215 protein-coding genes, 3 tRNA genes, 1 other RNA gene and 1 other annotated feature (2 of these 220 running past the window's edge) are annotated in these 230,686 nt (G+C 56.6%); of the genes, 107 read left to right on the top strand and 112 right to left on the bottom strand.

The genetic code is table 11. From position 1 onward, the window contains the following. The 7 genes from pqqF to HFD94_RS07270 all read right to left on the bottom strand — a co-directional run. Window positions 1-1,183, bottom strand: the 5' portion of a protein-coding gene (pqqF, locus tag HFD94_RS07300) for a pyrroloquinoline quinone biosynthesis protein PqqF (RefSeq protein ID WP_167432952.1). The gene continues 1,094 nt to the left of window position 1, outside the view; only the first 1,183 of its 2,277 coding nucleotides appear in the window; it begins with the start codon at window positions 1,181-1,183; its stop codon lies beyond the left edge, outside the window. After that, window positions 1,183-2,349, bottom strand: coding sequence for a pyrroloquinoline quinone biosynthesis protein PqqE (gene pqqE, locus HFD94_RS07295; RefSeq protein ID WP_161939645.1), 1,167 nt, complete (start codon window positions 2,347-2,349; stop codon window positions 1,183-1,185). The genes pqqF and pqqE overlap by 1 nt, the downstream gene beginning before the upstream one ends. Next, window positions 2,312-2,590 (bottom strand): pyrroloquinoline quinone biosynthesis peptide chaperone PqqD, encoded by a 279-nt coding sequence (gene pqqD / locus HFD94_RS07290; RefSeq protein WP_010245072.1) that lies wholly within the window; start codon window positions 2,588-2,590, stop codon window positions 2,312-2,314. Before pqqD ends, pqqE begins: the two co-directional genes overlap by 38 nt. Before the next feature lie 3 nt (window positions 2,591-2,593). After that, window positions 2,594-3,349, bottom strand: coding sequence for a pyrroloquinoline-quinone synthase PqqC (pqqC, locus tag HFD94_RS07285; RefSeq protein ID WP_010245074.1), 756 nt, complete (start codon window positions 3,347-3,349; stop codon window positions 2,594-2,596). Window positions 3,350-3,352: 3 nt separating this feature from the next. Continuing rightward, window positions 3,353-4,270 carry a pyrroloquinoline quinone biosynthesis protein PqqB gene (pqqB, locus tag HFD94_RS07280; RefSeq protein WP_061901461.1) on the bottom strand — a complete coding sequence of 306 codons (918 nt, stop codon included), beginning with the start codon at window positions 4,268-4,270 and terminating at the stop codon, window positions 3,353-3,355. 54 nt (window positions 4,271-4,324) lie between these two features. Continuing rightward, window positions 4,325-4,396 (bottom strand): pyrroloquinoline quinone precursor peptide PqqA, encoded by a 72-nt coding sequence (pqqA, locus tag HFD94_RS07275; RefSeq protein WP_010245082.1) that lies wholly within the window; start codon window positions 4,394-4,396, stop codon window positions 4,325-4,327. A gap of 143 nt (window positions 4,397-4,539) precedes the next feature. Further along, on the bottom strand, window positions 4,540-5,556 hold the full coding sequence (locus tag HFD94_RS07270) for a dipeptidase (RefSeq protein WP_132498593.1): 1,017 nt from the start codon (window positions 5,554-5,556) through the stop codon (window positions 4,540-4,542). Window positions 5,557-5,805: 249 nt separating this feature from the next. On the opposite strand from HFD94_RS07270, the gene leuA reads away from it, so the two are divergent. After that, the gene (gene leuA, locus HFD94_RS07265) at window positions 5,806-7,521 is read left to right on the top strand and encodes a 2-isopropylmalate synthase (RefSeq protein ID WP_167432951.1); all 1,716 of its coding nucleotides are present in this window, start codon (window positions 5,806-5,808) and stop codon (window positions 7,519-7,521) included. On the opposite strand, the gene HFD94_RS07260 is transcribed toward leuA, so the two are convergent. Together HFD94_RS07260 and HFD94_RS07255 are read right to left on the bottom strand one after the other, a co-directional pair. After that, entirely contained in the window at window positions 7,442-8,221 is a 780-nt protein-coding gene (locus HFD94_RS07260) for a helix-turn-helix domain-containing protein (RefSeq protein ID WP_010245094.1), read from the bottom strand. The genes leuA and HFD94_RS07260 overlap by 80 nt on opposite strands. Further along, the gene (locus tag HFD94_RS07255) at window positions 8,218-9,108 is read right to left on the bottom strand and encodes an NAD(P)-dependent oxidoreductase (RefSeq protein ID WP_074399355.1); all 891 of its coding nucleotides are present in this window, start codon (window positions 9,106-9,108) and stop codon (window positions 8,218-8,220) included. Before HFD94_RS07255 ends, HFD94_RS07260 begins: the two co-directional genes overlap by 4 nt. 165 nt (window positions 9,109-9,273) lie before the next feature. Here HFD94_RS07255 and pqqU point away from each other — a divergent pair, with 165 nt between their 5' ends. From pqqU to HFD94_RS07240, 3 genes are all read left to right on the top strand, one after another. After that, a complete protein-coding gene (gene pqqU / locus HFD94_RS07250) occupies window positions 9,274-11,394 on the top strand; it encodes a TonB-dependent receptor PqqU (RefSeq protein WP_181955350.1) in 2,121 nt (706 codons plus the stop codon). 91 nt (window positions 11,395-11,485) lie between these two features. Further along, window positions 11,486-12,310 (top strand): RNase A-like domain-containing protein, encoded by an 825-nt coding sequence (locus HFD94_RS07245; RefSeq protein ID WP_122888902.1) that lies wholly within the window; start codon window positions 11,486-11,488, stop codon window positions 12,308-12,310. Continuing rightward, complete coding sequence (locus HFD94_RS07240; protein WP_010670106.1) at window positions 12,279-12,620, top strand: contact-dependent growth inhibition system immunity protein; 342 nt, start codon at window positions 12,279-12,281, stop codon at window positions 12,618-12,620. The genes HFD94_RS07245 and HFD94_RS07240 overlap by 32 nt, the downstream gene beginning before the upstream one ends. Window positions 12,621-12,633: 13 nt before the next feature. Here HFD94_RS07240 and HFD94_RS07235 read toward each other — a convergent pair whose 3' ends face one another. The 3 genes from HFD94_RS07235 to HFD94_RS07225 form a co-directional block, all read right to left on the bottom strand. Further along, a complete protein-coding gene (locus HFD94_RS07235) occupies window positions 12,634-13,194 on the bottom strand; it encodes an isochorismatase family protein (protein WP_010245270.1) in 561 nt (186 codons plus the stop codon). 15 nt (window positions 13,195-13,209) lie between these two features. Beyond that, window positions 13,210-13,635, bottom strand: a complete 426-nt coding sequence (locus HFD94_RS07230) for a MarR family winged helix-turn-helix transcriptional regulator (protein ID WP_010245273.1) — start codon at window positions 13,633-13,635, stop codon at window positions 13,210-13,212. A gap of 66 nt (window positions 13,636-13,701) precedes the next feature. Continuing rightward, window positions 13,702-14,259 (bottom strand): helix-turn-helix domain-containing protein, encoded by a 558-nt coding sequence (locus HFD94_RS07225; RefSeq protein WP_122888903.1) that lies wholly within the window; start codon window positions 14,257-14,259, stop codon window positions 13,702-13,704. A gap of 84 nt (window positions 14,260-14,343) precedes the next feature. Between HFD94_RS07225 and HFD94_RS07220 the strand changes: the two genes are divergently transcribed. The 4 genes from HFD94_RS07220 (at window position 14,344) to HFD94_RS07205 (ending at window position 22,418) form a co-directional block, all read left to right on the top strand. Further along, complete coding sequence (locus HFD94_RS07220; RefSeq protein ID WP_108912492.1) at window positions 14,344-15,555, top strand: benzoate/H(+) symporter BenE family transporter; 1,212 nt, start codon at window positions 14,344-14,346, stop codon at window positions 15,553-15,555. Window positions 15,556-15,727: 172 nt separating this feature from the next. Continuing rightward, window positions 15,728-17,089, top strand: coding sequence for an SrfA family protein (locus HFD94_RS07215; RefSeq protein WP_167432950.1), 1,362 nt, complete (start codon window positions 15,728-15,730; stop codon window positions 17,087-17,089). A gap of 2 nt (window positions 17,090-17,091) precedes the next feature. Next, window positions 17,092-20,055: a virulence factor SrfB gene (locus HFD94_RS07210; RefSeq protein WP_167432949.1), complete on the top strand. Its 2,964-nt coding sequence runs from the start codon at window positions 17,092-17,094 to the stop codon at window positions 20,053-20,055. Beyond that, window positions 20,052-22,418 (top strand): virulence factor SrfC family protein, encoded by a 2,367-nt coding sequence (locus tag HFD94_RS07205; protein WP_167432948.1) that lies wholly within the window; start codon window positions 20,052-20,054, stop codon window positions 22,416-22,418. Before HFD94_RS07210 ends, HFD94_RS07205 begins: the two co-directional genes overlap by 4 nt. On the opposite strand, the gene HFD94_RS07200 is transcribed toward HFD94_RS07205, so the two are convergent. From HFD94_RS07200 to HFD94_RS07190, 3 genes are all read right to left on the bottom strand, one after another. After that, window positions 22,415-22,678, bottom strand: a complete 264-nt coding sequence (locus HFD94_RS07200; RefSeq protein WP_010245304.1) for a barstar family protein — start codon at window positions 22,676-22,678, stop codon at window positions 22,415-22,417. The two genes, HFD94_RS07205 and HFD94_RS07200, sit on opposite strands and share 4 nt — an antisense overlap. A gap of 2 nt (window positions 22,679-22,680) precedes the next feature. Continuing rightward, window positions 22,681-23,115, bottom strand: a complete 435-nt coding sequence (locus tag HFD94_RS07195; RefSeq protein ID WP_010245306.1) for a ribonuclease domain-containing protein — start codon at window positions 23,113-23,115, stop codon at window positions 22,681-22,683. A gap of 86 nt (window positions 23,116-23,201) precedes the next feature. Continuing rightward, window positions 23,202-23,543 carry a helix-turn-helix domain-containing protein gene (locus tag HFD94_RS07190; protein ID WP_009090299.1) on the bottom strand — a complete coding sequence of 114 codons (342 nt, stop codon included), beginning with the start codon at window positions 23,541-23,543 and terminating at the stop codon, window positions 23,202-23,204. A 302-nt stretch (window positions 23,544-23,845) separates the two neighbouring features. Between HFD94_RS07190 and HFD94_RS07185 the strand changes: the two genes are divergently transcribed. Then, complete coding sequence (locus tag HFD94_RS07185; protein ID WP_022625698.1) at window positions 23,846-25,000, top strand: efflux RND transporter periplasmic adaptor subunit; 1,155 nt, start codon at window positions 23,846-23,848, stop codon at window positions 24,998-25,000. 12 nt (window positions 25,001-25,012) lie between these two features. Next, entirely contained in the window at window positions 25,013-28,165 is a 3,153-nt protein-coding gene (oqxB, locus tag HFD94_RS07180; RefSeq protein WP_031593601.1) for a multidrug efflux RND transporter permease subunit OqxB, read from the top strand. Window positions 28,166-28,399: 234 nt separating this feature from the next. Here the strand turns inward: oqxB and HFD94_RS07175 are convergent, their stop codons facing one another. The 4 genes from HFD94_RS07175 to HFD94_RS07160 all read right to left on the bottom strand — a co-directional run bounded on the left by HFD94_RS07175 (window position 28,400) and on the right by HFD94_RS07160 (window position 31,113). Next, on the bottom strand, window positions 28,400-28,825 hold the full coding sequence (locus HFD94_RS07175) for a type II toxin-antitoxin system HicB family antitoxin (protein ID WP_167432947.1): 426 nt from the start codon (window positions 28,823-28,825) through the stop codon (window positions 28,400-28,402). A 22-nt stretch (window positions 28,826-28,847) separates the two neighbouring features. Beyond that, entirely contained in the window at window positions 28,848-29,030 is a 183-nt protein-coding gene (locus HFD94_RS07170) for a type II toxin-antitoxin system HicA family toxin (RefSeq protein WP_122888909.1), read from the bottom strand. A 196-nt stretch (window positions 29,031-29,226) separates the two neighbouring features. Continuing rightward, on the bottom strand, window positions 29,227-29,721 hold the full coding sequence (locus HFD94_RS07165; protein WP_010245324.1) for an Rrf2 family transcriptional regulator: 495 nt from the start codon (window positions 29,719-29,721) through the stop codon (window positions 29,227-29,229). Between the two features lie 207 nt (window positions 29,722-29,928). Then, on the bottom strand, window positions 29,929-31,113 hold the full coding sequence (locus HFD94_RS07160; protein WP_167432946.1) for an MFS transporter: 1,185 nt from the start codon (window positions 31,111-31,113) through the stop codon (window positions 29,929-29,931). Between the two features lie 201 nt (window positions 31,114-31,314). On the opposite strand from HFD94_RS07160, the gene tus reads away from it, so the two are divergent. Next, a complete protein-coding gene (gene tus / locus HFD94_RS07155) occupies window positions 31,315-32,244 on the top strand; it encodes a DNA replication terminus site-binding protein (RefSeq protein ID WP_033757557.1) in 930 nt (309 codons plus the stop codon). 42 nt (window positions 32,245-32,286) lie between these two features. Here the strand turns inward: tus and fumC are convergent, their stop codons facing one another. Beyond that, complete coding sequence (gene fumC, locus HFD94_RS07150) at window positions 32,287-33,684, bottom strand: class II fumarate hydratase (protein ID WP_010670092.1); 1,398 nt, start codon at window positions 33,682-33,684, stop codon at window positions 32,287-32,289. A 199-nt stretch (window positions 33,685-33,883) separates the two neighbouring features. On the opposite strand from fumC, the gene manA reads away from it, so the two are divergent. Both manA and HFD94_RS07140 read left to right on the top strand, forming a co-directional pair. Further along, a complete protein-coding gene (gene manA / locus HFD94_RS07145) occupies window positions 33,884-35,059 on the top strand; it encodes a mannose-6-phosphate isomerase (protein ID WP_167432945.1) in 1,176 nt (391 codons plus the stop codon). Between the two features lie 132 nt (window positions 35,060-35,191). Next, window positions 35,192-36,691 (top strand): YdgA family protein, encoded by a 1,500-nt coding sequence (locus HFD94_RS07140; protein WP_167432944.1) that lies wholly within the window; start codon window positions 35,192-35,194, stop codon window positions 36,689-36,691. Window positions 36,692-36,733: 42 nt separating this feature from the next. Here HFD94_RS07140 and malI read toward each other — a convergent pair whose 3' ends face one another. Then, the gene (gene malI / locus HFD94_RS07135; RefSeq protein ID WP_033779241.1) at window positions 36,734-37,759 is read right to left on the bottom strand and encodes a Mal regulon transcriptional regulator MalI; all 1,026 of its coding nucleotides are present in this window, start codon (window positions 37,757-37,759) and stop codon (window positions 36,734-36,736) included. A gap of 174 nt (window positions 37,760-37,933) precedes the next feature. On the opposite strand from malI, the gene malX reads away from it, so the two are divergent. From malX to add, 3 genes are all read left to right on the top strand, one after another. Then, the gene (gene malX / locus HFD94_RS07130; RefSeq protein WP_167432943.1) at window positions 37,934-39,523 is read left to right on the top strand and encodes a maltose/glucose-specific PTS transporter subunit IIBC; all 1,590 of its coding nucleotides are present in this window, start codon (window positions 37,934-37,936) and stop codon (window positions 39,521-39,523) included. Window positions 39,524-39,539: 16 nt separating this feature from the next. Continuing rightward, a complete protein-coding gene (locus HFD94_RS07125) occupies window positions 39,540-40,712 on the top strand; it encodes a MalY/PatB family protein (protein ID WP_167432942.1) in 1,173 nt (390 codons plus the stop codon). A 143-nt stretch (window positions 40,713-40,855) separates the two neighbouring features. Continuing rightward, window positions 40,856-41,851 carry an adenosine deaminase gene (add, locus tag HFD94_RS07120; protein WP_010245359.1) on the top strand — a complete coding sequence of 332 codons (996 nt, stop codon included), beginning with the start codon at window positions 40,856-40,858 and terminating at the stop codon, window positions 41,849-41,851. Window positions 41,852-41,933: 82 nt separating this feature from the next. Here add and HFD94_RS07115 read toward each other — a convergent pair whose 3' ends face one another. The 5 genes from HFD94_RS07115 to HFD94_RS07095 form a co-directional block, all read right to left on the bottom strand. Next, complete coding sequence (locus tag HFD94_RS07115) at window positions 41,934-42,980, bottom strand: oxidoreductase (protein ID WP_010670085.1); 1,047 nt, start codon at window positions 42,978-42,980, stop codon at window positions 41,934-41,936. A 102-nt stretch (window positions 42,981-43,082) separates the two neighbouring features. Beyond that, a complete protein-coding gene (gene araC, locus HFD94_RS07110; protein WP_003853440.1) occupies window positions 43,083-44,000 on the bottom strand; it encodes an arabinose operon transcriptional regulator AraC in 918 nt (305 codons plus the stop codon). Between the two features lie 76 nt (window positions 44,001-44,076). Further along, window positions 44,077-45,060, bottom strand: a complete 984-nt coding sequence (araH, locus tag HFD94_RS07105; RefSeq protein ID WP_010245363.1) for an L-arabinose ABC transporter permease AraH — start codon at window positions 45,058-45,060, stop codon at window positions 44,077-44,079. 12 nt (window positions 45,061-45,072) lie between these two features. Beyond that, window positions 45,073-46,593 carry an L-arabinose ABC transporter ATP-binding protein AraG gene (gene araG / locus HFD94_RS07100; RefSeq protein ID WP_010245364.1) on the bottom strand — a complete coding sequence of 507 codons (1,521 nt, stop codon included), beginning with the start codon at window positions 46,591-46,593 and terminating at the stop codon, window positions 45,073-45,075. A gap of 99 nt (window positions 46,594-46,692) precedes the next feature. After that, a complete protein-coding gene (locus HFD94_RS07095; protein ID WP_010245365.1) occupies window positions 46,693-47,676 on the bottom strand; it encodes an arabinose ABC transporter substrate-binding protein in 984 nt (327 codons plus the stop codon). Between the two features lie 365 nt (window positions 47,677-48,041). On the opposite strand from HFD94_RS07095, the gene HFD94_RS07090 reads away from it, so the two are divergent. The 3 genes from HFD94_RS07090 to HFD94_RS07080 all read left to right on the top strand — a co-directional run bounded on the left by HFD94_RS07090 (window position 48,042) and on the right by HFD94_RS07080 (window position 52,585). Then, window positions 48,042-49,739, top strand: coding sequence for a ribulokinase (locus tag HFD94_RS07090; protein WP_022625708.1), 1,698 nt, complete (start codon window positions 48,042-48,044; stop codon window positions 49,737-49,739). 209 nt (window positions 49,740-49,948) lie between these two features. Then, a complete protein-coding gene (gene araA, locus HFD94_RS07085) occupies window positions 49,949-51,448 on the top strand; it encodes an L-arabinose isomerase (protein ID WP_010670082.1) in 1,500 nt (499 codons plus the stop codon). Window positions 51,449-52,117: 669 nt separating this feature from the next. Further along, window positions 52,118-52,585, top strand: coding sequence for a GNAT family N-acetyltransferase (locus tag HFD94_RS07080; RefSeq protein ID WP_122888913.1), 468 nt, complete (start codon window positions 52,118-52,120; stop codon window positions 52,583-52,585). A gap of 44 nt (window positions 52,586-52,629) precedes the next feature. Here the strand turns inward: HFD94_RS07080 and yjfF are convergent, their stop codons facing one another. The 4 genes from yjfF to ytfQ form a co-directional block, all read right to left on the bottom strand. Further along, window positions 52,630-53,616, bottom strand: a complete 987-nt coding sequence (yjfF, locus tag HFD94_RS07075; RefSeq protein ID WP_122888914.1) for a galactofuranose ABC transporter, permease protein YjfF — start codon at window positions 53,614-53,616, stop codon at window positions 52,630-52,632. Next, the gene (ytfT, locus tag HFD94_RS07070; protein WP_010245375.1) at window positions 53,613-54,629 is read right to left on the bottom strand and encodes a galactofuranose ABC transporter, ATP-binding protein YtfT; all 1,017 of its coding nucleotides are present in this window, start codon (window positions 54,627-54,629) and stop codon (window positions 53,613-53,615) included. The genes yjfF and ytfT overlap by 4 nt, the downstream gene beginning before the upstream one ends. Next, on the bottom strand, window positions 54,622-56,142 hold the full coding sequence (locus tag HFD94_RS07065; RefSeq protein WP_010245377.1) for a sugar ABC transporter ATP-binding protein: 1,521 nt from the start codon (window positions 56,140-56,142) through the stop codon (window positions 54,622-54,624). The genes ytfT and HFD94_RS07065 overlap by 8 nt, the downstream gene beginning before the upstream one ends. Before the next feature lie 76 nt (window positions 56,143-56,218). Further along, window positions 56,219-57,175 (bottom strand): galactofuranose ABC transporter, galactofuranose-binding protein YtfQ, encoded by a 957-nt coding sequence (gene ytfQ / locus HFD94_RS07060; RefSeq protein WP_010245380.1) that lies wholly within the window; start codon window positions 57,173-57,175, stop codon window positions 56,219-56,221. Between the two features lie 688 nt (window positions 57,176-57,863). Here ytfQ and ydgT point away from each other — a divergent pair. The 12 genes from ydgT (at window position 57,864) to HFD94_RS07000 (ending at window position 69,340) form a co-directional block, all read left to right on the top strand. Further along, entirely contained in the window at window positions 57,864-58,079 is a 216-nt protein-coding gene (ydgT, locus tag HFD94_RS07055) for a transcription modulator YdgT (protein WP_003853427.1), read from the top strand. Between the two features lie 110 nt (window positions 58,080-58,189). Further along, window positions 58,190-58,633, top strand: a complete 444-nt coding sequence (locus HFD94_RS07050) for a DUF2569 domain-containing protein (RefSeq protein WP_010245382.1) — start codon at window positions 58,190-58,192, stop codon at window positions 58,631-58,633. Window positions 58,634-58,756: 123 nt separating this feature from the next. Then, window positions 58,757-59,338: an electron transport complex subunit RsxA gene (gene rsxA / locus HFD94_RS07045; RefSeq protein ID WP_003853423.1), complete on the top strand. Its 582-nt coding sequence runs from the start codon at window positions 58,757-58,759 to the stop codon at window positions 59,336-59,338. Next, window positions 59,338-59,916 (top strand): electron transport complex subunit RsxB, encoded by a 579-nt coding sequence (gene rsxB / locus HFD94_RS07040; protein WP_010245386.1) that lies wholly within the window; start codon window positions 59,338-59,340, stop codon window positions 59,914-59,916. Before rsxA ends, rsxB begins: the two co-directional genes overlap by 1 nt. Beyond that, window positions 59,909-62,470: an electron transport complex subunit RsxC gene (gene rsxC / locus HFD94_RS07035; RefSeq protein ID WP_167432941.1), complete on the top strand. Its 2,562-nt coding sequence runs from the start codon at window positions 59,909-59,911 to the stop codon at window positions 62,468-62,470. Before rsxB ends, rsxC begins: the two co-directional genes overlap by 8 nt. Next, window positions 62,471-63,529, top strand: a complete 1,059-nt coding sequence (gene rsxD / locus HFD94_RS07030) for an electron transport complex subunit RsxD (RefSeq protein WP_010245395.1) — start codon at window positions 62,471-62,473, stop codon at window positions 63,527-63,529. It begins immediately after the preceding gene. Window positions 63,530-63,532: 3 nt separating this feature from the next. Further along, window positions 63,533-64,165, top strand: a complete 633-nt coding sequence (gene rsxG / locus HFD94_RS07025) for an electron transport complex subunit RsxG (RefSeq protein WP_122888916.1) — start codon at window positions 63,533-63,535, stop codon at window positions 64,163-64,165. Continuing rightward, the gene (locus HFD94_RS07020; protein ID WP_010245400.1) at window positions 64,158-64,862 is read left to right on the top strand and encodes an electron transport complex subunit E; all 705 of its coding nucleotides are present in this window, start codon (window positions 64,158-64,160) and stop codon (window positions 64,860-64,862) included. Before rsxG ends, HFD94_RS07020 begins: the two co-directional genes overlap by 8 nt. Next, window positions 64,859-65,491 carry an endonuclease III gene (gene nth, locus HFD94_RS07015; protein ID WP_010245402.1) on the top strand — a complete coding sequence of 211 codons (633 nt, stop codon included), beginning with the start codon at window positions 64,859-64,861 and terminating at the stop codon, window positions 65,489-65,491. Before HFD94_RS07020 ends, nth begins: the two co-directional genes overlap by 4 nt. Before the next feature lie 207 nt (window positions 65,492-65,698). Beyond that, window positions 65,699-66,418: an HPP family protein gene (locus tag HFD94_RS07010; protein WP_010670074.1), complete on the top strand. Its 720-nt coding sequence runs from the start codon at window positions 65,699-65,701 to the stop codon at window positions 66,416-66,418. 257 nt (window positions 66,419-66,675) lie between these two features. Next, entirely contained in the window at window positions 66,676-68,019 is a 1,344-nt protein-coding gene (locus HFD94_RS07005) for an MFS transporter (RefSeq protein ID WP_167432940.1), read from the top strand. Then, window positions 67,997-69,340, top strand: coding sequence for an enolase C-terminal domain-like protein (locus HFD94_RS07000; RefSeq protein ID WP_033786232.1), 1,344 nt, complete (start codon window positions 67,997-67,999; stop codon window positions 69,338-69,340). The genes HFD94_RS07005 and HFD94_RS07000 overlap by 23 nt, the downstream gene beginning before the upstream one ends. Before the next feature lie 39 nt (window positions 69,341-69,379). Here HFD94_RS07000 and HFD94_RS06995 read toward each other — a convergent pair whose 3' ends face one another. Continuing rightward, window positions 69,380-70,075, bottom strand: a complete 696-nt coding sequence (locus tag HFD94_RS06995; RefSeq protein ID WP_010670071.1) for a CTP synthase — start codon at window positions 70,073-70,075, stop codon at window positions 69,380-69,382. Window positions 70,076-70,744: 669 nt separating this feature from the next. Here HFD94_RS06995 and dtpA point away from each other — a divergent pair. Next, entirely contained in the window at window positions 70,745-72,241 is a 1,497-nt protein-coding gene (gene dtpA, locus HFD94_RS06990; protein WP_010245419.1) for a dipeptide/tripeptide permease DtpA, read from the top strand. A gap of 151 nt (window positions 72,242-72,392) precedes the next feature. Continuing rightward, a complete protein-coding gene (gene gstA / locus HFD94_RS06985; protein ID WP_062757567.1) occupies window positions 72,393-72,998 on the top strand; it encodes a glutathione transferase GstA in 606 nt (201 codons plus the stop codon). A gap of 32 nt (window positions 72,999-73,030) precedes the next feature. Here gstA and pdxY read toward each other — a convergent pair whose 3' ends face one another. From pdxY to HFD94_RS06965, 4 genes are all read right to left on the bottom strand, one after another. Then, complete coding sequence (gene pdxY, locus HFD94_RS06980; protein WP_010245428.1) at window positions 73,031-73,891, bottom strand: pyridoxal kinase PdxY; 861 nt, start codon at window positions 73,889-73,891, stop codon at window positions 73,031-73,033. Between the two features lie 56 nt (window positions 73,892-73,947). Next, window positions 73,948-75,222: a tyrosine--tRNA ligase gene (gene tyrS, locus HFD94_RS06975; protein ID WP_122888918.1), complete on the bottom strand. Its 1,275-nt coding sequence runs from the start codon at window positions 75,220-75,222 to the stop codon at window positions 73,948-73,950. A gap of 140 nt (window positions 75,223-75,362) precedes the next feature. Then, window positions 75,363-76,019, bottom strand: coding sequence for a pyridoxamine 5'-phosphate oxidase (pdxH, locus tag HFD94_RS06970; protein ID WP_122888919.1), 657 nt, complete (start codon window positions 76,017-76,019; stop codon window positions 75,363-75,365). Between the two features lie 25 nt (window positions 76,020-76,044). After that, window positions 76,045-76,359, bottom strand: a complete 315-nt coding sequence (locus tag HFD94_RS06965; RefSeq protein ID WP_010245432.1) for an MliC family protein — start codon at window positions 76,357-76,359, stop codon at window positions 76,045-76,047. Window positions 76,360-76,548: 189 nt separating this feature from the next. On the opposite strand from HFD94_RS06965, the gene HFD94_RS06960 reads away from it, so the two are divergent. The 4 genes from HFD94_RS06960 (at window position 76,549) to HFD94_RS06945 (ending at window position 78,315) form a co-directional block, all read left to right on the top strand. Further along, window positions 76,549-76,752, top strand: coding sequence for a hypothetical protein (locus tag HFD94_RS06960; RefSeq protein WP_003848989.1), 204 nt, complete (start codon window positions 76,549-76,551; stop codon window positions 76,750-76,752). Between the two features lie 367 nt (window positions 76,753-77,119). Continuing rightward, on the top strand, window positions 77,120-77,353 hold the full coding sequence (locus HFD94_RS06955; protein WP_010245442.1) for a YgdI/YgdR family lipoprotein: 234 nt from the start codon (window positions 77,120-77,122) through the stop codon (window positions 77,351-77,353). Between the two features lie 15 nt (window positions 77,354-77,368). Continuing rightward, window positions 77,369-77,599 (top strand): YgdI/YgdR family lipoprotein, encoded by a 231-nt coding sequence (locus HFD94_RS06950; RefSeq protein WP_010245445.1) that lies wholly within the window; start codon window positions 77,369-77,371, stop codon window positions 77,597-77,599. A gap of 443 nt (window positions 77,600-78,042) precedes the next feature. Then, window positions 78,043-78,315, top strand: a complete 273-nt coding sequence (locus tag HFD94_RS06945; protein WP_022625718.1) for a hypothetical protein — start codon at window positions 78,043-78,045, stop codon at window positions 78,313-78,315. Between the two features lie 551 nt (window positions 78,316-78,866). Here the strand turns inward: HFD94_RS06945 and HFD94_RS06940 are convergent. The 4 genes from HFD94_RS06940 to umuD form a co-directional block, all read right to left on the bottom strand. Beyond that, the gene (locus tag HFD94_RS06940; RefSeq protein WP_022625720.1) at window positions 78,867-79,481 is read right to left on the bottom strand and encodes a TetR/AcrR family transcriptional regulator; all 615 of its coding nucleotides are present in this window, start codon (window positions 79,479-79,481) and stop codon (window positions 78,867-78,869) included. A 186-nt stretch (window positions 79,482-79,667) separates the two neighbouring features. Next, a complete protein-coding gene (locus HFD94_RS06935; RefSeq protein ID WP_122888921.1) occupies window positions 79,668-79,943 on the bottom strand; it encodes a hypothetical protein in 276 nt (91 codons plus the stop codon). 151 nt (window positions 79,944-80,094) lie between these two features. Further along, a complete protein-coding gene (umuC, locus tag HFD94_RS06930) occupies window positions 80,095-81,363 on the bottom strand; it encodes a translesion error-prone DNA polymerase V subunit UmuC (protein ID WP_010245457.1) in 1,269 nt (422 codons plus the stop codon). Between the two features lie 2 nt (window positions 81,364-81,365). After that, window positions 81,366-81,785 (bottom strand): translesion error-prone DNA polymerase V autoproteolytic subunit, encoded by a 420-nt coding sequence (gene umuD / locus HFD94_RS06925; RefSeq protein ID WP_010245460.1) that lies wholly within the window; start codon window positions 81,783-81,785, stop codon window positions 81,366-81,368. A gap of 335 nt (window positions 81,786-82,120) precedes the next feature. Here umuD and HFD94_RS06920 point away from each other — a divergent pair, with 335 nt between their 5' ends. Beyond that, complete coding sequence (locus tag HFD94_RS06920; RefSeq protein ID WP_033779254.1) at window positions 82,121-82,372, top strand: hypothetical protein; 252 nt, start codon at window positions 82,121-82,123, stop codon at window positions 82,370-82,372. Between the two features lie 111 nt (window positions 82,373-82,483). Here the strand turns inward: HFD94_RS06920 and HFD94_RS06915 are convergent, their stop codons facing one another. Further along, window positions 82,484-82,708, bottom strand: a complete 225-nt coding sequence (locus HFD94_RS06915; protein WP_010245468.1) for a hypothetical protein — start codon at window positions 82,706-82,708, stop codon at window positions 82,484-82,486. 540 nt (window positions 82,709-83,248) lie between these two features. Here HFD94_RS06915 and HFD94_RS06910 point away from each other — a divergent pair. The 3 genes from HFD94_RS06910 to HFD94_RS06900 all read left to right on the top strand — a co-directional run bounded on the left by HFD94_RS06910 (window position 83,249) and on the right by HFD94_RS06900 (window position 85,572). Beyond that, window positions 83,249-83,506, top strand: a complete 258-nt coding sequence (locus HFD94_RS06910; RefSeq protein ID WP_022625723.1) for a biofilm development regulator YmgB/AriR family protein — start codon at window positions 83,249-83,251, stop codon at window positions 83,504-83,506. A 289-nt stretch (window positions 83,507-83,795) separates the two neighbouring features. Beyond that, entirely contained in the window at window positions 83,796-84,644 is an 849-nt protein-coding gene (locus tag HFD94_RS06905; protein WP_033757528.1) for a manganese catalase family protein, read from the top strand. A gap of 64 nt (window positions 84,645-84,708) precedes the next feature. Beyond that, on the top strand, window positions 84,709-85,572 hold the full coding sequence (locus HFD94_RS06900) for an SDR family oxidoreductase (RefSeq protein WP_167432939.1): 864 nt from the start codon (window positions 84,709-84,711) through the stop codon (window positions 85,570-85,572). On the opposite strand, the gene HFD94_RS06895 is transcribed toward HFD94_RS06900, so the two are convergent. Then, window positions 85,565-86,575, bottom strand: coding sequence for a UV damage endonuclease UvsE (locus tag HFD94_RS06895; RefSeq protein WP_154210609.1), 1,011 nt, complete (start codon window positions 86,573-86,575; stop codon window positions 85,565-85,567). The two genes, HFD94_RS06900 and HFD94_RS06895, sit on opposite strands and share 8 nt — an antisense overlap. A gap of 101 nt (window positions 86,576-86,676) precedes the next feature. Here HFD94_RS06895 and HFD94_RS06890 point away from each other — a divergent pair, with 101 nt between their 5' ends. Beyond that, window positions 86,677-87,042, top strand: a complete 366-nt coding sequence (locus HFD94_RS06890; protein ID WP_010245482.1) for an MmcQ/YjbR family DNA-binding protein — start codon at window positions 86,677-86,679, stop codon at window positions 87,040-87,042. Between the two features lie 105 nt (window positions 87,043-87,147). Here the strand turns inward: HFD94_RS06890 and HFD94_RS06885 are convergent, their stop codons facing one another. Then, window positions 87,148-87,432, bottom strand: a complete 285-nt coding sequence (locus HFD94_RS06885; protein ID WP_010245485.1) for a helix-turn-helix transcriptional regulator — start codon at window positions 87,430-87,432, stop codon at window positions 87,148-87,150. A gap of 104 nt (window positions 87,433-87,536) precedes the next feature. Further along, the gene (gene zinT / locus HFD94_RS06880; RefSeq protein ID WP_039391860.1) at window positions 87,537-88,184 is read right to left on the bottom strand and encodes a metal-binding protein ZinT; all 648 of its coding nucleotides are present in this window, start codon (window positions 88,182-88,184) and stop codon (window positions 87,537-87,539) included. A 389-nt stretch (window positions 88,185-88,573) separates the two neighbouring features. On the opposite strand from zinT, the gene katE reads away from it, so the two are divergent. Further along, window positions 88,574-90,838 carry a catalase HPII gene (katE, locus tag HFD94_RS06875; protein WP_167432938.1) on the top strand — a complete coding sequence of 755 codons (2,265 nt, stop codon included), beginning with the start codon at window positions 88,574-88,576 and terminating at the stop codon, window positions 90,836-90,838. Between the two features lie 67 nt (window positions 90,839-90,905). On the opposite strand, the gene HFD94_RS06870 is transcribed toward katE, so the two are convergent. After that, entirely contained in the window at window positions 90,906-92,564 is a 1,659-nt protein-coding gene (locus HFD94_RS06870; protein WP_167432937.1) for a methyl-accepting chemotaxis protein, read from the bottom strand. 222 nt (window positions 92,565-92,786) lie between these two features. Here HFD94_RS06870 and HFD94_RS06865 point away from each other — a divergent pair, with 222 nt between their 5' ends. Further along, window positions 92,787-94,043, top strand: a complete 1,257-nt coding sequence (locus tag HFD94_RS06865; protein ID WP_010670055.1) for a mechanosensitive ion channel family protein — start codon at window positions 92,787-92,789, stop codon at window positions 94,041-94,043. A gap of 54 nt (window positions 94,044-94,097) precedes the next feature. Here HFD94_RS06865 and HFD94_RS06860 read toward each other — a convergent pair whose 3' ends face one another. Further along, window positions 94,098-94,394: a hypothetical protein gene (locus HFD94_RS06860; RefSeq protein ID WP_029519032.1), complete on the bottom strand. Its 297-nt coding sequence runs from the start codon at window positions 94,392-94,394 to the stop codon at window positions 94,098-94,100. 426 nt (window positions 94,395-94,820) lie between these two features. Here HFD94_RS06860 and treZ point away from each other — a divergent pair, with 426 nt between their 5' ends. From treZ to HFD94_RS06840, 4 genes are all read left to right on the top strand, one after another. Further along, entirely contained in the window at window positions 94,821-96,605 is a 1,785-nt protein-coding gene (gene treZ, locus HFD94_RS06855) for a malto-oligosyltrehalose trehalohydrolase (protein WP_167432936.1), read from the top strand. After that, the gene (gene treY, locus HFD94_RS06850) at window positions 96,602-99,130 is read left to right on the top strand and encodes a malto-oligosyltrehalose synthase (protein WP_167432935.1); all 2,529 of its coding nucleotides are present in this window, start codon (window positions 96,602-96,604) and stop codon (window positions 99,128-99,130) included. The genes treZ and treY overlap by 4 nt, the downstream gene beginning before the upstream one ends. 59 nt (window positions 99,131-99,189) lie before the next feature. Beyond that, window positions 99,190-101,265, top strand: a complete 2,076-nt coding sequence (gene glgX / locus HFD94_RS06845) for a glycogen debranching protein GlgX (RefSeq protein ID WP_010245519.1) — start codon at window positions 99,190-99,192, stop codon at window positions 101,263-101,265. A 126-nt stretch (window positions 101,266-101,391) separates the two neighbouring features. Then, entirely contained in the window at window positions 101,392-102,156 is a 765-nt protein-coding gene (locus tag HFD94_RS06840) for an SDR family NAD(P)-dependent oxidoreductase (protein ID WP_010245522.1), read from the top strand. 114 nt (window positions 102,157-102,270) lie between these two features. Here HFD94_RS06840 and HFD94_RS06835 read toward each other — a convergent pair whose 3' ends face one another. Next, entirely contained in the window at window positions 102,271-102,546 is a 276-nt protein-coding gene (locus HFD94_RS06835) for a hypothetical protein (RefSeq protein ID WP_010670051.1), read from the bottom strand. A 542-nt stretch (window positions 102,547-103,088) separates the two neighbouring features. Between HFD94_RS06835 and HFD94_RS06830 the strand changes: the two genes are divergently transcribed. Beyond that, window positions 103,089-103,628, top strand: a complete 540-nt coding sequence (locus HFD94_RS06830; RefSeq protein WP_159226383.1) for a TetR/AcrR family transcriptional regulator — start codon at window positions 103,089-103,091, stop codon at window positions 103,626-103,628. Then, window positions 103,625-104,773, top strand: coding sequence for a sugar MFS transporter (locus HFD94_RS06825; protein ID WP_167432934.1), 1,149 nt, complete (start codon window positions 103,625-103,627; stop codon window positions 104,771-104,773). Before HFD94_RS06830 ends, HFD94_RS06825 begins: the two co-directional genes overlap by 4 nt. 151 nt (window positions 104,774-104,924) lie before the next feature. Here HFD94_RS06825 and HFD94_RS06820 read toward each other — a convergent pair whose 3' ends face one another. Then, complete coding sequence (locus HFD94_RS06820; RefSeq protein ID WP_010670048.1) at window positions 104,925-105,158, bottom strand: hypothetical protein; 234 nt, start codon at window positions 105,156-105,158, stop codon at window positions 104,925-104,927. Window positions 105,159-105,446: 288 nt separating this feature from the next. On the opposite strand from HFD94_RS06820, the gene HFD94_RS06815 reads away from it, so the two are divergent. The 3 genes from HFD94_RS06815 (at window position 105,447) to HFD94_RS06805 (ending at window position 107,743) form a co-directional block, all read left to right on the top strand. Further along, window positions 105,447-105,968 carry a GNAT family N-acetyltransferase gene (locus tag HFD94_RS06815; RefSeq protein WP_010670047.1) on the top strand — a complete coding sequence of 174 codons (522 nt, stop codon included), beginning with the start codon at window positions 105,447-105,449 and terminating at the stop codon, window positions 105,966-105,968. A gap of 100 nt (window positions 105,969-106,068) precedes the next feature. Beyond that, window positions 106,069-107,280 (top strand): diguanylate phosphodiesterase, encoded by a 1,212-nt coding sequence (locus HFD94_RS06810; RefSeq protein ID WP_062757546.1) that lies wholly within the window; start codon window positions 106,069-106,071, stop codon window positions 107,278-107,280. A 229-nt stretch (window positions 107,281-107,509) separates the two neighbouring features. Continuing rightward, on the top strand, window positions 107,510-107,743 hold the full coding sequence (locus tag HFD94_RS06805; RefSeq protein ID WP_010245542.1) for a DUF4060 family protein: 234 nt from the start codon (window positions 107,510-107,512) through the stop codon (window positions 107,741-107,743). Between the two features lie 46 nt (window positions 107,744-107,789). Here HFD94_RS06805 and anmK read toward each other — a convergent pair whose 3' ends face one another. Beyond that, on the bottom strand, window positions 107,790-108,911 hold the full coding sequence (gene anmK, locus HFD94_RS06800) for an anhydro-N-acetylmuramic acid kinase (RefSeq protein ID WP_167423094.1): 1,122 nt from the start codon (window positions 108,909-108,911) through the stop codon (window positions 107,790-107,792). Window positions 108,912-109,193: 282 nt separating this feature from the next. Here anmK and slyB point away from each other — a divergent pair, with 282 nt between their 5' ends. After that, a complete protein-coding gene (gene slyB, locus HFD94_RS06795) occupies window positions 109,194-109,661 on the top strand; it encodes an outer membrane lipoprotein SlyB (RefSeq protein WP_010245548.1) in 468 nt (155 codons plus the stop codon). Window positions 109,662-109,701: 40 nt separating this feature from the next. Here slyB and slyA read toward each other — a convergent pair whose 3' ends face one another. Then, a complete protein-coding gene (gene slyA, locus HFD94_RS06790; protein ID WP_010245551.1) occupies window positions 109,702-110,139 on the bottom strand; it encodes a transcriptional regulator SlyA in 438 nt (145 codons plus the stop codon). A 150-nt stretch (window positions 110,140-110,289) separates the two neighbouring features. Between slyA and HFD94_RS06785 the strand changes: the two genes are divergently transcribed. From HFD94_RS06785 to HFD94_RS06775, 3 genes are read left to right on the top strand one after another with little or no spacing between them, the layout of a single operon-like run. After that, window positions 110,290-110,526, top strand: a complete 237-nt coding sequence (locus HFD94_RS06785) for a DUF1656 domain-containing protein (RefSeq protein WP_010245554.1) — start codon at window positions 110,290-110,292, stop codon at window positions 110,524-110,526. A 5-nt stretch (window positions 110,527-110,531) separates the two neighbouring features. Next, window positions 110,532-111,389, top strand: coding sequence for an HlyD family secretion protein (locus HFD94_RS06780; protein WP_122888929.1), 858 nt, complete (start codon window positions 110,532-110,534; stop codon window positions 111,387-111,389). After that, window positions 111,386-113,386: an FUSC family protein gene (locus tag HFD94_RS06775; RefSeq protein ID WP_122888930.1), complete on the top strand. Its 2,001-nt coding sequence runs from the start codon at window positions 111,386-111,388 to the stop codon at window positions 113,384-113,386. Before HFD94_RS06780 ends, HFD94_RS06775 begins: the two co-directional genes overlap by 4 nt. On the opposite strand, the gene HFD94_RS06770 is transcribed toward HFD94_RS06775, so the two are convergent. The 4 genes from HFD94_RS06770 to HFD94_RS06755 all read right to left on the bottom strand — a co-directional run bounded on the left by HFD94_RS06770 (window position 113,387) and on the right by HFD94_RS06755 (window position 115,792). Further along, the gene (locus HFD94_RS06770) at window positions 113,387-113,854 is read right to left on the bottom strand and encodes a hypothetical protein (RefSeq protein WP_031590459.1); all 468 of its coding nucleotides are present in this window, start codon (window positions 113,852-113,854) and stop codon (window positions 113,387-113,389) included. It lies immediately after the preceding gene. A gap of 130 nt (window positions 113,855-113,984) precedes the next feature. Beyond that, complete coding sequence (gene sodC / locus HFD94_RS06765) at window positions 113,985-114,503, bottom strand: superoxide dismutase family protein (RefSeq protein WP_033767102.1); 519 nt, start codon at window positions 114,501-114,503, stop codon at window positions 113,985-113,987. Window positions 114,504-114,587: 84 nt separating this feature from the next. Then, entirely contained in the window at window positions 114,588-115,484 is an 897-nt protein-coding gene (locus tag HFD94_RS06760; protein WP_033757493.1) for an aldo/keto reductase family oxidoreductase, read from the bottom strand. Between the two features lie 68 nt (window positions 115,485-115,552). Then, the gene (locus HFD94_RS06755; protein ID WP_010245573.1) at window positions 115,553-115,792 is read right to left on the bottom strand and encodes a DUF1289 domain-containing protein; all 240 of its coding nucleotides are present in this window, start codon (window positions 115,790-115,792) and stop codon (window positions 115,553-115,555) included. A 174-nt stretch (window positions 115,793-115,966) separates the two neighbouring features. Between HFD94_RS06755 and HFD94_RS06750 the strand changes: the two genes are divergently transcribed. The 4 genes from HFD94_RS06750 to rnt all read left to right on the top strand — a co-directional run bounded on the left by HFD94_RS06750 (window position 115,967) and on the right by rnt (window position 119,024). Next, window positions 115,967-116,563, top strand: a complete 597-nt coding sequence (locus HFD94_RS06750) for a TetR/AcrR family transcriptional regulator (protein WP_122888931.1) — start codon at window positions 115,967-115,969, stop codon at window positions 116,561-116,563. 50 nt (window positions 116,564-116,613) lie between these two features. Then, window positions 116,614-117,711 carry an alkene reductase gene (locus HFD94_RS06745; RefSeq protein WP_010245578.1) on the top strand — a complete coding sequence of 366 codons (1,098 nt, stop codon included), beginning with the start codon at window positions 116,614-116,616 and terminating at the stop codon, window positions 117,709-117,711. Window positions 117,712-117,827: 116 nt separating this feature from the next. Next, window positions 117,828-118,235, top strand: coding sequence for a lactoylglutathione lyase (gene gloA, locus HFD94_RS06740; protein WP_010245580.1), 408 nt, complete (start codon window positions 117,828-117,830; stop codon window positions 118,233-118,235). A gap of 120 nt (window positions 118,236-118,355) precedes the next feature. Continuing rightward, window positions 118,356-119,024, top strand: coding sequence for a ribonuclease T (rnt, locus tag HFD94_RS06735; RefSeq protein WP_010245582.1), 669 nt, complete (start codon window positions 118,356-118,358; stop codon window positions 119,022-119,024). 43 nt (window positions 119,025-119,067) lie between these two features. On the opposite strand, the gene HFD94_RS06730 is transcribed toward rnt, so the two are convergent. Continuing rightward, window positions 119,068-119,403: a Grx4 family monothiol glutaredoxin gene (locus HFD94_RS06730; protein WP_181955354.1), complete on the bottom strand. Its 336-nt coding sequence runs from the start codon at window positions 119,401-119,403 to the stop codon at window positions 119,068-119,070. Window positions 119,404-119,768: 365 nt separating this feature from the next. On the opposite strand from HFD94_RS06730, the gene HFD94_RS06725 reads away from it, so the two are divergent. Then, the gene (locus tag HFD94_RS06725; RefSeq protein ID WP_010245589.1) at window positions 119,769-120,566 is read left to right on the top strand and encodes a C40 family peptidase; all 798 of its coding nucleotides are present in this window, start codon (window positions 119,769-119,771) and stop codon (window positions 120,564-120,566) included. Window positions 120,567-120,612: 46 nt separating this feature from the next. Here HFD94_RS06725 and HFD94_RS06720 read toward each other — a convergent pair whose 3' ends face one another. Beyond that, window positions 120,613-120,702, bottom strand: a complete 90-nt coding sequence (locus tag HFD94_RS06720) for a YnhF family membrane protein (protein ID WP_010245592.1) — start codon at window positions 120,700-120,702, stop codon at window positions 120,613-120,615. A gap of 281 nt (window positions 120,703-120,983) precedes the next feature. On the opposite strand from HFD94_RS06720, the gene purR reads away from it, so the two are divergent. Next, window positions 120,984-122,009, top strand: coding sequence for an HTH-type transcriptional repressor PurR (gene purR, locus HFD94_RS06715; protein ID WP_010245595.1), 1,026 nt, complete (start codon window positions 120,984-120,986; stop codon window positions 122,007-122,009). Here the strand turns inward: purR and punR are convergent. Further along, entirely contained in the window at window positions 122,006-122,911 is a 906-nt protein-coding gene (gene punR, locus HFD94_RS06710) for a DNA-binding transcriptional activator PunR (RefSeq protein WP_010245598.1), read from the bottom strand. The two genes, purR and punR, sit on opposite strands and share 4 nt — an antisense overlap. Before the next feature lie 107 nt (window positions 122,912-123,018). On the opposite strand from punR, the gene punC reads away from it, so the two are divergent. Both punC and cfa read left to right on the top strand, forming a co-directional pair. After that, a complete protein-coding gene (punC, locus tag HFD94_RS06705) occupies window positions 123,019-124,221 on the top strand; it encodes a purine nucleoside transporter PunC (RefSeq protein ID WP_122888932.1) in 1,203 nt (400 codons plus the stop codon). 310 nt (window positions 124,222-124,531) lie between these two features. Then, window positions 124,532-125,680 (top strand): cyclopropane fatty acyl phospholipid synthase, encoded by a 1,149-nt coding sequence (cfa, locus tag HFD94_RS06700; RefSeq protein WP_122888933.1) that lies wholly within the window; start codon window positions 124,532-124,534, stop codon window positions 125,678-125,680. Between the two features lie 336 nt (window positions 125,681-126,016). On the opposite strand, the gene HFD94_RS06695 is transcribed toward cfa, so the two are convergent. Next, window positions 126,017-126,676 (bottom strand): riboflavin synthase, encoded by a 660-nt coding sequence (locus HFD94_RS06695; RefSeq protein ID WP_010670039.1) that lies wholly within the window; start codon window positions 126,674-126,676, stop codon window positions 126,017-126,019. A 202-nt stretch (window positions 126,677-126,878) separates the two neighbouring features. Between HFD94_RS06695 and HFD94_RS06690 the strand changes: the two genes are divergently transcribed. The 6 genes from HFD94_RS06690 to HFD94_RS06665 all read left to right on the top strand — a co-directional run bounded on the left by HFD94_RS06690 (window position 126,879) and on the right by HFD94_RS06665 (window position 130,947). Next, window positions 126,879-128,252, top strand: a complete 1,374-nt coding sequence (locus HFD94_RS06690; protein ID WP_022625743.1) for an MATE family efflux transporter — start codon at window positions 126,879-126,881, stop codon at window positions 128,250-128,252. A gap of 152 nt (window positions 128,253-128,404) precedes the next feature. Beyond that, window positions 128,405-128,481: transfer RNA gene (locus tag HFD94_RS06685), tRNA-Val, on the top strand. 3 nt (window positions 128,482-128,484) lie between these two features. Beyond that, window positions 128,485-128,561, top strand: a tRNA-Val gene (locus HFD94_RS06680). An 11-nt stretch (window positions 128,562-128,572) separates the two neighbouring features. Then, window positions 128,573-128,649, top strand: a tRNA-Val gene (locus HFD94_RS06675). A gap of 344 nt (window positions 128,650-128,993) precedes the next feature. Continuing rightward, a complete protein-coding gene (pykF, locus tag HFD94_RS06670; protein WP_010245613.1) occupies window positions 128,994-130,406 on the top strand; it encodes a pyruvate kinase PykF in 1,413 nt (470 codons plus the stop codon). Window positions 130,407-130,710: 304 nt separating this feature from the next. Beyond that, window positions 130,711-130,947 (top strand): major outer membrane lipoprotein, encoded by a 237-nt coding sequence (locus HFD94_RS06665; protein ID WP_003853216.1) that lies wholly within the window; start codon window positions 130,711-130,713, stop codon window positions 130,945-130,947. Between the two features lie 81 nt (window positions 130,948-131,028). Here the strand turns inward: HFD94_RS06665 and HFD94_RS06660 are convergent, their stop codons facing one another. From HFD94_RS06660 to sufA, 7 genes are read right to left on the bottom strand one after another with little or no spacing between them, the layout of a single operon-like run. After that, window positions 131,029-132,054 (bottom strand): L,D-transpeptidase family protein, encoded by a 1,026-nt coding sequence (locus HFD94_RS06660; RefSeq protein WP_022625744.1) that lies wholly within the window; start codon window positions 132,052-132,054, stop codon window positions 131,029-131,031. A 56-nt stretch (window positions 132,055-132,110) separates the two neighbouring features. Continuing rightward, window positions 132,111-132,527 (bottom strand): cysteine desulfuration protein SufE, encoded by a 417-nt coding sequence (gene sufE / locus HFD94_RS06655; RefSeq protein WP_010245623.1) that lies wholly within the window; start codon window positions 132,525-132,527, stop codon window positions 132,111-132,113. A 21-nt stretch (window positions 132,528-132,548) separates the two neighbouring features. Continuing rightward, entirely contained in the window at window positions 132,549-133,772 is a 1,224-nt protein-coding gene (sufS, locus tag HFD94_RS06650) for a cysteine desulfurase SufS (protein WP_052271722.1), read from the bottom strand. Further along, complete coding sequence (sufD, locus tag HFD94_RS06645; RefSeq protein WP_052271702.1) at window positions 133,772-135,052, bottom strand: Fe-S cluster assembly protein SufD; 1,281 nt, start codon at window positions 135,050-135,052, stop codon at window positions 133,772-133,774. Before sufD ends, sufS begins: the two co-directional genes overlap by 1 nt. Beyond that, on the bottom strand, window positions 135,027-135,773 hold the full coding sequence (gene sufC, locus HFD94_RS06640) for a Fe-S cluster assembly ATPase SufC (RefSeq protein ID WP_010245631.1): 747 nt from the start codon (window positions 135,771-135,773) through the stop codon (window positions 135,027-135,029). Before sufC ends, sufD begins: the two co-directional genes overlap by 26 nt. A gap of 42 nt (window positions 135,774-135,815) precedes the next feature. After that, window positions 135,816-137,309 (bottom strand): Fe-S cluster assembly protein SufB, encoded by a 1,494-nt coding sequence (gene sufB / locus HFD94_RS06635; RefSeq protein ID WP_010245634.1) that lies wholly within the window; start codon window positions 137,307-137,309, stop codon window positions 135,816-135,818. Window positions 137,310-137,316: 7 nt separating this feature from the next. After that, window positions 137,317-137,691 (bottom strand): Fe-S cluster assembly scaffold SufA, encoded by a 375-nt coding sequence (sufA, locus tag HFD94_RS06630; protein WP_010245637.1) that lies wholly within the window; start codon window positions 137,689-137,691, stop codon window positions 137,317-137,319. 388 nt (window positions 137,692-138,079) lie between these two features. Between sufA and HFD94_RS06625 the strand changes: the two genes are divergently transcribed. Beyond that, window positions 138,080-138,484, top strand: a complete 405-nt coding sequence (locus HFD94_RS06625; protein ID WP_010670035.1) for a hypothetical protein — start codon at window positions 138,080-138,082, stop codon at window positions 138,482-138,484. A gap of 33 nt (window positions 138,485-138,517) precedes the next feature. Here the strand turns inward: HFD94_RS06625 and HFD94_RS06620 are convergent, their stop codons facing one another. Continuing rightward, entirely contained in the window at window positions 138,518-141,571 is a 3,054-nt protein-coding gene (locus HFD94_RS06620; protein WP_122888934.1) for an FAD-binding and (Fe-S)-binding domain-containing protein, read from the bottom strand. 205 nt (window positions 141,572-141,776) lie between these two features. Between HFD94_RS06620 and ydiK the strand changes: the two genes are divergently transcribed. Beyond that, complete coding sequence (ydiK, locus tag HFD94_RS06615) at window positions 141,777-142,895, top strand: AI-2E family transporter YdiK (RefSeq protein WP_371742527.1); 1,119 nt, start codon at window positions 141,777-141,779, stop codon at window positions 142,893-142,895. Between the two features lie 292 nt (window positions 142,896-143,187). Further along, window positions 143,188-143,295: antisense sRNA RprA (rprA, locus tag HFD94_RS06610), an RNA gene on the top strand. Window positions 143,296-143,364: 69 nt separating this feature from the next. Here rprA and ppsA read toward each other — a convergent pair. Beyond that, window positions 143,365-145,749, bottom strand: a complete 2,385-nt coding sequence (ppsA, locus tag HFD94_RS06605) for a phosphoenolpyruvate synthase (protein WP_010245649.1) — start codon at window positions 145,747-145,749, stop codon at window positions 143,365-143,367. Window positions 145,750-146,186: 437 nt separating this feature from the next. Between ppsA and HFD94_RS06600 the strand changes: the two genes are divergently transcribed. Both HFD94_RS06600 and HFD94_RS06595 read left to right on the top strand, forming a co-directional pair. Then, complete coding sequence (locus HFD94_RS06600) at window positions 146,187-147,014, top strand: pyruvate, water dikinase regulatory protein (RefSeq protein ID WP_010245652.1); 828 nt, start codon at window positions 146,187-146,189, stop codon at window positions 147,012-147,014. 151 nt (window positions 147,015-147,165) lie between these two features. After that, window positions 147,166-148,212, top strand: coding sequence for a 3-deoxy-7-phosphoheptulonate synthase (locus tag HFD94_RS06595; protein ID WP_167432932.1), 1,047 nt, complete (start codon window positions 147,166-147,168; stop codon window positions 148,210-148,212). A gap of 7 nt (window positions 148,213-148,219) precedes the next feature. Here the strand turns inward: HFD94_RS06595 and HFD94_RS06590 are convergent, their stop codons facing one another. The 15 genes from HFD94_RS06590 to HFD94_RS06520 all read right to left on the bottom strand — a co-directional run bounded on the left by HFD94_RS06590 (window position 148,220) and on the right by HFD94_RS06520 (window position 162,024). Then, window positions 148,220-149,671, bottom strand: coding sequence for a YdiU family protein (locus HFD94_RS06590; protein WP_167432931.1), 1,452 nt, complete (start codon window positions 149,669-149,671; stop codon window positions 148,220-148,222). 80 nt (window positions 149,672-149,751) lie between these two features. Then, a complete protein-coding gene (locus tag HFD94_RS06585; RefSeq protein ID WP_033757480.1) occupies window positions 149,752-150,498 on the bottom strand; it encodes an EAL domain-containing protein in 747 nt (248 codons plus the stop codon). A gap of 295 nt (window positions 150,499-150,793) precedes the next feature. After that, window positions 150,794-151,252, bottom strand: a complete 459-nt coding sequence (locus HFD94_RS06580) for a C40 family peptidase (protein WP_010245666.1) — start codon at window positions 151,250-151,252, stop codon at window positions 150,794-150,796. Between the two features lie 68 nt (window positions 151,253-151,320). Beyond that, a complete protein-coding gene (gene btuD, locus HFD94_RS06575) occupies window positions 151,321-152,070 on the bottom strand; it encodes a vitamin B12 ABC transporter ATP-binding protein BtuD (protein ID WP_045140417.1) in 750 nt (249 codons plus the stop codon). Then, a complete protein-coding gene (locus tag HFD94_RS06570) occupies window positions 152,071-152,616 on the bottom strand; it encodes a glutathione peroxidase (RefSeq protein WP_010670029.1) in 546 nt (181 codons plus the stop codon). It abuts the gene before it with no gap. Window positions 152,617-152,666: 50 nt separating this feature from the next. After that, window positions 152,667-153,650, bottom strand: a complete 984-nt coding sequence (gene btuC, locus HFD94_RS06565) for a vitamin B12 ABC transporter permease BtuC (protein WP_033771623.1) — start codon at window positions 153,648-153,650, stop codon at window positions 152,667-152,669. Between the two features lie 179 nt (window positions 153,651-153,829). Beyond that, window positions 153,830-154,132 carry an integration host factor subunit alpha gene (gene ihfA, locus HFD94_RS06560; protein WP_003853259.1) on the bottom strand — a complete coding sequence of 101 codons (303 nt, stop codon included), beginning with the start codon at window positions 154,130-154,132 and terminating at the stop codon, window positions 153,830-153,832. 4 nt (window positions 154,133-154,136) lie between these two features. After that, on the bottom strand, window positions 154,137-156,524 hold the full coding sequence (gene pheT / locus HFD94_RS06555; protein WP_159226375.1) for a phenylalanine--tRNA ligase subunit beta: 2,388 nt from the start codon (window positions 156,522-156,524) through the stop codon (window positions 154,137-154,139). A 14-nt stretch (window positions 156,525-156,538) separates the two neighbouring features. Beyond that, complete coding sequence (pheS, locus tag HFD94_RS06550) at window positions 156,539-157,522, bottom strand: phenylalanine--tRNA ligase subunit alpha (RefSeq protein ID WP_010245680.1); 984 nt, start codon at window positions 157,520-157,522, stop codon at window positions 156,539-156,541. A gap of 71 nt (window positions 157,523-157,593) precedes the next feature. Then, window positions 157,594-157,719: a sequence feature (Phe leader region), on the bottom strand. Then, window positions 157,670-157,714: a pheST operon leader peptide PheM gene (pheM, locus tag HFD94_RS06545; RefSeq protein ID WP_106120997.1), complete on the bottom strand. Its 45-nt coding sequence runs from the start codon at window positions 157,712-157,714 to the stop codon at window positions 157,670-157,672. Its footprint overlaps the feature before it by 45 nt. Before the next feature lie 117 nt (window positions 157,720-157,836). Then, window positions 157,837-158,193, bottom strand: a complete 357-nt coding sequence (rplT, locus tag HFD94_RS06540; protein ID WP_003853267.1) for a 50S ribosomal protein L20 — start codon at window positions 158,191-158,193, stop codon at window positions 157,837-157,839. A 42-nt stretch (window positions 158,194-158,235) separates the two neighbouring features. Next, complete coding sequence (gene rpmI, locus HFD94_RS06535; protein ID WP_010245683.1) at window positions 158,236-158,433, bottom strand: 50S ribosomal protein L35; 198 nt, start codon at window positions 158,431-158,433, stop codon at window positions 158,236-158,238. Between the two features lie 99 nt (window positions 158,434-158,532). Further along, a complete protein-coding gene (infC, locus tag HFD94_RS06530) occupies window positions 158,533-159,084 on the bottom strand; it encodes a translation initiation factor IF-3 (RefSeq protein WP_029519030.1) in 552 nt (183 codons plus the stop codon). A gap of 3 nt (window positions 159,085-159,087) precedes the next feature. Beyond that, window positions 159,088-161,016, bottom strand: coding sequence for a threonine--tRNA ligase (thrS, locus tag HFD94_RS06525; RefSeq protein ID WP_010245687.1), 1,929 nt, complete (start codon window positions 161,014-161,016; stop codon window positions 159,088-159,090). Window positions 161,017-161,262: 246 nt separating this feature from the next. Further along, complete coding sequence (locus HFD94_RS06520; RefSeq protein WP_010245689.1) at window positions 161,263-162,024, bottom strand: YdiY family protein; 762 nt, start codon at window positions 162,022-162,024, stop codon at window positions 161,263-161,265. Window positions 162,025-162,374: 350 nt separating this feature from the next. On the opposite strand from HFD94_RS06520, the gene ghoS reads away from it, so the two are divergent. Together ghoS and HFD94_RS06510 are read left to right on the top strand one after the other, a co-directional pair. Beyond that, entirely contained in the window at window positions 162,375-162,692 is a 318-nt protein-coding gene (gene ghoS, locus HFD94_RS06515) for a type V toxin-antitoxin system endoribonuclease antitoxin GhoS (RefSeq protein WP_010670025.1), read from the top strand. A 78-nt stretch (window positions 162,693-162,770) separates the two neighbouring features. Beyond that, the gene (locus tag HFD94_RS06510) at window positions 162,771-163,664 is read left to right on the top strand and encodes a fructosamine kinase family protein (RefSeq protein ID WP_050679949.1); all 894 of its coding nucleotides are present in this window, start codon (window positions 162,771-162,773) and stop codon (window positions 163,662-163,664) included. 12 nt (window positions 163,665-163,676) lie between these two features. On the opposite strand, the gene HFD94_RS06505 is transcribed toward HFD94_RS06510, so the two are convergent. After that, window positions 163,677-164,213 carry a YniB family protein gene (locus tag HFD94_RS06505; RefSeq protein WP_010245694.1) on the bottom strand — a complete coding sequence of 179 codons (537 nt, stop codon included), beginning with the start codon at window positions 164,211-164,213 and terminating at the stop codon, window positions 163,677-163,679. A gap of 146 nt (window positions 164,214-164,359) precedes the next feature. Here HFD94_RS06505 and hxpB point away from each other — a divergent pair, with 146 nt between their 5' ends. From hxpB to HFD94_RS06475, 6 genes are all read left to right on the top strand, one after another. After that, entirely contained in the window at window positions 164,360-165,028 is a 669-nt protein-coding gene (gene hxpB / locus HFD94_RS06500; protein WP_039391791.1) for a hexitol phosphatase HxpB, read from the top strand. Between the two features lie 173 nt (window positions 165,029-165,201). Then, complete coding sequence (kduI, locus tag HFD94_RS06495; protein ID WP_010670022.1) at window positions 165,202-166,038, top strand: 5-dehydro-4-deoxy-D-glucuronate isomerase; 837 nt, start codon at window positions 165,202-165,204, stop codon at window positions 166,036-166,038. Window positions 166,039-166,054: 16 nt separating this feature from the next. Next, a complete protein-coding gene (gene kduD / locus HFD94_RS06490) occupies window positions 166,055-166,816 on the top strand; it encodes a 2-dehydro-3-deoxy-D-gluconate 5-dehydrogenase KduD (protein WP_010245706.1) in 762 nt (253 codons plus the stop codon). Between the two features lie 140 nt (window positions 166,817-166,956). Then, complete coding sequence (locus HFD94_RS06485; RefSeq protein ID WP_010245708.1) at window positions 166,957-167,547, top strand: metal-dependent hydrolase; 591 nt, start codon at window positions 166,957-166,959, stop codon at window positions 167,545-167,547. 151 nt (window positions 167,548-167,698) lie between these two features. Beyond that, window positions 167,699-169,090 carry an L-cystine transporter gene (locus HFD94_RS06480; protein WP_010670021.1) on the top strand — a complete coding sequence of 464 codons (1,392 nt, stop codon included), beginning with the start codon at window positions 167,699-167,701 and terminating at the stop codon, window positions 169,088-169,090. A gap of 188 nt (window positions 169,091-169,278) precedes the next feature. Continuing rightward, entirely contained in the window at window positions 169,279-169,671 is a 393-nt protein-coding gene (locus HFD94_RS06475) for a DUF6515 family protein (RefSeq protein ID WP_010245714.1), read from the top strand. Window positions 169,672-169,737: 66 nt separating this feature from the next. Here the strand turns inward: HFD94_RS06475 and osmE are convergent, their stop codons facing one another. Further along, the gene (osmE, locus tag HFD94_RS06470; protein ID WP_010245718.1) at window positions 169,738-170,073 is read right to left on the bottom strand and encodes an osmotically-inducible lipoprotein OsmE; all 336 of its coding nucleotides are present in this window, start codon (window positions 170,071-170,073) and stop codon (window positions 169,738-169,740) included. Between the two features lie 49 nt (window positions 170,074-170,122). On the opposite strand from osmE, the gene HFD94_RS06465 reads away from it, so the two are divergent. The 5 genes from HFD94_RS06465 to cho all read left to right on the top strand — a co-directional run bounded on the left by HFD94_RS06465 (window position 170,123) and on the right by cho (window position 174,399). Further along, window positions 170,123-170,359 (top strand): hypothetical protein, encoded by a 237-nt coding sequence (locus HFD94_RS06465; RefSeq protein WP_089414235.1) that lies wholly within the window; start codon window positions 170,123-170,125, stop codon window positions 170,357-170,359. Window positions 170,360-170,374: 15 nt separating this feature from the next. Next, window positions 170,375-171,577 (top strand): multidrug effflux MFS transporter, encoded by a 1,203-nt coding sequence (locus HFD94_RS06460; protein WP_022625759.1) that lies wholly within the window; start codon window positions 170,375-170,377, stop codon window positions 171,575-171,577. A gap of 118 nt (window positions 171,578-171,695) precedes the next feature. Beyond that, window positions 171,696-172,520 (top strand): ammonia-dependent NAD(+) synthetase, encoded by an 825-nt coding sequence (nadE, locus tag HFD94_RS06455; RefSeq protein WP_010670018.1) that lies wholly within the window; start codon window positions 171,696-171,698, stop codon window positions 172,518-172,520. Between the two features lie 60 nt (window positions 172,521-172,580). After that, window positions 172,581-173,471: an aromatic amino acid DMT transporter YddG gene (gene yddG, locus HFD94_RS06450; protein WP_158131748.1), complete on the top strand. Its 891-nt coding sequence runs from the start codon at window positions 172,581-172,583 to the stop codon at window positions 173,469-173,471. A gap of 67 nt (window positions 173,472-173,538) precedes the next feature. Further along, window positions 173,539-174,399: an excinuclease Cho gene (gene cho / locus HFD94_RS06445; protein WP_010245728.1), complete on the top strand. Its 861-nt coding sequence runs from the start codon at window positions 173,539-173,541 to the stop codon at window positions 174,397-174,399. A 73-nt stretch (window positions 174,400-174,472) separates the two neighbouring features. Here the strand turns inward: cho and spy are convergent, their stop codons facing one another. From spy to HFD94_RS06415, 6 genes are all read right to left on the bottom strand, one after another. Then, the gene (spy, locus tag HFD94_RS06440; protein ID WP_010245731.1) at window positions 174,473-174,967 is read right to left on the bottom strand and encodes an ATP-independent periplasmic protein-refolding chaperone Spy; all 495 of its coding nucleotides are present in this window, start codon (window positions 174,965-174,967) and stop codon (window positions 174,473-174,475) included. A gap of 317 nt (window positions 174,968-175,284) precedes the next feature. Beyond that, window positions 175,285-176,280, bottom strand: a complete 996-nt coding sequence (gene astE, locus HFD94_RS06435; protein WP_010670016.1) for a succinylglutamate desuccinylase — start codon at window positions 176,278-176,280, stop codon at window positions 175,285-175,287. A 50-nt stretch (window positions 176,281-176,330) separates the two neighbouring features. After that, on the bottom strand, window positions 176,331-177,659 hold the full coding sequence (gene astB, locus HFD94_RS06430) for an N-succinylarginine dihydrolase (RefSeq protein ID WP_167432930.1): 1,329 nt from the start codon (window positions 177,657-177,659) through the stop codon (window positions 176,331-176,333). Further along, a complete protein-coding gene (astD, locus tag HFD94_RS06425) occupies window positions 177,656-179,125 on the bottom strand; it encodes a succinylglutamate-semialdehyde dehydrogenase (protein ID WP_167432929.1) in 1,470 nt (489 codons plus the stop codon). The genes astB and astD overlap by 4 nt, the downstream gene beginning before the upstream one ends. Beyond that, entirely contained in the window at window positions 179,122-180,153 is a 1,032-nt protein-coding gene (astA, locus tag HFD94_RS06420) for an arginine N-succinyltransferase (protein ID WP_010245743.1), read from the bottom strand. Before astA ends, astD begins: the two co-directional genes overlap by 4 nt. After that, complete coding sequence (locus HFD94_RS06415; protein ID WP_010245746.1) at window positions 180,150-181,370, bottom strand: aspartate aminotransferase family protein; 1,221 nt, start codon at window positions 181,368-181,370, stop codon at window positions 180,150-180,152. The genes astA and HFD94_RS06415 overlap by 4 nt, the downstream gene beginning before the upstream one ends. 929 nt (window positions 181,371-182,299) lie before the next feature. Here HFD94_RS06415 and HFD94_RS06410 point away from each other — a divergent pair. After that, complete coding sequence (locus tag HFD94_RS06410) at window positions 182,300-183,373, top strand: porin (protein ID WP_305848816.1); 1,074 nt, start codon at window positions 182,300-182,302, stop codon at window positions 183,371-183,373. Window positions 183,374-183,449: 76 nt separating this feature from the next. On the opposite strand, the gene HFD94_RS06405 is transcribed toward HFD94_RS06410, so the two are convergent. Next, the gene (locus HFD94_RS06405; protein WP_060680065.1) at window positions 183,450-185,006 is read right to left on the bottom strand and encodes a bifunctional diguanylate cyclase/phosphodiesterase; all 1,557 of its coding nucleotides are present in this window, start codon (window positions 185,004-185,006) and stop codon (window positions 183,450-183,452) included. Window positions 185,007-185,558: 552 nt separating this feature from the next. Between HFD94_RS06405 and HFD94_RS06400 the strand changes: the two genes are divergently transcribed. The 3 genes from HFD94_RS06400 to HFD94_RS06390 all read left to right on the top strand — a co-directional run bounded on the left by HFD94_RS06400 (window position 185,559) and on the right by HFD94_RS06390 (window position 188,222). Next, window positions 185,559-187,103, top strand: coding sequence for a methyl-accepting chemotaxis protein (locus HFD94_RS06400; protein WP_033771601.1), 1,545 nt, complete (start codon window positions 185,559-185,561; stop codon window positions 187,101-187,103). A 321-nt stretch (window positions 187,104-187,424) separates the two neighbouring features. Then, window positions 187,425-187,919 (top strand): MarR family winged helix-turn-helix transcriptional regulator, encoded by a 495-nt coding sequence (locus HFD94_RS06395; RefSeq protein ID WP_181955349.1) that lies wholly within the window; start codon window positions 187,425-187,427, stop codon window positions 187,917-187,919. A gap of 102 nt (window positions 187,920-188,021) precedes the next feature. Continuing rightward, window positions 188,022-188,222 (top strand): hypothetical protein, encoded by a 201-nt coding sequence (locus HFD94_RS06390; RefSeq protein ID WP_194709459.1) that lies wholly within the window; start codon window positions 188,022-188,024, stop codon window positions 188,220-188,222. Between the two features lie 276 nt (window positions 188,223-188,498). Here the strand turns inward: HFD94_RS06390 and HFD94_RS06385 are convergent, their stop codons facing one another. The 7 genes from HFD94_RS06385 to HFD94_RS06355 all read right to left on the bottom strand — a co-directional run bounded on the left by HFD94_RS06385 (window position 188,499) and on the right by HFD94_RS06355 (window position 196,198). Next, window positions 188,499-189,932 carry a YchO/YchP family invasin gene (locus HFD94_RS06385; protein WP_181955348.1) on the bottom strand — a complete coding sequence of 478 codons (1,434 nt, stop codon included), beginning with the start codon at window positions 189,930-189,932 and terminating at the stop codon, window positions 188,499-188,501. Between the two features lie 173 nt (window positions 189,933-190,105). Further along, the gene (locus tag HFD94_RS06380) at window positions 190,106-190,903 is read right to left on the bottom strand and encodes an SDR family oxidoreductase (protein ID WP_010245769.1); all 798 of its coding nucleotides are present in this window, start codon (window positions 190,901-190,903) and stop codon (window positions 190,106-190,108) included. Between the two features lie 11 nt (window positions 190,904-190,914). Further along, entirely contained in the window at window positions 190,915-191,982 is a 1,068-nt protein-coding gene (locus HFD94_RS06375; RefSeq protein WP_167432927.1) for an ABC transporter permease, read from the bottom strand. Between the two features lie 227 nt (window positions 191,983-192,209). Further along, window positions 192,210-193,742 carry a sugar ABC transporter ATP-binding protein gene (locus HFD94_RS06370; protein WP_033757441.1) on the bottom strand — a complete coding sequence of 511 codons (1,533 nt, stop codon included), beginning with the start codon at window positions 193,740-193,742 and terminating at the stop codon, window positions 192,210-192,212. A 10-nt stretch (window positions 193,743-193,752) separates the two neighbouring features. After that, window positions 193,753-194,364 (bottom strand): DUF2291 family protein, encoded by a 612-nt coding sequence (locus HFD94_RS06365; RefSeq protein WP_167432999.1) that lies wholly within the window; start codon window positions 194,362-194,364, stop codon window positions 193,753-193,755. A gap of 45 nt (window positions 194,365-194,409) precedes the next feature. Then, window positions 194,410-195,345 carry a D-ribose ABC transporter substrate-binding protein gene (locus tag HFD94_RS06360; protein WP_010670004.1) on the bottom strand — a complete coding sequence of 312 codons (936 nt, stop codon included), beginning with the start codon at window positions 195,343-195,345 and terminating at the stop codon, window positions 194,410-194,412. A gap of 55 nt (window positions 195,346-195,400) precedes the next feature. Continuing rightward, window positions 195,401-196,198, bottom strand: a complete 798-nt coding sequence (locus tag HFD94_RS06355) for a GolD/DthD family dehydrogenase (protein WP_167432926.1) — start codon at window positions 196,196-196,198, stop codon at window positions 195,401-195,403. 352 nt (window positions 196,199-196,550) lie between these two features. Here HFD94_RS06355 and HFD94_RS06350 point away from each other — a divergent pair, with 352 nt between their 5' ends. After that, window positions 196,551-197,363 (top strand): DeoR/GlpR family DNA-binding transcription regulator, encoded by an 813-nt coding sequence (locus tag HFD94_RS06350; protein WP_010245789.1) that lies wholly within the window; start codon window positions 196,551-196,553, stop codon window positions 197,361-197,363. A gap of 109 nt (window positions 197,364-197,472) precedes the next feature. Continuing rightward, window positions 197,473-197,826, top strand: a complete 354-nt coding sequence (locus HFD94_RS06345) for a DUF6404 family protein (RefSeq protein WP_031292988.1) — start codon at window positions 197,473-197,475, stop codon at window positions 197,824-197,826. 690 nt (window positions 197,827-198,516) lie between these two features. Here the strand turns inward: HFD94_RS06345 and cobA are convergent. The 7 genes from cobA to HFD94_RS06310 form a co-directional block, all read right to left on the bottom strand. Next, window positions 198,517-199,332, bottom strand: a complete 816-nt coding sequence (gene cobA / locus HFD94_RS06340; protein WP_167432998.1) for a uroporphyrinogen-III C-methyltransferase — start codon at window positions 199,330-199,332, stop codon at window positions 198,517-198,519. Then, a complete protein-coding gene (locus tag HFD94_RS06335) occupies window positions 199,332-201,950 on the bottom strand; it encodes a nitrate reductase (protein WP_167432925.1) in 2,619 nt (872 codons plus the stop codon). The genes cobA and HFD94_RS06335 overlap by 1 nt, the downstream gene beginning before the upstream one ends. Beyond that, window positions 201,947-206,011 carry a nitrite reductase large subunit NirB gene (gene nirB / locus HFD94_RS06330; protein WP_167432924.1) on the bottom strand — a complete coding sequence of 1,355 codons (4,065 nt, stop codon included), beginning with the start codon at window positions 206,009-206,011 and terminating at the stop codon, window positions 201,947-201,949. Before nirB ends, HFD94_RS06335 begins: the two co-directional genes overlap by 4 nt. A 10-nt stretch (window positions 206,012-206,021) precedes the next feature. Continuing rightward, the gene (locus HFD94_RS06325) at window positions 206,022-206,810 is read right to left on the bottom strand and encodes an ABC transporter ATP-binding protein (protein WP_010245808.1); all 789 of its coding nucleotides are present in this window, start codon (window positions 206,808-206,810) and stop codon (window positions 206,022-206,024) included. A gap of 10 nt (window positions 206,811-206,820) precedes the next feature. After that, window positions 206,821-207,693: a nitrate ABC transporter permease gene (ntrB, locus tag HFD94_RS06320; protein WP_010245811.1), complete on the bottom strand. Its 873-nt coding sequence runs from the start codon at window positions 207,691-207,693 to the stop codon at window positions 206,821-206,823. A gap of 11 nt (window positions 207,694-207,704) precedes the next feature. Further along, window positions 207,705-208,955, bottom strand: a complete 1,251-nt coding sequence (locus HFD94_RS06315; protein ID WP_010245814.1) for a CmpA/NrtA family ABC transporter substrate-binding protein — start codon at window positions 208,953-208,955, stop codon at window positions 207,705-207,707. 262 nt (window positions 208,956-209,217) lie between these two features. After that, complete coding sequence (locus tag HFD94_RS06310) at window positions 209,218-210,432, bottom strand: nitrate regulatory protein (RefSeq protein ID WP_010245817.1); 1,215 nt, start codon at window positions 210,430-210,432, stop codon at window positions 209,218-209,220. A 488-nt stretch (window positions 210,433-210,920) separates the two neighbouring features. Between HFD94_RS06310 and HFD94_RS06305 the strand changes: the two genes are divergently transcribed. The 8 genes from HFD94_RS06305 to HFD94_RS06270 all read left to right on the top strand — a co-directional run bounded on the left by HFD94_RS06305 (window position 210,921) and on the right by HFD94_RS06270 (window position 219,927). Then, window positions 210,921-211,412: a hypothetical protein gene (locus tag HFD94_RS06305; protein WP_010245819.1), complete on the top strand. Its 492-nt coding sequence runs from the start codon at window positions 210,921-210,923 to the stop codon at window positions 211,410-211,412. Window positions 211,413-211,497: 85 nt separating this feature from the next. Beyond that, the gene (gene icmH, locus HFD94_RS06300; RefSeq protein WP_010669997.1) at window positions 211,498-212,715 is read left to right on the top strand and encodes a type IVB secretion system protein IcmH/DotU; all 1,218 of its coding nucleotides are present in this window, start codon (window positions 211,498-211,500) and stop codon (window positions 212,713-212,715) included. Continuing rightward, window positions 212,715-214,829, top strand: a complete 2,115-nt coding sequence (tssM, locus tag HFD94_RS06295; protein ID WP_033771588.1) for a type VI secretion system membrane subunit TssM — start codon at window positions 212,715-212,717, stop codon at window positions 214,827-214,829. The genes icmH and tssM overlap by 1 nt, the downstream gene beginning before the upstream one ends. A gap of 13 nt (window positions 214,830-214,842) precedes the next feature. Continuing rightward, window positions 214,843-215,541 carry a type VI secretion system-associated protein TagF gene (gene tagF / locus HFD94_RS06290; RefSeq protein ID WP_010245828.1) on the top strand — a complete coding sequence of 233 codons (699 nt, stop codon included), beginning with the start codon at window positions 214,843-214,845 and terminating at the stop codon, window positions 215,539-215,541. Between the two features lie 36 nt (window positions 215,542-215,577). Then, window positions 215,578-216,714 carry a type VI secretion system-associated FHA domain protein TagH gene (tagH, locus tag HFD94_RS06285; protein WP_010669995.1) on the top strand — a complete coding sequence of 379 codons (1,137 nt, stop codon included), beginning with the start codon at window positions 215,578-215,580 and terminating at the stop codon, window positions 216,712-216,714. Then, window positions 216,711-217,487: a PP2C family serine/threonine-protein phosphatase gene (locus tag HFD94_RS06280; protein ID WP_122888948.1), complete on the top strand. Its 777-nt coding sequence runs from the start codon at window positions 216,711-216,713 to the stop codon at window positions 217,485-217,487. The genes tagH and HFD94_RS06280 overlap by 4 nt, the downstream gene beginning before the upstream one ends. 14 nt (window positions 217,488-217,501) lie before the next feature. Further along, window positions 217,502-218,455: a hypothetical protein gene (locus HFD94_RS06275; protein ID WP_010245838.1), complete on the top strand. Its 954-nt coding sequence runs from the start codon at window positions 217,502-217,504 to the stop codon at window positions 218,453-218,455. A gap of 44 nt (window positions 218,456-218,499) precedes the next feature. Continuing rightward, the gene (locus tag HFD94_RS06270; RefSeq protein WP_033786150.1) at window positions 218,500-219,927 is read left to right on the top strand and encodes a serine/threonine-protein kinase; all 1,428 of its coding nucleotides are present in this window, start codon (window positions 218,500-218,502) and stop codon (window positions 219,925-219,927) included. Window positions 219,928-220,000: 73 nt separating this feature from the next. Here the strand turns inward: HFD94_RS06270 and HFD94_RS06265 are convergent, their stop codons facing one another. Together HFD94_RS06265 and chaB are read right to left on the bottom strand one after the other, a co-directional pair. Further along, entirely contained in the window at window positions 220,001-220,675 is a 675-nt protein-coding gene (locus HFD94_RS06265) for a gamma-glutamylcyclotransferase (protein ID WP_164480396.1), read from the bottom strand. A 226-nt stretch (window positions 220,676-220,901) separates the two neighbouring features. Continuing rightward, window positions 220,902-221,132: a putative cation transport regulator ChaB gene (gene chaB, locus HFD94_RS06260; RefSeq protein ID WP_010245846.1), complete on the bottom strand. Its 231-nt coding sequence runs from the start codon at window positions 221,130-221,132 to the stop codon at window positions 220,902-220,904. 373 nt (window positions 221,133-221,505) lie between these two features. On the opposite strand from chaB, the gene chaA reads away from it, so the two are divergent. After that, on the top strand, window positions 221,506-222,597 hold the full coding sequence (chaA, locus tag HFD94_RS06255) for a sodium-potassium/proton antiporter ChaA (RefSeq protein WP_010669990.1): 1,092 nt from the start codon (window positions 221,506-221,508) through the stop codon (window positions 222,595-222,597). Window positions 222,598-222,887: 290 nt separating this feature from the next. On the opposite strand, the gene kdsA is transcribed toward chaA, so the two are convergent. Genes kdsA through hemA form a run of 6 tightly spaced genes read right to left on the bottom strand, consistent with a single transcriptional unit; the run spans window position 222,888 to window position 228,209 of the window. Further along, on the bottom strand, window positions 222,888-223,742 hold the full coding sequence (kdsA, locus tag HFD94_RS06250) for a 3-deoxy-8-phosphooctulonate synthase (RefSeq protein ID WP_010669989.1): 855 nt from the start codon (window positions 223,740-223,742) through the stop codon (window positions 222,888-222,890). Between the two features lie 25 nt (window positions 223,743-223,767). Next, window positions 223,768-224,577, bottom strand: coding sequence for an invasion regulator SirB1 (gene sirB1 / locus HFD94_RS06245; RefSeq protein WP_010669988.1), 810 nt, complete (start codon window positions 224,575-224,577; stop codon window positions 223,768-223,770). Window position 224,578: 1 nt separating this feature from the next. Then, window positions 224,579-224,971, bottom strand: coding sequence for a SirB2 family protein (locus HFD94_RS06240; RefSeq protein WP_045140430.1), 393 nt, complete (start codon window positions 224,969-224,971; stop codon window positions 224,579-224,581). 23 nt (window positions 224,972-224,994) lie between these two features. Beyond that, window positions 224,995-225,828, bottom strand: a complete 834-nt coding sequence (gene prmC, locus HFD94_RS06235; RefSeq protein ID WP_167432923.1) for a peptide chain release factor N(5)-glutamine methyltransferase — start codon at window positions 225,826-225,828, stop codon at window positions 224,995-224,997. Further along, window positions 225,828-226,910, bottom strand: a complete 1,083-nt coding sequence (prfA, locus tag HFD94_RS06230) for a peptide chain release factor 1 (RefSeq protein ID WP_010245863.1) — start codon at window positions 226,908-226,910, stop codon at window positions 225,828-225,830. The genes prmC and prfA overlap by 1 nt, the downstream gene beginning before the upstream one ends. A gap of 42 nt (window positions 226,911-226,952) precedes the next feature. Further along, a complete protein-coding gene (gene hemA / locus HFD94_RS06225) occupies window positions 226,953-228,209 on the bottom strand; it encodes a glutamyl-tRNA reductase (RefSeq protein ID WP_010669985.1) in 1,257 nt (418 codons plus the stop codon). 216 nt (window positions 228,210-228,425) lie between these two features. On the opposite strand from hemA, the gene lolB reads away from it, so the two are divergent. From lolB to prs, 3 genes are all read left to right on the top strand, one after another. Further along, window positions 228,426-229,049: a lipoprotein insertase outer membrane protein LolB gene (gene lolB, locus HFD94_RS06220; RefSeq protein ID WP_010669984.1), complete on the top strand. Its 624-nt coding sequence runs from the start codon at window positions 228,426-228,428 to the stop codon at window positions 229,047-229,049. Beyond that, window positions 229,046-229,903, top strand: a complete 858-nt coding sequence (ispE, locus tag HFD94_RS06215) for a 4-(cytidine 5'-diphospho)-2-C-methyl-D-erythritol kinase (protein ID WP_010669983.1) — start codon at window positions 229,046-229,048, stop codon at window positions 229,901-229,903. The genes lolB and ispE overlap by 4 nt, the downstream gene beginning before the upstream one ends. 136 nt (window positions 229,904-230,039) lie before the next feature. Continuing rightward, a protein-coding gene (gene prs / locus HFD94_RS06210; RefSeq protein ID WP_010245874.1) for a ribose-phosphate diphosphokinase crosses the window boundary here: on the top strand, window positions 230,040-230,686 show its 5' portion. Its footprint extends 301 nt past the window's final position; 647 of the gene's 948 nt are visible here — the first part of the coding sequence; its start codon is at window positions 230,040-230,042; the stop codon falls past the right edge of the window.

The raw sequence follows: 230,686 nt of genomic DNA, 5'->3' as shown, positions 1-230,686 counted from the left end.
TGAATCCCTGCGTCTGAAGGGTTTCCTCAGCCGGGTGCGACGTGCAGAACAGCAGCGTGCCCGGCGCGTCGGTGAGACGCGCCAGCAGCGGCTGTAACGCAGGCACGGCTTCATCTGGCGCAAAGCCGATTGCGCGCTGGCGTAACTGCTCCATCGGTGACAGTGTCACAAATCGCTGCTGCGCCAGCTGGTGATAGTGTTGATGTTGTGGCTTATTCGTCTGGCGCAGTGCCTCCAGATAACGGTCGATCAAGACATTAACGGTTTCGGGTTGATGCGTTTCAACGCCCAGCGCCAGCCAGAGCGCGCCTCCCGCCTGATAGATCCACTTCAGCTCCAGCGACTCTGCCAGCCCCTGCTCACGAAGGGTAGCCAGCAGCGATCCGGGTGCTTCATCCAGCAGAAATTCACGCCATAACGTGACACCGTCACTGTTATCCAGTATCCAGCTGCGCCATAGCGCCCCAGGTGCGGTCTCTGCCAGCTGCCAGCAGGTATCGCTGGTCAGCTGCGGCGGTGGCAGATCCTGTCGCCACTGACCGGAGGGCAGCGCGGCAGCAACGTTACGCGCCAGCTGTTCCAGCTCATCCAGTGAGTGCGGCCCCTGCAGCCAGAGCCGCATATTGCTGGCGAAGTAGTAGCGCTGGTGGAACTGGCGCAGGGCCCGCTGTAGTGCAGAGAGCTCATCGCCAAAACTCGCCCGGCTGCCAATATGGAACCGGTGGAATTCCGCAGGTGACGCGGCGGCGTGCAGCAGTGCCGCTTCAATGCGTGACGGCTGATGACGCTGCAATAGCTGATATTCCGCATCAATCACCGCCACTTCCTGACCGATCGCCTGATTATCAAGCAGCGGATGGCAGACCATATCCTGCAGCCGCGCCAGCCCGTCAGCCAGCAGCGACGGCGTGACCTCAAAAAAGAACGCGCTGCGCCGGGCCAGCGTGGTGGCGTTAACCCTGCCACCCTGCGTCTGAATCCAGCTCATCAACCGGCCCTCATCAGGCCAGCCGGTGCTGCCGGTGAACAGCAGATGTTCCAGCAGATGCGCCAGTCCGGGCCAGCGATCGGGTTCGTCGTGACTCCCCGCGCCCACCTGAATCAGGGCGGCGGCCTGGCTGGCATCGGGCTGATGCACCAGTTCAACCGTCAGACCGTTTATCTCCAGGCAACGCGTTTTCATCAGAGGTTCCGTGTTTTATAGATCAGTTGTGAGTTGCTGCGGTTACGGAACTGCAGCTGACCAATTTTAATGTCGCTGCAATCCGCCTCACGCCGGGCGTCAAGGATTTTGCCGTGATGCGGTGATTTGCTGCAGACCGGATCGGTGTTGTCGGCATTGCCGGTCAGCATGTAAGCCTGACAGCGACAGCCGCCAAAATCTTTCTCTTTCTCATCACAGGAGCGGCATGGCTCTGGCATCCAGTCAAAACCGCGATAACGGTTGAAGCCGAATGAGTTATACCAGATATCGTCCAGACTTTGCGTCAGCACTGAGGGAAATTCTATCGGGAGCTGACGCGCACTGTGACACGGCAGCGCGGTGCCCTCTGGCGTAACGCTGAGGAAGATGGCGCCCCAGCCACCCATGCAGGGCTTAGGGCGCTCTTCGTAGTAGTCTGGCGTCACAAACAGCAGGTTGGTCAGATTGCCGGTGGTGCTCATCCGCTCGCGGTAGGTTTTCACCACCGCCTCTGCGCGGGCGATCTGCTCGCGGGTGGGCAGCAGGCCTTCGCGGTTGAGCTGCGCCCAGCCGTAGAACTGACAGGTCGCCAGTTCTACGTCATCCGCTTCCAGCTCAATGCAGAGGTCGATAATCCTGTCGATCTGGTCGATGTTATGGCGATGCAGTACAAAGTTCAGCACCATCGGATAGCCGTGGGCTTTAACCGCTTTCGCCATCTCCAGCTTCTGCTGAAACGCTTTTTTCGAACCGGCCAGCGCCGCATTCAGGGTTTCGTCACTCGCCTGGAAGCTGATCTGGATATGATCCAGACCCGCCTCGCTGAACGCATCCAGCTTCTTCTCCGTCAGGCCGATGCCCGAGGTGATCAGGTTGGTGTAGAAGCCGAGATCGCGCGCCGCCTTGATCAGCTCCGGCAGATCTTTACGGACCAGCGGCTCGCCGCCCGAGAATCCGAGCTGCACGCTGCCCATCGCCCGCGCCTGACGAAACACCTCAATCCACTGCTCGGTGGTCAGCTCCTTCTCCTGCTGGGCGAAATCCAGCGGGTTGGAGCAGTAGGGACACTGCAGCGGACAGCGATAGGTCAGCTCGGCCAGCAGCCAGAGCGGCGGATTCACGTCAGGTTTATGCGGGGTCACGGAACTGTATCCACTTCTGTTCATAGGCTGATTGCAGGAACTCTAAAACGTCTGCACCCACGCCGCCCGCTTCCGGAAAACGGCTATCCAGCGTTGCGATAATCGCGGCGATATCCTGCTTGCCATCCACCAGCTCAAGGATGGCGGCGGCGGTTTCGTTCAGCTTCGCCATGCCTTCGGGATAGAGCACCACATGGGTATCCTGGGCGGCTTCCCACTGCATGCGGTAGCCGCGACGAAACGCGGCAATCGAGTTTTCATTCATCTGTTATACCAGTCGGGTGGTGTGCCACGCCGCTTTATCAGTCACGGTGTGATAAGGCGGACGTTTCAGCTCGTATGCCATGGTCATGGCGTCCAGCATGCTCCATAAAATATCGAGCTTAAACTGCAAAATTTCCAGCATGCGGTTTTGCGTCTCAGCGGTGGTGAAATATTCCAGCGCCAGCGCCAGGCCATGTTCCACATCGCGGTTCGCCTGACCCAGGCGACTGCGGAAGTAGAAATAGCCCTCTTCTTTGATCCACGGATAGTGCTGCGGCCAGCTGTCGAGCCGTGACTGGTGGATCTGCGGTGCGAATAGCTCGGTGAGTGAGCTGCAGGCCGCCTCCTGCCAGTTGGCGCGGCGGGCAAAGTTAATATATGCATCCACCGCGAAGCGCACGCCCGGCAGCACATGCTGCTCTGAAAGTAGTTCTTCGCGCGTCAGCCCGACCGCCTCGCCCAGCCGCAGCCAGGCCTCAATGCCGCCCTCTTCGCCGTTGCTGCCGTCGTGGTCGAGGATGCGCTGCACCCACTTACGGCGGGTAGCCGGATCGGGGCAGTTGGCCATGATCGCCGCATCTTTCAGCGGAATGGTGGTCTGGTAATAGAAGCGATTCGCCACCCAGCCCTGAATCTGCTCGCGCGTTGCCTGACCGTTATGCATCGCGATGTGATACGGGTGATGGATATGGTAGTAAGCGCCTTTGTCGCGCAGGGCCTGTTCAAAAGCCTGCGGCGACAGCGTGTCAGTGATCTGCATGTTTTAGCCCTGAAGGTGGATCGCCATTCCGTCCCAGCTCACCTCTATTCCCTGCTCCGTCAGAAACTGACGCTGCGGTGACTGCTCGTTAAGGATCGGATTGGTGTTGTTAATGTGGATCAGAATTTTGCGTTTTGCCGGCAGCGACGCCAGCAGTGCCATCAGCCCCTGCTCTTCCGCCAGCGCCAGATGGCCCATCGCCTTGCCGGTGTTATGACCCACGCCAGTAGTCAGCAGCTCATCATCCTGCCAGACGGTACCATCAATCAGCAGGCAATCCGCTTTTTGCAGCCACGGCAGGATCACCGCATCCGGCTCGCCCAGGCCTGGCGCGTAGAGCAGCGTCTGGCCATTCGCGCGGTTTTCAATAAACAGCGCCACGTTATGGCCCGGCAGCGGCCGGTCGCGATACGGCGAGTAAGGCGGTGCATTACTGATAATCGGAATTGCGGTGAACTGAAGATCATCACAGACATCGACGCTGAACGGCGTCAGTGGCGCAATGGGACGGTGCTGTAAGCCGCCATTCCAGTGGGTGAGCATAGGAAAGATCGGGAAGCCGGTGCTGAGGTCACCATGCACTTCCGGCGTGCACCACACCTGATGCGGACAGCCCTCACGCAGGCTCAGCAGCCCGGTGGTGTGATCGATCTGGCTGTCGGTAAGGATAATCGCGCCGATCGCCGTGCCGCGTAACACCCCTTTGCGGGTCAGTTCTGGTGTATGCAGGATCTGCTGGCTGATGTCGGGTGAAGCGTTGCATAACACCCAATCTTCGCCGTTATCGCTGAGGATAATCGACGATTGCGTGCGTGCCTGGGCCTGAATCGTGCCGTTACGCACGCCGTGGCAGTTGGCGCAGTTACAGTTCCACTGCGGAAACCCGCCGCCCGCGGCTGAACCGAGGATTTTGATAAACATAGAGGAAAACCAGAAGTTGAAAAAAAATGCCCGCTCAGAGGGCGGGCAGAACGATTAACGGTTGGAGATGTAGAGAGTCACTTCCAGACCGAGACGCATATCAACGAAAGTTGGTTTTTTCCACATGAGTTACTTCCTCTTGGTTAACAGTAAATGAGCTGCCTGAAATCAGTGTGACCGGCATTGAATGAGACCGCCGTCACAATTTCCAGGCAGATGTTGCGCCAATGGCGCGTCGGGATCAAGCCCGGAACATCAGGAAATTGTTATCACAGCCCGGTCAGATGTAAAACCCGCTGCCAGTTTCCCCATGCCAGTTTCTCTGTCAGTGTCTGATCATAGCCCGCTTCCTGAAAAGCGGCGAGCAATCGCGGCAATCCGCTGACATCGCCCAGCGCAGCAGGTGGGGTAATCCCGTCGAAATCAGAGCCAAAGGCTACATGGTCGCTGCCCATTATCTTCAACAAGTGATCACAATGCTTAACAATTTCTGTTAATGGCGTGTCAGCGTCGCGTTTACCGTCGGCGCGCAGAAAAGCGTTGCCGAAATTAATGCCGACCAGACCGCCGCTGTCGCGGATTGCCACCAGCTGGTCATCCGTCAGATTACGCGGCTGCGGACAGAGAGCATGCGCGTTGGAGTGGCTGGCGACCAGCGGCGCGCTGGAGAGCCGGGCGGTGTCCCAAAAGGCTTTTGCATTCATATGCGACACGTCAATCATCATCTTCAGGTCACTCGCCTGCTGAATCAGCCTCTCTCCGGCGCGGGTCAGGCCTGGCCCGGTGTCGGGCGAGCCAGGAAAGGTGCCGCTAACGCCTTCACCAAAGCGGCTGGCCAGATTCCAGAATGGCCCGATGCTGCGCACCCCCGCCTGCCAGAAGGCGTGCAGTTGCTCACCCTCCTCATCCAGCGCATCAGCACCTTCGATGTGTGCCACCATCGCCAGTACGCCTGCGGCGCGGCAGGCGGCGATCTCGTCATGGCTGCGGCAGAGTCGCGCCTGCCCGCCTGACGCATCAGCCAGCTGCTGCAGGATCTCAAGCTGTTGCCACATGATCTGAAGCGGTTGAAACGGCTCGTCGGCACGTGCCGGAACGGTGCGGGCAATGTACTCCTGCGGAGGCACAAAGATTGCAAAAAGCCCGCCGCCGAGCCCGCCCTGCTGAATGCGCGGAAAATCGAGGTGGCCCCGTTCAATCCCCTGATAAAACGCCTGCGCGGGCGCATCACGATGATGCAGCCAGAGATTAAGCAACAGATCGTTGTGACCGTCAAAAATCAGCATAAGAGTCCACCCAAATAAACAGGCGACCATGCTAACCCTGCCCGGCGGATTCACCAAACCAGAGCGCACGCAGGGTCATGCAGGTCATGCAGGTCATGCAGGTCATGCAGGTCATGCAGGTCATGCAGGTCATGCAGGTCATGCAGGTCATGCAGGGTATTGTCACTTTTGCGCGTCAGGTTGTCAGCCCTGCGCGCGCGGACCCGGAGGCGTGTCGGCAGACTGATAAAAAAACCACAGGAGACTCTTATGCTGACCCGACCCGCTGATAAATATCGTCCCTCCCCGCTGATCACCCTGCCCGATCGCCAGTGGCCCTCACGCCAGCTGACCCAGGCGCCGCGCTGGCTCTCCACCGATTTGCGTGACGGCAATCAGGCGCTGGCAGAACCGATGGATCGGGAACGCAAAATGGCCTTCTGGGATCTGCTGCTGCGCTGCGGGTTCCGGGAGATCGAGGTCGCCTTTCCCTCTGCGTCGCAGACGGATTTCGATTTCGTCCGCGACCTGATTGAGCAGCAGCGTATCCCGGAGGATGTGACGTTACAGGTGCTGACTCAGGCGCGTGAGGACCTGATTGCCCGCACGTTTGTGGCGCTGCAGGGTGTGCCGCGCGCCATCGTACATCTCTATAACGCCACCGCGCCGCTGTTTCGCGAGCGGGTATTTAAACAGAGCAAAGCGGAAATCGTGGCGCTGGCCACCGCTGGTGCACGGCAGATCCGCGCCGAATGCGAGGCGCAGCCGGAAACCCACTGGACCTTTGAATATTCGCCAGAGACCTTCTGCTTTACCGAGCCGGAGTTTGTGCTGGAGATCTGCGAGGCGGTAGCCGATGTCTGGCAACCGGACGCCCAGCGCCCGATGATCATTAACCTTCCTGCCACGGTAGAGGTGAATACCCCCAACGTTTATGCCGATCAGATTGAGTTTTTCTGCCGTCACTTCAGCCGCCGTGATGCCGTCTGCATCAGCGTGCATCCGCACAACGATCGCGGCACCGGCGTTGCCTGCGCAGAACTGGCGCTGCTGGCGGGCGCTGACCGGGTCGAGGGCTGTCTGTTTGGTAACGGTGAACGCACCGGCAATGTGGATCTGGTGACGCTGGCGCTGAATCTCTATACCCAGGGCGTTTCGCCCCAGCTCGATTTCAGCCAGATGCATGAGGTGATTGAAGTGGTAACCCGCTGCAACCAGCTGCCGGTTCATCCGCGCCATCCCTATGCGGGCGAGCTGGTCTTCACCGCCTTCTCTGGTTCTCATCAGGATGCAATTAAAAAAGGGTTTGCCATCCGCGCTCAGCAGCAGGAGACAGAGTGGCAGATGCCTTACCTGCCGCTGGACCCGGCCGACATTGGCTGTAGCTATGAGGCGGTGATCCGCGTTAACAGCCAGTCGGGAAAAAGCGGGGCCGCCTGGCTGCTGGAGCAGAATCACGGGTTACAAATGCCGCGAGCGCTGCAGCAGGATTTCAGCCGCTGTGTTCAGCAGGAGACTGACCGGCACGGCGGAGAGATGACGCACTACGCGCTGTGGCAGCTCTTCTGCCGCCAGTATGGCGTCACGCAGCCCGCGGTGGCCTTACAGCGGGCTGACAGCCAGAGTGACAGCGGCGGGCAGACGCAGATTAGCGCCAGCGTGGTGTATCAGACGCAATCGCTGATGCTGACCGGCAGCGGCAACGGCTGGCTGTCGGCGGCGGTCAATGCCCTGCGCAGCGCGTTTGATCTGCATCTGACCATTGAGGACTATCACGAGCATACGCTGGGACGACGCAGTGACAGCCGCTCGGTGGCCTATATCAGTTGCGTGGATGCCCGTGGCGCGCGAGCCTGGGGAGTAAGTATCGACAATGACACCGCGCGCGCAGCCCTGCAGGCGCTGCTCAGCGCGGCAGGCCAGTTTCTGCAGGCGGAAAGTAGTCAGTCGGAGAGACGCCCAGCAGACGACGAAACATCGCACTAAACGCGCTGGGGCTTTCATAGCCCAGTTCCAGCGCCACCCGCAGCACGGAGTCGCCCTGAGCCAGTCGCGTCAGGGCGATAGCCAGTCGGGCGCGCCGCACCCAGTCGCTGAACTGCAGGCCGGTTTCGCGCATAAAATGGCGGGCAAGAGTGCGGCCCGAGACATTCAGGTGGGCACTGGCCCGCAGCAGCGTCCAGCTCTCACCGGGCGTCTGCTGAATCAGCTCGCACAACGCCTGTAAACGGGGACTGTCGGGCGTTGGCAGCGCAAAGGGCAGCACATCCATGCCCCGAATCTCATCCAGAATTAACTCCATCACCCGCTCGGCCCGACTGCCTGCGGCGTAACGCTCTGGCAGGCTCAGCGCCGTGACAATCAGCTCGCGCAGCAGCGGTGAGATTTGCACCACCTGACAACTGGCGGGCAGATCGGCGCGCGCCAGCGGATCGATAAACAGCGTGCGCGCCGCCACACTGCCGGTAATCTGCAGCGCATGACGGGTAAATGCGGGCAGCCAGACGCCGCGACTCGGCGGCACAATCCAGCTGCCATACTCCGTCTCTACCCGTACCACGCCGCTAAGGGTGTGGATCAGCTGGGCACAGGCGTGCTGGTGCCAGGGTTCGCTGGCACCGTGCAGGTAATCGTGCGCCAGCGGCACCAGCGGACGCGTGCTGAAGTCAAAATGCTGCTGACTCATTGCGCTTTCAGGTAGCGGTAGATCACCGCCAGATCCTCTTCACCGTGTCCGGCCTCCACCGCCTGCTGCCAGAGTTGTGCGATATTCTCCAGCGCCGGCAGCGGCGTCTCTGCGGCATCCAGCGCCAGGCGGGCATCTTTCAGCGCCCAGACCAGATGCATCTGCGGCGTGAAGTCTTCGCTGGCGATCATCCCGAGCTTCATTTTCGCATACGGTGCGGCCAGCGGACCGCCCTCCAGCACCTGCCAGAGATCGTCGGTGGAAAAGCCGAACTGCTCTGCCAGCCGGGTACTCTCCGCCAGGCTTTGCATCATGCCAATCAGCCAGCTGTTGATCACCAGCTTCATCCGGGTGCTTTTTCCCGCCTCGCCCAGCCACTGAGTGCCTTTACTGATGGCAGCAAATACCGCTTCTGCGGCCTGCGCCCGGCTCTGATCGCCGCTGGCCAGCACCAGAATCTGCGCATTCTCTGCTGGTGCTTTGGTGCCGGAGACTGGCGCATCGATCAGTAACAAATCGGGGCGTTTTTCTGCGAAAAAGGCGATCAGCGCGTCGGTTTTTTCTACGCCGATGGTGCCCATCTGGCAGAGCGTCGCGCCCTGCTTAAACGCCTCTTTGACCTGATGCAGCACCTGCTCAGTGGTGTCGCCATCAGACAGCATGGCGATCACGACATCTGCTTCACGCACCGCCTCAGCTGGCGAGTCAGCCAGCTGCAAACCCGCATCCAGCAGATCTTCGCCGCGCGCGCGGGTGCGGTTCCAGCCATGAACGTGAAAGCCTTTTTTCAGCAGGTTTGCGGCAAATGCGTGCCCCATTGCGCCTAATCCCAGAACCGCCACTTCAGGTTGTTTCATGCTGACTCCCGTGAGTTTTTTTGTCTGCATCCGGGTGAATCGGACGCCATATCACTGCAAAAGATGGATTCCAGCCTGGCGGTAAACAGAGAAAAAATCCAGCCCGAAACGATGTACCCCAGCGCATCAAACCCTTACCATATGCGGAAATTGTTCCACCTGGTTCATATCCTCTCTTTTTTCAGGCCACATATAATGAAAATAATCTCTCTGCGCCAGGCGACGCTGTTGATGTTGCCTGCCATTTTGCCACTGCCGCTGCTGGCGGCGGATAATGACAATACCCTGGTCGTCACGGCTGCACCGCCGGAAACGGGCCTTAACGAACTTGATACGCCTGCGGCCCTGAGCGTGGTCAGTGGTGACGATATGCGCCAGGCAGCGCCGCGCGTTAACCTGTCGGAAAACCTCAGCAGCGTGCCGGGTCTGCAGATCCAGAACCGCCAGAATTACGCACAGGACCTGCAGCTGTCGATGCGTGGCTTTGGCTCCCGCTCAACCTACGGCGTACGCGGTCTGCGCATCTATGTGGATGGCATCCCGGCCACCATGCCGGATGGTCAGGCGCAGACCTCCAATATCGATATCGGCTCGATTGATCATGTTGAGGTACTGCGCGGCCCGTTTTCTGCGCTGTATGGCAACGCTTCGGGTGGCGTAATCAATGTCACTACCCAGCAAGGACAACAGCCGACCACGCTTGAAGCCAGCAGCTGGTATGGCAGTTACGGCAGCTGGCGCAACAGCGTGAAAGCCAGCGGTGCGACCGGTGACGGCAGCCATGCCGGGGATGTTAACTACACCGTCTCCGCCTCAAGCTTCACCACTCACGGCTATCGTGATCACAGCGCTGCGCAGAAGAACCTCGGCAACGCCCGACTGGGCGTGCGTATTGATGATGTCAGCACCCTGACGCTGCTGTTTAACAGCGTTCACATTGACGCGCAGGATCCCGGCGGCTTAACCGAGACGCAGTGGCGTGAGAATCCACGTCAGGTGGTCAGCAACGTCCCGCTTTATAACACCCGTAAGACTGTCGATCAGACTCAGGGCGGCCTGCGTTATCAGCGCCAGATGAGTGAAAATGACGACCTCAGCGTGATGCTCTATGCGGGCATGCGCGAAACTACCCAGTTCCAGTCGATCCCCGCAGCCGTGCAGCGCAACCCGTCTCATCCCGGTGGCGTGATCGCCCTGACCCGCCACTATCAGGGCGTCGATACCCGCTGGACCCATCGCGACACGCTGCTGTCTATTCCGGTGGCGCTGACCGGCGGACTCGACTACGAAACCATGACCGAGCGCCGCAAGGGCTATGAAAACTTCACGGTCAGCAACGGGGTGACGCAACTGGGCGAACAGGGCAATCTTCGCCGCAACGAGCGCAACCTGATGTGGACGCTCGATCCCTATCTGCAGACCGCCTGGCAACTGACCGATAAGCTGTCGCTGGATGCGGGTGTGCGGTTCAGCACCGTTAACTTTGACTCTAATGACTTCTATATTCAGCCTGGTAACGGCGACGACAGCGGTGATGCGCGCTATCACAAATGGCTGCCCGCTGCGGCACTGAAGTATGCCTTTGACCCAGGCTGGAACGCGTGGATCTCCGCCGGTCGCGGCTTTGAAACCCCGACCATTAATGAGCTCTCTTACCGTTCAGACGGCGCGACCGGTCTGAATCTGGGGCTGAAACCGGCCACCAGCGATACGCTGGAGATTGGTAGTAAGAAACGCATCGGCAATGGCTTGATCAGCGCGGCGTTGTTCCAGACCGATACCCAGGATGAGATTGTGGCGGATGCCAGCAGTGGCGGACGCACTACCTATAAAAATGCCGGTCAGACCCGCCGTCGCGGTCTGGAGTTAAGCCTGGATCAGCAGTTTGCCTGGGACTGGCGGCTGAAGATGGCCTACACCCTGCTGGATGCGCGCTATCGCACTAACGCCTGCGGCAGCGACAGCTGTGACGGCAACCGCATTCCTGGTATTGCCCGTAACATGGCTTACGCCGGACTCGGTTATCTGCCGGAACAGGGCTTTTATGCAGGCAGTGAGGTGCGTTATCTGAGCCAGATCGCCGCTGAAGATCAGAATAGCGTGAACACCCCGTCCTACACAGTGGCAGCAGTAAACAGTGGCTATAAGTGGCTGGTTGAGAACTGGACGCTGGATCTGTTTGGCCGGGTCGATAACCTGTTTGATCGGCACTATGTGGGTTCAGTGATTGTGAATGAGAGTAATGGTCGCTATTTCGAATCCGCGCCGGGCCGCAATTACAGCGTCGGTTTAACGCTGGGTTACGCCTTCCGCTAAAACAATTCGGGCCACCGTCGCGGTGGCCCGGATCTTCCCTTCACACGCGAATCAGGCGCGCGAATTGAATTTCTTTTAAGGATTGATTGTTATGGACAACGAGCTACAAATTGCAATGTCTCCGGTACATCTTGCTGCGGTGCTTTCCGATAAGTCAGTTACTGAATCCGAGGGAATGAGCAACCGTCTTATGGGTGGTCTTGACCTGCTCATGGGTAGTCTGGAGTTGGCTGGTGCAACCGCATTGTGTATGGCTCCCGAACCCACCGGGATAACCAAGGCAGCATGTATTGTCGTTGGTGCTCACAGTATGGATAGCATTAATGCTGCAGCTAACCGGGTGCTGACCGGCCAGAATACCCGAACTGCCACCTACCAGACGGCTGTTGCTCTCGCAAAGAAATTTGGCGCTGACGACACAGCAGCATGGAATATCGGTCTGGCCATAGATGTGGGTGTTCCAGCTGCCTTTGGACTTACTGTTAGTGCAGCCCGTGTTGTATACGTCCGGGCGGGTACGTTTAAAATTGCTGAGCATGAGGCTGTCAGCTCAGTAAGGGCTGGCGGCCACACCATTGCTAAGCACGTCGTAATTTCTGATAATGATTTACTCGCCAGGCTGGCCCTCAGCCCAAATATGCACTCAGTATCATCATATTATTCAGTTCAGATTGCAGAAAAAGCGATCAGCTCAGCCCTGAAAGCTAACCGACTACGGATCATTCATTGGGCGAACTGGGGGAATAACGCCAGTCCTCTGGAACTGGTATATCGTAGCAGGGCTGCTGTAGGTTATGGATTAAGGCAGGGTAAAGCGGCAAAAGAAACCTGTTACGCTGTGCGAGTGGTGCTGCTTAAGCAAACTTATAACGGGAAACCTTACTATGTTCTCACGTCTTATCCGTGGATGGGGTGATAAACCCGAGAAACAATACCCGGCGCTAACCGGCATGTTAAGAGTGTTTTTAAGCTGCCACCATGACGACTTTGGCAATACCCTCGAAGAAATGCTTCAGAGCTATATTGATCATGACATGCCTGTTATCGAAGCGCGGAATGAAATAAACATCCTGCTTCAGAATGAGGATGATGATTTGAATGTCATTATGTCAGCGATTGCTGGTGAAGAGTTTCGTCCGGCCCCCTGGGGAGAAACATGGCGCAGTTTTTTGATAAGAGCTGTGGCTGCCCTCAACGGGCCACCGTCGCGGTGGCCCGACGCTTAACGTCACACGCCAATCATGCGCGCGAATTCAGCTGCGCCTTAATATCCTCACAGCTGCCGGTTTCACCCAGGCGCGGGAAGATCAGGTTCACGCTATTGTTGTGCGTATCCAGGTTGAGATCGGTCATCGCATCGGTCGCCAGCGTGACGTTGTAACCCAGCTCATACGCCTGTCGTGCGGTGGATTCCACGCCGATACTGGTCGCGATACCACAAATCACTACCTGAGTAATGCCGCGCTTTTGCAGCTCATCGTGCAACGCCGTGGCGTGAAACGCACCCCAGGTTTTCTTGGTGACCGTAAGGTCATTTTGCTGTGGGGTCATCGCCGGAACCAGCGTGGCCCAGTCGGCGGGCAATTCGCCGCTGTGACGTGCCTGCTCATTGCGGCCCGGCGCCCCACCAGCCACGTTAACCAGCACAACCGGCAGATCGTGCGCGCGAAACGCCTCAGCCAGTCCGGCACAGCGTTCGATCACCGGCTGCGGTTCATGAACCAGCGGCAGCGCCACAATGCCATGTTGCAGGTCGATAACAATCAGCGCAGTTTTTGCATCAAGTGTGGTTACAGCCATGTCGAATCCTCAGATTTAATAGTCAGTGAGTCGTTGCAGCAGAGGGAGAACGTCGGTCAGTTGCTGCTGTTCTGCCGGACTCAGTCGCGCTTCCAGCGTCCGGACCAGCCAGTCATCGCGCATCGCGCGACTCGACGTAATCACCGCCAGGCTGGACGTCGTGGGAAGATAGCGGGTTTTACGGCCATCATGGGGATCCGGCTCGCCCGTCACCAGTTCCGCCGCCAGTAACCCGGCGACGGTCGCGCCCATTGACTGGGTGCGTACGCCCTCGGCCGCCGCCAGTTGCGTTACCGTCATCGCCCCATCGCGAACCAGATGACCCAGCACCGCGACCTGCGACCAGGTTAATTCGCCAGGCGGTGCTGACTCGCGCAACCGGCGGCCCAGCTTGCCCACCAGCATGCGCAGCATTGCAGCGGATTCAGTCAGATCGCTCATTACCCGTCTCCATCGATAAGCGAAAGTATAAAGATACGAAGGTAACCTGTGTAGTTTGCTCAGGTATCAATTTGTAACGTCCGGGCGCTGCAGATAGTGGATCAGACTGTGGAAGCGCAGGGGCGTGCTGAGCGGGTTACGGTAGCTGTGCAGCACATCGGCCCTGAACTGGAACGCCTCCCCGGCGAGCAGACGTCGCCAGAGATCCCCGACGCCCAGCAATAGTTCGCCCTCGATGATCACCACCTGCTCCACACAGCCCGCTTCATGGGGCGAAGAATGACTCTGCGCGCCCGCTGCCAGCTCCACCGCCAGCAGATCAAAACGCAGTTGCGGATCGTAAGGCAGCAGCGACCGTACCGACATGTCGGCATTGGGCTGACTGAATGCAGGCGCGGCGCCTGAAGGCAACACGCTGCCGTCGATAAAAAAGGAAAAGGGAACGTTGAAACCGGTGGCAATCTTCCACAGCGTCGCCACGGTGGGACTCGATTCACCGCGCTCAATCTGGCCCAGCATCGCTTTACTGACGCCGGTTCGCTCCGCCGTCAGCGTCAGGCTCCAGCCATTGGCCTGCCGCAACTGTCTGAGCGCGCTGCTCAGGTGTTGCTGAAAATCCGCCATTTTTTCTCCTGCTTTCTCGTCATCCTGGTGAGTGACGTTATGGCAATAGTGTAACACTTGTGCGTTATAGCGCATCATGCGACCATGTGCGCTATAACGCACAACCTCATAAAGAGTCTGACCATGACGAGAGCGGAACCTCCCCGTTTTACCCTGCCGATGCTGGTTTCCGGCTTTGTGGCTGTGCTGGTGGGCTACAGCAGCAGTGGCGCGATTATCTATCAGATGTTTCAGGCGGCGGGCGCCACGCCCGCGCAGATTGGCGGCTGGCTGTCGGTGCTGGGCATTGCGCAGGGGATCGCTTCGCTGAGCCTGTCACTGCGCTACCGCATGCCGGTGCTGGCTGCCTGGTCAACGCCCGGCGCCGCGCTGCTGGCGACCAGTTTTCACGGCATTTCGCTGAATGAGGCGGTAGGCGTCTTTGTTTTCGCCAACCTGCTGATCGTATTGTGCGGCGTCACCGGCCTGTTTGCCCGGCTGATGAACTACATTCCTGCCTCGCTGGCAGCGGCGATGCTGGCAGGTATTCTGCTGCGCTTCGGGCTGCAGACCTTTGCCGATTTGCAAAGTAACTTTGTACTGTGCGGCAGCATGTGCCTGGCCTGGCTGCTGGCCCGCCGCTGGCTGGCCCGCTATGCAATTCTGGTCACGCTGCTGGTGGGTGTTGCCGTCGCGCTGGCACAGCACGCCATCCACTTTCCGCCTCAGCCGATTAGGCTGGCAATGCCGGAAGTCGTGATGCCGCACTTTACGCTCACCACGCTGCTGGGGATCGGCGTGCCCTATTTCCTGGTGACGATGGCGTCGCAGAACGCACCCGGCATCGCCACGCTACAGGCGCACGGCTACCGTCCACCCGTCTCTTCACTGATGAGCTGGACCGGATTAATTGCGCTGCTGCTGTCGCCATTAGGAGGTTTTTCGGTCTGCGTGGCGGCGATTACGGCGGCCATCTGCATGAGCAATGAGGTCGACCCAAATCCTCAGCAACGCTGGCGCGCGGCGGCGCTGGCGGGGATCTTCTATCTGCTGGCGGGCGCGTCCGGTGCGCTGATCGCCGTGCTGTTCAGTGCCCTGCCTGCGGTGCTGATTGAGGCGCTGGCAGGTCTGGCACTCCTTGCCACGCTGGGTGGCAGCCTCCACCGCGCACTGGATCTGCCTGCCGAACGCGACAGCGCGCTGATCACCTTTCTGATCACCGCTTCCGGCGTTTCGCTGCTGGGCATTGGTCCGGCCTTCTGGGGACTGGCGGGCGGCATCATCGCCCACCTGTTGCTGGTGCGCAAATCCGGCTGATTGCGTCATACTCTCTGAAATAGCGGTGGTTTTTCCGTCAGCCGGTGAAAAAAACAGTGGATTTACCCCCTTTTTCTGCCGTTTGATTTGTCATTGCCCCGCGTAAAATCAACCCAATCGTCGATAACACGCGATTTTCTGCCTCAGACAACGACCGATAAGGGCCCAACAGGTGGCAAAAACTTTTCTGCGCAGCGGTAATTTAGATGCAGTTCTGGCGTTAGGTGAAAATGGCCAGCCGGTCTACGCCTCAGCATTGCAAATTCGTGAAACCCTGCGCCTGCGCCGTCAGAGCGCACTGGCAGATTGCCTGGCCATTCCTCAGGCCAATGAACGGGGCGATCGCCTCGACTGGTATGCCCCTTTTAGCGGCCGGGTAAAATCCTGGCTGGGTGCCAGCGATCATGAACGTCGCGCGGCGCTGCAACAGCTCACCGCCTGTCAGCAGGATATGCAGGATCTCAGTACGCGCGCGCGCGCGGCAGAGAATCCATCAATGCGGCTGTTTGGTGCGCTGCTGAGCAAAACCCTGCAATTCCCCGACCAGCAGTATGTCTATCTGGTTGATGGCAAACCGGTCATCACCTTCTGGGGCTTTGTCGATGCCCAGGCGCGCAGTCGCGATGACGCGCTGGCCTGCCTGCGTGACACGCTGGAAGAGAACCTGCCGGTGGCGCTGGTTGAACCGCTGCCTGAGCTGCCTGCCGCGCCGGTCATCGCTGAACCAGTGATGATCGCTGAGCCTGAACCTGAACCTGTGGCTGAACCGCTGCCGGTTGCAGCACCCGTTGAAGCTCAGCCGGCGACGCCTGTAGCGGCTCGCCGCCGTTTCCGCGTCTGGTATGTGTTACCGCCGGTGGCGATTGCTGCCGCCGTGACGGTGGCCGTGTTGCTGCATCGTTCAGAACCCGTAAAAACACCGGTTGCCACTGCGAAGCCAGCGTCAGCTCCGGCGACGGTATCCACTCCGGCCCCTGCTGCGACTCCGTCACCGGTTGCGGCGACACCGTCCGTCACCCCACCTGCCGAGCAGGCAGCACCGGAAAAACTCCCTGAATCGCAGCCGCAGAAACCGGCCAACACCACCACCGATACCGCACCGGCAGACGCATCTGCTACCCTTGCCACAACGGTGACGGCGCCGGTTCCGGCCAAACCCGATGACCTGATCGTGACGCCGGATGCGGTGCGCGATGGCCAGGTTAGGGTGATTGATGGCCGCTGGCGTGTCACTATCGACCAGATGCCGACGCCAACCGGTAAGCCTCCGGTAATGCGCTTCCAGTTTAAAAACGGCAGAGGCAGCGTGCAGATCGCCCAGGGCAATACTACCTGTAAAGCGGATGTCAGCGCGGCCATGACCAGCGCCGGTAACCTGGTGATTGAGAGCCGCTACACGGCGAAGTGCCAGAACAATTCGCGCTACCGTATGCCACTGCTGGTCTGCCATGCGAGTATCGGCGCCGCAGTATGTGAAGCGCAGTATGCTGATGACCGGGTCTTCCCGATGACGATTAAGCGTGAGAGTAAATAACGATGCTGGCTCCCCTGATCGATGACAAACAAAAAATTTCGCTGATTGAAAACAGCGGCGTGCAGTTTCTGGATTTCGGCCTGCAACTCTCAGATACCCCGGCGCGCCGCCAGTTTGTGCGCCAGACCGCCAACGGCCCGCTGCTGCGCCTGAACGTCGATGGCAACAGCGGTAAGTTCCTGCTCTATCCGGAAGATGGCGGCGCTGCGGAAGTGGTGCGCCCGGAGTCTGATATCGCGCTGGCGGACTCGCTCTCTCTGCTGTCAGCCTGCTGGCTGCCGCTGCCGATGCTGCGCTGTGCCAGCGGACGTCGTTTTATCGGCGGTCCTGAAAACTGGGCGCGGATGCGTCTGGTTGCGCTGCCCGCGCCCGATGCAGCGGGCAATACCCATCGCGTCAGCCTGGCCTTTGATACCCGCTGCGTGGCGGAACAGGATGGCGGTGAACAGATCGGCCTCAGCCCAGCTGATGCTCAGAACGGTGTGACTTTTGCGCTCGCCTGGCACAACTACGAGCTGGGTGATTTTCTTGACCTGACCTGGGTTGACGGCTGGCTGCGCGAATCCTTTACCGACCGCGTCTCCGATCGCCGCGAACAGGCGATTAATCAGGCGCTGCGCGAGTTTGAGTATCAGGCGCACTACCTCAATCTGCTGGAACTGCTGGGCGAACAGCTCGACCTCAGCGAGATCCATATTCAGGCCGCCACGCTGCAGACCCCGGCGGTCAACGTCGATATCATTCTGGATGTCGGTAACTCCCATACCTGCGGCATTCTGGTGGAAGATCACCCGGAAGAGAGCAACGGCCTGAAGCAGACCTATGAGCTGCAGCTGCGCGATCTGTCGCAGCCGCATCAGGTTTACAACGAGCTGTTTGACAGCCGTCTGGAGTTTGCCGAGACCCGTTTTGGCAAAGCGAACTTCTCGCTGGAGAGCGGTCGTGAGCAGGCCTTTATGTGGCCTTCTCTGACCCGCGTCGGCCGTGAAGCGAGCCGTCTGGCCCTGCAGCGTGTGGGACTGGAAGGCAGCACCGGCCTCTCCAGCCCGCGCCGTTATCTGTGGGATGAGGCGCGCTATCAGCCAGGCTGGCGTTTTAACACGCCCGGCGAACAGGCTGAACCGCTGGCCTATGCCGCGCCCTTTACCACCCTGCTTAACGACGAAGGCCAGCCGCTTTCGACGCTGGCACCCGACGATCGACTGCCGGTCTTTTCTCCGCACTACAGCCGCAGTTCGCTGATGACCTTTATGCTGTGTGAGCTGCTGGCTCAGGCGCTGATGCAGATGAACAGCGCGGCACAGCGTCAGCGGATGCCGCAGAGCCACGCGCCGCGTCAGCTGCGCCATGTGATCCTGACGCTGCCGTCAGCGATGCCGAAGCCGGAGCGTGAAATTTTCCGCCGCCGGATGCAGGAAGCGCTGGCGCTGGTCTGGAAAGCGGAAGGTTGGCTGGCTGACGAAGATGACCTTTCACCATCACTGCCTCGTCAGAATCCGAAACCGCTGCCGGATGTGCAGATGGAGTGGGATGAAGCGACCTGTGGTCAGATGGTCTGGCTGTTTAATGAAACCCAGGTCAACTTTGCCGGTCGCGCCGAAGACTTTTTCAGCAGCATGGCCCGTCCGGATCGCCCGCGCGATGCTGACGAACTGCCAGGCAAGAGCCTGCGCATCGCCTCGATTGATATCGGCGGCGGCACTACTGACCTCGCCATCACCCAGTATCGTCTGGATGATGGTCAGGGCAACAACGTCAAAATCACGCCGCGACTGCTGTTCCGCGAAGGCTTTAAAGTCGCGGGCGACGATATCCTGCTGGACGTGATTCAGCTGTGGATTTTACCGGCGCTGCAGCAGCATCTGCAGAAAGCGGGCCTGACGCTGGCGGAACCGCTGATGAACAAGCTGTTTGGTCACGACAGCCGCATGGACGGTCAGGCCACGCTGCGTCAGCAGATCACCTTACAACTGTTTATTCCGCTGGCGCAGGCGGTACTGGAACGCTACGAAAACTGGGATCCGCTGGAGAGCCACGCGGAGATCAACGCACTGTTTGGCGAGCTGGTCGATCAGCCGCCGGGCGAAGCGGTACTGGCCTTCGTCAACGGCGAGATTCAGCGCGAGCTGGGCGGTAACAGCCGCTTTGACCTGCTGCAGGTACCGCTGGTGGTGAGCCTGTCACAGCTGCACGGTGAATTTATGCAGCACCGGATGGCGATTATCCCGGCGCTGCGTTCAATGTGTGAAGTGGTGTCGCTCTATCAGTGTGACGTGCTGCTGCTGACCGGTCGCCCGTCGCGCTTCCCGGGCATTCAGGCGCTGGTGCGTCATCTGCAACCGCTGCCGGGCAGCCGTATACTGTCGCTGGAAGGCTATCACACCAGCGACTGGTATCCGTTTAACAAACATGGCCGCATCGACAACCCGAAATCGACCGCGGCGGTCGGCGCGATGCTCTGCCTGCTGGCGCTGGATCTGCGCCTCAGCAGCTTCTGGTTCCGCGCAGGCGATTTTGAACCCTACTCGACGATTCGCTATCTTGGCATGCTCGACGAAAACCAGGCGCTGACGGACGAGAACCTCTGCTACAGCGAAATTGACCTCGACGATCCCGGCTATGTGCTGGATAAAAAGCGCAGTTTCCGTATTCGCGGCAACGTCTGTCTCGGCTTCCGCCAGCTTGATAACGATCGCTGGCCCGCCTCACCACTCTATAGCCTGACGCTGAACGACGCCACCCTGGCGCGTAAAGTGGCCGGTGAGAGCGTGCTGCGCATCCGGCTGGCGGTAAAAGCCGGACCCGACGCGTCCGGCCCGGAAAGTCTGGTGCTGAGCGATGCCCGTCTGGATGATGGCACCCGCGTGCCGCTGGAGCAGTTGAGTCTTAAGCTGAATACCCTGTCGGCGACCGGCAATGCCAATGCGCAATACTGGATTGACAGCGGGAGCGTGTGTAAACGATGAAAGCCCTGAAACCCCGTCAGCCGCAAACGCTGGCAAAACGTCTTGGCCTGTTGCAGGACGCCCTGAATAACAGTCTGGCCTGGATTGAGAGCAGCCGTGAGCAGTCGCCGCGTCTGGCGCTGGAAGCAGAAACCCTGACGCTGCAACTGCGCCAGGCGCGCGTGCAGACTCAGGCGCTGGCGCAACAGGTGGCGCGTCCGGTGACGCTGGCGCTGTTTGGCCAGTCGCAGGCGGGTAAGGCCTGGCTGCTGAACGAAATGGTGGCCGATGCACAGGGCCAGTTAGTGACCCGCATGGGTGATAAACTGCTGAACTGGTTTCAGCATATCAATCCCGGCAACCTCGATTTTGCTACCGCCACCCGTTTCAGCCATCAGCGCGAGCCACTTTCAAACGAGTGGCCGGTTGAACTGACGCTGCTGAGTGAAGCGGAGATCGTACGGCTGATGGTCGCCTGTGCCGGCGCGACAACGCCCGACACCGCACAGATCGACAGCGCACTGCAGCGCCTGCAGCGTCATCGCCTCGCCACGCCGCTGGCGGGTCTGGAAGGCGATGCGCTGGTGACACTCTGGTCCTGGTGCCGTCGCCGTGCGCACCACGATGCGCGGCTTGATCGTCATTTCTGGCCGCAGGCGGTTGAGCTGGCGCCCTGGCTCAGCGTTGACGACCGGGTACAGCTTTTTTCACTGCTGTGGCCTGGTCAGCCTGAACTGAATGAGATGCTGCGCACCCTGCTGCATCTGCGTCACCAGCTGCGTAACAGCAGCCGGGTGCTTGCTCCACTGAGCCTGCTGACCGACACATCACTGCTGCCGGCCGAGCAGCTGATTGTGCCGGCCAGTGAGCAGGATCAGCAGCAGCTGGTGGAAGTCTGCCCGCTGAATGGTAACCGCATCGGTAAGGCGCAGAACGTGCCGCTGGGATTACTGGCGCTGCTGACGCTGGAAGTGCTGGTCCCGCTGAGTTCCACACCGCGAACCGCGCTCTATGATGATGCCGATATGCTGGAACTGCCCGCGCCAGGCCAGTCCGGTGACGCGGCAACCCAGGAAGATCGTCAGCGCCTGCAGCAGCAGGATCCGCTGCGTGCCCAACTGCTGGAACAGAAACGTGCCCTGCTGCCCGGTTTTTACGCCGCGCGTCAGGCAATTGATCTGCTGCTGGTCTGTACCGCAGCCAGCCAGCGTCAGGATGCCGACCTCGCCAGCGAAACGCTGCGCGAATGGCAGCGTCAGCAGCCCGCACAGGAATCCGCAGAGAAACCGCGTCTGATCTGGGCGATTACCCCTTTCGATGCCCGCCATCAGCAGGTCAATGTGGATGAAGCGGTGCAGCGTCAGATGGGACAGCCCGGTCAGCACTGGGGATCGATGCTGGCACTGGATCGCGCAGGCGTCGACCGCATGGCGAGCTGGTTGCAGGATGAGATGCAGCCGGAAGCGCGCCGCGACATGCTGCTGGCTCAGTTGGCGCAGATTCAGCATACCGTGGTGGAGCGGCGTTTATTGCCCTGGACCGAAGCGGGTGCCAGCCCGGAACAGGCGGCACGCAAACAGAATATCGCCGATACGCTACTGAAGTGTTTACAGCATCGGACCGGCCTGCATGGCGAGCTGCTGGAACGCCTGCAGCCGCCGCGTGAGGCGCTGCGTCAGCTGTGGCTTAATCAGTCCGCTTTACAAGGCAGCAAACCGGCCAGTATTCAGGCCCCGGAAAATCAGTTTGGCATCGGGTTTGAATTTGACCTGTTCAGTGAGAGCCCGGCTGAAGCGCCGGTTCAGCCGCGTCAGAGTCTGCATAGCGCTCAGCAGTATCCGCGTCAGGTACTGCTGCTGTGGCTGGATCATCTGCGTCAGCTGCCGGAAAACCGCAGCCTGCTGGCGTTGCTGAACGTGGATAAGCCAACGATGGAGTGGCTGGTTGAGGAGCTGATCACGGCCGGATTCCGCACCGATATCGCGCAAAAGCTGCAGCAGGCGCTGCATGAGCCCGATACGCAGAGCGTCAGCCATGAATCTCGCGCCGATCGTCAGGTGACGCGGGCAATGACGGTGCTGGGGGATTTTGTGGCCTGGCTCGGCTTTTTACAGCGTCCTGAATCGGAACGCCCTGCCAGCCGCGTTAATCGGGGTCAGGTGATTTTCTCGCGTCCTCCGGCTCCCAGCGTCAGCTTCAGTGCCGGTCAGCGTCTGACCAAACTTTCTGCCGCCCCGGCCAATCACACGGCCTACTATATCTACGACTGGCTGGTGGGGCTGAACCAGGTCATCATTGAGAACAATGGTTACACCGGCGGCGGCGATCTGCCGCTGGCAGCCCGCGAAGCGCTGGTTGCGCTGCTCAAGCCGCTACGCGCTTAATCAATGATCAGGCGCAGTTCGCCCTCCAGCGACTGCGCCGCCTCTCCCAGCAGCGCCAGCACCGGCGCTAAATCGGCCTGATGCGCGGCATAGTGCTGCAACCACATTGTCGCAGGCAGCGCCATCCCGCCCGTCAGCCAGTCCCATAACGCATCCAGATTATGTCCGAAGGTCTGCGGACAGCCGCTCTGCTCAGCAAACTGCTGATAAAACGCCGCGCGCGTGGTGAGCTGACGCAGGTCAAAGGTCAGATTAAGCATGATCAGGGCACCTGCCTGAAACTGCGGTAGTGATCGGTGGAGAGAAACACCAGCCCGTCAGAGGAGTAAACCAGGCGATCGGCGTCGCGATGCCCGCAGCGATAATTCACATCCGCTTCATACCACTGACGGCCCGCACGCGCGGGCAGACGCTTTTCACGGTTCGTAAAGCGATCGCCGCCAATGGCTTTGCCTGGCAACACGTCACACAGGTTGCCTTTGGCCGGATTCCAGCCACGCTTGCGCGCGTCGTTTTTGGTGAGGTAGTAGTCCGGCAGTTGCTGATGCTGCAGCACCCAGCGCGCCACGGTATGGGCGTCAGTCAGGGTGGCGATATCCGCCTGGGCAGGGGCTGAAACGGAATTCAGATAGGGTTTAAGGCCGTAGAAACAGGCCGCGAGGACGAGAAAAAGTCCAATCCAGAGTTTTTTTGACATGATGGCATCCGTGACGACAGGACGCAGATGATACCAGTTTTGCGCGCAGAGAAAAGCGCGGGCCAGACAAGCTGGCCCTGGCGAGGTTATGCTGCGTGCGAATCCCCGCTGTGCCGACGCCATGCACCCGGCGCGACGCCATACTGGCGTTTGAAGCTGCGGTTAAAGGATTGCTGGGAGTCGAAACCTAACGATATCGCCACATTGAGAATCGGTTCATCTGTGCTGGTCAGGCGGTCGGCTGATTTCTTCAGCTTCTTAACCCGGATGTATTCACCCAGTGGATAACCGGTGTGCTCTTTAAACATGCGCTGCAGGTGCCATTTGGAGTAGCCCGCGCGCTCTGAAACGGTATCCAGATCCAGACGTGCTTCGATGTTGTTATCAATCCAGTCGATTAAATCGTGAATAAAAGCATCACTCATCATTCCAGTCTCTCCTGTCGCCGTGGCGAAAAGTATTAGTATCAGTTGCAGTTACACTTAAGGGTGGCTGACTATGCCATTTAATGCAAGTTTTATTAGTACATTAAATGCCGCACTATTTGTGTGGTTTTAGCTAAGTTGTTCAGGCTTTCATCGCCCTGCCCTAAACCGCACATAAAGTGTATCTGTTATTCTTGCAGTTGCCAGCCACGCAAGCCTACACTCACCGCGATTAATTGCAATCTTAAAAGTTGCAAATATTGGCCTGCAGGCCGCCTGTTTATATCTATCGCGGAATAACAACAATGATTACGAACCGGGTTCGTCAGGGTTTAACCCTCTTAGGGATGGTACTGCTCATCACGCAACTGAGCGGCTGCGATAAAGGTGTGGCGCAAAACGCCGCTCCCCCGCCGCCTGAAGTGAGTGCCGCACCCGTGCTGATCAAACCGGTCAGTCAGTGGGACAATTTCAATGGCCGGGTTGAAGCGGTGCAGAGCGTGCAGTTGCGTCCGCGCGTCTCTGGCTACATTGATGCCGTTAACTATCGTGAAGGCGATGAGGTCAGAAAAGGTCAGGTACTGTTTACCATTGATGACCGGAGTTACCGCGCGGCGCTGGAGCAGGCCAAAGCGGAACTGGCCCGGGCGCGCAGTCAGGCGAGTCTGGCCCGCAGCGAATCGGGCCGCAGCGAGAAGCTGATCGGCACGCAGGCGATTTCCCGCGAAGCGTGGGAGCAGCGTCGTTCTGCCGCCAGTCAGGCGCAGGCGGATGTGCTGGCCGCAGAGGCCGCGGTCGATATGGCGCAGCTGAACCTCGACTTCACCCGCGTCACCGCGCCGATTGATGGCCGCGCCAGCCGGGCGATGATCACCGCCGGTAACCTGGTGACCGCCGGCGACAGCGCCAGTGTGTTAACCACGCTGGTGTCGCAGCAGCAGATGTATGTCTATTTCGATGTCGATGAGAACACCTTCCTGAACTATCAGGCGATGGCGCGTCAGGGCCAGCAGCGCCATGCGCTGCCGGTTGAGATTGCGCTGGTCGGCGAACAGGGTTTCCCGCACCAGGGCAAAATTGACTTCCTGGATAACCAGCTGACCGCCAGCACCGGCACCATTCGTATGCGCGCCCTGCTCGACAATCAACAGCGGCAGTTTACGCCTGGCCTGTTTGCCCGCGTGCGTCTGCCCGGCAGCGCACAGTTCGAGGCGGTGCTGATCGATGATAAGGCGGTATTGACCGACCAGGATCGCAAATATGTCTACGTGGTGGATGGCGAAGGTAAAGCGCAGCGGCGCGATATCCAGCCTGGCGCGATGGTGGATGGTTTGCGCATCGTTAAATCGGGTCTGCAATCTGGCGACAAGGTCATCATCGCCGGTCTGCAAAAAGTATTTATGCCCGGCATGCCGGTCACTGCTCAGCCGGTCGCCATGCGTGCGGCAGTCGCTCAATAACCCGAGGCCGCTATGGATTTTTCCCGCTTTTTTATCGACCGGCCTATTTTTGCTGCGGTGCTGTCGATCCTGATTTTTGTGACCGGGGTGATTGCCATCCCGCTGCTGCCAGTCAGTGAATATCCCGACGTGGTGCCACCCAGCGTACAGGTGCGCGCCGAGTATCCAGGCGCTAACCCGAAAGTGATTGCGGATTCCGTGGCGACGCCGCTGGAAGAGGCAATCAACGGCGTCGAAAACATGATGTACATGAAGTCAGTAGCCGGTTCTGACGGCGTGCTGGTGACCACCGTCACCTTCCGTCCAGGCACCGATCCTGATCAGGCGCAGGTGCAAGTGCAGAACCGCGTAGCGCAGGCGGAAGCCCGACTGCCGGAAGATGTGCGTCGGCTGGGGATCACCACCCAGAAGATGTCGCCGACCCTGACGCTGGTCGTCCACATGTTCTCACCGAACAATACCTACGATTCGCTCTACCTGCGTAACTACGCCACCCTCAAGGTGAAAGATGAGCTGGCCCGGCTGCCGGGTGTCGGTCAGATCCAGATTTTCGGCGCAGGCGAGTATGCGATGCGCGTCTGGCTTGATCCCAATAAAGTGGCGGCGCGTGGTCTGACCGCCTCTGACGTGGTAACGGCGATGCAGGAGCAGAACGTGCAGGTCTCTGCCGGTCAGCTGGGTGCCGAGCCGCTGAAAAAACAGAGCGATTTTCTGCTGTCAATCAACACCCAGGGACGACTGGAGAGCGAGCAGCAGTTTGGCGATATCATTCTGAAAACCTCGGAAGATGGTTCGCTGGTGCGGCTGCGTGACGTGGCGCGGATTGAGATGGGCTCGGGCAGCTATGCCCTTCGCTCGCAGCTGAATAACAAAGATGCGGTCGGTATCGGCATCTTCCAGGCGCCTGGCGCCAACGCCATCGACCTCTCCAATGCGGTTCGCGCCAAAATGGATGAGCTGGCGACCCGCTTTCCCAACGACGTGAAATGGGCCGCGCCTTACGATCCGACGGTGTTTGTCCGCGACTCGATTAAAGCCGTGGTGCAGACCCTGCTGGAAGCGGTCATTCTGGTCGTGCTGGTGGTGATTCTGTTCCTGCAGACCTGGCGCGCCTCGATCATTCCCCTGCTGGCGGTGCCGGTTTCGATAGTCGGTACCTTTAGCGTGCTCTATCTGCTTGGCTTCTCGCTGAATACGCTGAGCCTGTTCGGGCTGGTGCTGGCGATTGGTATCGTGGTGGATGACGCCATTGTGGTGGTGGAGAACGTCGAACGTAACATTGAGATGGGGCTGTCGCCGCGCGCCGCTGCGCATCAGGCGATGCGTGAGGTCTCCGGGCCGATCATCGCCATTGCGCTGGTGCTGTGCGCGGTGTTTGTGCCGATGGCGTTTCTCTCTGGCGTCACCGGGCAGTTCTACAAGCAGTTCGCCACTACCATCGCCATCTCTACAGTGATCTCTGCTATTAACTCGCTGACGCTCTCGCCTGCGCTGGCGGCGATGCTGCTGAAAGATCATCACGCGCCGAAAGACCGGCTAACGCGGATCATTGATGCGCTGTTTGGCTGGCTATTCCGGCCGTTTAACCGCTTCTTCCAGCGCAGTGCCCATGGTTATGAATCGCTGGTGGGCCGTACGCTGCGTCGCCGTGGCGCCGTGTTTGGCGTCTATATTCTGCTGCTGGCAGGTGCCGGATTTATGTTCCACACCGTGCCGGGTGGATTTATTCCGACGCAGGATAAGCTCTACCTGATTGGTGGCGTGAAGATGCCGGAAGGTTCCTCTCTGGCGCGTACGGATGAAGTGATTCGTAAGATGAGCGAAATCGGTATGCAGACCGAAGGCGTCGCCTATGCGGTCGCGTTCCCTGGCCTGAATGCATTGCAGTTCACCAATACCCCGAACAGCGGCACGGTGTTCTTCGGTCTGAAGCCGTTTAATGAGCGCAAACATACGGCGGCGGAGATCAACGCTGAGATCAATGCGAAGATTGCTCAAATCCAGCAGGGCTTTGGCTTCTCGATTATGCCACCGCCGATTCTGGGGCTGGGCCAGGGCTCGGGCTATTCGCTCTATGTGCAGGACCGGGCGGGTCTGGGTTATGGCGCACTGCAGACGGCGATTAATACGCTGTCAGGCAGCATCATGCAGACACCAGGGATGCACTTCCCCATCTCCTCTTATCAGGCCAACGTTCCGCAGCTTGATGTGAAGGTAGACCGGGATAAAGCCAAAGCGCAGGGAGTATCGCTGACCGCGCTGTTCAGCACGCTCCAGACCTATCTCGGCTCGTCGTATGTGAATGACTTTAACCGCTTTGGCCGCACCTGGCGGGTGATGGCGCAGGCTGACGGGGATTTCCGCGACAGCATCGAAGATATCGCTAACCTGCGTACCCGAAACGATCGCGGTGAGATGGTGCCGATTGGCAGCATGGTCAACATTACCACCACCTACGGTCCCGACCCGGTGATCCGCTATAACGGCTATCCGGCGGCGGATTTGATTGGTGATGCCGACCCACGCGTGCTCTCCTCGGCGCAGGCGATGAGTCAGCTCGAAGCGATGTCCGGTCAGCTATTGCCAAACGGCATGAACATCGAGTGGACCGATCTGAGTTATCAGCAGTCAACGCAGGGCAATACCGCGCTGATTGTCTTCCCGATGGCCGTGTTGCTGGCGTTCCTGGTGCTGGCCGCGCTGTATGAGAGCTGGACGCTGCCGCTGGCGGTGATCCTGATTGTGCCGATGACCATGCTCTCTGCGCTGTTTGGCGTCTGGCTGACTGGCGGTGACAACAACGTCTTCGTGCAGGTCGGACTGGTGGTGCTGATGGGGCTGGCCTGTAAGAACGCGATTCTGATCGTCGAGTTTGCGCGGGAGCTGGAGATTCAGGGCAAAGGGATTGTGGAAGCGGCGCTGGAAGCGTGTCGCCTGCGTCTGCGTCCGATTGTGATGACCTCCATCGCCTTTATCGCCGGTACAATACCGTTGATTCTGGGTGAGGGCGCGGGTGCAGAGGTCCGTGGCGTTACCGGTATTACGGTCTTCTCCGGCATGCTCGGCGTGACGCTGTTCGGCCTGTTCCTGACGCCGGTGTTCTACGTCGCCCTGCGCAAGCTGGTGACGCGCCGGTCAGGTAGTGCATCGTCCGTGACGGCGTAAACCGTAAAAGTTAAAAGGGGCGATCATATGATCGCCCCTTTTTTTGCCTGTGATTCACTGATTCCAGCAGACCCCACCTTGTAGGCTAACGCCGCTTCAATCTTTCATTCAGCGTTTCAATGATAAACGCATTCAGCGAGGTTTCATTGATCATGGCGGGTTGCCCGGCGACATTAGCCAGATCAGAATTATTATTCATCTTTGACCTCTAGCGTTCTGCTTGCGGACAGATGATCAGGTACGAATTTCAATCCGGGCTTTGCGTCCCAGCTGAGCCAGCGCCAGCTCCACATTTTCGACTTTCGATGAGTGCTCTACATCCAGTAGTCGATCAACCTGTGGGCCATTCACGCCCAGCTGACGTGCCAGATCGACTTTACGGGTGCCGGTTTCAATCATTGCGTTGTAAAGTGCCGCTTTCATTGCCACCAGTACAGGCACAGAGACGATGTACTCTCCTTCCAGCGGTTTACTGGCAACCGGAATCGGACGACGCGTATCCATCTCGAGAGAGATTGCCGTCACCAGTCCATCTTCGGCTTCTGCAAGTGCTTCCTCAACGGTGTCACCGACGGAATGCAGTAACTGCAAATCACGACACGAGACCTCATAGGTATCGGTTTTGGCGTCATGAGTTAATCTGACGGCATAATTAAACATAGAGTTACCTCTCTGATCGGGCTCACAGGCCCAGATCTTTTAAAATTTTTCTGCGCGTAGCTTCAGGCATTTCTTTTGCTCCGTGATCCGGAAAAATGGATTGCCTGTCGCCCAGGAAGACCTTGAAATGGCTGCTTCCACTGCGGTGCTTAGTCAAAATAGCGCCCTGCTGAATGAGCCAGCGTCTGAATTCACTGTACTTCATCGCGTTCCCTCGCTGTGTATAACAGCAAGAATAACATTGGTGATAATCAATACAACATTAATGTTGTGATGGATGCTGAATTTTCAAATGTTTATCAGGTTCAGCGTGATAACCGACCCCAGGAAAGTGAGTTATTGGCTTATGGCAGATTTGAGGCAGGAAGTTACTGACCAGCAGGCATAAAAAAAGCCGCTAATCAGCGGCTCTTTTTGCAGAGATCATCAATCTCTTCGGGTTCAGGTTCCGGCACGGCGGTGCAGTTGCTGGTGTCGCGTTTCTTCAGTTCGTTCAGTGCGTCTGCCACGGTGCGTTTTGCCAGCACATCCAGCGACGCCTGCTCGGCTTCATCGGCTATCGACTTGAAGTACCAGCAGAGGTTGGCACTGACCAGACAGCGTGGCGCGACGTCGGGACGCGCGGCCCAGATTTTTTTGTCTTCGATCACGGAGACATAGATATCCCGCAGGGTAATTTCCGCAGCAGGACGGCCCAGATGAATCGAACCGGTACGGCCCAGCGTGGAGACGATAATGCCGTCACGGGTCAGCGGGACCATTAATTTTCGTATGAAACTGGGATTCGCTTCCAGCCCGTAGGCCAGAATCGCGCTGGTAGAGCGTTTTCCCATTTGCTCCGCCATCGCTACGCTCAGAACCATTTGCAAAGCTGTCGGGAAGCGGTAATCAAGCATTTCTTTATCCTGAGTTGCGGTGCATCTTATTGTTTTATTGCCGCATAAGTGAACAATCAATGAGCAATAAATATAACAAACACTGTTGCTTTTTTGAAGCAAACCGGCGGTGACAAGGCACGTATTCACCAAAGGCTGAGGCCCGATAGCACAAGGTGCTTAGCCTGCTAACGGCCCTCTTCCTGCGGAGCAAGGAGAACCGTTCCGTTATGCCGTGTTGGCCGCTGTCGCCGGTAATCGCTGCTTCAGCGCAATAACCAGTACCACGTTAAAGATTGCCAGGGCGCAAAGCAACCACAGCGTCGCCGATGCTCCCATCTTTTCAAACACATATCCACCTATCAGCGGCGTCAGTGCCTGCCCCATCAACGCCGGGCGGGCCATTTTACCCACCACAATCGCATAGGACTCTGGTTTGACCATCGCCAGCGGTAAAGTTCCCCGCACGATGGCACGTAAGCCATTTCCTGCGCCATACAACACCATGCTCAGCAACGCCATCTGCGGAAACAGTGCCAGCAACAGCAAGCCCAGTGCCACCAGCCCGACGGAAAAAAAGGTGGTACGGATGGGATGACTGCGTTTAAAGGCGATATCGACGAGTCGGGATCCCACCTGACACGGGCCAAGTACGGCGCTGATCGCCAGCGCCGAGGTCAGCGTATGACCACTCGCCTGCAGCAAGGCGATAAGCTGCACGGAAATAGCCGTCATGATCACGGACGCCAGGGTAAAGATGGCACACAGTAGCCAGAACAGCGCAGGCGCAATCTCCGCCGAGCCAGGCTGCGGACTCAGTCGTTTCTCCGGCCGCTTAGCGTGACTGTCGGGTAAGGCAAACAGATAGGCAGGCAGCACGCAGACGACCATCAGTGCCGCAATTATCAGCGACGCGTTTCGCCAGCCGAATCCGTGGATTAACAACGCCGTTCCCGGCCAGACCAGCGTGGTGCAGAAGCCAGATATCAGGGTGATACCGGTGATCGCTGCACGCGCCTGACCGCCATAGCAGGTGCCGAGTGTGGCAAACAGTGCGTCATAAAGGCCCATCGCCATGCCGATGCCAATAATTACCCAGGCAAACAGAAACAGCGTCAGAGAGTGGCTATAAGCCATGATCACCAGCCCCACCGCCATCACCATGCCACTTAGTGCCAGCAACAGGCGGCCACCGGTGCGGGCGATAATCCTGCCTGCCAGCGGTGACAGCAGGCCCGATACCAGAATCCCGGTCGAGAGTGCGCCATAAATCCACTGCTGTGACCAGCCTGTCTCAGCCGCAATCGGATTCGCCATCACCGCCATCAGGTAGAACGACCCGCCCCATGACAGGATCTGCACCCAGCCCAGGGTAATAATGGCGGCGATGCCGGGTTTGTTGTTCTGATTCACAGGCAATCTCCTGGTTAGCAGGCGAACCGTTTTTATAACATGTTCTGCGATAAGCCAAAATGCGTGATGCCTTTTGACTGGATAGCCATGCAGGCCGCACGGTTTTGAGTAAACCACCTATAGTATGTTGTAACTATATAACGCTTGCATCCGCGCCAGGCTTCTGCCACATTGTGGACGTTGTAACTATGGAGGCACAACATGACGCGCTACGACTTAGTGGCTGATATGCATCAATGTGTAAATGACCTGGAACTGGCGCTGGGTGAATTGCGTCAGCAGATTGAAGCGCAGCCTCTGCTGATCGCCCGCGTCTTCAGCCTGCCGCCGGTGGTTAAAGGTCGCGAACATGAAGCGATCACCCGGATTGCCGTCGAGCAGCATCTCGGGGAGAGCGCGTTAAAAATGGCGCTTGACCACTACTGCCGCCTGTTTATGCAGCATCAGTCAGAACAGCTGAGCACCAAGGCTGCCGTGCGCTTACCTGGCGCGCTCTGTATCGAATGCGACGCGCAGCAGGAAGCGGAGATCGGCGCACTGGTCGACGTCATCAATCAGCTGAAAGCACGGCTTGAGCAGCTGATTACGGTGGACTCTGGCCTGCCGAGTGAGGCGCGTTTTGAGTTCGTCCACCAGCATTTGCGCGGGCTGATTACCCTGAATGCCTATCGCACTATCACCCTGCTGAGCGCACCGGACAGCCTGCGTTTCGGCTGGGCCAACAAGCACATTATCAAGAATCTCAAGCGCGAAGAGGTGATCGCCCAGCTGGAAAAAAGCCTGAAGTCGGGACGTGCAAAAGCGCCGTGGTCACGTGAACAGTGGGCGGAAAAAGTGCAGGAGGAGCTGGCAAGCGTGCGCGCCCTGCCCGCCTCGGCACGGCTGAAAATCAAGCGCCCGGTGAAAGTCCAGCCGGTTGCACGCGTCTGGCGCGCGGATGAACAAAAACAGACTCAGCTGGCCTGTCCTTCTCCGATTCTGGTTATCTGTCGCGATCGCAGCCAGGTTCCGGTTCTGGGTGAATTGCTTAATTACGATGCCGATAATATTAACCATCGTTATAAACCTGCTGCAGAACCGCTGAATCTTTTGATCCCCAGACTGCATCTGTGGGTCGATTGTCCGATATAAATAAAAAGGCCAGCTTTCGCTGGCCTCTGACTCACTCAAACCTTACGACTTCATGCTGCCGACCATCTCTTCCGGACGAACCCAGGCATCAAACTCCTCTTCGGTAAGATAACCCAGCTTCAGCGCCGAGCCTTTCAGCGTCAGCCCCTCTTTGTGCGCCTTCTTGGCAATTTCTGCCGCTTTGTCATAGCCAATATGGGTATTCAGCGCCGTCACCAGCATCAGCGATTCGTTAAGCAGTTGATCGATGCGCTCACGCACCGGCTCAATGCCGACCGCGCAGTGATGATTAAAGCTGTCCATGCCATCCGCCAGCAGACGAATTGATTGCAGGAAGTTATGGATTACCATCGGACGGAACACGTTAAGCTCAAAGTTACCGGATGCGCCGCCCATGTTGATCGCCACATCGTTACCCATCACCTGACAGCAGAGCATGGTCATCGCTTCGCACTGGGTCGGGTTAACTTTACCCGGCATGATGGAACTGCCTGGCTCATTTTCCGGGATGGCGATTTCGCCGATGCCGCAACGCGGGCCGGAAGAGAGCCAGCGCACGTCGTTCGCGATTTTCATCAGCGAGGCGGCCAGCCCTTTCAGCGCGCCATGCGCATGCACCAGCGCATCACAGGTTGCCAGCGCCTCAAACTTGTTTGGCGCAGTGACAAATGGCTGCTGCGTGAGATCGGCCAGCGCCTTCGCCACGCGCACCGCATATTCCGGATGGGTGTTCAGGCCCGTACCTACTGCCGTGCCGCCCAGCGCCAGTTCCGCCACGTGCGGAATGCTCAGCTCAATATGCTTCAGGTTATGCTCCAGCATCGCCACCCAGCCGGAAATCTCCTGGCCCAGAGTCAGCGGCGTGGCATCCTGCAGGTGAGTACGGCCAATCTTGACGATATCTTTGAAGGCGTCGGACTTCTGGCTTAAGGTCTTCTTCAGTACCTGAATCTGAGGGATCAGCTGTTCGCGCAAGGCGATAACGGCGGCAACGTGCATCGCCGTCGGGAAGACATCGTTGGAACTCTGGCTCTTGTTCACATCGTCGTTGGGATGAACCAGCCGCGCCATTCCGCGCTCGCCGCCAAGGATTTCACTGGCGCGGTTCGCCAGCACTTCATTCATGTTCATATTGGTCTGGGTGCCGGAACCGGTCTGCCAGATCGCCAGCGGGAATTCATCCGCATGCTTGTCAGCCAGCACCTCATCGGCCGCGCTGACAATCGCCTCGGCGCGGTCAGCGGGCAGCAGTCCCAGATCGCGGTTGACGCTGGCCGCGGCGCGCTTGGTCAATGCCAGTGCATGCACCAGCGCGGTCGGCATTTTTTCGGTTGAGATGCGGAAGTGTTCCAGTGAGCGCTGTGTCTGCGCGCCCCACAGTTTGTCTGCCGGTACGTCGATGGGGCCCATTGAATCTTTCTCAATGCGATTGGCTGCCATGAATACGTCTCCTTCATCTGGTTTTTAAAAGAATGACCGCCCGGTACGTCATTACGATCGACTGCCGGGCGGTCAGGATAGTAATACACAATAATTTAACATTATCAGAGCTTAGCGTCCTTTTGCGCTGGAGATGTATTTTTACCGGCAGTTTCTGCTTTAATACTGGCAATAATTTCCCGTGATAAAGGGTTATACAATGCAAAAAATGAACAATACGCTGCAAAACTACGCATGGGGCAGCAAAACTGCGTTGACTGAGCTTTACGGAATCGCTAATCCACAGGGGCTGCCGATGGCGGAACTCTGGATGGGCGCACATCCGAAAAGCCCCTCCACCGTGATTGACCAGGGCAGCGAGCGTTCGCTGCGTGACGTGATTGATGCCGCGCCTGCCGCCATGCTGGGCGAAGCGGTGGCACAGCGTTTTGGTGAACTGCCCTTCCTGTTCAAAGTGTTGTCTGCCGATCAGCCGCTGTCGATTCAGGTCCATCCCAGCAAACGCGCGGCCGAAGTGGGCTTTGCCCGTGAGAATGCGGCGGGTATTCCGCTGACAGCTGCTGAGCGTAATTATAAAGATGCCAACCACAAGCCGGAGCTGGTCTACGCGCTGACGCCCTTCCAGGCGATGAATGGCTTTCGCACCCTGACGGAGATGGTCTCACTGCTGGAGCCGGTTGCGGGCGCACATCCACAGATAGCCCATTTTCTGCAGCATCCCGATCAGGATACGCTGGCCGCGCTCTTCTCTACCCTGCTGTCACTGGAGGGTGAGGCGAAATCGCTGGCGCTGGGCATCCTGAAATCCGCGGTTGATGCACAACAGGGTGAGCCGTGGCAGACCATTCGCATGATTGCGGCAGAGTATCCTGACGACAGCGGCCTGTTTTCGCCGCTACTGCTGAACGTAATCACGCTGCAACCGGGCGAGGCGATGTTCCTCTATGCGGAGACCCCGCACGCTTATCTGAAAGGCGTGGCGCTGGAGGTGATGGCAAACTCCGATAACGTGTTGCGGGCCGGGTTAACCCCGAAATATATCGATATTGCCGAGCTGATGGCGAACCTGAAGTTTGAAGAGAAGCCAGCCAGCACCCTGCTGACTGAGCCAGAGCAACAGGGCAACGCGCTGCGCTTCCCGATTCCGGTGGAGGATTTTGCCTTTGCCATTCATACCCTGAACGCAGAGCCACAGCCGCTGACGCAGCAGAGCGCCGCAGTGCTGTTCTGCATTGAAGGCCAGACGGTGATCGCCAAAGGCGAGCAGCAGATAACGCTGAAACCAGGTGAATCCTGCTTCATTGCCGCCAGCGAATCCCCCGTAACGGTCGCAGGCACGGGCCGACTGGCGCGGGTATTTAACGACTTAGGGTGAAGCGGCTGACGGAGTGCCTGTTAACTGCTATTATTTCAACCTATTAGCTTTTAAACGCCTGCGGGCGTTTTTCTTCAGTCGCTGGGGTAAACCTGCGGCATAAGCGGACTCAAGGATAAGGACGAATCAGCAATGAAAAAGACCAATGTTGCCGTAGGTGTCATCATCGCACTGGGCGTAGTCTGGACTGGCGCGGCATGGTTCACCGGCAAGCAGATTGAAAGCCACAGGGATGAGCTGGTGCAGAACGCCAATGCCCAGCTGAATGCTTATGCCCCTAACAGCCGACTGAAGATCAGCTATCAGGACTATCAGCGCGGCGTGTTCAGCAGCAAAGTGAATCTGGTGATTCAGGCCAACTCGCAGACGGAAGATAATCCCCTGCTTAAACCAGGCCAGAGCATCATCCTGAACGAAACCATCGATCATGGCCCTTTCCCGTTTGCTCAGCTGAAGCATTTTAATCTGATCCCGAGCATGGCGTCGGTTCATACCGAACTGGCTAACACCGATGCGGTGAAAAAGCTGTTTGAGCTGACCGGCAACAAGTCGCTGATTAACGCCGATACCCGTATCGGCTACAGCGGTGCCACCGATACGGCGCTGCGCGTTCTGCCGGTTGATTATCAGAATGCGCAAAGCGGCGAGCGTCTTGCCACCAATGGGGGCACCTTCAACGTCAGCGCGGATAACAAAGGCGACAAAGTGTCGCTGGACATTGATGTTGATAGCCTCGCGCTGACCAGTAAAAATGAGATGGGCCAGCCGGTGCTGTTCACCATTAATGGTCTGAAGCTGAGCGGTAACACCCATCTCAGCCCGGAAGGCGTTCGTATTGGCGACCAGTCAGTGGATATTGAGAAGGTCAATGCCAGCATCAATGGTCAGGACGCCCTGACGCTGCACAAAATGAAAGGCACCTCCTCTTTCGATAACAGCGCCGGTAAGATTGGCGGCAATATCGACTACAAGGTTGAAGGCATTCAGCTGCAGAAGCAGGATTTTGGTCAGGCAGCGCTGAAGATGAAACTGTCACAGTTTGATGCGCAGGCGGTAAAAGCCTTCTCCGATCGTTACAACGCGCAGATGCAGGAACTGCTGAGCCAGCCTGGCGTCGCGGAAGATCCTATCCGCTACCAGGCGGGTGTGCATCAGATTCTGATGAGCAACCTGCCGATGCTGCTGAAGGGCTCACCTGCGATCAGTATCGCCCCGCTGAGCTGGAAAAATGATAAAGGTGAAAGCACCTTTAACCTGAACGCAAATTTCAACGATCCCTCTGCGGTGACCGGCGAAGCCCAGACACTCAGCGCCATGGTTGATCGGGTACTCAAGAGCCTGGACAGCAAGCTGGTCATCAATATGCCAATGGCGACCGAAACCATGCATAAAGTGGGACTGGCTGAAGGATATCAGGCCGATGACGCACAGAAGCTGGCAGATCAGCAGGTGAAAGGACTGGCGGCGATGGGTCAGATGTTCCGCCTGACCCAGCAGCAGGATAACAATATCGTCACCAGCCTGCAGTATACCAACGGTCAGGTGAACATGAACGGCGACAAAATGACGCTGGAGCAGTTCCTCTCCCGCTATATGCTGGGTATGCCGACCAGCGAAGGGATGCCGCAGTAATTCTCTACTTTTCTTTTAAAGGCGACCTCCGGGTCGCCTTTTTTATGCCGAGCCGCGAATAACCAGCTGCGGCGGCATAATCACGTTCTGCCGGGCGGCATCGGGTTGCGCTATCCGTTGCAGGATACGCTCAGCTGCCACACGGCCAATCTCCCGGGCTGAACTGGTGACAAACGTCAGCGGCGGATCGGTCAGTTCCGCCTGCGGTTCATCGCCAAAACCCATCAGAGCCAGCTGCTGATCGTAATAGCTGTCGACTGCACCCCGGGCGAATGTTCGCCCGGTGCGCAACAGCCCAAAATAGCATCCCAGCGCGGTAGTGGCGTTATAGGCCAGCACGGCAGTCAGCCGCGGATGGTGCTGAAACAGCTGTACCGCCGCGTCAGCCGCCTCTTTTTGCGTGTTACCGCATTCAATAATCCACTCAGGCCGGAACGGCAGCCCATATTGCAGCAGGGTGGCGCAGTAGCCGCCAAGACGCTCTGCCCGGGTCAGTGATGCGCTATGGCCGCCCAGCCAGGCAATGCGCTGATGCCCCTGACGAATCAGGTATTCGGTGGCCAGACGCGCAGCCTGAGCATTATCGGGGCGAATAGCGTCCACCTCCTCCAGGCTACTGGCGCGCGCGGCACAGACTAAGGCCATATTTACCTCTCTGGCCCGTGTCACAATCTGGCTGGCCTTATCGGCACCGCCTCCCAGCACCACGCCATCCACTCCCTGAGCGACCAGTGACTCAAAGCAGCGATGCAGATGCTGTCCCTGGGCGCCGCTCTGCGTCAGGAACAGCAATTTGCCCTGCTTCTCCAGCGCTTCACTCAGACCTGCCGTCATTTCGGCATAAAATGGCTGGCTGAGATCGCGGACGATCAAGCCAATCACGCCACTCTCACCCCCGCGCAGCATGGTTGCCGAACGGTTACGCACGAAACCGAGTTGCTCAATGGCCTCGTTCACGCGCGCCATGGTGGCCGCAGAGATCCGTCCTTTGCCGGATAACACCAGCGATACCGTGGTCACCGACACGCCCGCCGCCGCCGCAACATCATTGATGGTGATTTTACTCATCAGATTACTCAACTGAATTACAGCATTAGAAAACAAGGTAAAACGTTACACCTTATGACGTCAGAATTATATCGTCCATGACCTGAAGAGTGTGATTCAGCGCGCATAAGATCCAGGTAAAACGTTTTATCATCCCGCCACTTCACTCAGTGGTCCGTTTATCCAGGAGCGTTCATGTCACCCTCTCACCAAAAAATGTCCGTCTGGGAATTTTTCCAGAGTCTGGGTAAAACCTTTATGCTGCCGGTTGCCCTGCTTTCCTTCTGCGGCATCATGCTCGGGATTGGCAGTTCGCTGAGCAGTCGTGATGTCCTGACCCTGTTACCTGTGCTGGATCACCCCTGGCTGCAATATCTGTTTCTCTGGATGGCCAAACTGGGATCGTTCGCCTTTAGCTATCTGCCGGTGATGTTCGCCATTGCGATTCCGCTGGGTATGGCGCGCGAGAACAAGGGCGTGGCAGCGTTTGCCGGCTTTGTGGGGTATGCCGTGCTAAACCTCAGCATCAACTTCTGGCTCAATTTCCACGGCATTCTGCCAACCACCGATGCCGCCGTGCTGAAAGCTAACAACGTTCAGCCGATCCTGGGGATCCCGTCGATCGATACCGGCATTCTGGGCGCAGTCATTGTGGGTATTGTGGTGTTCTGGCTGCATGAGCGCTTCCATAACATCCGACTGCCCGATGCGCTGGCCTTCTTTGGCGGCACCCGGTTTGTGCCGATTATCACCACGCTGGTGATTGGTTTACTGGGACTGGTCGTCCCGCTAATCTGGCCTTTTTTCGCACGGGGCATCACCGGATTAGGCTGGATGATTAACAGCGCGGGTGATTTTGGCCCGATGATCTTTGGAACCGGCGAACGTCTGCTGCTGCCGTTTGGCCTGCAGCATATTCTGGTCGCCATCATGCGCTTTACCGATGCAGGCGGCACACTGGATGTGTGTGGCAAGAGCGTGAGCGGTGCCTTAACCATTTTCCAGGCGCAGCTCGCCTGCCCGGAAACCCACGGTTTTGCTGAAAGCGCGACCCGCTTCCTGTCACAGGGTAAAATGCCTGCGTTCCTGGGTGGCCTGCCAGGTGCTGCCCTGGCCATCTATCACTGCGCCCGCCCGGAGAATCGCCATAAGATCAAAGGCCTGTTGATCTCCGGCGTGGTGGCCTGCGTGGTTGGCGGCACCACCGAACCTATCGAATTCCTGTTTCTGTTTGTCGCCCCGTTCCTCTATCTGATCCACGCCCTGCTGACCGGCGTTGGCTTCAGCATCATGGCGATACTGGGCGTCACTATCGGCAATACAGACGGCAATATCATCGACTTTGTAGTGTTTGGTGTGCTGCACGGGCTGTCGACCAAATGGTACTGGGTGCCCGTTGTTGCAGCGATATGGTTTGTTGGTTACTACCTGATTTTCCGTTTCGCCATTCTGCACTTCAATATCAAAACACCGGGCCGCGAAGTGGAAAGTGCCAGTGCGGTTGCGCAGCAGGTCAGCAATGCCGGTAAAGGCAAATCTGGCTATAACTCACCAGCTATTCTGGCGGCACTTGGCGGCGTGGAGAATATTACCTCGCTGGATAATTGTCTGACGCGTCTGCGTCTGACCCTGGCGGATATGAGTAAAGTGGATGATGCGGCGCTGAAAGCCAACGGCGCGATAGGTGTGGTCCATCTTAATCAGACCAGCCTGCAGGTGGTTATTGGTCCACAGGTGCAGTCGGTGAAAGATGAACTGTCACACCTGATGAATGTCCCTGCCTGATGTGCCGGAGCCGATAATGTTTAACTTTGACGAAGTCATCGATCGCCGCGGCAGCTGGTCGACCCAGTGGGATTTCGTGGCTGACCGCTTTGGCGTCCCCGATCTGCTGCCGTTTACCATTTCGGATATGGACTTCAGAACTGCGCCAGCGGTTCAGCAGGCGCTGGCACAGCGCGTAGCACACGGCGTGTTGGGTTACAGTCGCTGGCAGCATGATGATTTTCTTTCCGCCTGCTGCCACTGGATGTCCAGCCGTTTCGGCTACCAGCCCGATGCTGACACGCTGGTTTATGGACCCTCGGTGATCTATATGGTGGCGCAGATGCTGCGCCGCTGGAGCAACCCGGATGATGAAGTGGTGCTCCACACCCCCGCCTACGATGCTTTTTATAAAACGGTACGCGGCAATCAGCGACAGGTGCTGGAGATGCCGCTGCAGCGGGATAACGGTAGCTGGCGATGTGATATGGCCGCGCTGGAGACGCGGCTGGCGCGCCCGCGCTGCAAAATCCTGTTGCTCTGCAGCCCGCACAATCCCACCGGTAAAGTGTGGACAGCAGCTGAGCTGCAACAGATGGCGGCGCTCTGCGATCGTCACGGCGTGCGGGTGATCAGCGATGAAATTCATATGGATATGATAGTGGGTAATCAGCCCCATACTCCGTGGGCCAGCGTGGCGCGCAGTGACTGGGCGCTGTTTACCTCGGCGTCGAAAAGCTTCAACGTGCCGGGCCTGACCGGTGCGTGGGGAATCATCCCGGATGCGGCGGACAGAGCCGCCTGGTTTCAGGCGCTGAAAAATGCTGACGGCCTTTCTTCTCCGGCCGTGCTGGCCGTCACGGCACACGTTGCGGCTTACCGTCAGGGCGCATCCTGGCTGGATGCCCTGCGCAGCTATCTTTATAATAATTTCATACTGGTTGCCAATCGGCTTAACGCTGAGTTTCCCGCACTGAACTGGCACATTCCCGAGGCGACCTATCTCGCCTGGCTCGATATCAATCCGCTGGGCATTCCTGAAGAGGCCCTGCAACAGGCGCTGATCCAGCAACGGGTCGCAATTATGCCCGGATCGACCTACGGTGATGCAGGCAAAGGGTTTTTGCGTCTTAACGTCGGCTGTCCGCGCAGCAAAGTTGATGAGGGCGTTTCACGCCTGATTGCGGCGATCCATCAGTTGCAGAAGTGATATTAACCGGCGAGGCAACCATTGCTCGCCGGTTATGCGTAATTAAGCAGCATCCAGCGCGGCTGTTGCGCAAATAGCTGGCGCTGTTGCGCAAGATATTTTTATAATGCTCTGCACTTCACCGACAACTGAGCGAGTGCGCCATGATCGATTCTAAAATTCCTCTGACTGATATTCACCGCCACCTTGATGGCAACATCCGTGCACAAACCATTCTCGATTTAGGTCGCCAGTTTAACCTCGCCCTGCCTGCTTCCACGCTGGAAACGCTGCGTCCGCATGTGCAGGTCGGCCAGAATGAGCCTGACCTGGTGAGCTTCCTGCAGAAGCTCGACTGGGGTGTGAAAGTGCTGGGTGATCTGGATGCCTGCCGCCGGATCGCGCAGGAGAATGTCGAAGATGCCGCCCGCGCGGGCATTCACTATGCTGAACTGCGTTTTTCCCCTGGTTATATGGCGATGACCCACAACCTGCCGATTGCCGGTGTGGTTGAAGCGGTAATTGAGGGCGTGCGCGCAGGCCGTCAGCAGCACGATATCGACGTGCGTCTGATCGGTATTATGAGCCGTACCTTTGGCGAAGATGCCTGCCTCAGCGAACTGGAAGGTTTGCTTGCCCATCGCGATCACATCACCGCGGTCGATCTGGCGGGTGATGAGCTGGGCTTCCCGGGCAGCGAGTTCCTGAGCCACTTTACCCAGGCGCGCGATGCCGGTTTCCGCGTGACCGTCCATGCGGGCGAGGCGGCCGGACCCGAGAGCATCTGGCAGGCGATTCGGGAGCTGGGTGCAGAACGTATCGGTCACGGCGTGAAAGCGATTGAAGATCGCGCGCTGATGGATTTCCTGGCGGAGCACCGTATTGGTATTGAATCCTGCCTGACCTCCAATATCCAGACCAGCACCGTGCCATCACTGGCGCAGCATCCGCTGAAGACCTTCCTGGAGCATGGCATTCTGGCGACGATTAACACGGATGATCCGGCGGTTCAGGGCATTGAACTGGCGCATGAGTATCATCACGCCGCTCCGGCTGCCGGTCTGAGCGCGGCGCAGATCCGTCAGGCGCAGGAAAATGGTCTGACGATTGCGTTCCTGAGCGAAGCAGAGAAAGCGGCTCTTCGCGCACGGGTGCAGTAATCCTGAAGCGTAGCGACAAAAAACGGGCCGGATATCCGGCCCGTTTCGCTTTTTTACTTATTGCGTTTTAAGCACCGACCGATTAAACGCGCTTCAGCGACATCGTCTGGCGTTTCTCGGCAGATTGCAGACCTAACTCGATCAGCTCCATCACATGAATCGCCTCTTCCGCTGTCACCGGATTGTTACCACGTCCGGCAATCGCATCGCGGATGCCCGCATAGTAAGCGGGATAGTTGCCTGGCTGGGTCAGTTGGGTCGTTTCGGTCAGGGAATCTCCGTCAACCAGCGTCAGAGTGCCATCACGCATGTCATAGCCCCAGTCTTCCTGCGGCGGGAAATCACCTGACTTCAGGCGATCTTCCTGCGGATCAAGACCATATTTGACGTAACTGCCGCGCGTGCCGTGGACGGTATAACGGGCAGATTCTGCCGCGACCAGCATGCTGGCGTGCAGCACGACACGGCGCTGCGGATAAGTCAGCGTCGCGTGGAAGTAGTCGGTAGTCTGCGCGCCCGGACGCATCTCGGCCAGATCAACCGTGATAGCGACCGGCGGGCCAAACAGCTGCAGCGCCTGGTCCAGCAGATGCGGCCCCAGGTCATACCAGATTCCGCTGCCTGCGCCTTTCATTTCACGCCAGCGATTACGCACTTCCAGACGGAAGCGGTCAAAGTGCGATTCGAAGTAGCGCACTTCACCCAGCGTACCGGCCTCAATCAGCGATTTCAGCGTCAGGAAGTCACTGTCCCAGCGGCGGTTGTGGAACACCGACAGCAGCAGCCCTTTGGCTTTCGCCAGCGCATCCAGTTCACGTGCCTGTGACAACGTCACGGTGAACGGCTTATCGACTACCACATGTTTACCGGCGTTCAGCGCTGCTTTTGCCAGCGGGAAGTGCGTGTCGTTGGGGGTAGGAATAACGATCAGTTGCAGCGTCGGGTCGTCCAGCAGCGCCTGAGGGTCGGCCACTACCTTAACGGCGGGCCAGTCGGCGTGGACTTTGCTGGCGTCGCTACTGGAAATGGCTGCCAGCTCGACGTCCGGCGTCCCCGCAATCAGCGGGGCGTGAAACGTTTTACTGGCAAAACCGTAGCCGATCAGACCAACACGTAATTTATCGCTCATTTGGATTCCTCTCAGAGCCTGATTGACCAGACTCTTAGTTGATAACCTGATTGATTTAAGACTATTAACCAAATGACGACAAGCCGGAATTCCCCGAAAAAACTAAGAGATAGCACTTCGCGCCAGCGGCCAGGCGGTCTGAGCGGCCAGGCTGTCGTGCGCATCCTGATTACGGCGGCGGAAGTCGCTGGGACTGACGCCGACCCGCTTGCGGAACACCCGCGAGAAGTAGAGCTGATCGTCATAGCCCACTTCACGTCCTACCGAGGCGATCGGCTCCTGGGTGGTCTGCAGCAGCAGTTTCGCGCGGATTACACGCTGATCTTCACGCCAGCGCAACAGGTTCACGCCCATCTGCTCGCGGAACAGGTGCGCCAGCCGCGACGGTGACAGACAGACGTGGCGCGCCACCTCTTCAATCTTAACCTCACTGGCGAGATGGTTGGTGACGTACTGGCAGGCTTCAATCACGCGTGGATCGCGAATTAACTGATGGCTACGAGGATCTTCTTCAACGGCGCGCAGCAGCAGCCGTTCCAGCAGGTTCATCGCCAGCTCTTCCGCAAAGCGACGGCCCGAATTGTGGGTCTGTTCGATACTGGCAAACAGGCGATCAAATTCGCCGCGCAGCGATTCAGGCAGCAGCAGTCGTCCCACGCCCTCCTGCTCATCCTGCCAGCGTAGCCAGTCGTGCCAGTAGGCGCGCGGACGGAAATAGACCCAGCGGTGAAACCACTGCGGGCTGTCCGGCGCGCGACCATAATAGTGAGCCGTTTTCGGCTGAAACAGCAGCATTTCGCCAGGTTCGCAGTCAAATGCCCGCTCGCCGTCAAATACCCGCCCTTTACCTTTGATAGTGAGATTCAGAATGTAACCTTTCATGCCGTGCGGGCGATCGATAAAGAAATCGAGCGGACCATCGGCGGTGATCGGCGTCAGCCCCGCCACCAGCCAGGCATTGAATGAATAGCCCGGCAACAAGGGGTTTTGCTGCTCGGCCGGTAATTCGCGGTGATACATAGCGTCCTCACTCAGTCTGTTATTGTTCGGATAGCCCGCAGAGGCTTCTGCCTCTGCGGACCAACGGCTCGCTCAATCAGGCTTTTTTCTGTTTGTAACGGTCAAAAATCACCGCAGCTAACAGTATCAGACCGCGTACCACATACTGTGAGAATGGCGAGATATTCAATAAATTCATCGCATTCTCTACCGTGCCGAGGATCAGCACCCCTGCCACCACATAGGAGATTTTACCGATGCCGCCCTTCAGCGAAACGCCACCCAGCACGCAGGCAGAAATCACCACCAGCTCATAGCCGATGGAGGTCATTGGCTGGCCGCTGGTCATACGTGACGCCAGAATGATGCCCGCCGCCGCTGAAACCAGACCGGAGAGGATAAAGATGATGATGCGGGTGCGCACCACCGGCACACCGGCCAGACGTGCGGCTTCTTCATTGCCGCCAATTGCCAGGGTGTTACGGCCAAAGGTGGTTTTGTTGAGCAGGAAGCCGAAGATCAGCATGGTGGCCAGAGTCAGCCAGATGGGAGCGGGCACGCCAAGCCAGTTGGCAAAGCCCAGTTCGAAGAAACGCTCATCTTCGATACCGACCGCTTTACCGTCAGAGAAGATATAGGCCAGGCCGCGGACAATCTGCATGGTCGCCAGCGTGGTGATCAGCGCATTGATCTTGAGGCGGGCAATCACAAAGCCGTTGATAAAGCCGGTGATCATACCGAGTACCAGACCGGCACCCACGCCAATCCACAGGCTTTCGGTCATGTTAATCACCACGGCGGTAACCACACCCGCACAGGCGATGACGGAAGCGACCGACAGGTCAAAATCACCGGAGGCCAGACAGAACAGCATGCCGCAGGCGACCATGCCGGACATCGACATTGCCAGCCCTAAGCCTTTCATATTGATAAACGAGCCGAAGTTCGGCACAAAGATCGCACAGACAATAAACAGCAGTGCAAATACCACCAGCATGCCGAAGTTGTCCCAGATGCGACCTAACTGCAGGCCGCCGCGTGAAGCGGGCTGCGGCGTATTTGAGGTCGTGGATGAAGCCATGATGATCTCCTGTCAGGCCACGGCGGCCGCTTGAGTGGTTTTGGGCATCGCCAGGCTCAGCGTCTGCTGCTCCGTGGCGTCGTCGTGTAGCAGTTCACCGGCAATGGCACCTTCGCGCATCACCACGATGCGATCGGCCAGGCCCATCACTTCCGGTAAATCGCTGGAGGCGAACAGCACCGCAATGCCCCGGTTCGCCAGCTGATAAATCAGGTTATAGATTTCATGTTTGGCACCGACATCGATACCGCGCGTTGGCTCATCCAGCAGGATCACCTTCATATCCTCTGACAGCCAGCGTCCCAGAATCGCCTTCTGCTGGTTGCCGCCGGAAAGGTTCATGATCAGCTGATCGGCGCTGGGCGTTTTGATGTTTAGCGAGCGGATATGGCTGTCGGCATTTTTATTTTCCCAGCCGTTTTTAATCAGGCAGCCCGCAGTAAGGTTATGACGACGGGCGCTGATGTTGATGTTGTCGCGCACCGAATGCACCGGAATAATGCCCTCGGCTTTGCGATCTTCCGGGCAGAGCATGATGCCCGCACGGATGGCATCGATCGGCTCCCGCAGCGGCAGCGGTTTGCCGTCCAGAATCACCTGACCGCCGCGCAGACGCGTGCCGCCAAACAGCCCTTTCAGCAGTTCACTGCGACCGGCACCGACCAGGCCAAACAGGCCGACGATTTCACCGGCATGGACTTTCAGCGAAATCGGCGTCCGCACGCCCTTCGCTTCGACCTTGTCCAGCTCCAGCCGCACCGCGCCTTTGGCACGCGGTGAATAGCCATAGATATCACCAAGGTTTCGTCCCACCATCGCCTGCACCAGATCGTCGTGATGGGTGTTAGCCATATCGGTAAACGTCCGCACGTAGCGGCCATCTTTAAAGACGGTGATGGCATCGCTGAGGGCGAAGATCTCCTCCATGCGGTGTGAAACGTAGAGCACCACCCGGCCCTCCTCACGGAGCTGACGGATGACGCGGAACAGGTTGTCGATTTCACGCGCCGACAGGGAGCTGGTTGGCTCATCAAAGGCGATAATACGCGCGTTACGCGCCAGCGCTTTGGCAATCTCCACCATCTGCCACTGCCCCAGCGACAGATATTTCAGCGGCATATCGGGATCGATATCCATGCCGAGATTTTTCAGTTGCAGGCCCGCCTCAAAACGCATCAGCTTACGGTTGACCAGCCCATGTTTGTGCGGGATCTGACCGAGATAGATGTTCTCTGCCACGCTCATTTCCGGCACCAGATGCAGTTCCTGGTAAATAATGGCGACGCCCGCGTCCAGCGCATCGGTGGTGCGCTGAAAGCTCATCGGCTGGCCTTTAATACGAATCTCACCGCCGCTCGGCTGATAACTGCCGCTGAGTATTTTTAACAGCGTCGATTTGCCTGCGCCGTTCTCGCCCATCAGAGCATGGACTTCACCGCCACGGCAGTCGAAGGAGATATCCTGCAACGCTTTGACGCCAGGGAAGGTTTTACTGATGCCATGAAACGACAGAAATGCTGAATCAGTGTTCATGTTTTTCCTCACTCTTTCGCGCCACCGGCCGGTTATGGCGGGCGGCGCGAAATTGGCTATTAAGGATGCCAGGCGACAAACTGCCTGGCAGGCTCAGGGTTACATCAGTCCTTTTTTCGCCAGTTCAGTTTTGAAGTTGTCACGGGTGATCAGCACCACATCGGTAACTTCGGTGAATTTCGGTGGCTCTTCACCTTTGCTGACCCAGTTGTAGAGCATCTGGCTGCTTTTGTAGCCGTGGATATCCGGGCTTGGCAGCAGAGATCCGTAGAAGCCGGTCGCCTTCTCTTTCGACAGTTCACTGATGGCATCCACGCCGTTGATGCCGATACCGATGACGTCAGCCGCTTTAAAGCCCTGACCTTCGGTCGCGCGCACGCCGCCCAGCACAGTGTTGTCGTTCATGCCGACAATCAGCCAGTGTTTGACTTCAGGATGCTGAACCAGCAGAGAGTTACCGGCGTCGAACGCGCCAGGGATGTCGTTAGATTTGGTCGGGACCTGGTAGATCTGCGCTGCCGGGAAGCCAGCGGCTTTGATGGCGTCCATGGAGCCGCCGGTACGACGACGAGCGGTGTCGAGTTCGTTGGCGGTAATCGCCATCACGCCGGTGGTTTTCACATCCCAGCCGCGTTTCTGCATCTCTTTATAGAGTTCCTGACCCTGACGCTCACCAATTTTGGTCGCGGCCATCATCACCAGCGGCACGGTATCCATTGGTTTGCCTTTGGCGGTGACGAACTGGTCATCGACCGCGATGACTTTCAGACCGTAGCCACGCGCTTTTGCCATGATGGCAGAGCCGAGTTTCGGATCGGGCGTACAGATAACAAAACCTTTCGCGCCGTTAGCCGCCAGGCTGTCGATGGCATTCAGGGTTTTTTCACCATCCGGCACGGCAATTTTAATGACATCAAAGCCAAGATCTTTGCCCGCTTTGTCGGCGAATTTCCATTCAGTCTGGAACCAGGGTTCCTCTGGTTGCTTGACTAAGAATCCCAGCTTCATGGTCTCGGCGATAGCGGATTGTGACATAACCGCTGCCAGGCCGATGGCCGCGAACGCTTTAGTGAATTTATGCATGATGCTCTCCGGTACCAGGTTATTTTTCGCTGCTAATAACGAATCGGTGTAAACGCTACCAGTTTGTTTTGTTTTGTGGGTACAGCCATAAATCAGTGCGTTAGGCTGGCATATGCTGACAGACTGTCCAGACGCTGGGTTAGTTTTAGCGGTATTAGCGAAGAAAAATGTAGAGCGGTATCACATCTTAAAATCACGACAAAATGATCCATATATTCAGCAAATTTAACCGGACCTTAACTTTTGCAATGGATCACAAAATCACTGCCGATGACAGAAAAGTGCATATTGTCAGCCAGCGATGACTAACTGATTTCGCGCGCCGAACCCAGGATACAGGAGTTAACTAACTACAGGAGATTCCGATGCGTGCTGGAGCCATCACCCTTGGGCTGGACTTTGGTAGTGATTCGGTGCGTGCGCTGGCCGTGGATTGTCATAGCGGCAAAGAGCTGCAGAGTGCGGTGTTCAGCTATCCGCGCTGGCAACAGGGCTTATACAGCGATCCGCACACTAACCGTTTTCGTCACCATCCACAGGATTACATCGACGCCATGGAGCAGGCACTGCTCGGCGTACTGAATGCACTGAGTGAAGATCAGCGCAACGCCGTGGTCGGCATTGGTGTTGACAGCACCGGTTCGACCCCTGCACCTATTGACCGCGACGGCAACGTGCTGGCGCTGCGTCCGGAGTTCGCCGACAACCCCAACGCGATGTTTGTGTTGTGGAAAGATCACACCGCTATAGAAGAAGCAGAAGAGATTAATCAGCTGTGCCACAGCGGCCGCTTCCAGGATTACAGCCGCTATATTGGCGGGATTTACTCCTCTGAGTGGTTCTGGGCGAAGATTCTGCACGTGTCGCGTGAAGATGCGGCCGTGCGTGACGCCGCTGTCTCCTGGGTCGAACTGTGCGACTGGGTGCCAGCCTTGTTAAGCGGCACCACTGCACCTGACAAATTGCGTCGGGGGCGCTGTGCGGCCGGGCACAAGGCGCTGTGGCACGGCGACTGGAACGGCCTGCCCGATGTCGATTTTCTCAATGCGCTGGACCCGCTGTTAACGCAACAGCTCGACTCTCCCCTGTTTACTGATACCTGGACCGCTGATCTGCCTGTCGGCACGCTTAGCCCTGAATGGGCGCAGCGTCTTGGTCTGACGCAAACCGTGACGCTTTCGGGTGGCGCATTTGACTGCCATATGGGCGCGGTCGGTGGCGGTGCCAAACCCTATACGCTGGTGAAAGTGATCGGCACCTCAACCTGCGACATCCTGATTGCGGATACCGAAAAGGTCGGCGATCGCGACATCAAAGGCATCTGTGGTCAGGTCGATGGCAGCGTAATGCCAGGCGCTATCGGGCTGGAGGCGGGTCAGTCTGCCTTTGGTGATATCTATGCCTGGTTCAGCCGTTTACTGGGCTGGCCGCTGCAGCTGGCGGCGCAGCAGCATCCGGAGCTGAAGCCTCAGCTGGCTGAGATGCAAAAGAGTCTGATTAAAGATCTGACCGAGGCCTGGGCCGCAAACCCGCAGCTCGACCATCTGCCGGTGGTGCTGGACTGGTTTAACGGTCGCCGCACGCCAAATGCCAATCAGCGGCTGAAAGGGGTGATTACCGACCTCAATCTGGGCACCGATGCCCCCGCCCTGTTTGGTGGTCTGGTCGCCGCCACCGCATTTGGCGCACGCGCAATTATGGAGTGCTTCGAACAGCAGCAGATCCCGGTCGAGAGCATTCTGACCCTGGGCGGCATCGCGCGGAAATCCCCGGCAATTATGCAGGCCTGCTGCGATGTGATGAACCGCCCACTGGATATCGTCGCCTCTGACGAGTGCTGTGCGCTGGGTGCGGCCATTTTCGCCGCCGTCGCCGCCGGTGTGCACGCCAGCGTTCCCGACGCCCAGCAGGTGATGGCCAGCCCGATTGCCGTGACGCTGCAGCCCGATCCGGCGCGCGTCGCCCGCTATCAACAACTTTATCAACGCTATCAACAATGGTGCGTGGCGGCTGAACCGCAATACGCCGCACGCCCCGCTTCCGCTAAGAGCCTATCCCAGTAGGCGTAATTGTTGCAGGCAGTCTGGACACGGACAGCGCGGAACAATCCGTAGTACACGGAGTACGTGAGGATGACTCGCTACGCTCGCCCTTTCAGGGCCGCCCTGACGGGCGTTCAGGTTGCTAAAGCAGCCTGTGTGAGCACTGCCCAGGTTCAGACTGACAAATAAAATAGCCTATTGAGGTAGGCTCAAAGTAAAGGAGTGGTTTTATGGAACAGTCAAACAGCTACAGCGTGTGGTTTGTCATCGGCACGCAGCACCTCTACGGGGCGGAGACGTTACGCCAGGTTGAACAGAATGCACGTCAGGTGGTCGAGGGTTTAAATCAGGCCGGTTTACCGCTGCGTCTGGAGCTGAAACCGCTGGTTAAGTCACCGGATGAAGCGCTGGCTCTGTGTCGCGATGCCAATTATGACAAGGAGTGCGTCGGTATCATTACCTGGCTGCACACCTTCTCCCCGGCCAAAATGTGGATCGGTGGCCTGAGCGTGCTGAATAAGCCGTTGCTGCAATTCCATACCCAGTTCAATGCGGAGATTCCGTGGGACAGCATGGACATGGACTTTATGAACCTGAACCAGACCGCACACGGCGGCCGCGAGTTCGGTTTCATCGGCGCACGTATGGGCCTGCAGCACAGCGTGGTGACCGGTCACTGGCAGGATAGCGCCAGCCAGCAGCGCCTCGGCAACTGGATGCGTGCAGCACTGACCAAACAGGCCAGTCAGCAGCTGAAAGTCGCGCGTTTCGGCGACAACATGCGTGAAGTGGCCGTGACCGAAGGCGATAAAGTCGCCGCGCAGATTCAGTTCGGTTATTCGGTGAATGGCTGGGGCGTCGGCGATCTGGTTGAGGTGATCAATGGCGTCAGCGATGGCGACGTGAATGCGCTGGTCGACGAATATGAAAGCCTGTATCGCTTTACCGATGTTGCCGCTTCCGGCGGCGAAAAGCGTCAGAACGTGCTGGATGCCGCACGCATTGAGCTGGGTCTGAAACGTTTCCTGGAAGCAGAAGGCTGCCACGCTTTCACCACCAACTTCCAGACGCTGCACGGCATGACGCAATTGCCAGGCCTGGCGGTTCAGCGTCTGATGGGTCAGGGTTATGGCTTCGCAGGTGAAGGTGACTGGAAGACCGCTGCGCTGCTGCGCATTTTCAAAGTGCTGGCAGGCGATCGCAAAGGTGGCACCTCCTTTATGGAGGATTACACCTATCACTTCTCACCCGGTAACGATCTGGTTCTCGGCTCGCATATGCTGGAGGTCTGCCCGTCAATTGCCATTGAAGAGAAGCCATTGATCGATGTGCAGTTCCTGGGCATTGGTGATAAAGCCGACCCGGCGCGCATGATTTTCTCAACGCCAGCGGGTCGCGCGATTAACGCCAGCGTAATTGATATGGGTGATCGTTTCCGTCTGCTGGTTAACGTGGTGGATGCTATCGAACAGCCGAAACCGCTGCCGAAGTTGCCGGTTGCGCGCGCACTGTGGAAAGCCCAGCCGTCACTGGCAACGGCCTCCGAAGCGTGGATTCTGGGCGGCGGCGCGCACCATACGGTGTTCAGCCAGGCGCTGACGCTGGATGATATGTATCTGTACGGTGAGATGAACGACATTGAAGTGCTGGTGATTGATGAGCACACGCGTTTACCTGCGTTTAAAGACGCACTGCGCTGGAACGAAGCGTATTACCGTTTGAAACGTTAATAACTAAAGGGCGCTGTTCGATTTTTTAATTAACAGCGCTCTTAAGTAAGTTAATGAAACGGCCGACGCAGGATTATGCGGCATCGGTTTTTGATAAATACTATGCTATTCAGTGGGGAATTGAAAATCCCATGCGGCGAACACCTTAATTCAATGCTCGTTATCTACCCCTTATTAATACTTTCTCGCATGTTTTTAAAAGCAATGATCAAGCCCAACCGGGAAGGAATGGTATGACTGAAAAGCAAAGCGTCCGCACCAGGGAGGGCGCGGCCGATCCGCATGGATGCGGGAATCCTTTGCGATCAGGCATACCTTTCCTGACCTTTCTCATCAGCCAAAAGCAATTTCTATTAATCCACCATCAATAGAAATATCCACTGTCCTGCTTCTTAAAGCGATGCATCAGCCCAACCGGGAAAGAAAGGTATGCCTGAAAAGCAAAGCGTCCGCGCCAGGGATGGCGCGGCCGATCCGCATGGATGCGGGAATCCTTTGCGATCAGGCATACCTTTCCTGACCCTGCTCCTTAATCTAAAGCGATTGTTTTTCCTGTCATACAAAAGAGAACCAAAGTCTTTGCTATAACTTAACCCTTTCATGAACTTGTACTTTCCCCCACCAGCCTGTATTGCTTGTAGCCTGACAAAAACAAAGGTCGCCAGCGCCATGCACATTGCCGAGCTAAACCAACATCCCGGCTTCGCCGGACAAACCGCACAACTGTTGCACACTGAATGGTCACACCTTCCTGCATGGTCTCACCCGCCTGCCATCCTTGAGCGTTTAAAACAGCGCAATCAGAAACCTTCGGCAGAATTTACTCTTATTGCCACACCGGATGGCGAAACGGTGGTCGCGACCTGCAGCGTCATTCGCTATGAACTGGATGACATTCCGGCACGAGAATTCTGGATTGGTGAGGTGGTGACGGACAAGACATTCCGGGGTCAGGGCGTGGCAAAAGCGTTAATACAGCAGGCGATTGCGCGAGCCAGACAACAGCAGATGGGTGAACTGTGGCTCTATACACCCGATCAACAGGCGTACTATCAGCGTTCAGGATGGCAGGCGGTGGAACAGCGGCAAATCGCGGGTGAAGAAGTCACGGTCATGGTGCTGCGCCTTGCGCAGTAAAAGGCGGCTCCTGCGAGCCGCCATTGACCGGAGTACTGAAGAACTCAGGAAGGTAATCGCTTAACGGGCGCGTTCTGCTGACGATCCCAGATGACCGTCAGTAACCGCTGCAGGGTGATAAACGCAAACAGCAGAATTCCGATGGCGATCTTGGTCCACCAGGAACTCAGCGTACCGTCGAAGTTAATCCAGGTCTGAATCAGCCCCTGAATCAACACACCGAACAGCGTGCCCAAAACTGTACCGACACCACCCGACAGCAGCGTGCCGCCAATCACCACTGACGCGATCGCATCCAGCTCCACACCCAGCCCTGCCAGCGCATAACCTGCCGAGGTATAAATCGAGAACACGATCCCGGCCAGCGTCGCCAGCGTGGTGGAAAGCATATAAATCTTAATGGTGGTCGCGCGGGTCGAAACACCCATCAGCTGGGCTGATGTCATATTGCCACCGATGGCGTAAACCCGGTTACCAAAGCGCGTGCGGTGCGCCAGAATAATCCCGCCAAACACCACTACCAGCATAATCACCGCCAGCAGGCTGAGACGCCCACCGCCCGGCACTTTCCACGCCAGACTGGAAAGCATGCTGTAGAACGGATGATCGATAGGAATTGAGTTCTCCGACACCAGATAACTGCATCCGCGCAGGAAAAACATCCCCGCCAGCGTAATGATAAATGCCGGAATCTTCAGTGCATCGATCAGCCAGCCCATCATGGCGCCGAACAGCGCGCCCAGCGACAGAATCAGCGCAAAGGCCAGCAAGGGATCGATATGAAAATCACCGATCGCCCGGGCAAGAAACACGCCGGTAAAGGCGATCACTGCACCCACAGACAGATCGATACCGCCCGATAAAATCACGAAGGTCATGCCGACGGCGATAATCCCAAGGAAAGCATTATCGGTCAGAATATTGCAGATTACCCGGGTGGAGGCAAAGCCCGGAAACTGACTCAGACAAAACAGGTAACCCGCCACAAACACCAGCAAGGTGATCATCAGCGGAAGATGACGTTTAATCATGTCGGGCGTCTCCGTTTCAACATCGCAATAAACCGTGGTGACTGCAGCAACAGCACGCACATCACCACCACCGCTTTCACCACCTGATTCAGCTCAGGCGGGAAGCCGGAGAGCAAAATCCCGGTATTCATCGACTGAATAATCAGCGCACCGATCAGCGACAACACCAGATTAAAGCGGCCACCCATCAGCGACGCACCGCCAATCACCACGGCGAGAATCGCATCCAGCTCCAGCCATAATCCGGCGTTATTGGCATCCGCACCGCGTATATCCGCCGCGACGATCAGCCCCGCAACAGCGGCACAAACGCCACTTATGGCGTAGGTTGACATCACCACCAGCCAGCCTGTCACACCCGCGTTACGGGCCGCGCGCAGATTAATCCCCACAGCTTCGATAAACAGACCCAGCGCGGTTTTGCGCGTCAGCAACCAGACCGCCAGCGCTACCACCAGTGTGATCCAGACCGGGACCGGCAACATCCACAGCGAGCCGTTACCAAACCAGCCAAGACTGTCACTGTCGAACGTCACAATCTGCCCCTGCGTAATCAGCTGAGCGATTCCGCGCCCGGCGACCATCAGAATCAGCGTGGCAACAAATGGCTGAATACGCAGCAGCGCCACCAGCACGCCATTCCATACGCCACAGGCTAAACCGGTTCCCAGCGTGCAGAGAATAATAAACGGCACACCGTGTCCGGCTACGGTCAATGTCGCAGCCGTCGCGCCTGCTATCGCCATCACCGCACCCACGGAAAGATCGATGCCGCCGGTGGCGATCACCAGCGTCATCCCGATCGCCAGCAGGGCAACCGGTGCCGCACGGTTAAGAATATCGATCGGACTGCCGAACAGACGCCCATCCTGCAGATGCACGGCAAAAAAGTTATTGGCCACCAGACTGTCAATCAACAGCACCAACAGCAGCGCGGCGATTTGCGGCATCCCTGGCGGGAGTTTCAGCTTACGACGTGGCGTTTTTTCAGATGTCATAGGGGACTCAAGCATGTTTTACCCCTCCGTCCGCGATAGCATTGACGATCGACGCTACCGAAAGCTGCTCCAGCGGAATTTCTGCCACCTGCTTCAGATCGCGCATAATCAACACCCGATCGGCATAACCGACCAGCTCTTCGAGTTCAGAGGAGATCACCAGCAGCGCCAGACCGTCGGCGCACAGGGATTCAATTAAACGGATAATCTCGGCGTGCGCGCCCACATCAATGCCGCGCGTCGGTTCGTCGAGGATTAAAAACTGCGGTTTGGTCACCAGCCAGCGCGACAGCAGCACCTTCTGCTGGTTGCCGCCCGATAACAGCTCCACAGGCTGCTCTGCATGCGGCGTACGAATACCCAGACTCTTGATAAAACGATCGGCAATCGCCTGCTGCTCACGCTTCTTAATTGGCCGTAACCAGCCGCGCTGCGCCTGCAACGCCAGAATAATATTTTCACGAACCGAGGCCGCGCCGATAATCCCGTCAGTCTTACGATCTTCCGGGCAAAAACCCATGCCCAGCTGTGAGGCTTTCGCCGGATTAGTAATGCGCTGCACCTTGCCTTTGATCTTCGCTGTCCCTCGGTCGGCACGACGAATACCAAACAACACCTCGGCGGTTTCGGTGCGGCCCGAACCCAGCAGCCCCGCCAGTCCTACGACTTCGCCTGGACGAACTTCCAGGTTAAAGGGCTCGATAGTGCCTTTCCTGCCGTAATCTTCAAACGACACCACCGGCTGATTGCTGCGCAGCGTGCTGCCCTGCCGCTGCAGTGCGGTCTCCAGCAGTTCGCGACCCAGCATCAGCTTAATCAGCTCAATCTGCGGCAGCGTGGCGGTATCGCGGGTGGCGATAAACTGCCCGTTACGCAGCACGGTAATCCGGTCAGTAATGCGGTACACCTGGTCGAGAAAGTGCGTCACAAAAATCAGGCTCATCCCTTTGGCTTTTAACTGCGCCATCAGGGTAAACAGCATCTCAACTTCGCTGGCATCCAGACTGGCTGTCGGCTCATCCAGGATCAAAACCTGGGCGGAAAGATCGACCGCGCGGCAGATGGCGATAATCTGCTGCATCGCCACCGAGTAGTGGCCCAGCGGACGTGTCACATCAAGGGAAAAACCATAGTTCCGCATCAGCGCATCGGCCTCCCGCACCATCCGGCGACGGTCAATCATGCCAAAGCGGCGTGGTTCGCGGCCAATATAGAGGTTATCTGCCACCGACATGTTCGGCAGCATATTCACTTCCTGATAAACGGTGCCGATGCCCATCTCCTGCGCCTGCGCCGTATTATGCGGCGTAATCGGCTCACCATTCAGGGTGATGGTCCCTGCATCACGGCTGTAAACACCGGTCAGCACTTTAATCAGGGTGGATTTGCCGGCACCGTTCTCCCCCAGCAGCGCCATGATCTCCCCTTTACGGATATCAAAGGAAACATTATTCAGCGCTTTGACGCCGGGAAAACCTTTGCTGACGCCGCTGATGGATAACAGCGGTGTTTCATTTTGCGTGGTCATTCTGCTCACTCCGCCTCACGTCATGAAAAACCGCCCCGTAGGGCGGTCTGCGGCTGGTCTGCGGCTGATCGGTGAATCAGTAACCCATGCCTTTTTTGGTATCCAGCTCCTTCTGCGCGTCGGCAGGCAGGAACAGCTTAGATTCGGTCTTGATCACTTTTGGCGGCAGCGTGCCATCTTTCTTGAATTTTTCCAGCGCATCAAACGCCGGGCCAGCCATGTTTGGCGTCAGCTCCACGTTGGCGTTAGCCTCACCCGCCAGCATCGCTTTATAGATATCCGGTACACCATCAATCGAGCCGGTCAGAATATCTTTGCCCGGTTTCAGGCCAGCTTCTTTAATCGCCTGAATGGCACCGATCGCCATATCATCGTTATGCGCGTAAACCATGCAGATGTTTTTGCCGTTGTTCTCCGCCTTGATAAAGCTCTCCATCACCTCTTTACCCTTACTGCGGGTAAAGTCACCCGACTGCGAGCGGATCACTTTAATGTTTGGATGGTTGCTGATCGCTTCAGCAAAGCCTTTCTTACGATCGATTGCCACGCTGGCACCCACCGTGCCCTGCAGTTCCACCACGTTACACTGCTTGTCACCCACGGTTTTCACCAGCCAGTCGCCAATCAGCTTGCCTTCCAGCACGTTGTCAGCCGTCACCACCGCCTGATAGAGCGATTTGTCTTTTACCACAATGGCGCGGTCCAGCAGGTAAACCGGGATTTTGGCATCTTTGGCTTCTTCCAGTACCGGCTCCCAGCCGGTCTGCACCACCGGTGCGATGAAGATGGCATCAACGCCCTGAGCAATGAACGAACGTACCGCCTTGATCTGATTCTCTTGTTTCTGCTGTCCGTCGGCGATTTTCAGGGTGATTCCGCGTTTTTTGGCTTCGCTTTTCGCTACGTTGGTTTCCGCCGAACGCCAGCCAGATTCCGAACCTACCTGCGAGAAGCCGACCGTCATATCTGCAGCGAGTACCGGGCCGGTTAACGCGGCGCTGACCAGCGTGGTCAGAAGTAAACGTTTCCACATAGTTTTTAATCCTCTGAAAGGCGTTTGCTGTTTAGGGTAGAGAGCCTGCTTAGACTGGACTAAAAAAGCGTGCATAATGGCGACACACTTCACAAAACAGAGCAATTTAAAGGGGTTACGTGTAGTCACACGGTTTGGCTGACGAGGGAGTTATGGATAAAACGGCTGAGTAGAAAAAATCTGCTCGTTAAATAATTGTAATAAACAGAATCGCTTATGCTTACTGCCACTGGAAACGATTACAGCCAGGCGTACAAAACGGGTTATCCGGCCTGCGATGAACAAAAAATGGGATTTGTGATAGTCCGCACAGTAGATCGCTGGCCTGAGTCAGGGGCGAAACGTTTCTCTGGCACTAAGTGCAGAATGGTTAATTTTTTTTGGGCTAAAAGGGTGAGAAAGAAGCCACTAATGCATTGTCAGCGCTGAATAAGAAAAAAAATAATAGTTAACCTCTGCTTTTAAACGCTTTAAGCCGGCTCTGTCCGTAATAAGTTAGTGAGGTGTTTAAGATAGAGACGCTGAGTTGCTGGCTCAGACAATAGTAAAAAAGCCAGATATGGAGTTTTAGTGACTAATAAGGTGCTTTTATCTGATTTTCGCCTTTTTTAAGCCGCATGATCTGGACAGCATAAGCGTGCCCCCTATACTGAGCACTCCTTTGTTACTTCTATCTGTTATGGCAATGATGACTGCGCACGATTACCTGCTTAAATTCCGCAAAGTAAATAATTCAGACAGTCTGGAAAAGCTTTTCGATCATCTTAATTACTCCCTGACGAATGATCTGGAAATCATCAATATGTACCGGGCTGCCGATCACCGACGTGCTGAACTGGTCTCTGGCGGACGGTTATATGATCTCGGCTGTGTCCCTAAAACGGTGTGGCGCTACGTGGTCTGATTTTCGGCTGATTTATCGCTGTTTATCCCGCTGATCTTGTCCGGATGGGCGTGCCCCTCTGGACATGTTATTCTGCTGCGCTTCGACTCCCCGAGACAGGAATAACCACGATGAATGAACAGGTTGCTGCGCCGCGTATTGGTGGCTGGCTTTTGCTGCCGCTGGCCTGGCTGATAATGACCCTGTTAACCACCGTTCTGGTGCTGGCGATGTATCTGACACCACTGTTTAATCCGGAATGGCGTGTGGCGCTGTTTTCTCACGGCAGCACACTCTTCTCTTACTGGGCTATTTCCCTGCTCACCGCCGTGGCGGTCTGGGCTTATAGTCTCTGGATCAGCTGGCTGTTCTTTAAGCGCTCCCGCCGCCTGCCGCGTCACTACCTGCTCTGGCTGCTGATTACCGTGCTGCTGGCGCTGAAAACCTTTGCCTTTACGCCGGTTACCGATAGCCGTGCCCTCCAGACATTACTGCTGTCGCTGCTGGCCGCTGCGGTGTTTGCGCCCTACTTCAAACGCTCAAAACGGGTAAAAACGACCTTTATCGCGCCATAACGCTGTGAGTTATGTCAGGAATTTAATTCTGAGTGCGGTCTGCCGCTCAGCAGATGGCGCAGGTGTTGAGATACGCCGCGCTATCAATGATAATAAGCCGCTTTCTGGCTCCCAGGCGAAAAAATGACCGATTATCTGCTTCTCTTTGTTGGCACCGTGCTGGTGAATAACTTCGTATTAGTGAAGTTTCTCGGCCTGTGTCCTTTTATGGGCGTTTCCAAAAAACTGGAAACGGCGATTGGCATGGGCCTCGCCACGACATTCGTCATTACCCTGGCCTCGATCTGCGCATGGCTGGTCAACCATCTGATCCTGCTGCCGCTGGATCTGGTCTATCTGCGTACCATGGCCTATATCCTGGTGATCGCCGTCGTGGTGCAGTTCACCGAAATGGTGGTGCGTAAAACCAGCCCGTCGCTCTATCGTCTGCTGGGTATCTTTCTGCCGCTGATCACCACCAACTGTGCGGTGCTGGGCGTACCTCTGCTGAGCGTCAACCTTAACCACACCTTTATGCAGGCCGCGCTGTATGGTTTCAGTGCCTCTATCGGCTTCTCGCTGGTGATGGTGCTGTTCGCCGGTATGCGCGAGCGGCTGGTGCTGGCCAATGTTCCTGCCCCGTTTAAAGGCAACTCCATCGCCCTGATTACCGCGGGCCTGATGGCGCTGGCGTTTATGGGCTTCAGCGGTCTGGTGAAATTCTGATGACCGCGATCTGGATTGCTGTTGCCGTATTAAGTGCGCTGAGCCTGGTGTTCGGCGCGCTGCTGGGTTACGCCTCGCGCCGCTTTGAAGTCGAAGAAGATCCTATCGTTGAGCAGATTGATGCCATTCTGCCGCAGAGCCAGTGCGGTCAGTGTGGCTATCCGGGCTGTCGCCCCTATGCGGATGCGGTCGGTAACAATGGTGAAGCGATCAATAAATGCGCGCCAGGTGGTGAGCAGACCATGCTCAAGCTGGCAGCCCTGCTTAACGTTGAACCGCAGCCGATTGATGGCGATGAAACGGCGAAAGAGCCGGTGCGCACCGTGGCGTTTATTGATGAAGCCAACTGCATTGGCTGCACCAAATGTATTCAGGCTTGTCCGGTAGATGCGATTGTCGGGGCAACCCGCGCCATGCACACCGTGCTGAGCGATGTCTGCACCGGCTGCGATCTCTGTGTCGCGCCCTGCCCGACTGACTGTATTGAAATGCGTCCGGTTGCCACCACGCCAGCTAACTGGAAGTGGGATTTAAATACCATTCCTGTACGGGTGATCCCGGTAGAAACTCATGCTTAATCTGTTTAACTTCCTGAAAAAAGAGAAGGTCTGGGATTTTCAGGGTGGTATTCATCCGCCGGAAATGAAAACCCAGTCCAACGGCACGCCGCTCTCCGAACTGCCGTTGCCGCACCGTTTTATTATCCCGCTGAAACAGCATATCGGACATGAAGGTGAGATCTGCGTTGCGCCTGGCGACAAAGTGCTGCGCGGTCAGCCTCTGACATTTGGCACTGGCCGCATGCTGCCAGTCCACGCGCCCACCTCCGGCGTGATTGAAGATATCGGTCAGCATATGACCGCGCACCCTTCAGGTCTCTCTGAGCTTTGCATTTTCCTGACGCCAGATGGCGACGACCGCTGGATGCCGCTGGATCCGCTGCCTGACTACCGGCAGCATCCGCGCGCCGACATTGTGCAGCGTATTCACGACGCCGGCATTGCCGGTCTCGGCGGCGCGGGTTTCCCCACCGCCACCAAACTGAAGGGCGGCCTGCGCGGGGTTAAAACCCTGATTATTAACGCGGCGGAGTGTGAACCTTATATCACCGCTGACGATCGTCTGATGCAGGACTACGCTGCCGAAGTCCTGGAAGGCAGCCGTATTCTCGCCTGGGTGTTACAGGCTGAACAGGTGCTGATTGGCATTGAAGATAACAAGCCTGAAGCCATTGCCGCACTGAAGCAGGCGCTGGGTAGCGAGCGCGATCTGCACATCCGGGTCATCCCGACCAAATATCCCTCCGGCGGTGCCAAGCAGTTGACCCGCATCCTGACCGGGAAGGAAGTGCCGCACGGCGGGCGTTCCTCCGATATCGGCGTGCTGATGCAGAACGTCGGCACCGCCTGGGCGGTTAAGCGGGCCATTATCAATGGTGAACCGATCACCGAACGCGTTGTAACGCTGACCGGCGAGGCGATTGCCCAGCCGCGTAACGTCTGGAGTCGTCTCGGCACCCCGATCAGCCATCTGTTACACCAGGTCGGGTTCACGCCTGCGCCGCGTCAGATGGTGATCATGGGCGGTCCGCTGATGGGCTTTACTCTGCCATCGCTGGATGTGCCAGTGGTGAAGATCACCAACTGTATTCTGGCTCCATCTGCCAGTGAAATGGGCAACAACGACGAAGAGCAGTCCTGCATTCGCTGTTCAGCCTGTGCCGATGCCTGTCCGGCCAAACTGCTGCCGCAGCAGCTTTACTGGTACAGCCAGGGCGGCGATCACGATAAAGCGCGCGCTCACCATATTGATGACTGCATCGAATGTGGTGCCTGCGCCTATGTCTGCCCGAGCAATATTCCGCTGGTGCAATATTACCGTCAGGAAAAAGCGGAACTGCGCGCCATTGATCTGGAAGCGAAACGCACGCTGGAAGCCAAAGCACGCTTCGAAGCACGCCAGGCGCGACTGGAGCGTGAAAAGCAGGCTCGTGAAGCGCGTCATGAAGAGGCGAAGCAACGCGTTGCCCGCACCGATACCAGCGAACTGGCTGCGGCCAAAGCGCGGGTGAAAGCCCGCCAGACGGCCGAACCGGATGAGGCAACGCTTGAAGCCCAGCGTGAAGCCCGCCATGCGCAGGCGCGTCTGCGTCAGGCCGAGGCGCAGGCTGAAACCCAGCCGGTGACGCGTCAGACCGTCGATCCGCGTAAAGCGGCAGTTGAAGCGGCTATTGCCCGGGCGAAAGCGAAGAAAACAGTGCCGGTTGATGCGGCGGATAACCAGGCTGAGGCCAGTGTCGATCCGCGTAAATCGGCAGTAGAAGCCGCCATCGCCCGCGCCAAAGCGAAGAAAGCCGCTCAGGCGGAAAACGCCGAGGCTCCGCAGGCCGCAACCGACAGCGCTGCAGACGCCGCGCCGGACGCCGCCGCTGAAAGCGATCCGCGTAAAGCCGCGGTTCAGGCTGCCATCGCCCGTGCCAAAGCGAAGAAAGCCGCACAGGCTGAAGGCGCCGAGGCACCGCAGGCCGCAACCGACAGCGCTGCAGACGCCGCCGCTGAAAGCGATCCGCGTAAAGCCGCGGTTCAGGCCGCTATCGCCCGCGCCAAAGCGAAGAAAGCCGCACAGGCTGAAAACGCCGAGGCACAGGCCGCAGGCGACAGCGCTGCAGAGGCTGCGCCAGATGCCGCCGCTGAGACCGATCCGCGTAAAGCCGCGGTTCAGGCCGCCATCGCCCGCGCCAAAGCGAAGAAAGCCGCACAGGCTGAAGGCGCCGAGGCACCGCAGGCCGCAACCGACAAAACTGCAGAAGCCGCGACAGACGCCGCCGCTGAGACCGATCCGCGTAAAGCCGCGATTCAGGCCGCCATCGCCCGCGCCAAAGCGAAGAAAGCCGCTCAGGCGGAAAGTGAGGCGGATGCCGCTTCACGTGATGCCGCAGCACTGGCTACCGCCGCGCATTTTGCGGTGGATAAAGCGGAGCAGGCCCAGGAGCAGGCAAACAACGCCAATGCAGAACCTGAACAGGCACCTGAACTGAATCAACCCGATGATGCGCGCAAGGCCGCTATTGCTGCCGCCATCGCCCGTGCCAAAGCGCGTAAAGCGCAGTCGTCTACGACGCTTGAGGATTAAATGGCTTTTCGTATCGCAAGTTCTCCTTACACCCATAATCGCCGCAGCACCGGCAATATCATGCTGCTGGTGGTGCTGGCCGCGGTGCCAGGTTTTGCTGCACAGTGTTATTTCTTTGGCTACGGCACCTTTTTACAGGTCTTACTGGCGACGCTGACCGCCTGGCTGACAGAGGCAGCGATTCTGCGACTGCGCAAAGCGCCCGTTGCCAGCACGCTGGCAGATAACTCGGCGCTGCTGACCGCCGTCCTGATCGGTATCAGCCTGCCGCCGCTGGCGCCGTGGTGGCTGGTGGTGATCGGTACCCTGTTTGCTGTCGTCATTGCGAAGCAGCTCTATGGCGGACTGGGCCAGAATCCGTTTAACCCGGCGATGGTCGGCTATGTGGTCCTGCTCATCTCCTTCCCGGTGCAGATGACCAGCTGGTTGCCGCCCGATACGCTTCAGGCGATCAAACCCGGGCTGATGGACAGCCTGAGCATGGTGTTCCGGGGCCACACGCTGGCGGGTGAAACCATGCAGCAGTTACAGATGGGTGTTGATGGCATCAGCCAGGCGACGCCGCTTGATACGTTTAAAACTGGTTTACGCGCGGGGCACAGTGCTGAACATCTGCTGGCGCAGCCGATTTACAGCGGCGTGCTGGCGGGCCTCGGCTGGCAGTGGGTTAACGTGGGTTATCTGGCCGGCGGCCTGTTCCTGCTTTGGAAAAATGCTATCCGCTGGCATGTCCCTGCCGCCATGCTGCTGTCACTGGCCTTCTGCGCGACGCTGGGCTGGTTCTTCTCACCAGAATCGCTGAACAGCCCGCTGATTCATCTTTTCTCCGGTGCCACCATGCTGGGTGCGTTCTTCATTGCCACCGATCCGGTGACCGCTTCAACCACCAACCGTGGCCGCCTGGTGTATGGCGCGCTGATTGGACTGCTGGTCTGGCTGATCCGCAGTTTTGGCGGTTATCCCGATGGCGTAGCGTTTGCTGTGCTGCTGGCGAACATCTGCGTGCCGCTCATCGATTACTACACCCAGCCGCGCGTTTACGGCCATCAGAAGGATTAAGCGATGCTGGAGACGATTCGCAAAAACGGGGTTACGCTGGCGATTTTTGCTGCGATCACTACCGCCGCCACGGCAGTGGTAAATACGGTAACCAAGCCGACGGTGGAACATCAGACCCTGTTGCAGCAGAAAAACCTGCTGGACCAGGTGGTGCCTGTTGAGCTTTATGACAACAACATCCAGCAGGACTGTTACGTTGTCACGGATGCAGCGCTGGGCAACAGTGCGCCGCACCATCTCTTCCTGGCGCGTAAAGGCGGCCAGCCGGTCGCGGCTGCACTGGAGACGACTGCACCTGACGGCTATTCTGGTGCGATACAGATGCTGGTCGGTGCCGATTTCCAGGGTAAAGTATTGGGCGTGCGGGTGATTGAACACCACGAAACGCCCGGTCTGGGGGATAAGATCGAACTGCGTATCTCTGACTGGATCAACAGCTTTAATGGCAAAGTGGTTCATGGTCCGGCGGATAAAGCTTTTGCGGTTAAAAAAGATGGCGGTGAATTCGATCAGTTCACCGGTGCCACCATTACCCCACGCGCGGTGGTCAATGCGACCAAACGCACCGCGCTGTTAATGAAAACGCTTCCGGCGAGACTCTCTTCGTTACCGGTATGTGGAGACGCAAATGAGTGAAGCTAAAAGCCTGCTGGTCGGTGGATTATGGAAGAACAACTCAGCGCTGGTGCAGCTGCTGGGCCTCTGTCCGCTGCTGGCGGTTACGGCAACCGCCACCAACGCGCTGGGTTTAGGTCTGGCGACCACGCTGGTGCTGACCCTGACTAACAGTTTTATTTCCGCCTCGCGCCGCTGGGTGCCATCGGAAATTCGTATCCCGATATATGTGATGATCATCGCCTCGGTGGTGAGCTGCGTACAGATGCTGATCAACGCCTATGCCTATGGTCTTTATCAGTCGCTTGGGATTTTTATCCCGCTGATCGTGACCAACTGCATCGTGGTTGGCCGTGCTGAAGCCGTCGCCTCTAAAAGCAGCATCCCGCTTGCCGCGCTGGATGGCTTCGCCATCGGCATGGGCGCGACCTGCGCCATGGTGGTGCTGGGATCGCTGCGCGAAATTATCGGCAGTGGCACGCTGTTTAACGGTGCCGACCAGCTGCTCGGTCCCTGGGCGAAGTCGCTGCGTATCGAAGTGGTCCATTTCGACTCGCCAATGCTGCTGGCGATGCTGCCGCCAGGCGCCTTTATCGGCCTGGGCATGATGCTGGCCGGAAAATATCTGATCGATCAGAAGATGAAACAGCGGGCAGCACTGCGTGCTCAGGCGGCCGAAACCGCGCCGCCTCAGGACGCTGTCGGGAAACCGGTGTGAATCAGACCAAACGCACCGAAATTCTCCGTCGGCTGCAGCAGAATAATCCGCATCCGACCACCGAACTCAACTTCAGCACGCCGTTTGAGTTGCTGATCGCGGTGCTGCTCTCGGCGCAGGCGACCGATGTCAGCGTGAACAAAGCCACCGCAAAGCTCTATCCGGTGGCCAATACGCCTGCCGCGATGCTGGCGCTGGGTGTGGATGGCGTGAAGGAGTACATTAAAACCATCGGCCTGTTTAACAGCAAAGCGGAAAATGTGATTAAAACCTGCCGCATTCTGCTTGAGCAGCACAACGGCGAAGTGCCGGAAGATCGTGCGGCACTGGAAGCCCTGCCCGGTGTCGGCCGTAAAACCGCCAATGTGGTGCTCAACACCGCCTTTGGCTGGCCGACGATTGCCGTCGATACTCATATCTTTCGCGTCAGCAACCGGACGAAATTTGCGCCGGGTAAGAATGTGGAAGAGGTGGAGCAGAAGCTGCTGAAGGTGGTTCCGGCGGCGTATAAGGTTGATTGCCATCACTGGCTGATTCTGCACGGTCGCTACACCTGCGTAGCGCGTAAACCCCGCTGTGGCTCCTGCCTGATTGAAGATCTCTGCGAGTATCCCGACAAAGTCGAGTGATTGCACTGATGAAAGACCCGCTGCGGCGGGTTTTTTATTATCCGGCGATCACTTCTGCTAACGCGTCTCCTGCCCGATCCCCCTTTTCGCTGCTCTCCCTGTTCGTACGAATAACAGTACAGTTTGTCGGGTTGTTACATTGATGTTGATGATGGAAAATCGCCGCCCCTGACGATAAGAAAATGTTATGACACAGTGAGTAAAGTAATGAACAAAAGCGCTTCTGCCGGAAGCCATCCTCTGCGCCTGTTTCTGGCGCGCCTCTGGCCACATCCGCTGGCAGTGAGTAAAAAGCATGTGGTGATCGCCGGACTGGGTGCCGGTATCGGCTTGATCCTGACCAGCCTGCTGAGCCACTGGGTGCTGGGCGAACTGAACCTGTGGTTTGTCGCGCCGGTCGGTGCCTCGGCGGTTTTACTCTTTGGTTTGCCCGCCAGTCCGCTGGCTCAGCCGTGGGCAATCGTCGGCGGCAACAGCCTGTCAGCGCTGGCGGGCGTTACCGTCAGCCAGCTGATCCCGGATCCTGCCCTTGCCTGCGGCGTCGCAGCCTGTGTGGCGATCCTGTTAATGTTCCAGCTGCGCTGTCTGCATCCGCCCGGCGGTGCCGTTGCGCTGACCGCTATTCTGGGCGGCCCTTCGGTGCAGCAGCTTGGATATCACTTTGTCCTGACGCCGATCCTGCTCAACTCACTGACCCTGGCCCTGCTGGCTCTGCTGTTTAATAATCTGGCCGGTCGTCGCTATCCGCATCCGCTGGCCCCGGAAGAAGTTAAACCCGATCCGGTAGCCATGCCGGTCCCGCTGACGCGTGCGGATCTGCATCAGGCTTTACAGGACGGTGAACTGCTGGATATTGACGAGGATGATTTGCAGGCGCTGCTGCTGCGTGCTGAAGAGATTGCCCAGCGCCGTCAGTTCAGTGGCTGAAACCTGTCTGCCCGCACTGTTACATCTTTCACTGTCGGCGCGACTTCTGGCATTCAGGTCTCCCCTCAACCCTGGTCCTGAGAAGTTGATCGCTGCCACAGTTTTACTCTGCCGCTTCGCCCACGCCACTCCGTAACATACTGATAACACAACCGTCCAGGCCGTACGCCCATCGGCTCCTGGGCGGATGCCCATAGAGCTGGCCTTTTCAGCGCCCTACACTTTGCTCTTCTTTACGTTTCTCACGAGGAAGACCGATGGATAGCGCCTTGTCCCCGCAGCACGATGAGCTGATCGCCTCCGCCATCAAAAAGTTCTTCACCCATATCATCCCGATGCTGGTGGTGATGCTGATTATTAACCAGATCGACCGCGCCAATATTGGCTTTATCAAAGCGGAGTTGCGCACCGATGCCGGGATCAGCGCGGCGGCCTTTGGGCTGGGCGCGGGCCTCTTTTTTATCGGCTATGCGCTGTTTGAGGTGCCGAGCAACCTGATGATGAAGCGCTTCGGCGCCCGCGTCTGGCTGACGCGCATTATGATTACCTGGGGACTGGTGGTGGTCCTGACCGGTTTCGTCACCTCACCGATCCAGTTTTACCTGCTGCGTTTTTTACTTGGCGTAGCGGAAGCAGGCTTCTTTCCTGGCGTGCTGTTCTATTTTCGTCAGTGGGTGCCCAATGCCTGGCGCGGCCGCGCCACCGCGATGGTGCTGAGTGCCACCGCTGGCGCCTTTCTCTTCTCCGGCCCCATCACCGGCGCGATCCTGATGATGCACAATTTCATGGGGATTGCAGGCTGGAAGTGGGTGATGTTTCTCGAAGGCGGTGCGTCGGTGCTGGTCGGCATTCTCGCCGCCTGGGTGCTGGTGTCACGACCTGGCGAGGCGCGCTGGCTGAGTGCTGCGGAGAAACAGGCGCTGGTGCAGCAGCTGCAGAATGAAGAGACGCAGCGTGACGAGCTTAACCGCGAGCCAGGCAAAATGTCGCTGCTACGTAATCGCAGCCTGCTGTTCTTCTGCGCGATCTTTTTCACTATGACCATGACCGGCTATACGCTGGTGTTCTGGCTGCCGCAGATTATTCAGCGCATTCAGGGCTTCAGCAGTTTTGGCATCGGCATTCTCACCGCCGTGCCCTGGCTGTGCGCCATTATTGCTATTAATCTGCTGAGCCGCTTTTCAGACCGCCACCGCGACAAGCTCGATAAAGCGCTGGGTTTCGCCATGCTGGTCGCGGCCTGCGGCACCTTTATGGCCACGCTGGGTTCCCCGTGGTTTGGCTTCCTGGCGATGATCGTGGCCTGTATCGGCTCGAAAGTCAGTGCGACCTTTTTCTGGCCGATGCCACAGGGAGAGCTGCCCGCCTCGATTGTCGCGCCGGGCATTGCGCTGGTGAATTCCGTTGGCAACCTTGGCGGCTTCTTCGCGCCGACGGTGTTTGGCTATCTGGAGATGAAGACCGGCTCCACTACCGGCGGTCTCTATGCCCTGACCAGCGTCTCGTTGCTGACCGGGCTGTGGCTGCTGCTGCGCCGCAAGCCATCCCCGCCTTCCCTTGATCCTATGGAGAATCAACATGTCAGACAGTCCAGTCATTAAAACAATGCGGGTAGTGCCGGTCGCCGGATATGACAGCATGCTGCTGAACATTGGCGGCGCACACAACTGCTACTTTACCCGTATCCTGGTGATCCTGACTGACTCGGCTGGCCGTACCGGCGTCGGCGAAAGTCCCTGTCACGCTTCAACGCTGGCGCTGCTTGAGCGCTTTCGTCCGCAGATTGAGGGCAGCGAACTCCTGCGGCTGAATGCCACCATCGCCACGCTGTTTGCCAGCGACGCACGACACCAGCAGACCGCGCATACCGACGATATTCATATTCCGCAGATGAACCCGGAGAAGTTTTACAACGCCACCGCGGCGATTGAAGCGGCGCTGCTTGATCTGCTGGGTCAGCACCTGAATCTGCCGGTGGCCGAGTTACTTGCCAGCGGCAAGCAGCGCGATCGGGTGCCGGTCCTTGGCTATCTGTTCTATATCGCCGACCGTAATCTGACCAACATGAACTATCAGGCGGGCCACGCGGGTGGTGATGCCTGGCTGCAACTGCGTCATGAGAAAGCGATGGACGCGGAAGGCGTGGTGCGGCTGGCGGAGGCGGCAGCGGATCGCTATGGCTTCCGCGATTTCAAACTCAAGGGCGGTGTGCATCACGGCGAAGTGGAAGTGGAGACGGTCAACGCCCTGCTGGCGCGCTTCCCGCAGGCCCGGGTAACGGTTGATCCCAACGCCAGCTGGTCGCTGGATGAGGCCATTTATTATGGCAAACAGCTGGCGGGCCGCATCCCCTATCTGGAAGATCCCTGCGGCGCGGAGCATGGCTATTCCGGTCGGGAAACGCTGGCAGAATTCAGGCGGGCCACCGGCATTCCGGTTGCCACGAATATGATCGCCAATGACTGGCGACAGTTGCAGCATGCGCTGCAGCTGAATGCCATCGACATTCCTCTGGCCGACCCACACTTCTGGACGATGCGTAACGCACACACCGTGGCGCAGCTCTGCCATGAGTGGGGCCTGACCACCGGCTGCCACTCAAACAACCACTTTGACGTGTCGCTGGCGATGGTGGCGCATCTGGGGGCCGCCGCACCCGGTGATCGCCTGACCGCCTTTGATACCCACTGGATCTGGCAGGATGGGCAGCAGCTGACGCAGCATGCGCCGCAGATTCGGGATGGCTATCTGGAATTGCCAGAGGGGCCAGGGCTGGGGATTACCCTGAATATGGAACGGGTTGAAGCGGCACATGCACTCTACAACTCGCTACCGGATAAAAACCGAAACGATGCGCTGGGCATGCAGTTTCTGATCGATAACTGGTCCTTTAACGCAAAACGCCCGGCCATGCTGCGCTGACGAGCATCGCCCTGTGACAGTGTCACAGGGTGATCGCGTTTAGCGTTGCGCCAGCGCCGCCTGCATCCAGGCAATCACCAGCGGAGAATCTTTGTCCTGCAGTGCGGCGCGTTCCGACTGAAACAGCGTGGCGACATAGAATGGGTGATCCGGTAGCTCGACGCCACGCACATCGCCCGCGTTGTCCCAGGCAGTAATGCGCAGCGTATTATCGCCCAGCGCTGCACTGAATTCCGGGTTAACACCAAAGTTACAGTGATAACCTTCATCACTCTCCAGCGCGCCATAGGCTCTGGCAATGCGTGACCCGGGTCCGAACCTCACCGCGCCGCGCTGTTCCACCAGCGAGCAGCTCAGCGGGGCAATCACCATCCTTCCCTCGGTGTCTGTCTCGGCATGACTGGCATCCTGCCAGCCCAGTACGTTGCGCGCATATTCGATCAGCGCATACTGGAATCCACCGCAGGAGCCAAGAAAAGGCTTTCCGGTTTCACGCACCCAGCGGAGTGTGTCAAACACGCCGGCATCATTTCGATAGGGGCTACCGGGCACCACCCAGACGGCGTCGCTGAGTTGCAGTTCTGACTCATCCAGTCGGTCAGTGGCGATCCACTCCGCTTCAGCGGTGATATTCAGCCAGCGGGCAGCACGTTCAATAGCAAGGGGGATAGCCTGATGGGCAACCGCATCGGCGCGGTAGTCACCAACCAGAGATAAACGCAGGGGGGACGACATAAACAGATCCTTCTCGGGGAAATGGAGAGGTTACAGTAATGTTAATTTTCTGTCGAGGGCGAGCTGAAAGCGGATTATCGCGATACGTTTTTTAACACGCACGGGCGGCTTTTCACCGGCAGGCTGAGCTGATTTTTATCTTGCCTGCGCCTGCGAGCACCCTCAGCTCCCGCGTCAGACGAGACGACGCAACCGGTTTCTTTTTTTCCTTTCTGAAATAAATCATCTGTTTGTGCACAGGATCATCATTTGACGTTTTTTGCGGCAATGCCAGGCGTGTAATGTCCGATAATTCGGCAGATTGACTGTGAATTAACCAGCAACCTGCCATTAGTGCTGCCTGATTATCATTCAGCAAACTATTTATCTGGTTAACCGCGCATTAGCAGTTAATGTTAATACTCTCCAGTGCGAGGCGCTTATCCAGCGTTTATGCGCTGCTATTTTCCCTACACTCAAAATTAAAAACCAATTAACAGTTTGCTATAAGTTTTTTAACCCAACATTCCAGGGTCGGGCGGGTTGTCAGAAAATTCTTGCCCTGCCGCCCGTAATCAGCCAAATTAGTCGCCGCTTTTCCCTTCTAATAACAATCTTGCGCATGGAAAACTCACATGACGCGGACTTAATTCCTGTCCCGAAACAGGGTATGAAAAAACTGAGGTACATGTGTCAACTGCAAACAAACACACTGATGAGGCTGTCAGTCTCAATGCGTTTAAACAGCCGAAGGCGTTCTACTTAATCTTCTCGATTGAGTTATGGGAACGTTTTGGCTTCTATGGCCTGCAGGCCATTATGGCGGTTTACCTGGTGAAGCAACTGGGGTTGTCTGAATCAGACTCCATTACCCTGTTCTCTTCATTCAGTGCGCTGGTGTATGGCCTGGTCGCGATTGGCGGCTGGCTCGGTGATAAGGTGCTGGGTACCAAACGCGTCATCGTGCTGGGTGTCCTGGTGCTGGCGCTGGGCTATGCGCTGGTGGCGTTCTCCGGTCATAACGTCAGCATTGTCTACATCGGTATGGCGACCATCGCGGTGGGTAGCGGCCTGTTTAAGGCAAACCCCTCTTCGCTGCTCTCTACCTGCTATGACAAAGATGATCCGCGTCTCGACGGTGCTTTCACCATGTTCTATATGTCGATCAACATCGGTTCACTCTTCTCAATGATGCTGACACCGTGGTTAGCGGCGAAATATGGTTATAGCGTAGCCTTCTCACTGTGCGTTATCGGTCTGATCATCACCCTGTTTAACTTCCTGTTCTGCAAACGCATGGTTAAGGATTACGGTTCTAAACCCGATTTCGCTCCGTTGCAGATCGGAAAACTGCTGATGACGCTGGTCGGCATCGTCGTACTGATCGCACTGGCCAACTGGATGCTGCATCACCAGTCTATCGCACGACTGGTGCTGGCGGTGATTGCCCTGGGTATTGTGCTGGTGTTTGCCAAAGAGGCCTTTGCACTGCAGGGTGCGGCACGTCGTAAGATGATTGTTGCCTTCCTGCTGATGGTCGAAGCGATTCTGTTCTTCGTGCTTTATATGCAGATGCCAACGTCACTCAACTTCTTTGCTATCCGCAACGTTGAGCACACCATTCTCGGCATTACTTTTGCCCCCGAGCAGTTCCAGGCGCTGAACCCGTTCTGGATTATGCTGGCCAGTCCGCTGCTGGCGGCGCTCTATAACAAGCTGGGCGATAAACTGCCGATGCCGCACAAGTTTGCCTTTGGTATGGTGCTCTGCTCCGCTGCGTTCCTGGTGCTGCCGGTGGGTGCGAAGTTCGCCAGCGATGCCGGTATCGTTTCCGTTAACTGGCTGATCCTGAGCTATGCGCTGCAGAGTATCGGTGAGCTGATGATCTCTGGCCTCGGCCTGGCGATGGTGGCACAGCTGGTGCCTCAGCGTCTGATGGGCTTTATCATGGGTTCCTGGTTCCTGACTACCGCTGGCGCGGCGGTGATCGCCGGTAAAGTGGCAAACCTGATGGCCGTGCCTGAAAACGTTACCGATCCACTGATTTCGCTGGCGACCTACAGCCGCGTATTCCAGCAGATTGGTATCGTGACGGCGGTGATCGCCCTGCTGATGCTGATTACGGCGCCGATGCTGAACCGCATGGCGCAGGATCCTGACGCGAAAAAAAATAACGTGCAGGCGTAATTCACGCTGCACTTCAGCTAAGCCGGGCTCTGCCCGGCTTTTTTTATGGCTTGCCGCAACGCCCTTCGCAGATCCCTGATCTTTGTCACTGGTAATCCCGCTTTGACTCTTTACTATGCAAGGATCCCATTGCAACAAGGAGTACCTGGTCATGAAACTGTTTTGCAAAGCGGGTGCCTGCTCTCTCTCACCCCATATTGTTATGCGTGAATGCGGACTCGACTTCACTCAGGTGAGTGTTGATCTGGCCACAAAAATCACTGAACGGGGCGATGACTTCCGCCAAATCAATCCTAAAGGCCAGGTGCCCGCGCTGCAGCTCAGCGACGGTTCTGTGCTGACGGAAGGCGTCGCCATTGTTCAGTACCTGGCGGATCTTAAGCCCGATCGCCATCTGCTGGCACCGGTTGGCAGCCTGACGCGTTATCACACCGTAGAGTGGCTCAGCTACATCGGCAGTGAGCTGCATAAAAGCTTTGGGCCACTGTTTCGTCCCGGTTACTCCGATGAGGTGAAAGCGCAGACCCGCAACCAGCTGGAAGCAAAATTCCGCTATGTCGATGAGTCACTGCGCGACAAACAGTGGCTGATGGGGCTGCATTTCAGCGTGGCGGATGCCTATCTGTTTGTGGTGACGCGCTGGGCAAAAGCGCTGGGACTGGATTTATCCGGCTTTACGGCGCTGGGCGCGTGGTTTGATCGTGTCGCGGAACGTCCTGCGGTGCAGGCGGCGCTTAAAGCGGAAGGCTTAGCCTGAGTCAACAGGGCCGGTTATCCGGCCCTGATGCGTTACAGTTTTTCTGCCGCGAAGTGCTGCGTCGGCGTGGCGATGGCATCCTGTGCCGCCACCAGCTGCAGTTCATATTCGCCCATCTGATGGGTTTTCAGCATCACCTCGTATACCGCTGCGGTGACATGCTCCAGCGCATCCTGCAATGATTTGCCGTGCAGCAGATTAACCAGCAGCAGACCGCTGGTGAGATCGCCCACGCCGACCGGCTGACGGACACCGAAATCGACCAGCGGACGGCTGATGTGCCAGGCATCTTCCGCCGTCACCAGCAGCATTTCAAAGCGATCGCTGCGACGACCCGCACGCGCCAGATGCTTCACCAGCACCACGCGTGGTCCCTGGGCAATCAGTGCCCGCGCAGCGTCTACCGCCGCGTCGACGTCTGTGACTGTGCGCTCGCTCAGCATCTCCAGTTCAAGCAGGTTCGGAGCGATAATGTCGCTGGCAGGCATCGCCATTTTACAGTGAAACTCCGCCACACCCGGCGCCACGATGCAGCCTTTTTCCGGATGGCCCATGACCGGATCGCAGAAGTACCAGGCATTCGGGTTGGCCGCTTTGACCTGACGGACAATCTGCAGAATCTGCTCGCCCTGCTCTGCCGAGCCCAGATATCCGCTCAGGACCGCGTCACAGGTCTTCAGGCGGTCGATGTCAGCAATGCCTTTAACAATGTCGGTTAAATGCGTTGCAGGCATCACCGTGCCGGTCCAGTGGCCATATTGCGTATGGTTGGAAAACTGCACGGTATTCAGCGGCCAGACGTTTGCGCCCATACGGCGCATCGGAAACTCAGCCGCCGCGTTACCAGCGTGACCAAAAACAACGTGCGACTGAATCGCTAAAATATTTTTCACTTGTTTGCCCTGTCCTGCCTTGCCATAAAAAAGGGCCGGAAACCGGCCCTGAAATCTTACTGCCAGTTAATCAGGCAGTAATGTTTCTTGCCGCGACGCAGCAGCGTATAGCGGTTAAACAGTTTGTCACTGTCGCTGAAGCGGTATTCCGCATCGGACTGCTTTTCACCGTTCAGTGAAACGGCATTGGAGCCGATCATGGTGCGCGCCTGGCCACGGGACGGCACCAGCTCTGCTTTCACCAGCGCCTGCTGCAGATCATCGTCAGTGCCCAGCACGATAGTTGGCATACCATCCTGCGCCAGCTGTTCAAAATCGGCTTCGGTCATTTCGCTCACGGATCCGGAGAAGAGGCTGGCAGTAATGCGTTTCGCCGCCGACAGACCGGCTTCGCCATGCACCAGACGCGTCACCTGCTCAGCCAGCACGTACTGCGCACGTGGCGCGGTACCGCTGTTTTTGTCCTCTTCTTCCAGCGCGTTGATCTCTTCCATGCTCAGGAAGGTGAAGAACTTCAGGAAGCGATAGACGTCAGCATCTGCGGTGTTGATCCAGAACTGATAGAACTTGTACGGGCTGGTTTTCTTCGCATCCAGCCAGACTGCGCCGCCTTCGGTTTTACCGAATTTGGTGCCGTCAGACTTGGTGATCAGCGGAACGGTCAGGCCAAAGACCTGGTTCTGATGCAGACGACGGGTCAGATCGATACCGGAGGTGATGTTGCCCCACTGATCAGAACCGCCAATCTGTAGCGACACACCGTGCAGCTCGTTCAGACAGGCGAAGTCATAGCCCTGCAGCAGATTATAGGAGAACTCGGTAAAGGAGATGCCCTGATCGTCACGGTTCAGACGCTGCTTCACCGCTTCTTTGTTGATCATCTGGTTAACAGAGAAGTGCTTGCCGATATCACGCAGGAAGGTCAGCACGTTCATGCCGCCAAACCAGTCGTAGTTGTTGGCAGCGATGGCGCTGTTGCTGCCGCAATCGAAGTCGAGGAATGGCGCCACCTGCTGGCGGATCTTTTCAACCCATTCGTTGACGGTTTCACTGGTATTAAGTTTACGCTCTGCGGCTTTGAAGCTCGGGTCACCAATCAGGCCGGTTGCACCACCGACCAGCGCCACCGGCTTGTGGCCGGCATCCTGAAAACGCTTCAGGCAGAGCAGCGGTACCAGATGGCCCAAATGCAAGCTGTCAGCAGTGGGGTCAAAGCCGCAATAGAGCGAAATTGGCCCCTGCGCCAGTTTCTCTGTTAACGCGTCTTCATCCGTCACCTGGGCGATTAGGCCCCTCTCCTGCAATTGTTGTATCAGGTTACTGCTGGTCATTACTGACTCCAAATTGATCAGACTGCACCTATGCTGGTACACAGCTTTCCGCTGAGTTGCGGAATCGAAAAAAATCAGGGCTATAGCATAAAGCGCTGACGCTTTCTGTGCCAGCGCTGATAGGGGCGAATCGTGCAGATTCAGGGTGCCAGACGGTCGATTTTCCAGCCGTCGTGATCGCGCTGATAGATGAAACGATCGTGCAGACGATGTTCGCCACCCTGCCAGAACTCCAGCGTGTGAAATTTCACCCGGTAGCCACCCCAGAAGCTGGGCAGCGGCACTTCGCCCTGCTGGAACTTCTGTTTAAGCTCCAGGAACTTTCCTTCCAGAATACCGCGTGCCGAAATACGGCTTGACTGCTTCGACACCCAGGCACCAATCTGACTGTCGCGCGGACGACTGTGGAAATATTTCAGCACCTCGAGGGGCGACAGTTTTTCCACTTCACCCAGCACCATCACCTGACGCTCCAGATAGTGCCACGGGAAGTGCAGAGAGATGCGCGGATTGTGCGCCAGCTGCAGCGCCTTACGGCTGCCGAGGTTGGTGTAAAACACCATGCCCTGCGCATCGTAGTGCTTCAGCAGCACGATACGCTGCCATGGCTGGCCCTGCTCATCCACGGTTGCCACGGTCATGGCGGTAGGATCGGGCAGTTTTGCCTCGCAGGCCTGGCTTAGCCACTGTTCAAATAGCGCGATCGGATCGTCCGGCAGATCCTTACGACGCAATCCACCGCGGGTATATTCACGCCGCAGATGGGCAATGGTGTATAGCGTTTCGCTGTCGCTCATAATGCTCGCCTATTCAGATAACAAGTCAGCTGGCAGGTTGCAGCTCACAATCATTCACGACAATTTTATCGTTACGTTCGATAAATGCGCCGTTTCCTTTGGACCAGAACACATAGGTGTTATCGCTGTAGCGTGCGCCGGACGCGGATACCGTCTGCTTCAGCGTCAGAGGCTGCCCATCCATGATGAAACTGACCTGCTGCTGCGCCTCGTCCAGCGTCACGGTCAGGGGCATGGTTCCGCAGCGATAGTGCAGGGTCTGCGGCGACGGCGGCTGTTTATGCATCAGGCTACAGCCTGACAGCAGTAGCACCGCGGCAACGGTTAATCCTTTCAACATAAGCGGGTCTCCTTCACGAGTGAAGCTGGCATTATAAGAAGGATTGCGCGCGAAGTAAGTGGGAATCCACGCCAATCTGGCAGATGCTGTCAGTCAGGCTGAATTATTGCGCCTTTTCAGACGGTTGTCTGAATGCACAGGCCGCGTTCTCAGGCTACGCTCTATAGATCTTAAGCGAGGAAGACAAACATGAAATTTGATAACGAAGATGCATTTAAGCTGGCAGTGGCGTTTATGAACCACAAAGAGAATGCCACCATCGCCAGCAGCTACTTTAAAACCTTTATCGACACCTACCAGAAATTTGACCGCTGGCTGAGCGCATCAGACCCGGTCAGCGCCATGAAAGCAGAAAAAGCGGCCGCCAAAGCGGGCGAAGACTCCATCCTCTGATCCCCTTCTCCACGGGTCCGATAGTCTTCAGGGTATCGGACCTGTGAATCCCGCCAGACATTCACCCACATGCTGACTATTTCCGCACAGCTATTCTGGCTTTTACGGAAATATCCGCTCTGGCTGCCGTGCTTATTTCCCGCATCAGCATCGATCTTATTTCGGTACAGCGCATCCTCTGCTGAAATGGCACAGAACGGCTGGGTACATTTGCAATAAATGCTATTTCACGCCGTCATACCTCCTAATCAGCACCACACACTCCGGTTTTGTTTAAAAAACAGGCAGCGAGACGCGACAGGGCCAGCAAACCTGATAAAGCCGACTATGCTGTAAACGTTCGGATATACTTCATGGAGCAGAAAAAATGAAAATGAAATCCCTGTCAGCCATTGCGTTGCTGGCTCTCTCTTTAGGTACGCTGGCAGGTTGTGCCTCAAACCAGTCGATTAAGACCACCGATGGCCGCACGATTGTCACCGATGGCAAACCGCAGATTGATTCAGATACTGGTCTGGTTTCTTACCGCGATGCTCAGACAGGAAAAACTGAGCAGATCAATCGTAATGAGATCAGTAATATGAGTGAACTCGACAACTAATATAAGGTGAATAAGATGAAAAAAGCGCTGATTTTACCTCTCGCCGCATTGATTGGTATGACCGTATTAACCGGCTGCACCCGTACCAGTTATGCGATTCAGACTAACGATGGACGCACCATTATTAGTGATGGCAAGCCTTCTGAATCGGATGCCGGCCTGCTGGCTTATACCGATGCAAATGGCGTGAAGCAGCAGATTAATAAAGCGGACGTTAAAGCGGTCTCTGAAGTACCGAAGAAATAATCTGATCGCTGTTACCCGATGAATAAAGCCGCCCATGGGCGGCTTTATTTTTGTCTGCGCCTGGCACGAAGTGGTGCACAGTCCTGGTTTTATTCCCCGGTGGTTTATAAATCAGAAATATCCGCTACGGCGTGGCCATAATATGGCAGGCAACCGTGCGGATAGTGGTGCAGATAATAATCTGATAACGAAATGCGCTGTTCCGCCCTTATCTGAATTTCCGGCAACTCCCAGCTTTTTTAACCAGCATAATAGCTCATCTTATTTCTCACAAAAAACCTCAGCCTGTTTTTATGCTTTGATATGAGTGGTTTACCGCCTCGATTAAAGGTTCACTTTATTTTCGGTAAATTTTAATCATAGCGCCCTGCTGTTTCCCACCTTTTAGTCCAGAGCGCCTTTAACTAGACTCTTTATATCGCTACTTAATCAGGAGGGTGCAGATGGTTTATCACGACAAAACAACGGGTCATATGATTCTTGGTGAAGCTGCAATTAATCTGGCTTTTGACGAACAGGAGATTACGCTGGTAGCACTGATTCGCCAGCTGAGCGAAATGGCCGAACAGGAGCGCAACGATGAGCGGGTCACGCAGATTGCCGATGCGCGCAACTGGCTCAAAGGTTTTATCGAATCCTCAACGCGCGACCGTGCCGAATTAAACTGGCTGGTCGAGACCGGACAGGCGCCGGTTAATCTTAAAGATTATCGTTAGTTATGTGCGGGCCATTGCTGTTTTTTTAGGGTGCCGGGCACGCACCTGGCCTCACAGCCAGAGACGCCGGGCCAGCGTGGCAGTGGAATAGTGCATTTCGGCCAGAACGTGACCAGAACGTGAATTGCAACGCTCTGCACCCGGCTCCTGCGTCCGCCTGAAACGGCTTCCACGCAGATTGATGAGTGCTATTGCTCTGCACTCATCGGCCGGCCATCTGGCCGTTAACCGGTCCTCGTCGGCTTCTCTCCGCCTGTCTTCACGGTCAGCGCGTCAGCGGCTCCCCGTTTTCAGTCACCTGCAGCGTTTTTGGATGTTTCGCTGTAGGGGTTTCAAACCCACCACGGGCAGCAAAAACAGAACAGCCAATGGCTGCCACGAGTGTCAGTAAGATTGAAGTTTTCACGAAACGCGCCTTAATTTTCTTCGCTACAGGATAAAGCGTGAAAGCCTGGCACATAATCAGATGAGGGGAAAGGAGAGTGCAGAATTTCTCTGTCCGGAAGCCCCGGTCCGGGAAGTCTGTTTACTGATTGAGCAGCCTTAGCAGGTTACCCCAGTACTTTCAATGCCAGCGCCAGCGTCTTTTCTTCGTTAGTCACATCGCTGACCTTACCTGCCACCCGCAATCCAAAAGCAATACAGAGAATTAAACCGGCTGCTGCCTCGCTGTCCAGCGTGTTATCGATAGATCCATCCTGTTGCCCCAGCTCCAGCAGCGAGACCAGGAAGCGTTGATTACGCTGAACGACCTCATCAATGCGCTGCGCGAGTGGCTGATCCATCGTCTGCAGCGCAATCGCGCTGGCGACGACCAGACAGCCGCAACGCCCTTCTGTGGCACGTGCCGAATCCAGGTAGAATTGCAATAGCTCGGTTATTTTCCCCCGCCCGCTGGCACAGGGTGCCAGACGACGGTGCAACTCACTATTTCTCAGCAACAGATAGCGTTCGAATACCAGCAGGAAGAGCGAGCGCTTATCTTTAAACGCCTTATAGATGCTGCCTGCGGAGAGATGCATCGCCTCACCCAGATCGTTCATTGAGGCCGCGTGATACCCTTTCTGCCGGAAAACGATCATGGCGTGATCCAGAGCCTGTTCGATCCCGAACTCTCTGGGGCGTCCCCGCTCTTTGTTTTTATACGTTGTGGCTGTCGTGGTCATTGTTACCGGCCTGGGGAGGTGTGTTGCTGTCAAAATCAATGGCGATTCTATCCCAGGCGCGGGTAACAAGCCAGGCCGCCCGTCACCCGTCACGCGCAGACGGCCCGTTATTTCCCGGACGCATTAATATGATTCGCCGCTGTCTGACCAGCCGCCGTCTGGTCTGCGGTGCAAGCCGGACGCGGTTCATTCAGATAAGGATGTTGTCTCTGTGCGGCCTTTTTCCCGCTGCTGGCTGCGCTTCAGCGCGTTTATTTTTATCAGCCATAACGTAAATTGCTTAATAAGCAGGCTGGCGTGGTTTTCATTGTCAGCAAAACATACAAAGAGTCGGTTTTTTATATTGCTGTTATCGTCGATCGCATAAATCTCATATTCGTCATGATGGCGGGATTTTATGATTGCTGTGAAATGTATTGCGGGCCAGAGCATCACTCTGGCTTCAAACTTCCTGAAATCCATTATATTTACCTGGTAATTTGCTTAAAATACCCGATGAAAAACTACTCATCGGGTCAGGCAAAGCATAACTTCCCGCCACTTTAATCGCGTGATAAAAAAAGCTTTTAGCAGAGGCCGCGGCTTCAGCAGCAGAGGAACATCGGGTCAGCCTTCACTTAAGCGCAACCACAGGCAGATCGGTTATCCGGGTGGTATAGGCAGGCGACAGCATCTCGCGTTTCATCGACCAGGCTTTGTTGATCCCCTGCCCGGCAAACCACAGCTTCCCGCTGCCGAGCTTGTTGACTGTGTCGATCAGCTTCATCAGCTCTTCGCTATTGCGGCGTGGCTGATGTTCGTCAAACAGATCAAACTGAGCCACGCCCTGGCTGAAAAAATCCCCCAGCACGATGCCGGCCTTCATATAGCGATGTCCCTCAATCCAGATGTTATCCAGGCACGCCATTGCAACTCTGATGATGTCGCGTGTGTCCTGCGTCGGAATCAGCAGTTGCTCCATCGACTGATTGCCATAAAAGGGTTCGTCAGTCGCATGCGGACTGGTGCGCACAAATACCCCTACCTGACGGCAATATTGATTCTCACGGCGCAGCTTCTCCGCCGCGCGCTCGGCATACGCGCAGACAGCCTCGCGCATCTGATCGTAGTCGGAGATACGGCTGCCAAACGAGCGCGAACACATGATTTGCTGTTTTACCGGCGTCACTGACTCCAGCTCCAGGCAGGATTCGCCACGCAGCTCTCTGACAGTGCGCTCCAGCACGACGCTGAACTGTTTGCGGATGGCCTCGGTGCTTTGATCGGCCAGATCTTTCGCCGTCATGACGCCCATGGCGTTGAGCCGTTTGCCGATCCGATGACCCACGCCCCAGACTTCCGCCACATCAATCAGCGCCAGCAGCTTTTTTTGTCGTTCAGGGTCCGACAGGTCGACAATGCCGCCGGTTTTGCTCCACTTTTTGGCCGCAAAATTCGCCAGCTTGGCCAGCGTTTTGGTCTGTGCAATGCCGACGCCCACGGTCAGATGGGTCTCTTTGCCTATTCGTTCTCTGACCTGGCGACCAAAGGTCTCCAGCGCCATACAGTTCTGCACGCCGGTGAGATCCATAAAGGCCTCGTCGATCGAGTAGATCTCCACCGACGGCGCCATCTCTTCCAGTATGGTCATCACCCGATGGCTCATGTCGGCGTAGAGCGCATAATTTGAGCTGAAGACCTGCACCGCGTGACGCGTTAGTTCTTCACGCATCTTAAAATAGGGCGCGCCCATTTTGATGCCGACTTTCTTTGCCTCGGCGCTGCGCGCAATCACGCAGCCGTCGTTGTTCGACAGCACTACTACCGGTTTACCTTTAAGATCAGGCCGGAAAACGGTCTCACACGACGCGTAAAAGCTGTTTACGTCGACCAGCGCGAACATGGTCAGTGGGTCGCTTTAATAACAAAGGTCACAACGCCAAACACCTCCAGCGCATCTTCGGTCTGGATAGCGATCGGTTTAAATTTGGTATTCATCGGCATCAGTTGCAGGCAGGGATGAAGCTGGAGACGTTTAACGGTGAATTCACCTTCGACCGCGGCGACCACAATATCGCCGTGTGAGGCGGTGAGTGAACTGTCGACCACCAGCATGTCACCATCATTGATGCCCGCCTCAATCATTGACTCGCCGCTGACCCGGACAAAATAGGTGGCGCTGGGGTGCTGAACCATCAGCGCATTGAGATCAATACGTTGTTCGACATAATCCTGCGCCGGGGATGGAAACCCGCACGGCACACGTTCGATATATAGCGGTAAAGGCATAACGGCACGAATGTCCGCAGGTTTAATGAATTCCATAATTTCGCTCCTTTTTCAGATTACTGTATATAAACACAGTAATAGCTAATCCCCCTTTTAATCAAGTGACATGGAACATCTTTAAGCGAAAGGGTTGATGGTAATGCACTTTTTTTTAAACGTTTTTTCGCATTGCCGTCAGAGTAAGCAGAAACGGGTTACTTTCGCCGCACCGCCGGAATATCGTCGATTTCTTCTTACAGTAAAGAATCTTATAAATTCACCGGCTGATTATTTTTACTTAAGGAAAATCTGACAACGCTTCTCTGGCATTCGGAGAGGTTTGAATATTACGGGCGGGCTGGTTATTCTGCTTTTTTAAGCATGGAGGGATTATGGCAGACGACGATCGAATCAAACATCTGGAAGAGGCAGTTGCGCAGTTAACGGTTGAGACTACGGTATTAAAAGCGATACTCGGTCAGCAAATTGCGCTGAATAATCTCAATTACAAAGGGAAGTTTGACGATGTACTGGCGGCGCTGGCGAAAGAGTATGCCGAACGCGGTCTGGAAGAGGGCAATAACCAGGCTATCCATGATGCCCTGCGTCAGTATATTAAATATGAACCACCCGCAATGGAATAAGCGGACTTTCCGGCAGCGTCCGATTTTGCCGGACTTTACCGGCTCCTGAACGCTGCCACCGCCCTGTCCTGCACCGCCTCCACAGCAGCCTCAGACGATACCGGTTAGTGTTTACACCTCGCTGTCACTCTCCAGCGCATCCTGAATCGCGTCGGCCAGATTAGCAACTTCATTCGCCACGGCCTGCAGATCCCAGGCGGTTTTTGAGCCGGTTGCAGAGGTGGAGGCGCTGACGGACTCTTTTGCCACTGACAGAGCAGCAGCCACGGCGACCGAACGTTTATGTTGTTCCTGAGTCATGCCCGCAGGCGGAATTGCGAAATAGTCGTGAACCATGATCATTTCCTTGTGATAAATAAGGGGTCAACCTTAGCCTTCTGCATCAGGCGTGGGAAGTGAATTATGCGGCATGGCCTGTCAGACGGCCAGGATTGCAGCAGCACAATCGCACCCGCCACTTTTCCAGCGCTGAAACCTGTACAACTTTGGCTGAAATCTGCGGAAAAAAGCGATTTTAACGCATTGATGTGTCGTCAGCACAATCCCCAGCCTGCTGGTCTGAAAATCGCCACCCCTCTGAAAACCTCACCAACACATTGTATTTATTCAATTAACCATCGAAAACCTCTTTTTTCATTTTAAACATGCTTTTTACATACATCACCGACCAGTTAAATTTTGTCAAATTTCATTGTACAACTTTGCGATTCTTGTATAACTTTGTCTCGTGATGTTAAATCACTTGTAACGAAAGGTGCTTTGCACCGCATCTGAAGGTGTTGTGGATTTCCACCTTCAGATGCATTTTTTTTTGCGTCAGCCGGTGACCGGATCTGAATCGACGCGTTCTTCCCCCCATTTCTTATGAGGCCTGACATGCAAACAACGATGAATACAGAGTCTCAGATTTCTGATTACTTCATGAACTCTGGCACAGCGCTGACCACTGAAAAACAGGTTATCGCCGCAGTCCATGCCGAACTCGCCCATGCGAAAACCCATGTCTCCGATAAAGACATTGTGCTGGGCCTGATTCACCGCCTGGAGAGTGAGCGTGACGTGGTTAAGCAGGATATTTACCGTCAGGCGCTTGAACATGTTCTGCAGCGCGCTTCGGCGACCAGCGACAGCTAAAAATCTGTGTCTGTTATGAGGGAACGCGAATTAGCATGGATGCTTTTCCCGTCCGGAATCAGCCCCTGTTATGGGGCTTTTTTTATTCCTCCTGCTCTGAATCACTTGTCCCCTTCTCACCGCTAAGATTGCCTGCCCCACCGGACCAGATATAGCTCCGGAAAACACCGTTTTCGCCATTTATTCAACCTGAAATTCCGGTTAATTGCTGTCGTTTCGCTTTATTTATCCGATATCTGTGTCCAGGCTTTTTCTGCATCCACTGCAAACACAGACGAGGAAAATAATCATGTTTCATCATTCATCAAAACTTCAATTCCCGGTTCGTGTAGAGAAACCCGATCCAGAATTTGCCATGCTGCTCCAGCAGGCCATCGGCGGCGTCGAAGGTGAGATTCGTGTAGCGATGCAATACTTTTTCCAGGCGATGGGCGCGCGCGGTGATGTGCGGATTCGTGATCTGCTGATCTCGACCGCTACCGAAGAGCTGAGCCATATCGAAATGCTGGGCTACGCCGTGGCGCTTAACCTTGAAGGCGCCCCGCTCTCTTACCAGGAAGCGTCAGCGAAAGATCCGGTAGTTAATGCAATTCTGGGTGGAATGAACCCGCGCCATATCCTCTCTTCCGGTCTGGCAGCGATGCCGGTTAACGCCAACGGCATGCCTTTTGACATGAGTCATATCTATGCGTCCGGCAACGTGGCGGCCGATATGCTGGCTAACGTCACCGCAGAAGCCACGGGCCGCGTACTGGCTACCCGCCTCTACAACATGACGGAAGACAAGGGCATGAAGGACTTCCTCTCCTTCCTGATCGCCCGTGACACTATGCACCAGCAGCAGTGGCTGGCGGTGATCGAAGAGATGGGCGGACTGAACGCGTCGCTGCCGATCCCGAACAGCTTCCCGCAGGAGCATGAGGCGCAGGAGCACTCTTACTACTGTCTGAATACTTCGCTGGATAAACCGCTGCCGGAAGGTCGCTGGAGCAGTGGCCCGGCTTACGATGGCCATGGTCAGTTCAGCGCGAAACAGCAGCCAGAGATTCTGGGTGATGAGCCGCTGCTCGGCAATGCGCGTCCCGGTTCTGGTGCGCAGTCTGAGCAGATTGACGGCGTCACACCACCGAAACTGTAATGACTCGCCTGTCAGGGTTTGATGCCCTGACAGGCTTGTCCCACCTTTTGACGGAGGAATAGTCATGTCATCCACTCAGCGTCCACAACCCCCTTTTGCAGAGCAGCAGCAGACCTGGCCTGGCACTACCGCGGCTATGCAGCCTCAGCCCGATCACGGCGAGCAGAGTTATCAGGGCTCCGGCCGCCTCACGGGGAAAAAAGCCATTATTACCGGTGGCGATTCCGGCATTGGCCGGGCTGTCGCTATTGCCTTTGCCCGGGAAGGGGCCGATGTCCTGATCTCCTATCTTGATGAACATGAGGATGCGCAGGATACCGCCCGGCTGGTTGAAGAAGCGGGACAGAAAGCGGTTCTGGTGCCTGGCGATATTACTGAGGCGTCACACTGCAACGCCCTGGTCGATAAAGCCGTCGAAGCCTTTGGTGAGATTAATATTCTGGTGAACAACGCGGCGTATCAGATGACGCGCGAATCGCTGGATGAGATCAGCGACGAAGAGTTTGACCGGACCATGAAGACCAACCTTTACGCGATGTTTTACATCACTAAAGCGGCAACACGGCATATGCCTGCTGGTGGATCGATCATTAATACGGCCTCGATCAATGCTGACCAGCCGAAACCGAAGCTGCTCGCCTACTCCGCCACCAAAGCCGCCATTATTAATTTCTCTGGCGGCCTGGCAGCCTTACTGGCTGAAAAAGGTATCCGTGCCAATGCGGTCGCGCCCGGCCCTATCTGGACGCCACTGATCCCGTCGACCATGCCGGTTGAACAGGTGAAGAACTTTGGCAGCGAAGTGCCGCTGCAGCGTGCCGGTCAGCCTGCTGAACTGGCGCCAACCTATGTGATGCTGGCCAGTGACGAAGCCAGCTACATTTCAGGAGCGACCATCGCCGTGACGGGCGGTGTGGCCATTATTTAACGTTCGCCGATTCCCTGGTCTCTTCGGCCAGGGGATTAGCTATTAGCTTCTGTGTTATCCCCCACTGGTAGAGTTGTTCCCGCGCCAGATTCTTCATTTTCACTTCGCACATGATATCGAAATCCTGAAACGACAGTGCCCATGCATTCAGCGTCGGGTTAAAGAAGTAGTCAGAGTGCGCCCGCAGCTTGCTTTTGCTCACGCCCAGCTGCTGCTGATCGGGCCAGCCCTCCTGCGGAATCATCCCCTCCTGCGAAATCGAATAGTGCAGCACCGGCCGCACGCCGCGCCACGAATCGATCACTCTGGCAACACGCGCGTCATCCGGCTGAATAAACTCACTCTCTTTTACCCAGTGATGGTGAATATCCAGCACCACCGGACAGAGCGGTGCTGCCTGCAGCACGTCATCCAGCGAGCAGGAGATCTCATCATTCTCCACCGTCAGCATCCGCCGCGCTTCCGGGCTGAGCTGATTAAACGACCGTTTGAAGCCGTCGAATCCCGCCTTGCCATTCATATGAATGTTGATTTTAAAATCCTGAAAGGTCTTGCCATATCCCATCAGACAGGCGCAGAGCGTGTGATACTCCACATCCTCCAGCGCGCGCACCACCACATCGGGATTATCGGAGGCGAGCACGGTATATTGTCCTGGATGGAATGAGAGACGGATGTGATGCGCCCGCGCCAGCTCGCCACAGCGGGCAAAGAGCGGATAGAGTTCAGGCAGAAATTCGGTGAACAGTGGCGTGGCCTCGGGAACCGTATAGAGCGGTAACAGATCGCTGCCAATACGCATCATCCTGAGTGGCTCAGGTAAGGTGGCCAGATGCTCAAGCGTCAGGTAGAGATTGTTGAGGTTGGTGACGGTAATCTCATAGATCAGCTGATTGCGTTCATCGTGCGATAAACTCAGAAACCGTTTACGGGTGGTGGCGCGAAGCGGGAAAAACTGTTTGCCATCGCTGTTGAGATACTTACATGCAAAGCCTAATTTCATGTCTGCTCCTGATTTATGCTTATCAGAAGTGTAACAGGCCCCTGGCGACCAGCCAGTCGCGGGCCGCAGACTCAGGCTGAATAATTACAGGGAGACTCACTATGCAGGGCCATGAGATCCAGCGCATCGCCATTGAAGCGGCTGAGCGGCTGCCCGCCGCTGAATGCAGCTATCCATTCGGGCCGGAACATCAGGTCTATAAAGTGTGTGGAAAAGTGTTTTTACTGCTGACCGAACTGCGGGGTGTGCCGATTATCACCCTGAAATGCGAGCCGCAGCAGGCGGAGCTGCACCGGGTGATCTATCCCTCGATCACCGCCGGTTATCATATGAATAAACGTCACTGGATCACGGCCTATCCCGGTGACGACCTCTCGCCTGGCTTGATTCAGCAGCTGGTTGAGGATTCGTATCAGCGTGTGGTTAAAGGTATACCCGCCTCGCGCCGCCCGGCCTGGGTGGGATAAAACCCGTGGAGGGGATGCGTGTGCACCGGAAAGAAAGTTTGCTTGATAGCAGGCAAGATAAATAGCAGGGCCAGCATTGTTCTGGCACCTGCCGTCATCTCTCAATCAAAGAGAGATCTGGGGATTTTCAACGCCACAGGCACGGGCATAGCGGGCGAGTGTTTCAACTGTGGCTTTATCTGCGCGACGCTCGGTGCGTGACACTGCCGACGGGCTGACACCGAGCGCCTCCGCGACCTGAGCGCTGGTCATTCCGGCGCTTTCCCGCCATTTGGCTAACTGCTCGCGCAGGTGCTCTGCCCGAACTTCGGCCTCGTAATGTTCGCGAACAGCCGGATCAGATAAAATTTCTTTGCGGGCCGTCGTCCACGCAACTGATTTCTTACTCATCGTTTAACATCTCCTCTAAACGGTGCGCCCGGCTATCCCACCGGATAAACTGAGCATAACCGCTCTGTACCCGCCCTGACCAGCGGGTCATCCGATCACGGCACTCAGTGGTGCAGCATCTCATCCACGACCTGTGAGTTCATCATCTGGTAAGGGTAATAGGTCGGCCAGTTATCCATTTCCGCCAGCAGGGCTTGCTGAGAATCGTTGCCCATAAAGATATGGAAATGGGCAGATTTACGCGGCCCGATGGTGTGGTCGCTGAACTGCACATATTTGGGCGCTTTGCTGCCCGCGTCCTGGCATTCAAACAGGTAGCGCACCCCTTTTTTACCTGAGGTATAGGTCAGAATTTTGTGGCCCGCATACCGGTAGTGGCAGGCGCTGACCTGATCGCCGATGTGGAACTCCATCACGCCATTTTCAATACCGATGGTATCGACGTCGGTGGCATAGCCTTTGCGGTAATACGCTTTATACTCCTCTGCCGTTTTGCTGTGATCCTGCTGCGCTTTCTTCTGCCAGACCGGGTCCAGTTCGCCGCTTTGCAGCAGCGGATAAACCGACTGCCACAGGCCATCCCAGTCAGCGAGCGGACGATCTTTCACATCGCTGTCAGCAAAAACCCCTTCTGCCGCTTTCTGCTCCAGGGCTGACAGCGGTTTTCCATGTGCATGCGTGCCGTGTGCCAGCGACGGCTGGCTGACTAACAGTGCGCCCAGTAGCCCAATCCATTTACCTGCATGATTCATCAAAGTCTGATACCCCGGTCAACGTTACAAAATGAAATGTTATGATATAACATTTCCAACTTCAACCAAAAGCAGCAAACGCCAGCATTAATTTTATTAATCGGTTAATGCCCTGCATCAGGCAATGAGCGCCTCCTGCGGCGGCAGATTCTGCATCCTCTGAAAGCACACTTTCCGTATAGCAGGCGCGGGCTGGAACGCCGTTAAGCCAGACGGCACAAGGCATGAGTAAGCGAAGCGATAATCCGGATTGAGAGATAAGTGCGCTTTTCTGGCGGACAAAAAAGGCACAGTCGTCACAGTTAAATGCCCGATTTAACCTCAGTATTGTTCAGGTTGTTCTATATTTAGTGTCGTCGAAAGTAAAATAACAGCTGGAGCATGAATTAATGTCGAAAGAAACAGAGAAGAAACCCCTGAGCGAGCGCGCCCCCACCACCGGTCCGGAATCCTCAGAGCCGGGTCTGGGTTCACTGGCACCAAAAGATGGTTCGCATCAGCCCCCAGCCGAACCGACTCCGCCAGGCAAGCAGCCCACCGCCCCAGGCAGCCTGAAAGCGCCTCAGACGCACAACGCCAAACTTGACCAGCTTGAAGCCAGCCGCAAAAACGGCACCGACCGCGCCCTCACCACCAACCAGGGCACACGCATCGCCAACGATCAAAACTCACTGCGCGCCGGTTCTCGCGGTCCGACGCTGCTGGAAGACTTTATTATGCGTGAGAAAATCACGCACTTTGACCATGAGCGTATCCCGGAACGTATCGTTCACGCCCGTGGCTCTGCCGCACACGGCTATTTTCAGCCTTACCGCTCCCTGAAAGATCTGACCAAAGCGCAGTTCCTCAGCGATCCCGAGCAGACCACGCCGGTTTTCGTGCGTTTCTCTACAGTTCAGGGCGGTGCAGGATCGGCTGATACCGTGCGTGACATTCGCGGTTTCGCCGCCAAGTTCTACACCGAAGAGGGTGTCTTTGACCTGGTGGGCAACAACACACCGGTATTCTTTATTCAGGATGCGCATAAATTCCCTGACTTTGTGCACGCCGTTAAGCCGGAACCGCATAACGAAATCCCGCAGGGCCAGAGTGCCCATGACACCTTCTGGGATTACGTCTCTCTGCAGCCGGAAACCATGCACAACGTTATCTGGGCGATGTCTGACCGGGGTATTCCGCGCAGCTATCGCACCATGGAAGGCTTTGGTATTCACACCTTCCGCCTGATTAACGCAGAAGGTAAAGCGACCTTTGTCCGTTTCCACTGGAAGCCGGTGGCCGGTAAAGCGTCGCTGCTGTGGGACGAGTCACAGAAACTGACCGGTCGCGATCCCGATTTCCATCGCCGCGATCTGTGGGAAGCGATTGAAGCGGGTGATTTCCCGGAATATGAACTGGGCCTGCAGCTGATCCCGGAAGAGGATGAGTTCAAATTTGACTTCGATATTCTGGATGCCACCAAGCTGATCCCGGAAGCGCTGGTGCCGGTTGAGATTGTCGGCAAGATGGTACTTAACCGTAACCCGGACAACTTCTTTGCTGAAACCGAGCAGGTGGCGTTCCACCCAGGCCATATCGTGCCGGGCCTCGATTTCTCCAACGATCCGCTGCTGCAGGGGCGTCTGTTCTCCTATACCGATACGCAAATCAGTCGTCTGGGCGGACCGAACTTCCATGAGATCCCGATCAACCGTCCGACCTGCCCGTACCATAACTTCCAGCGTCAGGGCATGCATCGTCAGGATATTGACACCAATCCGGCGAACTACGAGCCGAACTCGATCAACGATAACTGGCCGCGTGAAACTCCACCTGCTGCAGAAGGCGGCGGCTTCGAGAGCTATCAGGAGCGGATTGAGGGCCATAAAGTGCGCGAGCGCAGCCCCTCATTTGGTGAGTATTATGCGCAGCCGCGCCTGTTCTGGCTGAGCCAGACTGAAGTCGAGCAGCAGCACATCATTGGTGCCTACTCGTTTGAACTGAGTAAAGTGGCGCGTGCTTATATCCGTGAGCGTGTGGTGGATCATCTGGCACGCATTGATACGAAACTGGCGCAGGGCGTGGCGGATAACCTGGGACTCGCTCTGACGGATGAGCAGCTCAACATTCAGCCGCCTGCGCCGGTGAATGGCCTGACCAAAGATGACAGCCTGAGCCTCTACGCCATTCCGGATGGCGAGATCAAAGGTCGCCAGGTCGCACTGCTGCTCAGCGATGGTGTGAAGGCGGCTGATGTGCTGGCGATTTTGCAGGCGCTGAAAGCGGTGGGTGTTCACGCCAAACTGCTGGCTCCGCATATGGGCCAGGTGCGCGCCGATGACGGTTCAGTGCTGCCGGTCGATGCGACGTTCGCCGGTCTGCCCTCTCTGACCTTTGATGCGGTGATGGTGCCGGATGGCAATATCGATGCCCTGCTGCTGAGCGGCGATGCCCGTTACTTCCTGCTGGAAGCCTACAAGCACCTCAAGGTGATTGGTCTGGTGGGCGAAGCGCGACGCTTTAAAGCGCAGTTCGGTCTGGAAGATGCGGATCAGGAAGAAGGTATTGTGCAGGGCAACTCGGCGGAGAGCGCGCTGATGTCTGAGTTCACTCAGGCGATGAAAGCGCACCGCGTCTGGTCACGCAGCCAGAAGGCACAGTCCGTCCCGGCCTGATGTCAGCGGCATGATGCTGCATGCCGCGTCACAAAATAAAAAACCGCCCTTCGGGGCGGTTTTTTTATCAGAAGGTCTGCCAGTTATCATTGTCCGCCAGGCGGGCAGGCTGAAGTTTTGGCACGGCAAGGGCTTTCACCACCGGCGCAGCAGAGAACGCCACCTGCAGAGTGCCGGTTTTGAATACCGATACCGTTTTACGCAGGTAGCTCGCCTGCTCTTCCAGTGAGGCGGCGGCAGTCGCGGACTCCTCCACCAGCGCGGCGTTCTGCTGCGTCACACCATCCATTTCCGAGACCGCTTTGCAGACCTGCTCAATGCCACGGGTCTGTTCAGTCGAGGACGCCGCGATCTCTTCGATCAGCTGCGTGACACGACTCACCGACGTCACGATGCTCTCCATCGCGACGCCCGCCTGAGAAGCATGACCGGCACCGGTTTTAATCCGCTCGGCTGAGCGGTCGATCAGTCCCCGGATCTCCTGCGCGGCGCTGGCGCTGCGCCCGGCCAGCGAGCGCACTTCACCCGCTACCACCGCAAATCCACGACCCTGCTCACCGGCACGCGCGGCTTCAACGGCGGCGTTCAGCGCCAGAATATTGGTCTGGAAGGCAATACTGTCGATAATGGCGATGATACCGGCAATCTGAGTCGAGCTTTCGCTGATCTGATCCATATTGGCGATGACCCGGGCGACAGTCTCACCGCCCTGCATGGCCGTGGCTGAAGCCTCTTTCGCTACCGTGGTCGCCTGCTGCGCATTGTCTGCATTGAGTTTCACCGTTGAGGTGAGCTGCTCCATACTGGCTGCGGTCTGTTCCAGCGCGGCAGCCTGCTGTTCGGTACGGGAAGAGAGATCGGTGCTGCCCGCAGAGATTTCCGCTGCACCGGTAAAGATAGAGCGGGTGGCGTCATCGACCGAGGTAATGGTCACCACCAGCGCATCGCGCATCTGTTGCAGCTCCTGAATCAGCAGACCCATCTCATTGCGGCCTTCGTGCTGAATATCGGAGGTCAGATCGCCGCCCGAAATGGCGCGCATATGGCCGGTCAGCCTGCCCAGTGGGCCAATCAGCAATTTCTGCAGCCCAATCCAGACCGCGACCCCAATCACGCCGGTAATCAGGCCAATAGTCAGCAGCGCCCAGAGCGCATCCGTCAGGCTACGCTGGTTATGCTCCGAGGACGCTTTCATCAGCTGGATGTTCACTGCACGCCAGGCCTCATAAGCACTGTCGAGCTGGTCCTGCGCCGCCTGCGCTTCAAGGTTGCCGTAGCCCGCGTAGTTGCCCTGCTTCAGAAAGGTAATCGAGGCCAGCATGGTGTCACGCATCTGCTGGTAGGCGGTCTGCACCTGCGTCGCCTGGGCTTCACCCTGGCCCTCTTTGCGCGGCAGCGCCTGCCAGGCTTTGAAGTCCGCATCGGCGGCAGCAGCAGACTTTCCAGCCTGCTCCAGCAGCGCAGCCATGGCTGCCAGTGATTTTGGATCCTGCTGATTTTTCAGGAAACGGATTGCCACGCGGTTGATGGTGACGCGGGTTTTGATCAGGGTTTTTACCGCGTCACTCAGGTGCTGCTGCTGCAGCGTAAGCTGCTCTGCCGCCACGAAGTTTTTGTCGGCTTTTGAGACGCCGTTGTAGAACAGGAATCCGGTCAGGGTCAGTAACGCCACAAAGATCACCAGAACAGCAGCGATACCGTGAGTGATTTTAATATTTTTAAGCATGTCCGCAGGCTCATATCAGAGGAGATAAAGCTGTTATCGGCCAGCGCGGCGTTTATCTGAGTGTTGCACCAGAGAAGGTAACAATCCGCAGGATGGAGGGTGCTGCCAGTGCACCGTTACGCAAAAAAAGCGGTGCGGCTCAGCCTGAACGCATTCGGCGCTTAACAACCGTCCCCGTGCTGTGGTTGAATTCGCCCCTTATCTTTTTTGCACGTGGTTATCATGCATTACATTCAGAGTCTGATGAGTTTTATTGAGGGAAACAGGGTACTGTCGATCAGCTTCAGCCTGTTGCTGCTGATTATGGCCGGGATGGTCACTCACCTGATCTGCAAATTTTTCATCGTCAAAGTGATCAGGAAGGTCTTTTTCAGCAGCCACAAAAAGGGCGTGCCGCTGGATAAAGATGTCCGCCTCTCTCAGAAGCTGTCAAATTTTGTGCCGGTGATTGTGGTCTACAATTTCCTGCAGTTTATGCCGGGCCTGCCTGAAAATCTGAAAGTGGCGATTCAGACCATCTGCGGCATCCTGTTTTTCGTCTATCTGTCGATCTTCTTCAACGAAGTGCTGGAGATTGTTAACAACTCCTATTCGCGCAAATCAAAACGCAAGAATCACTCGATCAAAGGCTATATCCAGATCGGAAAAATTCTGGTGCATATTATCGCCGCGATCATGATTCTGGCGATTATGTCCAACAAGTCACCGGCGATTATCATCTCCTCGCTGGGTGCGGTCGCCGCGGTGCTGATGCTGATCTTCCAGCATACGCTGTTGTCGCTGGTGGCGAATATTCAGCTCTCCTCTAACGATGTGCTGCAACTGGGCGACTGGATTGAGATGCCGGACAGAAATATCAGTGGTGAAGTGATCGATATTGCTCTGCATACCATCACCATCCGCAACTGGGACAACACCATTTCGCGCATCCCGACCAAGAACTTCCTGACCGAGACCTACACCAACTGGCAGGCGATGTTCTCCTCGGGCGCACGCCGCATCATGCGCAGCTTTTATCTTGATCAGAAGTCGATCACCTTTGTGAATCAGGAGATGCTGCAGGCGATGAGCCAGATCCGCCTCGCTGGCGAATCGATCACTGAGCTGCTGGATGGACGTGATATCAATGCCGTGGGCGACCGCTGGTTTATGGAGAACGGTATCACCAATCTGATGGTGTTCCGTAAATACCTGACCGCCTGGCTGGCGCAGCGTGACGACATTCAGAAAGAGATGTATATCGTGGTGCGACCGCTGAAACCGTCGCCGGATGGATTGCCGGTAGAGATCTACTGCTTCACCTCCTCTATTTTCTGGGCCGATTATGAAAATACTCAGGCAGCGATTTTTGAGTATATCTACGCGATGGCCCGCCACTTTGAGCTGCAGATTTATCAGCATCCGGCAGGATCCGATTTTGCCCGTCTGGCTCAGCCGCGCCCCGACAGCCGGGATGCACAGCAGAGCAGCGGGCAGTAACCAGAATGCGCGGTGGCGATCTGCCGCCACCGTGATTCACGTTTGCTCAGCGCATTAACTTTTACTCAGCGCATAGTTCAGCACTTTGTCATTTTTCATCTGCACGGTCAGCGTCTGCCCTTCGGTGGTATTCAGGGTGCGCGCCTCGCTGTAGTTCCACTTCAGCAACCGCTGCCCGTCCGGGTAAGGCGTTTCACTGTCAGGCTGACCAAACAGCGCGATCAGCTGGGCCTTGGTGGTCTGACCGGCATGAATTTGCTGCAGATTACTGCTGTCCAGCCTGTGTCCGACCCGGTTAGAACAGGCGGAGAGCAGCAACAACAACGCGGCTAACAGAACTCTTTTCCTCACGTAACATCCTTCTGAAGTGTTCAGCGCCGCAGGTCATCCGGAGCGACCTGCGCCATCGCGCATAAGCTTATAGCGAATCGGCGCCATCCGGCAGGCTTTTCTGCGCCTGGCTCCTGCTTTCGCCCCGCCGGATGCAGATTCACAGCAATTAACGCAAATTAATGCCTCTCTACCCCCCGCCGCCCTGCGATTGCAACATCTTAGTCTATGATTACTCACTGTATGCCGCGTGGAAGCGGTCTCACGGCCCGTTTTCCGCCACACCACGCTGAATACCAGTCCGGCTTTCTGACTGAAGAGACGCGCCAGCCCACCTGGCCTCCTGGTCTCGCTGATAGCTTTAAGATTTTTTGACGCTTGCGTCATCGACATCCTTTTCGTGCGGTGGCCACCATCGCGCATTTCCAGGCTAAATGAGGCAACTGAATGGAATCCAAATCTTTTTTTAAAAGTTGGGGCGCTGAACGGGTTGCCAGCGACGAGGTGCGTTTCCGCCTCTGGGCAACCGGTCAGCAACGCGTGACGCTGCGGCTCTCCGGTAAAGACATTGAGATGACGCCGCAGGCTGACGGCTGGTTTGAAACTCAGGTCGCTGGTGTGGCAGCCAATGCCGAATATGATTATGTGCTGGCCGATGGTACAGCGGTGCCCGATCCCGCCGCCCGCGCTCAGAAAGCAGAGGTCAATGGCCCGTCGCTGGTGATCGATCCTGACGCTTATCAGTGGCAGAACACGAGCTGGAAGGGTCGTCCATGGCAGGAGTCGGTGGTCTATGAACTGCACATCGGCACCTTTACGCCTGAGGGCACCTTCCGGGCGGCGATTGAGAAGCTGCCAACGCTGGCTGAAACCGGCATTACCATGATTGAAGTGCTGCCGGTGTCGCAGTTCGGCGGTAATCGCGGCTGGGGCTACGATGGCGTGCTGCTCTATGCACCGCATGCTGCCTACGGTACACCCGATGATTTTAAAGCCTTTATTGACGCAGCACACGGCCACGGTCTGTCGGTAGTGCTGGATATCGTGCTGAACCACTTCGGCCCGGAGGGCAACTATCTGCCGCTGCTCTCACCAGACTTCTTCCACAAAGAGCGCCAGACGCCGTGGGGCGCCGGTATCGCCTATGACGCTGATGCGGTGCGCCGCTATATCGTGGAAGCGCCGCTCTACTGGCTGCAGGAGTTTAATCTGGATGGCCTGCGCTTTGACGCCATCGATCAGATTGACGATCCCAGCGACAAGCATGTGCTGATTGACATTGCTGAGCGCATCCGCGCCACGATTACCGACCGCCCTATTCATCTGACTACCGAAGATTGCCGTAACGTCACCTTCCTGCATCCGCGTGACGAAAACGGGGACGCTCCGCTGTTTACCGGCGAATGGAACGATGACTTCCACAACGCCGTGCATGTGCTGGCAACCGGTGAAAGCCACGCCTATTACCAGGATTTCGCCGACCAGCCGGAACAGCGGGTAGCGCGGGCGCTGGCAGAAGGCTTTGTCTATCAGGGCGAAGTCTCGCCGCAGTCGGGTGAACCACGCGGCGTGAAAAGCAGCAGCCAGCCGCCGGTCGCCTTTGTCGACTTCATCCAGAACCATGACCAGACGGGCAACCGTGCGCAGGGCGAAAGGCTAATCAGCCTGGCCGGCGCAGAGCGCACCCAGGTGCTGCTGGCGATGTTACTGGTCTCGCCTCATATTCCGCTGCTGTTTATGGGTGAAGAGTATGGCGAAACCCGGCCGTTCCTGTTCTTCACCGATTTCCACGGCGATCTGGCCAAAGCGGTGCGTGAAGGTCGCGCAAGAGAGTTTGAAGGCCATGCCGGTCACGGCGAAACTGTGCCGGATCCCAACGATGTCACCACCTTTGAACAGTCGAAGCTTAACTGGCAGCGAACAGAAACGCCGGAAGGTCAGCAGTGGCTGGCGCTGACGCGTCAGCTGCTGGCCCTGCGTCAGCAACATATCGTGCCGCTGCTGCAGACCGCCGGTGGCGATGCCGGTCAGGTGGTGAAAACGGCGGAAGGTTTCCTCGCGGTGCGCTGGGACTTCCCGCAGGGCACGCTGTCACTGGCGCTGAACGTCGGCAACAGCACACAGCCGATCCCCGATCTGCCAGGCGAAACGCTGTTTGCCTGGCCGCAGGCCGCCAGCGAACTGATTCCCAACGCTATCGTGGTTCGCCTGGCTAAGAGAGAAGCAGAATGAATATTCCAACCGCAACGTACCGCATTCAGTTCCGCAACGGCATGACGTTTGACCGTGCGGCGGCGCTGGTGCCCTACCTGAAACAGCTGGGTATCAGCCATCTTTACGCGTCACCGATCTTCAGCGCTACTGCTGAATCGACCCACGGCTATGACGTGACCGACGTTAACCAGATCGAGCCGTCGATTGGCGGCCGTGAAGGATTTGATCGCATGGCTGCTGCGCTGAAAGCGGCCGGGCTGGGACTGATCCTCGACATCGTGCCTAACCATATGGCCGCCTCGCTGGAGAACCCGTGGTGGCGCGACGTCATTGAGCATGGCGAAAAGAGCCGCTATGCGCATTACTTCGATATCGACTGGTCACGCCGCCTGACGCTGCCGTTCCTCGGTGACACCTTTGAGGCGGTGCTGGCCAACGGCGAGATCAGCGTGAAGCGCGATCCGCAGACCGGCAAACCGGCGCTGGCCTACTTCGACAATTTCTATCCGCTGGCACCTGATACCTGGCAGGATCGGGAAGAAGCGGTACTCGCCCTCCGCGACGCGGCGGAGATTGCTGAGCTGCATGACCAGCAGCCGTGGCGGCTGATGTCGTGGCGCGATGCGCCCAACGATCTCTCCTACCGTCGCTTCTTTGAAGTCACCGGTCTGGCAGGCGTGCGCGTGGAAGACAAAACGGTCTTCGATGCCGCGCATCAGCTGATCCTGGAACTGGTTCACAGCGGTGCGGTGCAGGGCTTACGCGTCGACCACGTGGATGGCCTGGCCGATCCGCACGGCTATCTGGAACAGTTACGCCAGGCTGCCGGTCCCGACTGCTATCTCACCGTGGAGAAAATCCTGGGTGACAATGAACAGCTGCCTGATGCATGGCCGGTTTCCGGCACCACCGGATATGAATTTATGGCCGCACTCGCCAATCTGCTGGTCGACAGCGATCAGCTGAGCGGACTGCGCAAAGCGTATCAGGCCGTCATCGGTAAAACCGTTGATATGAAAGCGGAGCTACGCGCCGCCAAACTGCTGATGGCAAACCGCAATTTTGCCGGTGAATTTAACCGGTTACTGCAGCTGGCACTGAAGATTGCCGACGCAGAAGGCACGCCACAGCCGGAAGCGGAACTGAAGAATGCGCTGCGTGAACTGCTGGTGGCGTTCCCGGTCTATCGCACCTACGGTACGCCGCAGGGCCTGACGCCAGCCGACACCGCGCTGTTGCAACAGGTGGTCAGCGAGGTGAAAGCCAGTGCCCATGCGCCCGACAGTCAGGCGCTTGATTTCCTGACCCATATTCTGCGCGCAGAGGTTGCCGACTCCGCTCGCGACGATGCCACGCAATTCCGCACCCGCTTCCAGCAGCTGACCGGACCGCTGATGGCGAAATCGGTGGAAGATACCCTCTTCTTCCGTCAGCACATGGCGCTGGCGCTGAATGAAGTCGGCGCTGAACCGCTGGCGCGCCACTTCTCGCTGGATCAGTTTCACGCTGAAATGCAGGCGCGGCGCGAACATCAGCCCGATGCGCTGTCGGGCACCTCCACGCACGACACCAAGCGCGGTGAAGATGCGCGTGCGCGACTCTATACCCTTACCGAAGCGCCGCAACGCTGGGCGGATTGCGTCAACCGCTGGCGGGAGATGAACCACGATCAGGTCGTACGCCTGAAAGATGGTCCGGCACCCGAACCGGCCGTGGAGTGGATGCTGTATGAAGCGCTGGCGGGCGTCTGGCCAACCACCCTGCAGCCGCAGGATGCGGAAGGTCTGGCGGCGCTGGAAGCCCGCTTTGTGGTCTATGTGGAAAAAGCGCTGCGTGAAGCCAAGCTGCGTACCGACTGGGCCGACAACAACGACGCCTATGAGGAGGCAGTGCTGGACTATGCCCGTCACCTGCTTGCGCCCGCCAACAGCACCTTCCTCAATGATTTCTGCCAGTCGCTGCAACCCTTTATGCGTGCCGGTCTGGTCAACAGTCTGACCCAGACTGTGGTGAAGCTTACGGCGCCTGGCGTACCCGATATTTATCAGGGCAGCGAGGCGCTGGACTTCAGCCTGGTCGATCCCGATAACCGCCGCGAACCCGATTTCGACGCGCTGGCGGCGATGCTTAACGCGCCACAGCACGACGGCAGCGAGGCGCACTGGCTGCGCGGTCAGGTCAATCAGCAGGCGATTGTGAAGCTGCTGACGCTGCGTCAGCAGCAGCCTGCCCTGTTCCGCCACGGTGACTATCTGGCACTGTCGGCAGAGGGCGAGCAGCAGAATAATGTGCTGGCCTTTGCCCGCACCGGACAGGATCAGGCGGTGATAGTGGTTGTGTCACGCAGGGTCTTTAACCAGTTGCCGGCGAATCTCGACCAGCCGCCCGCTGCGCGCTGGGCTGACACGGTCATTGCGCTGCCCACCGCACTGGGCCAGCGCCGCTACCAGGATGTGCTGACCGGTAAAACGGTGGCTGCGGGCGACCAGTTGCCGCTTACCGGGCTGGCATCGCAGTGGTGTGCCGTGCTGGTGGCACAGTGAATTCCGGAAAGAACTTTTTTTATTACGCGTCAATCTGTTCATTGAATAACGAGGCATAAATGTCAAACAGTCAGCGTTTTGAAATTACGGCGGGATACAGCCATTTACTGGGGGCCAACTTTGATGGTCAGGGCGTGAACTTCGCCCTGTTCAGCGCCCACGCCGAGCGGGTTGAACTCTGTCTGTACGATCCCAGCGGTAAAACGGAAATTGCCCGTCTGGAGCTGCCGGAATATACCCATGAAGTATGGCACGGCTATATTCCGGGCCTGCAGCCCGGCGCGCTCTATGGCTATCGCGTTTATGGCCCTTATGACCCGGAAAATGGTCATCGCTTTAACCCGAACAAGCTGCTGCTCGATCCCTACGCCCGTGAACTGGCGGGAGACATCGCGTGGAACGAGGCGCACTTCGCTTACGATCTCTATCATGACGATAAAGATCTGACCTTCGACAGCCGCGACAGCGCGCCGTTTACGCCAAAGTGCCGGGTGATCGATCCCAACGAATTCGACTGGCAGGATAAAAACCGCCCGAATGTGCCGTGGCCGAAAACCGTCATCTATGAAACCCACGTTAAGGGCTTCACGCAGCTCAACACCGCCCTGCCACCTGAAATGCGCGGCACCTTTGACGGCATGAGCCACAAATCGACCGTCGACTACATTAAAAGCCTGGGCATTACCTCGGTCGAACTGCTGCCGGTACACTGGTTCCCGGATGACCAGCACCTGCTGGATAAAGGGCTGAAAAACTTCTGGGGATATAACACGCTGAACTTCTTTGCCCCCGCCACCCGCTACTTCGGGCCGCGCGGTATTCAGGGCTTCCGTGACATGGTGCGAGCCTTCCATGATGCCGGTATTGAGGTGATCCTCGACGTGGTCTACAACCACACCGCCGAGGGGAATGAGCTGGGGCCAACGCTGTCGTTTAAAGGCATCGATAACTTCTCCTATTACCGTACGTTGCCAGACCAGCATCGCTATTACATCAACGACACCGGTACCGGTAACACCGTCAACACCTCGCATCCGCGTGTACTGCAGATGGTGCTCGATTCGCTGCGTTACTGGTCAGAATCAATGCATATCGACGGCTTCCGTTTCGATCTGGGTACCATTCTCGGTCGCGAGCCTGATGGTTTTGACCCGCGCGGCGGCTTCTTCGATGCCATCATGCAGGACCCGGTCCTGTCGCAGAAAAAGCTGATCGGTGAACCCTGGGATATCGGTCCGGGCGGCTATCAGGTGGGCAGCTTCCCGCCAGGCTGGGCAGAATGGAACGATCAGTATCGCGATACGGTGCGTGACTACTGGAAAGGCAACAACGTCTCCACAGACTTTGCTGCCCGCCTGCTGGGTTCCGGCGATCTCTACGATCAGCACGGTCGTCGTCCATGGGCCAGCGTCAACTTTATCACCGCGCACGATGGCTTCACCCTCAACGATCTGGTGTCGTACAACGACAAACATAACGCGGAGAATGGCGAAGACAACAACGACGGCCACAACGACAACCGCTCTTACAACTACGGAGTTGAAGGCCCGACCGATGATGAAGGCATCAACGCGGTGCGCGAGCGTCAGAAGCGCAACTTCCTCGCCACGCTGATCTTCTCACACGGTACGCCAATGCTGCTGGCGGGCGACGAGTTTGGCCGCAGCCAGATGGGCAACAACAATGGCTACTGCCAGGACAGCGAAATCTCCTGGGTACACTGGGATAACCTGCCGGAATCTGCCGAGGCGCTGCGCGAGTTCACCCGCCAGATCCTGACGTTACGTGCTCAGCAGCCGTTACTGCGCCGTGAAAACTGGCGTGATGGCATGGATATCAAATGGTTTAACGCCGGTGGCGGCTTCCAGCAGGCTGAGCAGTGGGATGAGGGATCAACGCTGGGGGTTTATATCGGCCGACCGGACCTCCAGACCGAGGAAGGCATCTGGCACGACGTCCTGATGCTGTTCAATCCGTTTGAAGGCAATGTACCGTTCCAGATCCCGCAGTTTGGTGAAGGCGGCTGGGTGCTGGAACTGACCACCAGCGACACCGCGAAGCGCGGTCTGGTGATCACCAAAGAGAAGGATTTCGAACTGGAAGGACGCAGCTTCGCCCTGTTCAGACGTCCATAGCCGCTCACCCGGTTAAAAAGCAGTCATCTGGCGCAGCGCATTTCGCGCTGCGCTTGTGTTTCTGGCGATCGCTGCCAGGCTTAACCGGTTGTTAACAGTGAGAATTGATGCTGAAAAGGAGGCATAATGTCCAGATTTACGCAGAAAGTTGTGGTTGTGACAGGTGCCGGATCCGGCATTGGCGAAGCCAGCGCAAAACGCTTCGCTGAAGAGGGTGCATCAGTGGTGCTGGTGGGCCGTACCGCGCAGAAACTGGAAGAGACGCTGGCCGACATGACGCCAGGCGATCACCTGGTGGCTGCCTGCGACGTCTCAGAAGCCGCACAGGTTAAACAGCTGTCAGAAACCGTCCTGAAGAAGTATGGCCGTGTTGACGTGCTGGTGAATAACGCCGGCGTCATCGTGCAGGGCCGCATCCATGAAGTCGATCTCGACGCATGGAAAACCCTGATGAAAACTGACCTTGATGGAGTTTTCCACGGCGTACACTATTTCATGCCTGCCCTGTTAAAGAGCAAAGGCAACGTGGTTAACATCTCTTCCGTTTCCGGTTTAGGCGGCGACTGGGGCATGAGCATCTACAACGCGGCCAAAGGGGCGATTACCAACTTCACCCGTGCGCTGGCGATGGACTACGGCGCAGATGGCGTACGAGTCAATGCAATCTGTCCCGGCTTTACCTTTACCGATCTGACCGAAGATGCCAAACAGGATCAGGCGCTGCTGGAGCGCTTTTACGACCGTATTCCACTGCGCCGGGCCGGTGAAGCGGATGATATCGCCCGTGCCATTCTCTTTATTGCCAGCGATGAAGCCAGTTATATTACCGGCGTTAATCTGCCGGTCGATGGCGGAATTACCGCTTCAAATGGCCAGCCTAAACAGGCTTAAATAAAGAACAGGGCAGCGTCTTTACGCTGCCTTTTTTTATTCTAACCGGCCCGCAGCATTAATTCCCTTTATTATCCTTCTGCCACAGCAGAACAATAACTCCCTGCATACAAATTAATGTTTTGGCGTATGGCGGGTTGGCGTTGCCGCGCGTGCAGGTTTAATTGCCGTGCTGCTGCTGGTCGGGCAAATAAAAGTGCTCAGGCAGGCATTACAGAGTATGGCATTAGCGTGATGGACTTTCGCCACGGCCAGCGCCTGCTGGCGGGTATAAAGCGAACCAATAAAAACGCGTTTATCGTTCTTTGACAGATTAACGCAACCTTCTTTGTGTAAAATCCATCCACCCATGGGACGCGGGCACAGATAATAGTAGCTGGCTTTGAGCATGGTAGTCATCCTGATAGTTGCTGTATGTATCTTAAAAAACGAACCAAAATTCGTAAGAGGTTTTTTTTGTAATCTGAAGCTTTATTAAACTAACTGAGAATTATCCCTAAAACCACTTTATTGCGTGAGTCTGGCTGACTTTGAGAATATGCCCTTTTTCATTGCTTATGTCGCTTCAGGCATTCCACGCGCTGTAACGCCCTCACCCTCACTGTCGCCCCGCTTACATTTATACTGCTAATGCATCATTAAAAAAGCAAAAAACAAAATAAAACTTAAAAAACAACAGATTATAAAATCAACCTGCGCGCCAGGGGTGACGCGCTACTCAGATATGATTAGAGCAGAAGCTGAAAAATATCATCCCCGCAGGGGTATTTATGAGTATTGATAAACTGAACCTGAATAAGAGTGAAAGCGGTGCACTGCGTGCCTTTAAGCGGAACGCCAGCTCCCCTGGCATCAGGGATTTATCAATACCAGCGGGCGTAATTAACAGCGACCGGCTTGAAAAAGTAAAACGATCGGTTTACTTTTAAAGCATGAAAAAGAGAAACGATATCATCCAGGCCGCCGAGCGGCTCTTCTACACCCACGGTTTCCACGCCACCAGCACCGACAATATCTGTCGCGAAGCGGGCGTCTCTACCCGCACGCTCTATCATCACTTCGCCTCACGCGAAGCGCTGACCGCAGCGGTACTCGACGCGCGCGAGCAGCGCTTTATGGCCGATCTGCTGCCACCGCAGCAGCCTGATGCGATAGCGCATCTGTTCAGGGTGCTGGGCGAGTGGACGGAGGCGAACGGTGCCCGTGGCTGCTTTTTTCTGAAAGCCTGGGGAGAGTATGCCGAGCGGGACAGTGAACTGGCCGCTCAGGCGCTGGCCTTCCGGGCCACGATGCGGGCTTATATCACCCTTTGTGTGACGCATCTGCGCGGTGCTGAAGATAAGTCGCTGAGTGATGCTATCTGGATACTCTTTGAGGGTGCCATTACCACGGCGCTGATTACCGGTTCCGCCGCTGCTCAACAGGCGGCGCAGGTCGTCAGTCAGTTACTTCAGAACAGGGCGACAGGATGAGATCGCCCATCGCGCTGGCGCTGACCGGCTTCAGCCTGATCGCCGTGACCTATGGCATGGCGCGCTTCTCATGGGGATTGATGCTGCCCGCTATCTCAGCGGAGATCCCGTTCAACCCGCAGCAGGCGGGTATGCTGTCAGCCTGCAGCTTTGTGGCATATTGCCTCACCATACTTACCGCAGCCGCGCTGGCGGATCGCTATGGCACCCGGCTGACGGCGCTGCTGGCCTCACTCAGTGCGACGGCGGGTCTGCTGCTGCTCGCCTGTGCCTCATCAACGCTGCTGCTGGCGGCCGGACTCTTTATTGCCGGATTGAGTGCCGGTCTGGCTTCACCTGCCCTGGCGGCGGCAGTCAGCGATCGAATCCCTGCTGCGGGTCAGCCGCGCATCAATACCCTGATCAATGCCGGCACCAGCGCGGGCATTATCCTGACGGTGGTCATCCTGAGCGTTCTGCCCGGCGGCTGGCGTGCCGCCTGTCTGCTGTTCGCTTTGCTGTCGCTGGCCTGTGTACTGCCGGTGATGCGCGTGTTATCAGGTCACGCCGCCAGTCGCCCCACCAGAGTGCGTCTCTGGCACCAGCGGCTGTATCGCCGCTCCATGCATCGTCTGATGAGTATTGCGTTGATTTCGGGTCTGGTCAGTGCTGCCTGGTGGAGCTTTGGGTCAGCGCTGCTGCGACAGCATGTCGGTGTGGATGAAGAGACCGCCCGCTTACTCTGGCTGATTGCCGGAGGAGCAGGCATCGTGGGTGCGGCAACCGGCCCGGTCGCTGCCCGTATCAGGCTGAAGGGTGTATACCGGCTCTCACTGTGCGGGATGGCAGTGCCACTGCTGGTGCTGGCCTGGAGTCGGGGCGAATCCACCGGCTTAGCGATCGCGGTTGCCTGCTGTGGCGCAGGTTACGTCACGCTATCGGGCGTGCTGCTGGTGTGGGGCGCACGCGCCACTGCTGAAGATCCGGCGACCGGCGTCGGCATCCTGTTCTTTATGCTGGCGGTGGGCCAGGTAGCGGGATCGCTGCTGTTTGGTCAGCTCTACGCCTCTTTGGGAGCCAGTACGGCATTAACGCTGTTTGCGGTCAGCGCCCTGCTGTTGCTGTTTATTGCACCCGCGCAGAACAGCAGCGAGTCGGCTAAATAAGCAGGCGTAAACGAATGGGTTGGCAGAAAACAGGGAAGTTAGAAATAGCGTCGATGCTATTTACCAGACAGTGCCAATATTATCGCCCGGAGAATGAGGAAATATTACGCAGGTGTTCTGGCTGAAGCGATAAACTCATCGCGGCGTCCGTTCAGATCGCGCGGATATTTTTAATGCGTGGATTTATTTTCTGCTGAAGCAAATCTTCTTCGGGACCCAGATAATAAGGCACAGCACACTGCTTACCATCTTTGGTAAAAATAATCTGGTTATCATGCAGGAATAACGCAGTAAAATGGCCCAGTACCACACCATTTAATTCAAAGCAGTGATTTCTTGCTGCACGCAGCCCCTGCTTACTATTCAGAAAATCAACAAATCGCATCACGCTGCGCCTCCAGTTAATAAATCAACCTCATCAGAACCGCGAAGATAATAGCCTTAACGCCGGCCCGGATCATCCGGCTGACGCTGTTTTCAGAATAGGCTTAATTACCATTCAGTAGTGGCACTAAACCGACGTGATTTTTTATCTGCTTCCTGCCAGGAATAATCCTGGCGAACGACGCACTCATAAAATTTCATGAGCGCGTAATATTTATATTGCGCCCTCACATCGCCCGCTATACCGTTGTTTTTCCACAGGTGCAGACTTTCGGGGCAAAACCGCATAATGGAAATTTTTGAGGCAGATGAACGCCACATCACGGCGATTCAGCAGATCTACGCCTGGCATGTCCTTAACGGCACCGGCTCATTTGAGACAGTGCCTCCCGACGCGGCAGAGATTGGCGAGCGGATGCGGAAGATTCAGCAGGCGGGCCTGCCGTGGTTTATCGCCGTCAGCGACGGAGAAGTGCGTGGGTTCTGTTATCTGACGCCTTATCGTCCGCGCCATGCCTACCGGCATACGCTGGAAGACTCAATTTATATCGATCCCGGATTTCAGAAGCGCGGAGCCGGTTCGCGCCTGTTAAACCATGTAATCCGCTGGGCTGAGCAGGCAGGGTTCCGCCAGTTGATCGCCAACGTCGGCGACAGCGAGAACCAGGGCTCGATTGCCGTACATCGCGCCGCAGGCTTTGAGATGACAGGTATCCTGCGCTCGGTGGGTTTTAAACAGGGTCGCTGGCTGGATACCGTTTTTATGCAGCGCTCTCTGGGAACGGGCAATACCACGCTGCCGGTTGATTAAAACAGAGTCAGAGTGAGAAAGACGTACTGGCCCTCGTTTTCCCCGGAAGAAGCTTCTGGTAAGGTGCCATAACAAAAAATAAAAAATTCCGGAAACCTTTATGTTGTCGACAATCATCTATCGCAGCCACATTACTGAACATGTGCCGCTTGAGATCCTGAATGGTTTGGCGCGGAAAGCGAATAAAATCAATAAATCCTCAAGCGTCACCGGAATTTTATTATTCAATGGCACGCATTTTTTCCAGCTGCTGGAAGGTCCGGAGGCGGCGGTCAATGCAGTTTACAGCCGGATTTGCCAGGATCCACGCCACCATAATCTGGTCGAACTGCTGCGCGATTACGCCCCGGCACGCCGTTTTGGCCACGTCGGTATGGAGCTGTTCGATCTGCGGCTGCATGATAAAGAGACGGTACTGGAGGCGGTACTGGCAAAGTGCACCACAAAGTATCAGCTGACCTATGCCGATCGCGCACTGCAGTTCCTGCGCACCTTTGTCGAAGCGCGGGAAAAAGAGAACTATTTTGAGATCCCGGCCGCCAGCGGCTGGACGTTTATCCGTGACGAGTCAGAACAGCGTGAAGGCAACGCATCGCTGGTGGCTGCGGATGAGGTCAGCTTTGCTTTTCAGCCGATCGTTGACCCCTTCGCCTGCGAAATCGTCTCGCTGGAAGCGCTGCTGCGCGGCCCGCAGGGAGAATCGCCGCTCGACTATTTTGCCCGACTGTCACGTGAGCAGCTCTATCAGCTCGATCTGAGGTCGAAAAAGATCGCCTTCGCCCAGGCGAAGCAGCTGGGGATTGAGGGCATGACTCTGTCGATCAATCTGCTGCCGATGACGCTGGTGGAAGTGCCCGACGCCGTCCCGTTTTTGCTGGATGAGATTGCTGCGCAGGGACTGGTGCCAGAGCAGATCATGGTTGAATTCACCGAGAATGAAATTATCTCGCAGCCTGAGGCCTTTGAAGCCGCCATCAGGCAGCTGAAGGCGGCCGGCATCAGCCTGGCGCTGGATGATTTCGGTGCCGGTTTTGCCGGCCTGTCGCTGCTGACGCGTATTCAGCCTGACAAGATTAAAATCGACCGAACCATCATCGCTGATGTGCATAAAAGTGGGCCGAAGCAGGCGATCATTCATGCCATTCTGAAATGCTGCTCCTCGCTGGAGATCGGTGTTATCGCCGAGGGTATTGAACAGCCGGAAGAGTGGATGTGGCTTGAAGCGGCAGGCGTGACCCAGTTTCAGGGCTTTCTGTTCTCAAAACCTGTACTCAATGGCGTTGCGGCCGTAGCCTGGCCGGAGCTGATCTGACCGCCTCTGCTATTTGGATGAATTTGCGATTTCCTGCCTTGCTGGATCACCCGGCGGCTGCTAAATAATTAACAGCCCCGGGGGATCATCTTTCTGTCATCTTCCCGCGGCAGAGTCAGTCATTACCCAGTCAGTGATTAAATGTTTAGCAGTCAGATGTTCAGTGTTTAGGCCAGCGCTACGCGCCATGCGTGCGACGTGACTCCAGGGACAGCATTTGAGGAACTGAATGAAGCAAATCATCCGCGGTGATAAAGAACCCTCCCATATTCTCGCAGCGACTCGTGCGCTTGAAGCGCACTACTCCCGCTACGGAGAAGGTAATAAGTACCATCCCGTTATCTATTCCATCGCCTACCGCAGCCGGTTTTATCAGGTTGAGGTGATTACCCGACGTGAAACCATGGTTGCCTCGGTGATTACTGGCGTTCGCAACCTGACGCATCTCTCCGGCGCCGCCTGACGGCCACCTGTAATCCTGCGGGGGCAGATTGCCCCCGACTCCCCGCTTAGCGTCGGTAGAGTGAATTCGCCGGAAAGATTGCGCCAATCACGCTTTTTTCCCGTGCGCCCGTCACCGCAGGCAGATTGCCCGGCAGGCCGGAGAGCGTGCGGAAAGCCAGCCAGGCAAACGCCAGCGCCTCCATATCGTCACCACTGACACCCGCCGCATCGGTAGTCGTTACTTCCGTTCCCGGAAGATGCGCTGCCAGTCGTGCCATCAGCAGCGGATTGCGGCTGCCGCCGCCACACACCAGCAGACGGTCGCAGCCATCATTGAGTAACACCTGCTGCGTGATGGTGATGGCGGTCAGCTCGACCAGCGTAGCCTGCACGTCCTGCGCAGCCAGACCCGGGAAATAGCGCAGATGCTGCTCCAGCCAGCTGAGGTTGAAATGTTCGCGCCCGGTGCTTTTCGGCGGCGGCAACGCAAACCAGGGCTCACGTAGCAGCGCCTCCAGCAGTGCCGGAATCACCGACCCGCTGCGCGCCCACTGCGCATCTTTGTCATACGGCTGAGCCTGATTACGCCAGATCCAGGCGTCCAGCAGCATATTGCCGGGGCCGGTATCGAAGCCGCGCACCGGCTGACCCGGGATCAGCAGCGAGAGATTGGCGATGCCGCCAATATTCAGCACCATGCGGCGTTCAGTGGCATCCATCAGCAGCGCCTGATGAAAGGCAGGCACCAGCGGCGCGCCCTGCCCGCCCAGCGCCATATCACGGCGGCGGAAATCCCCTACCACGGTGACGCCGGTGGCCGCCACGATCTGATTATGATCGCCAATCTGCAGCGTATTGGGTGCGTCACTCTGCGGCTCATGCCAGACGGTCTGACCATGACAGCCAATCGCCGTGATATCGCTGGCTTCAAGCGATTCGCGCTTCATTAATGTCACTACCGCTTCAGCAAACAGCTGGCCGAGGCGGGTATCAAGCTGGCCGAGCTGCGACAGCGTCAGGGACTGTCCCTGACATATCGCCAGAATCGCCTGACGCAGTTCTGGTGGCATCGGATGGCAGTAGCTCGCCTGCTGCGCCACCATATTTTCATCAATGGCAGCCAGCACCACATCCACTCCATCCAGGCTGGTGCCTGACATTACCCCAATATAGCGTCCTGATTTCATAGCCATTCCTTACTTCCGGCGGGAAGTGCGATTCATCTGCGGTTAGCCTGACAAATAATGATCGCTAATTCTATGATTAAATTCTTTTTATCCAATCGTGCTGACTGATAACGTAATGGGACTATTTTTAGTCCACGATTGAATTATTGTTGATCCTGCATAGTCTATGCTTCGTCCAGCCGTGTTTTATTCGGACAGGGATTAATTTGCCAGGTTTGTGTCTTATACTGTGAGCAGGATACAGCGGTAAACGTGGCACCTTCTCGACTAAAGGAGTTTCAAATGATTAAGCGTGTAATTGTGGTCGCTCTGGCCGGTGTGATGCTGGCAGGTTGTAGCAATACCAGTACGCTGTCGGGTGATACCTACAGTGCCAGTGAAGCTAAGCAGGTGCAGAGCGTTTCGTACGGTACCTTAGTCTCAGTACGTCCGGTGAAAATCCAGGGCGGCGATGAGAGCAATGTCATCGGTGCTATCGGTGGTGCGGTGCTGGGTGGATTCCTGGGTAACACCATTGGCGGCGGCAGCGGACGTAGCCTGGCGACAGCCGGTGGTGCGGTTCTGGGTGGCGTAGCAGGCCAGGGCGTACAGGGCGCAGTCAATAAAACCGATGGCGTTGAGCTGGAAATCCGTAAGGATGATGGCAACACCATCATGGTGGTTCAGAAACAGGCCGCCACGCGTTACTCTGTTGGCCAGCGCGTTGTGATGGCATCCAACGGCAGCCAGGTGACGGTTTCACCTCGCTAATGAAGCTAAACAAAAAACCGACGCCTGGGCGTCGGTTTTTTTATTTCTCTTTATGCTGAAGTTCGAGAATGTTTTTCTCAAGCCGGGCGATCAGCGTCACCATCTGACTGATCTCTTCCCGACTGATGCCGGACAAAATGTCATCCCGCGTCTCATCAATCACACTCTCAACCTGTTCGATTATCGGCTCGGCCTGCTGCGTCAGCTTAATGCGCTTGGCACGACGATCGTTGGCGCAGGTCGAACGGGTGATTAATCCTTTCTCTTCCAGCTGATCCAGCGTGCGCACCAGCGAAGGCTGTTCAATACCAATCGCCTTGGCTAACTGAATCTGCGACTGTTCGGGCGGCAGTTGATGAATATTGTGCAACGTCACCCAGTGAGTCTGAGTCAGCTCAAGCGGCTTCAGCCGCTGATCAATCAACGCGCGCCAGATGCGCACCAGGCGAGATAAATCCGTTCCGAGGGGCGTATCCATTTCATCTCCTTATAATTAGCTTGCTAGCTATCAAGCCAGATTTTACACTATTCTGCGAGTTTACAGGACAAATTACAAATCCCGGACCAGGCCACGATAACGTGGCAGCGCTTTCACTCTGCTGTTTGGGTTAACGAAGGATGTTATCACGTGCTCACTCCTGCTTTTTCAGGTGCGAATCCGCTGACCGATCTGGTGGTGGGTGCCTCACTGTTTTTCCCGCCGATATTCAAAGCGGTGATCCTCGGCTTCTTTTTCTGGCTGCTGATCCACCCTCTGGTGCGTGGCTGGATCTACTCCGGCGATGTCTGGCATCCCACCCTGTTTGATCTCTCCCTGTTTGTGCTGTGCGTTACCGCCGCACTCTGGCTCATCGGTCACGGATAATCGATATGAAATTTAACGCGGTAAAATACTTCTCCACGCTGATTATGTTTGCCCTGGCGCTGCTGGCCGCTGGCTGGCTCTGGAACTACTACATGCAGTCGCCCTGGACCCGTGACGGGAAAGTACGGGCAGAGCTGGTGGATATCACGCCTCAGGTGTCGGGACGAATTACGCAACTGAAGGTCAAAGACAATCAGTTTGTGCATCAGGGCCAGCAGCTGTTAACGCTGGACCCGGTGCCGTGGCAGATCGCGCTCGACAATGCCGCCGCCCAGCTCAGCAAAGCGCAGGCGGATCTCGCGAAAGCGCAGCATGAATTTAACCGTCGCAGCAGCCTGCCGCGCAACATCATCTCCGCAGAGGACCTTGATGCCGCGCGATTAAGCGCCGGCGCGGCGGCCGCCAGCACCAAAGCGGCACAGGCGGAGTGGGAACGGGCGCGCTGGAATCTGCAGCAGACGACGCTGACCGCACCGGCGGATGGCTGGATCACCAATCTGACGCTGCGTCCCGGCAACTATGCCACCGCGGGTTCGCCTCTGTTTGCTCTGGTCGACAGCCACTCTTACTACGTAATGGGCTACTTCGAAGAGACCAAACTGCGCCATATTCACCCAGGCGCAGCGGCCCAGGTGGTGCTCTACAGCAATGGTATGCGGCTGCAGGGTCAGGTGGATAGCATTGGCCGCGCCATCTATGACCAGAGCATTGAGACCGACAGCGGCCTGGTGCCCGATATCAAACCCAACGTGCCCTGGGTGCGGCTGGCGCAGCGAGTGCCGGTGCGTATTCGTCTCGACCCGCTCCCTGCCGATGCAGACCTGGTGGCGGGAACCAGCTGCACCATCACCATCCAGCCATGAATTTTCAGTGGCTGGCCTGGGATCAACTGCCCTGGATTAAGGCTAACGCCGGCCAGTGGCGCTATGCGTTGCGCAACGCTATTGCGATGTGCCTGGCGCTGAGCATCGCCTACGGACTGGATCTGGATGAGCCCTACTGGGCAATGACCTCTGCCGCCGTGATTAGCTTTCCCACCGTCGGCGGCGCGATCAGTAAAAGTCTGGGGCGCATCGTTGGCAGTCTGATGGGGGCCAGCGCTGCGCTGCTGATCGCCGGACATACGCTTAATGAGCCGTGGCTGTTTACCTTTGCCATTGCCGGCTGGCTGGCGCTCTGTACCGGCATAGCGAACCACTACCAGAATAATGTTGCCTACGCCTTTTCGCTGGCGGGCTACACCGCCGCCATCATCGCCTTTAGCAGCGTTAACATCACCGATATCACCTCGCTATGGACCATCGCTCAGGCACGGGTTTGCGAGGTGATCTCCGGCATTCTCTGCGCCGGATTAATGATGATGGTACTGCCGAGTACCTCCGATGGTGAGACGCTGATTACCTCACTGAAACAGATGCATGCCAGGCTGCTGGAACATGCGGTATTACTGCTGCAGCCCTCAGCCAGCGAGACCATCCGGACCGCGCATGAAAATGTCATCAGCCAGATCCTGACCATGAATCTGCTGCGGATTCAGGCGTTCTGGAGCCACTACCGCTTTCGCCGACAGAACAACGTGCTGAACTATGTGCTGCACCAGCAGCTGCGACTCACCAGCGTGCTCTCCAGCCTGCGACGCATGCTGCTGAACTGGCCCGACGCGCCAGAGGCGCTGTTTGACGCGCTGCAACAACTGCTGGCGGAGCTGGCGAAACCGGCGTGTGATAAATATCGTCTGGCGCAAATCCTGCGCAGCGTGACCCCGGCAGCGGATGGCGACTACCGGCAGCGCGCTTTTTGTCAGCGGCTGCGCTACTTCTGCTGGATGTACCTCAACGTGCTGCGCTGGATCCGCCTGCTGGATCGCGCCGATGCCGACACCCGCTTTCAGCCACCGCCGGTTCCGGCGCTGGCGCGCGACAGTGACAGCGCCGAGGCGGGCTGGAGCGCCCTGCGTACCTTCTGCGTTATCGTGCTGGGCTGCGCCTTCTGGATCAATACGCAATGGTCTTCCGGTGCCGCCGCGCTCACCTTAACCGCCATTGCCTGTGTGCTCTACGCTTCATCACCCTCACCTGGCGGCAGCGTCACGCTGCTGCTGAAGACCCTGCTGTGGCTGTTTGCGTTTAGTTTTGTGATGAAGTTTGGGCTGATGGTGCAGATCAGTCAGCTGTGGCAGTTTTTGCTGTTTCTGTTCCCGCTGCTGGTGACGCTGCAACTCTTTAAGCTGCAGCAGAAACAGCGCGCCGGAATGTGGGGACAGTTCATCGTCTTTATGGGTTCGTTTATCGCGGTGACTAACCCGCCCACCTGGGATTATCAGGACTTCTTTAACGATAACATCGCCAAAGTCTGCGGGGTGCTGCTCGCCTGGCTGGCGTTCCAGATTCTGCGACCCAGCTCCGATGCGCGGCGCAGCCGACGGCATATCCGGGCGCTGCGGCTGGCGTTTCTCGATCAGCTGCGGCAGCGGCCCCGGCTCAGCGAGAGCCGCTTCGAATCGCAGATTTATCACCGTATCAGCCAGCTCAGTCACAGCCGGGATGAGCAGGCTCGCGTCTGGCTACTGCGCTGGGGCGTGGTGCTGCTCAACTGCTCGCATATCGTCTGGCAGCTGCGTGAATGGCGCGCCGGTTCAGCCGCACTGATGGGGTTTCGCGATCACTGCCTGCAAGACTTGCAGCAGATTATCAGCAGCCGCGGCGTGCGCCACAGCTCGCTGGATCGGATGCTGACGGAACTGGAGGAGACCATCACCGCGTTACTGGCACTGGAAAGCAATGAGGCCAGCGAGCTGGCGGGGATTATCTGGCGGTTACGCTGTTCACTGGCACAGCTGAAGCAGGCGGTGCCGGCGTGATCACTGGCAATATTGCTGCTGTTGCCGGTTAAAATCATCCTGCAGCTGTTGCAGCGTTTTATGGCCTTCGAAGCGGGTTTTATCCATTTCGGTCATCGGTTCAATCACCAGCACTTTCTCATCGGGTGAGAAGATAAACCGGCGTGTCAGTTCGGTACCGGTAAAACTCTGACCATGAATGCCACCGCACACCATAGTCATGGTGCGGCGATAAATAGTGCTATCCGTGAAATTGGTTTCGGTGGCGCTGCGAAAGACCTGATCGCAACCCTGCGCTTCCAGCTTATGCACCATGTTGCGGCTCAGCCATTCACGACCCTTCGCGATCTTTTCACAGGTGATACGCATTGGGTTGGTATCGATGGTGCGCTGCAGTTCGCGTCCGGTTTCGGTGACCAGTTGCGTATCATTGGGTTTATCGCATCCCACCAGCAGCAGACACAGCAGTAATGCGCCCTTGAATTTCATTTTCCTGCTCCTTTCCCCATCACGCTTTCTTACCTGAATCAATATCATAGGGGGGAAATGTCAGGGATGGTACAACAATTCATAAACAGGCAGGAGAAAAGCGGGCGGCCATCGCCTGCCGCCCGGAAACTCAGATGACACCGCAGGCGTAGCGTGCCCCGCCACCGCCAAGCGGTTTAGGATGGTCGGCATGATTGTCACCGCCGACGTGCACCATCAGCGCTTTGCCTTTGATCTCTTTTAACGATTTCAGACGCGGCGCCAGCACCGGATAAGTGGCGCTGCCTTTGTCATCGACATAGACCGCGGGCAGGTCGCCCAGGTGCCCCTCTGCATAAGGCCCCAGATGTTTGCCGCTGTTGGCTGGATCAAGGTGACCACCCGCCGCACCGGCGGCGACCACTTTGCCTTCAGACTCGCCCGGTTCACAGCTGCCTTTAGCATGAACATGGAAACCATGAATGCCCGGCTGAAGGCCCTGCAGATCCGGCGTGAACTGCAGACCATACTGTGTCTCGTCAATCTTAACGGTGCCCAGCGATTTCCCAATCCCTTCAGCGGTAACCTGATGGATCGTAACCTGCTCGCTGGCAGCCTGTGCTGAGCCGCAGGCGATCAGTGCGAATAGGGCAACTACTTTCATTTTCATGGTGACTCCATTTGCATACCAGGGTTTGAGATAAGTCTGGTCGCTGTTGCACTATTTTGCCGGAGATTGACGCAGTTTTACGCTTCAGGGCACATCAAATCCCAGCGCCGCCTTGCGAATACGGAACCACTGCTGACGCGACAGGGATAAGTTCAGTGCTCCGGCGGCTTCGCTGACCCGCGCCGTTTTACCTGAGCCGATGATTGGCAGCGGGCGCGATGGCAGCATCAGTATCCAGGCATAGACCACCTGCTCAAGGCTGGTGGCACCGGTTTCCTGCCGCACGGCTTCCAGTTCGTCTCGCAGCGGCTGGAAATGGGGATCGTTAAACAGGCGACCGCCACCCAGACAGGACCAGGCCATCGGACGAATACGCAGCTGCTGACACTGATCCAGCGATCCATCCAGCAGCACACTTTGCTGCACGGGTGAGATCTCCAGCTGATTTGTCACCAGCGAGAACGGCAGACGGGATTGCAGCAGGGAAAACTGTGATGGTGTGAAGTTAGAGACGCCAAAATGCAGAACCTTGCCGCTGTGATGCAGCGCCATAAAGGCTTCGGCCACCTCGTCAGCCTCCATCAGTGGATCGGGACGATGGATCAGCAGCAGGTCGAGACGATCGGTGTGGATATGGCGCAGTGAGTTTTCAGCACTCTGCAGGATATGACGTTTGTCGGTAATGTAGTGGCCTATCTGATGCTCAGGCTGGGCGCGGGTGGCGATGCCGCACTTGGTGACAATCTGTAGCTGGTCGCGCAAACCGGGTGCCAGTTTCAGTGCCTCGCCAAACGCCGCCTCACACTGGTAGTCACCGTAGATGTCCGCATGGTCAACGGTAGTGATGCCGAGCCTCACGTGGTGCTCAATAAAGGCGACCCGCTCCTGTGGCGACATCCCCCACTCCATCAGACGCCAGTACCCCATGACCAGCGGTGAAAAATCGGGCCCCTGTGAGGCGATGGCTTGCGGTTCTAACATGACGTTCTCCCTGTTGCGCGTTGGCTGAAATTAGCGTGTCAGAGAGTATAACGGAAAGCGCAAAGTCGTCAGAATAACTCCGGCTGTTGTGGCGCGTGTGGCTCCTCACCTTTCTGTTGCCGTTGCAGACGCTGACGCCGCTGCTGACAAAGACGAATGACCTCACGCTTTTGCGCATCGCTGAAGCGCAGCCAGTTGAACCGCTCATCGCGGCTGCGTAAACATCCCAGGCAGTAGCCGCGCGCATCAGTCTGGCAGATGCCGCGACAGGGGCTGGGAACCGGGAAAAACTCAAGCTGCTCGGCCACCACGCCTCCGGATTCACAGAATAAACAGTCCAGTAAAAAGCGTAGCCTGGTTGCGCAGGAAGTAAGCCACACCCGGTCAGAATTATCCTGTTCTTTGACTCAGGAGTGAACACTCTGTGCCAAATAGAGAGGGTTGCGTTGCATTAGACCGACTGGTCTACTAATCTCACTGCCATGAATAAGACGCTACAACGCAACGAAACCCGCGAACACCTGCTCCAGACAGGTGAGCAACTCTGTCTGCAACGCGGCTTTACCGGAATGGGCCTCAGCGAACTGCTGACGCAGGCGGCGGTGCCGAAAGGCTCCTTCTACTACTACTTCCGTTCTAAAGAGGCGTTTGGCGTGGCGTTACTGGAACGCTATTTTGCGCGTTTCCTGCAGGATGTGGCGTTGCAGCTTAACCAGACCGAAGGCACGCCGCGTGAGCGTCTGCTTAACCATTTTCGTGCTGCCGTTGATCTGTTTGTTCAGCAGGGCCACATCGTAGGCTGTCTGGGCGTCAAAGTCTCCGCGGAGGTGTGCGATCTCTCAGAGCCGATGCGTGATGCACTGCAGCAGGGTGCCGGAAAGATCACGGCACTCTACGCCCGGACCCTGATTGCCGCAGAGCAGCAGGAGTCGCTGAGCCTGCCGCAGCCCCCCACGCAGATGGCGGAATTGCTGTCGCTGCTGTGGCTGGGTGCCAGTCTGCAGAGCAAAATTTCCCGCGAGGCGCAGCCACTGCGTCTGGCATTGAGTACCATCGAACAGTGGCTTGAACGCCGCTGATTTTTAAAAAACACGTTTGTAGACGACTGGTCTACTAATCAGGAGCTATTATGGCGAGTACCCAGCTGTTTCGTCCGCTAAAAGTCGGTGCAATTACCGTCCCAAACCGCGTATTTATGGCACCGCTGACCCGTCTGCGCAGCATTGAGCCAGGCGACATCCCTACCCCGATGATGGCTGAATATTATCGCCAGCGCGCCAGCGCCGGTTTGATCATCACCGAAGCGACCCAGATCTCTTTCCAGGCGAAAGGCTATGCCGGTGCGCCAGGCTTACATACTCAGCCACAGATTGCAGCGTGGAAAGCGATTAACGAAGGCGTGCATCAGGCTGGCGGTCACACCGCAGTACAGTTATGGCACACCGGTCGTATCTCACATAACAGCGTGCAGCCGGAAGGCAAAGCACCGGTTGCGCCATCGGCGATTGCCGCTGGCACCCGTACCTCACTGCGTGCTGAAGATGGCAGCGTCTATCGCGAAGATACCTCAACGCCGCGTGAGCTGACAGTGCCAGAGATTAAGCAGATCGTGGCAGATTTTGGCCAGGCTGCGGCCAACGCGCGTGAAGCGGACTTTGACCTGCTTGAGCTGCACTCGGCGCACGGTTACCTGATGCACCAGTTCCTGGCACCAGGCTCAAACCAGCGTACTGATGAATATGGCGGCAGCATCGAAAAACGCGGCCGCTTTGCGCTGGAAGTGGTTGATGCGGTGATCGCTAACTGGTCAGCCGATCGCATTGGTATTCGCGTCTCACCTATCGGCAGCTTCCAGAATCTGGACAACGGCCCGGATGAAGAGGAAGCGGCGCTGTGGTATATCGGCGAGCTGGCAAAACGCAACATCGCCTATCTGCACCTCTCCGAGCCAGACTGGGCCGGCGGTCAGCCTTACACCGACGCTTTCCGTCAGAAAGTGCGTGATCTCTTCCCGGGTGCCATCATTGGTGCCGGTGCCTATACCGTTGAGAAAGCGGATGACCTGATTGGTCGCGGTCTGATCGATGCGGTTGCGTTTGGTCGCGATTACATTGCTAACCCGGATCTGGTTGAGCGTCTGCAGCAGGATGCCCCACTCAATCCACAGCGTCCGGAAAGCTTTTACGGCGGCGGCGCGGAAGGTTATATCGACTACCCGACGCTGTAACCGGTTCGGGCTGCCGTCCGGGATGATGACGGCAGCCATTATTCAATGGCGATTTTCATCGCTATACTTAGCGCCTGGGTCATCGGGCGATGGCGTTTTATTTAAAAGAGGATGTTATGCGTTTACTTCATACCATGCTGCGCGTTGGCGATCTGCAACGTTCAATCGATTTCTACACCCGTGTGCTGGGCATGCGCGTGTTGCGTCAGAGCGAAAACACCGAATACAAATATACCCTGGCATTTGTGGGCTACACCGACGAGAGCGAAGGTGCGGTGATCGAACTGACCTACAACTGGGGCGTCGATAAGTATGACCTCGGTGATGCCTATGGTCATATTGCGCTGGGCGTTGATGACGCAGCAGCGGCCTGCGAACGTATCCGCAAAGATGGCGGCAACGTGACGCGTGAAGCTGGCCCGGTTAAAGGCGGCTCCACCATTATTGCCTTTGTTGAAGATCCCGATGGATACAAAATCGAGCTGATCGAAAACAAAGATGCCGGTAACGGCCTCGGCAACTAAACCTGCCTGTCAGCCTGCCCGATCGGGTGGGCTGAATCCCCTTCTCTGCGCTTCATCTGCTGCACCCGGCCCCGTTTTTTGCCATAATACGCGCTGCCCTTTTTCTGCAACGAGATCCTGATGTCTGAATCGAATTCCCCTAATGCACTCAATCAACGTTTCCGTGGCTTCTATCCGGTGGTGATCGACGTTGAAACCGCAGGTTTCAATGCGCAAACCGATGCGTTACTGGAGATTGCCGCTATCACGCTGAAAATGGATGAAGAGGGATGGATTCAGATTGACCAGACGCTGCATTTCAACGTCGAACCTTTTGTCGGGTCGCTGCTGCATCCCGAAGCCCTGGCCTTTACCGGCATCGATCCCAGCAATCCGCTGCGCGGCGCGGTCAGTGAATATGAGGCGCTGCACGCCATTTTCAAAATGGTGCGCAAGGGCATTAAAGACAGCGGCTGCAATCGCGCCATTATGGTGGCACATAATGCCACCTTCGACCTGAACTTTATGTCAGCGGCGGCGGAACGAGCCAGCCTGAAGCGCAATCCGTTTCACCCGTTTGCCACCTTTGACACCGCGGCCCTGAGTGGACTGGTATTGGGTCAGACGGTGCTGGCGAAGGCCTGTATTGCGGCGGGAATGGAGTTTGACAGCACGCAGGCGCATTCGGCGCTCTATGACACTCAGCAGACGGCAACGCTGTTCTGCGAGCTGGTGAACCGCTGGAAACGGTTAGGCGGCTGGCCACTGCCCTTCGCGGAAGGCGATGCAGAAGCCACGACATCCGCATAAGGGATGCCGCAATGAAAAAGGCCGACGTGATGTCGGCCTTTTTTTATTCTGCTTCTTTAAATTTTTCTGAAGTCTCTTTGATCAGCGTCTGCAGTTCACCACGTTGTAACATCTCAACGATGATGTCGCATCCACCGACCAGCTCGCCATCAACCCACAGCTGCGGGAAAGTTGGCCAGTTAGCGAATTTCGGCATCTCGGCACGAATGTCCGGGTTCTGCAGAATATCCACGTAAGCAAAACGCTCACCGCAGGCTGACAGCGCCTGCACCGCCTGTGCAGAGAAACCGCAGCTTGGCAGTTTCGGGGAACCTTTCATGTACAGCAGGATCGGGTTTTCTGCGATCTGGCGCTGAATTTTTTCTACAGTACTCATAATTGCCTTCCTTAATTCGTCACATCGTGTTTGTTTATTGTAGCGACTTCGCAGCGTGACTGAAAACGAGATTTTGATCGCTGCCCGATTAAATCGCCATCATTGTTAAGTCCTGCTCCGGGACACCTGAATTCCTGATTATTAACAGCAGGTAACAGATTAATAATTCGTAATAATTTCGTTGATATAAGACGCTGAAAATGTTCATTTTCAGCACAATTGCGTGGGTTGCAAAGATTAATATTAAAAGGCATTACAGTTTTTAAAAGAACTGGACTAGAATGGCCTGGGCGCTGATCCTGGATCAGATTAATCTCAACTTTGTCGCGGTGCGTAGTGGCCCTGACAACTTAACTAATTAACGGACTATGCGTTTAATCATTACGTTTTTCATGCTGGCCTTTGCGCAACTGTTTTTCAACATCGCCGCTGCGTCGCCTCACGCGCCGGTGAACGTCAGTACGCATAAAGCAGAGAAAAAGAGTGCGCGCGACGATGAGCGTCGCAAGCGTCGCCCGGTCAAAACGGTGACGAAAAAGACTCGCCTCAGCCCGGTTCAAAAACTAAAAACAAAAAAACTGAAAAAAGTCGAACTCACCGCGAAACAGACGCCTGCTAAGAAGACCTCGCTAAAAACCGCCCGTCTCAGTAAGAACAAAGAGAAAAAACGTTATGGTCATCAGCGCCTGCTGAAAACCGCAGAGGTCACTACCAGCGAGACCGGCACGATTAAGATGAGCAAATCTCACCGTCAGCGCTACCAGAAGGCCCGCGAAACCGCGATGACCAAGCTGATGGGTCAGTTGGGTAAACCCTATCAGTGGGGCGGCACCTCTCCCCATACCGGTTTCGATTGCAGCGGCCTGGTCTGGTACGCCTATAAAGATCTGGTGAAGTTTAAGATCCCACGTACCGCTAACGAGATGTACCACCTGCGTGACGCCGCGCCGATCAAGCGTGAGTCGCTGGAGAAAGGCGATCTGGTCTTCTTCCGTATCAATGGACGCGGTACTGCGGACCATGTCGGCGTTTACCTGGGTGATGGCAAGTTTATCCAGTCGCCACGCACCGGCAAAGATATTCAGATCAGCGCGTTAGGAGAAGATTACTGGCAGCGCCACTATATTGGTGCCCGTCGGGTGATGACGCCGAAAACCATACGCTGAGCAGCAGAACAACCAGAAGAGAGCCGGGATAATCCCGGCTTTTTTATTAGTGCAGAATAGCGGTAAAACTAAAGGCCACAATCATCAGCAGACAGCCCGCGGTGGTCATTAAAGCCAGTTTAAGATCGGTACTCATTGCTTGCTCCTTAGTCACACAATCAGTAGGGGTATCGCATTTTCCCACAGGGCCCGGTAAAAATCTCGTTTTATCCGTTCAGCCTTGTTAGAATCCCGCCTTTGTTGCGCAACGCGCGCAACCCTGATTCCGTTTGCGCACGTTTTCAGGCGTTTTTACGCCGCCAGCGGCCTGTTTCCTGGCCAAGAAAGCTGCATTTTTGCGGAAAAAACCCTGAGCAGACGCAAACGTTTAACACTACGCTTATCATAGAGTTAGATAAGCACTGGAGTCCGATTTTCATGGCAACAATTAAAGATGTGGCGAAACGCGCTGGCGTCTCAACGACCACCGTTTCGCACGTCATCAATAAAACCCGCTTTGTGGCTGAAGAGACGCGCAACGCGGTCTGGCAGGCGATTAAAGAGCTGCACTACTCGCCGAGCGCCGTGGCGCGCAGCCTGAAAGTGAACCACACCAAAACGCTGGGCCTGCTTGCCACCTCCAGCGAAGCGCCCTATTTCGCTGAAATTATCGAAGCGGTTGAAAATCACTGCTTTGACAAAGGCTATACGCTGATTCTGGGTAATGCGCATAACGATCTGCAAAAACAGCGCGCCTATCTCAGCATGATGGCGCAGAAACGCGTCGATGGGCTGCTGGTGATGTGCTCTGAATATCCGGACGATCTGCTGCAGATGCTGGAAGAGAACCGCAATATCCCGATGGTGGTGATGGACTGGGGCGAGTCGCGCGCCGACTTCACCGACACGGTACTGGATAATGCTTTCCAGGGCGGCTATCTGGCGGGACGCTATCTGATTGAACGCGGACACCGGGATATTGGTGCTATCCCCGGTCAGATGGAGCGTAACACCGGTGGCGGACGTCATGCCGGTTTCCTGAAGGCGATGGAAGAAGCGGGTATTCAGCCACGCGCCGAGTGGATTGTGCAGGGTGACTTTGAGCCGGAGTCGGGCTATCAGGCGATGCAGCAGATCCTGTCGCAGAAGCAGCGTCCCACGGCGGTGTTCTGTGGCGGTGACATCATGGCGATGGGCGCGATTTGCGCCGCCGACGAGATGGGTTTACGCGTCCCCCAGGATATTTCGGTGATCGGCTATGACAATGTGCGCAACGCCCGTTATTTTGCACCGGCCCTGACCACAGTGCATCAGCCTAAAGCCCAGCTGGGTGAGAAAGCGCTGGAAATGCTGCTGGACCGCATTACCAGTAAACGCGAAGTGTCACAAACGATTGAGGTCCATCCCACGCTGATTGAGCGCCGTTCCGTGGCCGATGGCCCGTTCCGCGACTATCGCCGTTAATGCTCGCTTAACCACTCCTGATTAAGCGTTTGCGCATCACCCAGATAGCTGAGCAACCAGCCTGTTGCCGGTGATGCGCGATCTTCTGCCCAGCTGACGCAGCATGGACTGTCCGGAAACGCCACCGGCAGCGTCAGTTCTACCAGCTCGCCGCTGTCGAGCAGTGGCCTGGCCAGGTGACCGGGCACCATCGCCACACACAATCCCGCCTGCACGCACTCCAGCCCGGTTTGCCACTCCGGCACCACCAGCCGGCGCTGGTTATCCAGCGTCCATGTCATACGACGCGGCAGTGCGCGAGAAGTATCTTCCAGCACCAGGGAGGGCCAGCTCCGCAGCGTGTCATCATCTATCTGGCTCGCCTGTGTCAGAGGATGGTCGGGCGCAACCACGCAGCGCCAGTTAAGTGTGCCCATATCCCGAAAAGCAAAACGTCCGCCCACCGGTATCGCCTGAGTGGCACCAATCGCCACTTCCACCCGGCCATCGGCCAGCGCATCCCAGACGCCGTTAAAAACTTCATAGCTGATGATCAGCTCCATATCGGGAAAGTGGCGATAGAAATCTTTGACCAGTTGTCGGGTGCGCTGAGGTTTAGCGATACGGTCAACGGCTATGCTTAGCTGGCCGCGCCAGCCGTTAGCCAGCTGCTGACACTGTCGCCGGGTGGCAAGCATTTTTTTGATGACGCTGCGCCCTTCCCGGACAAAATGCTCACCCGCCGGGGTCAGAACCACTTCGCGATGCTGCCGTTCAAACAGCGGTACCGCCAGCCAGTTTTCCAGCTGACGCACCGTATAGCTGATGGCAGAAGGCACCCGATGTAACTCCTGCGCGGCGGCGCTGAAGCTCCCCCCACGGGCGACAGCGTCAACCACTTCTAATGCATATTCTGACCACATAATCTGCCTTCAAAAATTTTAACAGCAATCGGCAAATATTACCGTTTCACAGCAGCAAACGCACCTTTTACACTCTGCCGCGTTTATCCTGCAAAAATGAGAATCAGATGCTGTCGAATAAAGGGTTTATGCCCTACCTTGCCCTGCTGAGCATGCTGGGCTTTTTAGCCACTGATATGTACCTGCCCGCCTTTGGTGCGATGCAGCAAACCTTTAACACTTCACCCGGTCTGATCAGCGCCAGTATGAGTCTCTTCCTGGGCGGCTTCGCCGTGGGTCAGCTCTTCTGGGGACCGCTTTCCGATCGCATCGGTCGTAAACCGGTGCTGCTGTCCGGACTGGCCATGTTTGCCGCTGGCTGCGCAGGCATGCTGTGGGTGAATGATATCTATCTGATGCTGGCGCTGCGTTTTGTCCAGGCGATTGGCGTCTGTGCCGCTGCCGTAAGCTGGCAGGCGCTGGTGGTGGATCGCTACCCTGCAGCGCGCGCTAACAAAGTCTTTGCCACCATTATGCCGCTGGTTGCGCTCTCTCCGGCGCTGGCTCCGCTACTGGGTGCCTGGCTGATCGGCCACTTCCACTGGCGTTCGATTTTCCTGGTGCTGACCCTGATTGCGGTGGCGTTGATTCTGACCACGCTGCGTCTGCCCACCGTGCGCAAGGCCGCGGGAGAAAAAGGTGCGCAGCCCGGCTTTTTCACGCTGCTTAAATCACGGGTCTACAGCGGCAACGTGCTGATCTACTCCGCCTGCTCAGCCAGCTTCTTTGCCTGGCTGACCGGATCGCCCTTTATTCTGGCGGATCTGGGTCTGTCGCCCGCCGATATCGGTCTGAGTTATGTGCCCCAGACGCTCGCCTTTTTAATTGGTGGCTTCGGCTGTCGCACCCTGCTCAACCGCTTTAACGGCGCACAATTGCTGCCCTGGCTGCTGGCCGTCTACAGCCTGAGCATTCTGGCGCTGTTTGCTGTTGCGCTTGCTGGCAGCAGCACGCTGGTGAGTCTGATGGTACCGTTCTGCGGTATGGCGCTGGCTAACGGCGCGATCTATCCGATTGTGGTGTCCAGTGCGCTGATGCCCTTCCCAACCGCTACCGGTAAAGCCGCCGCGTTGCAGAATACACTGCAGTTAGGACTCTGTTTCGCTGCCAGCCTGGCAGTGTCGGCCGGTTTAACGCAGCCGCTATTTACCACCACACTGATGATGACGGTGACAATTGTGCTGGCGCTGTTGGGTTACGCCATGCAGCGTGCCGCAAGCGCACAAACTGTTGTTGCCTCTGCGCAAACTGCCTGCCAGGATAATCAGTGACACACTGACTTTTTAGTTAGCGCCCTAACAATAAGTTATTGAATATTGACCCGCGTGAGCATATACTCATCCGGGTCAACAAATCTGTAATAAATCAACAATATAATAACGTAATAATCTGATTGGCACCCTGCTGCCGGGACGGTATTCGCGCGCGTTATTCTCACCTTACCCGACCTGCTGCAGGCTGTTCCAGTCCTCTGTATCACACAGATAACCGGTTTGCGGAGCCATCCGCATCGTTTCTCATTGCCTGAATAAATTGGCTACTCTTTGTTCAGGTTCAGATTGGACAGGTGGTGGAAAATCTATGAGTTCATCTTATGCAGAAGAAGTGAGCCTCGAAGAAAACCATTGGTATCGCATCGTTCATGAACTGCTGGAAAAAGCGGATATCGAAATTAATGGTTCACGTCCCTGGGATATTCATATTAATCATCCTGGTTTTTTTAAACGTGTTCTGCAGGAGGGCTCTCTTGGGCTCGGTGAGAGCTATATGGATGGATGGTGGGAGTGTGACCGGCTGGATATTTTCTTCCACCAGGTACTTAAACATAAACTCGATCAGCAGCTGCCTCATCACTTCAAAGATACGCTGCGCATTGCCGCCGCACGCTTAACCAATCTGCAGTCAAAAAAACGGGCGTGGATTGTCGGTAAAGAGCATTACGACCTGGGCAACGACCTCTTTTCACTGATGCTCGATCCCTATATGCAATACTCCTGTGGCTACTGGAAAAAGGCGACGACACTGGCGACGGCGCAGGAAGCCAAGCTGGATATGATCTGCCGTAAATTAGCGCTGGAACCCGGAATGTCACTGCTGGATATCGGCTGTGGCTGGGGCGGACTCGCGGAATTTGCCGCACGTTATTATGGCGTTAAAGTGCATGGCGTGACGATTTCCGCCGAACAACAGAAACTGGCGCAGCAGCGCTGCAGCGGATTAGACGTCACGATTCTGTTGCAGGATTATCGCGATCTGAATGAGCAGTTTGATCGTATTGTGTCGGTGGGTATGTTTGAACATGTCGGACCGAAAAATTACGCGACCTATTTTGACGTGGTCGATCGTAATTTAAAGCCTGACGGTATTTTCCTGCTTCACACCATCGGCGCAATCAAAACTGATATGAGTGTCGATCCCTGGATCGATAAATATATCTTCCCCAACGGCTGCCTGCCTTCGGTGCGCCATGTGGCCGATGCCAGCGAGCCCCATTTTATTCTGGAAGACTGGCACAATTTCGGCGCAGATTACGACAAAACACTGATGGCCTGGCATGAACGCTTTTTGCAGGCCTGGCCGGAGCTGGCCGATAAATATGGCGAACGCTTTAAGCGTATGTTCTCCTATTATCTGAATGCCTGTGCCGGTGCCTTCCGGGCGCGTGATATTCAGCTGTGGCAGATCGTGTTCAGTCGCGGCGTTGAGGGGGGATTACGGGTGGCGCGGTAGGGGTTAAAAAGCGGGCAATTAAGAAGGCGCTGCCCCGGCTGAACACTTGAAAAGAAGGGCCTGTTTTGCTTTAACAGGGAGCGTTGCGCAAGGAACAGGGTCAGATCGGAAAGTCGCAAAACCTGTCATCCCTGACACGCGCGGCCCACGCGATTACGCACCTCATCCCTGAGGTGCGCCCGTTGCCGGGCCAACGCGTTGCGTTGTTCAAAAACGCTCCTGACGTTTTTGTCCATGGCGTGGGACGCTTTCCTCTTCTGACCCGGCGCCCTGCGCTTTTATAATGCTGACAGAGTAAAACCGATTGGGCTGTCTGCGGTGCTTACGCGCCTTTTATTAACTCTCTGTCGTTGACTGGCCGGTCAGCATGCTCATCGCCGCCGCGGCATCGCGCTGTGCTAATACCCGCTCAACAGTCTCCACGATTGCCTGCGTGTGCGGATCGATTTCAATATTCACCCGGTCGCCAAAGGTCTTCGCCCCCAGCGTGGTACGCTCCAGCGTTTCCGGGATCAGATAGACGCAGAACTTAGTCTTAGTCACATCGCCTACCGTCAGGCTGATACCGTCGATGCCGACAAACCCTTTATGCAGAATATATTTCATCTGCGCCGCATCCTGGATTTTAAACCAGACTTCGCGGTTATGTTCTGACTGGATAATCTTGCAGATTTCAGCGGTGGTCATAATATGACCAGACATCAGGTGTCCGCCTATTTCATCGCTGAATTTCGCTGCACGCTCAATATTGACCACATCGCCCTGACGTAAATCGCCAAGGTTAGTCACCCGCAATGTCTCTTTAATTAAATCAAAACTGACGCGGTCGCCTTCAATTGCCGTTACGGTTAGACAGCAACCGTTATGGGCTACGGATGCGCCCAGCGCCAGACCCGGTAAGAGCTCTTCCGGCAGGCGGACAGTGTGGGTGCGAAACAGTTCTTTCTCTTCAATGGACACGATTTCTGCGGTGCCCTGCACAATACCGGTAAACATAGTCTTTGCCTCTGCGAAGTTTACGCTAGTTTATCACAGCTCAGGTCGGCTGTTAGATTTCAGCCCGCACCGCCGCTTTATAGCGGAGCAAACCGCATTGTGTGACAAAGATTGGCGAATTCTGTTACGCCAGTTACACTAGCTCGCGAAATTCCCCGGGCTTCCTGCCCCTTTTAATTCATTCAATAAGTCAGGTGTTAACGTGCAGAAGTATTTAACAGAAGCGCGTCAATTGCTGGCCCTTGCGATTCCGGTCATCCTTGCTCAGGTGGCTCAAACCGCAATGGGATTTGTGGATACCATTATGGCCGGCGCAGTCAGCGCCACGGATATGGCCGCCGTTGCTGTCGGCACCTCTGTCTGGCTACCGGCCATCCTGTTTGGTCATGGTCTTCTGCTTGCATTGACGCCCACCGTTGCGCAACTCAATGGTTCTGGCCGCCGCGAACGCATCGGTGAACAGATCCGCCAGGGATACTGGCTCGCCTTTTTCGTCTCCCTGCTGATTATGGTGCTGTTGTGGCATGCCGGTTATCTTATCCGGGCGATGCATGACATCGATCCAGTGCTGGCGCTGAAGGCAGAAGGCTATCTGCATGCCCTGCTGTTCGGCGCGCCTGGCTACCTCTTCTTCCAGGTGCTCCGCAATCAATGCGAGGGGCTGTCGAAAACCAAACCCGGCATGGTGCTGGGCTTTTTAGGCCTGATGTTCAACATCCCGCTCAACTATGTCTTTATCTATGGCCACTTCGGCATGCCTGCTCTGGGCGGTGTCGGCTGCGGCGTGGCGACCGCCTCGGTCTACTGGGTGATGTTTATCTGCATGCGCTTCTGGGTGCGCCGGATGGGTAGCATGCGCGATATCCGTATGGAGAGCCGCTGGTCACCCCCTTCCCGTCCGATTCTGAGCCGCCTGATGACGCTGGGATTGCCGGTGGCGCTGGCACTCTTCTTTGAGGTCACGTTGTTCGCCGTGGTCGCCCTGCTGGTTTCGCCACTGGGCATCGTTAACGTGGCCGGCCACCAGATTGCGCTCAATTTCAGTTCACTGATGTTTGTATTGCCGCTGTCGCTGGGTGTCGCGACCACCATCCGCGTCGGTTATCGTCTGGGCCAGGGCTCCACCGAGCAGGCACGGGTCGCGGCCTGGACCGCACAGGGTGTAGGCATCAGCATGGCGGCGCTAACCGCCATTTTTACCGTGACGTTCCGTCATCAGATTGCCCTGCTCTATAACGACAACCCTGAAGTGGTGACGCTGGCGGCACAGCTGATGCTGCTGGCGGCAATTTATCAGTTCTCAGACTCGATACAGGTGATTGGCAGCGGGATCCTGCGCGGTTATAAAGATACGCGGTCGATTTTTTTTATTACCTTTATCGCTTACTGGCTGCTGGGGCTGCCCGCCGGTTATCTGCTGGCGCTGACCGACTGGGTGGTGCCGCGCATGGGACCTGCGGGCTTCTGGTGCGGCTTTATTATCGGCCTGACCTCGGCTGCGGTGATGATGATCTGGCGCATCAGACGCTTACAGCAATCTCCGGCGGAGATTATCCTGACGCGTGCAGCGCGATAACGTTCGAGGCGGGTCATTCATGGCCCGCAATGACGAAAAAAACGACGGTTAGCACAGTTGCTGTGCAGTCATGGCGAAAAAACTATTTTCCCCTTGCCAGCCTCACACGCTGCCGTTAATATTCGTCCCCGCTGTCGCCCTGACAGCATGTTGCGCTCTTAGCTCAGTTGGTTAGAGCACCACCTTGACATGGTGGGGGTCGATGGTTCGAGTCCATTAGAGCGCACCAAGTGCGTCCGTAGCTCAGTTGGTTAGAGCACCACCTTGACATGGTGGGGGTCGGTGGTTCGAGTCCACTCGGACGCACCAATATTCAGTATGCGCTCTTAGCTCAGTTGGTTAGAGCACCACCTTGACATGGTGGGGGTCGATGGTTCGAGTCCATTAGAGCGCACCACTTTCAGAATTCCTTCAGCTTGCGCAACTCCACTTTTATTGATCTGCATCGCTTCCCCCTTCTGCTTTTTGATTGGTTTTCGCATACTTAGCGTCTATACTGTCCCGCGTTGCTTACTTGAAAGGTTTCAGCGATCACGTGCTTACTGCGATAACTCAAATGATTTGCGCAACAACAGCGTGGTGGTTACCAACCGTAACCGCACAACTTCCCTGCACGCCTGGCCTTCGTCACCTATTCTTACTCAGTACTGCCCATTTCAGTCTCAATCAGAAATTTCACTTCGATGCGCTGCCATCGGATTCCGCCCTTATTCATCCATCACAACTTACAGAAAATCCGTCATGAAAAAGACTAAAATCGTTTGTACAATCGGCCCGAAAACCGAATCCGAAGAGATGCTGACTCAGCTGCTTGAAGCTGGCATGAATGTTATGCGTCTTAACTTCTCTCACGGCGACTACGCTGAGCATGGCCAACGCATCACCAACATGCGTGCCGTTATGCAAAAAACCGGCCGTCAGGCCGCTATTCTGCTGGATACCAAAGGCCCTGAAATCCGCACCATGAAACTGGAAGGCGGCAACGATGCGGCTCTGAAAGCGGGTCAGACCTTTACCTTTACTACAGACCAGAGCGTGATTGGCAACAGCGAGCGCGTTGCGGTGACCTACCCGGGTTTCACTGCTGACCTGAAAATCGGCAACACGGTGCTGGTCGATGATGGCCTGATTGGTATGGAAGTGACCGAAGTCACTGAAAATACCGTGGTGTGTAAAGTCCTGAACAATGGCGATCTGGGCGAAAACAAAGGCGTTAACCTGCCAGGCGTCTCTATCCAGCTGCCAGCACTGGCCGAAAAAGATAAGCGCGACCTGATTTTTGGTTGTGAGCAGGGCGTAGACTTCGTCGCCGCCTCTTTCATCCGTAAACGTTCAGACGTGCTGGAAATTCGCGAGCACCTGAAACAGAACGGCGGCGAGCATATCCAGATCATCTCCAAAATCGAAAACCAGGAAGGCCTGAACAACTTCGACGAAATCCTCGAAGCCTCAGACGGCATCATGGTTGCGCGTGGCGATCTGGGCGTTGAGATCCCGGTTGAAGAAGTGATCTTCGCGCAGAAGATGATGATCAAAAAATGTAATAAAGCACGCAAAGTGGTCATCACGGCTACCCAGATGCTCGATTCCATGATCAAGAATCCGCGCCCTACCCGCGCAGAAGCCGGTGACGTGGCAAACGCCATTCTTGACGGTACCGATGCTGTCATGCTGTCAGGTGAGAGCGCCAAAGGCCGTTATCCGCTGGAGTCGGTCACCATCATGGCGACCATCTGTGAGCGTACCGATCGCGTGATGAAGTCCCGCATCGACAGCCAGAGTGATAACCGCAAAATGCGTATCACAGAAGCCGTCTGCCGTGGTGCGGTAGAGACCGCTGAGAAGCTGGAAGCGCCACTGATTGTGGTTGCTACTGAAGGGGGTAAATCTGCTAAAGCCGTACGTAAATACTTCCCGAACGCGACCATCCTGGCGCTGACCACCAATCCGATGACTGCCCGTCAGCTGATCCTGAGCAAAGGGATTGAGACACGTCTGGTGACTGAGATCGCTTCAACCGACGATTTCTATCGTCTGGGTAAAGAAGCGGCGCTGGAAAGTGGCTACGGCCAGAAAGGCGATGTCGTGGTGTTGGTGTCAGGTGCATTAGTACCAAGCGGAACTACCAACACCGCTTCTGTACACGTTCTGTAAAACGCTCTCTGACCATTATTTTGAAGCGCCTTTATCGGGCGCTTTTTTTTATTTCTACTTAAACCAAATGTCAGAAAATTCCAATCGAAAATAACTATTCAAATACTCTTAATATTAAGGTTAATCCGATTAAATCTCTCTGTTTTCGCTAAATTTTTTTATCATATTCTGTGATTCGCTGCTTCTTTGAGCGAACGATCAAATTTAAGCATCTTCTCATCAAAAATTTATTCTCAACTTAAAAAGCTTTGTGTAATACTTGTAACGCTACATGGAGATTAACTCAATCTAGAGGGTATAAATAATGAATCGTACTAAACTGGTACTGGGCGCGGTAGTTCTGGCTTCAACTATGCTGGCTGGTTGCTCAAGCAACGCTAAAATCGACCAGCTGTCTTCAGACGTTCAGACTCTGAACGCTAAAGTTGACCAGCTGAGCAACGACGTGAACGCAGTGCGTTCAGACGTTCAGGCTGCTAAAGATGACGCAGCACGCGCTAACCAGCGTCTGGACAACCAGGCTCACTCTTACCGTAAGTAAGAGTTCTGGTTTAAAAATGGCGCCTTTATGGCGCCATTTTTTTTGCTCCGAATTCAGTGCCCTTCACAGGCACTTATCCGGTCAGGGCTGAACCGCGTTGCCCTCAGCCTGTGTCACCGGGCTATCAGCCCCCACAGATGCGCTCTCCAGCCCCGCAGGCGGCACGGTATCACTCTGCACCGGCTCCCCACTGCTGACCAGCACAGGCATGCCTGAGCGTCGCGCTAAGCTTGTTTTAATTAGCGCACTATCACTCTTCTCACTTTTCATAAACTGCTTCACTCCGGCAGTGAGTGCAATCGGCATGGTCTGTGGATCGTCCTTGTCGTTGCGTGACAGCGGCTGATGCACTTCCACGTAGCGTTTCCCATCCGGCTCTACAGCGTACTTCACCGGCTGATTGATGATCTGTACCCGCGTCCCTTTCGGGGCTGAGTTAAACAGCGCTTCGATATCTTCTGAACGCAGACGGATGCAGCCTGAACTGACGCGCATGCCGATGCCGAATTTCGCATTAGTGCCATGGATCAGATACTGGCCGGTGCCGCGCGCCAGACGCATGGCAAACTGCCCCATCGGGTTATCCGGTCCGGCGGGGACCACGCCAGGCAGCGTAATGCCCTCTTTGGCGTAGCGTTTGCGGATGTTCGCCGTGGGCGTCCAGGTGGGATTAGGGATCTTCTGGCTGATCTGCGTCACCATCACTGGCGTGGCCGCACCCAGCTGGCCAATGCCGATGGGATAGACAATGACCTTATCCTCCCCTTTGGGATAGTAATAGAGACGAAGCTCGGCCAGATTCACCACAATCCCTTCGCGCGGCGTATCGGGCAGGATCATCTGCAGCGGCACCGTCAGCTGGGTGCCCGCTTTGGGCAGCCAGGGATCGGTACCGGGATTTGCCTCCAGCATGCTCAGCAGGCCGACCTGGTAGCGCGCCGCAATTGCTTCCAGAGGTTGTTTATTGTCAGGAACCTGAGTCAGGACGTTTTCGCCAATCAGGCGACTGTCAGGTGGTGGCAGCGGATATTCGGTGGCGAACGCGGGTGCAGAGAGCCCAAAGCAGGTCAGCAGCAATGCACCGGCTAAACGTAAAGCAGGTTTCATGCAATTTTCTCGTCAGATAAAAAAACAGACGCCGGATGGCGTCTGTGGAGTGTAACTTAGCTGAGGTTCTGAGCGGTATGGCGAATAGACCGAATCATCGCCTCCAGCCCCTGCGACCGGGTGGGCGTCAGGTGCTGCATCAGTGCCAGTTCGCCAAACCAGTGGCGCACATCCAGCGCCAGGATATCGGCGGGCGGCAGGTTCTGATAGAGGCTAAATACGATAGCAATCAAACCTTTAACGATAGCGGCATCGCTGTCGCCTTCAAACGCAATGGAACCATCCGCCTGCGGGGTCATTCTGATCCACACCTGACTCTGACAACCCGAAATCACGTTCTCCGGCTGGTGTAAGGTTTCAGAAGATTCCGGAAGCTTTGAACCCAGCTCAATAATGTAGAGGTACTTCTCTTCCCAGTTAGCACAACGGTTGAAGTTGCGAACCAGTTTCTCTTTTTCAGGCAAATTCGCCATCAGTGACTCCGTTAAAACTGTTCAGCCGCCCAGCAGACGATGAATGCGCGTCAAACCGGCAGCCAGACGATCCACTTCCTCTTCACTGTTATAGAACGTGAAGGAGGCACGGCACATCGCCGGTACATTGTAATGCTGCATCAGCGGCATCGCGCAGTGATGTCCGGTGCGGATGGCAATGCCATATTGATCCAGGAAGCTGCCGACATCGTAGGCGTGATGTTTACCGAGATTGAAGGCGATAACGCCAGCTCGTGACTGCGGACCGTAGATCTGGATATCCGGAACGGTGCCCAGCTTATCGAGCGCATAGTTCATCAGTGCCGTCTCGCGCTGATGAATCGTATCCAGTCCCAGCGCCTGCACATAGGCCATCGCCGCACCAAAGCCGATAATACCGCCGGTATTCGGCGTACCCGCTTCAAAGCGCCACGGCGCACTGTTCCAGGTGGTGCCGGTAGGCAGCATGACGCGCTCAATCATTGAACCGCCCCCTTCCCATGGTGGCATCTCATCCAGCAGCGCTTTGCGGCCGTAGAGAATACCCACGCCGTTCGGTCCATAGAGTTTATGGCTGGAGAAGGCGTAGAAGTCGCAGCCGATATCCTGCACATCAACCTTGTCATGCATCACCGCCTGGGCACCATCCACCAGCGTTACCACGCCAGCGGCTTTTGCCTGAGCAACGATCGTCTTAACCGGATTAACCGTGCCGAGCACGTTTGAAACATGCGTCACCGCCAGCAACCGCGTACGGCTGTCGATCAGCCCCGCCAGTTGCTCCAGCGCCAGCTCACCGTTGTCATTTAATGGCAGGACCCGCACTTCTGCGCCGGTGCGCTGGGCCAGCATCTGCCATGGAACGATATTGGCGTGATGCTCCATCTCAGTGATGATCAGGTTATCGCCAGCCTGGAGGTTACTGCTGCCCCAGGTGTTCGCCACCAGATTGATGCCTTCGGTGGTGCCTTTGACGAAGACAATCTCTTCCTGTGACTGCGCATTGATAAAACGGGCAGCCTGATCGCGCACGTTCTCCATGTCGCTGGTCGCCTGCTGGCTCAGCGTATGGATACCACGATGCACGGCCGCATAGCCGTGCTGATAGAAATGACTCTCGGCGTTAATTACCGAGAGTGGACGCTGTGCGCTGGCCGCACTGTCAAGATAGGCCAGCGGATGACCGTTGACCTCACGCTTCAGGATAGGAAAATCAGCCCTGACGCGTTCGAGATCGAAGTTCATCATATGTCGCCTCCGGGAAAACGTTGCGCGATACGCTGCAGCACGGCCTGACGCATCACCTCATTTTCCAGTGTTTCGGTCAGTTCTGCGGCAAACGCATGAATAATCATGGTCTGTGCAGCATCCTGCTCAATACCGCGCGAACGCAGGTAGAACATCTGCTCATCATCAATACGACCGATGGTGGCACCGTGGCTGCACTTGACGTCATCCGCATAAATTTCCAGCTGCGGTTTGGTATCGACTTCTGAGAGCTTGCCCAGCAACAGGTTGTTGTTGGTCATCTGCCCGTCGGTCTTCAGCGCATGCTGTGCCACTTTAATGTGGCCGTTAAACACCGCACGGCCTTTGTCGCGCACGATGGTTTTATGCATCTGGCGGCTGACGCAGTGGCCCTTGTTGTGCTCCAGGTAAGTACGGGTATCCGCCACTTCCTGTTTCACCGGCAGCACCAGGCTGTTGATAGCCAGCGTGGTGTTTTCGCCATTCAGCTGGGTACTGGTGTTGTGACGCGACAGCCCGGCACCCAGCAGGAAGCTGGTGCTGCTGACCTGGCCATCATTGCCAATGACCAGATCGTTATGCGCAAAGTGATAGCTGGCGCTGCTTTCAAAGGCCAGCTTCGTGTGCGTCAGTTTTGCATTGTCGCCAACCGCAAAGGTAAAGCGCGTGCCGGTGAAATGGGCGCGCTCATCCAGTGAAACGTAGTGCTCAATCACTTCCGCTTCGGCACTCTCTTCCAGCTGCAGGTGATGACGATAGTGAACCGTGTTCATACCCGTCTGCTGACCGCTGGTGATATGCAGCAGATAGACCGGACGCGCAGCGGATTTACCGCGTGCCAGACGCAGGGTCGTCACCTCTTCAGCCAGACTCTCTGTCAGATGCAGGAAGACTTCAGGCTGAACCGCAGCAGGCAGCGGACGGCGCTCGGCGGCCACGCTGTGCTGAACCTCAAACAGTTCGCAGTCGCGACTGCTGAAGGCTGGCTGGAACTGACCGTCAACATAGACCAGACGGATCGCATCCAGCGGCAGCGCCAGTGCATCAACCTGTTCAGCGCTCAGGGTCTGCGGCGCGTCAGGCAGTACAAACTGCTGTGACAGTAAGGTGTCCAGCGGCGTGTACTTCCAGTTTTCGTGCTTGCGGGTTGGCAGGCCAACGCGCATCAGTTGCTGCCAGTGCTGCTGTGCCTGCAGAGAACGCACGTCGCCGCGCGACTCAAACAGGTGATGCCACTGTTGCAGCGCAGAATCACTCTTCGTCGGTAAGCCAGCCATAACCTTGCTCCTCCAGCTGTTTCACCAGCGAGAAGTCGCCAGATTTCACGATTTTGCCCTGATACAGAACATGAACGAAGTCTGGCTTGATGTAATCCAGAATACGCTGGTAGTGGGTCACGATGATAAAGGCACGCTTCTCGTCGCGCAGGCTGTTTACGCCATTCGCCACGATTTTCAGCGCATCGATATCCAGGCCTGAGTCGGTCTCATCCAGGATGCAGAGCTCTGGCTCCAGTGCCGCCATCTGCAGGATGTCGTTACGCTTCTTCTCACCGCCGGAGAAACCAACGTTGACTGAGCGGGTCAGCAGATCTGCGGGCATCTTCAGCAGCTCAATTTTCTCTTCAATGAAGTCCTGGAAATCGAAGCGATCCAGCTCTTCCTGCTGACGATATTTGCGTACCGCATTGACCGAGGTCTGTAAAAAGAACTGGTTGCTGACGCCCGGAATTTCTACCGGATACTGGAATGCCATAAAGATGCCTTCACCGGCGCGCTCTTCAGGGGCCAGTTCCAGCAGATCTTTACCTTTGAAGCTGACCGAACCGCCGGTTACTTCATAATCTTCACGGCCTGCCAGCGTCGCTGACAGGGTGCTTTTACCTGAGCCGTTCGGGCCCATGATGGCATGCACTTCGCCGGGTTTAATTTCGAGATTCAGGCCACGCAGAATGGCTTTATCTTCAACACTGACCTGCAAATCTTTAATGCTTAACATACTTATTCCTTCACATTGCTTCCGGCAACGCGTGTGACGGCATCAGCCCACACTGTGCTCAAGGCTGATGGCTAACAATTTCTGGGCTTCCACAGCAAATTCCAGTGGCAACTCCGAGAATACGTCTTTACAGAAGCCGTTCACGATCATCGAGATGGCGTCTTCTTCACTGATACCGCGTTGCAGACAGTAGAACATCTGATCTTCGCCGATACGTGATGTCGTGGCTTCATGCTCAAGCTGAGCAGTATTGTTGCGGGTCTCCACATACGGGAAAGTATGTGCGCCGCAATCAGGACCGATCAGCATCGAGTCACACTGCGTAAAGTTACGGGCATTGGTCGCGGTTGGCATGATTTTCACCAGCCCGCGATAGGTGTTCTGACTTTTACCGGCCGAAATCCCTTTGGAGATGATGGTCGATTTGGTGTTTTTACCAATGTGGATCATCTTGGTGCCGGTATCGGCCTGCTGACGACCACTGGTCAGTGCCACTGAGTAGAATTCACCCACTGAATAGTCCCCGCGCAGAATGCAGCTTGGGTATTTCCAGGTGATAGCAGAGCCGGTTTCAGACTGTGTCCAGGACATCTTGCTGTGGTCGCCTTCACACAGCGCGCGCTTGGTTACGAAGTTCAGGATACCCCCCTCACCTTCGCCGCCCGGGAACCAGTTCTGAACCGTCGAATATTTCACTTCGGCATTTTTGTGGATGATGACTTCCACCACGGCCGCGTGCAGCTGATAGGTGTCACGCACTGGCGCTGAACAGCCTTCGATGTAGCTGACGTAGCTGTCTTCATCGGCAATCAGGATGGTGCGTTCGAACTGACCGGTTTTCGCTGCGTTGATGCGGAAATAGGTCGACAACTCCATCGGGCAACGCACCCCTTTCGGGATATAAACGAAGGTGCCGTCAGAGGCGACCGCCGAGTTCAGCGCCGCAAAGAAGTTATCGTTCGCCGGAACAACCGTGCCGAGATACTGCTTCACCAGCTCCGGGTGCTCCTGAATCGCTTCGCCAAAGGAACAGAAGATAATCCCCTGCTCCGCCAGCTTGCCGCGATAGGTGGTCGCCACCGAAACGGAGTCAAAAATGGCGTCAACCGCCACTTCACGGCCTTCACGCACCGGGACACCCAGCTGATTAAAGGCGTTTTCCACTTCCTGTGTCAGATAATCGCTGGCTGGCGCGCTGCCTGAAGCCTGCAGTGCACCGGGTTCTGATGCGCAGCTGTCATCACAGTTGCCGCAGGAAGGCGCGGAGTAGTAGCTGTAATCCTGGTAGTCGAGTTTTTCGTAGTGCGCTTTCAGCCAGTGTGGCTCTTCCATTTCAAGCCAGGCACGAAACGCTTTAAGACGAAACTCCAGCATCCACTCTGGCTCGTTACGCTTGGCCGAGATCGCCCGCACCACATCTTCATTGATGCCGTTGGCAAATTCTTCGGTTTGCAGTTGGGTAAAGAAGCCCTCTTTGTAGTTGAGCTTGCCTTCCCAGATTTGTACATCGTCAGATGTTTCGCTGTGTCGTGACATATTTCACTTACTCGACGCCAAAGCTCTCACCGCACCCGCAGGCGTGCTGAGCTTTAGGGTTATTAAATTTAAAAATCTGATTCAGGCCTTCACGAACGTAGTCCAGTTCGGTGCCATCAACGAATGGCATCGCCTGTAGCGGCACAAACAGCGTTGCGCCATGGAATGAGAACTGCAAATCATCCTCGACTGGCTCTTTCACCAGATCCATGACGTAACCAAAACCGGCGCAGCCGGATTGTTTTACGCCGAGCCGCAGACCCTTGACATCGGGGTCCTGAGCCGCCAGATTGAGAATTTGTTGCGCTGCGGTTTCAGTCAGCGTCAGCCCTTTCCAGACAAAATCGTCGGGTGAGAAAGAGTCTGTATTAACGGATGCCATGTTGATACCTCTTGAGTCCGGACCTTTTCAGGCTATCCCCCTATGGTAGTGATCTGACCAATCACTTCAACCTCTTGTTTTGCAGGGATAATCATCTTGTGCGGTTTTATTTGCTTAATTATTAAGCATAGCCTCTTCAGCTCACCTTGTGGTGAGCGCGTCAGCATAAATAAGCCAGTGTTAACCTATTAATAAATCAATCTTTTTTAAATAACCATTTTTGATAAAAATGCTTATTGATAGGTTACGCCTTTCTGCGATGTAAACAGATTGTTATTTCCGATTATACCGACAGGCAGGATAAATCGATAAATTTTTCTGCCCGCCAATTGCAATCACAGCTCAATTGAATATGATAATTATTATCATTCACATTCAGGGTGGCGTTATGACGCTTTCTGTCTCAGCCTGGCTGCAGCACAAAATCGACGAATATCAGTTTGCGGTGCGTGATATCACCGTCGACTTTTATATGGCGCAGGCAAAGCTCGACCGGGCCGACTGTACGATTCATCAGCTACGTCAGTTTAACGATGCCTGTCAGGATATGGCAGAAATCTGCCAGTTGAACGGTGACGACCAGAGTTACCTGCATGCCATGGGTAAACTGCATCACCGACTGGTGCAGGAGATGGGAAACAGCGATCGCGATCGCCTGTTTCGCCTTCAGGCTTATCAACTGGCGCGATTATCCCTGACCCGCCTCTGCCATCAACTGGCAATGGTCGGGGAGTGGAACCAGGCCACTGCGCTGCAAAGTGACTTCATGCGTCACGCAGGCTGGATATTCTAATCCAGCCAGGGCGTGACGTCGCGCACAATTTTTTTACATTAGCTCTAACAATGCCTGAAGCGGATGACGCATTCCGTTGCCCTCGACACGCTTGACCTGACTGCGGCACGAATAGCCGGTGGCCAGGCAGCGCTGGCGTGGCAGGCGCTGAAGCTGGGGATGCCAGGAGAGCGCGTAGATCCCCAGCGAGTTTTCAAGGTTCTTACTTTCGTGACCGTAGGTGCCAGCCATACCGCAGCAGCCAACATTGATGTTCTCCAGCTTCGCGCCAAAACGGGAGAAGATCGCCTGCCACTGATTCGGGGTGGAGGGCAGCGCGGTCACCTCGGTGCAGTGTGCAAACAGATACCAGGATTCTCCGCCCGTGGCCTGCACGTCACGCTCTGCCAGTGCACGCTCTAACCACTCATGTACCAGCAGGACGTTAAAGTCGCCGCGTGATTCGCCCAGCGTCTGACGATACTCATCGCGATAGCAGAGCACCGTGGCCGGATCGACACCGACCATGGGCAACCCCAGTTTTGCCACCCGATTCAGGAAATCGGCGGTGCGGGACGCCGTGCGGGCGAAACGTTGCAGGAAACCTTTCACATGTTGCGCTTTGCCATTTGGCGAGAATGGCAGGAGCACGGGCCGGTAGCCCAGTTTCTCAATCAGCCTGACAAAATCGTTAACCAGCTCCGCCTCATAGAAGCTGGTAAAAGGATCCTGCACCACCAGCACACAGTTTGCGCGTTCAGCGGCTGACAGCCCTTCCAGCTGCTCCAGCGTCATGTTCATGGCGGGATGACCACTGAGCTGCTGTTTCAGATTTGGGGCCGAAAGCAGAGGCAGATCGACCATACCGATATGGGTTTTACTTATCTCTTTCAGCCACGGCTGGCGCAGGAAGAAGTTAAACACTTTCGGTGCTTTTGCCATCAGCGGCGCATAGCCCTCCACTGCAGCCACCAGGTGATCGCTGACCGGACGCAGATAACGGGTGTGGTAGAGCTGTAAGAAGCGCGAGCGGAAAGCGGGCACGTCAATTTTAATCGGACATTGGGTAGAGCAGGCTTTGCAGGCCAGACAGCCCGACATCGCCTCTTTCACCTCGTGCGAGAAGTCATACTCCCCTTTGCTGGCGTGCCAGCTATTGCGGGTACGGGTAATCAGGGTGCGAAGCGACAGCCGATTTTCAGGCAGCTGCTTTTCCAGGGTGAGCGGATCGACGCCCTGCCCGGCCAGCAGCCGCAGCCACTCCCGCGTCAGTGTTGCCCGCCCTTTGGGCGAGTGAATGCGGTTGCGGGTGATCTTCATGGAGGGACACATCGGGCTGCGGGCATCAAAGTTAAAACACAACCCGTTGCCGTTACACTCCATCGCGCCACGCCATTCATCCCGGACCGTTAACGGGATCTGACGATCATAGGTTCCGCGCTTCACCGCATCGACCTGCATCATTTCATCATTACTGTTGTATGGCGTACAGATCTTGCCCGGGTTCAGGCGATTGAGCGGATCAAAGGCCGCTTTGATGCGGCGCAATTCGTTAAACAGCGTCTCACCGAAGAATGCCGGACTGTACTGGGCTCGAAACCCTTTGCCATGTTCACCCCACAGCAGACCGCCGTAGCGCGCTGTCAGCGCTACGACTTCGTCGGAGATCTGCTTCATCATCATCTCCTGCTGCGGATCGCACATATCCAGCGCCGGACGCACATGCAGTACACCTGCATCAACGTGACCAAACATGCCGTAGCTCAACCCGTGGCTGTCGAGCAGCGCGCGAAACTCGACGATGTAGTCCGCCAGTTTTTCCGGTGGAACCGCGGTATCTTCCACAAAGGGAATGGGTTTAGCCCGGCCTTTGGCATTTCCCAACAGACCCACCGCTTTTTTACGCATGTTATAAATGCGTTCAATGCCATCCAGGTCGTTACAGAACTGATAGCCAATCACGCCGCCCTGCTGCTGCGCCATCAGTGCGTCAAGGCGGCCACAAAGCTGTTCAATCTGCTGATCGATCAGTGCGGCGTTGTCGCCGGCAAACTCAACAATATTCAGACCCAGCATCTCTTTGTCGGGTACATCGGCGATCAATTCGCGCACTGAGTGCCAGACAATGTCTTCACGCGCCAGGTTCAGCACCTTAGAGTCAACGGTCTCTACCGAGAGCGCCTGCGCTTCCACCATAAAAGGCGCATTGCGCAGGGCGGAGTCAAAGGAGTCATATTTGATATTCACCAGTCGGCGCACTTTAGGCAGCGGCGTGATATCAAGCCGCGCTTCCGTGACGAAGGCCAGCGTTCCCTCTGCACCACACAGCAGGCGCGTCAGGTCAAAGGTTTGCATATCGTCGCTGAAGACATGGCGCAGGTCATATCCGGTCAGGAACCGATTCAGCTTTGGAAACTTTTCCAGAATCAGCGCACGATGCTCGCGGCAGCGCGTCAGCACCTGCTGATAGAGCCGGCCTTCGGGAGTCGCCGTCTGCGCCAGGGTTTCAGCCAGCGCGGTAGCCATTGGACGCGTATCAAGGATATCGCCGCCCAGCAGCACGGCGCGCAGGCCCAGCACATGGTCCGAGGTTTTGCCATAGACCAGTGAGCCCTGGCCGGACGCATCGGTATTAATCATGCCGCCCAGCGTGGCACGGTTACTGGTGGATAACTCCGGCGAGAAGAAAAAGCCGAATGGCTTCAGCCAGGCGTTAAGCTGATCTTTGATCACCCCCGCTTCAACCCGCACCCAGCCCTCATCGGTATTGATCTCCAGGATACGGTTCATGTAGCGCGACATATCCACCACAATCCCCTGATTCAGCGACTGACCGTTGGTGCCGGTACCGCCGCCGCGCGGGGTAAATACCAGACTGGCAAAGCGCGCTTCTCCGGCCACGCGGGCGAGCAGCGCAACATCCGCAGTCGAGCGCGGAAAGAGCGCCGCGTCGGGCAGCAATTGATAGATGCTGTTATCGGTGGAGAGTGAGAGACGGTCGGCATAGCTGGTTGCCATGTCACCGGTAAAACCCTGCTCTTTCAACGACTCAAGGAACGTCAGCACCAGTTGAACGAGGCCCGGTGCCTGCGAAATCTGTGGGATCATGATTGTCTGACCGAAGGTGTTGTAAACGTTTGCGTTTATAGATTAGCGATTTCTCATTTTATCATATTTTTCCTGCGCCTGCCCTTTTTTCAGAAAAGGCAAAAACCTTTCTCCGCGACTCTGTTTAATCCTCAGCAAATAGATCATGATAAAAACCGGCATCCGAATGCCTGAAAATGAAGGATTAAGACGAGGTTATGAGTCAATGATGAAAAGCCAGTACCGGGATATGGATTTACCGCAAATACTCTTCACCCTGATGTTCATTCTGCTGCTGATTGTCGCCTGTTTATGGGTCGTGCAGCCGTTTATTCTGGGCTTTGCCTGGGCCAGCATGGTGGTGATTGCCACCTGGCCATTGATGCTGAAATTCCAGCGACTGTTATGGGGACGCCGTTCCCTGGCGGTGATCGTGATGACACTGCTGCTGCTGCTGCTGTTTATTATCCCTATCGCCCTGCTGGTCAGCAGCCTGATTGATAACAGCGCGCCGGTGATTGCCTGGGTTACCCAGGGGCATATGATGCCGCGACTGTTATGGCTCAACGATGTACCGATGGTCGGCAAGAAGCTTTATGTCAGTTATGACACGCTGGTGGCGAGCGGCGGTGCCGGCGTCATGGCGAAAATACAGCCCTATATCGGCCGTACCACCGGCTTTTTTGTCGCGCAGGCCGGTCATTTCGGACGCTTTATGATCCATCTGGGCGTGATGTTACTGTTCAGCGTGCTGCTTTACTGGCGTGGCGAACAGGCTGCCCAGGGCATTCGTCACTTTGCTTTCCGCATGGCGGGACGGCGCGGTGATGCCGCCGTACTGCTGGCGGCGCAGTCCATTCGTGCCGTGGCGCTTGGCGTAGTGGTGACGGCGCTGGTGCAGGGCGTGCTGGGCGGTATCGGTCTGGCGATCTCCGGCATTCCTTACGCCACGCTGTTGACGGTACTGATGATCCTCTGCTGTCTGGTACAGCTCGGCCCGCTACTGGTGCTGGTTCCCGCCATTATCTACCTCTACTGGAGCGGAGATACGACATGGGGAACGGTGCTGCTGGTCTGGAGCTGTGTGGTCGGCACGATGGATAACGTGCTGCGCCCGATGCTGATCCGTATGGGTGCCGATCTGCCGATGATCCTGATTCTTTCTGGTGTTATTGGTGGACTGTTTGCGTTCGGGATGATTGGTCTGTTTATCGGGCCAGTGGTTCTGGCGGTCTCTTATCGTCTGGTTTCCGTCTGGGTTCATGAAGCGCCTGCCCCAGATAGTGACCAACTGGCCGTGGCTGATGCCCTGGCGGATCACGATGATACCCCGACTGCTGTATGATGGGATGCAATAACCCGCTGCGCCGCTAGCCCCCATAAGCATTGATTAGTGCGGTTAATGATGATTAACCGCACCCCTTCTCTCAGATCAGATAAATTCTGTTTTCCATTAGCGATTTTTAAGAAAAAAGCCACCTTTGGCCTGAAAGTGACCTTTTCGGGCCAAAAAAGATTACTTTCTGCACTGTTTCTTAAGCCAAATGGCGAAGTAAAGGTCACAAAAGATTATTGGCTTTAAACTAATAAGAGGATTCTTAAAGACGACAGCCAGCCGTATGAATAACATGTTTCCTATGTTCGAAATCAACCTGATGATTTTCAGACAATCTCATTCCCCTGAGTAGAGTAAAGAATTGCTGTGTGTAGTCTTTGCCCATCCCCTGTGATGGGCTTTTTTTTTGCCTGAATCTGACCAGATATAAACAGAAAAGGCCCGCATAGCGGGCCCTGAAGAGTGCTAACAACCCGTATCAGGCTGTTTTATTTAACTGTGCCAGACTCACCCAGGTCTCCACCACCGTGTCCGGGTTCAGTGACAGACTGTCGATGCCCTCTTCCATCAGCCATGCGGCGAAATCCTGATGGTCTGACGGTCCCTGCCCGCAGATTCCGACATATTTCCCCTTCTGCTTCGCCGCCCTTATCGCCATTGAAAGCAGCATCTTCACGGCTTCGTTACGCTCGTCAAACAGTGCGGAGACGACGCCAGAGTCGCGGTCCAGCCCCAGCGTCAGCTGAGTCATGTCGTTTGAGCCAATAGAGAAGCCATCGAAGTGCTCCAGGAACTGATCCGCCAGCAGGGCATTGGACGGGATCTCGCACATCATAATGATCTTCAGCCCGTTCTCGCCGCGCTTCAGTCCCTGACGCCCCAGCTCTTCCACCACAGCCTTCGCCTGCTCAACGGTGCGCACAAACGGAACCATAATCTCGACGTTTGTCAGGCCCATCTCGTTGCGAACACGTTTCACCGCTTCGCACTCCAGCGCAAAGCAGTCCCGGAAGCTGTCAGCGACATAGCGACCCGCACCCCGGAATCCCAGCATCGGGTTTTCCTCTTCCGGCTCGTAGCGTTCTCCACCCACCAGGTTGGCATATTCATTGGTTTTAAAGTCAGAAAGTCGGACAATTACGCGTTTCGGCGCAAAAGCGGCGCCAAGCGTGGCAATTCCTTCAGTCAGGCGAGCGATGTAAAACTCCACCGGATCATCAAATCCTTTCATCATTTTACGGATCTGCTGCTGCAGCTCCGGCGTCTGTTGGTCAAACTCCAGCAGCGCTTTAGGGTGGACGCCGATCATACGGTTAATGATAAATTCCAGCCGCGCCAGACCCACGCCTTCGTTAGGCAGACAGGCGAAATCAAAGGCGCGATCGGGGTTGCCCACGTTCATCATGATCTTCAGCGGCAGTTCAGGCAGTGAATCGACCTGCGAACTGGTGACGTCGAAGTCGAGCAGTTGATCATAAACGTAGCCGGTATCACCTTCGGCACATGAGACCGTGACGTTATGCCCCTCTTTCAGCCGGTCGGTGGCGTCACCACAGCCCACCACTGCCGGAATGCCCAGCTCACGCGCGATGATCGCCGCATGACAGGTCCGTCCGCCACGGTTAGTCACAATCGCTGACGCCTTTTTCATGATCGGTTCCCAGTCCGGGTCGGTCATGTCGGTCACCAGCACATCGCCTTTTTCAATGCGATTCATTTCGCTGATATCGTGGATGACCTTCACCACGCCTGCGCCAATACGATGACCGATAGCACGACCTTCCACGACGACGCTGCCCTGCCCCTGCAGCGTGTAACGCTCCATTACCTGACCATTTGAGCGTACGGTTTCAGGGCGCGCCTGAACAATAAACAGTTTGCCGGTGTGCCCATCTTTGGCCCACTCAATATCCATCGGGCGCTGATAATGCTGTTCAATCAGCACCGCCTGCTTCGCCAGCGCCTGCACTTCCTCATCGCTCAGGCAGAAACGGTCGCGTTCGGCCTCAGGCACATCTTCGATCCGCACCTGCTCGCCATGCGCCTGGGAATCGGCATAGACCATGCGAACCTTTTTCGAGCCCATATTGCGGCGCACAATCGACGGACGATCGGCTGCCAGGGTTGGCTTGTGCACATAGAACTCATCCGGGTTAACGGCACCCTGCACCACCATTTCCCCCAGCCCCAGTGCGGCGGTGATAAAGACCACCTGATCAAAGCCGGACTCGGTATCAATGGTGAACATCACACCCGAGGCGGCCAGGTCTGAACGCACCATGCGCTGTATTCCCGCTGAGAGCGCAACGCCACGATGGTCATAGCCCTGATGCACACGGTAGGAGATAGCGCGGTCATTAAACAGCGAGGCGAAGACATGCTTTACCGCCACCATGACGGCGTCGATGCCCTGTACATTCAGGAAGGTTTCCTGCTGGCCGGCAAAAGAGGCGTCAGGCATATCTTCTGCGGTTGCAGAGGAGCGCACGGCAAACGACGCGGCATCATCATCAGCAGAAAGCTGCTTATAGGCGTCCAGAATGGCGGACTCCAGCTCGGGCAGGAACGGTGTCTCCACGACCCACTGACGAATCTGCTTACCCGCTTTTGCCAGCGCATCAACGTCATCAATATCGGTCTCATCCAGCAGCGCATAAATACGCTGATTCAGCCCGCTTTGATCGAGGAACAGGTTAAAGGCGTAGGATGTGGTCGCGAAACCGTTGGGCACGGAAACGCCCAGCGACGACAGATTAGTAATCATTTCACCCAGAGAGGCATTTTTGCCCCCCACCCGGTCAACATCATGCATGCCAAGCTGGTTATACCAGAGCACGAGTGGCTGTTCGCCTTTACTGGACATTGAGCTTATCCTTTATCAATTATCAATGAATGGACACAGGGAGTAATCTGTCTTCAGCCTGGCATATCACCCTCTCAATAACGATCTGTTGAATCGTTAAAGCAGAATTTCAGCCACAGTTTCGGAATTGTGAGCGCATTATTTTGCTGTTGCGCAAAGTCGCCTTTTTTCTCTAAATGATTGATGCCACAGGAAATGGCAGATTTTCAGCCACTTAAGCATTCATTTTTGTTGCGCAACAACTGCGTGGCTATTTGCGGCTTAACGACGGATTAAAAAGAATGCTGGCTCAACGAGCCACCCTTTCATTTTTAGTATCGTGATGAAACGACAGACAAATAATCCGGACAGACATTCCAGAAATTAAAATCAGAGATGATTTATTTAATCGCATGGCCCATGCTGAATGCTCACTCTTGTCTGAGGCTGATTTCGTTATGACAACTGACAGAAGCGTTTTTTATATCTCCGATGGTACGGCCATTACGGCTGAAGTGCTGGGTCATGCGGTGCTGTCGCAGTTTCCGGTCAATATCACCAGCCTGACGCTGCCGTTTGTGGAAAATGTTCAGCGGGCGCTGGCGGTTAAAGCCCAGATTAACGCGCTCTATCAGCAGAGCGGTGTCCGGCCGCTGGTCTTTTTCTCCATCGTGACGCCGGAAGTGCGCGACATCATCGTACAGAGTGACGGCTTTTGTCAGGATATCGTCCAGGCGCTGGTCGCCCCGCTTCAGCAGGAGCTGGGGTTATCGCCCGCGCCGGTGGCACACCGTACCCATGGACTGGATGCCAGTAACCTGGGTAAATATGACGCACGTATCGCGGCCATCGATTACACCCTGGCGCATGATGACGGCATCTCGCTGCGCGGACTGGAAGATGCGCAGGTGATTCTGTTAGGCGTCTCGCGCTGTGGCAAAACCCCCACCAGCCTCTATCTGGCAATGCAGTTTGGTATTCGCGCCGCCAACTATCCATTCATTGCCGACGATATGGATAACCTTAAACTCCCGCCCGCGCTGCGCGCGCATCAGAATAAACTGTTCGGGCTGACCATCGATCCGGAACGGCTGGCTGCGATACGTCAGGAGCGAGCGGAAAATACCCGTTACGCCTCGATGCGTCAGTGCCGGCTGGAGGTGGGCGAAGTGGAAGCGCTGTTTCGCACTCATCAGATCCGCTATCTCAACAGCACCAACTACTCCGTGGAGGAGATTGCGACCAAAATTCTCGACATTATGGGCCTGACTCGCCGCATGTACTGATGGGTAACCGGCGCTGAACTGTAAAGCGGCGCTGCCGTCGCTTTTGATTTCATTATTAAATTCCGGGTTGAATTCGCAGACTAATGGTTTATTGTGACCACCATCACTTCCCGGTATTTCACCGCTGCGAAGAACCGTTTTCGAGAAACCCATGAACAAAACCGACGAACTGCGTACCGCACGCATTGGTAGTCTGATTACCCCCGCCAGCCTGGCGGCTGAGCATCCTGTCTCTCCGGCAATTGCCGACAATGTCACCGCTGCCCGTAAACGTATTGCCCGTATTCTGACGGGTGAAGATCCCCGTCTGCTGGTGGTGATTGGCCCCTGCTCGCTGCACGACCCGAAAGCGGCGCTGGAATATGCTGAGCGTCTGAACGCGTTACGCAGCCGCTATGAAGATCGGCTGGAGATTCTGATGCGTGCCTACTTTGAAAAGCCGCGCACCGTAGTGGGCTGGAAAGGCTTAATCTCCGATCCGGATCTGGATGGGAGCTACGATGTGAACCGCGGCATAGGCATCGCCCGTCAGCTGCTGATTGATATCAACGCGCTGGGCCTGCCTACCGCCACAGAATTCCTGGATATGGTGATCGGCCAGTTTATTGCCGATCTGATTAGCTGGGGCGCGATTGGCGCACGCACCACCGAAAGCCAGATCCATCGCGAAATGGCATCGGCCCTCTCCTGCCCGGTCGGCTTTAAAAACGGCACCGATGGTAACGTACAGATTGCCGTGGATGCGATTCGCGCCGCGCGCGCCAGCCACATGTTCCTTTCGCCCGATAAGCTGGGCCAGATGACTATCTATCAGACCAGCGGCAACCCGCATGGTCATGTGATCCTGCGTGGCGGCAAACAGCCTAACTATCATGCCAGTGATGTCGCCGCCGCAGCCGAAAGTCTGTCGGCGTTTAATCTGCCACAGCAGCTGGTGATCGACTTCAGTCACGGTAACTGCCTGAAGCAGCATCGTCGTCAGATGGATGTCGCGGCAGAGGTGGCAGAACAGATTAAAGCGGGATCGCAGGCCGTTGCTGGTGTGATGATTGAAAGCTTCCTGGAAGAGGGCAATCAGAAAGTCGTCAGCGGCGAACCGCTGGTCTATGGCAAGTCGATTACCGATCCCTGCCTCGGCTGGCAGGAGAGCGAAAAGGTGCTCGCCCTGCTGGCCGAGGCGGTTTCTCACCGCCTCTGAGTCTGCATCAGCTGGAGCAGCTCACTTCCAGGGTTTTGCCCCAGTCTGGCGGCCGCTGACGATATTCAGCGGCTGTCTGATCGCTAAAGGGTTGCTGTAACGCCTGATGCAGACGTGCCAGCGCCCCCTGCTCTCCCCGCTCCGCCTCTTCAATCGCCTGCTGCGCCAGATAGTTGCGCAGAATCACCGCCGGATTGGCCGCCTTCATCACGGCCTGACGTTCTGCATCGCTGACCTGCTCATCCATCAGACGGCTGCGGTAGCGCTGATACCAGCTATCAAACGCCTCACGATCGATAAACTCATCCCGCAGCGGTGAACGGCTGTCAGCCTGTTGCGTCTCACTGAGCAGGCGGAACGTCAGGGTGTAATCGCTATGCTCCTGCGTCATCAGTGCCAGCAGATCGGTCAGAATCTCATTATCGCTGCTCTGCTGCGTCAGCAGACCGAGTTTCGCCCGCATCCGTTCGCCCCAGACCCGCATCAGTTCAGGTTCGTAGGCGCTCAGTGCCGTCCGCAACTGCTCGGTGGTCAGCAGACCCGACAGCGCATGTGCCAGCCGGTTAAGATTCCACATACCGATCATTGGCTGATTTTCAAAGCTGTAGCGCCCCTGATAGTCGCTGTGATTACAGATGAAGTCAGGCTGATAATCATCCAGAAAACCAAAGGGGCCATAGTCGATGGTCAGACCCAGAATCGACATGTTGTCCGTGTTCATCACTCCATGAGCAAAGCCCACGCTCTGCCACAGCGCAATCAGACGCGCAGTGCGTAACACAATGTCGGTAAACCACTGTTGATAGCGGTCTGCTTCAGCGTCCAGATGCGGCCAGTGATGGCGAATGGCGTAGTCGGCCAGTTGCTGCACTTTCTCCTGCTGCTGGCTGTAAAAGAAATGCTCGAAATGACCGAAACGCAGATGACTTGGGGAAATGCGCATCAGCATCGCGCCACGCTCTGTTGTTTCGCGGTAGACCGGCTCATCACCTATCGACAGCGTCAGCGCACGCGTAGTGGGAATGCCCAGATGATGCAGCGCTTCCGAGGCGAGAAACTCACGCACGCTGGAACGGATCACGGCACGACCATCCCCCATGCGGGAATAAGGCGTCAGGCCTGCGCCCTTGAGATGCCAGTCCAGCTTGCTGCCATCCTCCAGACGCTGCTCACCCAGCAGAATGCCGCGCCCGTCGCCAAGCTGGCCCGCCCAGACGCCAAACTGATGGCCGCTGTAGACCTGCGCCAGCGGCTGCATGCCGGGCAGCAGTGCGGCACCGTGCCAGACGGCATGACCCTTATCGGCAAAGAGCGCGCTATCCAGCCCCATTGAGGCTGCAAGCGGTGCGTTATGATACAGCAGGCGTCCGCCTGCCAGTGGCGTGGGGTTCAGCGCGGTGTAACACACGGTAAGTTCACGGAACCAGGTGTTATCGAAAGAGGCCTTGCCTGAGGACATTGTTTCTCCCATGCGATGCTCAGCGTTACTTAAGGTTAGTCCTCTAGTGTAACGCTGATAGCGGGGATTAACAGGAAGTATCAGCCGGGATGCTGCGCGGATGGCACACGATCGTCGGCGCAGATCAGTGAATGCAGCGCGTCAGATTTTACCACCGGGAAGAGCGCACCCTGAAACTCGGCACCGCTCAGCTGGCTGACTTTATCCAGCAGCACGTCGTCATCAATGCCACAAATAATGAGCCGGTCACAATGGGCGCGGAAATTATCGATAATGCTCTGAATAAATGGCACGAATGAAGCGCGCTTTGCCAGCGAATGAATAAACTCTTTGTCCAGGCAGATGCAGCTGAATAAATTATCGTAGACCGCATTAGAGGGGGTCTTACCCGCGCCGAAATGAGAAATCGCTAAATTAAACTCAGCATGCAGGCTTGCCAGCAGGGGATTATTTTTTCCCAGTTTTAGTTGCGGAAACGTTTCAGTGATATTCAACAGAATGAATGGCAACTGCTTTATTTTGCGCATCACTAATTCGCTGGCCAGCAGCGTCCGGGCCATGCCTTCATCAATACGTATAAATGCTGACACGGAATGCGCTTCAAAAAAGCCGCGATTCTGCTCCAGCAATCCAATCTGACTTTGCAGCAGGCGCAGCTGCTGCGACTCATCGAGCTGCGGCAGCAACAGATCCTGCGGCAGGGTGATGGGGGCACTTTCATGCACAAACTGCGTGACCAGCTCGACAGCGGTCAGTCGCCCATTAACATCACAGACAGGATAAAACCAGATTTCCGACTGATAGTCGGCCGAAAGATGAATTTTCATTTTAATGCCAGAATATGCGGCGATGGGGATATCGTATAGTAATGGTCAGGCGCAGGCAATAGTGCCAAATCATTGAAGAGACGAACTTCTTTACTCTTCCATTGCCGTTTGGCAGCAGGCGATCACCCTTAAGCCAAATAGTAGCGATAAAACAGCGGTTATTAGTGGAATTAAATAAGCGTTTATTATGTTTATTAAAACCCACGCTCAATAACTGTCATTTAAAATAAACCTTTTACTCTCTGTTTTAACTCTATTTAAAATTGGACTTAAGTCTGATTCCCCGGACCTGCGTTTAAATACGACGGGCCTGCCAGAACACTTTTCGCCAGTAGACATTGTCGAGCGAGGAGCGGATGACGCCCTGGCTGGTTGAGGCATGAATAAAGGCGTTATCGGTGTCATAAATGCCCACATGCAGGCCATTCTCCCCGCGACCGGTTTTGAAGAAGACCAGATCGCCTGGCAGCAGCTCGTCTTTGCTGATTCGGGTGCCGATATCGCTTTGAGCTGAGGTGGTGCGCGGCAGTTGCAGCGCAAATTTATCGCGGAAAGTCAGATAGACAAAGCCGGAGCAGTCAACCCCGTTACGACTCATGCCGCCATAGCGATAAGGCGTACCACGCCAGTTACCGAGCTGATCGTTCAGTTCCGCAATCACGGTGATCGAATCGGAAAGACGGCCATTAATCGGCGGAGCGTGATGACTGCATCCCGTCAGCAGCAGAACTAAAATCAGCAAACCCAGGCGCATCGCCAAATGTCCTTATCAGAAGTTGCAACCGGCTTAATGTAGCGGTAAAGCCCGCCGGGTAGCAAGTGTCAGGGCAATACGGTCAGCAGCGTGCGTCCTTCAAGTTCAAGCTGCCGGAAAGCAATCTGGTAGATCGGTGTCAGGCGCTGCGGCGTCAGAACCTCAGCCGGTTCACCCTGGGCTATCAACGCTCCCTTATCCATCAGCCAGACCCGATCCGCCTGTTGCAGGCTGTGGTTGAGGTCGTGACTGCTGGCGATAACGCTGATGCCCGCCGCGCACAGGTCGGCAATCAGATCGTCCACCGCTTTTTGCTGGGCGATATCCAGCGCGGTCATGGGCTCATCAAGGATCAGCAGCCGCCCGTGTGGATTGATGTGGGGATCAATCTGCACACAAACCGCCGCCAGCCTGACGCGCTGCCATTCACCACCGGAGAGCCGGGTCAGTGAACGCGATAACTTATCCTGCAGCTGAAGCCGTTTCAGCAGCGTGCTGAGGCGATCGTCTGTCTGCCCCGCCGCCTGTTTCAGATGCAGACGCAAATAGTGCCAGACCGGCATCTGACTCAGCGGTGCCTGCTGCTGAGGCAGCCAGCCGCGAACCCGGGCCATCGCCGCGCCGTTCCAGTCACTCAGCGGCTGTTCGTCCAGCAGCACCGTGCCGGAGGCGGGTTGCAGTCCCGCAATCACACTGAGTAAGGTGCTTTTGCCTGCACCGTTCGGGCCTGCCACGTGCAGCAGCTGACCGGCGGCAAGCTCACCGGTCAGTGGCAGCAACCGTCCGGGGACGGCGGCCTGTTGCAGGCGCAACAGCATCTATTTTGCCAGCGCCTGCTTAATGGTTTCCAGAATGATCGGATCTTCCGGCGTCATGTCAGGTGCAAAACGCTGGATCACGCTGCCGTCACGGCCAATAAGGAATTTTTCGAAGTTCCACAGAATGTCGCCCTGCTCTTTCGGCGCGCGTCCTTTGCTCTCCATACGCTCGTAAAAGCCGCTGCCTTCCGGGCGCACCGCGTCAGGTCGGGCAGCGATCAGCTGAGCATAGAGCGGATGACGGCCTGCGCCATTCACCTCGGTTTTGGCAAACATCGGGAACGTGACGCCATACGTGGTGCTGCAGAAGGTTTTAATCTCCTCACTGCTGCCCGGCTCCTGCTCCAGAAACTGGTTGCAGGGAAAACCGAGTACGCTGAAGCCCTGATCCTGCCAGGCTTTCTGCAGGTTCTCCAGCTCTTCATATTGCGGCGTCAGACCACATTTCGAGGCAACATTGACCACCAGCAGTACCTTGCCCTGCCATTGTGACAGCGTGGTTTTTTCCCCATCGAGCGTAACCAGTTCAGTTTGATATATGTTCATGCTGTTTCCTGTTGTGGATGCTGTTGTGGATGCAGAGTCGCCAGCCGAAGCTAGCGTGAAGATTTCACCAGTAAAATAATAAACAGCGGCGCGCCCAGTGTCGCCGTCACGACGCCTATCGGTAATTCCGCCGACGTCAGCGCCAGGCGTGCCACAATATCGGCTGCCAGTAATACACCTGCGCCAGCCAGCGCCGATGCCGGCAGCAGATAGCGGTGATCGCTGATGCCGCTCATACGCAGCAGATGCGGGATCACCAGTCCGATAAAGCCAATAGCACCGGCCATCGCGACGCTGATGCCGACCAGCCAGCCCATGGCCAGCACCAGCAGGTTACGCCAGTAGAAGAGAGACAGTCCGAGCTGGCGGGCAGATGTCTCGCCCAGCGCCAGCAGATTAAGAATCTGCCCGGTCGCCCCCAGGGCCAGCATCACCGGCAGCAGCGCCAGCATCATCCAGCCATAGCGCCAGTCAATCCCGCTGAAGCCCCCCATCATCCAGTACATCAACTGGCGCAGATCGAGGCTGGTACTGAAGTAGACCGCCCAGGTCATGATGGCACTACAGATAATCCCCAGCGCTACGCCGGTAAGCAATAGCCGGGTGACCGAGAGCTGACGATGGGCAAAATGCAGCAGGATGAGCGTAATTATCAGTGCACCGGCCATCGCCGCCAGCCCAAGGCTCCACAGCGAACCGCTGCCCAGCAGCACGCCGAGCACCAGGCCAATACCGGCACCGTTCGAGACGCCGAGCAGGCCGGGCTCCGCCAGCGGATTTGTAAACAGCGCCTGCATCACGACACCGCATACCGCCAGCGACGCTCCAACCAGCACCACCGCCAGACTGCGGGGCAGCCGCAACTGCCAGACAAAGAGCCTGCCGCTTTCCGTGAACCAGTCTGAGGGCGCGATCCAGCTGTCACCGGCACACAGGCTGAGACAGAGCAGTGCAGAGAGCATAAGTGCTAACACAATAAGCCATTTCTGGCCGCGCTGGTCGGCCTGGCGCGCGAGCTGGTCGAGCAGAGACATAAGCGGGATTAGCTGAGAAAACAGAGATTTGATTGTAGAGGGATTGCAGAAAAAAGAAAGGCAGATGAGGCGGTTTGCTCTTTGCCGTCAGGGAGATTAACGGGCGCGGGAAGCGGGATTACTGCGTACTGAAACCATGAAAAAAGGCCGCTTGCGCGGCCTTTTTGAAACGCTGAAATTCAGTCAGTCTCTTTGGGTGTAGCGTTCTCTACGCGGCTTTTCAGCTTCTGTCCTGGGCGGAACGTTACTACGCGACGCGCAGTAATCGGAATATCTTCACCCGTTTTCGGGTTTCTGCCAGGACGCTGGTTTTTGTCACGCAGGTCAAAATTACCAAACCCAGACAGTTTTACCTGTTCTCCATTCTCCAAAGCGCGACGTACCTCTTCGAAAAACAGCTCTACTAACTCTTTGGCATCGCGTTTGCTCAGCCCGAGTTTCTCAAACAGGTACTCTGACATCTCAGCTTTTGTAAGCGCCATAGGTTCAATCCCTCAAGGTTGCCTGGAATCGCTCTTTTAATGCCGCAACGCATTTGCCAACGGTCGCGGCAATCTCCTCTTCTTCGAGTGTCCGGCTGGTATCCTGCAAAATCAGGCTGATTGCGAGGCTCTTGTAGCCCTCAGAAACGCCCTTACCGCGGTACACGTCAAACAAGTTTACGCCAACTACCTGATTTACGCCAACTTTCTTACACTCCGCGATGATATCTGCTGCGGGGACGTTTTCAGCCACCACAACGGCAATATCACGACGGTTCGCCGGGAAGCGAGAAATCTCGCGCGCGTCAGGCAGGACGCGGTCTGCGACCTTATTCCAAAGCAGTTCAAAGACTAAGGTGCGGCCATTAAGATCAAGCTTACGTTCCAGCTCAGGATGAACCACGCCGATAAATCCGATATGTTCATCATGCAAATAAATCGCCGCGCTCTGTCCTGGATGCAACGCCGGATTCGCTTCAGCACGGAAGCTGATGTCATCCAGTTTGCCGGTTAAATCGAGCAGCGATTCTAAATCGCCTTTCAAATCATAGAAGTCAACTGTCTGACGCGCCAGATCCCAGTGCTCTTCAACGCGGTTACCGCTGATGACGCCAGCCAGCATAAGATCCTGACGGATGCCCAAATCTGCCTGGGTATCCGGCACAAAGCGTAAGCCGCTCTCAAACAGGCGCACGCGGCTCTGCTGACGGTTCTGGTTGTAGACTACCGCGCTGAGCAGGCCGGTCCAGAGTGAGAGACGCATGGTCGACATATCGCTGGAGATTGGGCTCGGCAGCAACAGCGCCTCCTCACCCGGGTGCAGCAGCTGCTGAATTTTCGGATCGACGAAACTGTAGGTAATCGCTTCCTGATAGCCCTTGTCCACCAGCAGGTTTTTCGCGCGCTTCAGCGACAGATTCGCTTCGCGATGCTGAGTCATCACCAGACCCGCCTGTACCGGCACATCCGGAATGTTGTTGTAGCCATAAATACGGGCCACTTCTTCAACCAGATCTTCTTCAATCGCCATATCGAAGCGCCAGCTCGGGGCGACGGCCTGCCACTGCCCTTCTCCCACGGTCACTTCACAGCCGAGACGCGTCAGAATGTCAGTCACCTGCTCATCCGCGATCACGTGGCCAATCAGACGGTCCAGCTTTTCACGACGCAGCGGGATCGTCGCTGGCACAGGCAGGGCTGCCTGATGGGTCTGATCGATGATCGGGCCCGCTTCACCGCCGCAGATTGACAGCAGCAGCTGGGTAGCACGCTCCAGTGCGGTATGTTGCAGCGCCGGATCAACACCACGCTCGTAGCGATGTGACGCGTCGGTATGCAGACCATGACGACGGGCGCGGCCGGTAATAGAGAGCGGATCAAAGTAAGCGCACTCGAACAGGATATTCTGCGTTTCGCCGTTCACGCCCGAATGTTCGCCACCAAAGATACCAGCCATCGCCAGCGCTTTCTGATGATCGGCGATCACTAAGGTATCACTCTGCAGGCTGGCTTCAGTGCCATCCAGCAGCGTCAGCTTTTCGCCTTCTTTCGCCATACGCACCACGATACCGCCGTCGATGCGGTCGAGATCGAAGGCGTGCATCGGCTGACCCAGCTCCAGCAGAACGTAGTTAGTGATATCCACCACCGGATCGATAGAACGAATACCACAACGACGCAGCTTCTCTTTCATCCACAATGGCGTTGACGCCTTTACGTTAATCCCTTTTACTACACGGCCCAGATAGCGTGGACAGGCTTCTGTCGCGTCAACCTGAATCGGGAAAGTGTCGTTCAGCGTCGCAGCGACCGGCTGCATCTCCGGCACGTCCAGTGGCAAACCATTGAGGACGGCGACATCACGGGCGATACCAATAAGACCCAGACAGTCAGCGCGGTTAGGCGTGACGCTGATTTCGATGGTGTTGTCATCAAGCTGCAGGTAGGCGCGGATGTCGGTGCCAATCGGCGCATCGGCTGGCAGCTCGATGATGCCGTTGTGGTCGTCGGAAATCCCCAGCTCGGAGAAAGAGCAGAGCATGCCTTCAGACGGCTCGCCACGCAGTTTGGCCGCTTTGATTTTGAAATCACCTGGCAGCACGGCTCCGACGGTGGCGACCGCGACTTTCAGTCCCTGACGGCAGTTCGGCGCGCCACAGACGATATCCAGCAGGCGATCGCCGCCCACATTGATTTTGGTCACACGCAGCTTGTCTGCATTCGGGTGCTGGCCGCACTCCACCACTTCCCCGACCACGACGCCGTGGAAGGCACCGGCAACCGGATCAACGCCGTCGACTTCCAGACCGGCCATAGTGATTTGTTCAGACAGCGCAGCGCTGTCCAGGGCTGGATTTACCCATTCGCGTAACCAGAGTTCACTGAATTTCATTGGATATCCTGCCCTTACTTAAATTGTTTGAGGAAACGTAAATCATTTTCAAAGAAGGCACGCAGATCGGTCACGCCGTAGCGCAACATGGTCAGACGCTCCATGCCCATACCAAAGGCGAAACCGGAGTAGACTTCCGGATCGATGCCGACATTGCGCAGCACGTTAGGGTGAACCATGCCGCAACCCAGCACTTCCAGCCACTTGCCGTTTTTACCCATGACGTCTACTTCTGCTGATGGCTCAGTAAACGGGAAATAGGAAGGACGGAAACGAATCTGCAGATCTTCTTCGAAGAAGTTGTTCAGGAAATCGTGCAGCGTGCCTTTCAGGTTGGTAAAGCTGATATTTTTATCCACAATCAGCCCTTCCATCTGATGGAACATCGGGGTATGGGTCTGATCGTAATCGTTACGGTAGACGCGGCCTGGCGCAATAATGCGAATCGGCGGCTGCTGAGCCTTCATGGTACGGATCTGCACGCCGGACGTCTGGGTACGCAGCAGGCGCGTGGCGTCAAACCAGAAGGTGTCGTGATCGGCACGGGCCGGGTGATGGGCAGGAATATTCAGCGCATCGAAGTTATGATAATCATCTTCAATTTCTGGACCGGTTACGACGCCAAAGCCTAACTCACCAAAGAAGGTCTCAATGCGATCCATGGTGCGGGTTACCGGATGCAGGCCGCCATTCTCAATGCGACGGCCAGGCAGAGAGACATCAATGGTCTCTTCAGCCAGACGGGCATTCAGCACCGCAGCTTCCAGGGCATCTTTGCGCGCATTCAGACGCTCGGTGACCTGCTGCTTCGCTTCATTGATTACCGCACCCGCTGCCGGGCGCTCTTCGGCTGGCAGCTCGCGTAACGTAGTCATCTGCAGTGTCAGATGTCCTTTCTTACCCAGGTATTCGACGCGCACCGCGTCAAGGGCGGCGATATCCGTCGCCCCGTCGATGGCCGCCGTGGCGCTGGCCACCAGTTCTGCGAGTTGGGACATAGTTTCCTCTTTTTCCAGTCAGGCTGGTCAGTTCTCGTTGGGACCTGCCGGTCCAATATGCTAGCGCCAGAAACAAAAAAGCCTCCACGAGGGAGGCTTTTAGCGCGATTTTTCGTTTCTTTTCTTATGCGCAAAAGCCCCTGGATGTCAGGCGCTAAAGTAAAAAAAGAAACGGAAAATAGCAGCGTTCATGCTTGCGGTTACCTTGTCATGCGATACAGGGAGTCTATTGAAATGCTCAGCGACGAAAATGTCAATCTTTTGCGTAAGTTACAGGCAATAAAAAAGGGAGCAAGCTCCCTTTTCCATCTGACTTACGCCAGGGCTGATTTCGCTTTTTCGACCAGTGCAGAGAATGCCACTTTATCGAATACCGCGATGTCGGCCAGGATCTTACGGTCAATCTCAATGGCTGCTTTTTTCAGACCATTGATGAAACGGCTGTAAGACATGCCGTTCTGACGAGCCGCTGCGTTGATACGCGCGATCCACAGCTGACGGAACTGACGCTTACGTTGACGACGGTCACGATAAGCATACTGACCAGCTTTGATAACAGCCTGGAAGGCAACGCGGTAAACACGTGAACGTGCACCGTAATAGCCTTTAGCTTGTTTTAAGATTTTTTTGTGACGTGCGCGAGCAACTACACCACGTTTTACACGAGCCATTTAGCTCTCCTGTTTAATATTCTGATTTAATGAAAAAATTACTTATGCGTACGGCAGGCAGGCAATTACCAGACCCAGATCGCCTTTTGACACCATGCCTTTAGGGCGCAGGTGACGTTTACGCTTAGTAGATTTTTTGGTCAGAATATGACGCAGGTTTGCGTGTTTACGCTTGAAGCCGCCAGAAGCGGTCTTGCGGAAACGCTTAGCCGCACCACGTACAGTTTTAATCTTTGGCATTTTAAAAATATCCACTTCGCATTGTTAATAACATGACCCAGACAGGCGAACAGTTAACCGCACAGCGCGAACGCTGCGCGGTTAGTGTTACTTGAAAGCCTACTGTTTCTTCTTAGGAGCGAGCACCATGATCATCTGGCGGCCTTCGATCTTCGAAGGGAAGGATTCGACAATGGCCAAATCCAGATCTTCACACAGGTCTTTACGGACGCGGTTAAGCACTTCCATACCGATCTGCTGGTGCGCCATCTCACGACCGCGGAAACGCAGCGTGATTTTGGCTTTATCGCCTTCTTCCAGAAAGCGAATCAGGTTGCGTAGTTTGACCTGATAGTCGCCATCATCGGTTCCAGGACGGAATTTGATTTCCTTAACCTGAATAACTTTTTGCTTCTTCTTCTGTTCCTTAGAAGATTTGCTTTTTTCATAGAGGAACTTGCCGTAATCCATGATGCGGCAGACCGGCGGTTCGGCATTCGGGCTGATTTCGACTAAGTCGCCGCCCGCTTCCTCGGCTTTTTCCAAAGCTTCGCGTAATGTGACAATGCCAATCGGCTCGCCATCCATGCCTGTTAAGCGCACTTCAGTTGCGCGGATTTCACTGTTGATTTTGTTCGGACGCGTCGGTAGTACTCGTTTTCCGCCTTTAATACTTTATTCCTCCAATTGTTGAAGATTTCGGCTGCGAATCTCTTGTTGAAGTTTCTCAACAAACACATCGACATCCATCGACCCAAGGTCTTTACCACGGCGGGTGCGAACGGCAACTTTGCCAGATTCCACCTCTTTATCACCGCAGACCAACATATAAGGGACGCGACGTAATGTGTGCTCGCGGATTTTAAAGCCTATCTTCTCATTTCTCAAGTCTGCCTTCACACGAATGCCAGCATTCTGCAGCTTACGCGTCAAAGACTCAACATATTCTGCTTGTCCGTCGGTAATATTCATTACCACGACTTGCAGCGGTGCCAGCCAGGTTGGGAAGAAACCGGCGAATTCTTCGGTCAGAATACCGATGAAACGCTCCATTGACCCCAGAATCGCACGGTGAATCATCACTGGCGTCTGACGATCATTGTTTTCACCCACGTAGGTTGCTTCAAGGCGTTTTGGCAGGGAGAAGTCTAGCTGAACTGTTCCGCACTGCCAGGCGCGATCAAGACAATCGTACAAAGTAAACTCAATTTTAGGACCGTAGAACGCGCCTTCGCCTGGCTGGAACTCAAACTCAATATTGTTTTCGTTCAGCGCCGCAGCCAGATCTTCCTCGGCACGATCCCACATCTCATCCGTACCGATGCGCTTCTCAGGACGGGTGGATAACTTCACCACAATCTTTTCAAAACCGAAGGTGCTGTACATGTCATAAACCATGCGGATACAGCTGTTCACTTCGTCACGCACCTGCTCTTCAGTACAGAAGACGTGTGCATCATCCTGGGTAAAGCCACGAACACGCATCAGGCCGTGCAGTGCGCCTGAGGGTTCATTACGGTGACAGCTGCCGAACTCTGCCATACGCAGCGGCAGGTCACGGTAAGATTTCAGACCCTGATTAAAGATCTGAACATGCCCAGGACAGTTCATCGGTTTAATGCAATATTCACGGTTCTCAGATGAGGTGGTGAACATCGCTTCTTTATAGTTTTCCCAGTGCCCGGTTTTTTCCCACAGGACGCGATCCATCATGAATGGACCTTTAACTTCCTGGTACTGGTACTCTTTTAACTTGCTGCGGACAAACACTTCCAGCTCGCGGAAGATGGTCCAGCCGTCATTATGCCAGAAGACCATGCCTGGTGCTTCTTCCTGCATGTGGTAGAGATCCAGCTGCTTACCAATCTTACGATGGTCACGCTTCGCCGCCTCTTCCAGACGCTGCAGATAGGCTGCCAGCTGCTTTTTGTCTGCCCATGCGGTGCCATAAATACGCTGCAGCATTTTGTTGTTGCTGTCGCCGCGCCAGTAGGCACCGGAGATCTTCTGCAGTTTAAAATGATGGCAGAACCGCATGTTCGGCACGTGCGGACCGCGGCACATGTCGACATATTCTTCGTGATGATACAGGCCAGGCTTATCGTCATGGCTGATGTTTTCATCAAGAATGGTGGTCTTGTAAATTTCGCCGCGCGCCGCAAAGACGTCGCGAGCTTCCTGCCAGCTGACCTTCTTCTTCACCACATCGTAGTTGGTTTCAGCCAACTGATGCATGCGTTTTTCCAGCAGGTCGATATCTTCCTGGGTCAGGGTACGATCGATGTCGACATCATAATAGAAGCCGTTATCAATGACCGGGCCAATCGCCATTTTGGTATCCGGCCACAGCTGTTTAATCGCATGCCCTAACAGGTGCGCACAGGAGTGACGGATGATTTCCAGACCCGCTTCATCTTTAGCGGTAATGATCGCTACGGCGGCATCTTCAGTGATGGGATCAACAGCATCAACCAGTTCACCGTTAACACGGCCAGCGATACAGGCTTTCGCCAGACCAGGACCGATGTCCAGCGCAATATCCATCACACTGACAGGGCGGTCAAACACGCGCTGGCTGCCATCAGGAAGCGTAATTACAGGCATTTCATATCCTTATTTGCAGTGGTAAGCCACACGAAAGCCTACATGCAACGTAATGTAAAATTAGTGACCCGGCGTGATATCAGACCCACATTGTCGGAATGTCGCCAGGATTTCAGTGCGGGGCCGATGATAGCAGTTTTCCCCAGCGAGAAAAACCCATGCCTTTTTCGCTAAGCCCTGGAGAAATCAAAAAAAAGCGGCCTGACACACTGTCAGGCCGCTGTGAATGCTGCTGCAAAAATGCGCTTACATAGCGTAAGAGAGCATGATTGAGGTTTTGGTATCGGTGCGATCAGGCGCAGATTCCGCCGGATTGTTGTTCCAGCTGACGTTGTAAGCCAGCTTCAGCGCGAAGTGGCTGTTGATAGCCACCTGCAGACCAGTTTCGGAGTTCACCGTGGTGTCTTCTCCGAAGCTGCTCAGCACTGACACGCCCTGAATAAATTTAGTGGTGTCGGTCAGCTGCCACTGATAGCTGACTGCGCCATAGCCCAGCGCTTTGGTCTGATGACCACCCGCGTGATAATCGTCATAACGTACACCCGGACCCAATTCCGCACGCAGCGAGTGCACCGGTCCATTCAGAATCTGACGACCGTAACCGGCTGTCAGCACGTCGCGTGAATCGTAACCATTGAAACGATCGCTTAACCAGCTCGCCTGTCCAAACAGGTAGTCATACGAGTTGAGGTTGTAACGTGAACGACCACCGATGTTGTAAGTTTCAGAAGAGCGCTCATCGTTTGACGAGGTGTTGGCTGCGTTACCCCACAAGCTGTAAGCCATAGATGACTGATACCAGGTCATATTGGTCTGAGCCGTCATTGATGAACTGGTGGTGTTACCGGTTTGCGCCAGATATCCCGCAGCAGCAGAACCTTCAAACGGCTTTTTAGCTGTTGAAGGGTCATCCATTGACGTAAATACGGCGTTATCGGCCATTGCCTGGTGACAAAAAGCTCCGGCGGAGAGCAAAAGAACAGCAGACAGCTTGTTATAGGCTTTCATTAAATGTGATCCGTGCGACTGTTTAAAAAACGGAGAGTCTGAAGCGTTTTGCCGGGCATTCAATGCAATTTACGGTAAGTTTTGTAAAAAATTATTAACTTACACAAAATGCCTGGAATCGCCCTGACAACCCCTGTTAATTGGGACTCATCTTATTAACGTCGCGCATTATAGTGCTGCCCAAACGAAAAGCCAGACGCAACGGCAGAAGATTTTTACGTTATGCTGCTGGCTCCTGACACGAATTTACGCTATGCATCACGTCACACACACGGCATCTCCTTCATAATTCGCCTGATTTTTCACCATGGTCTACGCTCAGTTCAGTTTCCCTTCCCCGGAGGTGCCTCATGAGCAACACCTTAACCCGCTATATCGTGACCTTTCACTATCAGGAGTCGGGCTTAAGTGACATCCTGGAGCTGACCAGCGCAATGACCGCTGCAGGTTTCACGACCACGATGACAGATGACGACGGCCATCCGCATGAACTCGGTACGAACAGCTATGGCATCGTCAGCACGCTGGAGGCTGAGGATCTGCGGCAGCAGGTCACTACGGCCGGTGAAAGCGCGCTGGGTCAGGAACCCGAGGTGACCGTCACGACCTTCGAAGAGTATCTGCGCGATGCTGCCGATCATCGCCCTGCCACCTCAGCGCCAGAATAAAGGGTGCAATTGCGCGGTTTTTGGTGAATATTTACGCAATACAATCGAACTTACGCAGCGAATAACGAGGATAGCCCAATGTGGTCAGCCATTAGTCGTCTGTTAAGCGAGCAGTTAGGCAACGCCGAAATCATTCAACGTCACGCCCTCGCGGGGGGTGATATCCATCCCACCTGGCAGATCCGCTACGGTGATCACGACGTCTTCGTCAAAAGTAACAGCCGCGATATGCTGTCGCTCTTTACCTGGGAAGCAGACCAGCTGGATTTGCTGGCGCGCACCGGCACGGTTCGGGTGCCTAAAGTCTATGGTGTGGGTCATCATCGCGAGGAGAGCTTTCTGCTGCTGGAATATATCAGGCCACAGCCGCTTGATGAGCAGAGTGCATATCAGCTCGGTCAGCAACTGGCGCATCTGCATCAGTGGAGCGAGCAGACGCAGTTCGGCCTCGATTTCGACAATAACATCACCACGACGCCCCAACCCAATAGCTGGCTGCGCCGCTGGTCGGTTTTTTTTGCTGAACAGCGCATTGGCTGGCAGCTGCAACTGGCAGCGGAAAAGGGAATTCAGTACGGGGATACAGAGCTGATCGTTGCCTGCGTGCAGCGGGTGCTCGCGTCACATCATCCGCAGCCGTCGCTGTTGCATGGCGACCTCTGGCCGGCTAACTGCGCCAGCAGTGAGAGTGGCCCCTGGCTGTTCGATCCTGCCTGTTACTGGGGCGACCGTGAGTGCGATTTAGCTATGCTGAGCTGGTACCCTGACCTGCCTCGCCAGATTTACGACGGTTATCAGGCGGTGTGGCCGTTACCGGATGGTTTTTCGCAGCGTCTGCCGGTCTACCAGCTCTACTATCTGCTCAACCGGGCTAACGTCTTTGGCGGGCACTGGCCAGGCGATGCACAGTTCGCCATTGGCCAGTTGCTGGATGAGGATGCGCTGGGCGCCAGTCAGGCCAGACCGGCCTGACAAAGCTCGCGGTCAGATAAAGCCCAGCAGCGACAGCGCAAAATAACCGGCTATCGCAATCACCACCGGCAGGACATAGAGCGGGAAGATCTGCAGGAAGATGGTGTGGCGAGGTACGCGCACCTTCTCTTCCAGTTGCTGACGGCTACGCCCTTCACTGCCTTTTGCCTGCTCCAGAATCATCTGATCCTCAATGCCTTCTTTGACGTGACGCGCCTGACGTCCCATCCGCGCGCCTGACGACTCCAGCGCCAGCCCGACAAAAATCAGAATGTAGATTAGCCAGAAACCCAGGTTCATCTGACCGTTAAATTCCGGTACCGGCGAGTTATGCCAGAAGACATTCAGGAATGGCGTGTTAAAGCGCAGCATGTCGACGATGACGTGGACGAAATCGAGCATGACGGCATCAATGCCTGGCTGCTTTTCGCTATGCTTAAACATAAAGCTCAATACAGAAATAATGGTCGACAGCAGCGCCACTAAAAAGAGCACCCAGCCTGCCACTCGCTTGAGGATGGCGATACGGCCAGCCTGTTGATAGGTCATAATATCTCCTGAACCCGGAATCCAATTTGCCGTCAGTTTACCTGCCAACGGTGAAATTTCCCAAATAAAGCGTGGCCTGTCGGGCAGAGCGTGCGCCAGCAAAGAATGATGTTAAGGTAAAGCTGACTTTAAAAGGAGACCCCCTGATGCCTTATCACCGCCCTGTCCTTGCTGCCCTGTTTGATATGGATGGCTTACTGATCGATTCTGAGCCTCTGTGGGATCAGGCTGAGCTGGATATCTTTTCAACGCTGGATGTTGACCTGTCACGTCGCAGTGAAATGCCCGATACCCTGGGTCTGCGCATCGATCAGACTGTTCGGATGTGGTACGAAACGCTGCCGTGGCATGGCCCCTCTCAGCAGGAGGTCACTGAGCGGATTATTACGCGCGCCATGACGCTGGTGGATCAGACGCGGCCACTGCTGCCGGGCGTGGAAACGGCGCTGCAACTGTGCCGGGAACATGGGCTGAAAATCGGCCTTGCCTCCGCATCACCGCTAAAGATGCTGGAACAGGTGCTGGAGATCTTCAATCTGCGCCCTTATTTCGACGTACTGGCTTCAGCAGAAGCGCTGCCCTACAGCAAGCCCCATCCGCAGGTCTATCTCAACGCCGCCGCCAGCCTTGCGATCGATCCGCTCAACTGCGTCACGCTGGAAGATTCGTTTAACGGCATGATCGCCACCAAAGCAGCGCGTATGCGATCGATTGTGGTGCCCGCCGCCGAACACCGTGACGATCCCCGCTGGGCACTGGCGGATGTCCGGCTGGACAATCTGACCCAGCTTAGCCTGCAGCATCTGCAGGGATAATATCAGCCCGCTTATGGCGGGCTTTTTATTGCCTGTTGCACCTGTCACTTGATCTGACCCGCAAAAAATAAAACAACGTTTCATTTTTATTGAATTCCCATCCCGCTCTGCCTAAGATACCAAAAGCGTCCCCGTTTGGGGCATGAATAACCTGACCTGCAGAGAGGCCTGAGATGGACGTTCGTCAAAGCATTCACAGCGATCACGCTAAGCAACTCGACACTGAAGCACTGCGCCGCGAGTTCCTGATTGAGAAGATATTTACTGCCGATGATTACACCCTGACCTACAGCCATATCGACCGCATCATTATTGGCGGCGTCATGCCGGTGAATAATCCGGTCACTATCGGTGATGAGATGGGAAAACAGCTGGGCGTCGCTTATTTTCTTGAACGCCGCGAGCTGGGCATGATCAATATTGGCGGCCCGGGTCTGGTAGAAGTTGACGGTAAAGCGTGGGAAATCGGTCACGAAGAGGCACTTTACATCGGCAAAGGTGCGCGCAACCTGCAGTTCCGCAGCCTGAACCCGGCACAGCCGGCCAAATTCTATTACAACAGTGCGCCAGCACACAGCACCTTCCCGGACAAGAAAATCACGCTGCAGGAAGCCGCCACCGCGACGCTGGGTGATGCCGCGACATCCAATCGCCGCACCATTAACAAATTTATCGTGCCGGATGTGTTGCCCACCTGTCAGCTCACCATGGGCTTAACCAAACTGGATGAAGGCAGCCTGTGGAACACCATGCCCTGCCACACCCACGAACGCCGCATGGAAGTCTATTTCTACTTCGATATGAGCGAAGAGTGCGCCGTCTTCCACATGATGGGGCAACCGCAGCAAACCCGCCATCTGCTGGTACACAACGAGCAGGCGGTGATCTCACCCAGCTGGTCAATTCACGCCGGTGTCGGCACCCAGCGTTACACCTTTATCTGGGGCATGGTGGGTGAGAATCAGGTCTTTGATGACATGGACCACGTCAAAATCAGTGAACTGCGCTGAGCAGAGGAGAAATACCATGGTACTGAGTACGTTTAACCTGGAAGGTAAAGTCGCGCTGGTGACCGGCTGTAATACCGGTTTAGGGCAAGGTATGGCGCTGGGTCTGGCCCAGGCGGGTTGTGATATCGTCGGCGTTAACCGTGATGGCCCGGATGATACCCAAAGTAAAGTGGAGGCGCTGGGTCGCCGGTTCTGGCCGGTACAGGCCGATCTGATGCAGACCAGCGTGGTGGCCTCAGTGGTTGAACAGGCGCTGGCCGCTGCCGGTAAAATTGACATTCTGGTCAACAATGCCGGCATTATCCGCCGTGAGGACGCACTGAATTTCAGTGAGCAGGATTGGGATGACGTGATGAATCTTAACAGCAAGAGCCTGTTTTTCCTGTCGCAGCAGGTTGCCCGTCAGTTTATCGCGCAGGGTAATGGCGGCAAGATCATCAATATCGCCTCCATGCTCTCCTTCCAGGGCGGTATCCGGGTGCCCTCTTATACGGCGTCGAAAAGTGCCGTGATGGGACTGACCCGTCTGATGGCGAACGAGTGGGCAAAACATGGCATTAACGTCAATGCCATCGCTCCCGGTTACATGGCCACCAACAATACGGAACAGCTTCGTAATGATGAGTCGCGCAGTGAAGAGATTCTGGGGCGTATTCCGGCAGGCCGCTGGGGCGTGCCGGATGACATGATGGGCCCGGTAGTCTTCCTGGCCTCTTCCGCGTCTGACTACGTGAATGGCTACACCCTGGCGGTGGATGGCGGCTGGCTGGCGCGTTAATCTTACTGGCGGACAGTGTTTCATCGCTGTCCGCCTTGTTAATAATATTCATGCTTCGTTACAGCGTCACATGTTCTCATTTACTGGATAAATCCCTATACTGGATGCATCGACAGTTTTCTTTGCAACCAGGTTCTATCATGACGGGCGAAGGCCACATCATTTTTGCCATTGCCAGCGCTATCTTTGCGAAGCGTGCTGAGCTGACACCAGTGCTGGCGCAGGCCGACTGGTGGCATCTTGTTCCCTCAGCGCTGCTGACATGTCTGTTGCCCGATATCGATCACCCTAAATCTCTGCTGGGACAGCGACTGCGCTGGCTCTCTCATCCTATTGCGCGCGCGTTCGGCCATCGCGGCTTTACCCACAGTTTGCTGGCGATAGCCGCCGGTTTATGGCTTTTTCAGATAAACCTGCCCCAGTCGTCGCCGATACCGCCTGATGTCCTGCAGGGTCTGACGCTGGGCTACCTTAGCCATATTGTGGCCGATATGCTGACGCCTGCCGGGGTTCCGCTGCTGTGGCCCTGCCGCTGGCGTTTCCGGCTGCCGATTCTGCGCAGCCAGAAAGGCAACCAGCTTGAGCGGGCATTGTGCCTGGGACTGGTGGGATATGCGCTCTGGTTTCCGGTGGGCATGCCATCTTTTGGTGCAAACGGCTGGCCGTCACAGCTGTTCGATACGCTACAAAATGGCGTCGGACGGTTGATTTCCAGTCATACTGCGCAATAAATCAGCACAAAACACCTTTAAGTTATAAACCATGCCATTTGGATATAAGGCACCCTCTTCGCCTGCTGTTACCATTCCTGCTGTCTTAATTCGTGATTAACATTATGCGGCCTTTCCAGAGCGAAAGGCCGCATTACTCTGGAGTTTCAGTATGGACCTTCCTCTTACGCTTAATATCGTAGCCTTTGTGGTGCTGCTGGTATTGCTCTCTCGCTTCAGCCGTCAGAACTGGAGCCTGTCGAAAAAAGTGCTGACCGGTCTGGTAATCGGCGTACTGTTCGGCCTGGTTTTGCAGTTGATCTACGGCGAAAACAGCGCAGTGGTCAAAGAGTCTATCAGCTGGTTTAACATCGTCGGTAATGGCTATGTCCAGTTGCTGCAGATGGTCGTAATGCCGCTGGTGTTCGTTTCCATTCTGAGTGCGGTCGCCCGTCTGCATAACGCCTCGTCGCTGGGAAAAATCAGCGTACTGACGATTGGCGTACTGCTGTTTACCACCGCGATCTCGGCGCTGGTCGGCGTCTTCGTGACCGGCCTGTTTGGCCTGAGCGCTGAAGGTCTGGTTCAGGGCGTGCAGGAGACTGCGCGTCTCAGTGCGATTCAGAGCAACTATGTCGGCAAAGTGGCTGACCTGACCGTGCCGCAACTGGTGCTCTCCTTTATCCCGAAAAACCCGTTTGCCGATTTGACCGGAGCCAGTCCGACCTCGATTATCAGTGTCGTTATCTTCGCCGCCTTCCTGGGTGTGGCTGCACTGCAGTTGCTGAAAGATGATGAAGTTAAAGGTCAGCGCGTGCTGGTCGCGATCGATACGCTGCAGTCCTGGGTCATGAAGCTGGTGCGTTTAGTGATGAAGCTGACACCTTATGGTGTGCTGGCGCTGATGACCAAAGTGGTTGCCGGTTCTAACCTGCAGGACATCATCAAGCTGGGCAGCTTTGTGGTCGCCTCTTACCTCGGTCTGGCCATCATGTTTGGTGTCCACGCCCTGCTGCTGTCGGTAAATGGTATCAACCCGATGCGCTTCTTCCGTAAAGTGTGGCCGGTTATTACCTTCGCCTTTACCAGCCGCTCCAGCGCAGCCAGCATTCCGCTGAGCGTGGAAACCCAGACCCGTCGTCTTGGCGTGCCTGAGTCGATTGCCAGCTTCGCGGCCTCTTTTGGTGCCACTATCGGCCAGAACGGCTGTGCCGGTCTCTATCCAACCATGCTGGCAGTGATGGTTGCGCCAACCGTCGGGATCAACCCGTTTGACCCGCTGTGGATTGCGACGCTGGTCGGGATCGTGACGCTGAGCTCAGCAGGCGTTGCCGGTGTCGGCGGTGGTGCAACCTTCGCGGCGCTGATTGTCCTGCCTGCGATGGGCCTGCCGGTCACCCTGGTGGCGCTGCTGATCTCCATTGAGCCGCTGATCGATATGGGTCGTACAGCCCTGAACGTCAACGGTTCCATGACCGCCGGTTCTCTCACCAGTCGCTGGTTAGGTCTGACCGATAAGCGCGTCCTGGAAAGCGACGACAACGCCGAACTGGCGCACCGCTAATCTGCTTTGAACCTGGCGCGCCCGCGCCAGGTTATTACCGCCCTTCTTCTCCATAATCTCCCCCATTAATGGCAACGCCGTTAAGAAAGCGTTAAGCATGGTAAACAGGCGAAAAATCGCCGCTTTAGTGCTTGTCTTTGCCGGGTAAAAAGCGAATTCTGCATCCAGTCTTATGAGGAGAACACCTGATGAAAAAGATAATCGCCTCGCTTCTGACGCTGACGCTTTTGACACCCGCTCTGGCTTTCGCCCATCCTGGCGACTGGGGGCCGCCGGGTGGATGGGATCGCCATGGCGGCCACGGGCCACACTGGGGCGGACCCGGGCCGGTGCGCTTTTTGCCTGAAGCCGCAACCGCGGTGCTGATAGGCGGACTGACCTACTATCTGCTCAACGGCAATTATTATCAGCGTCACGGCGATGAGTATGTGGTGACAGAGCCGCCTGCAGAGTCGCGGGTCAGCAGTGAAATGCGGGTACTCGACTTTAACGGCAAACGCTTCTATGTGCAGGCTGGCCACTTCTACCAGCGACAGATAGATGGCGATTATGTTGAGGTGCCGCGCCCGGCAGGTTTGTAGTCAGCGCCACAACGAAAAACGGCCCGTCATAATGACGGGCCGTTTGCTATTCAGGGGTGCTATGAGTTACTGCTGAACCTGCGGATCGGTGTCATATTCCGCACAGCTCTGGAAGCCATAGTTCATGACACGGCCGGTGTCGTTATAGCTCACGAAGTAAGTCTGAGCTTTACCGTCGCGCTGACCCAGTACATAAGTCTGGCAGGTGCCGCGCGCGTGAACCATGGTGATTTCAGTAGAAGGCGTACCGGCGATCTGACGAACCTGATCACGGGTCATACCCTTTTTAACATCCTTTACCACTGGCTTAGTCACGTAGCTTTCCGCACGATCGTAAGTCGTACAACCAGACAGTGCAGCCAGCGTCAGCGCCGCAGCGATACATCCCATCACTTTATTCATCTTGTTGTTCCTCATTTATTGTCCATGTGGAAACAAGCCTGGAACATAAATGCTGATTTATCAAGTTTATGACGAACAATTAGTGGCCTGCCAAATGTCAGGATTTCGTAAAGAAGGCTGTTTTGCTGTCAACGCAGACGTATACTGCCCGGCAAAACAGGTACCCGACAGCGCCCCGTTTTCAGAGACCGCACCGTCATCCGCGCAGTCGCAGATCGGCGTGAATGTCACGTTACCGGACGCTGTTTTTCGTAGCCTTACCCGCTTCTGTTTACCCCATCGCTGACAATCCCGAGGATAAATGACCCCTGTACACTCCAATCGCCTGGTTTATGCCATTACGCTGGGCCTGCTGGCCGCACTGGGCCCGCTCTGCATCGACCTCTATCTGCCTGCACTACCACAAATGGCCCAGGACCTGCACACCGAAACCGCTACCGCGCAGCTGAGTCTGACCGCCGGACTGTTAGGTCTCGGCTTTGGCCAGCTGCTCTTTGGCCCGATGAGCGATAAGTTCGGCCGCCTGCGCCCGCTGACCCTGTCACTGGTGTTGCTGTTTATCGCCTCGATGGGCTGTGCGCTGGCGCAGGATATTAACCAGCTGCTGCTGGCGCGGCTGTTCGAAGGGTTAGCAGGTGCGGGCGGTGCGGTGCTGTCACGGGCAATTGCACGCGATATGTACAGCGGCCATGAGCTGACGCGATTCTTCGCTCTGCTGATGCTAGTCAACGGTCTGGCACCGATCGGTGCACCGGTATTAGGCGGCGTGCTGATGACGATTTTAAACTGGCGCGGCATCTTCATGGTGCTGGGCGGCATTGCCATTCTGCTGATCCTGCTGGCGCGCTGGAAGCTGCATGAAACCCTGCCTGAGGCACGCCGCAGTAAAGGATCAATATTCTCCGCCTACGCGGCATTAGGTCAGGTGATTACCCATCGCCCCTTCATGGGCTTCTGCCTGACCCAGGGATTTATGATGTCCGGCATGTTCGCCTACATCGGTGCCTCGCCGTTCGTGCTGCAGCAACTCTATGGTCTTTCGCCCCAGGCCTTTAGCTTCTGCTTTGCGGCCAATGGGTTTGGCCTGGTGATTGCTTCACAGACCAGCGCCCGCCTCTGTCCATTGTGGGGCGAATATCGGGTGCTGAAAGGCGGACTGACGCTGGCCTTTGTCGCCTCCAGCCTGCTGCTGCTGGCCGCGCTGCTGCATGCCCCGTTAGCGCTGCTGCTGGTGGCACTGTTCTTTACCATTGCCAGCAACGGCGTTATCGCTACCACCGCCTCGTCCCTGGCGATGCAGAGTCAGGGCCATCGCGCTGGCAGCGCCTCTGCAGTGATTGGCGTTACGATGTTCACGCTGGGTGCGATTACCGTGCCGATTACCGGCATCGGCGGCACCTCGGTGCTGAGCATGTGCGCCACCATTTTTGGCTGCTTTATGACGGCGATTCTGATGTTTAGCGTGCTGGCGAAAAAACCGCTGCCGCAGGTAAAAACTCACTGATTTCGCAACGTTTCACGGCAATCAGTTACCGCTTTGGCTTGTTGTTTTCGCAAAGGCACGTTAGCTTTAATAAAACGTTCGCATCGAGCCGACAGGCCACTGACCTGAGGAGAAGTTCATGTCACTGCAGCAGGAAATTATTGAAGCCCTGGGTGTGAAGCCCACTATCGACGCCGACCAGGAAGTGCGCGTCAGCATCGATTTTCTTAAAGCCTACCTGAAACGCCACAGCGGATTGAAAACGCTGGTGCTGGGGATCAGCGGCGGTCAGGATTCAACCCTGGCGGGCGCGCTGGCGCAGCGGGCGATCACCGAGCTGCGTCAGGAGAGCGGTGATAACGACTACACCTTTATTGCCGTGCGTCTGCCCTATGGTGTGCAGGCGGATGAGCAGGATTGTCAGGACGCGCTGGCCTTTATCAAACCCGACCGTTCGCTGGTGGTAAACATCAAAGAGTCGGTGCTGGCCAGTGAGCGCGCGCTGAAAGAGGCGGGTATTACGCTTTCCGATTTTGTCCGCGGCAATGAAAAAGCCCGTGAGCGGATGAAAGCGCAATACAGCATCGCCGGCATGACCAAAGGCGTGGTGGTCGGCACCGATCACGCGGCTGAAGCCGTGACCGGTTTCTTCACCAAGTATGGCGATGGCGGCACGGATATCAATCCCCTGTTCCGCCTGAACAAGCGTCAGGGCAAGCAGTTGCTGAAACACCTTGGCTGCCCGGAGCATCTCTATCTGAAAAAACCGACTGCCGATCTGGAAGATGATCGTCCAGGCCTGCAGGATGAAGTGGCGCTGGGCGTTACCTATGAGATGATTGATGACTACCTGGAAGGCAAAAGCATCAATCCTGACAGCGCCCGCATCATCGAAGGCTGGTATCAGAAAACCGAGCACAAACGTCGTCCGCCGATCACGGTATTCGACGACTTCTGGAAGTAATCCTGCCCCTCCCTTGCCGCGGCAAGGGAGGCTTCTCTCACTGACTTTGTTGATCGCTGCATGCCTGCCACCGTTTCGCGCGCGACCCTCATCGGGCTTGTCGCCATTCTGCTCTGGAGTACGACCGTTGGCCTGCTGCGCAGCGTCAGTGAAGCCTTTGGCGCCACCGGCGGCGCGGCGCTGATCTACACCACCACGGCGTGTCTCCTTTGCCTGAGCCGGGGCCTGCCCAGACCTGGCGCAATGCCCGCCATCTACCTGTGGCTGGGGGGCGTACTCTTTGTCGGCTATGAAATCTGTCTGGCACTGGCCATCGGGCTGGCCAGCGATCGCAGCCAGTCGCTGGAACTGGGGATGATTAACTATCTCTGGCCCTGCCTGACCATCGTGCTGGCGATCCCATTTAATCAGCAGCGTTTCCGTGTCTGGCTGTGGCCAGGACTGCTGCTGTCGCTGCTGGGGATCGTCTGGGTAATGAAAGGCAGCGGCAACGGATCGCCGGCGCTGTTGTGGCAGAATATGCTGCGCAACCCGGTCGCCTATGCACTGGCCTTTATCGCCGCCCTGACCTGGGCGCTCTACAATAATCTCACCCGCCGCTTTGCCCGTGGTTCCAATGGCGTCACGCTGTTTTTTATCCTGACCGCCCTGGCGCTGTGGCTGAAATATGCCTTCAGCGATCACACTGCACCGATGACCTTTACGCTGGTGCCGCTGCTGGAGGTGCTGTTTGTCGGGCTGTCCACCGCCATCGCCTATTCCGCCTGGAATCACGGAATTCAGCAGGGCAATCTGACGCTGCTGGCCACCGCCTCCTATTTTACGCCGGTGCTGTCGGCCCTGCTGGGATCGCTGTGGCTGGGCCTGACGCCGCCGCTGGCCTTCTGGCAGGGCGTGGCGATGATCACGCTCGGCTCGCTAATCTGCTGGCGGGCAACACGATCTCTGTAACCAGACGGCTGGCGATCATTTCACCTGCCTGTTATGCTGTATGGACAACCAGTAAATGGAGTCCATCTTGGTCAGACGTTCTGCCATACTTCGCCCCGAACCCGACGCGAATGCAATTTATCAATATCCCGAACACCTGCGTGAATGGCTGGAAGGCCTGCCAAATCATCCTGGCGTCTATACCTTTCATGGCGAAAGTGAGTCGCTGCCGCTCTATATCGGTAAAAGTGTGAATCTGCGTTCGCGGGTGATGTCCCATTTCCGCACCCCGGATGAGGCGAAAATGCTGCGCCAGTCGCGGCGTGTAAGCTGGATCCCTACCGCGGGCGACCTCGGCGCGCTGCTGCTGGAAGCGCAGATGATCAAAACCCAGCAGCCGCTGTTCAATAAGCGACTGCGCAAAAACCGGCAGCTCTGTTCATTGCAGATTACCGACGGCAAACCGAATGTGGTCTATGCAAAAGACCTCGATTTCAGCCAGTCCCCCAACCTGTTTGGGCTCTATCGCAGTCGCTTCGCCGCGCTGGAACGGCTCAAGCAGCTCGCGGATGAGTATCAGCTCTGTCATGGCCTGCTGGGTCTGGAAGCGCTGAGTGCGGGGCGAGGCTGCTTCCGCTCGGCACTGCGCCGTTGCGCCGGGGCCTGCTGTGGAAAAGAGCCGGTCAGCGATCATCAGGATCGACTGCTGGAGGCGCTGGAAAACGTGCGGGTGTTCTGCTGGCCATGGCAGGGTGCCGTGGGGCTGGTGGAGGAAGGCAAAGAGATGACGCAGATCCACGTTATCGACCACTGGTTCTATCTCGGTTCGGTCAGCAGCATGGATGAGGCCAGAAAACTGCAGCGGCCCAAAGGCGGTTTTGATCATGACGGCTACAAAATCCTCTGCCGCCCGATTCTGTCAGGTGCCTACCCTATTTTGCCGCTATAAAAAAACCGCCGACGCTGCCCACTCACCTTCAGTGGACAGCGCCGGCGGTCTCAGACCGTTCGCTTAACGAGTGTTATTCAGCCGGTTCTGCTGGCGGTGCCATTTTGCCCTCGTGCGGGCCTTTCTCAGTCAGACGCTTTTCAAAGTTAGCGTTGTACTGTTTCTTCTGCTCCGGCGTCAGCACGTTATAGAGCTTGTTCTGGGTTTCCAGCATCTTCAGCGCATGCTCTTTGGCATTGGCGGACATCTTCTCTGCCTGTGCTTCTGCTTTGCTCTGGTCGAAGCTGTCAGAGGCAATAATGCTGTGGGCCGCACGACGCTCGTCCAGTGACGGGCGTTTCATATCTTTGTGGCTCTCTTTCATGATGTCGCGCATCTGAGTTTTCTGCGCGTCGGTCAGGTTCAGACCTTTAAACATCATCTCCATGCCGTGGCGCATTGGCGGCTTGTGCATCGCTTTTTCGCTGCCTGCTGGCGGTGGAGTCAGGTTGTCAGCGGCTGCATGGACGGCGCTGGCTGCACCAAACGCCAGCGAGGAAGCCAGTAAAAGGGAAGTCAGTTTGCGCATAATAGTGTCCTTATAATTCATGATAATGACGACAGCACTCTGTCGCGTCTTCGGAAACAAGCATACGACGCTGAACGTCAACTACTCAGAGCCTGAGTAAAGCCGTGAAAGCATAAAAGATAAAAATCGGGCAATCATGAAGAGAATAAGAAGAAAGGCGTGAGGAATTGAAAATGTTTATGAATTTAAAGCGAATTTGGCAGAAATCATGGAGGAGTGTAAGGGTTACGACAGGAAAGCGGAAGCCGATCTTCCACTTTTCCTGTCGGTTTTTTAGCGCCGAGGGTCTGCAGGGTCTGCGCTGTTAACAACCGCTATCAGACCGGCAGCGCCTGGGTCTGTTCGCTCTCTTCAATCAGCATCAGTCCGGCACGCAGCCCGGCGGCCACGTTAGGGTTAGGGAACAGCACATACTCCCGCGCCTGCTGCACGTAATAGCGGGTGCTACCATCTTCCGCCAGCAACGTCCCCTGTGGAAACGCGGTAAAGTTCAGCGTTTCCGGCGACATATGCAGCGTAAAGTGCTCACTCAGTCGGGTGATCTGCTGCGCGACCCGATAGTGACGCGGTCTAACCGCCGCCGCAGGCAGCGCTTCGCCATAGAGTAAAGACGCCAGCGCCTGCTGTGCCGCACTGAACTGACTGAGATCGTTTTCGCCAAACGGCAGCGCTTTGCCCAGCTCCAGGGTACAGCTGGCCGCACCGAAGTGCTCGCAGCTGAAGTGGGTAAAGGTGCCGCCCGGCGAGCGATGGAACACCAGCGCTTCCAGCCCGGCAGCGGCCAGCCAGTCAAGAAACGCGGGCGGCCAGGGGCGTTCATTGTGCGGCATTACGCCGAACTGAGGATGATAAGAGCCACGAATAGCCGTGTGCATGTCGAGATGCCAGCGCGTTTCATCGCACTCGCCCAGCTGCCAGAAGGTCTCCAGCGTCTGCTCCAGCCGCAGCACGCGGCGGGCCTCATCACCATCATCAATCTGCTGCCAGCGTCCGCCAAACAGCCGGTTAATGTCATAACGCACATAGCGCTTACCGGTGCGTAGCGCTGAGGGATTACCCAGAATCACCAGCATGCGCTGCTGTAACGGCTTTTCGCCCCGCAGCAGCGGATTAACCAGCTGGTTCACCATTTCTACCGGGGCCGTTTCATTGCCGTGGATCCCGGCAGAGAGCACCAGCGCCTGTTTAACCGGCACCGTCGGCTCCATCAACAGTATGCCGTGATACAACCATTGCCAGCGAAGATGCGCCGTTTCACCACTACGCTTACGCGGCACCTCGCCGGAGAGCGTTTGCTGTAAAAAGTCCTGCATCGTTCCTCCTTTTCGCCCTGAGCAGGCGGCAGACTGTGCTGCCCCCTCCTTCACTGCTGAAATGCATATACATTTCCTAAGTCTAGCAGCTTCGTCAGTTCATCCAGCGCGTCGCGTCCCTCACGCAGCAATTCTGGGTCGACCAGATCGGCCTGGGTCAGGCGATCGCGGTAATGACGGTCAACCCAGTTATTCAGCGTGCTGAAGAGCCGATCGTTCATCAGCACCGCCGGATTCACTGCCTGCTGCTCCTGTGGTGTCAGCACCACCCGCAAACGCAGGCAGGCTGGACCACCCCCGTTATACATGCTTTCGCGCAGATCAAACACCTTCAGGGCTTTGAGTGGCGTGTCAGCCTCAACCTGTTCACACAGGTAGCGCCAGACACCCGGATGCTGACGTGACTCCTCCGGCAGCACCAGCATCATGGTGCCGTCGGGACGGCTCAGCAACTGACTGTTAAACAGATAGGTCTCTACCGCATCTTTCACTGACACCCGATTTTCCGGCACTTCCAGCGCAACAAAACCGGGGACGCGCGACCGAAGCTGCGCCAGCAGTTCAGGCTGATTAACAAAGGCGTGCTGGTGACAGAAGAGCATCTGCTGATTACTTACCGCAATCACATCGTTATGGAACACGCCCTGATCGATCACCGCAGGATTCTGCTGCGCATACAGCAAGCTTTCCGGTGAGAGCTGATGCAGACGGGCGACCGCCTCGCTGGCTTCCCGGGTCTGACGCGCAGGATAGCGCTGCGGGGCTTTGCCCTCATAGCTGCTGTCGCGGCCATAGACAAATAGCTGCACACCGCGCTCACCATAAGCGCCGCCCAGCCGGTTATGGTTCGCCGCCCCTTCATCGCCAAACATCGCCACCTGCGGCAAGGCATCATGCACCGCAAAATGGCGATCGTCGCGGAAGATGGAACGCAGCAGCCAGGCCGTTTCCGGCGCTTCTATCGCACGGTGGAATTTGTTGTTAAGGTTCGCCACCGTCAGGTGAACCCGGCCATCAAGGCTGTCCGCTGACGGCGAGACCGTGGCAGCATTGGCGACCCACATCGCCGAGGCTGAACTGACGGCGGAGAGTAATCCCGGCGCAGTTTTCCCGGCCGCAGCCAGCACCTGCTCATCGCTCCCACCAAAGCCGAGCTGGCGCAGCGCCGCAATATTGGGCCGCTCATGCGGCGGGATCACCCCCTGCACGTAGCCCATATCGGCCAGCGCTTTCATCTTGAGCAACCCCTGCTTTGCCGCCAGACGGGGATTCGACGGCTGCAGCTGATTGCGGGTCGAGGCTTCGTTGCCAAACGATAGCCCGGCATAGTGGTGTGTTAACCCCACCAGCCCATCAAAGTTGGCCTCGGTTGCCTTCATGACGTCGTCTCCTGGGTGGAGAAATCGAGGCCCGGCGACAGCGTGGCGGGCAGCGTCAGGTCAGGCGTCTCCAGCGAGGCCATTGGCCAGGCGCAGTAATCCGCCGCATACCAGGCGCTGGCGCGATGGTTGCCCGAGGCACCAATGCCGCCAAACGGTGCGGTACTGGCTGCGCCGGTCAGCGGTTTGTTCCAGTTGACGATACCGGCACGCGCTTCAAGCAGCAACTGATCAAACTGCTGGCGTGAAGGCGAGATCAATCCGCACGACAGGCCATAACGGGTCTGGTTCGCCAGCGCTATCGCCTCTTCAAATGTCTCATAGCGGACTATGCCTAACAGCGGACCAAAGACCTCTTCATCCGGAATGCCCTGCACGCCGGTTAAATCGATAATACCTGGCGTCAGGATGGCACTGTGGCGATCCGGCCAGCGCATTTCCAGCAGCACCTCGCCGCCCGCCTCAACCCGCCGTTGCCACTCACCCATAATCTTCTCTGCCGCGCCGGTGGAGATCACGCTGCCCATAAACGGCTGCGGTTCAGTATTCCAGGCGGCGGGTTGCAGTCGCCCCGCCACCTCCACCAGCCGCCGCAGAAACGCATCCCCTGCATCGCCGCGTCTGACCAGCAGACGCCGCGCGCAGGTGCAGCGCTGACCGGCGGTTATAAAGGCTGACTGCAACGTGATGTTGACAGCCGCATCAGTGTCCGCCGGATCTTCTACAATCAGGGCATTGTTACCGCCCATCTCCAGCGCCAGCATCTTTTCAGGCTGACCGGCAAACTGGCGATGCAGCTGATAGCCGGTATGGGCGCTGCCGGTAAATAGCAGGCCATCAATCTGCTGACAGTTGGCCAGCGCCTGACCAGTCTCACGTCCGCCCTGTAACAGTGCCAGCACGCCGGCAGGCAGGCCCGCAGCCAGCCAGAGCTCAACGGTTTTTTCGGCGGTCAGCGGCGTCAGTTCGCTGGGTTTAAATACCACACAGTTGCCCGCCAGCAGCGCCGGAACAATATGGCCGTTTGGCAGATGTCCCGGGAAGTTATAGGGACCAAACACGGCCAGCACCCCGTGCGGGCGGTGGCGCAGGGAGCTTTCGCCTTCATGCTGTTCACCGGTGCGGCTATGGTATGCCTTCACCGAAAAGCCGATTTTGTTGATCATCGCGCCCACTTCGGTCAGCGCTTCCCAGCGCGGCTTGCCGGTTTCACGGGCGATAGTTTCCGCCAGCGCCGTTTTATGCGCCTCAAGCCCGGCGGCAAATTTCTCAACGATCGCCTGCCGTTCCGCCAGCGGGCGTCTGGCCCAGGCTGGAAATGCGTCGCGCGCCGCCTCACAGGCTGCGGTGACCTGAGCGGCTGAGGCCGCTTGGCCCTGCCATAACGTCTCGCCGCTGACCGGATCCGCTTTCGTCAGAATCTCAGCTTCACCGTCCAGCCATTGTCCATTTATCAGATGTGTCATGCTGTTTTCTCCTCTTTGCAGAGCGTCACCACGCGCAGGCTGTCGCCCGGCTGGCAATGGAGCGCCCGCATCTGTTCATCCGTGAGTTGCACGCTGTCGCTGTCAGCCTTTGCCGGAATCAGCGCCACACGGAACTGGCGATAATCGCTATTGGCAACCAGACAGAGCGGTGCATCAGCCGGGTTTTCGCCCCGTTCTGCGCTGCGCAGACGGCTTTTACGCACCGCGCGGATATGATCGATATCGCACTCCAGCGTCGGGCCGCCATCAAAAATGTCGACATAATTGAGGTAGCGGAAGCCCTCTGCTTCCAGTACCGCCCGTGCAGGCGCGGTTTGCGGATGGACCTGTCCAATCACCGCCTGCGCTTCCGGTGTCAGGTAGTCGATGTAGAGCGGATGTTTCGGCATCAGTTCAGCGATAAACGATTTCTGTCCGGTGCCACTAAGGAAGTCCGCTTTGCTGAATTCCATAGAGAAGAAGCGGCTGCCGACGCTCTCCCAGAACGGCGAATGGCCCTGCTCATCGCTGACGCCACGCATCTCGGCCACCACCCGGTTGGTGAAACGTTCACGGAAACTGGCCATAAACAGGAAGCGTGACTTCGACAGCAGATAGCCGTTTTTGCCATCACGGTAATCGGGATCGAGAAACAGCGTGCAGAGCTCACTGCTGCCGGTATGGTCGTTACTCAGCGACAGGGTAGGCAGCGCGGCATAAACATTCAGCTCTTTTGAGGCGTGCACCTGGGTACCGACGCGAAAATTGTACCAGGGATCCTGCAGCCCCACCGCCACCTCAATGGCGCAGATGCCGACGGCGCGGTTATCTTCGCTATCGGCCAGCACAAAGACATAGCCCTGCTCGGCACGTGGCAGAGAATCCTCCCAGGTCTGCAGCGATCGATCGATACGCGCCTGAAGCGTCGCGCTATCAACCGGCAACGAGGTCAGCCCGCCACCGGTTTTGCCCGCCAGCGCCATCAGCTGGCTTAAGTCATCGCGTTCAACCGGACGGATTACCATCATGATGTTGACCCTCGCACCAGGCTTTCACACACTTCGGCAAAGCGGGCCATGCCCAGCTTCACTTCCTGCTCACTGATATTCAGCGCCGGGGCAAAACGCACCACATTGGCACCCGCAATCAGCACCATGACGCCCATTTCCGCGGCGGCAAGGTTGATCGCTTTGGCTTTACCGGCAAAATCGTCGCTGAGCACCGCGCCAATCAGCAGGCCAAGACCGCGCACTTCTTTGAACAGGTGCAGACGCTGGTTGATCTCATCCAGTGCCGCCACAATCCACTGGTGACGTTCTGTTACACCCGCCATCAGTTCAGGCTGATTGATCAGCTCCATGACTTTACCTGCCACTGCGCCCGCCAGCGGATTGCCGCCATAGGTGGTGCCGTGGGTGCCAACGCCCATCACCAGCGCCAGATCTTCGCGCGTCAGCATCGCACCAATCGGGAAGCCGCCGCCCAGCGCTTTGGCGCTGGTGAGCACATCCGGCGTGACGCCATAATGCATGTAGGCATAAAGCGAACCGGTACGGCCAACGCCGCTCTGCACTTCATCAAAAATCAGCAGAGCCTGATGCTTATCACAGAGCTCACGCAATCCACGCAGGAACGCCGGATCGGCAGGCAGCACGCCGCCTTCACCCTGAATGGGTTCAACAATGACTGCGCAGGTATGGTCATTAATCAGTTCAGCCGCCGCAGCCAGATCGTTAAACGGGGCATGCTGGATCTCTGGCGGCAGCGGCGCAAAATCTTTTGAGTAAGCGGGCTGACCACCGGCTGTTACCGTAAACAGGGTGCGGCCATGAAATGCATTCTTAAACGCCACGATGCCACTTTTATGCGGACCGACACGATCATGCGCCACCTTGCGCGCCAGTTTCAGCGCCGCTTCGTTCGCCTCCGCCCCGGAGTTACAGAAGAACACCCGGTCAGCGAAGGTGGCATCGATCAGCTGCTTCGCCAGTCGCAGGATCGGTTCGTTGGTATAGCCATTACCGGTGTGCCATAAACGTGCGGCCTGTTCCTGCAGCGCCTGTTGTAATGCCGGATGCGCATGCCCTAACGCATTGACGGCAATGCCACCGGCGAAGTCGATATAATCTTTGCCGTTTTGATCCCAGACGGTGGAGCCTTCCGCGCGAACCGGTATAAAAGTCGCAGGCGCATAAACCGGCATCATCCATTGATCGAAATCGTGACGTGAAACGTGCAGTGCCATAACCCACTCTCCTGCTTTACTTTACCGGCCGGGTAAAGCTTATGTTTTAAAATTGTTAAAAGATGTTGTAGTGCAGCCCTACTGTAGAGTGCAGTTAACGTGCCAGCCAGAGAATTAATGCATAAAATGGTCTTCACGACGTAATATCAATGAGTTAGATGCTGACAATATTCACTTAATTTGCATATATAGTGAATAGTTGTCTGATTGCAGCGCCAGAACCGGGTTTTAAACAGCAGAATTATGCATTCACGGGATGAAATATCGCTTTTGTGATCGCTGATAAATTATCTCTCCAGAAAAGCCCCTCCACTGCCCTGTTTTAGCGCAGTTTGCCTCGCGATGGTGCAGCGATTACGCGGGGAACTCGCCCGGAAATGTCAGAACACCCTGGCTTTATTTAACAAAAGTTTTTCATTTCCCCCTGCAGACACATTAATCTGCGTATCTTTTCCAGGCTATTTTATAAACAGGATGATCAATATTTAATCAGCAACTCTGACTATTATTCCGGAGGTGATTATCGGGCCAGAAAGAATATTCTATAAAGATGAACAAATATTAATACGCAGACTAATGGTTAGGATAAAAGCCTTATAAGGCTATTCTTAGCGGATAATCACCCATAATTAAATCAGGGGTTATATTGATTTAAAAATGTACAAAAAATGCCCATTTAAGACCACTACATACAAACATAACCAATTGATAAATAAAGATATAAAATCAGATAACTCATAATTACTTATTAGAAGAAAATCTTATTACTTTACAATTTAATCTTCTGTTCCTCGCTGTTATCCATCAGCTGAATATAGACATCACATTTTGTTACTTTTATTGCACTTTGTAGTTTTACCTTTTTGTGTCATTTTCTTTTCACCCCATATCAGGGGAATAATAATTAATGAATACAGGGTAATAATTAAATGATGAAGCGCACTTTACTGGCGGCTGTCATGCCGTTACTGATCGGTCTCTCCTCCGCGCAGGCCGCAGAAGTTTATAACAAGGATGGCAATAAGCTGGATCTGGTCGGCAAGATTAACGTGTCACACCTCTTTTCTGACGATAACAACAACGATGGTGATACCTCCTCTTATGCCCGCTTTGGCTTTAAAGGCGAGACAAAGATTACTGACCAGCTTACCGGCTACGGTTTCTGGCAGTATCAGTACAGTCTGCATAACTCCGAGGGCAGTGATGCCCAGGCCACCAACCGTACCCGTCTGGGCTATGCTGGCCTGAAGTTTGGCGAGGCGGGTTCGCTGGATTACGGACGTAACTACGGCCTGGTCTATGACGTGCTGAGTTATACCGATATGCTGCCGTTCTTCGGCGGCGACTCCGGTTATACCGACGCCTTTCTCTCTGGCCGCTCAACCGGTGTGCTGACCTGGCGTAACAGCAATTTCTTTGGTCTGGTCGACGGCTTAAACCTTGCCGCGCAGTATCAGGCCAAAAACGATCGCAGCAGTAACATTGACGGCGTGCGTCGTTCCAACGGCGACGGCTTCGCCCTCTCCGCTTCCTATGACTTCGATTTCGGCCTGAGTTTTGCCGGCGCGTTTGCCAGCCTGGATCGCACCACGGCGCAGAACGCTGCCGCACGCGGAGAAGGCGAAAAAGCCCAGCACTGGGCGACCTCGGTGAAATATGATGCGAACCAGGTCTATCTGGCTGCCATGTACGGTGAAACTCTGAACGCCACGCCAATTACTGGCGGTTTCGCTAACAAAGCGCAGAACTTTGAAGCCGTGGCGCAGTATCAGTTCCTGAACGGCTTCCGTCCGTCCGTGGGTTACGTCTCATCCAAAGGCAAGGAAATTGAGAATATCGGCGATGCCGACATCATTAAATACACCGCCGTGGGTGCCACTTACTACTTCAACAAGAACATGTCGGTCTATGGTGAATACCGCATCAACCTGTTGAAAGATAACAATCCGCTTCGCCTGCCGACCGACGACATCACAGCCCTGGGTCTGATTTACCAGTTCTGATGTGACAGCGGGCCCGGCTCTGACCGCCGGGCCCGTTTATTGTTTTAATCCCGGCCACAGAGAGTGTTGCGCGCTTTCAGCCCAGCGACCTGACTAAGCTAACGGCCATCGCCTCTTCCTGCATCAATTCCTCCACGTTAGCGGACGCCAGCAACGTGGTGGCCTGCCCGGCAGGAACCGGACGGCTGAAGAGATATCCCTGCCCGTAATCACAGCCGCGCTTTCTCAGCCACCTCAGCGTGGCGACATCCTCAATGCCCTCTGCAGTAATGATCACATTAAGCCCCTGACAGAGTGCCAGCAGCGTTTCCACCACTTTTCGCTGCTCAGATCCGGTCACGATTCCGGCAATAAACGTCTGGTCAATTTTGATTTTGGTAATACCCAGCCCCAGCAAAACCGACAGGTTGGAGTAGCCGGTGCCAAAATCATCCAGCACCACTCCGATACCGGCCTCTTTCAGCAGACGGATCGCCTGGCGGGCATCGTCAGAAATGGCCATGACATTCTGTTCGGTGATTTCAAGTTCCAGCATTACCGGCCCGGCATGCTGCATAATGCTGGACAAACAGCTGGTCAGCGACGGTCTCAGCAACTGCTCCGGGGTAATGTTCAGCGACAGGCAGAGCCCGGCTGGCCATGCCCGGGTTGCACTGACAGCATCCTGCAGCAGCGCCACGGTCATGCTGTCCATCAACCCCAGCCGCTCCACCACTGGCAGAAACTCTGCAGGCGAAACCGTCTGACCGGACGCAGTGATCCAGCGCGCCAGTATCTCAAAGCCGGTAATGTTACCGGTGCGCAGTGAAACCAGCGGCTGCAGAAAGGGAACGATGGCGTGACCGCTTACAGCGGCAACAACCTCCTGCTCCAGCCTTTCCCGCTGGCGAAAGCGCAGCTCCATGTCCGGGGAGAATCGAGCCAGACAGGCGCACTTATCCTGCTTGGCCTCGTACAACGCCAGATCCGCCGCCCGCACGACATCAGCCTGACCCGTGCAGGCTGAGCTGGCAATGCCTGCTGAAAGGCTCAGGAAGGTGTGCGGACCGGTCCGGATGGATGCCGCATGCTGGCAGAAGCTTTCGGCGGCGGCCAGTGCCTGCTCTGCCTGTGAAGCCTGGGCAACAATGGCAAATTCATCCCCGCCGATGCGAAACACCTGACTCCCGGTACCCGCCGAGGTGGTCAACAGATTGGCCAGCGCGACCAGCGTGGCGTCGCCCTGACGATGACCGTTCAGGTCATTGATATTCTTAAAGTCATTGATGTCGAGCAGCGTCAGGGTGTAGGGCGTCCCGTCGGCATCAAGCGCAGCAATATGTGCAGTGAACGATCGGCGGTTCATGACTCCCGTCAGCGCATCAGTTCCGGCCAGCCTGAGCGCATTTTTTTCCGCACGCAGCGTGTTGCGGATCAGACCCGCGATAAGAAGCGCCGGAATAATCATTGCCAGTCCGGCAAACGAGGTGGAGGTCAGGATAAACCGCAGCCGCTCACTGGTTTCAAAATCGGGATCATAGCTCAGGCCCAGCAGGCTGGAGATCCACGCCTCGAGCCCGAATTCCCACAGCGTGGAGAGTAAAATGATGGTCGCAATATTCAGCATTGCGAGCCAGAAAAGTTTCAGGCGCATGCGTTAGTTCCCGGTGATGGAAAGTGTCAGAGTTTTGTTTTAATTTTCAGTAAAAAACCGGGGCGTACATCTCATTCAATGTCTGCTAAGCTGCCGACAATTATCACCCCTCCGCTATTTTTACTCATCGCATTCGCACGTTCTCACTCGCCTTACGGCAGTGAGGCAGACGTTCTGCGGAGCCCGATGCGTGTCGGTTACGTCATCAATGTCGAATAGTGTTCTATCGGCAGCAGCAGCCAGATTAACAGGCCCGTCCGGTTAAATTTGTGCATTCCGGTGTTTTTAACCGGTTACGCTGCTGGCGTATCGCGCCGCTGAACAGCGCGAAAAGGCGCACACTCGCCAGACGATAAAAAGCGATTTATCAGGATATTGGCCGGGTTTTCGTTATCAATTCCGTTACGATTTTTGTGGCATAACGAGGTGGGTATACGTGCAGTTTTTAATTTCGTTAAATTAAATAGCGAACAATTTAGTTAAACGTAACTCTCCAGAAGTTCTCTCGCCTGCCGATACCGATTTACCCAATGAACTCTTTCGGAACGAGAGATGAAAATTTCAACGCGCCTTAGCGCAGGTTTTGGCTTGCTTATTCTGCTGTTTATTATCTGTACCGGCACCGCGATTCACGCCCTGGATAGCGCTCGCGATGGTATGGACGAGGTGGTTAATGTCCGTTTGAAAAAGTACCAGACGGTGCTGGATATGCGCGGTGGCGTGCGGGATATGGCAATCGCGGTGCGTAACCTTGCTCTGCTGACCGATCCCGTTGCCATGAAGCCAGAATGGGAACGTCTGCAAAAACAGCGCGCGCTCTACATCAGCAACCGCGAAGTACTCTCAGGCATGATGCAGACCGACCCCGGACAGGCAGGACGGGAGGCGATGAGCAGAATCGAGTCCACTGAAGAAGCCGCTCTCTCCACGCTGATGACCGCCGGGAAACTGGGGATGGAAAATCGTCAGCAGGAGGTCACCGACTATCTGTTAAAGGTGGCGCGTCCGGCTCAGCAGAGCCTGCTGAAGGCGATAAACGATCTGACCGAGCTTGAGATGCGCAGCAGCCGGGATGCGGTAGTGGATAACGGCATCGCTATCGCCCGCACCACCTGGATACTGATCATCCTGGCGGTGCTCTCCGTGCTGGCTGCCGTCGTCACCTGCGCGTTTATTGTGCGGATACTGATGCGCCAGCTGGGCGGCGAACCGGTGCAGGCTCAGACGCTGGCTGCTGCGATTGCCGCCGGTGATCTCACCTCGCCGGTCACGCTGCGCCGTGGCGACAGCACCAGTCTGCTTGCGTCGCTCAGCGGCATGCAGACCAACCTGCGCGAACTGGTTACGCAGATCAAAGGGGCATCCGCCTCGGTGGCGCTGGCGGCCGATGAGATTTCGCAGGGCAATACCGAGCTTTCATCCCGTACCGAGCAGCAGGCTGCTGCGTTGCAGGAAACGGCCGCCAGCATGGAGCAGCTCACCGCCACGGTAAAAAGCAACGCCGCGGGCGCGCAGCAGACTGCCGGTTCAGCGCGCGAGGCCGCCACCCTGGCCCAGGCGGGCGAAGCAGATGTCCAGCGCCTGTCAGAAACCATGCATGACATTTCACTGAGTGCCGTTCGGGTGCGCGATATTACCTCGGTGATTGAAGGCATCGCTTTCCAGACCAATATTCTGGCGCTCAACGCCGCCGTCGAAGCCGCGCGCGCCGGTGAAGAGGGCCGCGGATTTGCCGTGGTCGCGGGTGAAGTCCGCTCACTGGCCCAGCGCAGCGCCACCGCAGCACGCGACATTAAGCAGCTGATTGAGCAGGCCGTGACGCAGGTCGAGGATGGCGTGACCGTAGCGGCCGGAACGGGTGAGCGCATCCTGAAGATTGTCAGCCGCGTCGGTGAACTGGCCGATGCTATGGACAACCTCTCCCTCTCCTCCGGTGAACAGATGCAGGGCATCTCCCAGGTCAGTATTGCGGTGAGTCAGATGGATGGCGTCACGCAGAATAACGCCGCGCTGGTGGAAGAGTCCTCTTCTGCATCGCAGTCACTGCTGGCCCAGGCGCGCGACCTGCGCGGTATGGTAGAGACCTTCACCGTATAAGCCGTATCGGCGGGCGGCTTCAGCCTGGGTTAAATGCTGAAATTGTCCTGCCGATCTTAGCTGCGTTGCACCCGGCGCACGTTGTGCGCAAGGGTTGCGACCGGTTATGTTGACTTCAATTTAATTTGACTCAATACTGTGCCGACTTTCAATCGGCGGCGCAGCTAAAGGCTTTTTCTCCCGCTGCGATAGCGCTTAAAAGTCTGGTGTCTTACACCAGAAAGAGATGCTGCCGAAATCAACATCTCCCCGAGATACTATTCGCGAGACTTCACGGCTGACCAACAGCCTGGGGTCTGGCTGTCCCACCCCGGACTCAGAATGAGTAAAGATATGAATGACGAACCCGCGGGGATCTCCGATACGCCTCCCGCCAGTGCAGCGCCTGAAACCATCGACCAGTTTCTCTGCTTTGCGCTCTATTCCGCCTCACTTGCCATGACAAAGCTCTATCAGTCGCGGTTAAAACCGCTGGGTCTGACCTATCCGCAATATCTGGTGCTGCTGGTGCTGTGGGAGAAAGATCGCCTGACCGTCTCTGATATTGGTGCACGCGTCCGGCTTGATTCCGGCACGCTCAGCCAGCTTCTGAAGCGGCTTGAAAGCGCGGGCATTATCTGCCGCCAGCGTGACACGGGAAATGATGAGCGCCGGGTACTGATCTCCCTGACAGAACGGGGCCACCAGCTTAAAGTCGCGGCGGCTGGCGTCCCGGCTGATATGATCTCGGTGATGGATACCGCCTGTAGTGAACTCGGTGAGCTGACAACCCAGGTGGCAACGCTGCGTGAAAAGCTGCTTAAGGCCCTGCCATGATGCTGGCTTATAAAAAACCTGTGACCAGGCTGATAAAGCTGAATCGCCTGAGTGTTACCTCTTCAGGTGCTATTCAACAGAACGGTTGCGCTGGAGTTTCTATTGAGTACCGATAAACCGGCAGATATGGCTGACGTCCATGCCGTTGTAGGGCAGGCCGTGTCGAGCCTGCTGAAGTCAGGCAAGACGGCAGGCTTACAGGACATAATTGCATTCCTGCAGCATCAGCAGGCACGGTCGGTAAACGGTCAGCGAGAGGTCTACGCCAGAGCGGTGCGTATTGTGATGAGCATGGTTAACTGATAACCGGGCCGCTGCGCTAAACGGCGGCGCTGCCCGCGCCTTCTTAATATCAATACCCTGCCCGCTGCGCAGCGTCGTTCCTGCTTTCACCCGGCGATTCCCGCTCTCATTTCAGGATCAATAGTGATGTCACTCTGCCGCACCCGCGCCTTCGTCATCCCGACAACTTATCTCTGCCAGTAACCGCTGTCGGGCCTGCAGACGTTAACAACAGCGTCTGCACACCACCACCGCTATTAACTCCCCCTATCCTTTCTGTGCAGTAAAGCATTCCTGCTAAAGTGTGGTGCCGCCGGGTGCCATCAAATCATAACGATCGTTCTGCGGGGCCTCGCCCACGGTCATCGGTGGCTGAATTTTCAGGGTGATCCAGTTAGAGGTCACACGCTGCTGCTTGCTATCCTCCAGCGTTACCGACAGGCGATATTCGTTGCTGGCGTCTGGCGACGGATCCCATTGCGGTAAGATCACACTCCAGCCCTGCGGATCGGCGTTATTGGCCGGAGGTGTCAGGCTCAGCGCCTGCGTATCGCCCTGCCAGCTTACCGCCTTGATAGCATTGCTGGCGCGCACCTGCAGCTTCAGCGGCAGACTCTCGCCACTGCTTAACTGCCAGGGCGGGGTTGCCAGAAACACGGACAGCGTTTTGCGCTGACGGAAGGCGAGCACCGGCGTATCGCTGCGGGTGACGGTATCGTAACGGCTGCCGCGCAGAGAGTGCGCCTCCGCGACGTTTCCGGCATCGAGCTGACGTCGCAGCGCCACGCCAAAGCGATAGTTGAGTTTCAGCCCCAGCTGATCCTGACTCTCACCGGCACTGCTGGTTTTATGGGTAGCGGACAGCGTCACCAGCGGCACGGGAGTGTAAGAGAGGCCAAACGACATGGCGGAGGGATTGTGATAGCGGTTGCCGCTGTTAAACAGATCGACATTCTCACCCAGATATTGCTGATAGCTCACCGAAACGCCCAGCTGACGATAAAAGGGCAGATAGCTCTGGCTGGTAATATCGTAGCCGCGCGCCATGCGCTGCTGCTGCGAATCGCCCAGATTTTTCCAGCCGGAAAGCGGCTGATAGTAGTTGGCCGAGAAGCGCATTGAATCGCTCCACGCTTCCGTGCCCACAGAGGCGCGTTGCAGGCCGCTGCTGAACACGCGGTCAACAAAGCCGTTGTAACCCAGCAGCCAGTCACCGGCATCCCAGCGTTGCCCCAGTCCTGCATTGCCAACCAGGCCATCGCCGGTATCGTGCAGACCAAGCTGGCTGAAGGTGAGCCGGCTGTTTTCGTCGGCCAGTGCGCTGAAGAGATCGCCGCCGGTGCCGGTAAAGTTTCCGTTCATGTCGACTTTCAGATCCAGCTGCGCGGTGCCGTAAGGGGAAAGCAGTGACTGCCCTTCGCTCTCAACCCGATCGGCCACTTCATCGCGCAGATGATTGAACGCCCAGACGCCCGCCTGCTGACCAAACGTGACATTGCTGTCGCTGTTGTTACTCGCTTCACCGATACTTTTGGCCACGGCCGCCAGCTTTTTGCTCCACTCTTCATCCTGATCGCTGGCACCGCCGAGCGTCGGCAGCGACTGACTGTAGCGCGCAGGATTGTCGAATGGCGTCTCTGACACCGCTGTTTCAGTCTGGAAGGCGCGGGCGCTCTGCGTGGCAGTCAGCGACAGCGCAATCAAAGAGAGAACCCCTGTTTTCCGTATCATGTCACCCGGCACATTGATTAGTTCGTAGCTGCAATTAAACAAAAATCATCAGCTATTACCTTAACATATTGTGACGGCGATGCAGGACAGCAGCGGCGAATTGTGCATATAACAGAAAAGTCCGGGTCAGAAAAAGGCCTGCGTTTACAGCAGGCCTGCGATCTCTCACCGCATCAGGAGAAGATCAACCCGCCATCCACATTGATGGTCTGCCCGGTGATGTATCGCGCATCCTCTGATGCCAGAAACGCCACCAGTCCGGCGACATCTTCCGGCTGACCGGCACGCTTCAGCGGAATATTTTTCACCCACTCCGCCATCAGCTCCCCTTTACCGTAGGTTTTCTCCTCGCTGCTGAGGATCTCGCCCCAGACGCGATCGTTGTAATCCCACATCTCACTCTCAATGATGCCAGGGCAAAAAGCGTTGACCGTAATGTTCCACGGCGCCAGCTCCAGCGCCAGACTCTGGGTAATGCCTATCACCCCCATTTTGCTGGCGGCGTAGTGCGGCGTGTAAATAAAGCCCTGTCGTCCCTGCCCCGATGAGGTGTTGATCAGGCTGCCACTGCGCTGCTGCACCATATATTTCGCCGCTTCACGGCAGCAAAGCCAGACGCCGGTGGTGTTAACCGCCAGAATCCGCTCAAAGTCGCTTTTCGGCATGGTGTCGAAGCGGTCGATGGTGATCACGCCCGCATTCTGTATCGAGACGTCGATCTGACCAAAGCGTTCAAAGGCCTGCTGATAGAGCTGCTGCACCGCAGCTTCATCCGTGATATCGACCTGCAGCGCCAGAATCTCACTGCCATACTGCTGCTGAAGCTGGTCGGCTGTAGCGAACACCCGGTCAGCATTCGACACCATCACCAGCCTGGCCCCGTCGCGAGCGAAACGCGCCGCGATCCCGGCCCCGATGCCACGACAGGCACCGGTTATCACCACTGTTTTTCCACGTTGTTCGCGGCTCATAATCGCTCCTGTTAACTGTGACGAACATCAGTAAGGGGGGCTGCCTGCTGCTTTTTTTCATGGCGACGCAGCAGCACCACTTTGCTTTGCAGACGTTGCTGGAACTGGTCGATGACTACCGCAGTCACAATCACCAGACCTTTGATCACCATCTGCCAGAAATCGCTGACGCCCATCATCACCATGCCATCCGCAAGGAAGACGATAACGAAAGCGCCAATAATCGAGCCGGAAACCCGGCCACGTCCGCCCGCCAGCGCCGTGCCGCCCAGCACGGTGGCACCAATGGCATCCATCTCAAACATGTTGCCGGTCATCGGGTGCGCGGTCTGCAACTGAGAGGCCACCACCAACCCGACGAGTCCCGCGCAAAGGCCGGAAAAGGCGTAGACAAAGACTTTCACCTTGATAATCGGCACGCCCGCCAGTCGCGCGGCGGACTCATTGCCGCCAATGGCGTAGATATAACGACCCAGCGGGGTTTTGCGCGTCAGGTAGAGGCCGAGCAGTAAAAAGCCGAGCATCAGCCAGATTGGCAGATAAACGCCCAGTACGGTGCCGGAGCCGAGCAGCGAAAAGCCGGTGTTGCCCAGCGCGGACACTCCCACCAGGTTGGCGTAGGTGCCGCCGTCGTTGAACAGCAACGCCGCACCGCGCGCCACATACATCATGCCCAGGGTGCAGATAAAGGGTGCGACGCCCAGTCGGGTAATCACCGTGCCGTTAATCAGTCCTACCAGCACGCCAAAGATGGCCACCACCAGAATCACTTCAGGCACGTTGAGAAACAGCGTATTGCCGCCCCACAACGGGATGCCATTGGTGAGCAGTGCGCCCGCCACCATGCCGCAGATTCCGGCGACCGCACCCACCGAGAGATCGATACCGCCGGTCAGGATCACCAGCGTCATACCAATGGCCAGCAGGCCGGTAATCGCCACGTGCTGCGTCATGATCAGCAGGTTAGAGGGGGTGAGAAAGTTCGGCACCATCACGCTGAAAAAGCCGACCACAATCAGCAACGCAATAAAGGTGCGGGCCTTGAGCAGGTACATATAGAGCAGATATTTTTGGTTCATGAAATTCTCCGGCCAGCTTAGAGCCTGGCCCGCCAGGCGTAATGGTTTCAGGCAGTCTGGACACGGACAGCGCGGAACAACCGGCACGTACACGCAGTACGTCAGGATTACTCGCTGTGCTCGCCCCTTCAGGGCCGCCCTGACGGGCGTTCAGGTTGCTAAAGCAGCCTGTGTGACCACTGCCCAGGTTCAGACGGACAAATAAAATAGCCTGATGGGTCAGGCTCTTAATCCTGCGGGGTTGATGCCGCAATCAGATGTTCTCGCGTCGCCGCTGCGCGCGGCAGATCGGCAGTAATCCGGCCATCGGCCATCACTAAAATGCGGTCCGCCAGCGCCATCACCTCATCCAGTTCAGACGAGGAGAACATCACTGCCAGCCCCTGCTGTGCCAGACTGCCAATCAGGTGATAGACGTCGGTTTTGGCACCCACGTCGATACCGCGCGTTGGCTCATCCAGCAGCACCACCTGTGGCCCGGTCATCAGCGCTTTACCCAGCACCACCTTCTGCTGATTACCGCCGCTCAGCGCCGTAACCGGCAGGTCGGGATCGCTGACTTTAATCGCCAGATGGCCGATCATCTCACTGACCCGCTGCTGCTCCCTGGCAGGATTCAACAGCCCCAGCGCACGTCGAAAACCGCGCAGGCTGAAGTCAGAGAGCGTCATGTTGGCGGTGACCGACATCAGTTCAATCACCCCTTCGCCTTTGCGATCTTCGGGCACCAGCGCTATGCCACTTTTCAGCCGCTGCTGGAAGCTGCGCTTCGCCAGATCCCTGCCCGCTAAACGTACCCGGCCCGACTGACAGGGCATCAGGCCAATCAGCCCCTTAAACAGCTCGGTGCGTCCGGCCCCCAGCAGGCCATAAATGCCGATCACCTCGCCTTTGCGCAGCGTAAAACTGACGTCATTAAGCTTGTAACCGCCGTTCTGATGCAGCGCAGTCAGGCCCTCTACCTCCAGCACCGTTTCCCCCTGTGGCGCAGGCTGATAGTCGAACTGCTTTTTCTTGTCACCCACCATCTGGGCGATAATCCACGGCACGCTGGCGTCCCGTACCTCGCGCTCACTGATAAAACGGCCATCGCGGAAAATGGTGATGTGATCGCCAATCTCCATCAGCTCTTCCAGCCGGTGAGAAATGTAGATAATGGTGACCCCACGCCGCTTAAGCTGATCGATGACGTTAAACAGCACTTTCACTTCAGACTGGCTCAGGGCGCTGGTCGGTTCATCCATGATCAGCACCCGGGTATCCTTCGACAGCGCCCGGGCGATCTCCACCAGCTGCTGATGACCAATACCCAGCTCACCCAGCGGCGCGTAAGGATCGACATCCAGCTGCAGCCGCTCCAGCAGCGACTTTGCCAGTGCGTACTGATACTTTTCATTGATCACCCCGCGCTGGAAATACTCATTGGCGATAAAGATGTTGTCCATCACGTTCATGTTGGGAAACAGATTCAGCTCCTGAAAAATGATGCTGATCCCCTGCTTCTCCGCCTGATGCGTGGAGTTCAGCGACACCACCTTGCCATCCAGCAGAATCTCGCCCGAGGACGGCGTCTCTACACCCGCCAGCATCTTCATCATGGTGGACTTACCGGCGCCGTTCTCACCGATCAGCACGTTAACTTTATTGCGGTAGACCCGATAACTGACCTGATCGAGCGCGGTCACGCCGGGATAAAGACGCGACACGTTGCGCGTTTCGATAATCACGTCGCCGGACTGTTGCGGTTGAGGATTTTGCATCTGCCGCTCCTTATTGCCGGTTGATCGCAGCCGGAGTGATATCCGGCAGCTGCTGCGGAATGTCCCAGCTGCTGAACACGCCGGAAACCCTCACTTTATCGCCCACCTTCGGCGCAAACTGCTGCATCAGAGTGGAGGCGTGCTGGTTAATCGCCTTGCCGTAATCACCAAACAGCACCTGGTCATTGAAGTCCTGATAGCTCACGCCTTTGTAGACATCCCGCAAAGCGGTGCCACGAATGATTGGCCCTACCTGAATTGTGACACTGTCACCTAAATCATCTTTCACGGTCATTTTTCCACTGCGTGACGTGGTATTTACGGCGGTCACCTCGCCGCTAACCGAGACGCTGAAGACACAGGGATTCTCAGCCTGACTGCGATAGCCGTAGCTCTGACAGGCGCTGTCGAAGTCTTTAGCAGACTGCAGCGACTTCATCAGCGTCGCCAGCGGTTTAGCCTCTGCCTGAACCTGTGGCACCAGTTTCTGCTGCCAGAGCTGGTCGATGTTCGCCATTTTCGGATTGGGGGGATTTTTCAGGGCAGCCAGCTCCTGCTGCGACACAATTTTGCAACCGCTTAACAGCAAGACCACCAGCGTCAGCCAGACTCTTCGGGACATCATCTTCTCCCTGGCGCCCGCTTTCGCAGGCGCGACAGCGTTTAATTACGACTTGTAGTTAAAGTCCTGTACACCTTTAGCGTTTTCCGGGGTAATCAGAATGCCGCGGAACATCACCCGCTGTTTTTCCGGCTTCACGCCCTTCTGAATGAAGTTATCGAGATCGGTCACCCCTTCAGCGGCAATCGCCTGCGCCTGCAACATGACCGTGGCTTTCAGCGTGCCCGCTTTCACTGCATCGCGTTCGTCGTTGCTGCCATCAATCCCCACCACGATGACATCGTTGCGACCGGCCGCCTTCAGCGCGGCTATGGCGCCCAGCGCCACCGGGCCGTTACCGCAGATCACCCCTTTCACATCCGGATGCGCCTGAAGGATGCTGTCCATAATGCGCTTGCCGTCGATCAGCGTGCCTTTGGCATCCTGACGCGCCACGCTCTGCATATCAGGATACTGATCCAGCACCTGATGGAACGATTTCGAGCGTGTCACGCAGTTGTTATCCGCCAGGTTACAGGCGAGTTCGGCGTATTTGCCCTTTTCGCCCATCTTTTCAACAAAGACGTTGGCAACGTCTGAACCTGCCTGGAAGTTGTTGTGGGTGATCTGCGCCAGCGCCACGTCATCCACCGGGATTTCGCGGTTGATCAGCACCACCGGGATCCCGGCATCTTTGGCTTTTTTAATCGCCGCCACGCTGGCGGTGGAGTCGGCGTTATCCAGCACGATACCCTGTACTTTTTTACCGATAGCGGCGTCGATTAGTTCGCTCTGTTTCTTAACATCTTCGCCGTGCGACAGCACCGTCGTTTTGTAACCCAGCTCCTGTGCTTTGAGATTGGCGCCTTTGGCTTCGGAGGCGTAGTAGGGATTATCGAGTGAGTTAACCAGAATCATAATGGTGCCCTTTTCGGCGGCAAACGCCGCCTGCGAAACCAGACAGGCAGCCACGGCAGTGCACAGCAAGGTACGGTTTTTCATGATGTTCTCTCTTATCGTTATGGCAGGGTATGAATTCCCGGGTGCTGGATTGGCCTTACCAGATGGTAAAGCCCCCATCGATCATCAAATCGGCGCCAGTGATCATGTCGCTGCCGTTGCTGGTGAAAAACAGCACCGCAGCGGCGATCTCATCGGTATAGGCAAAGCGACCGAGCGGAATCAGCTTCTTCATCTGCTCGCCCTTCTCGCCGCGCCAGGCCTTTTCGCCCATCGGCGTCAGCACCACGGTGGGCGACAGGGTGTTAACGTTGATGCGATGCGGGGCAAACTCTTTGGCCATCACTTTGGTCATGCCCAGCAGGCCCGCTTTGGCTGAGGTGTAGGCGACATGGTTGTCGATAGCGATGGATGCCGCCTGGGAGGCGATATTAATAATTTTGCCGCCCGCACCGGCACGGATCATCAGCCGTGCGGCGGCCTGTGAGCAGAGAAAAGGCCCGGTGAGATTCACCGCAATTTGCTTCTGCCACTCGGCAAAATCGGTCTCGATCACCGGCTGCAGCATCACGTAGCCTGCGCAGTTCACCAGGATATCGATCCGGCCATAGTGGGAAACCACATCGTCAAAAGCCTGTTCAACCGACGCGGGATCGGTAACGTCACAGCAGACAAACTGCACCCGCTCGACGGGGAAATCTGCCCTCAGGCTGGCCACCTTCTCTGCTTCAAACGGCGGATAGAGTAGTGCCAGACTCGCGCCCTTCTCCAGCAACATGCCATTGGTCGCCATCGCGATACCGCCCAGCCCGCCGGTCACGACGGCCACTTTGCCGGCCAGATTCATTGCGGTATCCACGCCGTAGCGCAGGTTTACGTCATATTCACCACTCATCCCACTCTTCCCCTCAGATTTTTGCCGATGCCGTTGACTCACTCATTTTCGAACAAAAATATAAGCTATCGAAAAGAAATGTTGTGTGGAGCAGATCAAATTTCGACCATCTGCCCTGCAAAGCGGCTTATCTGATTGAAAAGACGTGATCTGGCTTCCAGTCCCGAAATAAAGGCAGCTGGTTGCAATCCGGAAAGCGTGAGAGATTCAATAACCTGCACATTTTATATTTTCGTTCGAAAACCAAAGGCAGATCAGGCTATCTCGCATTCATAAAAATGGCGCGTTAAACTCAGCCACAAAGACCTTGTTCGCCCGACTTCTCAGGTTATTGGAAAAGGGAGCATTTCGATTGAAAAGCAAAAGTGAGCAGTTCGCTGACATGCAGCAACGCCGCGAGAAAATTCTGGAGATGATCCGTGAGGATGGCACGGTCACGGTTAAAGCTTTGACGGAGACCTTTGGACTGACCGAAGCCACCTTACGCAGCGACCTTCGCATGCTGCAAAAACAGGGCTTTGTGCAGCGCTACCATGGTGGCGCGACGCTGATGACGGGCAAACAGAATACCGGGGCGATGCTGCTGGAGCGGCAGACACATCTGGAAGAGAAAGAGGCGATTGGCCGACTGGCGGCGCAGCATATCGAAAATGGCGACACGGTGATTTTCGATTCCGGCACCACGACCACCGCGATCACCGATGCCATCAGCCACATCCGCCGCCTGTCGGTCGTGACAACCGCGGTGAATATCGCCCTGAAACTGGGCGGCGAGCCGGGGATCAACATCCTGCTGACCGGCGGTACCTTTAAATTTCCGACGCTCTCTACCTCCGGCGAAAAGGCGGCCAGCTTCTTCGAAAACGTGCTGGCCGGTAAACTCTTCCTGGCGACCGCCTGCATCTCGCCACGTCTGGGCCTGAGCTTCCCCAGTGAAACCGACATCAAGGTAAAGCTGGCGATGATTAAATCTGCCAGCACGGTTTACGTGGTCGCTGACTCCAGCAAAATCGACAAGGTTTCGATGTTCGCGCTGCCCTGTGACTGGAGCAATATCCACTACCTGATCACCGACAGCGGCATCAGCACTGCGCAGGTAAAAGCGTTTGAAGCACTAGGCGTGAAAGTGCTGGTGGCCCCGCTGCCGCTGAAGCGGGCGATGTAATGCTTGTTGAAACAACATCGATTCAGCCACTCGCTGTCATCAGACAGCCACAGGATTAAGTTACGCTCCAGAGCGAATGCTAAGCAGGGATGTAACGGATGATAAAACGATGAAAAACGAGATTTTCGAGCGCAGGAAAGCGCGGGCTTTAGCCCTGATGGCAGCGAAGAAAATATGGCCGAGTAACTCTGCTCCGCCATTACATCGTTTGTTATGGAAAATGAATATCCATCTTCCACCCCCGAGTTTCACTCCTTTCTGGCTCAATCTTGTGGTGTTTGCCAGCATGTACACGCTTATGATGCCACTGCTGCTCTTATTGCCTTCTCTTCCGGGCGTGTCTGACGACAACTATTCGCTGATACCCAATCTGATCGCAGGTCTGTTCTTCGGTACGACAATGGCACTGTTTCACGCATATCGAAAAAAGGTTCACAACCTGCCTGTGTGGGAGGAGCTTTAAAGCCAGCTAAAGCTCCATCGTCTTTTATACAGTGCACCTGCACGATGGTGCCTCCACTGTAAGCACGCACTATCGCTAATCGTGCAGGTAAGGCCTGCCTGAAGAGCAAAGTGTGCGAGCCAGGGATGGCGAGCCCAGTCCGCAGGGATGCGGGATCCCTTTGCGATCAGGCAGGCCTTTCCTGCACGACGCACCGTCTTACCAACCCTCACCTGCCTTCCCACACTGGACTGCTCTTTTCGTCCTGCTCGGGCACTTCCACTCTCATCAACCGCACTCAATCCAGATCTGATCCCAAAAAAAACCGCACCGCCGCCAGCCGGGCAGGAAGGGCCTGCCTGAAGAGCAAAGTGTGCAAGCCAGGGATGGCGAGCCCAGTCTGCAGGGATGCGTGATCCCTTTGCGATCAGGCAGGCCTTTCCTGCACGCCGCACCGTCTTGCCGCACCGTTCCGGCCTTACCACCAAGACATACGCCCACTCAATCCAGACCTGATCCCGCAAAACCCCGCACCAATGCCAACAGTGCAGGTAAGCCCTGCCTGAAGAGCAAAGTGTGCGAGCCAGGGATGGCGAGCCCAGTCCGCAGGGATGCGGGATCCCTTTGCGATCAGGCAGGTCTTACATGCACGCCGCACCGTCTTGCCACACCGTTCCTGCCTGCCAGCAAAAGCCCGCACCTGCAGCCCCGTCACCCCACCGCCTGCACCTGCATCCCCACCTGCAAATCCGCCCGATAAAACCGCACCACTTCACCCACCATCAGCAACGACGGAGACACCGGCGTATCCCGCGCCACCGTCTCCGCTAATCCCCCCAGCGTGGTAATCAACACCCGCTGATCGGGCCGGGTCCCATTCTCAATAATCGCCACCGGCGTCTCTGCATCACGTCCCTGCGCCTGCAACTGCGCACTGATCGACGCACTCCAGCTCAACCCCATATAAAACACCAGCGTCTGATTCACCGCCGTCAGCGCAGCCGCCTCCAGCTGCGGCTCGCCGTTCCGCCCATGGCCGGTAATCAACCGCAAAGACTGCGCGCAATCCCGATGTGTCAACGGAATTCCGCTGGCTGCCGCACAGCCCACAGCCGCCGTAATCCCTGGCACGACCTCACAGCGAATCCCGGCCTGCTGCACGCTCACCATCTCCTCGCCTCCGCGACCAAAAACAAACGGATCGCCCCCCTTCAGCCGGATTACATTGCGTCCACTGCGCGCCAGTTCCACCAGCAACTGATTAATCTGCGCCTGCTTCAGACCATGCTGCCCCGGCTGCTTACCCACATCAATACACAACGCCTGCTCCGGCACCTCCGCCATCACCGCGTCACTCACCAGCCGGTCATATACCACCACCTCAGCACGCTGCAGCAACCGCAACGCCTTAACGGTCAGCAGTTCCACATCGCCAGGGCCCGCACCCACCAGCCACACCGCGCCCTGTTGCGACACGGCATCCACCGGGGCCAGTAACTTATCCAGAGAATCAATTGCTCGTGTCATCATTCCTCCGACATCACTTCGGACAGCAACAACTGCTTCAGCTCCGGAATACAGGAGCCGCACTGCGTGCCGCACTTTAGCTTTTCGCCCAACGCCTGAGTTGTACGACACCCCTGCGCCACCGCCTGTAAAATCGTCTGCTCACCCACCGCCATACAACTGCAAATAATCCGTCCCGTGGCCGCGCCCTGCGCGGGCTGTCCTGCCAGTACACTGTGCCGCCCTGCCGCATCCTGCGGCGCATGACTAAAGGCCTCGGCGACCCACGCACTATCAATCGACGGCAACACGGAGCCGGCATAAAACGCCAGCTGCAACTCGCCGTCACGCCATGCCAGCAACCGGTAATCATTGCCGCTGCCGGTCGCAACCTGCCTGTGACAGCCTGAAAGAACAACCTGCCCGTCCAGCCAGACCTGCGGCGAGCCCTCGCCCGCCACCGCATAACGCTGCACCGCCGGATAGGGGGTACGCGCCCAGTAACGCAACCCTGTGGGCTGCGCTATCTCGCGCTGCCATAGCCAGCCCTGCCAGCTCACCCTCAACGGCAGAATCCGCACCGACGTCTGCTTCAGCGCGGGCTGCCCCGAAAACGGACAGGCGCGGGCGGCCACCAGTAAATCGACGTGACTCTGCTGACTGAACTGCCGGTTCCAGTGCATCGGCACAAACAGCTCGCCGCGCCGCATCCCGGCATCGACACGCACCCGCACGCTAATCCAGCCCTGAACAGACTGCACCCGCGCCAGTCCGCCCGCCGTCACGCCATACGTTGCCGCATCCGCCGGATGCAGCGCGACAAACGGTTCATCGCAATGCTGCATCAGACGCGGCACCAGCCCGGTACGCGTCATGGTGTGCCACTGATCGCGCACCCGTCCGGTATTCATCAACAACGGATACGCCGGTTCGCGCGGGGCGACAACCGGCGTGGCCGGCACCCGCAACCGGGCCTTACCATCCGGATGAAAAAACCGACGATTGCCAAACAGCCGGGCGCAGCCCTGCGGACAGGCCGCGTTAACCGGCCACTGCACCGGACGCAGCGCATCCCAGTCAGCATTACTCAATTGCGCCAGGCCGCTGATATCAAACGCCCTGGCGCCCCGGTTCTCGAAACCTGACAACGCCGCATGCTCACGGAAAATCTCTGCCGGATGCTGCCAGTTAAAGCCTTCATCAAACCCTAAACGCCTGGCCACCTGCGACAGCAACCACCAGTCAGGCCGGGCGTCACCGGGTGCGGCGGCAAAAGCGCGCTGACGTGAAATACGCCGCTCGGAATTGGTCACCGTGCCGTTCTTCTCGCCCCACCCCTGGGCGGGCAGCAGAATATTGGCAAAGGCGCTGGTATCGGTCTGCGCCATCACATCTGATACAATCACCAGCGGACAGGCCGCCAGCGCCTGCGCGACGCGGTTGCCCTCAGGCATCGACACCGCCGGATTGGTGCCCATAATCCACACTGCTTTCACCGTGCCATCCGCCAGTGCCCGGAAAAGATCCAGTGCAGTCAGTCCCGGTTCCCGGGCAATGGCCGGACTGCGCCAGAAACGCTGCACCCGTTCGCAATCCGCTTCAGTAAAATTCATATGCGCCGCCAGCTGATTCGCCAGGCCACCCACCTCCCGTCCGCCCATGGCATTTGGCTGTCCGGTCAGCGAAAAAGGACCACAGCCCGCGCGGCCTATTTTGCCCGTCAGCAGATGCAGATTAAGAATCGCCTGGTTATTGTCGCTGCCGGTGGCGGACTGATTAATCCCCATGCACCATAGCGTCAGCACCCGATCGTGCTGGCTGAAAAGCTGGAAAAAGTGCGCGACCTGCTGCACGGTTAAGTCACATGCCTCTGCCACTCGCGCCACACCCCACTGCGCTGCGGCGGTCAGCGTCTCGTCCACACCATTCAGGTGCGGCAACATGCTGGCATCAATGCCATCCTGCTGCGCCAGCCAGTGCAGCAGACCGGAAAACAACGCCGTATCGCTGCCGGGCCGCAACGGCAGGTGGAGATCGGCCTGATCGCAACTCGCCGTACGCCGCGGATCGATAACGACAATACACATCGCCGGACGTTGCAGCTTCGCCTGCATCAGCCGCTGCCACACCACCGGATGCGCCCAGGCAGCATTAGACCCCACCAGCAGCACCAGGTCGGCCTGCTCCAGATCCTCATAGCAGCAGGGCACCGCATCGGCCCCCAGCGCCCGCTTATAACCGACCACCGCCGACGCCATGCAGAGACGCGAATTCGTATCGATGTTGGCTGCACCGATGTAGCCCTTCATCAGCTTATTGGCGACGTAGTAATCCTCGGTCAACAGCTGGCCGGAGCCGTAAAACGCCACCGCCTGCGGGCCATACTGATCGATAACCGCCCGCAATCCCGCCGCCACCGCATCCAGCGCAGCGTCCAGGCTGACGCGCTGCCCGTTAACCTCGGCGTTCAGCAAACGCCCTTGCGGCGTCAGGGTCTGGCCCAGCGCTGCGCCTTTTACGCACAACCGACCTGCATTCGCGGGATGGTGCGGATCGCCGATCACGGTTGCCTGATGCGCCCCCTGCGGGGTGACGCAGACGCCACAGCCGACGCCGCAATAGGGACAGGTACTGTTCATGATGCCTGCGCCAGCTGATCCAGCGGACGATTTGCCAGCCAGATCTGACCCGCTTCCAACTTCACCGGCCAGCAGCGCAGCTGATGCTGCGGGTTATCCAGGCTCTGTCCGTCACGCAACCGTATCCGCTGCTTATAGAGCGGGGAGATCACCACCGGCTCGCCGCCCACATCGCCAAGGATCCCACGTGAGAGCACGCTGGCGTCGCTGCCGGGTTCGCGGTCTTCCAGCGCAAAAAGCGCATCGCCAAAGCGGAACAGCGCAACACGTTCGCTACCCAGTCGCGCCCCGATCCCCGCCTGCTGAGGAATCGCCTCCAGTGTACACACCGCGCTCCACGGCTCGGCTGGCGGCGGTAACAGCGGACGATCGGTAACGGCCTCCGGCTGACGCTGACCGCGCACCCGGCTGTAGTGCAGCGTCTCATCCGGGCGATCGCTGTTGACCGTAGGGGTAAACAGCGCAAGTCGTGAAGGATCCGCCAGCGTGGTCTGCCACTCGCACTGATACGCGTCCACCACCCGCTGCATCTCCTGCTCCAGCGTCTCGCCCAGACCGAGGCTATCCTCAATCACCACCTGACGCAGATAGTCCAGGCCGCCTTCCAGATTGTCCATCCAGACGCTGGTGCGCTGCAGCCTGTCTGCGGTGCGGATATAGAACATCAGCAGGCGGTCGACATAACGCAGCAGCGTGGCATCATCGAGATCGCTGGCGAACAGGTCGGCGTGGCGCGGCTTCATGCCGCCATTGCCACACACATAGAGATTCCAGCCCTTTTCCGTGGCGATCACCCCGATATCTTTGCTCTGCGCTTCCGCACATTCGCGGGTACAGCCCGATACCGCCATCTTGATCTTGTGTGGGGCGCGCAGCCCCTTGTAGCGGTTCTCCAGCGCAATGGCGAAAGCGGTTGAATCCTGCACGCCGTAGCGGCACCAGGTCGACCCCACACAGGACTTCACAGTGCGCAGCGACTTGCCGTAGGCGTGACCGGTTTCAAAACCCGCCGCCAGTAGCGTCTGCCAGATATCAGGCAGTTGATCGAGCCGCGCGCCAAACAGGTCGATACGCTGACCGCCGGTGATTTTGGTGTAAAGATCGTAACGCGCCGCCACCTCGCCAATCGCGATCAACCCCTGCGGCGTGATTTCGCCCGCCGGGACGCGCGGCACCACCGAATAGGTGCCATCTTTCTGGATATTGGCGAAATAGCGGTCGTTGGTGTCCTGCAACGGCAGATGCGCCGGTTTTAGCAGATAGTCGTTCCAGCATGAGGCGAGCAGTGACGCCACCAGCGGTTTGCACACTTCACAACCCTGCCCCCGACCATGTGACGTCAGCAGCGCATCAAAGGTTCTGAACTCACCGGCCCGCACCAGGTGATAAAGTTCCTGGCGCGAATAGCTGAAATGTTCACAGATATCTTTTTTTACCTCGACACCGAGGTTTTCCAGCTCAAACTCCATCACCTGTTTTACCAGTGCCGCACAGCCGCCGCAGCCCGTAGCCGCTTTGGTGCAGCTTTTGATGCTGCTCATCTCACCGCATCCGCCTTTCACCGCCGCGCAGATTTCGCCCTTGCTGACGTTGTGACAGGAGCAGACCTGGGCGCTGTCAGGCAACGCCGCGACGCCTGGCGCTTTCGGCGCCCCCGACAGCGCAGGCAGGATAAGGCTTTCTGGCGCGGCAGGCAGCGGTAACTCATTGAGCATCATCTGCAGCAGCGTGGCGTAGTCGCTGCTGTCACCGACCAGCACGCCGCCCAGCAGCCGGGTGCTGTCGGCAGAAACCACGATTTTCTTGTAGATGCCTTTTGGCCCGTCGGTCCAGTGATAGTGCTGACTGCCCGGCGTGCGGCCATGCGCGTCACCAAACGACGCCACCTCCACCCCCAGCAGTTTCAGTCTGGTACTCATGTCCGCGCCGCTGAAGGCGGTGGATTCAGCCGCCAGATGCCCGGCCAGCACGCGTGCCATCTGATAGCCTGGCGCGACCAGACCGAAGATCTGACCGTTCCACAATGCGCATTCACCAATGGCAAACACCTCTTCATCGCTGGTCTGGCAGCGATCGTTAATCTCAATGCCGCCGCGCGGTCCCAGCGTCAGGCCCGCTTCACGTGCCAGCTCATCGCGCGGCCGGATACCGGCGGAGAACAGCACCAGATCGCCGGGTAAACTGCTGCCGTCAGCAAAGCGCAGCACCACGCTACCGTTGGTCTGACGCTCAATCAGTTCGGTCTGTTTTGAGGTGTGAACCGTGACGCCCAGCGCATCGATCTTCTGGCGCAGCATCAGCGCACCGCCCTCATCGAGCTGCACTGCCATCAGGCGTGGCGCAAACTCCACCACATGCGTTTCCAGCCCGAGCTGCCGCAGCGCATTTGCCGCCTCCAGACCCAGCAGGCCGCCGCCAATCACAATGCCGCGCTGGCTATTGCGGGCGCAGGCGGCAATGGCATCAAGGTCGTCCAGCGTGCGGTAGACAAAGCAGCGTTCGTCGTCGTGGCCCGGTACCGGCGGTACAAAAGCACGCGAGCCGGTGGCCAGCACCAGCTTATCCCACGCCAGCTCATTGCCCGCGCTGTCACGCAGACTGCGCTGCTGACGATCGATCGCTACGACTGCGCAGCCGCTGCGCAGTTCGATGCCGTGCAGGGTAAAAAAGTCCGCGCTGACCAGCGACAGATCGTCGGCCGTTTTGCCGTTGAAATAGTCCGACAGATGCACCCGATCGTAAGCCTGCTGACGCTCCTCGCCGTAAACCACCATGTGGTAGTGCTGATGCAGTTCGCGGGCAACCAGCTGTTCAAGAAAGTGGTGACTGACCATGCCGTGACCCACCACGGCTAATACCGGTTTACTCATCTCAGGACTCTCTGCAGCCTGCGGCTGCGGTTCAGGTTGACGGGAATCGAACAGGGCTTCGAGCGTGACAGCTTCGGTGTGCAGCAGACGCGCCAGCAGCGCGGGACCCTGCCGGGTGTCGCCAGAGAGCAATACGCCACAGAGGCGGCCCTGACGAAGAAACAGACGGCGGTAGTCGCCGGAGATCGGATCAAAACTGCTGATGGAGGGTGCCTCACTGACATCCCCGGCGCTGAACAGCGAAATGCCACTGACTTTGAGCCGCGTCGCCTGCGGCTGGCTGACAAAATCCGCCAGTGGCGACCCCGCCAGCTGTGCGGCCAGAATCTGCGCCTGCGTCAGGCAGGGTGCGACCAGGCCAAAGGTTTCGCCGGCAATTTCGCAGCACTCGCCTACGGCGTACACCGACGGGACCGCTGTGCGTAACTGCCCATCGACCAGAATGCCGCGCTGACACGGCAGACCCGCTGCCTGCGCCAGCGTTATCTCCGGCTGAACGCCGATGGCAATCACCACCTGCGTGGCGGCGCAGTGACGACCGCTGGTCAGCGTCACACCCGCCTCGTCAATCGCCGTGAGTCCGCTGTTCAGCACGCAGCGAATACCGCGCTGCTGGAGTGCCGTCAGCAACAGCTCGCCCGCCTTTGCATCCAGCTGGCGATCCAGCAGCCAGGGTTTGTGATGAACCAGCGTAACCTCACGCCCACGGGCACAGAGTGCCGCCGCCGCTTCAATGCCGAGAAAACCACCGCCCAACACCACCACCGGTCCCTGGCACGCCAGGAGTTGCCGGACGTCGGCGATACTGCGAAAACCCAGTACGCAATCCGCGTTGATGCCGGGAATGGCGGGCAAACGGGGCTGTGAACCGGTGGCAAACACCAGCCGATCCCAGCCCAGCTGGCGATAATCGGTCTGCACTGTACGTGCCGCCAGATCGACCTGCAGCACGGTTTCGCCGGATAGCAGCGTGACGCCGTGCCGCTCATACCAGTCGCGATCGTGGATCAGCGTTTCACTGAACGGCGTTTCACCCGCCAGCACCGGCGAGAGCAGCACACGGTTGTAATTGCCGTGCGGCTCGCGGCCAATGACCGTGATGGCGAAGCGCTGCGGTGCACGTTGCAGCAGGCTCTCCACCATCTGCATTCCCGCCATGCCATTACCTATCACCAGCAACCGTTGCTTCATGGTCTGTTCCTTACGCCGCAGTCGTCTGTTTTTCATAGAGGAAATGCAGCACTTTCTGTCGCAACTGGTGGTAGCGCGGCTCATCCGCCAGCGCCACCCGTGAACGCGGACGTGGCAGATCGACAGTGAGGATCTCGCCAACCTGCGCCGCCGGGCCGTTAGTCATCATCAGCACCCGGTCTGACAGCAGCACGGCTTCATCCACGTCATGGGTAATCAGCACGATGGTGGTGTTCAGCTCCTGCTGAATGCGCATCACGCTGTCCTGCAGATGAGCGCGGGTTAAGGCGTCCAGCGCGCCAAACGGCTCATCCAGCAGCAGCACGCGTGGCTTCATCGCCAGCGCCCGCGCAATACCGACGCGTTGCTTCATACCGCCGGATATTTCGCCGGGCCGCTTGTGCATGGCATGGCTCATCTGCACCCGGTTAAGGTTGTGCTCGATCCAGTCACGCATCTCCGCTTTGCTGAAGCGCCCTTTAAACACCTGTTGCACCGCCAGCTCGACATTCTGAAATGCCGTCAGCCACGGCAGCAGCGAATGGTTCTGAAACACCACCGCGCGCTCCGGGCCGGGGCCGGTGATTTCGCGGTTATCACACAGCAGCACGCCGCTGCTGGGCCGGGTTAAACCGGCAATCAGGTTCAGCAGCGTCGATTTGCCGCAGCCGGAGTGGCCGATCAGGCTCAGGGTTTCCCCTTCGTGAATATCAAAACTGACATTGTCCAGCGCCAGAAACTCGCCGCTGGCGGTGGCAAAACGCTGGCTGACCTGCTGGACGCGAATGATCTGTTGCATCGTGCTCTCCTTATTTATCCCAGCTAAAACGACGGACCAGCAGCATCAGCCCCTGTTCCAGCAGCAGCCCGATTACGCCGATGACCAGAATGGCGACCAGAATGTTTTCCACGTTGAGGTTGTTCCACTCATTCCAGATCCAGAAGCCGATGCCCAGTCCGCCGGTCAGCATTTCGGCGGCGACGATCACCAGCCAGGCGATGCCGATAGAGAGACGGACCCCGGTCAGCACCGCGGGCAGCACGGCGGGCAGCAGGATCCGGCGCATCACCGTCCACTCAGAGAGCTGTAACACCCGCGCCACGTTGAGGTAATCCTGCGGGATACGCTGTACCCCTTCGGCGGTGTTGATGATCATTGGCCAGATCGAACAGATAAAAATGGTCCAGCTGGCGGCAGGCTCGGCGCGCTGAAACAGCAGCAGGCCAATCGGCAGCCAGGCCAGCGGACTCACCGGCCGCAGCAGGGCGATGACGGGATTGAACATCTGCGCCATAAAGCTAAAGCGACCGATTAAAAAGCCCGCCGGAATGCCGACCAGCGCGGCCAGGCCGAATCCAATGCCGACGCGTTGCAGCGACGCCAGCACGTTCCAGCCGATGCCCTGATCGTTGGGGCCGTTGCTGTAGAACGGGTCAGCGAACAGGACCTGAGCGGCCTGCCAGGTGGCGTAAGGCGAAGGGAAACCCGGTTGCGACAGCGCCGCGATCTGCCACACCAGCAGCATTAATAACAGGCCACCGGTGGCGGGAATGGCGCGCTGCAACAGCGGACGCAGACGCGCCGGACGGGCTGCGGCTTTCGGGGTGACCTGTAACGGAATAACGGTGGCACTGTTGTGACTCTGCACCGGCTGCGCCAGGGCGCGCGCGTCAGTTTTCATAGCAACCTCTCTTAACGTTTGATAGCGAAACTGGCGGCATAGGCGGCAGGATCGCTGCCATCCCAGACCTTGCCGTCGATGAAGGTACTGCTGCGCATTTCACTGGCGGGCAGTGCAACCTGTCCGACCGCGCTGGCGGCCTGTTTGTAGATGTCGATGCGGTTGATCTGGCGCGCCACCGCGAGGTAGTCGGGATCGCTGGCAAGCAGGCCCCAGCGTTTCATCTGGGTCAGGAACCACATGCCGTCTGAGAGCCAGGGAAAACTGACGTTGCCGTTGTCAAAGAAGCGCATCGGGTGAGCGTCCTGCCACGACTGCCCCAGGCCGTTCTGATACTGACCGAGCATCCGACCCTGTAACGTCTCCACTTTGGTATTGATCCAGGCGCGGCCGGCTAACACCTGCGCGGTTTCGCGGCGGTTGTCGTCCGAGGCATCAATCCAGCGCGCGGCCTCCAGCACAGCGGCGGTGAGTGCACGGGCCGTGTTGGGGTTCTCTTTCACCCACTCTGCGCGGGTGCCGAGCACTTTTTCCGGATGCTCCGGCCAGATCTGCTGGCTGGTGGCGGCGGTAAAACCGATGTTGTCGCTGATGGCGCGCTGGTTCCACGGCTCACCAACGCAGAAGCCGCTCATGTTGCCAATTTTCATGTTCATCACCATCTGCGGCGGCGGCACGACCACGGTGCGCACGTCATCAAACGGGTGGATGCCCGCATTGGCGAGCCAGTAATAGAGCCACATGGCATGGGTGCTGGTCGGAAAGGTATGGGCGAAGGTAAAGCTGCCTTTGGCGCTGCCATCAATGGCCTTTTTCAGGCTGGCCGCATCGGTGACCCCACTGGCTTTCAGCTGGTTCGACAGGGTGATCGCCTGGCCGTTATGGTTGAGCGTCATCAGGTTCGCCATGTCGTGCTGCGGACCCGCTACGCCCAGTTGCAGGGCGTAGATCATGCCGTAGAGCACATGCGCCGCATCCAGCTCACCGGAGGTCAGTTTGTCGCGCACCGCCGCCCAGCTCGCCTCTTTGCTGACCTGCAATGTGAGACCATACTTTTTGTCGAAGCCTTTCACAGAGGCCATCACCACCGGCGCGCAGTCAGTGAGCGGGATAAAGCCGACCCGCACCTGCGCTTTTTCTGGCGCATCTGATCCCGCTGCCCAGACCGCATTTCGTAATCCCGGAACGATCCAGGCCGCACCCAGCGCGGCGCCGGAGATCAGCGCCTGACGTCGTGTCAGTGAAAATGGCGTTTTGCTCATCTTGTTGCCCCTGAACAGAAATAAAAAAAGGCGTCCTCCGACAAGCCGAAGCCTGCGGATGGACGCCTTTATCCAAAGCACTGACCCCACCGCCATTGGCGGGAGCAATGCGTACTCTCTATAGGGATTAAGCAAAGGATGTGCCAGATCGCCGAAACAGCCTTAATGCCGATCTGCGGTGACGCACTGTTGAAAAATTAACCGCTTTTGCACGTTTCTGACGCAGATCACGCACAAAGGTTGTGCAGCTACCTCATCCGGGTTAGTTGCTCAGGGTCTTCGCTACCGCCAGTACCGCCTGCGCGATCTCCAGTACCCGCTTATTCTGATTCATCGCACTTTTGCGTAATGCCTGCCAGGCGGCCTCTTCTGTGAAACCCTGCTGCTGCATCAGCCAGTGTTTGGCCTGATCGATCACCCGCCGCTCGTCCAGTGAGGCGCGCATCGCCGCCAGTTCATCCGCCTGCTGCTGCAAACGCTGCGACTGTTCGCCAATCAGCGATAGCACCGAGCGCCCCAGCTGCGGGGCCAGACCGTCGCTGTCGAGCGCCGCCGCGCCAGGCAGCCAGTCCGCCCCGGAGACGTAAAGCGAAAAATTGCTGTCGCCCTGCACCACTGTTCCTGCCGCCTGCTGTTGTGCCTGATCAATGGCAGCCCGGCAGCGCTGCATCAATGTCGCCGTCAGGGCATCCTCCAGCATTTTCATCTGATCCAGCCGCTCAGAGAGCAGGGAAAACCAGTGCAGCGCGCCGGTCTCATCACAACGGCCGCCGGTGCAGGCGATGCGACGAAGGCGTTCGATGTCGCGGCTGGCCTGAGCCAGCGGCTGCCAGGATTCACACGCGGCGCTGTCAGCAAACTCCCGGAAGGTGATAAAGCTCTGCTCCTGTGCCGCAATCAGGGCGACCATCTGGCTGCGCTGGTCGGGGGTGAACTGACGCGCCGCAAAGCCGGCTGAGCCGATGGCCCGCTCCTGCCCGGCCAGTTCTTTGCCCTGCATAAAACTGAACAGGGCGATCAGTGCACGGGAGATGCCGGGATAGCTGGCGGTGTCGGCCGCCTCAAACACCAGATTGAGTAAAGTACGGATAACCTGGTTAAAGGCGGCCATCGCCGCGGCCTGATCAAGCTCACGCTGGCTGATTTGCTGGCGCAGCGCAGGCAGTCCGGCCAGCGCCTGCAGGGCAGCGGCAATCAGGTTGCAGAAGCGGCTGTAGCCGGGCTGCGCTATGGCGGCCGGCAGCGCCTGATAAAAATGCTCCAGGCCGGCGCTGACCTCCTGCTGGCGGGCATGACGTTCGGCGCTGAACAGCGCTCCGTCAGAGCAGATCCAGAGATTGTTTGCGCCACGTTCCCGCTGCAACCGATGGACCAGTTCACTGACGGCAGCCATCAGCTCGCCGGTTTCCAGAAGACGTTGCAGGCTGGCGATATCGCTCGCGCGTGATGCCTGCAGCCAGGTCAGGGCGTCCCTCATTGCTCACCTCAGTGCGGTTAAAACCTTTCAGAAGCAAAAGGCGTGCCGCTTTCCTGAAAAAAGAGGGTCTGAGCAGGGGCGTAAAATCTGATTTTGATAAGTTTCTTAACGCAAACTGATAAATTTTTTCGGCAACAAGTTATTAGTAAATCTTAATAGTTTCCAATCGGATTCATTGCATGTCAGAATGCGCGGCACTGTTCTCAACCAGTTTGTCTCTGCGATAATTCAGTTCGATTTAACTATCACATTACCTGGCGCTTTTCTTATACCGAAACCCGCCCGTAAAGCGCCTGCTATCACGCATCAGCAGCGGGTGCAATGGTTTGAATTCTCAAAAGTCTTAGGTAAACTGAATGCGTTACTATCCCGATGTAATCTGACCCTTTTTTTAAAAACAGAATTTCGGCACGATGCGGCGCGATAAAGATCGCCCCATGGCATCGGGCCTGGCAATATGCAGATACTTTGATGAGATCACGAGGAACATGGTGAAAAAGAGTCTTGCGTTAACGCTGCTGGCGGTTCTTACCCTGGCAGGCTGTAAGGCCCCGCCGCCGCCCGTCACTGACGATACGCTGGTTACCAGCGAAATTAACGGCGTCAAACTGGTCCATCGACACGCTGTCGCGGCACCGACTGAATTTGAGCCGGTCAATCAGACCTGGCGGGCGCTTTATGGCGCATCCGTCATGACCTCGCCTGATTACGGCGGCAAAGTGGTTCGCTATCTCGAAACGGGTAAACCGTTCGAAGTATTAGGTAATGTGGAACACAGCTGGCTGGCGATTGCTGACCAGGCTGACGGCCCGCTGATCGGTTATGTGCCGTTAAAAGCGGGTGTAGAAAGCAGCCGTTACGATGCCACCGTGCAGAGCGATCGTCCCCGTCCCCGCAAAACGAAACAGGTCTGTGTGGCCGTCGGTGGCGCCAGCAAAGCCTGCCGGACTAACGATACCGCGACCTGGATCTTAGACTGAATATGAAATCCGGCGCATATTGCCCGCAGAACCGTCCCGGGCTGCGGGTACAGGGATTTGCCATTGGCTGGAAGATCACGAATTAATGACTGTGGAATCCCCTGCGCGTGAGGCGACCCCCTCAGGCAATGAGAATCTCTTACTTCAGGCTGCGGCGCCACTGCTGAACGCGGTGGTGCAAATTCGTCAGGCAGCCACCCACGATGACCCTGCGGGTCTGCGCCAGTCTCTGATCGATGAAATCCGCCAGTTTGAACAACGCTGTAAACAGGCAGGGCTGCCGTTTGAGATGATTATCGGCGCGCGTTACTGCATCTGCAGCGCGCTCGATGAAGCGGCAGCGCAAACCCCCTGGGGCACGCGCGGCGTCTGGTCTGGCAATGGCATGCTGGTGACCTTCCATAATGAAAGCTGGGGCGGCGAGAAATTCTTTCAACTGCTGTCGCGCATTTCACAAAGCCCGCAACAACACCTCTGGCTGCTGGAAGTGGTGCAATACTGTCTGCTGCTAGGCTATGAAGGCCGCTATCGCGGCAGTGAAAATGGTCGCGCCCAGTGCGATGGTATCCGTAAACGCCTGAAAACCCTGATTGACGAAACGCGTGCCCAGCGCCAGACAGCGCAACCGCCACTGGTTGAAGTGCATCCGCTGGTTAGCACCCTCGCCCGCCCGATGGTGCCGCTCTGGGCCTGTGCCATGCTGGTCGCGCTGATCGGCTGCCTGATCTACAGCGGCCTGAACTGGCGTCTCGGTAATGCCGCCGAACCGCTGCTGCGTACCATCTATCAGACGCCGCTGCCGCAGATTACCGCGGGCCGTCGTCCCTCTTCCCCGCAGGCGCTGCTCGATCTGCGTCAGCGCCTGAATGATGTGATTGCAGCCGGGCAGCTTGAGGTCAGCGATGGTGCCTTTGGCAGCAAAGTGATCATCCCCGCGGACAAACTGTTCGCCGAACAGGGCACGGTGATCAATCCGGTCGGGCGCGCCCTGCTGGCCCGCGTCTCAACCGCGATGAAAGATGTCAAAGGGACTATTCTGGTGTCGGTGTTTACCGATGATCATCCGGTGGATAACAGCCGCTTTGCCTCCAGCTATGAGTTCTCATTTGCCCGCGCCCGCGCCATCACCCAGTTGTTACAACTGCAACTGGCTGACGGCCATACGGTTCGCTCCGAAGGCCGCGGCGACAGCGACCCCTTGCTGCCCAACGACAGCAGCGAAAACCGGACCCGCAACCGCCGCGTTGAAATCACCCTGTTTGCCGCGCCTGAAACGCTCAGTAATCATCAAGGAGCACAATAATGCGCGCCTCCCTTCGCCTGCTGCTAACGCATCGCCTGCTGTGGAGCTTTATTGGCGTCACGGCGCTGAGCTGTCTGGTCTGGATGCTGGGACCGTTCTGGTCATGGGGCGAATCGCGCCCACTGGAACCCGTACTGCCTCGCCAGCTCACCGTAAGCGCCCTCTATTTTCTCTGGATCCTGTTCCAGCTGATCCCGTCGCTCTATCGTGCCTGGTTCAACAGCCGCTTACTGACCCAGCTTCAGCTGTCGGGCAACGACGACCCGGCGGAACGTCAGATGACCGAAGAGCGGCTCAACCAGCGCTTCAGCGAAGCTGCGATGCAGCTGAAACGCACCCAGTTTGGCCGTCGTCATAGCGGGAACCTGCTCTCACGCTTTAACGCTAATTATCTCTATCAGCTGCCCTGGTACCTGGTCATGGGTGCGCCCGGCGCCGGTAAAACCACCGCGCTGTTTAATGCCGGCCTCGATTTCCCGCTGACCGATACGCTGGGCAAAAATGCGGTCCGCGGCGTCGGGGGCACCCGCAACTGTGACTGGTGGTTTACTGACAGCGCGGTGCTGATTGATACCGCCGGTCGTTATGCGTTGCAGGAGAGCCAGCGCGTGCGAGATGCCGCGGAATGGCACAGTTTTATCAATCTGCTGAAACGCTATCGCACCCGCCAGCCGATTAACGGTGTGATCATGACCATCAGCGTCGCCGATCTGCTGAGTGATTCAGCCGAAGCGCGTTTCGCCCAGGCCAGCGCGCTGCGTGAGCGCATGGCAGAACTGCATCAGCAGACCGGTATTCACTTCCCGGTTTATGTGATGGTCACCAAAACCGATCTGCTGAAAGGCTTTATGAGCTACTTCGGCTCGATTGATAAAGCGCGGCGTGACGCTATCTGGGGCTTCACGTTCAACTGGGAGCTGGGCAAGCCGCACAAAGATGACTGGCATCGCCATTTTGGCCAGCAGTTTCAGCGGCTGGAACAGCAGCTCCAGCAACAACTGGCGGAGCAGATGACCCATGAGCGCGACCTGAACGAGCGCGCTGAGTGCTTCCTCTTCCCGCAGGAGTTCGCCTCGCTGCGTCCACTGCTGAACGAATATCTGGATATCGTTTTTTCTGACCATCAGGATGCGGTCGCCTGGAGCCCGCGCGGCCTCTTCTTCACCAGCGGCACCCAGGAAGGCCTGCCGTTTGATCGGGTGATGGGTGAACTGAGCCGCAAACTGCAGTTACGTCAGGCGGGCGATCACTCGATCGCGGCCTGGGACAGCGTTAATCGCAACAGTCCGATTCCCGGCAACAAAGGCCAGAGCTTCTTTATTCGTGACCTGCTCAGCGATCTGATATTCAAAGAGAGCGGCCTGGCCGGCAGTAATCGCCGCTGGGAGTACCGTAATCAGCTGTTCCACTGGATTGGCTACGGCGTGCTGGCAGGCGCCCTGCTGATCGCCTCCAGCCTGTGGGGCATCAGTTACTACCAAAATCAACAGTATCTGCAGCAGGTTGCCGCACGGGTACCACTTATCCGTGAGCAAAGTCAGCAGGTGATTCATCAGCCTGCTGATAATATTTTTGATCTGCTACCCTTTCTTAATAACCTGGTGAAGTTGCCGCTCTCGGCGCGCTTTTCCCTCGATAATCCGCCGCTTACTATGCGGGCGGGCTTATACCGGGGTAATCAGATTAGCGATGCCGCCTGGGTGCTTTATCAAAATGCGCTTAAGTCTTTGTTGCTGCCGCGTGTGGCGCAGCAGATCACGAATATCCTGCGCAACGACCCGGGTGATGATAACGCCTACAGCCGCAATGCGCTGCGCGCCTATCAGATGCTCTATCAACCGCGTAATTATGATGGCGAATTTTTACGGGCCTGGCTGCTGCAAAATTTACAGCGCTCACTGCCCGATACGGTAAGCGCCCGTGACCTGCAGCAGCTTGACTGGCACCTGAGCCAGCTGCTGGATCAGCAGATTCAGTCGTCGCCTTATGCACGTGATAATGCACTGATGATGCGCAAGCTTGCAGAGAATCTGAAAATTGCGGACCAGGCGGGCGGCATGCTGGCGGTAGCGCCGCGGCACCCGGCCCCGCAATCAAACTCGCATAGCGAGTAATGGTGAGGTGAACATGGCTGCTTACACGGCCCCCGGCTGGTATGGCAAGCTGCCGTCGACCGGTGACTTTCTGCACCATCGACTGAGCGAGCAACAGATTAGCCCGTGGAATCACTGGTTCCAGCAGGGATTAATGCACTGGCATCAGCAGGCGTATTCCTACAGCGCGGACTTTCTCCACGCGCCGGTGTGGAACTTTGTGCTGCCGGTTACCGCGACCCGACCGCAGATACAGATGGGTTGTCTGCTGCCCTCCTGTGACCGCGTCGGACGCGCCTGGCCGCTGCTGGCCCTGCACAGCTTCACGCTGGCTCAGTGGCATCCTGCTCAGCTGACCATTTCCGGCGACTGGTTTCAGGATCTGGGCGCGACACTGTTACGGGCGGTTCAGACACCGCTGAACGGCGAGCAGTTAGAGCAGCAGATACAGGCTTTGCCACCGCTGCTGGTGCCGGCCAGGAAGCCCTCTGAAATCATGGATGTGATCGGTTTTCAGGATCTGCCCTGCACGCTGAGCTGGCGTGAAGTGGCTGAACGTTTCGACCCTCAGCAGCATATGAGCTACTGGTGGAGTAACCGCAGTGATGGTTTTGCCCACGCGACCCACAAGCACAGCGGCAACCTCACCGCGCAACTGTTTTCGTTACTGTTTAACCCGGCGGCAGGTTCACAGCCGGGACGTAATGGCCTCTATCCTCCCATGTTCGAGTGAGGCCGGAAGCGTTTGCCGTTCAATCTGGGATAACTCATGCAATTTACCATTGTGCAATGCACTACGGATGTTCCGGTCAGAAGCGTCGCGTTTCAACCGCCTGGCGGCACCATTGGCCGCAGTCAGGACAACGATCTGGTGCTGCCAGATGAGACTCGGGCCATTTCGCGTCTGCAGGCGCTGGTTCACCTGTCGCATGACGGAGAGTGCCGTCTGACGAACCAGGGCAGCGTGACCCCGGTGGAGCATAACGGCATTACCCTGGGTCGCGGCATGCAGGTCGTGCTGAAGCATGGCGATGCGCTGCGCATCGGTGACTATGCGCTGGAAGTACGAGACCCCGCCTGCCACGACACGCAGAGCGATCCGCTGGCGCTGTTTGCTGGCGACAGCGCTCAGCCCGCGAATCCGCTGGGCATCCACGAACATCATGAGGTTGAGGACCGGCTGCTGGTCAGTGAGGCAACGCCCTCACGCCACGAGCGCCACAACGATGCGCGACTGGCTATCGATCCCCAGGCCAGCGAGCCGCGTCGGGCGCTGACGGCGCAGCCGGTGGATCAGGATCGGCTAATCGCCGCACTGCTGGAGGGGATGGGGCTGAGCAACGGTCACGCCACGCCGGTGGATGAAGAGCAGATGCGCATTACTGGCCGGATGCTGAGCCTCTTTTCCCAGGGCACCGTCGCGCTGCTCTCTTCGCGATCCATTCTCAAGCGTGGTGTCAAAGCGGACATGACGATGATCCTGAATGAGGCCAACAACCCGTTCAAGATCCTGCCCTCCGGCAAAACCGTGCTGATGCAGATGTACCAGAGCCAGATGCCCGGGTTTATGCCGCCGGAACAGGCGGTACGCGATGCCCTGGTCGATTTGCAGGCCCACCAGCTGGGGATGATTGCCGGTATCCGCGCCATTATTGCGGCGATGCTGCAATCCTTTAATCCGCAGCGGCTGGAAGAGCAGGCGCGTGCCGATGGCGTGGTGTCAAAAATGCCCTTTTCCGCCATGAAGAAGGCGGCGCTGTGGGACTACTTCACCCGTAATTATCAGCGTACGGCCGGAGAGATCGAAGATGATTTCCATACGCTGTTTGGCGAGGCCTTTCTCCATGCCTATGACATGGAGGTGAATCAGTATAAGGACTCTCAGACGCGAGTAGATGAACCATGAAAATCGTTTTTGCCAGCCGCTGCCAGCAGGGGCTACGCGATGAGAATCAGGATCGCACCGGCGCAGAGCTGGATGAGCGTAAAGCCTGCTTTGTGGTCTGCGATGGCGTGGCCGGTCTGCCCGGCGGCGAGATGGCGGCACAGCTGGTGCGTGACACCCTGCTGAGCAAGTTACAGGCGCACGCCGACCTGACGCCGGAGATAACCCATCAGGCGATTGAACAGTGCCGCTTAGCGCTGCATGAGGCACAGGGTAAAAATCCGAAATATTCACGCATGAGCACCACGCTGGCGGCCCTGTTTATCGACCGCGAAAAACAGCGCGCATGGTGGGCGCATGCCGGTGACAGCCGGGTTTACCACTTCCGCCGCGGCGTGCTTCATGAGGTCACTCGCGATCATAGTCTGGCCCAACAGCTGAAAGAAGCGGGCTATGAAAATACCGGCATTAACAGTAATTTACTCTATAATGCGCTCGGCGCTGAACCGCCTCGCTTAGTGAGCTTTTCGCAGGAGATTGCGCTGGAGGATGGTGACGCGTTTCTGGTCTGCACCGATGGCTTCTGGCTGAATCTGGCCAGTCATGAAATGGAACAGGCGCTGCGCATGGTGAATGCCTGCGAAGAGTGGCTGGCTCTGATGGAACAGGCGGTGAGCCGCAACGTTAAGAAAGATAATCTCAGCGCACTGGCGGTCTGGATTGGTGAGCCGGAGGAGGCAACGCTGCTCTATTCACTGGCTGATTCGGCACGCTTTCTGCCGCCTCGTTTTTGATTCCAAGGATCCTTATGAAACTGTGGTTGCCCGGCATCATCACCCTGCTGATTGCCTTTCATGCCCAGGCTGAAAATTATCGGGTTGTCTACTCCCCCAGCCTGGCGCTGGAGGTCTATATCGATAATGTGGTGAGTAAAGCGCCTGACGACTGGTGCAAAGAGACGCTGCCACTGCGCATCGTCTCCGGCAAAAGTAAGGATTCGGCGGTGCTGACCACCTTTTTACCGCGCGTCGGCACCCTGCTCGCTAATCAGTGCGGATTACTGGACGAGCTGCCCTGGCAGATGACCAGTAAAGAGGGTGGCGTACTGGCCAGCGGCAGCGCCAGTAAGCTGCAGAACTGGCGTCCTATCGTGATGGCAGATGCCACCGCCAGCGCCAGTGAGAGTAATGCTGCACCGCTCGACCTGTCTCGGCCCGCCAACAGCACGCCGCTGCAACATTTTGATCTCCCCAGCGGCTGCCATTTTCGCACCGCCTGGGATGAAAATGCCCAGACCCTGTTTATCCCGGATGTCAGCAAGCAGCAGTGCTCACCGGATGGCTGGGCAGAAGGCAAAAGTGAGTTGATGCTGGCGACCCCAGACCACCCAACGCCGGTGGCAGTCACCTTTTATCAGGGCTATCCCATCGCCAATCTGACGATCCCGGACAGCAAGCTGGAGGTTATCGCCGCGAACAATCAGCGCATGATTGTGACACGCCCGGATGCGAATGATAGCTGGCTGGTGCTGCCCTTTGATGCCAAACAACATGTCTGGCGCTTCAATGGTGCCCTGTTGATAAAGATGGATAAGAATGCTGCGCAGCAGGATGCTGACGCTGTGAAATCGCGAGTTGATACGTTGCGCAGCCACTGGGCGCCCTATTTCATGCCACAGCAAAAAGTGAATGTGTTACTCATCGACACCCTGCACGCGGATCTGGTTGATCCTGCCATTGGTGCCTGGCGTAACATCAATTAATTACCGCGCAGCCTGGCGAGCAGGCCGTGTACAGAGAGTTCACTATGTCGGCAAATGATAATCCGAAAACCGTTCCGAATGCCCTGCCTGACGGATACCGTTTCAATGAGTTTGAGATCAAGGAAGTGATCGGAGGCGGCGGCTTCGGCATCGTCTATCGCGCGTGGGATCACCAGCTTGAACGCACCATTGCAATCAAAGAGTACATGCCGGTGTCGCTGGCAGTCCGTGCCGCCGATTTAACGCTGGAGCTGCGCGGTGAGCGTTTCCAGAAGCTGTTTAATGCCGGGCTCACCAGCTTTATTCAGGAAGCGCGTCTGCTGGCCCGCTTTAATCATCCGGGACTGCTGCACGTGCTGCGCTTCTGGGAGCAGAACGGCACAGCCTATATGGGCACGCTCTACTACAGCGGTATGACGCTGAAAGAGTGGCAGGTAACCAGCCCGGCGTCGATCACTGAAGCCTGGATCCGCCGCCTGCTGCCGCCGCTGTTGGGTGCCATCAGCACCATCCATCAGGCCGGCTATCTGCATCGCGATATCTCGCTCGACAATATTCAGATTCAGGAGAACCAGCTGCCGGTTCTGCTCGATTTTGGCTCAGCGCGTAAAGAGATTGGCAACCTCTCTGACGAAACGGAAATCATGCTTAAACCTGGCTTTGCGCCAATTGAGCAATACAGCGAAGAGGGTGAAGTTGAACAGGGGCCGTGGACCGATATCTACGCCCTGGGCGCGGTACTGCATAACCTGATTACCGGTAATCCCCCGCCGGTCAGCGTGGTGCGCTGCATTGAAGATAATTATCAGCCGCTGGTGGAACGCCAGCCCGAAGGCTACTCACTGCCGCTGCTGCATGCCATTGACTGCGCGCTGGCAATGAAGCCAGGCGATCGCCCACAAACGATTGATGCCTTTGCCGCGTTGATTGATCTGCCGGTCAGTGATGTGGAAGCGGTGGTAAACAGCTTCCCGGTGCCGGGCGAGCCGCCTGCTCTGCCGGTCGAGGAGCCGGTTGAGGCTGCTGCGCCGGTGGTAATGGCGATGAATCATGCCGCCGCGTCCGCCGAGCCGGTGACGCCGCGCACGGTGCGTAAACTGTCGCCTGGATTGCTGGGCCTGGCTGCCGTGGCCATTCTGGCCGTGGTTGTCGCCATCTGGCTGGCGAATCGCCACAGTGCCACACCGGAAGTGGTTAACAATAGCTCAGCCATGACGCAGGCGCCCGCATCGATTCCGTCAGCCGCTGCCGTTCCGGCCGCGCTGGCGACCGTCTATCTTAAGCTGGAGAGCGGTGAAAGCGTGGTGCTTAACGGACAGCCGGTTGAGGTAAAACCGGGCAGCAGCGGATTTGCCGCGCTGAATCTGGCGGCGGGACAGTACAAAATTGACGTTAAGAATGGCAGTGAGACGCACACTCAATCCCTGACCATCGATAAGCCCGGCACCTGGCTGATTAATCCGGGTAACTAAGCCCGGTAATCCGCCGCCGGATCGTAAAAGGGCGCGACAGTGTCGCGCCCTTTTACTCTGGTTAAGCCCCGGTTCAGGCCTGCTTCAGGCAGGCTTGCTGCAATGTCCGCACCTGATGGGCCAGCCGGCTCAGACTTTCCTCCTCCATGCCGCGCCGGGTCAGCTCCTCTTCCAGAGCAAACAGATATTGCGCATTCGAGCCCAGCGGGCCGCTGGCCGCAGCAATCAATGGCGCAATCGCCTCCGGGCAGGAGTCCGATTCATACAGCGGATGACGCGGATCCATAATAAAGGTCAGCGCAGTGACGCTGCGACCATCCTCCAGCTGTAATTCACACCAGGTTGGAAGATAGCAGCCGGTGATCATCTCACGCTTCCACAGCAGCGCCAGCTCTTCATGCAGCCGCTCTTCCGGCAGACGAAACGCCAGACCCGTGGTTCTGCCGCCCTGCTTCAGCGCCAGCATGCGGCCGGGATGCGTGGCGGTGCCACGTCCGGCAATCAGCCGCAGGCAGAAAGCACGATGCCAGCCCTCCAGCGAACCGGACGCCACTTCATCCGCCTCAAAAATCGGGTTCCACATCAGCGAGCCGTAACCAAAGATCCATACCGGGCTGTGATCGGGACGACAGGCCAGCGTGGCTGCCAGCGAGGCCGCGCGCTGCTCGCAACTCCAGAGCAACGCCTCTTCGATATCCCCGAACGACGTTTTACAATCCGCTTTTAATAGAAATTCCCGGGTAAGCAATGCGACCTCCTCAACGTCAACGGCGTCCTGCAGAATGGCTCCTGTAACATGATCTCCAAAACGGCGCTGCGTTTCGTTCATCAAATTGACATTAATCTATTTCCGCGCGGGGTTACAAGCGTGATTCCGGTCGCAGGTTAAAAAAAACCAGATAAACCTTATAGCGAAGATGAAAAAAAGGGCCAGATAATCCTGGCCCTTTGGCGTGAACAGGCTAGCGACGGCGTTAACGTTTAGGATGCCACTTATCGTCATCACCTTTCTCATACTCTTTTTTCACGGCTGCCCAGGCGACTTTGTGCGCCACCTCTTCCCGCGAATCATCGCCGCGTCGATCCTTAGCCTCTTTATATTCTTCCCACGCGCTGTTAAATGCCTGCTGATAGATATCCTGCGCATGCGCGGGAAGCACGTGTTTTACGTTGTCAGGTAAGTCGGTTCGTTTAGAGTAAGGCATAACGGCTCCTCAGTTTATGGATTCCTGTTAAGCCTGGCGCAACAGAACAAAAATACAAACAGCCACTTATCTCCACTTCAAATTAAAAACCAGAAACAGGCCACACAAGTTACAATGATAAGCAGATTTTCCGGCATTTGGCGGTCAGATAGATGGGTAAAGAGAAGTTGTTGTGGCCTGATTAATATTGCAATATTTGAGATAACTCAAGGTTAATACCGCTTCGACCATTTATTGCATTTAAGTAAAAAGCAGTAAATTTTTCCCGTTCGGACCGGTGAAAAGATAAACTGCGCCCTGCCCTAAAACTGATTATATTTCTAACAGCAGCACTCGCTGTGTCCGGATAATCATTAACCAGAGAGGATGGTGAATGCCTTCACATGAAAAAACACGTCACAAGGAATTCTCGCTGATACTTCCCCTTATCACGCTGGGTATACTCTATTTTTTTGGTGCAACCACATCATTTCCGATTGTAGTCGGTATCAACTTAGTGGCGCTGGTTGCCATTCTGAGCAGCGCCTTTAGCGTTGTACGACATGCCGACGTGCTGGCGCACCGGCTGGGCGAGCCCTATGGCTCTCTGATCCTGAGTCTGTCCGTGGTGATTCTGGAAGTGAGCCTGATCTCGGCGCTGATGGCGACCGGCGATGCTGCACCCGGGCTGATGCGCGATACGCTCTATTCCATCGTGATGATTGTAACCGGTGGACTGGTTGGCTTTGCGCTGCTGCTGGGCGGTAATAAGTTTGCGACGCAATACGTGAATCTGGCGGGCGTGAAGCAATATCTGATCGCTATCTTTCCCCTGGCGATTCTGGTGCTGGTGTTTCCCAACGCACTGCCGGGCGGTAATTTCTCTGTCACTCAGGCACTGCTGATCGCGGCGATTTCAGCGGCGATGTATGGCGTGTTCCTGCTGATTCAGACCAAAACCCACCAGAGCCTGTTTGTCTATGAGCATGAAGATGAGAGCGATGATGGCGACCCGCATCATGGCAAACCCTCTGCCCACAGCAGCTTCTGGCATACCAGCTGGCTGATCGTGCATCTGATTGCGGTTATTGCCGTGACCAAGATGAATGCTAATACGCTGGAAAGCCTGCTGACGGATCTGAATGCACCGGCACAGTTTACCGGTTTCCTGGTGGCCCTGCTGATCCTCTCACCGGAAGGCCTGGGGGCGATCAGGGCCGTGCTGATGAATCAGGTGCAGCGCGCCATGAACCTCTTCTTTGGTTCAGTGCTGGCGACCATCTCACTCACGGTACCGGCGGTAACCATTATCGCCACCCTGACCGGACAGGAGCTGATATTTGGTCTGGAGCCGCCGCAGATGGTGATTATGATGGCGTCGCTGATTCTCTGTCAGCTCTCCTTCTCGACCGGACGCACAAATGTACTAAATGGAGCCGCGCATCTGGCGTTGTTTATCGGTTATCTGATGACCATCATGCTGTAACGTCACCGGATTTCAGGCGAAAAAAAAGAGCGAATCATCGCTCTTTTTTTGTCGTTGAAAACCCAGGTCAGAATACATCTGGCAGCAACAGATGAACTCGACGTGAAGGGAACAGGGGCAGAGGAGAAAAGCGTCCCGCGCCAGGGACGGCGCGGGCCGAGCGGCCATGGATGGCTTTAGCGTCTTTTCGATCTGCCCCTGTTCTCTGAACTGGCTCAATTTCACAGCGAATCCAGCAGCACTTTCCCACCATCTTATTAAGCGACTCAGTGCTCTTTTTTACTGCAAACTTATTTGCTGGTATCGAGTTCCGGGAAGCTTTTCACCAGATCGTCAATCGCTTTCATCTGCACCAGGAATGGCTCCAGCTTATCCAGCGGCAACGCGGATGGGCCGTCACACAGGGCGTGTTCAGGATCCGGGTGCGCTTCGATAAACAGACCGGCAATGCCAACCGCCATACCGGCACGCGCCAGCTCAGCCACCTGAGCACGACGACCGCCTGATGCTGCGCCAAACGGATCGCGCGTCTGCAGCGCATGGGTGACATCGAAAATCACCGGGCTGTTTTTGGTGACTTTCTTCATCACGTTAAAGCCGAGCATGTCGACAACCAGATTGTCGTAGCCGAAATTGCTGCCGCGATCGCACAGGATGACCTGCTCGTTGCCACCTTCAGCGAACTTATCAACGATGTTGCCCATCTGACCCGGGCTGACGAACTGGGGCTTCTTGACGTTAATGACCGCGCCGGTTTTCGCCATCGCTTCCACCAGGTCAGTCTGACGCGCCAGGAACGCGGGCAGCTGGATCACATCAACCACTTCAGAGACCGGCTGCGCCTGGGACGCTTCATGCACATCCGTGATAATTTTGACGCCGAAAGCCTGCTTCAGCTCCTGGAAAATCTTCATCCCCTCTTCCAGGCCAGGGCCACGATAGGAGTGAATAGAGGAGCGGTTCGCTTTATCAAATGACGCTTTGAATACGTAAGGAATACCAAGCTTACTGGTGACGGTAACGTAGTGTTCGCAGATGCGCATCGCCAGGTCGCGCGACTCCAGAACGTTCATCCCGCCAAACAGCACAAATGGCAGATCGTTTGCAACTTTGATATCGCCAATACTCACGACTTTCTGTGTCATGCCCTTTCCTTTTCAGTGGGTCCGCTTAGTGCAGCGTGACCTGTTTTTGTTCGATTGCGTGAATCTGAACTTTGATCATTTCGCTGACCGGGTCTTCAGGACACTGCTCAACGAAGTACGTTAAATCATTCAGGGCGATATGTTCGCACTCCAGCTGCGCGTAGATCAAACCGCGATCGCGGATTTCGTAGGGATCGTCAGGATCGATACGCAACAGCACCTGACTGACGTTCAGCGCCAGCTCCATCTTCTTCTCTTCCATTAATGCCGCTTTCAGCGTGTCGAGCATCTTGCGCATCACGGTGACGGTTTTGGCTTCGTCGAGATCATCGTCATACAGACGCGCTGTCGGGCTGATATTGCCTTTGAGCCACACTTCCAGCGTGTGCCGGTCAAGCGTTTCGCCATTAAACGGGTTGATCATCCACTTATCGCCATCAATCCAGTCGGCGCGCAGAATCAGCTGCGTCGGGAAGATCACCGGCATCAGCGGCAGTTCCAGCTCGGCGGCGATGTGCAGCAGGATAACGCCCAGTGACACCGCCGTGCCACGACGGGTCTTCAGCACATTGTCGATCCAGAGGGCATCAGAAAGATTGTAGACGCCACTGGCACCGCAAAATCCCCACTGGCGATAGAACAGTTCCAGCAGCTTTTCGAGCTGCATGTCAGCATCTTCAGTATGGCTGACATAGTCACGTGCTTCGGCGACTAACGCCGCAAGTTGTGCTTCCACCGACAACGCCGGGAAATCGGCGCGGATGGCAAGCGTGGCACCAATCACCGCTTCACACAGCGGTGTCTGGCTGAAATCTAATTGTTCGGTCGAGGTCATGCTATCCCCATAACGGCATTTTGGTCAGCGCCAGCTTAATGATGGTCACCAGGGCGATTAACGCTACCAGAAAAGCGATCCAGCGGGTGCGATCAGTGCGTGGACGGCGACTCAATGCCACAAATCCTAAGGCGATGTAGATGATAACCGCTAAAAGCTTCTCCGTCAGCCAGCTTCCTTGCGGTGTAAAGGGATAGAAGTGGGTAATCATCACCAGCGAGACGCCGGTCACCAGTAACAGGGTGTCGTTAGCGTGCGGCAGGATGCGCACCCAGCGTTTCGTCATCATTGCCGATCCACGGCGCAGCCAGTAAAACCGCAGCAGGAACAGCGTCACGGTAAGCACCACCGTTAAGATGTGCAGATTTTTAATCAGGGGATAAAAGGCGAACATCATGAATCCTTCTCAAAGCGCTTTTATGAAGGGAACTGGCCTAAGGTCACACGCGGATTGCCACCGTAATCATCGACGGTTTCCACGGCGTGATAGCCTTTTTGCCGCATCAGCGTGGCGACCGCCTCGCCCTGCTGCCAGCCATGTTCCAGCAGCAGCCAGCCCCCCGGCAACAGCCACGCAGGTGCCTGCTCGATCAGCGTGCGCAGATCCGCCAGTCCCGCTTCATCCGCTACCAGCGCGCTGCGCGGTTCAAAGCGCACGTCACCCTGCTCCAGATGAACATCGCTGGCATCTATATAGGGTGGGTTGCTGACAATGAGGGTAAAGCGCTGTGGCATCAGCGCCTGGAACCAGTGACTGAGCAGAAAGGTGGTATTGGTGAGGCTGAGCTGCTGCGCATTACTGCTCGCCAGTTCAACGGCGGCTTCAATGCGATCCACGCCGGTCACCTGACAATCGGGACGCTCGCTGGCCAGCGCCAGCGCAATCGCTCCGGTGCCGGTGCCCATGTCCAGAATGGTTGCCGGTGTCGCGGGCAGATGCGCCAGCGCCTGTTCAACCAGCAGTTCGGTATCCGGGCGCGGGATCAGCGTGGCGTCATTGACGCGCAATGGCAGCGACCAGAACTCGCGCTCGCCCACCAGATGCGCCACCGGCTCACCGCGGGCGCGACGCGCCAGCAGGCTATCCAGCTGCGTCAGCTGTTCGTCGCTGAGCACCGTTTCATCAAAGGCGATTAACCAGCTGCGTGATTTGCTGGTCACAAAACCTAACAGGATCTCTGCGTCACGCTTCGGACTATCACCACCGCACAGCGTGGCGACCGCCTGTTTCAGCCAGTGACGAATATCCATTAATCCTGACCAGCCAGCGCCGCCAGCTGATCGGCCTGGTACTCCTGAACAATCGGCTCAATCAGGCTGTCGAGTTTTCCTTCCATCACTTCATCCAGACGGTAGATGGTCAGGTTGATCCGGTGATCGGTCACGCGGCCCTGCGGGAAGTTGTAGGTGCGGTTACGGTCAGAACGATCGCCGCTGCCCAGCAGGTTGCGTCGGGTACTGGCTTCGGCGGCGTGACGGCGGGCCATCTCTGCAGCATGAATACGCGAGCCCAGCACCGCCAGCGCTTTGGCTTTGTTTTTATGCTGTGAACGTTCGTCCTGACACTCCACCACGATACCGGTTGGCAGGTGGGTAATACGAATAGCGGAGTCGGTGGTGTTAACGTGCTGACCGCCTGCGCCGGATGAGCGGAAAGTATCGATCTTCAGATCGCCCGCATTGATTTCCGGCAGTTCCGCTTCCGGGATTTCCGGCATCACGGCAACGGTACAGGCTGAGGTATGAATGCGGCCCTGGGATTCGGTCTCCGGCACGCGCTGCACGCGATGGCCGCCTGACTCAAACTTCAGGCGTCCATAGGCACCTTCGCCGGTGACGCGGGCAATCACTTCTTTGTAACCGCCATGCTCGCCTTCGTTGGCGCTGATGATCTCCACGCGCCAGCGACGCGCTTCGGCATAGCGGCTGTACATGCGGAAGAGATCGCCGGCGAAAATCGCCGCTTCATCGCCGCCGGTTCCGGCGCGCACTTCGATAAAACAGGCGCGCTCATCATCCGGATCTTTCGGCAGCAACAGAACCTGCAACTGCTGCTCCAGCACGTCACTCTTCTCACGCGCTTCCTGCAACTCTTCCTGCGCCATGTCACGCATTTCAGGATCGTCGAGCATCTGCTGCGCGGTTTCGATATCTTCCTGCACCTGCTGCCAGTCGCGGAAGCAACGGGTCACATCGGTCAGCTGAGCATATTCGCGTGACAGCGCACGGAAACGCTCCTGATCGGCGATCACGCCTGCATCGCCCAGCATCGCTTCCACTTCTTCGTGGCGCTCCTGCAGGGCTTCCAGTTTGGCAACTATAGAGGTTTTCATTTAAATGTGGGATTCCCGTAACAGGTGGCGACAGCGGTGTGCCTAATCGAGACCCAGGCTGTCGCGTAAAATCTGCAGGCGTTCATTATCGCCGTCGCGGGCGGCCTGCTGAAGTGATTTAGTTGGAGCGTGTATTAAACGGTTGGTCAGCTTGTGCGCCAGTTCCTGCATGACTTTCTGCGGATCGGCACCCTGCTGCAGCGCCTGCAGCGCACGGCCTTCCAGCTCAGCGCGGATCTCTTCCGCCTGAGAACGATATTCACGAATCGTATTCACCGCGCCCTGTGAGCGCAGCCACGCCATGAATTCGCTGCTTTCCTGAACCACGATGCTTTCGGCCTGAACCGCGGCCGCTTTGCGCTGCGCCAGGTTCTGCTCGATGATCGCCTGCAGGTCATCCACGCTGTAGAGATAGGCGTTAGGCAGGTCGCCCACTTCCGGCTCTACGTCGCGCGGAACCGCAATATCGACCAGCAGCATTGGCTTGTTACGTCGCGCTTTCAGCGCGCGCTCCATCATCCCCTTACCGATAATCGGTAGCGGACTGGAGGTTGACGAGATAATAATGTCGGCTTCTGCCAGACGGGCGTCGATCTCCGCCAGGGTGATCACCTCTGCACCCACTTCCGACGCCAGCGTTTCGGCGCGTTCGCGGGTACGGTTGGCGATGATCAGATTTTTGACCTGATGTTCACGCAGATGACGCGCCACCAGCTCAATGGTCTCACCTGCGCCAACCAGTAAGACATTGACGGAGGAGAGCGATTCGAAGATCTGACGGGCCAGCGTACAGGCGGCAAACGCCACCGACACCGCGTTGGCACCGATATCGGTTTCCGTACGTACGCGTTTGGCAACCGAGAAGGTTTTCTGGAACATGCGTTCCAGTTCACTGCTCAGCGCCTGACCGCGTGAGGAGTCGGCAAAGGCTTTTTTGACCTGACCGAGGATTTGCGGTTCGCCCAGCACCAGTGAGTCGAGTCCGCTGGCGACGCGCATCAGGTGGCTGACCGCCTCGTTATCCTGATGCCAGTAGAGGCTGTTTCGCACATCCTCTTCATCCAGCTGATGATAATTGCATAACCAGCTCACCAGACGCGCCTGTAAGTCGGCCTGCTGCTCTACACTCAGGTAGAGTTCAGTCCGGTTACAGGTGGACAACACCACACCGCTCTGCACCATTGGCTGTGATAACAGGCTGTTTAACGCCTGCTCAAGCGTCTCCGGCCCGAACGAGACGCGTTCGCGCAGAGCAATGGGGGCTGTCTTGTGATTGATTCCGAGAGCGAGCAGCGTCATGGTGGTTTTGGTTGGGATGTCCCAATAATGTCAGGGTTTTGTGAGGCGCATTCTACAAGATGCGGCAGATCAAGAAAAGCCATACAAAGGCTATGACTGTAATAAGATTAACCCGATCGTGCTCAATTTGCTGCATAACAGCATTGACGGTTAAAACCGGGACGGTTAGCGTTATCCGTTACGAATAATAAATGTGTCCGAGGAGATGACCACTTGATGCTTAATTCACCACGCAATCTGTTGCGCCTTTTGCCCCTTGCCAGCGTGCTGCTGGCAGCCTGTAGCGTCAACAAACCGCAAGGCCCGGGCCCCAGCGTTACCGCGCCACAGTGGCAACAGCATCAGCAGGCGGTCTCAAAGGTCACGCACTATCAGACCCGCGGCGCCTTTGCCTATCTTTCTGACAAGCAGAAAGTCTATGCCCGCTTCAACTGGCAGCAGACCGCGCCCGATCGCTATCGCCTGCTGCTGACCAATCCGCTGGGCAGCACCGAACTGCAGCTGGATGCGCAGGGCTCGGTGGTACAGATCGTCGATAACAAAGGAAAGCGTTACGTCAGCAACGATGCGCAGAAAATGATTTCGCAGCTGACCGGCATGAACATTCCGCTGGCGAATCTGCGCCAGTGGATGATGGGTCTGCCAGGCGATGCCACCGACTATCAGCTCAACGAGAGCTATCAGCTGAGCAGCCTGAACTACAGCCGCGACGGTCAGAACTGGCAGGTCTCTATTGCGGGCTACGACAGCAAAGTCACCCCGCCGCTGCCTTCGAGCCTGGAGCTGAAAGAGGGTGACCAGCGGATTAAACTGCGTATGGACGGCTGGACCGTTCAATGATCACCCACTGGCCTGCCCCGGCAAAACTGAATCTTTTTCTCTACATCACCGGCCGTCGTCCCGACGGCTATCACAACCTGCAGACGCTGTTTCAGTTTCTTGATTACGGTGACCAGCTGCAGATTACTGTCGATCAAAGCGGCTCGATTACTCTGTTAACGCCCGTGGCAGGCGTTGCGGATGCGGATAACCTGATTGTCCGCGCCGCAAACATGCTGAAACAGGCGGCGCAGGATAACAATCGCCTGTCCGCTCACGCGGGCGCGCAGATTGCCGTTGAGAAAAATCTGCCCATGGGTGGCGGTCTCGGTGGCGGCTCCTCTGATGCGGCAACCGTACTGGTGGCGCTGAATCATCTGTGGCAAACCGGCTTCACGCCGGATGAGCTGGCGGCGATGGGCGTGAAGCTGGGCGCGGATGTGCCGGTGTTTGTCCAGGGCTTCGCGGCCTTCGCCCAGGGGGTGGGTGAACAACTTCATCCCGCAGAGCCGGAAGAAAAGTGGTATCTTGTCGCCCATCCCGGCGTGAATATCAGCACCCCAGTAGTATTCAACGACCCCGAACTGACGCGAGATACTCCATCGCGCAGTTTATCGACGCTTTTAGCATCACCCTTCACCAATGATTGTGAAGCAGTGGTAAGAAAACGTTTTCGTGAGGTTGATGAGCTTGTTTCCTGGCTGCTAGAATACGCGCCGTCACGCCTGACTGGCACGGGCGCTTGTGTGTTTGCTGAATTCGACACCGAGTCTGCTGCCCGCCAGGTGCTGGAGCTTGCCCCGAATGGGGTACGCGCATTTGTAGCCCGGGGCGTAAATGTTTCGCCGCTACAGCGTACCCTGCGAGGCGATTAGCGAATGCGTGACAGTGTCACCACGTTCCGGACACTGCACGTTTCGCATCAACACACCCGTGTGAACGCACATGACCGTACGCGCCGGTTACAGTCATGCCGTTCATTCTCTGGACGCAAAGCCTGAGGTTCTTCTCGTGCCTGATATGAAGCTATTTGCTGGTAACGCCACCCCGGAACTAGCACAACGTATTGCCAACCGCCTTTACACCAGCCTGGGAGACGCCGCTGTAGGACGTTTCAGTGATGGTGAAGTGAGCGTACAGATCAACGAAAATGTACGCGGTGGTGATATTTTCATCATCCAGTCCACCTGTGCCCCCACCAACGATAATCTGATGGAACTGGTTGTGATGGTCGACGCGCTGCGTCGTGCTTCTGCTGGTCGTATTACCGCAGTCATCCCCTACTTTGGTTATGCCCGTCAGGATCGCCGCGTGCGTTCCGCGCGTGTGCCTATCACCGCTAAAGTAGTGGCAGACTTCCTTTCCAGCGTCGGTGTTGACCGTGTTCTGACGGTTGACCTGCACGCCGAGCAGATCCAGGGCTTCTTCGACGTCCCGGTTGATAACGTATTTGGCAGTCCGATCCTGCTGGAAGATATGATGCAGATCGGTCTGGAAAACCCGATTGTTGTTTCTCCCGATATTGGTGGCGTAGTACGTGCCCGTGCTATCGCTAAACTGCTGAACGACACCGATATGGCCATCATCGATAAACGCCGCCCTCGCGCGAACGTTTCTCAGGTGATGCACATCATTGGTGACGTTGCTGGCCGCGACTG

Source organism: Pantoea sp. EKM20T, assembly GCF_011800485.1.
Lineage (GTDB): Bacteria > Pseudomonadota > Gammaproteobacteria > Enterobacterales > Enterobacteriaceae > Pantoea > Pantoea agglomerans.
The sequence above is the reverse complement of the archived record's forward strand: the minus strand, read 5'-3'. Positions and strand labels throughout refer to the sequence as shown.

Coding starts and splice junctions, on each gene's coding strand:
- treY (WP_167432935.1), top strand. CDS start 96,602: ATGAATATTCCAACCGCAACGTACCGCATTCAGTTCCGCAACGGCATG.
- HFD94_RS06405 (WP_060680065.1), bottom strand. CDS start 185,006: ATGCGCCTGAAACTTTTCTGGCTCGCAATGCTGAATATTGCGACCATC.
- purR (WP_010245595.1), top strand. CDS start 120,984: ATGGCAACAATTAAAGATGTGGCGAAACGCGCTGGCGTCTCAACGACC.
- btuC (WP_033771623.1), bottom strand. CDS start 153,650: ATGTCTCTGCTCGACCAGCTCGCGCGCCAGGCCGACCAGCGCGGCCAG.
- HFD94_RS06900 (WP_167432939.1), top strand. CDS start 84,709: ATGTCATCCACTCAGCGTCCACAACCCCCTTTTGCAGAGCAGCAGCAG.
- ghoS (WP_010670025.1), top strand. CDS start 162,375: ATGAGCAACACCTTAACCCGCTATATCGTGACCTTTCACTATCAGGAG.
- HFD94_RS06460 (WP_022625759.1), top strand. CDS start 170,375: ATGACCCCTGTACACTCCAATCGCCTGGTTTATGCCATTACGCTGGGC.
- HFD94_RS06775 (WP_122888930.1), top strand. CDS start 111,386: ATGAATTTTCAGTGGCTGGCCTGGGATCAACTGCCCTGGATTAAGGCT.
- HFD94_RS06600 (WP_010245652.1), top strand. CDS start 146,187: ATGACAACTGACAGAAGCGTTTTTTATATCTCCGATGGTACGGCCATT.
- HFD94_RS06780 (WP_122888929.1), top strand. CDS start 110,532: ATGAAATTTAACGCGGTAAAATACTTCTCCACGCTGATTATGTTTGCC.
- HFD94_RS06355 (WP_167432926.1), bottom strand. CDS start 196,198: ATGAGTGGTGAATATGACGTAAACCTGCGCTACGGCGTGGATACCGCA.
- HFD94_RS06380 (WP_010245769.1), bottom strand. CDS start 190,903: ATGAGCCGCGAACAACGTGGAAAAACAGTGGTGATAACCGGTGCCTGT.
- fumC (WP_010670092.1), bottom strand. CDS start 33,684: ATGGCAGCCAATCGCATTGAGAAAGATTCAATGGGCCCCATCGACGTA.
- HFD94_RS07225 (WP_122888903.1), bottom strand. CDS start 14,259: ATGGCGGATTTTCAGCAACACCTGAGCAGCGCGCTCAGACAGTTGCGG.
- anmK (WP_167423094.1), bottom strand. CDS start 108,911: ATGAAATCAGGACGCTATATTGGGGTAATGTCAGGCACCAGCCTGGAT.
- HFD94_RS06935 (WP_122888921.1), bottom strand. CDS start 79,943: ATGGATTTCAGGAAGTTTGAAGCCAGAGTGATGCTCTGGCCCGCAATA.
- pheS (WP_010245680.1), bottom strand. CDS start 157,522: ATGTCCCAACTCGCAGAACTGGTGGCCAGCGCCACGGCGGCCATCGAC.
- hxpB (WP_039391791.1), top strand. CDS start 164,360: ATGCCTTATCACCGCCCTGTCCTTGCTGCCCTGTTTGATATGGATGGC.
- HFD94_RS06810 (WP_062757546.1), top strand. CDS start 106,069: ATGTTGTCGACAATCATCTATCGCAGCCACATTACTGAACATGTGCCG.
- cobA (WP_167432998.1), bottom strand. CDS start 199,332: ATGACACGAGCAATTGATTCTCTGGATAAGTTACTGGCCCCGGTGGAT.
- HFD94_RS06325 (WP_010245808.1), bottom strand. CDS start 206,810: ATGCAACAGATCATTCGCGTCCAGCAGGTCAGCCAGCGTTTTGCCACC.
- sufB (WP_010245634.1), bottom strand. CDS start 137,309: ATGTCACGACACAGCGAAACATCTGACGATGTACAAATCTGGGAAGGC.
- kdsA (WP_010669989.1), bottom strand. CDS start 223,742: ATGACACAGAAAGTCGTGAGTATTGGCGATATCAAAGTTGCAAACGAT.
- HFD94_RS07200 (WP_010245304.1), bottom strand. CDS start 22,678: ATGCTTAATCTGACCTTTGACCTGCGTCAGCTCACCACGCGCGCGGCG.
- HFD94_RS06275 (WP_010245838.1), top strand. CDS start 217,502: ATGAAACTGTGGTTGCCCGGCATCATCACCCTGCTGATTGCCTTTCAT.
- prfA (WP_010245863.1), bottom strand. CDS start 226,910: ATGAAAACCTCTATAGTTGCCAAACTGGAAGCCCTGCAGGAGCGCCAC.
- rsxG (WP_122888916.1), top strand. CDS start 63,533: ATGCTGGAGACGATTCGCAAAAACGGGGTTACGCTGGCGATTTTTGCT.
- HFD94_RS07175 (WP_167432947.1), bottom strand. CDS start 28,825: ATGTTTAATTATGCCGTCAGATTAACTCATGACGCCAAAACCGATACC.
- oqxB (WP_031593601.1), top strand. CDS start 25,013: ATGGATTTTTCCCGCTTTTTTATCGACCGGCCTATTTTTGCTGCGGTG.
- tagF (WP_010245828.1), top strand. CDS start 214,843: ATGGCTGCTTACACGGCCCCCGGCTGGTATGGCAAGCTGCCGTCGACC.
- osmE (WP_010245718.1), bottom strand. CDS start 170,073: ATGAATAAAGTGATGGGATGTATCGCTGCGGCGCTGACGCTGGCTGCA.
- HFD94_RS06950 (WP_010245445.1), top strand. CDS start 77,369: ATGAAAAAAGCGCTGATTTTACCTCTCGCCGCATTGATTGGTATGACC.
- katE (WP_167432938.1), top strand. CDS start 88,574: ATGTCGAAAGAAACAGAGAAGAAACCCCTGAGCGAGCGCGCCCCCACC.
- leuA (WP_167432951.1), top strand. CDS start 5,806: ATGCTGACCCGACCCGCTGATAAATATCGTCCCTCCCCGCTGATCACC.
- spy (WP_010245731.1), bottom strand. CDS start 174,967: ATGCGCAAACTGACTTCCCTTTTACTGGCTTCCTCGCTGGCGTTTGGT.
- tagH (WP_010669995.1), top strand. CDS start 215,578: ATGCAATTTACCATTGTGCAATGCACTACGGATGTTCCGGTCAGAAGC.
- HFD94_RS07090 (WP_022625708.1), top strand. CDS start 48,042: ATGCGTGCTGGAGCCATCACCCTTGGGCTGGACTTTGGTAGTGATTCG.
- HFD94_RS06805 (WP_010245542.1), top strand. CDS start 107,510: ATGAAGCAAATCATCCGCGGTGATAAAGAACCCTCCCATATTCTCGCA.
- HFD94_RS06475 (WP_010245714.1), top strand. CDS start 169,279: ATGAAAAAGATAATCGCCTCGCTTCTGACGCTGACGCTTTTGACACCC.
- HFD94_RS06370 (WP_033757441.1), bottom strand. CDS start 193,742: ATGCAAAATCCTCAACCGCAACAGTCCGGCGACGTGATTATCGAAACG.
- rsxC (WP_167432941.1), top strand. CDS start 59,909: ATGCTTAATCTGTTTAACTTCCTGAAAAAAGAGAAGGTCTGGGATTTT.
- HFD94_RS06270 (WP_033786150.1), top strand. CDS start 218,500: ATGTCGGCAAATGATAATCCGAAAACCGTTCCGAATGCCCTGCCTGAC.
- prmC (WP_167432923.1), bottom strand. CDS start 225,828: ATGGATATTCGTCACTGGCTGAAACAGGCGGTCGCCACGCTGTGCGGT.
- yddG (WP_158131748.1), top strand. CDS start 172,581: ATGCCTGCCACCGTTTCGCGCGCGACCCTCATCGGGCTTGTCGCCATT.
- slyA (WP_010245551.1), bottom strand. CDS start 110,139: ATGGATACGCCCCTCGGAACGGATTTATCTCGCCTGGTGCGCATCTGG.
- ppsA (WP_010245649.1), bottom strand. CDS start 145,749: ATGTCCAGTAAAGGCGAACAGCCACTCGTGCTCTGGTATAACCAGCTT.
- pqqC (WP_010245074.1), bottom strand. CDS start 3,349: ATGCAGATCACTGACACGCTGTCGCCGCAGGCTTTTGAACAGGCCCTG.
- thrS (WP_010245687.1), bottom strand. CDS start 161,016: ATGCCTGTAATTACGCTTCCTGATGGCAGCCAGCGCGTGTTTGACCGC.
- HFD94_RS06815 (WP_010670047.1), top strand. CDS start 105,447: ATGGAAATTTTTGAGGCAGATGAACGCCACATCACGGCGATTCAGCAG.
- HFD94_RS06625 (WP_010670035.1), top strand. CDS start 138,080: ATGACGCTTTCTGTCTCAGCCTGGCTGCAGCACAAAATCGACGAATAT.
- HFD94_RS07260 (WP_010245094.1), bottom strand. CDS start 8,221: ATGAGTCAGCAGCATTTTGACTTCAGCACGCGTCCGCTGGTGCCGCTG.
- HFD94_RS06385 (WP_181955348.1), bottom strand. CDS start 189,932: ATGATACGGAAAACAGGGGTTCTCTCTTTGATTGCGCTGTCGCTGACT.
- rsxB (WP_010245386.1), top strand. CDS start 59,338: ATGACCGCGATCTGGATTGCTGTTGCCGTATTAAGTGCGCTGAGCCTG.
- HFD94_RS07210 (WP_167432949.1), top strand. CDS start 17,092: ATGCTGGCTCCCCTGATCGATGACAAACAAAAAATTTCGCTGATTGAA.
- zinT (WP_039391860.1), bottom strand. CDS start 88,184: ATGAATCATGCAGGTAAATGGATTGGGCTACTGGGCGCACTGTTAGTC.
- HFD94_RS06315 (WP_010245814.1), bottom strand. CDS start 208,955: ATGAGCAAAACGCCATTTTCACTGACACGACGTCAGGCGCTGATCTCC.
- HFD94_RS06360 (WP_010670004.1), bottom strand. CDS start 195,345: ATGAAAAACCGTACCTTGCTGTGCACTGCCGTGGCTGCCTGTCTGGTT.
- sufS (WP_052271722.1), bottom strand. CDS start 133,772: ATGAACTTCGATCTCGAACGCGTCAGGGCTGATTTTCCTATCCTGAAG.
- HFD94_RS07170 (WP_122888909.1), bottom strand. CDS start 29,030: ATGAAGTACAGTGAATTCAGACGCTGGCTCATTCAGCAGGGCGCTATT.
- nadE (WP_010670018.1), top strand. CDS start 171,696: ATGTCACTGCAGCAGGAAATTATTGAAGCCCTGGGTGTGAAGCCCACT.
- HFD94_RS07195 (WP_010245306.1), bottom strand. CDS start 23,115: ATGTCAAAAAAACTCTGGATTGGACTTTTTCTCGTCCTCGCGGCCTGT.
- pqqB (WP_061901461.1), bottom strand. CDS start 4,270: ATGTTTATCAAAATCCTCGGTTCAGCCGCGGGCGGCGGGTTTCCGCAG.
- HFD94_RS06665 (WP_003853216.1), top strand. CDS start 130,711: ATGAATCGTACTAAACTGGTACTGGGCGCGGTAGTTCTGGCTTCAACT.
- tssM (WP_033771588.1), top strand. CDS start 212,715: ATGCGCGCCTCCCTTCGCCTGCTGCTAACGCATCGCCTGCTGTGGAGC.
- punR (WP_010245598.1), bottom strand. CDS start 122,911: ATGTGGTCAGAATATGCATTAGAAGTGGTTGACGCTGTCGCCCGTGGG.
- HFD94_RS06720 (WP_010245592.1), bottom strand. CDS start 120,702: ATGAGTACCGATCTTAAACTGGCTTTAATGACCACCGCGGGCTGTCTG.
- HFD94_RS06465 (WP_089414235.1), top strand. CDS start 170,123: ATGCTGATTTATCAAGTTTATGACGAACAATTAGTGGCCTGCCAAATG.
- astE (WP_010670016.1), bottom strand. CDS start 176,280: ATGCAGGACTTTTTACAGCAAACGCTCTCCGGCGAGGTGCCGCGTAAG.
- HFD94_RS06940 (WP_022625720.1), bottom strand. CDS start 79,481: ATGACCACGACAGCCACAACGTATAAAAACAAAGAGCGGGGACGCCCC.
- HFD94_RS07235 (WP_010245270.1), bottom strand. CDS start 13,194: ATGGCTGTAACCACACTTGATGCAAAAACTGCGCTGATTGTTATCGAC.
- pqqU (WP_181955350.1), top strand. CDS start 9,274: ATGAAAATAATCTCTCTGCGCCAGGCGACGCTGTTGATGTTGCCTGCC.
- astD (WP_167432929.1), bottom strand. CDS start 179,125: ATGACACATCTGATAAATGGACAATGGCTGGACGGTGAAGCTGAGATT.
- ihfA (WP_003853259.1), bottom strand. CDS start 154,132: ATGGCGCTTACAAAAGCTGAGATGTCAGAGTACCTGTTTGAGAAACTC.
- icmH (WP_010669997.1), top strand. CDS start 211,498: ATGACTGTGGAATCCCCTGCGCGTGAGGCGACCCCCTCAGGCAATGAG.
- malI (WP_033779241.1), bottom strand. CDS start 37,759: ATGAGTAAAATCACCATCAATGATGTTGCGGCGGCGGCGGGCGTGTCG.
- HFD94_RS07005 (WP_167432940.1), top strand. CDS start 66,676: ATGGATAGCGCCTTGTCCCCGCAGCACGATGAGCTGATCGCCTCCGCC.
- HFD94_RS06995 (WP_010670071.1), bottom strand. CDS start 70,075: ATGTCGTCCCCCCTGCGTTTATCTCTGGTTGGTGACTACCGCGCCGAT.
- cfa (WP_122888933.1), top strand. CDS start 124,532: ATGAGTTCATCTTATGCAGAAGAAGTGAGCCTCGAAGAAAACCATTGG.
- HFD94_RS06890 (WP_010245482.1), top strand. CDS start 86,677: ATGCAGGGCCATGAGATCCAGCGCATCGCCATTGAAGCGGCTGAGCGG.
- HFD94_RS07050 (WP_010245382.1), top strand. CDS start 58,190: ATGAATGAACAGGTTGCTGCGCCGCGTATTGGTGGCTGGCTTTTGCTG.
- ydgT (WP_003853427.1), top strand. CDS start 57,864: ATGACTGCGCACGATTACCTGCTTAAATTCCGCAAAGTAAATAATTCA.
- HFD94_RS06620 (WP_122888934.1), bottom strand. CDS start 141,571: ATGATCCCACAGATTTCGCAGGCACCGGGCCTCGTTCAACTGGTGCTG.
- ispE (WP_010669983.1), top strand. CDS start 229,046: ATGATCACCCACTGGCCTGCCCCGGCAAAACTGAATCTTTTTCTCTAC.
- chaB (WP_010245846.1), bottom strand. CDS start 221,132: ATGCCTTACTCTAAACGAACCGACTTACCTGACAACGTAAAACACGTG.
- sufC (WP_010245631.1), bottom strand. CDS start 135,773: ATGTTAAGCATTAAAGATTTGCAGGTCAGTGTTGAAGATAAAGCCATT.
- chaA (WP_010669990.1), top strand. CDS start 221,506: ATGCCTTCACATGAAAAAACACGTCACAAGGAATTCTCGCTGATACTT.
- HFD94_RS06955 (WP_010245442.1), top strand. CDS start 77,120: ATGAAAATGAAATCCCTGTCAGCCATTGCGTTGCTGGCTCTCTCTTTA.
- HFD94_RS06310 (WP_010245817.1), bottom strand. CDS start 210,432: ATGAGGGACGCCCTGACCTGGCTGCAGGCATCACGCGCGAGCGATATC.
- HFD94_RS06660 (WP_022625744.1), bottom strand. CDS start 132,054: ATGAAACCTGCTTTACGTTTAGCCGGTGCATTGCTGCTGACCTGCTTT.
- pdxH (WP_122888919.1), bottom strand. CDS start 76,019: ATGAGCGACAGCGAAACGCTATACACCATTGCCCATCTGCGGCGTGAA.
- HFD94_RS07095 (WP_010245365.1), bottom strand. CDS start 47,676: ATGCATAAATTCACTAAAGCGTTCGCGGCCATCGGCCTGGCAGCGGTT.
- HFD94_RS06745 (WP_010245578.1), top strand. CDS start 116,614: ATGGCGAGTACCCAGCTGTTTCGTCCGCTAAAAGTCGGTGCAATTACC.
- HFD94_RS06395 (WP_181955349.1), top strand. CDS start 187,425: ATGAGTAAAGATATGAATGACGAACCCGCGGGGATCTCCGATACGCCT.
- rsxA (WP_003853423.1), top strand. CDS start 58,757: ATGACCGATTATCTGCTTCTCTTTGTTGGCACCGTGCTGGTGAATAAC.
- pheT (WP_159226375.1), bottom strand. CDS start 156,524: ATGAAATTCAGTGAACTCTGGTTACGCGAATGGGTAAATCCAGCCCTG.
- umuC (WP_010245457.1), bottom strand. CDS start 81,363: ATGTTCGCGCTGGTCGACGTAAACAGCTTTTACGCGTCGTGTGAGACC.
- HFD94_RS06585 (WP_033757480.1), bottom strand. CDS start 150,498: ATGAAAATTCATCTTTCGGCCGACTATCAGTCGGAAATCTGGTTTTAT.
- rpmI (WP_010245683.1), bottom strand. CDS start 158,433: ATGCCAAAGATTAAAACTGTACGTGGTGCGGCTAAGCGTTTCCGCAAG.
- HFD94_RS07270 (WP_132498593.1), bottom strand. CDS start 5,556: ATGCTGATTTTTGACGGTCACAACGATCTGTTGCTTAATCTCTGGCTG.
- glgX (WP_010245519.1), top strand. CDS start 99,190: ATGTCAAACAGTCAGCGTTTTGAAATTACGGCGGGATACAGCCATTTA.
- treZ (WP_167432936.1), top strand. CDS start 94,821: ATGGAATCCAAATCTTTTTTTAAAAGTTGGGGCGCTGAACGGGTTGCC.
- HFD94_RS07010 (WP_010670074.1), top strand. CDS start 65,699: ATGAACAAAAGCGCTTCTGCCGGAAGCCATCCTCTGCGCCTGTTTCTG.
- lolB (WP_010669984.1), top strand. CDS start 228,426: ATGCTTAATTCACCACGCAATCTGTTGCGCCTTTTGCCCCTTGCCAGC.
- HFD94_RS06840 (WP_010245522.1), top strand. CDS start 101,392: ATGTCCAGATTTACGCAGAAAGTTGTGGTTGTGACAGGTGCCGGATCC.
- pqqE (WP_161939645.1), bottom strand. CDS start 2,349: ATGAACAGAAGTGGATACAGTTCCGTGACCCCGCATAAACCTGACGTG.
- HFD94_RS06280 (WP_122888948.1), top strand. CDS start 216,711: ATGAAAATCGTTTTTGCCAGCCGCTGCCAGCAGGGGCTACGCGATGAG.
- HFD94_RS07255 (WP_074399355.1), bottom strand. CDS start 9,108: ATGCAGACAAAAAAACTCACGGGAGTCAGCATGAAACAACCTGAAGTG.
- punC (WP_122888932.1), top strand. CDS start 123,019: ATGCTGTCGAATAAAGGGTTTATGCCCTACCTTGCCCTGCTGAGCATG.
- btuD (WP_045140417.1), bottom strand. CDS start 152,070: ATGCTGTTGCGCCTGCAACAGGCCGCCGTCCCCGGACGGTTGCTGCCA.
- ytfQ (WP_010245380.1), bottom strand. CDS start 57,175: ATGTGGAAACGTTTACTTCTGACCACGCTGGTCAGCGCCGCGTTAACC.
- HFD94_RS06920 (WP_033779254.1), top strand. CDS start 82,121: ATGGCAGACGACGATCGAATCAAACATCTGGAAGAGGCAGTTGCGCAG.
- HFD94_RS07230 (WP_010245273.1), bottom strand. CDS start 13,635: ATGAGCGATCTGACTGAATCCGCTGCAATGCTGCGCATGCTGGTGGGC.
- HFD94_RS07245 (WP_122888902.1), top strand. CDS start 11,486: ATGGACAACGAGCTACAAATTGCAATGTCTCCGGTACATCTTGCTGCG.
- yjfF (WP_122888914.1), bottom strand. CDS start 53,616: ATGATTAAACGTCATCTTCCGCTGATGATCACCTTGCTGGTGTTTGTG.
- HFD94_RS06510 (WP_050679949.1), top strand. CDS start 162,771: ATGTGGTCAGCCATTAGTCGTCTGTTAAGCGAGCAGTTAGGCAACGCC.
- kduD (WP_010245706.1), top strand. CDS start 166,055: ATGGTACTGAGTACGTTTAACCTGGAAGGTAAAGTCGCGCTGGTGACC.
- HFD94_RS06770 (WP_031590459.1), bottom strand. CDS start 113,854: ATGAAATTCAAGGGCGCATTACTGCTGTGTCTGCTGCTGGTGGGATGC.
- HFD94_RS07115 (WP_010670085.1), bottom strand. CDS start 42,980: ATGAGCGATAAATTACGTGTTGGTCTGATCGGCTACGGTTTTGCCAGT.
- HFD94_RS06960 (WP_003848989.1), top strand. CDS start 76,549: ATGAAATTTGATAACGAAGATGCATTTAAGCTGGCAGTGGCGTTTATG.
- HFD94_RS06505 (WP_010245694.1), bottom strand. CDS start 164,213: ATGACCTATCAACAGGCTGGCCGTATCGCCATCCTCAAGCGAGTGGCA.
- HFD94_RS06570 (WP_010670029.1), bottom strand. CDS start 152,616: ATGAACATATATCAAACTGAACTGGTTACGCTCGATGGGGAAAAAACC.
- HFD94_RS07140 (WP_167432944.1), top strand. CDS start 35,192: ATGAAAAAGACCAATGTTGCCGTAGGTGTCATCATCGCACTGGGCGTA.
- HFD94_RS07125 (WP_167432942.1), top strand. CDS start 39,540: ATGTTTAACTTTGACGAAGTCATCGATCGCCGCGGCAGCTGGTCGACC.
- HFD94_RS06375 (WP_167432927.1), bottom strand. CDS start 191,982: ATGAACCAAAAATATCTGCTCTATATGTACCTGCTCAAGGCCCGCACC.
- araA (WP_010670082.1), top strand. CDS start 49,949: ATGGAACAGTCAAACAGCTACAGCGTGTGGTTTGTCATCGGCACGCAG.
- nirB (WP_167432924.1), bottom strand. CDS start 206,011: ATGAAGCAACGGTTGCTGGTGATAGGTAATGGCATGGCGGGAATGCAG.
- HFD94_RS06365 (WP_167432999.1), bottom strand. CDS start 194,364: ATGTCCCGAAGAGTCTGGCTGACGCTGGTGGTCTTGCTGTTAAGCGGT.
- tyrS (WP_122888918.1), bottom strand. CDS start 75,222: ATGACCAGCAGTAACCTGATACAACAATTGCAGGAGAGGGGCCTAATC.
- HFD94_RS07205 (WP_167432948.1), top strand. CDS start 20,052: ATGAAAGCCCTGAAACCCCGTCAGCCGCAAACGCTGGCAAAACGTCTT.
- HFD94_RS07190 (WP_009090299.1), bottom strand. CDS start 23,543: ATGATGAGTGATGCTTTTATTCACGATTTAATCGACTGGATTGATAAC.
- add (WP_010245359.1), top strand. CDS start 40,856: ATGATCGATTCTAAAATTCCTCTGACTGATATTCACCGCCACCTTGAT.
- malX (WP_167432943.1), top strand. CDS start 37,934: ATGTCACCCTCTCACCAAAAAATGTCCGTCTGGGAATTTTTCCAGAGT.
- tus (WP_033757557.1), top strand. CDS start 31,315: ATGACGCGCTACGACTTAGTGGCTGATATGCATCAATGTGTAAATGAC.
- manA (WP_167432945.1), top strand. CDS start 33,884: ATGCAAAAAATGAACAATACGCTGCAAAACTACGCATGGGGCAGCAAA.
- HFD94_RS06965 (WP_010245432.1), bottom strand. CDS start 76,359: ATGTTGAAAGGATTAACCGTTGCCGCGGTGCTACTGCTGTCAGGCTGT.
- HFD94_RS06910 (WP_022625723.1), top strand. CDS start 83,249: ATGCAAACAACGATGAATACAGAGTCTCAGATTTCTGATTACTTCATG.
- HFD94_RS06895 (WP_154210609.1), bottom strand. CDS start 86,575: ATGAAATTAGGCTTTGCATGTAAGTATCTCAACAGCGATGGCAAACAG.
- araH (WP_010245363.1), bottom strand. CDS start 45,060: ATGGCTTCATCCACGACCTCAAATACGCCGCAGCCCGCTTCACGCGGC.
- rnt (WP_010245582.1), top strand. CDS start 118,356: ATGTCTGAATCGAATTCCCCTAATGCACTCAATCAACGTTTCCGTGGC.
- araG (WP_010245364.1), bottom strand. CDS start 46,593: ATGAACACTGATTCAGCATTTCTGTCGTTTCATGGCATCAGTAAAACC.
- HFD94_RS06760 (WP_033757493.1), bottom strand. CDS start 115,484: ATGTTAGAACCGCAAGCCATCGCCTCACAGGGGCCCGATTTTTCACCG.
- HFD94_RS06870 (WP_167432937.1), bottom strand. CDS start 92,564: ATGCTTAAAAATATTAAAATCACTCACGGTATCGCTGCTGTTCTGGTG.
- HFD94_RS06400 (WP_033771601.1), top strand. CDS start 185,559: ATGAAAATTTCAACGCGCCTTAGCGCAGGTTTTGGCTTGCTTATTCTG.
- umuD (WP_010245460.1), bottom strand. CDS start 81,785: ATGGAATTCATTAAACCTGCGGACATTCGTGCCGTTATGCCTTTACCG.
- HFD94_RS06835 (WP_010670051.1), bottom strand. CDS start 102,546: ATGCTCAAAGCCAGCTACTATTATCTGTGCCCGCGTCCCATGGGTGGA.
- HFD94_RS06345 (WP_031292988.1), top strand. CDS start 197,473: ATGAAAAACGAGATTTTCGAGCGCAGGAAAGCGCGGGCTTTAGCCCTG.
- HFD94_RS06485 (WP_010245708.1), top strand. CDS start 166,957: ATGACGGGCGAAGGCCACATCATTTTTGCCATTGCCAGCGCTATCTTT.
- ydiK (WP_371742527.1), top strand. CDS start 141,777: ATGATGAAAAGCCAGTACCGGGATATGGATTTACCGCAAATACTCTTC.
- HFD94_RS06335 (WP_167432925.1), bottom strand. CDS start 201,950: ATGAACAGTACCTGTCCCTATTGCGGCGTCGGCTGTGGCGTCTGCGTC.
- HFD94_RS06865 (WP_010670055.1), top strand. CDS start 92,787: ATGCATTACATTCAGAGTCTGATGAGTTTTATTGAGGGAAACAGGGTA.
- HFD94_RS06915 (WP_010245468.1), bottom strand. CDS start 82,708: ATGGTTCACGACTATTTCGCAATTCCGCCTGCGGGCATGACTCAGGAA.
- gloA (WP_010245580.1), top strand. CDS start 117,828: ATGCGTTTACTTCATACCATGCTGCGCGTTGGCGATCTGCAACGTTCA.
- pykF (WP_010245613.1), top strand. CDS start 128,994: ATGAAAAAGACTAAAATCGTTTGTACAATCGGCCCGAAAACCGAATCC.
- sufD (WP_052271702.1), bottom strand. CDS start 135,052: ATGGCTGGCTTACCGACGAAGAGTGATTCTGCGCTGCAACAGTGGCAT.
- araC (WP_003853440.1), bottom strand. CDS start 44,000: ATGTATCACCGCGAATTACCGGCCGAGCAGCAAAACCCCTTGTTGCCG.
- gstA (WP_062757567.1), top strand. CDS start 72,393: ATGAAACTGTTTTGCAAAGCGGGTGCCTGCTCTCTCTCACCCCATATT.
- HFD94_RS06520 (WP_010245689.1), bottom strand. CDS start 162,024: ATGAAAGCCTATAACAAGCTGTCTGCTGTTCTTTTGCTCTCCGCCGGA.
- HFD94_RS07065 (WP_010245377.1), bottom strand. CDS start 56,142: ATGACCACGCAAAATGAAACACCGCTGTTATCCATCAGCGGCGTCAGC.
- HFD94_RS06305 (WP_010245819.1), top strand. CDS start 210,921: ATGGTGAAAAAGAGTCTTGCGTTAACGCTGCTGGCGGTTCTTACCCTG.
- HFD94_RS06830 (WP_159226383.1), top strand. CDS start 103,089: ATGAAAAAGAGAAACGATATCATCCAGGCCGCCGAGCGGCTCTTCTAC.
- kduI (WP_010670022.1), top strand. CDS start 165,202: ATGGACGTTCGTCAAAGCATTCACAGCGATCACGCTAAGCAACTCGAC.
- HFD94_RS06410 (WP_305848816.1), top strand. CDS start 182,300: ATGATGAAGCGCACTTTACTGGCGGCTGTCATGCCGTTACTGATCGGT.
- HFD94_RS06820 (WP_010670048.1), bottom strand. CDS start 105,158: ATGCGATTTGTTGATTTTCTGAATAGTAAGCAGGGGCTGCGTGCAGCA.
- HFD94_RS06905 (WP_033757528.1), top strand. CDS start 83,796: ATGTTTCATCATTCATCAAAACTTCAATTCCCGGTTCGTGTAGAGAAA.
- ntrB (WP_010245811.1), bottom strand. CDS start 207,693: ATGAAAACTGACGCGCGCGCCCTGGCGCAGCCGGTGCAGAGTCACAAC.
- HFD94_RS07240 (WP_010670106.1), top strand. CDS start 12,279: ATGTTCTCACGTCTTATCCGTGGATGGGGTGATAAACCCGAGAAACAA.
- hemA (WP_010669985.1), bottom strand. CDS start 228,209: ATGACGCTGCTCGCTCTCGGAATCAATCACAAGACAGCCCCCATTGCT.
- HFD94_RS06415 (WP_010245746.1), bottom strand. CDS start 181,370: ATGGCACTGCACGTTTCACGTCACGATTTCGATCAATGGATGATGCCG.
- ytfT (WP_010245375.1), bottom strand. CDS start 54,629: ATGCTTGAGTCCCCTATGACATCTGAAAAAACGCCACGTCGTAAGCTG.
- HFD94_RS06480 (WP_010670021.1), top strand. CDS start 167,699: ATGGACCTTCCTCTTACGCTTAATATCGTAGCCTTTGTGGTGCTGCTG.
- HFD94_RS06240 (WP_045140430.1), bottom strand. CDS start 224,971: ATGTTCGCCTTTTATCCCCTGATTAAAAATCTGCACATCTTAACGGTG.
- HFD94_RS06725 (WP_010245589.1), top strand. CDS start 119,769: ATGCGTTTAATCATTACGTTTTTCATGCTGGCCTTTGCGCAACTGTTT.
- rsxD (WP_010245395.1), top strand. CDS start 62,471: ATGGCTTTTCGTATCGCAAGTTCTCCTTACACCCATAATCGCCGCAGC.
- HFD94_RS07185 (WP_022625698.1), top strand. CDS start 23,846: ATGATTACGAACCGGGTTCGTCAGGGTTTAACCCTCTTAGGGATGGTA.
- astA (WP_010245743.1), bottom strand. CDS start 180,153: ATGATGGTAATCCGTCCGGTTGAACGCGATGACTTAAGCCAGCTGATG.
- HFD94_RS06580 (WP_010245666.1), bottom strand. CDS start 151,252: ATGCGCCTGGGTTTGCTGATTTTAGTTCTGCTGCTGACGGGATGCAGT.
- sufE (WP_010245623.1), bottom strand. CDS start 132,527: ATGGCGAATTTGCCTGAAAAAGAGAAACTGGTTCGCAACTTCAACCGT.
- HFD94_RS06695 (WP_010670039.1), bottom strand. CDS start 126,676: ATGTTTACCGGTATTGTGCAGGGCACCGCAGAAATCGTGTCCATTGAA.
- HFD94_RS06590 (WP_167432931.1), bottom strand. CDS start 149,671: ATGTCCTCAGGCAAGGCCTCTTTCGATAACACCTGGTTCCGTGAACTT.
- sirB1 (WP_010669988.1), bottom strand. CDS start 224,577: ATGACCTCGACCGAACAATTAGATTTCAGCCAGACACCGCTGTGTGAA.
- astB (WP_167432930.1), bottom strand. CDS start 177,659: ATGAAGGCAACCGAGGCCAACTTTGATGGGCTGGTGGGGTTAACACAC.
- pqqD (WP_010245072.1), bottom strand. CDS start 2,590: ATGAATGAAAACTCGATTGCCGCGTTTCGTCGCGGCTACCGCATGCAG.
- rplT (WP_003853267.1), bottom strand. CDS start 158,193: ATGGCTCGTGTAAAACGTGGTGTAGTTGCTCGCGCACGTCACAAAAAA.
- HFD94_RS07000 (WP_033786232.1), top strand. CDS start 67,997: ATGTCAGACAGTCCAGTCATTAAAACAATGCGGGTAGTGCCGGTCGCC.
- HFD94_RS07080 (WP_122888913.1), top strand. CDS start 52,118: ATGCACATTGCCGAGCTAAACCAACATCCCGGCTTCGCCGGACAAACC.
- HFD94_RS06750 (WP_122888931.1), top strand. CDS start 115,967: ATGAATAAGACGCTACAACGCAACGAAACCCGCGAACACCTGCTCCAG.
- HFD94_RS06595 (WP_167432932.1), top strand. CDS start 147,166: ATGAACAAAACCGACGAACTGCGTACCGCACGCATTGGTAGTCTGATT.
- HFD94_RS06825 (WP_167432934.1), top strand. CDS start 103,625: ATGAGATCGCCCATCGCGCTGGCGCTGACCGGCTTCAGCCTGATCGCC.
- HFD94_RS06945 (WP_022625718.1), top strand. CDS start 78,043: ATGGTTTATCACGACAAAACAACGGGTCATATGATTCTTGGTGAAGCT.
- HFD94_RS07220 (WP_108912492.1), top strand. CDS start 14,344: ATGTGCGCTATAACGCACAACCTCATAAAGAGTCTGACCATGACGAGA.
- sodC (WP_033767102.1), bottom strand. CDS start 114,503: ATGAAAATGAAAGTAGTTGCCCTATTCGCACTGATCGCCTGCGGCTCA.
- slyB (WP_010245548.1), top strand. CDS start 109,194: ATGATTAAGCGTGTAATTGTGGTCGCTCTGGCCGGTGTGATGCTGGCA.
- HFD94_RS07020 (WP_010245400.1), top strand. CDS start 64,158: ATGAGTGAAGCTAAAAGCCTGCTGGTCGGTGGATTATGGAAGAACAAC.
- HFD94_RS07165 (WP_010245324.1), bottom strand. CDS start 29,721: ATGCTTGATTACCGCTTCCCGACAGCTTTGCAAATGGTTCTGAGCGTA.
- HFD94_RS06885 (WP_010245485.1), bottom strand. CDS start 87,432: ATGAGTAAGAAATCAGTTGCGTGGACGACGGCCCGCAAAGAAATTTTA.
- sufA (WP_010245637.1), bottom strand. CDS start 137,691: ATGGCATCCGTTAATACAGACTCTTTCTCACCCGACGATTTTGTCTGG.